General features: G+C 61.3%; 218 protein-coding genes, 3 tRNA genes and 3 pseudogenes (1 of these 224 only partly in view). 80 read left to right on the top strand and 144 right to left on the bottom strand.

Going from position 1 to position 227,757, the window contains the following annotated elements; all coding sequences use genetic code 11:
• On the bottom strand, positions 1 to 744 hold the 5' portion of the coding sequence (locus tag BN32_RS05605) for a bifunctional 2-C-methyl-D-erythritol 4-phosphate cytidylyltransferase/2-C-methyl-D-erythritol 2,4-cyclodiphosphate synthase (protein WP_082773422.1). The gene continues 453 nt to the left of window position 1, outside the view; 744 of the gene's 1,197 nt are visible here — the first part of the coding sequence; the start codon lies at positions 742 to 744; the stop codon falls past the left edge of the window.
• A gap of 248 nt (positions 745 to 992) precedes the next feature.
• Between BN32_RS05605 and dusB the strand changes: the two genes are divergently transcribed.
• The 8 genes from dusB to hflX all read left to right on the top strand — a co-directional run bounded on the left by dusB (position 993) and on the right by hflX (position 11,373).
• Positions 993 to 2,027 (top strand): tRNA dihydrouridine synthase DusB, encoded by a 1,035-nt coding sequence (gene dusB, locus BN32_RS05600; RefSeq protein ID WP_019197144.1) that lies wholly within the window; start codon positions 993 to 995, stop codon positions 2,025 to 2,027.
• The gene (locus tag BN32_RS05595) at positions 2,024 to 3,205 is read left to right on the top strand and encodes a two-component system sensor histidine kinase NtrB (RefSeq protein ID WP_019197143.1); all 1,182 of its coding nucleotides are present in this window, start codon (positions 2,024 to 2,026) and stop codon (positions 3,203 to 3,205) included. Before dusB ends, BN32_RS05595 begins: the two co-directional genes overlap by 4 nt.
• Before the next feature lie 2 nt (positions 3,206 to 3,207).
• The gene (ntrC, locus tag BN32_RS05590) at positions 3,208 to 4,650 is read left to right on the top strand and encodes a nitrogen regulation protein NR(I) (protein ID WP_019197142.1); all 1,443 of its coding nucleotides are present in this window, start codon (positions 3,208 to 3,210) and stop codon (positions 4,648 to 4,650) included.
• 238 nt (positions 4,651 to 4,888) lie between these two features.
• Positions 4,889 to 7,153 (top strand): sensor histidine kinase NtrY-like, encoded by a 2,265-nt coding sequence (locus BN32_RS05585; protein ID WP_019197141.1) that lies wholly within the window; start codon positions 4,889 to 4,891, stop codon positions 7,151 to 7,153.
• Between the two features lie 17 nt (positions 7,154 to 7,170).
• A complete protein-coding gene (ntrX, locus tag BN32_RS05580; RefSeq protein WP_019197140.1) occupies positions 7,171 to 8,541 on the top strand; it encodes a nitrogen assimilation response regulator NtrX in 1,371 nt (456 codons plus the stop codon).
• Between the two features lie 166 nt (positions 8,542 to 8,707).
• On the top strand, positions 8,708 to 9,565 hold the full coding sequence (locus BN32_RS05575) for a D-amino-acid transaminase (RefSeq protein WP_019197139.1): 858 nt from the start codon (positions 8,708 to 8,710) through the stop codon (positions 9,563 to 9,565).
• Between the two features lie 170 nt (positions 9,566 to 9,735).
• Positions 9,736 to 9,984, top strand: coding sequence for an RNA chaperone Hfq (gene hfq / locus BN32_RS05570; RefSeq protein WP_006020546.1), 249 nt, complete (start codon positions 9,736 to 9,738; stop codon positions 9,982 to 9,984).
• 12 nt (positions 9,985 to 9,996) lie between these two features.
• The gene (gene hflX, locus BN32_RS05565; protein ID WP_019197138.1) at positions 9,997 to 11,373 is read left to right on the top strand and encodes a GTPase HflX; all 1,377 of its coding nucleotides are present in this window, start codon (positions 9,997 to 9,999) and stop codon (positions 11,371 to 11,373) included.
• Between the two features lie 18 nt (positions 11,374 to 11,391).
• On the opposite strand, the gene mazG is transcribed toward hflX, so the two are convergent.
• Entirely contained in the window at positions 11,392 to 12,207 is an 816-nt protein-coding gene (gene mazG / locus BN32_RS05560) for a nucleoside triphosphate pyrophosphohydrolase (protein WP_040425477.1), read from the bottom strand.
• 94 nt (positions 12,208 to 12,301) lie between these two features.
• On the opposite strand from mazG, the gene queC reads away from it, so the two are divergent.
• Both queC and BN32_RS05550 read left to right on the top strand, forming a co-directional pair.
• Complete coding sequence (queC, locus tag BN32_RS05555; protein WP_019197136.1) at positions 12,302 to 13,030, top strand: 7-cyano-7-deazaguanine synthase QueC; 729 nt, start codon at positions 12,302 to 12,304, stop codon at positions 13,028 to 13,030.
• Entirely contained in the window at positions 13,027 to 13,584 is a 558-nt protein-coding gene (locus BN32_RS05550; protein WP_019197135.1) for a VUT family protein, read from the top strand. Before queC ends, BN32_RS05550 begins: the two co-directional genes overlap by 4 nt.
• On the opposite strand, the gene BN32_RS05545 is transcribed toward BN32_RS05550, so the two are convergent.
• Positions 13,571 to 14,311, bottom strand: coding sequence for an enoyl-CoA hydratase/isomerase family protein (locus tag BN32_RS05545; RefSeq protein WP_244438093.1), 741 nt, complete (start codon positions 14,309 to 14,311; stop codon positions 13,571 to 13,573). The genes BN32_RS05550 and BN32_RS05545 overlap by 14 nt on opposite strands.
• On the opposite strand from BN32_RS05545, the gene BN32_RS27575 reads away from it, so the two are divergent.
• Positions 14,223 to 14,474: a DUF1272 domain-containing protein gene (locus BN32_RS27575; protein WP_082773424.1), complete on the top strand. Its 252-nt coding sequence runs from the start codon at positions 14,223 to 14,225 to the stop codon at positions 14,472 to 14,474. The two genes, BN32_RS05545 and BN32_RS27575, sit on opposite strands and share 89 nt — an antisense overlap.
• A 9-nt stretch (positions 14,475 to 14,483) precedes the next feature.
• Here BN32_RS27575 and BN32_RS05540 read toward each other — a convergent pair whose 3' ends face one another.
• On the bottom strand, positions 14,484 to 15,062 hold the full coding sequence (locus BN32_RS05540) for a thermonuclease family protein (RefSeq protein ID WP_019197132.1): 579 nt from the start codon (positions 15,060 to 15,062) through the stop codon (positions 14,484 to 14,486).
• Between the two features lie 182 nt (positions 15,063 to 15,244).
• Here BN32_RS05540 and BN32_RS05535 point away from each other — a divergent pair.
• Positions 15,245 to 16,382, top strand: a pseudogene (locus BN32_RS05535) (alpha-amylase family glycosyl hydrolase).
• 908 nt (positions 16,383 to 17,290) lie between these two features.
• Positions 17,291 to 18,937: an acyl-CoA synthetase gene (locus BN32_RS05530; protein WP_019197129.1), complete on the top strand. Its 1,647-nt coding sequence runs from the start codon at positions 17,291 to 17,293 to the stop codon at positions 18,935 to 18,937.
• 3 nt (positions 18,938 to 18,940) lie between these two features.
• Here BN32_RS05530 and BN32_RS05525 read toward each other — a convergent pair whose 3' ends face one another.
• Genes BN32_RS05525 through metG form a run of 3 tightly spaced genes read right to left on the bottom strand, consistent with a single transcriptional unit; the run spans position 18,941 to position 22,160 of the window.
• Positions 18,941 to 19,741: an MBL fold metallo-hydrolase gene (locus BN32_RS05525; RefSeq protein ID WP_019197128.1), complete on the bottom strand. Its 801-nt coding sequence runs from the start codon at positions 19,739 to 19,741 to the stop codon at positions 18,941 to 18,943.
• Positions 19,738 to 20,532, bottom strand: coding sequence for a TatD family hydrolase (locus tag BN32_RS05520; protein WP_019197127.1), 795 nt, complete (start codon positions 20,530 to 20,532; stop codon positions 19,738 to 19,740). The genes BN32_RS05525 and BN32_RS05520 overlap by 4 nt, the downstream gene beginning before the upstream one ends.
• A 5-nt stretch (positions 20,533 to 20,537) precedes the next feature.
• Entirely contained in the window at positions 20,538 to 22,160 is a 1,623-nt protein-coding gene (metG, locus tag BN32_RS05515; protein WP_244438092.1) for a methionine--tRNA ligase, read from the bottom strand.
• Positions 22,161 to 22,164: 4 nt separating this feature from the next.
• Here metG and BN32_RS27570 point away from each other — a divergent pair, with 4 nt between their 5' ends.
• Positions 22,165 to 22,500 carry a hypothetical protein gene (locus BN32_RS27570; RefSeq protein WP_244438091.1) on the top strand — a complete coding sequence of 112 codons (336 nt, stop codon included), beginning with the start codon at positions 22,165 to 22,167 and terminating at the stop codon, positions 22,498 to 22,500.
• Between the two features lie 70 nt (positions 22,501 to 22,570).
• Here BN32_RS27570 and BN32_RS05510 read toward each other — a convergent pair whose 3' ends face one another.
• Genes BN32_RS05510 through BN32_RS05500 form a run of 3 tightly spaced genes read right to left on the bottom strand, consistent with a single transcriptional unit; the run spans position 22,571 to position 25,573 of the window.
• The gene (locus BN32_RS05510) at positions 22,571 to 23,632 is read right to left on the bottom strand and encodes a DNA polymerase III subunit delta' (protein WP_019197125.1); all 1,062 of its coding nucleotides are present in this window, start codon (positions 23,630 to 23,632) and stop codon (positions 22,571 to 22,573) included.
• Positions 23,629 to 24,321, bottom strand: coding sequence for a dTMP kinase (gene tmk / locus BN32_RS05505; protein WP_019197124.1), 693 nt, complete (start codon positions 24,319 to 24,321; stop codon positions 23,629 to 23,631). Before tmk ends, BN32_RS05510 begins: the two co-directional genes overlap by 4 nt.
• Position 24,322: 1 nt before the next feature.
• Positions 24,323 to 25,573, bottom strand: a complete 1,251-nt coding sequence (locus BN32_RS05500) for a D-alanyl-D-alanine carboxypeptidase family protein (RefSeq protein WP_019197123.1) — start codon at positions 25,571 to 25,573, stop codon at positions 24,323 to 24,325.
• Between the two features lie 113 nt (positions 25,574 to 25,686).
• On the opposite strand from BN32_RS05500, the gene BN32_RS05495 reads away from it, so the two are divergent.
• Positions 25,687 to 26,625, top strand: a complete 939-nt coding sequence (locus tag BN32_RS05495) for an alpha/beta fold hydrolase (RefSeq protein ID WP_019197122.1) — start codon at positions 25,687 to 25,689, stop codon at positions 26,623 to 26,625.
• Positions 26,626 to 26,646: 21 nt separating this feature from the next.
• Here the strand turns inward: BN32_RS05495 and BN32_RS05490 are convergent, their stop codons facing one another.
• The 5 genes from BN32_RS05490 to BN32_RS05470 form a co-directional block, all read right to left on the bottom strand.
• On the bottom strand, positions 26,647 to 27,579 hold the full coding sequence (locus BN32_RS05490; RefSeq protein ID WP_019197121.1) for a septal ring lytic transglycosylase RlpA family protein: 933 nt from the start codon (positions 27,577 to 27,579) through the stop codon (positions 26,647 to 26,649).
• Between the two features lie 683 nt (positions 27,580 to 28,262).
• Positions 28,263 to 28,352, bottom strand: a tRNA-Ser gene (locus BN32_RS05485).
• A gap of 113 nt (positions 28,353 to 28,465) precedes the next feature.
• Positions 28,466 to 28,705, bottom strand: a complete 240-nt coding sequence (locus BN32_RS05480) for a hypothetical protein (protein WP_019197120.1) — start codon at positions 28,703 to 28,705, stop codon at positions 28,466 to 28,468.
• A gap of 57 nt (positions 28,706 to 28,762) precedes the next feature.
• Entirely contained in the window at positions 28,763 to 28,987 is a 225-nt protein-coding gene (locus BN32_RS05475; protein ID WP_019197119.1) for a hypothetical protein, read from the bottom strand.
• A 497-nt stretch (positions 28,988 to 29,484) separates the two neighbouring features.
• The gene (locus BN32_RS05470) at positions 29,485 to 29,907 is read right to left on the bottom strand and encodes a DUF5413 family protein (RefSeq protein WP_019197118.1); all 423 of its coding nucleotides are present in this window, start codon (positions 29,905 to 29,907) and stop codon (positions 29,485 to 29,487) included.
• A gap of 249 nt (positions 29,908 to 30,156) precedes the next feature.
• Between BN32_RS05470 and BN32_RS05465 the strand changes: the two genes are divergently transcribed.
• A complete protein-coding gene (locus BN32_RS05465; RefSeq protein WP_040426022.1) occupies positions 30,157 to 30,393 on the top strand; it encodes a hypothetical protein in 237 nt (78 codons plus the stop codon).
• A gap of 15 nt (positions 30,394 to 30,408) precedes the next feature.
• Here the strand turns inward: BN32_RS05465 and BN32_RS05460 are convergent, their stop codons facing one another.
• Entirely contained in the window at positions 30,409 to 30,708 is a 300-nt protein-coding gene (locus BN32_RS05460; protein ID WP_040426021.1) for a hypothetical protein, read from the bottom strand.
• 213 nt (positions 30,709 to 30,921) lie between these two features.
• Here BN32_RS05460 and BN32_RS05455 point away from each other — a divergent pair, with 213 nt between their 5' ends.
• Positions 30,922 to 31,188 carry a PilZ domain-containing protein gene (locus BN32_RS05455; RefSeq protein ID WP_019197115.1) on the top strand — a complete coding sequence of 89 codons (267 nt, stop codon included), beginning with the start codon at positions 30,922 to 30,924 and terminating at the stop codon, positions 31,186 to 31,188.
• 31 nt (positions 31,189 to 31,219) lie between these two features.
• Positions 31,220 to 31,303: transfer RNA gene (locus BN32_RS05450), tRNA-OTHER, on the top strand.
• 40 nt (positions 31,304 to 31,343) lie between these two features.
• On the opposite strand, the gene BN32_RS05445 is transcribed toward BN32_RS05450, so the two are convergent.
• Entirely contained in the window at positions 31,344 to 31,613 is a 270-nt protein-coding gene (locus BN32_RS05445) for a DUF3551 domain-containing protein (RefSeq protein WP_019197114.1), read from the bottom strand.
• Between the two features lie 343 nt (positions 31,614 to 31,956).
• Here BN32_RS05445 and BN32_RS27225 point away from each other — a divergent pair, with 343 nt between their 5' ends.
• Positions 31,957 to 32,115, top strand: coding sequence for a hypothetical protein (locus tag BN32_RS27225; protein ID WP_019197113.1), 159 nt, complete (start codon positions 31,957 to 31,959; stop codon positions 32,113 to 32,115).
• A gap of 81 nt (positions 32,116 to 32,196) precedes the next feature.
• Here BN32_RS27225 and BN32_RS05440 read toward each other — a convergent pair whose 3' ends face one another.
• From BN32_RS05440 to BN32_RS25545, 8 genes are all read right to left on the bottom strand, one after another.
• Positions 32,197 to 32,694 carry a hypothetical protein gene (locus tag BN32_RS05440; protein ID WP_040425476.1) on the bottom strand — a complete coding sequence of 166 codons (498 nt, stop codon included), beginning with the start codon at positions 32,692 to 32,694 and terminating at the stop codon, positions 32,197 to 32,199.
• A gap of 104 nt (positions 32,695 to 32,798) precedes the next feature.
• Positions 32,799 to 33,701, bottom strand: a complete 903-nt coding sequence (locus BN32_RS05435) for a DUF6537 domain-containing protein (RefSeq protein ID WP_019197111.1) — start codon at positions 33,699 to 33,701, stop codon at positions 32,799 to 32,801.
• The gene (locus tag BN32_RS05430; RefSeq protein ID WP_019197110.1) at positions 33,698 to 34,342 is read right to left on the bottom strand and encodes a Crp/Fnr family transcriptional regulator; all 645 of its coding nucleotides are present in this window, start codon (positions 34,340 to 34,342) and stop codon (positions 33,698 to 33,700) included. Before BN32_RS05430 ends, BN32_RS05435 begins: the two co-directional genes overlap by 4 nt.
• A 205-nt stretch (positions 34,343 to 34,547) precedes the next feature.
• A complete protein-coding gene (locus BN32_RS05425) occupies positions 34,548 to 35,378 on the bottom strand; it encodes an MBL fold metallo-hydrolase (RefSeq protein WP_040425475.1) in 831 nt (276 codons plus the stop codon).
• 135 nt (positions 35,379 to 35,513) lie between these two features.
• Positions 35,514 to 37,766, bottom strand: a complete 2,253-nt coding sequence (locus BN32_RS05420; protein ID WP_019197108.1) for a CHASE2 domain-containing protein — start codon at positions 37,764 to 37,766, stop codon at positions 35,514 to 35,516.
• A gap of 18 nt (positions 37,767 to 37,784) precedes the next feature.
• Positions 37,785 to 39,179 (bottom strand): HlyD family type I secretion periplasmic adaptor subunit, encoded by a 1,395-nt coding sequence (locus BN32_RS05415; protein WP_019197107.1) that lies wholly within the window; start codon positions 39,177 to 39,179, stop codon positions 37,785 to 37,787.
• Positions 39,176 to 40,939 (bottom strand): type I secretion system permease/ATPase, encoded by a 1,764-nt coding sequence (locus tag BN32_RS05410; protein ID WP_019197106.1) that lies wholly within the window; start codon positions 40,937 to 40,939, stop codon positions 39,176 to 39,178. Before BN32_RS05410 ends, BN32_RS05415 begins: the two co-directional genes overlap by 4 nt.
• A 145-nt stretch (positions 40,940 to 41,084) precedes the next feature.
• Complete coding sequence (locus BN32_RS25545) at positions 41,085 to 45,296, bottom strand: VCBS domain-containing protein (RefSeq protein WP_156946949.1); 4,212 nt, start codon at positions 45,294 to 45,296, stop codon at positions 41,085 to 41,087.
• 643 nt (positions 45,297 to 45,939) lie between these two features.
• Here BN32_RS25545 and BN32_RS05400 point away from each other — a divergent pair.
• Positions 45,940 to 46,788: a transglutaminase-like cysteine peptidase gene (locus BN32_RS05400; RefSeq protein WP_019197104.1), complete on the top strand. Its 849-nt coding sequence runs from the start codon at positions 45,940 to 45,942 to the stop codon at positions 46,786 to 46,788.
• A gap of 63 nt (positions 46,789 to 46,851) precedes the next feature.
• Here the strand turns inward: BN32_RS05400 and BN32_RS05395 are convergent, their stop codons facing one another.
• Positions 46,852 to 47,049 carry a hypothetical protein gene (locus BN32_RS05395; RefSeq protein ID WP_019197103.1) on the bottom strand — a complete coding sequence of 66 codons (198 nt, stop codon included), beginning with the start codon at positions 47,047 to 47,049 and terminating at the stop codon, positions 46,852 to 46,854.
• A gap of 91 nt (positions 47,050 to 47,140) precedes the next feature.
• Positions 47,141 to 47,986 carry an SDR family NAD(P)-dependent oxidoreductase gene (locus BN32_RS05390; protein ID WP_019197102.1) on the bottom strand — a complete coding sequence of 282 codons (846 nt, stop codon included), beginning with the start codon at positions 47,984 to 47,986 and terminating at the stop codon, positions 47,141 to 47,143.
• Between the two features lie 212 nt (positions 47,987 to 48,198).
• Between BN32_RS05390 and BN32_RS27565 the strand changes: the two genes are divergently transcribed.
• On the top strand, positions 48,199 to 48,408 hold the full coding sequence (locus BN32_RS27565; RefSeq protein WP_019197101.1) for a hypothetical protein: 210 nt from the start codon (positions 48,199 to 48,201) through the stop codon (positions 48,406 to 48,408).
• A gap of 32 nt (positions 48,409 to 48,440) precedes the next feature.
• Here the strand turns inward: BN32_RS27565 and BN32_RS05380 are convergent, their stop codons facing one another.
• The gene (locus BN32_RS05380) at positions 48,441 to 49,145 is read right to left on the bottom strand and encodes a ribonuclease activity regulator RraA (RefSeq protein WP_019197100.1); all 705 of its coding nucleotides are present in this window, start codon (positions 49,143 to 49,145) and stop codon (positions 48,441 to 48,443) included.
• Between the two features lie 173 nt (positions 49,146 to 49,318).
• Between BN32_RS05380 and pxpB the strand changes: the two genes are divergently transcribed.
• Genes pxpB through BN32_RS05365 form a run of 3 tightly spaced genes read left to right on the top strand, consistent with a single transcriptional unit; the run spans position 49,319 to position 51,839 of the window.
• A complete protein-coding gene (pxpB, locus tag BN32_RS05375) occupies positions 49,319 to 50,041 on the top strand; it encodes a 5-oxoprolinase subunit PxpB (RefSeq protein ID WP_019197099.1) in 723 nt (240 codons plus the stop codon).
• On the top strand, positions 50,038 to 51,057 hold the full coding sequence (locus tag BN32_RS05370) for a 5-oxoprolinase subunit C family protein (RefSeq protein ID WP_019197098.1): 1,020 nt from the start codon (positions 50,038 to 50,040) through the stop codon (positions 51,055 to 51,057). The genes pxpB and BN32_RS05370 overlap by 4 nt, the downstream gene beginning before the upstream one ends.
• A 17-nt stretch (positions 51,058 to 51,074) precedes the next feature.
• A complete protein-coding gene (locus BN32_RS05365) occupies positions 51,075 to 51,839 on the top strand; it encodes a LamB/YcsF family protein (RefSeq protein ID WP_019197097.1) in 765 nt (254 codons plus the stop codon).
• Between the two features lie 96 nt (positions 51,840 to 51,935).
• Here the strand turns inward: BN32_RS05365 and BN32_RS05360 are convergent, their stop codons facing one another.
• The 10 genes from BN32_RS05360 to BN32_RS05320 form a co-directional block, all read right to left on the bottom strand.
• Positions 51,936 to 54,641 (bottom strand): nitrate reductase, encoded by a 2,706-nt coding sequence (locus BN32_RS05360; RefSeq protein WP_019197096.1) that lies wholly within the window; start codon positions 54,639 to 54,641, stop codon positions 51,936 to 51,938.
• 142 nt (positions 54,642 to 54,783) lie between these two features.
• Positions 54,784 to 54,942: a hypothetical protein gene (locus BN32_RS27220; protein ID WP_019197095.1), complete on the bottom strand. Its 159-nt coding sequence runs from the start codon at positions 54,940 to 54,942 to the stop codon at positions 54,784 to 54,786.
• Positions 54,943 to 55,125: 183 nt separating this feature from the next.
• Complete coding sequence (locus BN32_RS05355; protein ID WP_019197094.1) at positions 55,126 to 56,739, bottom strand: sulfite reductase subunit alpha; 1,614 nt, start codon at positions 56,737 to 56,739, stop codon at positions 55,126 to 55,128.
• Entirely contained in the window at positions 56,736 to 58,493 is a 1,758-nt protein-coding gene (locus BN32_RS05350) for a NirA family protein (RefSeq protein ID WP_019197093.1), read from the bottom strand. The genes BN32_RS05355 and BN32_RS05350 overlap by 4 nt, the downstream gene beginning before the upstream one ends.
• Before the next feature lie 3 nt (positions 58,494 to 58,496).
• Positions 58,497 to 59,711: an NAD(P)/FAD-dependent oxidoreductase gene (locus BN32_RS05345; RefSeq protein WP_082773419.1), complete on the bottom strand. Its 1,215-nt coding sequence runs from the start codon at positions 59,709 to 59,711 to the stop codon at positions 58,497 to 58,499.
• Positions 59,712 to 59,733: 22 nt separating this feature from the next.
• On the bottom strand, positions 59,734 to 60,525 hold the full coding sequence (locus BN32_RS05340; RefSeq protein ID WP_019197091.1) for an ABC transporter ATP-binding protein: 792 nt from the start codon (positions 60,523 to 60,525) through the stop codon (positions 59,734 to 59,736).
• A 12-nt stretch (positions 60,526 to 60,537) separates the two neighbouring features.
• Positions 60,538 to 61,440 (bottom strand): nitrate ABC transporter permease, encoded by a 903-nt coding sequence (ntrB, locus tag BN32_RS05335; protein ID WP_019197090.1) that lies wholly within the window; start codon positions 61,438 to 61,440, stop codon positions 60,538 to 60,540.
• A gap of 60 nt (positions 61,441 to 61,500) precedes the next feature.
• The gene (locus BN32_RS05330) at positions 61,501 to 62,820 is read right to left on the bottom strand and encodes a CmpA/NrtA family ABC transporter substrate-binding protein (protein WP_019197089.1); all 1,320 of its coding nucleotides are present in this window, start codon (positions 62,818 to 62,820) and stop codon (positions 61,501 to 61,503) included.
• 358 nt (positions 62,821 to 63,178) lie between these two features.
• Positions 63,179 to 64,351 (bottom strand): CmpA/NrtA family ABC transporter substrate-binding protein, encoded by a 1,173-nt coding sequence (locus BN32_RS05325; RefSeq protein ID WP_019197088.1) that lies wholly within the window; start codon positions 64,349 to 64,351, stop codon positions 63,179 to 63,181.
• Entirely contained in the window at positions 64,348 to 64,938 is a 591-nt protein-coding gene (locus BN32_RS05320) for an ANTAR domain-containing response regulator (RefSeq protein WP_019197087.1), read from the bottom strand. The genes BN32_RS05325 and BN32_RS05320 overlap by 4 nt, the downstream gene beginning before the upstream one ends.
• A gap of 114 nt (positions 64,939 to 65,052) precedes the next feature.
• On the opposite strand from BN32_RS05320, the gene rimO reads away from it, so the two are divergent.
• Positions 65,053 to 66,378, top strand: a complete 1,326-nt coding sequence (gene rimO / locus BN32_RS05315) for a 30S ribosomal protein S12 methylthiotransferase RimO (RefSeq protein ID WP_040426018.1) — start codon at positions 65,053 to 65,055, stop codon at positions 66,376 to 66,378.
• 146 nt (positions 66,379 to 66,524) lie between these two features.
• Here rimO and BN32_RS05310 read toward each other — a convergent pair whose 3' ends face one another.
• From BN32_RS05310 to pcsA, 3 genes are all read right to left on the bottom strand, one after another.
• A complete protein-coding gene (locus BN32_RS05310) occupies positions 66,525 to 67,499 on the bottom strand; it encodes a quinone oxidoreductase family protein (RefSeq protein ID WP_019197085.1) in 975 nt (324 codons plus the stop codon).
• A 235-nt stretch (positions 67,500 to 67,734) separates the two neighbouring features.
• Positions 67,735 to 68,472 carry a TerC family protein gene (locus tag BN32_RS05305; RefSeq protein ID WP_019197084.1) on the bottom strand — a complete coding sequence of 246 codons (738 nt, stop codon included), beginning with the start codon at positions 68,470 to 68,472 and terminating at the stop codon, positions 67,735 to 67,737.
• Positions 68,469 to 69,203 (bottom strand): phosphatidylcholine synthase, encoded by a 735-nt coding sequence (gene pcsA / locus BN32_RS05300; protein WP_019197083.1) that lies wholly within the window; start codon positions 69,201 to 69,203, stop codon positions 68,469 to 68,471. The genes BN32_RS05305 and pcsA overlap by 4 nt, the downstream gene beginning before the upstream one ends.
• Positions 69,204 to 69,359: 156 nt before the next feature.
• Between pcsA and BN32_RS05295 the strand changes: the two genes are divergently transcribed.
• Entirely contained in the window at positions 69,360 to 70,550 is a 1,191-nt protein-coding gene (locus BN32_RS05295) for a UbiH/UbiF family hydroxylase (RefSeq protein WP_019197082.1), read from the top strand.
• A gap of 26 nt (positions 70,551 to 70,576) precedes the next feature.
• Here the strand turns inward: BN32_RS05295 and BN32_RS05290 are convergent, their stop codons facing one another.
• Positions 70,577 to 70,798: a hypothetical protein gene (locus BN32_RS05290; protein ID WP_019197081.1), complete on the bottom strand. Its 222-nt coding sequence runs from the start codon at positions 70,796 to 70,798 to the stop codon at positions 70,577 to 70,579.
• A gap of 284 nt (positions 70,799 to 71,082) precedes the next feature.
• Positions 71,083 to 72,036 (bottom strand): AEC family transporter, encoded by a 954-nt coding sequence (locus tag BN32_RS05285; RefSeq protein ID WP_019197080.1) that lies wholly within the window; start codon positions 72,034 to 72,036, stop codon positions 71,083 to 71,085.
• A gap of 126 nt (positions 72,037 to 72,162) precedes the next feature.
• On the opposite strand from BN32_RS05285, the gene hspQ reads away from it, so the two are divergent.
• Positions 72,163 to 72,495, top strand: a complete 333-nt coding sequence (hspQ, locus tag BN32_RS05280; RefSeq protein WP_019197079.1) for a heat shock protein HspQ — start codon at positions 72,163 to 72,165, stop codon at positions 72,493 to 72,495.
• A 159-nt stretch (positions 72,496 to 72,654) separates the two neighbouring features.
• Here the strand turns inward: hspQ and BN32_RS05275 are convergent, their stop codons facing one another.
• Positions 72,655 to 72,855: a hypothetical protein gene (locus BN32_RS05275; protein ID WP_040426017.1), complete on the bottom strand. Its 201-nt coding sequence runs from the start codon at positions 72,853 to 72,855 to the stop codon at positions 72,655 to 72,657.
• A 149-nt stretch (positions 72,856 to 73,004) separates the two neighbouring features.
• Positions 73,005 to 73,802: an invasion associated locus B family protein gene (locus tag BN32_RS05270; RefSeq protein ID WP_019197077.1), complete on the bottom strand. Its 798-nt coding sequence runs from the start codon at positions 73,800 to 73,802 to the stop codon at positions 73,005 to 73,007.
• Positions 73,803 to 74,211: 409 nt separating this feature from the next.
• Here BN32_RS05270 and BN32_RS05265 point away from each other — a divergent pair, with 409 nt between their 5' ends.
• The 4 genes from BN32_RS05265 to BN32_RS05250 all read left to right on the top strand — a co-directional run bounded on the left by BN32_RS05265 (position 74,212) and on the right by BN32_RS05250 (position 79,306).
• On the top strand, positions 74,212 to 75,939 hold the full coding sequence (locus tag BN32_RS05265) for an extracellular solute-binding protein (protein ID WP_019197076.1): 1,728 nt from the start codon (positions 74,212 to 74,214) through the stop codon (positions 75,937 to 75,939).
• Between the two features lie 15 nt (positions 75,940 to 75,954).
• Positions 75,955 to 77,478 carry an AMP-binding protein gene (locus BN32_RS05260; protein WP_019197075.1) on the top strand — a complete coding sequence of 508 codons (1,524 nt, stop codon included), beginning with the start codon at positions 75,955 to 75,957 and terminating at the stop codon, positions 77,476 to 77,478.
• Between the two features lie 109 nt (positions 77,479 to 77,587).
• Positions 77,588 to 78,832, top strand: a complete 1,245-nt coding sequence (locus tag BN32_RS05255) for a hypothetical protein (protein ID WP_019197074.1) — start codon at positions 77,588 to 77,590, stop codon at positions 78,830 to 78,832.
• Positions 78,833 to 78,916: 84 nt separating this feature from the next.
• Positions 78,917 to 79,306 carry a PRC-barrel domain-containing protein gene (locus BN32_RS05250; RefSeq protein ID WP_019197073.1) on the top strand — a complete coding sequence of 130 codons (390 nt, stop codon included), beginning with the start codon at positions 78,917 to 78,919 and terminating at the stop codon, positions 79,304 to 79,306.
• A gap of 219 nt (positions 79,307 to 79,525) precedes the next feature.
• Here BN32_RS05250 and mfd read toward each other — a convergent pair whose 3' ends face one another.
• A complete protein-coding gene (gene mfd, locus BN32_RS05245; protein WP_019197072.1) occupies positions 79,526 to 83,041 on the bottom strand; it encodes a transcription-repair coupling factor in 3,516 nt (1,171 codons plus the stop codon).
• Entirely contained in the window at positions 83,038 to 83,328 is a 291-nt protein-coding gene (locus BN32_RS05240) for an FAD assembly factor SdhE (RefSeq protein WP_040426016.1), read from the bottom strand. The genes mfd and BN32_RS05240 overlap by 4 nt, the downstream gene beginning before the upstream one ends.
• Before the next feature lie 305 nt (positions 83,329 to 83,633).
• Here BN32_RS05240 and recG point away from each other — a divergent pair, with 305 nt between their 5' ends.
• Complete coding sequence (gene recG / locus BN32_RS05230) at positions 83,634 to 85,742, top strand: ATP-dependent DNA helicase RecG (protein WP_019197069.1); 2,109 nt, start codon at positions 83,634 to 83,636, stop codon at positions 85,740 to 85,742.
• On the opposite strand, the gene BN32_RS05225 is transcribed toward recG, so the two are convergent.
• From BN32_RS05225 to glmU, 3 genes are all read right to left on the bottom strand, one after another.
• Positions 85,739 to 86,515 carry a DUF502 domain-containing protein gene (locus BN32_RS05225; RefSeq protein ID WP_019197068.1) on the bottom strand — a complete coding sequence of 259 codons (777 nt, stop codon included), beginning with the start codon at positions 86,513 to 86,515 and terminating at the stop codon, positions 85,739 to 85,741. The two genes, recG and BN32_RS05225, sit on opposite strands and share 4 nt — an antisense overlap.
• A gap of 121 nt (positions 86,516 to 86,636) precedes the next feature.
• Positions 86,637 to 88,463 (bottom strand): glutamine--fructose-6-phosphate transaminase (isomerizing), encoded by a 1,827-nt coding sequence (gene glmS / locus BN32_RS05220; RefSeq protein WP_019197067.1) that lies wholly within the window; start codon positions 88,461 to 88,463, stop codon positions 86,637 to 86,639.
• A gap of 132 nt (positions 88,464 to 88,595) precedes the next feature.
• Positions 88,596 to 89,957, bottom strand: coding sequence for a bifunctional UDP-N-acetylglucosamine diphosphorylase/glucosamine-1-phosphate N-acetyltransferase GlmU (glmU, locus tag BN32_RS05215; protein WP_019197066.1), 1,362 nt, complete (start codon positions 89,955 to 89,957; stop codon positions 88,596 to 88,598).
• Between the two features lie 162 nt (positions 89,958 to 90,119).
• Here glmU and BN32_RS05210 point away from each other — a divergent pair, with 162 nt between their 5' ends.
• Entirely contained in the window at positions 90,120 to 91,220 is a 1,101-nt protein-coding gene (locus tag BN32_RS05210; protein WP_019197065.1) for a hypothetical protein, read from the top strand.
• 59 nt (positions 91,221 to 91,279) lie between these two features.
• The gene (locus BN32_RS05205) at positions 91,280 to 91,660 is read left to right on the top strand and encodes a hypothetical protein (RefSeq protein ID WP_019197064.1); all 381 of its coding nucleotides are present in this window, start codon (positions 91,280 to 91,282) and stop codon (positions 91,658 to 91,660) included.
• Here the strand turns inward: BN32_RS05205 and BN32_RS05200 are convergent.
• Positions 91,620 to 93,110: a glycoside hydrolase family 17 protein gene (locus tag BN32_RS05200; RefSeq protein WP_040426015.1), complete on the bottom strand. Its 1,491-nt coding sequence runs from the start codon at positions 93,108 to 93,110 to the stop codon at positions 91,620 to 91,622. The two genes, BN32_RS05205 and BN32_RS05200, sit on opposite strands and share 41 nt — an antisense overlap.
• Positions 93,111 to 93,494: 384 nt before the next feature.
• Here BN32_RS05200 and BN32_RS05195 point away from each other — a divergent pair, with 384 nt between their 5' ends.
• Complete coding sequence (locus BN32_RS05195; RefSeq protein WP_040426014.1) at positions 93,495 to 94,043, top strand: hypothetical protein; 549 nt, start codon at positions 93,495 to 93,497, stop codon at positions 94,041 to 94,043.
• Between the two features lie 63 nt (positions 94,044 to 94,106).
• On the opposite strand, the gene BN32_RS28040 is transcribed toward BN32_RS05195, so the two are convergent.
• On the bottom strand, positions 94,107 to 94,241 hold the full coding sequence (locus BN32_RS28040) for a hypothetical protein (RefSeq protein WP_283805240.1): 135 nt from the start codon (positions 94,239 to 94,241) through the stop codon (positions 94,107 to 94,109).
• On the opposite strand from BN32_RS28040, the gene BN32_RS05190 reads away from it, so the two are divergent.
• Positions 94,231 to 96,891: a glycosyltransferase gene (locus tag BN32_RS05190; RefSeq protein ID WP_019197061.1), complete on the top strand. Its 2,661-nt coding sequence runs from the start codon at positions 94,231 to 94,233 to the stop codon at positions 96,889 to 96,891. The two genes, BN32_RS28040 and BN32_RS05190, sit on opposite strands and share 11 nt — an antisense overlap.
• On the top strand, positions 96,891 to 97,205 hold the full coding sequence (locus tag BN32_RS28195) for a hypothetical protein (protein WP_173405765.1): 315 nt from the start codon (positions 96,891 to 96,893) through the stop codon (positions 97,203 to 97,205). The genes BN32_RS05190 and BN32_RS28195 overlap by 1 nt, the downstream gene beginning before the upstream one ends.
• Positions 97,206 to 97,215: 10 nt before the next feature.
• On the opposite strand, the gene BN32_RS05180 is transcribed toward BN32_RS28195, so the two are convergent.
• A tRNA-Lys gene (locus tag BN32_RS05180) sits at positions 97,216 to 97,291 on the bottom strand.
• 170 nt (positions 97,292 to 97,461) lie between these two features.
• On the opposite strand from BN32_RS05180, the gene BN32_RS05175 reads away from it, so the two are divergent.
• Positions 97,462 to 97,713 (top strand): hypothetical protein, encoded by a 252-nt coding sequence (locus BN32_RS05175; protein ID WP_019197059.1) that lies wholly within the window; start codon positions 97,462 to 97,464, stop codon positions 97,711 to 97,713.
• A 25-nt stretch (positions 97,714 to 97,738) separates the two neighbouring features.
• Here the strand turns inward: BN32_RS05175 and BN32_RS27210 are convergent, their stop codons facing one another.
• Positions 97,739 to 97,909: a hypothetical protein gene (locus BN32_RS27210; protein ID WP_019197058.1), complete on the bottom strand. Its 171-nt coding sequence runs from the start codon at positions 97,907 to 97,909 to the stop codon at positions 97,739 to 97,741.
• A 112-nt stretch (positions 97,910 to 98,021) separates the two neighbouring features.
• Here BN32_RS27210 and BN32_RS05170 point away from each other — a divergent pair, with 112 nt between their 5' ends.
• The gene (locus tag BN32_RS05170; protein ID WP_019197057.1) at positions 98,022 to 98,951 is read left to right on the top strand and encodes a glycine/sarcosine/betaine reductase selenoprotein B family protein; all 930 of its coding nucleotides are present in this window, start codon (positions 98,022 to 98,024) and stop codon (positions 98,949 to 98,951) included.
• Position 98,952: 1 nt separating this feature from the next.
• Here the strand turns inward: BN32_RS05170 and BN32_RS05165 are convergent, their stop codons facing one another.
• Positions 98,953 to 99,198, bottom strand: a complete 246-nt coding sequence (locus BN32_RS05165; protein ID WP_019197056.1) for a BrnA antitoxin family protein — start codon at positions 99,196 to 99,198, stop codon at positions 98,953 to 98,955.
• Positions 99,199 to 99,200: 2 nt separating this feature from the next.
• Positions 99,201 to 100,184 carry a cysteine synthase A gene (cysK, locus tag BN32_RS05160; protein WP_040426011.1) on the bottom strand — a complete coding sequence of 328 codons (984 nt, stop codon included), beginning with the start codon at positions 100,182 to 100,184 and terminating at the stop codon, positions 99,201 to 99,203.
• A 230-nt stretch (positions 100,185 to 100,414) separates the two neighbouring features.
• Between cysK and BN32_RS05155 the strand changes: the two genes are divergently transcribed.
• Entirely contained in the window at positions 100,415 to 100,627 is a 213-nt protein-coding gene (locus BN32_RS05155; RefSeq protein ID WP_019197054.1) for a hypothetical protein, read from the top strand.
• Positions 100,628 to 100,652: 25 nt separating this feature from the next.
• On the opposite strand, the gene tgt is transcribed toward BN32_RS05155, so the two are convergent.
• The 5 genes from tgt to coaD all read right to left on the bottom strand — a co-directional run bounded on the left by tgt (position 100,653) and on the right by coaD (position 104,703).
• On the bottom strand, positions 100,653 to 101,786 hold the full coding sequence (gene tgt, locus BN32_RS05150) for a tRNA guanosine(34) transglycosylase Tgt (protein ID WP_040426009.1): 1,134 nt from the start codon (positions 101,784 to 101,786) through the stop codon (positions 100,653 to 100,655).
• A 176-nt stretch (positions 101,787 to 101,962) separates the two neighbouring features.
• Positions 101,963 to 103,039 (bottom strand): tRNA preQ1(34) S-adenosylmethionine ribosyltransferase-isomerase QueA, encoded by a 1,077-nt coding sequence (gene queA, locus BN32_RS05145; protein ID WP_019197052.1) that lies wholly within the window; start codon positions 103,037 to 103,039, stop codon positions 101,963 to 101,965.
• 66 nt (positions 103,040 to 103,105) lie between these two features.
• Positions 103,106 to 103,570 (bottom strand): peptidylprolyl isomerase, encoded by a 465-nt coding sequence (locus tag BN32_RS05140; protein WP_019197051.1) that lies wholly within the window; start codon positions 103,568 to 103,570, stop codon positions 103,106 to 103,108.
• Positions 103,571 to 103,635: 65 nt separating this feature from the next.
• The gene (locus BN32_RS05135; protein ID WP_019197050.1) at positions 103,636 to 104,178 is read right to left on the bottom strand and encodes a peptidylprolyl isomerase; all 543 of its coding nucleotides are present in this window, start codon (positions 104,176 to 104,178) and stop codon (positions 103,636 to 103,638) included.
• A gap of 27 nt (positions 104,179 to 104,205) precedes the next feature.
• Entirely contained in the window at positions 104,206 to 104,703 is a 498-nt protein-coding gene (gene coaD, locus BN32_RS05130) for a pantetheine-phosphate adenylyltransferase (RefSeq protein WP_040425470.1), read from the bottom strand.
• A 257-nt stretch (positions 104,704 to 104,960) separates the two neighbouring features.
• Here coaD and BN32_RS28190 point away from each other — a divergent pair, with 257 nt between their 5' ends.
• Both BN32_RS28190 and BN32_RS05120 read left to right on the top strand, forming a co-directional pair.
• Positions 104,961 to 105,122, top strand: a complete 162-nt coding sequence (locus tag BN32_RS28190) for a hypothetical protein (RefSeq protein WP_019197047.1) — start codon at positions 104,961 to 104,963, stop codon at positions 105,120 to 105,122.
• 162 nt (positions 105,123 to 105,284) lie between these two features.
• A complete protein-coding gene (locus tag BN32_RS05120; RefSeq protein WP_019197046.1) occupies positions 105,285 to 107,192 on the top strand; it encodes a potassium transporter Kup in 1,908 nt (635 codons plus the stop codon).
• Between the two features lie 37 nt (positions 107,193 to 107,229).
• Here BN32_RS05120 and gyrA read toward each other — a convergent pair whose 3' ends face one another.
• The 3 genes from gyrA to BN32_RS05105 all read right to left on the bottom strand — a co-directional run bounded on the left by gyrA (position 107,230) and on the right by BN32_RS05105 (position 111,144).
• Positions 107,230 to 109,947, bottom strand: a complete 2,718-nt coding sequence (gyrA, locus tag BN32_RS05115; RefSeq protein WP_019197045.1) for a DNA gyrase subunit A — start codon at positions 109,945 to 109,947, stop codon at positions 107,230 to 107,232.
• Between the two features lie 167 nt (positions 109,948 to 110,114).
• Positions 110,115 to 110,519, bottom strand: coding sequence for a DUF2306 domain-containing protein (locus tag BN32_RS05110; protein ID WP_019197044.1), 405 nt, complete (start codon positions 110,517 to 110,519; stop codon positions 110,115 to 110,117).
• 136 nt (positions 110,520 to 110,655) lie between these two features.
• Complete coding sequence (locus BN32_RS05105) at positions 110,656 to 111,144, bottom strand: single-stranded DNA-binding protein (protein WP_019197043.1); 489 nt, start codon at positions 111,142 to 111,144, stop codon at positions 110,656 to 110,658.
• Positions 111,145 to 111,635: 491 nt separating this feature from the next.
• Between BN32_RS05105 and BN32_RS05100 the strand changes: the two genes are divergently transcribed.
• Together BN32_RS05100 and uvrA are read left to right on the top strand one after the other, a co-directional pair.
• On the top strand, positions 111,636 to 112,358 hold the full coding sequence (locus BN32_RS05100) for an outer membrane protein (RefSeq protein WP_019197042.1): 723 nt from the start codon (positions 111,636 to 111,638) through the stop codon (positions 112,356 to 112,358).
• Positions 112,359 to 112,624: 266 nt separating this feature from the next.
• Positions 112,625 to 115,606, top strand: coding sequence for an excinuclease ABC subunit UvrA (uvrA, locus tag BN32_RS05095; RefSeq protein WP_019197041.1), 2,982 nt, complete (start codon positions 112,625 to 112,627; stop codon positions 115,604 to 115,606).
• 391 nt (positions 115,607 to 115,997) lie between these two features.
• Here the strand turns inward: uvrA and BN32_RS05090 are convergent, their stop codons facing one another.
• On the bottom strand, positions 115,998 to 116,405 hold the full coding sequence (locus BN32_RS05090) for an SPW repeat protein (protein WP_040425465.1): 408 nt from the start codon (positions 116,403 to 116,405) through the stop codon (positions 115,998 to 116,000).
• Between the two features lie 249 nt (positions 116,406 to 116,654).
• Here BN32_RS05090 and BN32_RS05085 point away from each other — a divergent pair, with 249 nt between their 5' ends.
• Together BN32_RS05085 and BN32_RS05080 are read left to right on the top strand one after the other, a co-directional pair.
• The gene (locus BN32_RS05085; protein WP_019197038.1) at positions 116,655 to 116,930 is read left to right on the top strand and encodes a GNAT family N-acetyltransferase; all 276 of its coding nucleotides are present in this window, start codon (positions 116,655 to 116,657) and stop codon (positions 116,928 to 116,930) included.
• 45 nt (positions 116,931 to 116,975) lie between these two features.
• Complete coding sequence (locus BN32_RS05080) at positions 116,976 to 117,242, top strand: GNAT family N-acetyltransferase (RefSeq protein ID WP_019197037.1); 267 nt, start codon at positions 116,976 to 116,978, stop codon at positions 117,240 to 117,242.
• Between the two features lie 66 nt (positions 117,243 to 117,308).
• Here BN32_RS05080 and BN32_RS05075 read toward each other — a convergent pair whose 3' ends face one another.
• Both BN32_RS05075 and BN32_RS05070 read right to left on the bottom strand, forming a co-directional pair.
• Complete coding sequence (locus tag BN32_RS05075; RefSeq protein ID WP_019197036.1) at positions 117,309 to 118,100, bottom strand: fumarylacetoacetate hydrolase family protein; 792 nt, start codon at positions 118,098 to 118,100, stop codon at positions 117,309 to 117,311.
• A gap of 211 nt (positions 118,101 to 118,311) precedes the next feature.
• Complete coding sequence (locus BN32_RS05070; RefSeq protein WP_019197035.1) at positions 118,312 to 118,677, bottom strand: DUF3597 domain-containing protein; 366 nt, start codon at positions 118,675 to 118,677, stop codon at positions 118,312 to 118,314.
• A gap of 493 nt (positions 118,678 to 119,170) precedes the next feature.
• Between BN32_RS05070 and BN32_RS27555 the strand changes: the two are divergent.
• From BN32_RS27555 to BN32_RS05055, 4 genes and pseudogenes are all read left to right on the top strand, one after another.
• A pseudogene (locus BN32_RS27555) lies at positions 119,171 to 119,326 on the top strand (patatin-like phospholipase family protein); the annotation flags it as partial.
• Positions 119,327 to 119,358: 32 nt separating this feature from the next.
• Positions 119,359 to 119,529 carry a hypothetical protein gene (locus BN32_RS27550; RefSeq protein WP_019197032.1) on the top strand — a complete coding sequence of 57 codons (171 nt, stop codon included), beginning with the start codon at positions 119,359 to 119,361 and terminating at the stop codon, positions 119,527 to 119,529.
• A gap of 33 nt (positions 119,530 to 119,562) precedes the next feature.
• Positions 119,563 to 119,685 (top strand): hypothetical protein, encoded by a 123-nt coding sequence (locus tag BN32_RS28035; protein WP_019197031.1) that lies wholly within the window; start codon positions 119,563 to 119,565, stop codon positions 119,683 to 119,685.
• 85 nt (positions 119,686 to 119,770) lie between these two features.
• Positions 119,771 to 120,577, top strand: coding sequence for a lytic murein transglycosylase (locus BN32_RS05055; protein WP_019197030.1), 807 nt, complete (start codon positions 119,771 to 119,773; stop codon positions 120,575 to 120,577).
• Positions 120,578 to 120,626: 49 nt separating this feature from the next.
• On the opposite strand, the gene BN32_RS05050 is transcribed toward BN32_RS05055, so the two are convergent.
• Positions 120,627 to 121,670, bottom strand: a complete 1,044-nt coding sequence (locus BN32_RS05050) for a DUF1775 domain-containing protein (protein WP_019197029.1) — start codon at positions 121,668 to 121,670, stop codon at positions 120,627 to 120,629.
• A gap of 55 nt (positions 121,671 to 121,725) precedes the next feature.
• A complete protein-coding gene (locus BN32_RS05045; RefSeq protein ID WP_019197028.1) occupies positions 121,726 to 122,106 on the bottom strand; it encodes a hypothetical protein in 381 nt (126 codons plus the stop codon).
• 485 nt (positions 122,107 to 122,591) lie between these two features.
• Between BN32_RS05045 and BN32_RS25970 the strand changes: the two genes are divergently transcribed.
• On the top strand, positions 122,592 to 122,744 hold the full coding sequence (locus BN32_RS25970) for a DUF1127 domain-containing protein (protein ID WP_002711692.1): 153 nt from the start codon (positions 122,592 to 122,594) through the stop codon (positions 122,742 to 122,744).
• A 111-nt stretch (positions 122,745 to 122,855) separates the two neighbouring features.
• Positions 122,856 to 123,131, top strand: a complete 276-nt coding sequence (locus BN32_RS05040) for a hypothetical protein (RefSeq protein ID WP_019197027.1) — start codon at positions 122,856 to 122,858, stop codon at positions 123,129 to 123,131.
• Between the two features lie 59 nt (positions 123,132 to 123,190).
• Here the strand turns inward: BN32_RS05040 and BN32_RS26705 are convergent, their stop codons facing one another.
• The 5 genes from BN32_RS26705 to BN32_RS05020 form a co-directional block, all read right to left on the bottom strand.
• Complete coding sequence (locus BN32_RS26705; RefSeq protein ID WP_156946948.1) at positions 123,191 to 123,370, bottom strand: hypothetical protein; 180 nt, start codon at positions 123,368 to 123,370, stop codon at positions 123,191 to 123,193.
• Between the two features lie 153 nt (positions 123,371 to 123,523).
• Positions 123,524 to 124,876: a site-specific integrase gene (locus BN32_RS05035; RefSeq protein ID WP_019197025.1), complete on the bottom strand. Its 1,353-nt coding sequence runs from the start codon at positions 124,874 to 124,876 to the stop codon at positions 123,524 to 123,526.
• 20 nt (positions 124,877 to 124,896) lie between these two features.
• Positions 124,897 to 125,235 (bottom strand): hypothetical protein, encoded by a 339-nt coding sequence (locus BN32_RS05030; protein ID WP_019197024.1) that lies wholly within the window; start codon positions 125,233 to 125,235, stop codon positions 124,897 to 124,899.
• On the bottom strand, positions 125,235 to 125,510 hold the full coding sequence (locus BN32_RS05025) for a hypothetical protein (protein ID WP_152343815.1): 276 nt from the start codon (positions 125,508 to 125,510) through the stop codon (positions 125,235 to 125,237). The genes BN32_RS05030 and BN32_RS05025 overlap by 1 nt, the downstream gene beginning before the upstream one ends.
• 22 nt (positions 125,511 to 125,532) lie before the next feature.
• Complete coding sequence (locus BN32_RS05020; RefSeq protein ID WP_084494553.1) at positions 125,533 to 126,744, bottom strand: class I SAM-dependent methyltransferase; 1,212 nt, start codon at positions 126,742 to 126,744, stop codon at positions 125,533 to 125,535.
• Here BN32_RS05020 and BN32_RS05015 point away from each other — a divergent pair.
• From BN32_RS05015 to trmFO, 5 genes are all read left to right on the top strand, one after another.
• Positions 126,725 to 127,384: a hypothetical protein gene (locus BN32_RS05015; protein WP_019197021.1), complete on the top strand. Its 660-nt coding sequence runs from the start codon at positions 126,725 to 126,727 to the stop codon at positions 127,382 to 127,384. The genes BN32_RS05020 and BN32_RS05015 overlap by 20 nt on opposite strands.
• Positions 127,381 to 127,758: a hypothetical protein gene (locus BN32_RS05010; RefSeq protein ID WP_019197020.1), complete on the top strand. Its 378-nt coding sequence runs from the start codon at positions 127,381 to 127,383 to the stop codon at positions 127,756 to 127,758. Before BN32_RS05015 ends, BN32_RS05010 begins: the two co-directional genes overlap by 4 nt.
• Complete coding sequence (locus BN32_RS05005; RefSeq protein WP_019197019.1) at positions 127,758 to 128,189, top strand: hypothetical protein; 432 nt, start codon at positions 127,758 to 127,760, stop codon at positions 128,187 to 128,189. The genes BN32_RS05010 and BN32_RS05005 overlap by 1 nt, the downstream gene beginning before the upstream one ends.
• A 56-nt stretch (positions 128,190 to 128,245) precedes the next feature.
• Positions 128,246 to 128,542 (top strand): hypothetical protein, encoded by a 297-nt coding sequence (locus BN32_RS05000; protein ID WP_152343814.1) that lies wholly within the window; start codon positions 128,246 to 128,248, stop codon positions 128,540 to 128,542.
• A 224-nt stretch (positions 128,543 to 128,766) separates the two neighbouring features.
• Positions 128,767 to 130,203 carry a methylenetetrahydrofolate--tRNA-(uracil(54)-C(5))-methyltransferase (FADH(2)-oxidizing) TrmFO gene (gene trmFO / locus BN32_RS04995; protein ID WP_019197017.1) on the top strand — a complete coding sequence of 479 codons (1,437 nt, stop codon included), beginning with the start codon at positions 128,767 to 128,769 and terminating at the stop codon, positions 130,201 to 130,203.
• Between the two features lie 957 nt (positions 130,204 to 131,160).
• Here the strand turns inward: trmFO and map are convergent.
• Positions 131,161 to 131,931 (bottom strand): type I methionyl aminopeptidase, encoded by a 771-nt coding sequence (gene map / locus BN32_RS04985; protein WP_019197015.1) that lies wholly within the window; start codon positions 131,929 to 131,931, stop codon positions 131,161 to 131,163.
• Positions 131,928 to 132,140, bottom strand: a complete 213-nt coding sequence (locus BN32_RS04980) for a ParD-like family protein (protein WP_019197014.1) — start codon at positions 132,138 to 132,140, stop codon at positions 131,928 to 131,930. Before BN32_RS04980 ends, map begins: the two co-directional genes overlap by 4 nt.
• A gap of 396 nt (positions 132,141 to 132,536) precedes the next feature.
• On the opposite strand from BN32_RS04980, the gene BN32_RS04975 reads away from it, so the two are divergent.
• Positions 132,537 to 132,854 (top strand): hypothetical protein, encoded by a 318-nt coding sequence (locus tag BN32_RS04975; protein ID WP_019197013.1) that lies wholly within the window; start codon positions 132,537 to 132,539, stop codon positions 132,852 to 132,854.
• Positions 132,855 to 132,877: 23 nt separating this feature from the next.
• Here the strand turns inward: BN32_RS04975 and BN32_RS04970 are convergent, their stop codons facing one another.
• The 5 genes from BN32_RS04970 to yajC all read right to left on the bottom strand — a co-directional run bounded on the left by BN32_RS04970 (position 132,878) and on the right by yajC (position 137,301).
• Positions 132,878 to 133,744 carry a phytoene/squalene synthase family protein gene (locus BN32_RS04970; protein ID WP_019197012.1) on the bottom strand — a complete coding sequence of 289 codons (867 nt, stop codon included), beginning with the start codon at positions 133,742 to 133,744 and terminating at the stop codon, positions 132,878 to 132,880.
• The gene (locus tag BN32_RS04965; RefSeq protein WP_019197011.1) at positions 133,741 to 134,148 is read right to left on the bottom strand and encodes an Mth938-like domain-containing protein; all 408 of its coding nucleotides are present in this window, start codon (positions 134,146 to 134,148) and stop codon (positions 133,741 to 133,743) included. The genes BN32_RS04970 and BN32_RS04965 overlap by 4 nt, the downstream gene beginning before the upstream one ends.
• 140 nt (positions 134,149 to 134,288) lie before the next feature.
• Positions 134,289 to 135,293, bottom strand: a complete 1,005-nt coding sequence (secF, locus tag BN32_RS04960; protein WP_019197010.1) for a protein translocase subunit SecF — start codon at positions 135,291 to 135,293, stop codon at positions 134,289 to 134,291.
• A gap of 13 nt (positions 135,294 to 135,306) precedes the next feature.
• Positions 135,307 to 136,905, bottom strand: a complete 1,599-nt coding sequence (gene secD / locus BN32_RS04955) for a protein translocase subunit SecD (protein WP_019197009.1) — start codon at positions 136,903 to 136,905, stop codon at positions 135,307 to 135,309.
• A gap of 42 nt (positions 136,906 to 136,947) precedes the next feature.
• Positions 136,948 to 137,301 (bottom strand): preprotein translocase subunit YajC, encoded by a 354-nt coding sequence (gene yajC / locus BN32_RS04950; RefSeq protein ID WP_019197008.1) that lies wholly within the window; start codon positions 137,299 to 137,301, stop codon positions 136,948 to 136,950.
• 196 nt (positions 137,302 to 137,497) lie between these two features.
• Here yajC and BN32_RS04945 point away from each other — a divergent pair, with 196 nt between their 5' ends.
• Positions 137,498 to 138,472: an ATP-binding protein gene (locus tag BN32_RS04945; protein ID WP_019197007.1), complete on the top strand. Its 975-nt coding sequence runs from the start codon at positions 137,498 to 137,500 to the stop codon at positions 138,470 to 138,472.
• Positions 138,473 to 138,488: 16 nt separating this feature from the next.
• Here the strand turns inward: BN32_RS04945 and BN32_RS04940 are convergent, their stop codons facing one another.
• Positions 138,489 to 139,385 carry a LysR family transcriptional regulator gene (locus BN32_RS04940; protein ID WP_019197006.1) on the bottom strand — a complete coding sequence of 299 codons (897 nt, stop codon included), beginning with the start codon at positions 139,383 to 139,385 and terminating at the stop codon, positions 138,489 to 138,491.
• 125 nt (positions 139,386 to 139,510) lie between these two features.
• Here BN32_RS04940 and BN32_RS04935 point away from each other — a divergent pair, with 125 nt between their 5' ends.
• Complete coding sequence (locus tag BN32_RS04935; RefSeq protein ID WP_019197005.1) at positions 139,511 to 141,067, top strand: MFS transporter; 1,557 nt, start codon at positions 139,511 to 139,513, stop codon at positions 141,065 to 141,067.
• A gap of 84 nt (positions 141,068 to 141,151) precedes the next feature.
• Here BN32_RS04935 and BN32_RS04930 read toward each other — a convergent pair whose 3' ends face one another.
• Both BN32_RS04930 and BN32_RS04925 read right to left on the bottom strand, forming a co-directional pair.
• Positions 141,152 to 142,522: a peptidoglycan DD-metalloendopeptidase family protein gene (locus tag BN32_RS04930; protein ID WP_019197004.1), complete on the bottom strand. Its 1,371-nt coding sequence runs from the start codon at positions 142,520 to 142,522 to the stop codon at positions 141,152 to 141,154.
• A gap of 147 nt (positions 142,523 to 142,669) precedes the next feature.
• The gene (locus BN32_RS04925; RefSeq protein WP_019197003.1) at positions 142,670 to 143,323 is read right to left on the bottom strand and encodes a protein-L-isoaspartate(D-aspartate) O-methyltransferase; all 654 of its coding nucleotides are present in this window, start codon (positions 143,321 to 143,323) and stop codon (positions 142,670 to 142,672) included.
• A gap of 143 nt (positions 143,324 to 143,466) precedes the next feature.
• Between BN32_RS04925 and BN32_RS04920 the strand changes: the two genes are divergently transcribed.
• Positions 143,467 to 143,937 (top strand): PaaI family thioesterase, encoded by a 471-nt coding sequence (locus BN32_RS04920; RefSeq protein ID WP_040426004.1) that lies wholly within the window; start codon positions 143,467 to 143,469, stop codon positions 143,935 to 143,937.
• Between the two features lie 111 nt (positions 143,938 to 144,048).
• Positions 144,049 to 144,432, top strand: coding sequence for a response regulator (locus tag BN32_RS04915; protein WP_019197001.1), 384 nt, complete (start codon positions 144,049 to 144,051; stop codon positions 144,430 to 144,432).
• A gap of 95 nt (positions 144,433 to 144,527) precedes the next feature.
• On the opposite strand, the gene surE is transcribed toward BN32_RS04915, so the two are convergent.
• The 8 genes from surE to nagZ form a co-directional block, all read right to left on the bottom strand.
• Entirely contained in the window at positions 144,528 to 145,295 is a 768-nt protein-coding gene (gene surE, locus BN32_RS04910; RefSeq protein ID WP_019197000.1) for a 5'/3'-nucleotidase SurE, read from the bottom strand.
• 171 nt (positions 145,296 to 145,466) lie between these two features.
• Complete coding sequence (gene serS, locus BN32_RS04905) at positions 145,467 to 146,969, bottom strand: serine--tRNA ligase (RefSeq protein WP_019196999.1); 1,503 nt, start codon at positions 146,967 to 146,969, stop codon at positions 145,467 to 145,469.
• Between the two features lie 229 nt (positions 146,970 to 147,198).
• Positions 147,199 to 148,026: a twin-arginine translocase subunit TatC gene (tatC, locus tag BN32_RS04900; RefSeq protein WP_019196998.1), complete on the bottom strand. Its 828-nt coding sequence runs from the start codon at positions 148,024 to 148,026 to the stop codon at positions 147,199 to 147,201.
• Positions 148,023 to 148,433 (bottom strand): Sec-independent protein translocase protein TatB, encoded by a 411-nt coding sequence (gene tatB, locus BN32_RS04895; RefSeq protein ID WP_019196997.1) that lies wholly within the window; start codon positions 148,431 to 148,433, stop codon positions 148,023 to 148,025. Before tatB ends, tatC begins: the two co-directional genes overlap by 4 nt.
• Positions 148,434 to 148,494: 61 nt before the next feature.
• The gene (locus BN32_RS04890; RefSeq protein ID WP_019196996.1) at positions 148,495 to 148,731 is read right to left on the bottom strand and encodes a twin-arginine translocase TatA/TatE family subunit; all 237 of its coding nucleotides are present in this window, start codon (positions 148,729 to 148,731) and stop codon (positions 148,495 to 148,497) included.
• 179 nt (positions 148,732 to 148,910) lie between these two features.
• A complete protein-coding gene (scpB, locus tag BN32_RS04885; protein WP_051488437.1) occupies positions 148,911 to 149,582 on the bottom strand; it encodes an SMC-Scp complex subunit ScpB in 672 nt (223 codons plus the stop codon).
• Between the two features lie 224 nt (positions 149,583 to 149,806).
• The gene (locus tag BN32_RS04880) at positions 149,807 to 150,643 is read right to left on the bottom strand and encodes a segregation and condensation protein A (RefSeq protein ID WP_019196994.1); all 837 of its coding nucleotides are present in this window, start codon (positions 150,641 to 150,643) and stop codon (positions 149,807 to 149,809) included.
• Positions 150,640 to 151,668: a beta-N-acetylhexosaminidase gene (nagZ, locus tag BN32_RS04875; RefSeq protein WP_019196993.1), complete on the bottom strand. Its 1,029-nt coding sequence runs from the start codon at positions 151,666 to 151,668 to the stop codon at positions 150,640 to 150,642. The genes BN32_RS04880 and nagZ overlap by 4 nt, the downstream gene beginning before the upstream one ends.
• Positions 151,669 to 151,914: 246 nt before the next feature.
• Here nagZ and BN32_RS04870 point away from each other — a divergent pair, with 246 nt between their 5' ends.
• Together BN32_RS04870 and BN32_RS04865 are read left to right on the top strand one after the other, a co-directional pair.
• On the top strand, positions 151,915 to 152,205 hold the full coding sequence (locus tag BN32_RS04870; RefSeq protein WP_019196992.1) for an ArsR/SmtB family transcription factor: 291 nt from the start codon (positions 151,915 to 151,917) through the stop codon (positions 152,203 to 152,205).
• Positions 152,184 to 152,606, top strand: coding sequence for a VOC family protein (locus BN32_RS04865; RefSeq protein ID WP_244438090.1), 423 nt, complete (start codon positions 152,184 to 152,186; stop codon positions 152,604 to 152,606). The genes BN32_RS04870 and BN32_RS04865 overlap by 22 nt, the downstream gene beginning before the upstream one ends.
• Positions 152,607 to 152,749: 143 nt before the next feature.
• On the opposite strand, the gene BN32_RS04860 is transcribed toward BN32_RS04865, so the two are convergent.
• From BN32_RS04860 to BN32_RS04850, 3 genes are all read right to left on the bottom strand, one after another.
• On the bottom strand, positions 152,750 to 154,258 hold the full coding sequence (locus tag BN32_RS04860; protein WP_019196990.1) for an SPOR domain-containing protein: 1,509 nt from the start codon (positions 154,256 to 154,258) through the stop codon (positions 152,750 to 152,752).
• 104 nt (positions 154,259 to 154,362) lie between these two features.
• Positions 154,363 to 156,156 (bottom strand): arginine--tRNA ligase, encoded by a 1,794-nt coding sequence (gene argS / locus BN32_RS04855; RefSeq protein ID WP_019196989.1) that lies wholly within the window; start codon positions 156,154 to 156,156, stop codon positions 154,363 to 154,365.
• 49 nt (positions 156,157 to 156,205) lie between these two features.
• Positions 156,206 to 157,414 (bottom strand): deoxyguanosinetriphosphate triphosphohydrolase, encoded by a 1,209-nt coding sequence (locus BN32_RS04850; protein WP_019196988.1) that lies wholly within the window; start codon positions 157,412 to 157,414, stop codon positions 156,206 to 156,208.
• Between the two features lie 259 nt (positions 157,415 to 157,673).
• Between BN32_RS04850 and erpA the strand changes: the two genes are divergently transcribed.
• Positions 157,674 to 158,024: an iron-sulfur cluster insertion protein ErpA gene (erpA, locus tag BN32_RS04845; RefSeq protein WP_019196987.1), complete on the top strand. Its 351-nt coding sequence runs from the start codon at positions 157,674 to 157,676 to the stop codon at positions 158,022 to 158,024.
• Between the two features lie 3 nt (positions 158,025 to 158,027).
• On the opposite strand, the gene BN32_RS04840 is transcribed toward erpA, so the two are convergent.
• From BN32_RS04840 to BN32_RS04830, 3 genes are all read right to left on the bottom strand, one after another.
• The gene (locus BN32_RS04840) at positions 158,028 to 158,891 is read right to left on the bottom strand and encodes an amidohydrolase family protein (RefSeq protein WP_019196986.1); all 864 of its coding nucleotides are present in this window, start codon (positions 158,889 to 158,891) and stop codon (positions 158,028 to 158,030) included.
• A gap of 7 nt (positions 158,892 to 158,898) precedes the next feature.
• Positions 158,899 to 162,027 carry an efflux RND transporter permease subunit gene (locus BN32_RS04835; RefSeq protein WP_019196985.1) on the bottom strand — a complete coding sequence of 1,043 codons (3,129 nt, stop codon included), beginning with the start codon at positions 162,025 to 162,027 and terminating at the stop codon, positions 158,899 to 158,901.
• Positions 162,028 to 162,195: 168 nt separating this feature from the next.
• Positions 162,196 to 163,335, bottom strand: a complete 1,140-nt coding sequence (locus BN32_RS04830) for an efflux RND transporter periplasmic adaptor subunit (protein WP_019196984.1) — start codon at positions 163,333 to 163,335, stop codon at positions 162,196 to 162,198.
• A 162-nt stretch (positions 163,336 to 163,497) separates the two neighbouring features.
• Between BN32_RS04830 and xth the strand changes: the two genes are divergently transcribed.
• On the top strand, positions 163,498 to 164,283 hold the full coding sequence (gene xth, locus BN32_RS04825) for an exodeoxyribonuclease III (protein WP_019196983.1): 786 nt from the start codon (positions 163,498 to 163,500) through the stop codon (positions 164,281 to 164,283).
• A 114-nt stretch (positions 164,284 to 164,397) separates the two neighbouring features.
• On the opposite strand, the gene BN32_RS04820 is transcribed toward xth, so the two are convergent.
• The 11 genes and pseudogenes from BN32_RS04820 to BN32_RS26700 all read right to left on the bottom strand — a co-directional run.
• Complete coding sequence (locus tag BN32_RS04820) at positions 164,398 to 165,225, bottom strand: tetratricopeptide repeat protein (protein ID WP_019196982.1); 828 nt, start codon at positions 165,223 to 165,225, stop codon at positions 164,398 to 164,400.
• Positions 165,212 to 166,936, bottom strand: a complete 1,725-nt coding sequence (ilvD, locus tag BN32_RS04815; RefSeq protein WP_019196981.1) for a dihydroxy-acid dehydratase — start codon at positions 166,934 to 166,936, stop codon at positions 165,212 to 165,214. The genes BN32_RS04820 and ilvD overlap by 14 nt, the downstream gene beginning before the upstream one ends.
• 264 nt (positions 166,937 to 167,200) lie before the next feature.
• Positions 167,201 to 169,492: an acetamidase/formamidase family protein gene (locus BN32_RS04810; RefSeq protein WP_019196980.1), complete on the bottom strand. Its 2,292-nt coding sequence runs from the start codon at positions 169,490 to 169,492 to the stop codon at positions 167,201 to 167,203.
• Between the two features lie 205 nt (positions 169,493 to 169,697).
• On the bottom strand, positions 169,698 to 170,753 hold the full coding sequence (locus tag BN32_RS04805; protein WP_019196979.1) for an acetamidase/formamidase family protein: 1,056 nt from the start codon (positions 170,751 to 170,753) through the stop codon (positions 169,698 to 169,700).
• Positions 170,754 to 170,773: 20 nt separating this feature from the next.
• Positions 170,774 to 170,968 carry a XapX domain-containing protein gene (locus BN32_RS04800; protein ID WP_019196978.1) on the bottom strand — a complete coding sequence of 65 codons (195 nt, stop codon included), beginning with the start codon at positions 170,966 to 170,968 and terminating at the stop codon, positions 170,774 to 170,776.
• 28 nt (positions 170,969 to 170,996) lie between these two features.
• The gene (locus BN32_RS04795) at positions 170,997 to 171,230 is read right to left on the bottom strand and encodes a DUF1427 family protein (RefSeq protein ID WP_040425998.1); all 234 of its coding nucleotides are present in this window, start codon (positions 171,228 to 171,230) and stop codon (positions 170,997 to 170,999) included.
• A gap of 401 nt (positions 171,231 to 171,631) precedes the next feature.
• Complete coding sequence (locus BN32_RS04790) at positions 171,632 to 171,922, bottom strand: hypothetical protein (RefSeq protein ID WP_040425461.1); 291 nt, start codon at positions 171,920 to 171,922, stop codon at positions 171,632 to 171,634.
• A 67-nt stretch (positions 171,923 to 171,989) separates the two neighbouring features.
• The gene (locus BN32_RS04785) at positions 171,990 to 172,265 is read right to left on the bottom strand and encodes a GlsB/YeaQ/YmgE family stress response membrane protein (protein WP_019196976.1); all 276 of its coding nucleotides are present in this window, start codon (positions 172,263 to 172,265) and stop codon (positions 171,990 to 171,992) included.
• A gap of 157 nt (positions 172,266 to 172,422) precedes the next feature.
• On the bottom strand, positions 172,423 to 174,402 hold the full coding sequence (locus tag BN32_RS04780) for a hybrid sensor histidine kinase/response regulator (RefSeq protein WP_019196975.1): 1,980 nt from the start codon (positions 174,400 to 174,402) through the stop codon (positions 172,423 to 172,425).
• Positions 174,403 to 174,540: 138 nt separating this feature from the next.
• A protein-coding gene (locus BN32_RS04775) for an IS3 family transposase (protein WP_156946936.1) occupies positions 174,541 to 175,673 on the bottom strand; the annotation gives its coding sequence in 2 pieces (ribosomal slippage) (positions 174,541 to 175,418 and positions 175,418 to 175,673; 1,134 coding nt in all).
• 193 nt (positions 175,674 to 175,866) lie between these two features.
• Positions 175,867 to 176,004 (bottom strand): annotated as a pseudogene (locus tag BN32_RS26700) (hypothetical protein); the annotation flags it as partial.
• 121 nt (positions 176,005 to 176,125) lie between these two features.
• On the opposite strand from BN32_RS26700, the gene BN32_RS04760 reads away from it, so the two are divergent.
• On the top strand, positions 176,126 to 176,962 hold the full coding sequence (locus tag BN32_RS04760; RefSeq protein WP_019196973.1) for an outer membrane protein: 837 nt from the start codon (positions 176,126 to 176,128) through the stop codon (positions 176,960 to 176,962).
• Between the two features lie 26 nt (positions 176,963 to 176,988).
• On the opposite strand, the gene lpdA is transcribed toward BN32_RS04760, so the two are convergent.
• The 10 genes from lpdA to eno form a co-directional block, all read right to left on the bottom strand.
• A complete protein-coding gene (lpdA, locus tag BN32_RS04755; protein WP_019196972.1) occupies positions 176,989 to 178,407 on the bottom strand; it encodes a dihydrolipoyl dehydrogenase in 1,419 nt (472 codons plus the stop codon).
• Positions 178,400 to 178,663, bottom strand: a complete 264-nt coding sequence (locus BN32_RS04750) for a hypothetical protein (RefSeq protein WP_040425460.1) — start codon at positions 178,661 to 178,663, stop codon at positions 178,400 to 178,402. Before BN32_RS04750 ends, lpdA begins: the two co-directional genes overlap by 8 nt.
• Positions 178,664 to 178,665: 2 nt before the next feature.
• A complete protein-coding gene (locus BN32_RS25540; RefSeq protein WP_019196970.1) occupies positions 178,666 to 179,097 on the bottom strand; it encodes a hypothetical protein in 432 nt (143 codons plus the stop codon).
• A 22-nt stretch (positions 179,098 to 179,119) separates the two neighbouring features.
• On the bottom strand, positions 179,120 to 180,490 hold the full coding sequence (locus BN32_RS04740) for a pyruvate dehydrogenase complex dihydrolipoamide acetyltransferase (protein ID WP_019196969.1): 1,371 nt from the start codon (positions 180,488 to 180,490) through the stop codon (positions 179,120 to 179,122).
• 18 nt (positions 180,491 to 180,508) lie between these two features.
• Entirely contained in the window at positions 180,509 to 181,927 is a 1,419-nt protein-coding gene (locus tag BN32_RS04735) for a pyruvate dehydrogenase complex E1 component subunit beta (RefSeq protein WP_040425458.1), read from the bottom strand.
• Positions 181,928 to 181,969: 42 nt separating this feature from the next.
• Positions 181,970 to 182,992, bottom strand: coding sequence for a pyruvate dehydrogenase (acetyl-transferring) E1 component subunit alpha (gene pdhA / locus BN32_RS04730; protein ID WP_019196967.1), 1,023 nt, complete (start codon positions 182,990 to 182,992; stop codon positions 181,970 to 181,972).
• 154 nt (positions 182,993 to 183,146) lie between these two features.
• A complete protein-coding gene (locus BN32_RS04725; RefSeq protein WP_019196966.1) occupies positions 183,147 to 183,464 on the bottom strand; it encodes a septum formation initiator family protein in 318 nt (105 codons plus the stop codon).
• Positions 183,465 to 183,529: 65 nt separating this feature from the next.
• Positions 183,530 to 184,081 carry an NADPH-dependent FMN reductase gene (locus BN32_RS04720; RefSeq protein ID WP_019196965.1) on the bottom strand — a complete coding sequence of 184 codons (552 nt, stop codon included), beginning with the start codon at positions 184,079 to 184,081 and terminating at the stop codon, positions 183,530 to 183,532.
• 110 nt (positions 184,082 to 184,191) lie between these two features.
• Positions 184,192 to 185,316 carry a CaiB/BaiF CoA transferase family protein gene (locus tag BN32_RS04715; RefSeq protein WP_040425987.1) on the bottom strand — a complete coding sequence of 375 codons (1,125 nt, stop codon included), beginning with the start codon at positions 185,314 to 185,316 and terminating at the stop codon, positions 184,192 to 184,194.
• A 131-nt stretch (positions 185,317 to 185,447) separates the two neighbouring features.
• Positions 185,448 to 186,731 (bottom strand): phosphopyruvate hydratase, encoded by a 1,284-nt coding sequence (gene eno / locus BN32_RS04710; RefSeq protein ID WP_019196963.1) that lies wholly within the window; start codon positions 186,729 to 186,731, stop codon positions 185,448 to 185,450.
• A gap of 139 nt (positions 186,732 to 186,870) precedes the next feature.
• Between eno and queF the strand changes: the two genes are divergently transcribed.
• Positions 186,871 to 187,350 carry a preQ(1) synthase gene (queF, locus tag BN32_RS04705; RefSeq protein ID WP_019196962.1) on the top strand — a complete coding sequence of 160 codons (480 nt, stop codon included), beginning with the start codon at positions 186,871 to 186,873 and terminating at the stop codon, positions 187,348 to 187,350.
• Here queF and BN32_RS04700 read toward each other — a convergent pair.
• From BN32_RS04700 to BN32_RS04685, 4 genes are all read right to left on the bottom strand, one after another.
• Entirely contained in the window at positions 187,347 to 188,522 is a 1,176-nt protein-coding gene (locus BN32_RS04700; RefSeq protein ID WP_019196961.1) for an MFS transporter, read from the bottom strand. The two genes, queF and BN32_RS04700, sit on opposite strands and share 4 nt — an antisense overlap.
• 66 nt (positions 188,523 to 188,588) lie before the next feature.
• Positions 188,589 to 189,437, bottom strand: a complete 849-nt coding sequence (kdsA, locus tag BN32_RS04695; RefSeq protein ID WP_019196960.1) for a 3-deoxy-8-phosphooctulonate synthase — start codon at positions 189,435 to 189,437, stop codon at positions 188,589 to 188,591.
• Positions 189,438 to 189,503: 66 nt separating this feature from the next.
• Entirely contained in the window at positions 189,504 to 190,376 is an 873-nt protein-coding gene (locus BN32_RS04690; protein ID WP_019196959.1) for a VOC family protein, read from the bottom strand.
• 22 nt (positions 190,377 to 190,398) lie between these two features.
• Positions 190,399 to 190,725, bottom strand: a complete 327-nt coding sequence (locus BN32_RS04685) for an NIPSNAP family protein (RefSeq protein ID WP_040425985.1) — start codon at positions 190,723 to 190,725, stop codon at positions 190,399 to 190,401.
• Positions 190,726 to 190,865: 140 nt separating this feature from the next.
• On the opposite strand from BN32_RS04685, the gene BN32_RS04680 reads away from it, so the two are divergent.
• Positions 190,866 to 191,189, top strand: coding sequence for a PAAR domain-containing protein (locus BN32_RS04680; RefSeq protein ID WP_019196957.1), 324 nt, complete (start codon positions 190,866 to 190,868; stop codon positions 191,187 to 191,189).
• 12 nt (positions 191,190 to 191,201) lie between these two features.
• On the opposite strand, the gene BN32_RS04675 is transcribed toward BN32_RS04680, so the two are convergent.
• Positions 191,202 to 191,993 carry a COG3904 family protein gene (locus BN32_RS04675; RefSeq protein ID WP_019196956.1) on the bottom strand — a complete coding sequence of 264 codons (792 nt, stop codon included), beginning with the start codon at positions 191,991 to 191,993 and terminating at the stop codon, positions 191,202 to 191,204.
• Between the two features lie 25 nt (positions 191,994 to 192,018).
• Positions 192,019 to 192,420 carry a ClpX C4-type zinc finger protein gene (locus tag BN32_RS28030; protein ID WP_082773461.1) on the bottom strand — a complete coding sequence of 134 codons (402 nt, stop codon included), beginning with the start codon at positions 192,418 to 192,420 and terminating at the stop codon, positions 192,019 to 192,021.
• A 151-nt stretch (positions 192,421 to 192,571) separates the two neighbouring features.
• On the opposite strand from BN32_RS28030, the gene BN32_RS04665 reads away from it, so the two are divergent.
• The 3 genes from BN32_RS04665 to BN32_RS04655 all read left to right on the top strand — a co-directional run bounded on the left by BN32_RS04665 (position 192,572) and on the right by BN32_RS04655 (position 195,426).
• Positions 192,572 to 193,246, top strand: a complete 675-nt coding sequence (locus BN32_RS04665) for a response regulator transcription factor (RefSeq protein ID WP_019196954.1) — start codon at positions 192,572 to 192,574, stop codon at positions 193,244 to 193,246.
• Positions 193,243 to 194,613 (top strand): sensor histidine kinase, encoded by a 1,371-nt coding sequence (locus BN32_RS04660; RefSeq protein WP_019196953.1) that lies wholly within the window; start codon positions 193,243 to 193,245, stop codon positions 194,611 to 194,613. The genes BN32_RS04665 and BN32_RS04660 overlap by 4 nt, the downstream gene beginning before the upstream one ends.
• Positions 194,614 to 194,784: 171 nt before the next feature.
• Positions 194,785 to 195,426 carry a class I SAM-dependent methyltransferase gene (locus BN32_RS04655; RefSeq protein ID WP_019196951.1) on the top strand — a complete coding sequence of 214 codons (642 nt, stop codon included), beginning with the start codon at positions 194,785 to 194,787 and terminating at the stop codon, positions 195,424 to 195,426.
• Here BN32_RS04655 and pyrG read toward each other — a convergent pair.
• The 3 genes from pyrG to tpiA form a co-directional block, all read right to left on the bottom strand.
• A complete protein-coding gene (pyrG, locus tag BN32_RS04650; protein ID WP_040425454.1) occupies positions 195,423 to 197,054 on the bottom strand; it encodes a CTP synthase in 1,632 nt (543 codons plus the stop codon). The genes BN32_RS04655 and pyrG overlap by 4 nt on opposite strands.
• A gap of 180 nt (positions 197,055 to 197,234) precedes the next feature.
• Entirely contained in the window at positions 197,235 to 197,606 is a 372-nt protein-coding gene (secG, locus tag BN32_RS04645; protein ID WP_019196949.1) for a preprotein translocase subunit SecG, read from the bottom strand.
• A 135-nt stretch (positions 197,607 to 197,741) separates the two neighbouring features.
• Complete coding sequence (gene tpiA / locus BN32_RS04640) at positions 197,742 to 198,497, bottom strand: triose-phosphate isomerase (RefSeq protein ID WP_019196948.1); 756 nt, start codon at positions 198,495 to 198,497, stop codon at positions 197,742 to 197,744.
• Between the two features lie 253 nt (positions 198,498 to 198,750).
• Between tpiA and BN32_RS04635 the strand changes: the two genes are divergently transcribed.
• The 6 genes from BN32_RS04635 to lexA all read left to right on the top strand — a co-directional run bounded on the left by BN32_RS04635 (position 198,751) and on the right by lexA (position 205,184).
• Positions 198,751 to 200,646 carry a peptidylprolyl isomerase gene (locus tag BN32_RS04635; RefSeq protein ID WP_019196947.1) on the top strand — a complete coding sequence of 632 codons (1,896 nt, stop codon included), beginning with the start codon at positions 198,751 to 198,753 and terminating at the stop codon, positions 200,644 to 200,646.
• A 54-nt stretch (positions 200,647 to 200,700) separates the two neighbouring features.
• Positions 200,701 to 201,714 (top strand): anthranilate phosphoribosyltransferase, encoded by a 1,014-nt coding sequence (gene trpD / locus BN32_RS04630; protein WP_019196946.1) that lies wholly within the window; start codon positions 200,701 to 200,703, stop codon positions 201,712 to 201,714.
• A 13-nt stretch (positions 201,715 to 201,727) separates the two neighbouring features.
• Positions 201,728 to 202,546, top strand: a complete 819-nt coding sequence (gene trpC, locus BN32_RS04625; RefSeq protein WP_019196945.1) for an indole-3-glycerol phosphate synthase TrpC — start codon at positions 201,728 to 201,730, stop codon at positions 202,544 to 202,546.
• Positions 202,547 to 202,549: 3 nt separating this feature from the next.
• Positions 202,550 to 203,065, top strand: coding sequence for a cyclic pyranopterin monophosphate synthase MoaC (moaC, locus tag BN32_RS04620; RefSeq protein WP_019196944.1), 516 nt, complete (start codon positions 202,550 to 202,552; stop codon positions 203,063 to 203,065).
• Between the two features lie 10 nt (positions 203,066 to 203,075).
• Entirely contained in the window at positions 203,076 to 204,284 is a 1,209-nt protein-coding gene (locus BN32_RS04615) for a molybdopterin molybdotransferase MoeA (RefSeq protein ID WP_019196943.1), read from the top strand.
• Positions 204,285 to 204,476: 192 nt separating this feature from the next.
• Positions 204,477 to 205,184, top strand: a complete 708-nt coding sequence (gene lexA, locus BN32_RS04610) for a transcriptional repressor LexA (protein ID WP_019196942.1) — start codon at positions 204,477 to 204,479, stop codon at positions 205,182 to 205,184.
• A gap of 13 nt (positions 205,185 to 205,197) precedes the next feature.
• On the opposite strand, the gene BN32_RS04605 is transcribed toward lexA, so the two are convergent.
• The gene (locus BN32_RS04605; protein WP_019196941.1) at positions 205,198 to 207,483 is read right to left on the bottom strand and encodes a ComEC/Rec2 family competence protein; all 2,286 of its coding nucleotides are present in this window, start codon (positions 207,481 to 207,483) and stop codon (positions 205,198 to 205,200) included.
• A gap of 130 nt (positions 207,484 to 207,613) precedes the next feature.
• The gene (locus BN32_RS04600; RefSeq protein WP_019196940.1) at positions 207,614 to 209,284 is read right to left on the bottom strand and encodes a glutamine--tRNA ligase/YqeY domain fusion protein; all 1,671 of its coding nucleotides are present in this window, start codon (positions 209,282 to 209,284) and stop codon (positions 207,614 to 207,616) included.
• A 213-nt stretch (positions 209,285 to 209,497) separates the two neighbouring features.
• On the opposite strand from BN32_RS04600, the gene gltX reads away from it, so the two are divergent.
• Together gltX and gltA are read left to right on the top strand one after the other, a co-directional pair.
• The gene (gene gltX / locus BN32_RS04595; RefSeq protein ID WP_019196939.1) at positions 209,498 to 210,922 is read left to right on the top strand and encodes a glutamate--tRNA ligase; all 1,425 of its coding nucleotides are present in this window, start codon (positions 209,498 to 209,500) and stop codon (positions 210,920 to 210,922) included.
• A 175-nt stretch (positions 210,923 to 211,097) separates the two neighbouring features.
• Positions 211,098 to 212,402, top strand: a complete 1,305-nt coding sequence (gltA, locus tag BN32_RS04590; protein WP_019196938.1) for a citrate synthase — start codon at positions 211,098 to 211,100, stop codon at positions 212,400 to 212,402.
• A 109-nt stretch (positions 212,403 to 212,511) separates the two neighbouring features.
• On the opposite strand, the gene lpxB is transcribed toward gltA, so the two are convergent.
• The 14 genes from lpxB to BN32_RS04520 form a co-directional block, all read right to left on the bottom strand.
• Complete coding sequence (gene lpxB, locus BN32_RS04585) at positions 212,512 to 213,675, bottom strand: lipid-A-disaccharide synthase (protein ID WP_040425452.1); 1,164 nt, start codon at positions 213,673 to 213,675, stop codon at positions 212,512 to 212,514.
• Between the two features lie 2 nt (positions 213,676 to 213,677).
• Complete coding sequence (locus BN32_RS04580; RefSeq protein WP_019196936.1) at positions 213,678 to 214,532, bottom strand: LpxI family protein; 855 nt, start codon at positions 214,530 to 214,532, stop codon at positions 213,678 to 213,680.
• Positions 214,529 to 215,359, bottom strand: a complete 831-nt coding sequence (gene lpxA, locus BN32_RS04575) for an acyl-ACP--UDP-N-acetylglucosamine O-acyltransferase (RefSeq protein WP_019196935.1) — start codon at positions 215,357 to 215,359, stop codon at positions 214,529 to 214,531. The genes BN32_RS04580 and lpxA overlap by 4 nt, the downstream gene beginning before the upstream one ends.
• A 149-nt stretch (positions 215,360 to 215,508) precedes the next feature.
• A complete protein-coding gene (gene fabZ, locus BN32_RS04570) occupies positions 215,509 to 215,967 on the bottom strand; it encodes a 3-hydroxyacyl-ACP dehydratase FabZ (protein ID WP_019196934.1) in 459 nt (152 codons plus the stop codon).
• Positions 215,967 to 217,052 (bottom strand): UDP-3-O-(3-hydroxymyristoyl)glucosamine N-acyltransferase, encoded by a 1,086-nt coding sequence (gene lpxD / locus BN32_RS04565; RefSeq protein ID WP_040425450.1) that lies wholly within the window; start codon positions 217,050 to 217,052, stop codon positions 215,967 to 215,969. Before lpxD ends, fabZ begins: the two co-directional genes overlap by 1 nt.
• Before the next feature lie 143 nt (positions 217,053 to 217,195).
• A complete protein-coding gene (gene bamA / locus BN32_RS04560) occupies positions 217,196 to 219,691 on the bottom strand; it encodes an outer membrane protein assembly factor BamA (protein ID WP_040425448.1) in 2,496 nt (831 codons plus the stop codon).
• Positions 219,692 to 219,861: 170 nt separating this feature from the next.
• Positions 219,862 to 221,010, bottom strand: a complete 1,149-nt coding sequence (gene rseP, locus BN32_RS04555) for an RIP metalloprotease RseP (protein WP_040425979.1) — start codon at positions 221,008 to 221,010, stop codon at positions 219,862 to 219,864.
• A gap of 46 nt (positions 221,011 to 221,056) precedes the next feature.
• Positions 221,057 to 222,280 (bottom strand): 1-deoxy-D-xylulose-5-phosphate reductoisomerase, encoded by a 1,224-nt coding sequence (gene dxr / locus BN32_RS04550; RefSeq protein WP_040425977.1) that lies wholly within the window; start codon positions 222,278 to 222,280, stop codon positions 221,057 to 221,059.
• 4 nt (positions 222,281 to 222,284) lie between these two features.
• The gene (locus BN32_RS04545) at positions 222,285 to 223,139 is read right to left on the bottom strand and encodes a phosphatidate cytidylyltransferase (protein WP_019196929.1); all 855 of its coding nucleotides are present in this window, start codon (positions 223,137 to 223,139) and stop codon (positions 222,285 to 222,287) included.
• Positions 223,136 to 223,906, bottom strand: a complete 771-nt coding sequence (locus BN32_RS04540; protein ID WP_019196928.1) for an isoprenyl transferase — start codon at positions 223,904 to 223,906, stop codon at positions 223,136 to 223,138. The genes BN32_RS04545 and BN32_RS04540 overlap by 4 nt, the downstream gene beginning before the upstream one ends.
• Positions 223,907 to 223,917: 11 nt before the next feature.
• Positions 223,918 to 224,481: a ribosome recycling factor gene (gene frr / locus BN32_RS04535; protein ID WP_019196927.1), complete on the bottom strand. Its 564-nt coding sequence runs from the start codon at positions 224,479 to 224,481 to the stop codon at positions 223,918 to 223,920.
• A 109-nt stretch (positions 224,482 to 224,590) separates the two neighbouring features.
• Entirely contained in the window at positions 224,591 to 225,307 is a 717-nt protein-coding gene (gene pyrH / locus BN32_RS04530) for a UMP kinase (protein WP_019196926.1), read from the bottom strand.
• Between the two features lie 95 nt (positions 225,308 to 225,402).
• Entirely contained in the window at positions 225,403 to 226,326 is a 924-nt protein-coding gene (gene tsf / locus BN32_RS04525; RefSeq protein ID WP_019196925.1) for a translation elongation factor Ts, read from the bottom strand.
• 171 nt (positions 226,327 to 226,497) lie between these two features.
• Positions 226,498 to 227,493, bottom strand: a complete 996-nt coding sequence (locus BN32_RS04520) for a 30S ribosomal protein S2 (protein ID WP_040425443.1) — start codon at positions 227,491 to 227,493, stop codon at positions 226,498 to 226,500.
• Between the last annotated feature and the right edge of the window lie 264 nt (positions 227,494 to 227,757).

The following is a 227,757-nucleotide window of genomic DNA, read 5'->3' as shown; positions in this document are numbered from 1 at the left end:
GCCGTCGGTCAGCGCATGCACGTCATAGCCGGTGCCGGTGCGGATATCGCCCAGCATGGCGCCGAGACGCGCTTCCTCGCGTGCAAAGTCTTCCGGTGTGGTCAGTTTCATGTTCGCAGCATCGCCTTCAAAGGTCGCGACGGTCAATCCTGCCCATTCGGCAATTGCGGCGTCGTCGGTGAAATCATCGCGGCCTTCGCGCGCTGCGCGGCGATGAGCTTCGAGAATAGCGTCGAACCGAAACGCCTGCGGCGTCTGCGCGATTCGCAGATTTCCACGCTCCGGGGTCGCCTGGATGGCGCCGGTCGCATCGACCACCTTGATGGTGTCGGTCACCGGCACGACGGGAATCGCGGCACCCGTGATCAACGCGGCGTCAATGGCGCGAGAAATCACCTTGTCCGTGACGAACGCGCGCGCTGCGTCGTGAATGAGAACGATGTCCGGCGCCTCGCTCGCAAGCGCTTCGAGACCGGCGCGGACCGACGCCTGCCGCGTCGCGCCGCCATTCACCGGCGACTGATATTTGAGGTGACAGACCGCCTGGTCGAAGATGTCGGCATCGTCCGGATTACGCACCGGCTGGACGGCGAAGACATCCGGATGGGTGCAAAACGGCTCCATCGCCCTCGAAAGGACGGTTTTACCGCCGATGGACCGATATTGCTTGGGGCCTCCGGTCCCGGCGCGAAGTCCGCGGCCGGCGGCAACGATAATAGCGGCAGTCCGTTTTAGTGTTGGCATGGGTAGGTAACGACCGTCCGGGCAGGGTGGATGAGCCGAATACTGGCGGGTTTCGGTGCAGCCCTTAGCATATTCGGGCAGGGAGCAGCACGATTCCGCAACCCTGTGAAGAATTTGGAAGAATTGTTGCGGCGCACTTGCATGTCGTCCGTAATTGGCTAAAGTGTAGGCATGATTTTTCGATGCTTAGAAATTGAGCTGCGCGCGCTCCGCAATGAAGCGGGATTCGTCAAAAAACGGGATACGCGGTGATCGGCACAGCACCGACACGTCAGGCAGCGCTGACCATTGGCGACATCGAGGTCGCCAATCGCGTTCTCCTCGCCCCGATGTCAGGGGTGACCGATGCTCCGTTCCGGCGCATTGCTGCAGAGCTGGGGGCAGGCCTCGTCGTCTCCGAGATGACGGCCAGCGACGATCTCGCGCGCGGCCGCCCGATGTCCGTCCTGCGCTGTGAGGCCGCCGGTATTGGCCCGCATGTGGTTCAACTTGCCGGATGCGAAACGCACTGGATGGCCGAAGGCGCCCGGATCGCGGAGGCCGCCGGCGCCGACATCATCGACATCAACATGGGTTGCCCGGCACGCCACGTGACCGGCGGCCAGTCTGGCTCAGCACTCATGCGCGATCTCGATCATGCGCTGCGGCTTGTCGAGGCCACGGTGTCTGCGGTCAGCGTCCCGGTAACGCTCAAGATGCGGCTTGGCTGGGACGACACCTCGCTCAACGCTCCGGAGCTTGCGCGCCGCGCGGAAGCCGCAGGCGTGAAAATGATTACAGTTCACGGGCGCACACGCTGCCAGTTCTACAAGGGAAGCGCCGACTGGGCTGCAGTACGGCCCGTAAAAGACGCCGTCACGGTGCCTGTGGTGGTCAACGGCGACATCACCTCGTTCGAACAAGCCGCTATCGCGCTCGAAGCGTCCGGCGCGGACGCAGTCATGATCGGACGCGGTGCGCAGGGGCAACCGTGGCTACCGGGACAGATCGCTCGTCGCCTCGACGGTGGCAAGCCCGAGCAGGCCCCGCAACTCAGTACGCAACTGGACCATCTCTGCAATCTCTACGATCAGGTGGTGGAACACTACGGACCTCACGTCGGCACGCGCCACGCGCGCAAGCATCTCGGCTGGGCGCTCGATGTGGCAGCAAAGGGCAGTGCAGCGTCCGCGGACGTCCTCAAGCGATGGCGGCAAATCATTCTGACCGCAACCGAGCCGGCCCACGTCCGCCGCTCGCTTCAGGATGCCTTTGGCGAATTTTCCTGGAGCGCTGCTGCATGAGCAACGTCGCCGAACAACGCATTCCGCTACTCGCAAACAGCGATGCGATCCTGAATGCGCTGCCCAATCCGGTGATGCTGATCGCTCCGGACGGCAAGATTCTCGACGCGAATATCGCGGCGGAATTCTTCTTTGAAACATCGATCCCGCATCTGCAGCGGCAGATGCTGCGTGAACTCGTCCCGTTCGGCAGCCCGCTGCTGGCGCTGATCGATCAGGTGCGTCGCACCGGCTCGGCCGTAAACGAATACAAAGTTGACCTCGGTACGCCGCGCATCGGGGGTGATCGTCAGGTCGATCTCCATGTCGCGCCACTGGGCGAGCATCCGGGGCACATCGTTGTGATGCTTCAGGAACGCACCATCGCCGACAAGATGGACCGTCAGTTGACCCATCGCAGCGCCGCACGTTCGGTGATCGCGCTGGCCGCGATGCTGGCGCACGAGATCAAAAATCCGCTGTCGGGGATACGAGGAGCGGCGCAACTGCTCGAGCAGGCGGCATCTCCGGAAGACCGAACGCTGACGCGGCTGATCTGCGATGAAGCGGACCGGATCGTGACCCTCGTCGATCGCATGGAAGTATTCGGCGACGAGCGTCCCGTGGCGCGCGGCCCCGTCAACATCCATTCCGTGTTCGATCACGTTAAACGGCTCGCGCAGTCGGGCTTTGCGCGTAACGTGAAGTTCGTCGAGGAGTACGATCCCTCGCTGCCGCCGGTGCTGGCCAATCAGGATCAGCTGATTCAGGTGTTCTTGAATCTCGTGAAGAATGCTGCCGAAGCCGTTGCCGATCTTGGCACCGACGGCGAGATCCAGCTCACCACAGCGTTTCGGCCGGGAGTGCGTCTTTCCGTTCCGGGCAAAAAGTCGCGAGTTTCGCTGCCGCTCGAGTTTTGTGTGAAGGACAACGGTCCAGGCGTTCCCGAAGATTTGCTGCCCAATCTGTTCGATCCGTTCGTCACGACGAAGCCGACGGGAAGCGGGCTCGGTCTCGCGCTTGTCGCGAAGATCGTCGGAGATCACGGCGGAATCATCGAGTGTGAATCTCTGCCACGCAAAACGGTGTTTCGCGTGCTGCTGCCAATGTTCAACCCAGCAAAGAACCAGAACCATAGCAATGGCGACGCGCGCCCGGGAACGCCGTCGCATGCCTCACAGACTGCAGATGAGGAATAAAAATGCCCGCAGGTAGCATACTTGTCGCTGACGACGACACAGCCATCCGAACCGTTCTCAACCAGGCGTTGTCACGCGCCGGATACGAGGTGCGGCTGACCGGAAATGCCGCCACGTTGTGGCGCTGGGTCAGCCAGGGTGAGGGGGACCTCGTCATCACCGACGTCGTGATGCCGGATGAGAACGCTTTCGATCTGCTGCCGCGGATCAAGAAGATGCGTCCGAATCTGCCGGTCATCGTCATGAGCGCGCAGAACACGTTCATGACGGCGATCAGGGCATCCGAGCGCGGCGCTTACGAGTATTTACCGAAGCCGTTCGACCTCAAGGAATTGATCGCGATTGTCGGCCGCGCGCTGTCGGAGCCGAAAGAACGCCCGACCACGGTCAAGGACGAGGGTGAGTTCGATTCCATTCCGCTGGTCGGCCGCTCGCCGGCGATGCAGGAAATCTACCGCGTCTTGGCGCGCCTGATGCAGACCGATCTGACGGTCATGATCTCCGGCGAGTCTGGTACCGGCAAGGAGTTGGTCGCGCGCGCGCTGCATGACTACGGCAAGCGCCGCAACGGTCCGTTCGTCGCCGTCAACATGGCTGCGATTCCGCGCGACCTCATCGAGTCCGAACTGTTCGGACACGAACGCGGAGCGTTCACCGGCGCGAATGCCCGCGCGACCGGCCGCTTCGAACAGGCCGAGGGCGGTACCTTGTTCCTCGACGAAATCGGCGACATGCCGATGGAGGCACAGACCCGCTTGCTCCGTGTGTTGCAGCAGGGCGAATACACCACAGTCGGCGGCCGCACTCCGATCAAGACGGACGTCCGAATCGTCGCGGCCAGCAACAAGGACCTGCGCATTCTGATTCAGCAGGGGCTGTTCCGCGAGGATCTGTTCTTCCGCCTCAACGTTGTGCCGCTGCGGCTGCCGCCGCTTCGCGAGCGCATCGAGGATTTGCCGGACCTGATCCGGCACTTCTTCGCGCTGGCCGAGAAGGACGGACTGCCCCCAAAGAAACTCGACGCGCAGGCGTTGGAGCGGCTCAAGCAGCATCGCTGGCCTGGCAACGTCCGCGAGCTTGAAAACCTTGCGCGCCGTCTTGCCGCGCTCTATCCGCAGGATGTCATTACCGGCTCGGTTATTGAGGGCGAGCTTGCGCCGCCTGCCGTGGTTTCGGGTGGCAGCATGCCGCAAAGCGTCGACAATCTCGGTGGCGCGGTCGAGATGTATCTGGCATCGCATTTCGCGGGCTTCCCGAACGGACTGCCGCCGCCGGGGCTCTACCATCGCATCCTCAAGGAGATCGAAATCCCGCTACTGACGGCGGCGCTGGCGGCCAATCGCGGCAACCAGATCAGGGCCGCGGACCTCTTGGGATTGAACCGGAACACCCTTCGCAAGAAGATCCGGGACCTCGACATTCAGGTCTATCGTAGCGGCAGCTAAGGCGCGCCTTGGCTCATTGCGGGCGCCTTGCGGTTGACCCCGCCGGGCGAAGACGCGTGGTATTCCAGTGACTCCGCTGGATTTGACAGGCCCTTAGAGCGGTTAAAACCCGTTGAAAGGGCGGGCATTGAAATTCCGCGCCTAGGAAATGTCGCAATTCAGCAACATTGTGATATGAATGCATCACTGGACACGGCAGCCGCCGTGTTCCGGCAATTTGGCCTGACACGATCCCCGCATGAGCGCAGCAGAAGCGTCGGCCCAGTCCCTTGATCCGTCGGCTGCCGAGCCGTCAGGCCGGCCGTGGCATCGGCTGTTGGCCCCGTTCGCGGTCGGCTTGGCACTCCTATCGGCATTCCTGACGTTCGTGGTGCTGACCGGACTGACCCCGATCGCACCGACCCACGAAATCGTCGTCACGTTCCTCCTGATCAATGGCGCAACTATCCTGTTGCTGCTCGGGATCATCGCGCGCGAGGTGTGGCAGGTCGTTCAGGCCCGGCGTCGCGGCCGTGCGGCAGCGCGCCTCCATGTTCAGATCGTCAGCCTGTTCTCGGTGATCGCGGTGTTGCCGGCCGTGCTGGTATCGATCGTCGCCAACGTCACCATCGATCGCGGTCTCGACCGTTTGTTTTCGGTTCGCACCCGTGCGGTGATCGAGAACTCACTGATCGTCGCTAACGCCTACGTCTACGAGCACGCGCAGCTTATTCGCGGCGATATCCTCGGCATGTCGAACGACATTGCGCGTGCGCGGCCACTGTACGATCAGGATCGGCAGACCTTCCGCACCGTGCTGACGTCGAGCGCGAGGTCGCGCAATCTGCCCGGTGCCATGATTATCGACAAGGACCGTAATATCCTTGAGACAGCAGCTACCGGAATCCGGCAGGATTTCCAGACACCGGCTGCGGACTTCCTCAAGAACGTCACCGAGGACGAACCCCAGATCGCGGTGTTCATTGAACAGAATTACGTTGCTGCGGTCATCCGCCTGCGCGCGTTCCAGGACACGTTCCTTTATGTGGCGCGGCTGCTTGACCCGCGTGTCGTTGCGCAGTTGCAGCAGACACAGGCGAGTGTGAAGGAATACGCTGAGCTCGAGTCACGACGTCTCGGAATTCAGGTCGCCTTCGCGTTGATGTTCACCGTGATCGCGCTGACCGTGCTGATGTCGTCAGTGCTGATCGGTCTGAATTTCGCTAACTGGCTGGTTGCTCCGATTCGCCGGCTGATGGGCGCAGCCAAACTCGTCTCCACCGGTGACCTCCATGTCCAGGTCCCCGTCATCAAATCCGAAGGCGATCTCGCTAGCCTGGGCGAAACCTTCAACAAGATGACGCAGGAATTGCGCACCCAGCGCGACGACCTTGTCAATGCGAGCGGGCTCATCGACAGCCGGCGCAGGTTCATTGAAGCCGTTCTCTCATCTGCAAGCGCCGGCATCATTGGTGTGGACGGCAGCGGAAAGATCGCTGTTCTCAACCGCTCTGCGGAGAAGCTGATCGGACATTCGGAATCGGAAGTCATGGGCAAGCCGCTGTCCGAGATCGTTCCGGAACTCGACGAACTAATGGCGACAGCGCGGAGCAGCGCGCAACGGCTGTTGCAGGGGCAAATCGAGATCAACCGCGACAGCGTCGAACGCAATCTGTCGGTACGCGTCAGCTCCGAGCAGACCGGACAATCCAACGAGAGCTACATCATCACGCTCGACGACATTACCGAACTTGTCACCGCACAGCGCACGTCGGCATGGGCGGACGTCGCGCGCCGCATCGCGCACGAGATCAAGAACCCGCTGACGCCAATCCAGTTGTCCGCCGAGCGCATTCGCCGCAAGTTCGGCAAGGTGATCACGGAAGATCGGCCCATTTTCGATCAATGCACGGATACGATTATCCGCCAGGTCGACGACATTCGCAGGATGGTCGATGAGTTCTCGAAGTTTGCAAGGATGCCGAAGCCCGTCATTGAGGGCGAGGATGTCGCGGACACGGTTCGTCAGACGGTGTTTCTGATGCGGGTCGGGTATCCCGACGTCGATATCGAAGTCGATATCAAGCAGGAGCCGATGCATGCGAAGTTCGACCGTCGCCTGATTTCGCAGGGACTGACGAACATTATCAAGAACGCGACCGAAGCCATCGCCGCGGTTCCGGCCGGCGAAATTCAGCGCGGACATATTGAGGTCATCGCCACGCGCGAGAACGACGATATCGTGATCGACATTGTGGACAACGGGATCGGGCTGCCCAAAGAAAGCCGCGCGCGCCTGCTTGAGCCGTATGTCACCACCCGCGAGAAAGGCACAGGCCTTGGTCTCGCGATTGTCGGCCGTGTTCTGGAAGATCACGGCGGACGCATCGAACTAAATGACGCATCCGCCCTTCGACCCGGAGCACGGGGCGCCTGGGTGCGGATGAGGTTCTCCGTCTTCGGCCAGGTGAAGGACACCGCGGCCGAGGAAGCCAAAGAAGCAGAAGCCGTAACTGGCAATTGACAGAGCGGGCGTGATTTATGGCCAATGACATTTTGATCGTCGACGATGAAGCGGATATTCGAGACCTCGTTGCGGGCATTCTCGATGACGAAGGTTTCAAGACGCGCACTGCGCGCGACAGCGATAGCGCGCTGGCGGAAATTTCGGGCCGCCGGCCGAACCTGATATTTCTCGATATCTGGCTGCAGGGCAGCCGTCTCGACGGCTTGCAGCTGCTTGAGCAGATCAAGCTTGAACACCCCGAAGTTCCCGTGGTGATGATTTCCGGACACGGCAATATCGAAACGGCTGTCGCGGCGATCAAGCGCGGCGCTTATGACTTCATCGAGAAACCCTTCAAGGCCGACCGGCTGATTCTTGTTGCAAACCGGGCACTGGAAACATCGCGGCTCAAGCGTGAGGTTCGCGAACTCAAGCAGCATGCTCCGTCGTCGGGAACGCTGGTTGGCCGCTCACCGTGCATGAATCAGCTACGTCAGACCATCGATCGCGCGGCCAAGGCCAATAGCCGCATCATGATCGTCGGCCCGTCAGGCGGCGGTAAGGAACTAGCGGCGCGCACGTTGCACGCGACGTCCAGCCGCGCCGACGGTCCGTTCGTCGTCATTAACGCCGCCGCCATCACGCCGGAGCGAATGGAAGTTGAACTGTTCGGCATCGAATTGTCCGACGGAGAAACCGGCCGCAAGCCGGGCGCGCTTGAAGAAGCGCATGGCGGCACTTTGTTTATCGACGAGATCGCCGACATGCCGCGCGAAACCCAGAACCGGATCCTGCGCGTGCTGGTCGATCAGACGTTCCAGCGGGCAGGCGGCACTACCAAGGTCAGCGTCGACGTTCGTATCGTCTCCTCGACAGCGCGCAATCTTGAAGCCGAAATCGCCGAAGGAAAATTCCGCGAGGATCTTTACCACCGGCTTTCCGTCGTTCCGATCCGCGTGCCGCCGCTCTCGGAGCGCCGCGAGGACATTCCTGACCTCGTCGAATATTTTATGGACCAGATCTCGTCCGCGACTGGGCTCCCGAAACGGCGGATCGGTGAGGACGCCATGGCGGTGCTCCAATCGCACGTCTGGCCGGGCAACGTCCGGCAACTGCGCAACAATGTTGAACGCGTGATGATCCTGGCCGGTGGCGATGCCGACGCGGCCATCACGGCGGACATGCTGCCGCAGGATGTCGGTTCGATGATCCCGGCCATGCCGACCGGCAACAACGGCGAGCACATTATGGGCCTGCCGCTGCGCGAGGCCCGCGAAGTGTTCGAACGCGATTATCTGATCGCGCAGATCAGCCGCTTCTCAGGCAACATCTCGCGGACGGCAGAATTCGTGGGCATGGAGCGCTCGGCGCTGCATCGCAAGCTCAAGGCGCTGGGTGTAGGCTAGTGTGGCTGTTCACAAGTTCGCAATGAGATTGCAGCAAACTCTATTTGCGAACTTGTGAACCAAAGCCACACTAGAAATATTAAGTTGCTCGTGTCTCTTTGATTCCGAAGTTCGTATCGGGGAGCGCTGCAAGGTTTTACGAACTTCGGAATCGAGACACGAGTCCATGTCCCGCATTGCCTATGTCAACGGCCAGTACCGCGACATGCGGGACGCCAGCGTGAATATCGAAGACCGCGGCTATCAGTTTTCAGATGGCGTCTATGAGGTTTGCGAGATCAGGAGCGGCAAGGTCGTCGATATGCCGCGCCACCTCGCGCGGCTACAGCGCTCGTTGCGTGAATTGCGGATCGACATGCCGATGCCTCTCGCTGCATTGGAAATCGTCATCCACGAGACCGTGCGGCGAAATCGCGTCACTTACGGCATCGTCTACCTGCAGGTGACGCGCGGCGTCTCTCGCCGGGATCATGCTTTCCCGGCCAATCCGGTGAAGCCCGCCTTGGTGGTGACCGCGCGCGGCCTCAATTTTCAGAAGAACCAGGACACCGCTGCCCAGGGCATCGGTGTCATCACCACTCCCGAGAATCGCTGGCCCCGTGTCGACATCAAGTCGGTGTCGTTGTTGCCCAACGTGCTCGCAAAACAGCAGGCGCGCGAGAACAACGCCTATGAGGCATGGTTCGTCGATGGCGATGGCCATGTTACGGAGGGATCATCAAGCAACGCCTGGATCATTACGAAGGATGGCAAGGTCGTCACCCGATCAGCTGACAGCGGCATCCTTGCCGGTATCACCCGCGCCGTGCTGACCGAAGTGCTCGCGGCGCTCCAGATCAAGCTTGAGGAGCGTCCGTTTACCCCTGCCGAGGCCTATGAAGCAGCCGAGGCGTTCGTGACTGCCTCCAGCCAAATCGTCATGCCGGTAGTCCGGATCGACGGCCGCAGCATCGGAAACGGCAAGCCGGGCACCATTTCAATGCGGTTGCGGGAAGAATTCCACCGATTTTCAGCATTTTCGTAAGTTTTCCGCCCCTTTGGCCGCTTAGCCGGGTACCACGGCCTTGCCTAATAACCGGGCGTGTCCTTTAATCGCGCTGCAGCACCCGGAGGGGGATCTCAGGGACGCCGGCAGCCAGACCACGCCCCGAAGAGGGCAGGCTGGCCCAAATAACAAGAATGCGGGATAAGAAAATGGCGGCAGACCGCGCACAAAACCTACAAGACACGTTTCTCAATCACGTTCGCAAAACAAAGACGCCACTGACGATCTTTCTGGTCAATGGAGTGAAGTTGCAGGGCATTGTCACATGGTTTGACAATTTCTGCCTGCTGCTTCGGCGCGATGGTCATTCGCAGCTTGTCTATAAGCATGCGATCTCGACGATCATGCCTGGCGCTCCAATCCAGTTGTTCGAAGGCGGCGAGGACGCGCCAGCTTGAGATTGAACTGATTTGGAACCCCGGAACTTCGACGGGGCCGCCGACCGTCCGCGGTCGGCGAGGGGTGATACAGGACGGGTGCTGGTCATCGGTCCTTACAAGCGCGCGCGCCGGGGCGATCCTGACGCGCCAATGATGTCTCATGGCACACGCAATCCGGACGCACGGCTTGAAGAGGCCGTCGGTCTGGCGCGCGCCATCGATCTGACCGTGGCGGAAGCGGTCGTTGCACCGCTAAGCGAGATCCGTCCTGCGACCTATCTCGGTAAGGGCAAGGTCGAGGAGATGATCGGCCTCATCAAGGCCAACGATGTCGATCTGGTGGTGATGGACTGCGCGCTGTCGCCGGTTCAGCAGCGCAACCTCGAAAAAGAATGGAATGCGAAGGTGCTCGACCGCACCGGGCTTATTCTGGAAATCTTCGGCCGCCGCGCGAAGACCCGCGAAGGGACGTTGCAGGTTGAACTCGCGCACCTGAACTACCAGCGCAGCCGTCTCGTGCGATCCTGGACCCATCTCGAACGCCAGCGCGGCGGCTTCGGCTTCATGGGGGGGCCTGGCGAAACCCAGATCGAAGCCGACCGCCGCATGATCGGCGAGCGTATCACGCGCATTGAAAACGAGATCAAGAAGGTCCAAGCGACGCGCCGGTTGCATCGGGCAGGGCGCCAACGCGTGCCTTACCGTGTCGTGGCGCTGGTTGGTTACACGAATGCCGGCAAGTCGACACTGTTCAACCGGCTGACCCGCGCCGATGTCCAGGCTGCCGACATGTTGTTTGCAACGCTGGACCCGACGTTGCGCGCCCTGACATTGCCGCACGGCGGCAAGGCGATGCTGTCGGATACGGTCGGCTTCATCTCCGACCTGCCGACCATGCTGGTGGCCGCGTTTCGCGCCACGCTGGAAGAAGTCATCGAGGCCGACGTTATCCTGCACGTGCGCGATATCTCGCACGAAGATGCTGAGGCCCAACAACACGACGTTGAAGGCGTGTTGCGTCAGCTCGGTATCGACCCGGATAGCGGTCAGCGCATCCTGGAAGTCTGGAATAAGATCGATCGCTTCGACGAAGAAGAACGCGCCAATCTGTCGAATATCGCCGCTCGCAGGCCGGCGGAGCGGCCTTGCTTTCCGGTCTCAGCCGAGACAGGCGAGGGCGTGGAAGCCCTGATCGAGGCCATCGAGCGGCGTCTCGCGGTTACGCGCGTGACCCTTGAACTCTCCATCGACGCATCTGATGGCGCAGGCATCAGCTGGCTGCACCGGAACGCCGAAGTCCTCGACAAGCAGATGCAGGACGGCCGGTTTGCCATGACTGTGCGCGTCGATGAAACCAAGCGCGACATCACAATTGCCAAGTTCGGCGCGGTGCCCAGCACGCACTGAATACGCGTGCGTCGAAAATTATGTCGCTGTTTTCGCCTCGTTCCACAGCGCATCCATTTCGGCCAGCGTCGCCGCTTCCAGCGATGAACCGCGCGCGGCGAGGGTGCGCTCGATATAGGCGAAGCGCCGCTCGAACTTCGCATTGGTGGCGCGCAGGGCCATCTCGGGATCGGCCTTGGCGTGACGCGCGAGATTGACGACCGCAAACAGAAGGTCGCCGGTCTCCTCGGCAATGTGGGAATCATTGCCACTGTCCAGCGCGGCTTCGATTTCGTCAGCTTCCTCGCGGATCTTCGCAAGCACAGCGCGCGGGTCGTTCCAGTCGAAGCCGACAGTGGAGGCGGTGCGTTGCAAGTCCATCGCCCGCGCCAATGCGGGCTGGCTCTTTTTCACGTTGTCCAGCAGGCCGGGCTTGGCGTCGAGAACTTCACCGCGCAGCGCCGCTCGCTCGGCCCTTTCTTCGGCCTTGATGCTGTGCCACAGGCCCTTCACCTCGTCGGGCGTCATGTGTCCGGCTTTCTCGCCGAACACATGGGGATGACGCCGGGTCATTTTCGTCGTGATCGCATTCACAACGTCGCCGAACGCAAATGCGCCTTTCTCCTCTGCCATCCGCGCATGAAACACCACTTGCAGCAGCAGGTCGCCGAGTTCCTCCTTGAGGTCATCGAGATCGTTCCGTGCGATTGCCTCTGCAACCTCATAAGCTTCTTCGATGGTGTAGGGCGCGATGGTCGAGAAGGTCTGCTCCAGATCCCACGGGCAACCGGTTTTGGGCGTGCGCAGCGCCGCCATGATGTCGAGGAGTTTGGATATGTCATGGGAAGGAGGCATGGCGCACCGGGGCATGAAAAGGGCCTGCCCTCTATGCCGCAATGACGGTCTGGAGACAATTGGCGGCCGGGTGTCCGGATGCTAAGTGCAACCTATGACAGAGTTAGGCCAAAACAACGCAGCCTTGGTGCTTTTCTCCGGGGGGCAGGATTCCGCGACGTGCCTGGCATGGGCTCTCGCGCGCTTTACGCGCGTGGAAACAATCGGATTTTCCTACGGCCAGCGCCATGCGGTTGAACTCGATAGCCGGGCGAAACTGATCGACGGTATGATGGCGCTGCGGCCCGAGTGGGCTTCAAAGCTGGGCGAAAACCATACGCTGGATATTCCGACGCTCGGCGACATCTCCGAGACCGCACTAACACGCGATACGGCGATTGAAATGGGCGAGGGGGGCCTGCCCAATACCTTCGTGCCGGGCCGCAATCTGGTGTTCCTGACCTTCGCAGCCGCGCTGGCTTACCGGCGGGGCATCACCCACATTGTCGGCGGGATGTGCGAGACGGATTTCTCCGGCTATCCCGACTGCCGCGACGACACCATCAAGGCGCTGAATGTCGCGCTCAACCTCGGCATGGCGCGTCCGTTCGAACTGCATACGCCGCTGATGTGGCGCGACAAGGCCAACACATGGGCGCTGGCGGAGGAACTCGGCGGCAAGGGGCTGGTCGAACTGATCGTTGAACACTCCCACACCTGCTATCTCGGCGAGCGCGGGGCGCGTCATGACTGGGGCTACGGCTGCGGCGAATGTCCAGCCTGCAGCCTGCGCGCCAAGGGCTGGGCGACTTACGCCGCGCACGCAGTCTCCGAAGTGCGATGACCCAAGCACGGCACCTTCGCGCGGAAGGTTTTGTCTTCCTTGCCGCCTATATCGCTTGCATCCCGGTTGCGAACTGGCTGATCCAGCATGTCGGCACGGTCTGTCCACCGGACGGGCCATGTCTTATCCCGGTGGCGCCGGGTCTGATGGCTCCGAGCGGCGTGCTGATGGCCGGCCTCGCACTGGTACTGCGCGATCTGGTGCAGCGGCGGCTTGGCGTAACATACGGTTTGGCGGCGATCGGAGCGGGGACCGTGCTCTCGGCAGCGCTGGCCCCGGCGCCGCTGGTGATCGCGTCGGCGGTTGCGTTCCTGTTGTCGGAACTCGCCGACTTCGCCGTCTATACGCCACTGCAAAAACGCGGGCTTGTGCTCGCGGTCGCGGCGAGCAGCCTTGTGGGACTGGTGGCGGACTCGCTGCTCTTTCTGTGGCTCGCCTTCGGCAGCCTCGATTTTCTGTCAGGTCAGATCGTCGGTAAAGCCGTGATGGTGCTGCTGACGCTGCCGGCAATCCGCTGGCTGCGCAACAGGGACGAACGCCTCAGCGCCCCTTGAAATCGGCAGGCCGCTTTTCGAGAAATGAGGCAAGGCCTTCACGAAAATCCTGCGTGCGCATCAACGGCAGCAGTTGCAGGAAGACATGGTGGACATGATCGTTGAAGTTCTCCGAGAGTCCGACGCGCATCGTACGCTTGGCCGACTGGACCGCCAGCGGTGCATTTGCGGCGATCTCAGCCGCAAGCGCGCGGGCCCGTGGCATCAGCTCGGAGTCGGGGACGATGTGATTGGTCAAGCCCATCTCAAGGCTTTCCTTTGCCGACAGCGTGCGCCCTGTGAAGATGATTTCGGCGGCTATCGCCCAACCGAGCATGCGCGGCAGAAACCATGTCCCGCCTAACTCAGGCACGATACCGCGCTTGACGAAGGCAGCCGCGAACTTCGCGCTTTCGGCCATGATGCGAATATCGCAGCCCAGCGCCGTATCCATGCCGTAACCGGCCGCGACGCCATTGAGCGCGCAGATCGTCGGCTTCTCCATGTTGAATAAAATCGTCGGAGGCGCTGTTTTGAGGTCGAGGGTCGTTCGCGCGCCATCGGCATCGTTCTGCGAGCCAATTCCGGTGCCGCTCAGCTGCCTTGCGCGCTGTCTCGCGGCCGCATAGGCTCGACCAACGCGCACGGGGAAAAGCGAGATGATGAAGCTCAAGCCGAACTGCGAATGTTGCGATAAGGATTTGCCGCCGGAGAGCACCGAGGCAGTAATCTGCACATTTGAGTGCACGTTCTGCGTAACCTGCGCCGACACAGTATTTGGTAGTGTATGCCCGAACTGCGGTGGAAATTTCGTGCCACGCCCGATCAGGCCTGCAGCGATGTTGCGGAAATATCCGGCTTCGACCGAGCGGCATTTGCGCGCACAACCGTGTATCGCGAAAGCGAGCTGATATCTTCCATCAGTCCTTGCGATTGTCCGAGCGCGGATGCTGCTGCCGCCACTCGCGCGGCGGCGTGAACGATCCTGCCCACAGTCCACGCTTCGCGGATTTCGCCTCGTCCTGCTGCGCGCCGTAGACATTCTCGAAACCTGATGTCACGGCCCAACCTTGCTGAACCATCCACCCGTTGATATCGGTGCCGTCGGGAAGCGTACAGGTGGCTAGTGACCGCCCGTATTTGTCGATCGACTTTGGTTGACACGTCAGGTCGCGGCCGCGAACGCGGTTTCGCAACTGCGCCGAGGCTTGCCGTCCGCAGGGCCAGTCGCGGCCTTGCGCGTCCAGACACATCTGATCGAGTTCAGGTGCATCGATGTCGACGAGGCGAATTCGTGTTCCAGAAATTGTCAGCGTATCACCGTCGGCAACAAACGCATTGCCGGAAACCGGCGCGTCCGGCGTCCGCATCCAGCGCTCGACCGCATAGACGCCAAGCGAGCCTATCAGGACGATCACCATCACGGTCCAGCGCTTGGTATCAGAGCTGAGTTGTGCCGGTCCGTGTTGCTGCCGCCGCTGTGGCTTTTGAGGAATCATGCGCGAATGCCAACCTGGGTTTGTGTGAAGTTTTTGTGTCGCGCAGTCACGCAATTGCGATTCATCACCTGAATTATCAACCTGCGCGCTCAGGGTTCAAGCCAATCTTGCCAATGGCTGCACACTGCGTGCTAACTGCCGATCACTGTTGATTTTAAACATCAGATCGTCCGGCGCAGCGCATGCAAAAGAGTCCTTCATGGTGGATGTCCGGCATCCTGTACCAGATATATCCGCGTTCGTTTCAGGATTCGGACGGCGATGGCGTAGGCGATCTTCGCGGCGTCATTCAGCGGTTGCCCTATCTGGTTGAGCTTGGTGCGGATGCGCTGTGGCTATCACCTATCTTTCCATCGCCTATGGAAGATTTCGGCTACGACATCTCGGACTATACCGGGATCGATCCACTGTTCGGCACGCTTGATGATTTCGACGCGCTCGTTGTGGCCACGCACGAGCACGGGTTACGTCGTTGCCGAACTTCGGGAGGTGATCGAGAAATTCGACGATCGCGTCCTGATCGGCGAGATCTATCTGCCGCTGGAGAAGCTCGCCGCTTATTATGGCCGCGACCTTGCCGGCGCGCACTTACCATTTAACTTTGCGCTGATCTCGACGCCGTGGAGCGCGCGTGCCGTCGCCAAGCTGATCGATAACTATGAAGCTGCGCTGCCGCCCGGAGCATGGCCCAACTGGGTGCTTGGCAATCACGACCGCCAGCGCATCGCCAGCCGCGTCGGCATCGATCAGGCCCGCGTCGCGGCGATGCTACTGTTGACGCTCCGAGGAACGCCCACGCTGTATTACGGCGACGAGATCGGCATGTCGCAGACCGACATTCGGCCGGATCAGGTGAGGGACCCGTGGGAGAAAAATCTGCCCGGACTTGGTCTCGGCCGTGACGGCTGCCGGACGCCGATGCAATGGGATTCGACGCAGCAGGCCGGTTTCAGTGCCGCCGAACCTTGGCTGCCGCTGAGTCGGAATTTTGCCTCGGAGAATGTCGCCACAGAGTATCTGGATCCGACATCAATGCTCAGCCTGTACCGGGCGCTGATCGCGTTACGCCGCGCGCGGCCCGAGCTTGCGCTCGGCGCGTACAAGCCTGTGCGTGCCGATGTTGATATCCTGATGTTTGAGCGCAAGCATCAAGGCCAGCGGGTGCTCGTGGCTCTGAACTTTGGACGAGAACCAGTATCGTTCGAAACAAACAGCTTGCGCGGCCAGATCCTGCTGTCGACCTTCATGGACCGCCAGGGCGATGACATGGACGGCAGGCTCGCTCTACGGGGCTCTGAAGGGCTCGTTATGACCCTTTGAGTTTAGGCCGCAACGGCCGCAATGATCAGATTCGCATAAGGTATATTATGGAATATTTTATATCAAAGCGATTTCAGATGGATACGCCCAATAGCCAATAAAATGATCAATATTTTCGAGGCTTGTCCGTTGGATCGGCTGCTCCGCTCCGGTCCCCGGTGCTGCTTATACTTTCCCTATGAGATCGGCCCTTCGTTGCGCTCGAATTCATACGCTCCTCGATCAGATATTAGCGGCGTGATTGCGCAAGGCCGACCGATTCCGATCACGGATGGCCTTGCACAATCCGTAACAGCAACGTCATTCGAGGCATCCTTCCATGGCTATTGGCGCTGCTGCGGTACGCGATCACGCTGGACAATGAGGACCGGCTTGTAGCGCTGGCTGCGGCCTCCGAGATCGACAAATCAGGTCCACGGCGGCCCCGGTGACTTCCGGTTCTTTCATCGTACCAGCGCCGAGTTTTGCGAAGCGGTGGCGAACCCCGGTCGCGGCACGACGGACGTCTTGCGCTGTCATCTGCACCGGATAAGCGACGAGCGCATGAAACGAGCCTTCGCCGCGGCTCTGGATCTTCAAACCATCGCCGATCCTGCACCGGGAGCGCTGCGGAGACTGGAACGTTACGATTTGTGGAGAGGGTTGAAGCCCAGTCGCGCAGCAAAGAATTTGCTAAAATAACATATAATTCAAATACTTATCGATTTTTATCGATATCAAACATTAGATGGCTAAAGTGATCTCTAAGAAACTCGCAGCCTCATCAGCGTAGACTCCGATCCGTGCGCCGCCCTCCGCAAGCGGACGCGGCGCGATCATTGACCGGAAATGTCGCCGCTGTAGAACCTGATGCAAATGCCCGCCAGCCTTGCGAGTTTGAGAACGGCAGTAACCGGGAGGTCCGAACCATGAGCAGCCAAGGTCAATACAGCATCGGTCTGGACAAGAACGCAGCCAACTACGTCCCGCTGTCGCCACTCAGCTTCCTGGTCCGCAGCGCCAGCGTGTATCCCGACCACACCAGCGCGGTCTATGAAGGCCGCAGCTTCACCTGGGCGCAGACCTATGAGCGCTGCAAGCGCTTCGCGTCGTTCCTCGCCAGGCGCGGCATTCAGCGCGGCGACACCGTCGCAGCGATGTTGCCGAACATTCCGGCCATGAACGAGGTCCATTTCGCAGTGCCTATGGCTGGCGGCGTGCTCAATGCGCTCAACATCCGGCTGGATGCAGCCTCGATCGCGTTCCAGCTAGACCACGGCGGCGCCAGGATCATTCTGGTCGATCCTGAATTCACCGGTGTGATCTCGGATGCGCTGGGCCTGATGAAAGGCCCAAAGCCGTTGGTGATTGATGTGGAAGATGCAGCCTTCGTCGGCGGCAAGCGCATTGGCGAACTCGAGTACGAGGCGGCCGTCGCGTCCGGCGATCCTGAGTTTGCGTGGCTGCAGCCGCAGGACGAATGGGACGCGATTGCGCTGGGCTACACTTCCGGCACCACAGGCAATCCCAAGGGCGTCGTGACGCATTATCGCGGCGCGTATCTGAACGCGGTCAGCAACATCCTCGCGGGCGGTCTCGGCGCCCATCCGATCTATCTCTGGACGCTGCCGATGTTCCATTGCAACGGCTGGTGCTTCCCATGGACCATCGCTGCGTCGGCCGGGATCAATGTCTGCCTGCGCAAGGTCGATCCTGCCAAGATCTTCGAGCTGATCAAGGCCCACGGCGTGACTCACATGTGCGGCGCGCCGATTGTGTTCAATACGCTGATTAACGCGCCCGGCGCCCCCAAGGGCAAGTCCACAAAGCCGGTCGTTGGATTGATCGCAGGCGCCGCACCGCCCGTGGCCGTGCTCGAGGGCGCGGAAAACATCGGGATCAAACTGACCCATGTCTACGGCCTGACCGAGGTCTATGGCCCCGCTTCAGTGTGCGCCGAACAACCCGGCTGGGATGACCTGCCGGCGGACCAGCGCGCGCAGCTCAAGCGCCGTCAGGGCGTGCCCTATCCGCTCCAGGAAGCCGTCACCGTGCTCGATCCCGACACCATGCATCCGGTGCCGCGCGACGGCGAAACCATCGGCGAAGTCATGTTCCGCGGTAACATCGTCATGAAGGGTTACCTGAAGAACGAAAAGGCGACCAAGGAAGCGTTCGAAGGCGGCTGGTTTCACACCGGCGATCTCGGTGTGCTCGATGAGTTCGGTTACGTCATCATCAAGGACCGGTCCAAGGACATCATCATTTCAGGCGGCGAGAACATTTCCTCGGTCGAGGTCGAAGACGTTTTGTACAAGCACCCGGCAATTCTCTTTGCCGCCGTGGTTGCCAAGCCAGATCCCAAATGGGGCGAGGTGCCCTGCGCCTTCGTCGAACTGAAGGAAGGCGCGACCGCGACTGAGGCTGAAATCCTGGCTTATTGCAAAAGCGTATTGCCGGGATTCAAGTCGCCGAAGTCCGTGGTGTTCGGCGCGATTCCGAAAACATCGACCGGCAAGATCCAGAAGTTCATGCTGCGCGATCAGGCGAATTCCGCAAAAGCGATCTCCGCCTGACGTTCACGCGTCTATCGTCAGCCGCATCCCGTCGTAACCAACCTCGATACCGGGGGGCAATTTCGCCTGCAGCACGTCGTAGTCGAGGTCGGAATGCAGATTCGTCAGGACCGCGCGGCGCGGCTTGAACTTCGATATCCATGACAGCGCATCGTCGAGGCTGAAATGGCTCGGATGCGGCGCATAGCGCAGCGCGTCGATGATCCAGAGATCGAGATCTTCCAGCGCGTGAAAGCTTTCGGAAGGAATGTCGTGAAGGTCCGGCGTATAAGCAGCGTCGCCGATGCGGTAGCCGAGCGCCGGAATACTGCCATGCTGAACCAGAAACGCGGTCAGGGCGAGGGAACCGCCCTTCCCCTTGATGCTCTCGGTTTCACCTGCCTCGATCGATCGCTTTTCGAGAATCGCCGGATAGTCGCTGCCTGGCGCTTGCTCGAAGCAGTATGAGAAGCGCAGCAGGATGTCCTTGCCGGTCGATTTGTTAAGATAAACCGGAATCCGCTTGCGCTGATGCAGCACCACGGAGCGAAGATCGTCGATGCCGTGGGTCTGGTCGGCGTGCTCGTGGGTCAGGAACGTCGCTTCAAGATGATCCACGTTTGCATCGATCAATTGCTCGCGCAGGTCCGGCGACGTGTCGATCAGCACACGCGTGATGCCATTCGCACCCGCCCTCTCCACCAGCAGTGAACAGCGGCGGCGGCGGTTCTTCGGATTGTTGGGATCGCAGGCGCCCCACCCCAGCGCCGGACGCGGCACACCGGCGGACGATCCGGAACCGAGAATGGTCAAGGTCACCGTCATGCAGCTTTTGCGTCCGGGCGCGGCACCTTGTCGAACAGCCGGAAGAAGTTTTCCGTGGTCTGCTGCGCGATCTCGTCGAGCGAAACGCCGCGCGTCTCCGCGAGCACCCTCGCGGTCTCGACCACGAAGGACGGTTCGTTGCGCTTGCCGCGGAATTTCCCCGGTGCGAGATACGGCGCGTCGGTCTCGACCATGATGCGGTCCGCAGGCAGCTCGGCTGCGATATCACGGATTGCCTGCGAATTCTTGAATGTCAGGATGCCGGTGAAGGAGACCGACAATCCCAGCGCGACAGCTTTCATCGCAAGATCTCGACCGCCGGTATAGCAATGCAGCACAGCCTTGAACGGCCCCTTTGCGATCTCGTCCTCGAGAATACGGCCACAGGCCTCATCAGCTTCACGCGTATGAATCACCAATGGCAGACCGGTTGCCCTTGCCGCCGCGATGTGTGCCCGAAAGCCCCGCTCCTGCGCCTCCGGCGATCCGTCCTTATAGAAATTATCAAGCCCCGCCTCGCCCAGCGCCACGACTTTCGGATGCTTCGTCAACGCAATTAGTTCATCCGAGGTGATACCGTCCTCCTCATCGGCATTGTGAGGGTGGGTACCAACCGAGCAATAGACGTTCGGAAACCGCGCGGTGATCGCCAGCAGCGATTCAATCCGGCGCACGCGTGTCGAGATCGTGACAATGCGCCCGACTCCGGCTGCCTCGGCGCGCGCGACAATGGCGTCGAGATCGTTGGCGAAGTCAGGGAAATCGAGATGACAGTGACTATCGACAAGCATCAGGCTTAACTCGGCGAATCTTCTTTAGGTTCGACGTAACGCGGAAAAATCGGTGCGGGCGGCGGCAATTGCGCGCCACCCTTGATCCGCGTGCCGAGTGCCGCGAAGTCCCGCGCGTCCGGCGCAATCCCGAGAATATCGAGCAGCTTGGCGCATGCATCCGGCATCGCGGGCTGAGCGAGGATTGCAATCTGCCGCACAACCTCAGCGGTAACATACAGCACGGTCTGCTGGCGCGCAGGATCGGTCTTGGCGAGTGCCCATGGCGCCTCACCCGCGAAATAGCGATTGGCCTCGGCCACCACGGCCCAGATCGCATTGAGCGCGTGATGAATCTGCTGCGTGCTCATGGCGGTGCGCGCCTGTTCGAGCATGCCGTCTGCCATGGCGAGAATGGCCTTGTCGTTGTCACTGAACGCGCCGGGCTCCGGCAGTACACCTTGGTACTGCTTACCGATCATCGACAGCGAGCGCTGCGCCAGATTGCCAAGGTCGTTGGCGAGATCCGCGTTGGTGCGCGCAACGATGGCTTCGTGGTTGTAGTTGCCGTCCTGACCGAACGGCACCTCGCGCAGGAAGAAGTAGCGGAGCTGATCGACGCCGTACGCATCCGCAAGACTGAACGGGTCGACCACGTTACCGACCGACTTCGACATTTTCTCGCCGCGATTGAACAGGAAGCCGTGCGCAAAGACGCGTTTCTGCACGGGAATGCCCGCCGACATCAGAAATGCCGGCCAGTACACCGCATGAAAGCGAATGATGTCCTTGCCGATGATGTGGACATCGGCCGGCCAATAATGCCAGTTCGCGTCGCCCTCGTCCGGAAAACCGACGCCGGTGATGTAGTTGGTCAGGGCATCGACCCAGACATACATCACGTGTCCTTCGTCGTCCGGCACCTTCACGCCCCAATCGAACGTGGTGCGCGAGATCGAGAGATCCTTAAGCCCGCTTTTGACGAAGCTGATGACTTCGTTCTTGCGGGAGTCCGGACCGATGAAGTCCGGCTGATTCTCATACAGCGCGAGCAACTTATCCTCATAGGCGGAGAGCCTGAAGAAATAGCTCTTCTCCTCGACCCACTCGACCGGCGTGCCTTGCGGGCCGCGGCGCACCTGGTCTTCGCCGACAACGGTTTCGTCTTCGGCGTAATAGGCTTCGTCACGCACGGAGTACCAGCCAGCGTAGCTGTCGAGATATATGTCGTCGTTCACCAGCATCCGTTTCCAGATTTCCTGTGACGACTTGTGATGCACGGACTCCGAGGTGCGAATGAACCGGTCGTAGGAAATGTTCAGGCGCTGATCCATCTCCTTGAATCGCTCGGCGTTGCGCGTCGCCAGATCCATCGGCGTCATGTTTTCCTTCTGCGCCGTCTGGATCATCTTCTGGCCGTGCTCGTCGGTGCCGGTCAGGAAAAACACGTCCTTGCCGTCGAGACGCTGAAAGCGTGCGAGCGCATCGGTTGCAATCGCTTCATAGGCGTGGCCGATGTGTGGCGCACCGTTCGGGTAAGCGATCGCGGTCGTGATGTAGAATGAATTCTTGGAGCGCGCGCTTGCGACACTCTGCGGAACCGCCGTTGCTTTCGGCTTCGCAGGTTTTGCCGGTGCCTTCGTTGTCACGGGCTTGGCAGGTTTCGCCGCCTTTACGGCGACTTTCGCGGAACGCTTCTTCGTAGTTGACGTTTGGGCGGGTTTCTTGGCGCCGGCCTTTTTGACTGCGACCTTCTTGCCGGAGCGTTTTGCTGCTGCTTTCTTCGCAACTTTCTTGGCCGTTTTTTTGACGGCTTTCTTTGCAGTTTTCTTGACAGCTTTTTTTGCTGTCTTTTTGGCAGCTGCCTTGCGTCCCTTCTTTTTCGGGGAAACCGTCGCGCGCCGGGGCGCTGCCTTGCGAGCCGCTTTGCTTGCTTTCCTTTTCTTCTTCGCGGCGGTTTTCTTGGCTTTGGCCATAACGCTTCCTTAGAATTTCAAACGGCGCCGACGTGCGCGCGATCACTCAAACGGGGTGCTGCTAAACCGCTGCGATTGTCCAGCTAGCGAGCCTGCGGGCGGGCCGCTGTGGCTTCGGCGAGCATTCCAAATACTGAGAAAACCAACGGTTTTCGCTCCAGATTGAAGCTTTCCGTGTCGCGCGCGGCACTGTTGATCTTTTCCCATACCTCGGCAAGCCGTGCAAGGCGCGGCAGGTTTGCGCCGGCATCAGGCGCGTGCAGATGCCCGGTCAGCCAGCGGTCGACGGTGTCGATAAAGGCCTTCAACCCGACTCGGTCGTTCAGCGGAAGCGCATCGCCGAGGGCATGAAGCGCACGTTGATCGAGTTGCGGCAGGCGGTTGAGGAGTTCAAGCGTACGCTGATGAAGCCCGAGCGATTGCCCGCCAAGCAGCGTCAGCGCCCGCGCCACGCTTCCCTCCGCCGCTTCAGCTGCCTCAGCCAGCGCCGGATCGCGGCGAGTCAACCCGCCTGCCTCAGCCGCGGCCTGAATGACCTCATCCGTCTCTAGCGGCCGCAATGGCAGCTTCCGGCACCGCGACTGAATGGTGGCGAGTACGCGCGCCGGTGCGTGACTGATCAGCAGGAACAGCGAGCGTGCTGGCGGCTCTTCGAGGATCTTGAGTAGCGCGTTGGAGGCGTTGGCGTTGAGTTCATCCACGGTATCGACCACGCACACGCGCCAGCCGCCGACGGATGCGGCGGTCGAACCGAAAAATCCGATGGTCTCTCGCGACTCGTCCACTGTGATGACGGTCCGCATCGTGCCCTTCTCGTTGGCTGTGCGCTCCAGCGTCAGCAAACCGCCGTGGCTTCCGTTGGCGACCTGTCGCGCCACTGGATGATCCTGATCGACATAAAGGCTGTCGGCATTTTGTACGGCTTGCGCAGCAGGGTCGGAATGGGCGAGCACAAACCGCGCCATGCGATAGGCCAGAGTTGCCTTGCCGACACCCTGCGCGCCGCCGATCAGCCACGCATGCGGAATGCGTCCGCTGCGATAGGCCGCCAGCAACGTCTGCTCGGCGTCGCGATGCCCGAACAGCCCGGTTGTTTCACGCGGCGCGGGGATCGCAGTCTCTGGTTCGGATGACCGCGCGCTCATGCCTTGGTGGTCTCGCGAGCGATAGCCACGGTGAACAGATGATCGCGCAAGGCCTTCCACACCCGCTCCGCGACAGTCTTGGCATCGGCATCGGCATCCACCAATGCGCAGCGCTGGGGATCGCCTTCGGCTATCTTGCGATAGGCGTTGCGCAGTTTCTCGTGAAAGCTGACGCCCTCGCCTTCGAAGCGATCGGGCACCGCCGATCCGCGCCGCTTGAGCGCACGCTCCATGCCAATCGTGACCGGCACGTCCAGAATGATCGTGAGGTCGGGTTTGAGATTGCCGATGGTGACGCGCTCCATTGCTCGGATCAGTTTCGGATCGACCTTCCCAAGTTCGCCCTGATAGACCCGCGTCGAATCCGTGAAGCGGTCACACAGCACCCATGTTCCCTGCGCCAGCGCCGGCTCAATCACCTGACTGACGTGGTCGTCGCGCGCAGCGGCGAACAGCAGGGACTCCGTCTCAGGACCGAACGCTTTTGCCATGCCCGAGAGCAACAGATGCCGGATGATTTCCGCTCCCGCCGATCCGCCGGGCTCGCGCGTCGTAATCGTCCGCAGCTTGGCGGCGTTGAGCCGGTCCGCCAGCAACTGGATCTGAGTTGATTTGCCGGAGCCTTCGCCGCCTTCAAAGGTAATGAAGCGCCCGCGCGGCGGCTGTTTCGGTTTGACGGCGTCAGCCATGTTACAGTTTCTCCGCGCCGGCGCGGAACAGGCCGATGACCAACTCGCTGGCGCCGTCGATCGCGCGGCGGGTCGTTGAACCTGTCGCGACCGGCTCTGCGGCAACCAGAGGAGCCTCCATCGCGATGTTGCTGCCGCGCCAGACCTTCAAGACGCCAATCCGCTGGCCGGGCTGGACCGGCGCACGCACCGGCCCCGTATAAACGATACGCGCAACCAGCTTGTCGGTGCCGTTTCGCTGCACCATGACCTTGATCGGTTCGGGGCTCGCGAGTTTGACGGAGCGGCTATCGCCGCCGAAAACCTTGGCGTAACCGACGGCCTGATCCGCGGCGAACAGCGTTCGCGCCTCGAAGTTGCGGAACCCCCATTCGAGCAGTTTCTTCGCTTCTGCCGCGCGGTCGTCGGAATCCTCAAGACCGTTGACGACCACGATCAGCCGCAGACCGTTTTGCACGGCAGAGCCGACCATGCCGTAGCCGCCTTCCTTGGTGTAGCCGGTCTTCATGCCGTCGGCGCCTTCAAGCATCGTCAGCAGCGGGTTGCGGTTCTGCTGGCGGATCTTGTTCCAGGTGAATTCACGCTCGCCGAACAGTTTGTAATTGTCCGGATACGTCAGGACGATGTGGCGCGCGAGCATTGCCAGTTCGCGCACGGTCATCTTGTTGCCGGGGTCCGGCAGGCCGGTGGAATTCGCAAAGGTCGATTTCGTCAGCCCGAGTTCACGCGCGCGTTTGGTCATCCGCTCAGCGAAGGCGGCCTCAGTGTTCGACAGACCCTCGGCCAGCGCCATGCAGGAATCGTTGCCGCTCTGGATCACCGCGCCGCGAAGCAGATCGTCGACGCTGACACGGCTGTTGATTGCCGCGAACATGGTCGAGCCACCGGACGGCGCACCGCCCTTGCGCCAGGTGTTCTCGCTGATCCTGAATTCATCGGTGGGCTTGATCTCGCCCTTCTTGAGCGCATTGAAAACCACCTCGGCGGTCATCAGCTTCATCATGCTGGACGGCGCGCGCAAGTCGTCGGCATTCTTCTCGAACAGGATGCTGCCGGATTTCGCTTCGATCAGGATCGCGGTCGGCGCATCAACCTCGTATCCATCCTCCTTCTTGGCACCCTGCACGCTATTGTTGGCGGCATAGGCCATGCCGCCCAGCGCAACACCGGCCGTCAGGACGACAGCCACCAGCGGCCAGAACCGCCCAGTCCGGCGTCCGCGAATCCGGGATGTTGTGAGAATGGCTGCCATGTCGAGATTCCTGAGGATCGCCTTGTAACAGTTGGGCTGGTACCAAACAACGTGCGGCTGGCCGTCGCGGCTATGCCTGCGGCCCTCAAATCCTGAAAAGAGGCAGAAAGTCGATGTCGTCATCGCGGATGATCTCAGCCAACGGGATTGAGATTTTTGTCACTGAACAGGGCTCCGGGCCGCTGGTGCTGCTCTGCCATGGCTGGCCCGAACTGTCGCATTCGTGGCGGCACCAGCTGCCGGCCATCGCCGCAGCAGGTTTCCATGTCGTCGCGCCAGACATGCGCGGCTTCGGTCGGACCTCGGCACCAAAGAACATCGAGGCCTACTCAATCTTCGATCTGGTCGGCGACATGGTCGCGCTGGTCGCGGCGCTGGGCGAAACCAGGGCGATCATCATCGGCCATGATTGGGGCGCGCCGGTCGCCTGGCATGCCGCCCTGTTCAGACCTGATATCTTCACCGCCGTCGGCGGCCTGAGCGTTCCGCCACCCTGGCGGGGACGTGAGCGGCCGCTCGATACGCTGGCGAAGAGCGGCGTCAACAACTTCTACTGGCAGTACTTCCAGAAGCCGGGTGTGGCGGAAGCCGAGTTCGAGCGCGATGTCGGCTTCACGATGCGCGCTGTCACCTTCGGCGTCGACTCGTCCCTGTTCCTGAAAGACGGACAAGGTTTTCTGGGCGATCCGGCGAAGGTGCGCTCCCGCCCAGCCTGGGTCAGCGAGCAGGACCTGGCGCATGTGGTTGAGACCTACACGCGCACCGGCTTTCGCGGTGGCCTGAACTGGTATCGCAACATCGACCGGAACTGGGAGCTGACCGCTCCGTGGCACGGCGCGAAAATCCATCAGCCCTCGATCTTCATCGCGGGGGCAAATGACTCTGTCGTCACCGGCATTATCGGTGGAAAGCGTGTCACTGAAATGGACCGCGTGCTGCCCAACCTCCGGCGCAAGCTATTGATCGAAGGCGCGGGTCACTGGATCCAGCAGGAGCGCCCCGACGAGGTCAACGCGGCGCTGGTGGAATTCCTGAACAGTGTGCGGGATTGATCGGCGACGCGGCGACGAAACTCAGTAGAGGCCGCGGCCTGACATCAGGTTGACGTTGCTGTTGCGCGGAGCCGACGCAAAGGAAGCGACGGGCTTTTGCGCAGCGGATGTATCCTCCGCCACCTCATCAATCTCCGTCTGGATGGTCCGCTCGATGCGCCGTCCTCGCTGCGCTCGGGACGCCGAGACTTCGGAAGCGCCAGCGGCCGCAACGTCTTCCCTGGTATGACCGAGGCTATACGGACGCCCTGCCGGCATCGGAACGTCTCCACGAACCACGCCCCGTGTTGGCGGGATTTCCGGGATAAAGGCGTTCGCGGAGGCCACCCTCACGCTGGAAGGCGCCGGGGCCGGTTGCCCGGTCCGCAGCGTCGCTATCAGCTGCCGGTCGTCCGATCCCTCAAGCGGCGCGCGCCCGACATACTCGACGCGAACACGTCCAATGCCATTTTCACGGAATTCCAAGAGCTTGGCCGCGGTATTTGAGACGTCGATCAAACGATTGCCGTGATACGGGCCACGATCGTTCACGCGCACGATCACCGATTTCCCGTTGGCGACATTGGTCACGCGCGCGTAACTCGGCAGCGGCAATGTCGGATGGGCTGCGGTGAGCGACGTCATGTCGAACACTTCGCCGTTGGCCGTCAGGCGGCCATGGAAGGCATCGCCATACCAGGAGGCCATCCCTTCGGCACGATAGTTGGGATCCTCTTCCGGCACGTAGGTCTTACCGGCAACGACATAGGGTTTGCCGACGCGATAGGTGCCACCGCCCTTGGGAACGGCTTCGCCGAAATCGACCACCCGAGGGCTGCTCGACACGCCGTATTTCGGATCGACGCGGCTGGAGAGCTTGTTCGACGCGCCGCAATTGGCGAGCAGCAGGCACGCCGCTCCTGCAGCTGCGACTCGCAGGGCCGCCTTGCCCGTTTCCCTGACGCAAATCCCCATAGAACCCCAATAGCACTTTTCGCGCCGTCTTGCCTACCGGGCATCGCCAGGCCGGACGCTCGCACTTCATACGGTGATTACCTTAACCCATTGCTTCCGTGCCCGAAACGGCCCGATGCGCGAGGTGGTAAACCAGAGATTGATTTTCCGGAGATTGCCGCCTCCCCTTGTACCGGCAATCCTTGTGGGCAGCCGGTGGTTTCCAGCGTCGGAATATGCCGAAGCATCAATCAACGGCTCCGGTCTCCTGATGGTCACGACAGTTGCACTGATCCGTCGGGCCGCGGGGCGATAGTGGGAATATCTGCTGATCCAAGCTGGGGCCGCACTGCCCTGATCGCCGCAGACAGGCGCACCCCTGCAAAGCTTCCTATGTGAGATAGTTCACAGACACGCTTTCCTGACCGGTGCTTAAGTCCGGGAATGGAAAAATGGGTCAACAGTCGTTGTCCCCACTGCGGGACTAAGATGGCAATCGCTCTCAGGAGCGGGACAACACGGTTGCTTTGCCCGAATTGCGATGCGGATCATCCGTTCAAGTCACCCAAAATCTACACGCTCATCAAAGCGGTGCAGTCGCTAAAGGACAGCGGCAGCAGATCCTGACTGTAGCCGGAAACTGGCGGGAGCAAAGCCAGGCGCTGTAGAATTCATAGAAAATACAAAGCCTTATGGGATTCAAATGGCGGAAGGGGTGGGATTCGAACCCACGGTGCCCTTGCAGGCACGCCGGTTTTCAAGACCGGTGCCTTAAACCACTCGGCCACCCTTCCTGCACTTGGAAACCAAGCACTTAGCAAAGCGGACTGGGCAGCGAAAGAGCCGATTGGAGTTTGTTCGCGAACTCACAAGGAGGTTCGCGATTGAGCGGTCGCAAGTATGTGGTTTAGTGACGGCGGCCGATCGCAACGCCAAGAACGAAGGCGACCAGCAGCGATCCAAGCGGCGCTTCGCGCGCAATGTTGCTAAGGACGCTCAGGGGCATGCCCGGCTTCTTGGCTCCCTCGAGAATATCGCTCAGTGACTTTACTGCGGCAGACAGTTTCTTGATGCCGAAAGTATCATCGTTCTCGACCGGATCGAGACCTTCATAGATGAAAGGTGGCTGCGGGATTTTTTCCGCCATTGAGATGTCCCTCACACGCGTGACAAATGCCAAGCGCGACTGTGCCTGGTACGCGTCTTAGGCAACAAGTTGACCTCGCGCATACACCCGCTCGAATTTCGCAATCGCTCTGTTTGCGAGAACAATTTTGTTAGTTGTCCCCTCGCTCATCATCTGGATGATGGCGTTGCTGACGAATTTGATCTCTGTATCGCGACCTGACGTTTGGCCGGTGCGGTCGAGATAGTCCCAGGCAATTTGGAAGGACTGTTCAAGCAAGATAGATGGTGTGACAGCGTGCATGACGGGCTCCTCTGAAAGGAAAACTCAGAGACAACCCGTTGGTTCCGGAACGCCTTCATCACCCCGTTTGGGCAGCAACTGGCATCGCTGACCGACTCTATGGTCAAATGCGCCGGGGTGTTTTCGGGCGTTGGAAACCGCGCACTCGTTCTTCTGCAATGTCGTCCGCTAACTTTCGACGATATCACTGAACCGACTGACGGTGCTTCGTTTGCACGCGGGCAGGAACGTGTGAATCAGGAATTAAAAAGGACGCGCCAAGCATTGCTCGACGCGTCCCTCCTATTCTCGCTGAACCAGGCGGAAAGACCGCCCTGTCCGAAGCTCTTGCGAGCTTAGCGGGCGGCCTCAGCGAGGTGACAGCGCATGGAATGAGACACTGGACCACCTCCTTTCATTGTTGACGGAGCAAGAAATATAGGACCCCGAGAGCGAAAGTGAAGGTGCATTATGCAATGCCCCCAACATCCTTGGTTCCCGGCTCGATCCCGCGCGTATCAAGCGCTCAACGCATTCGGGCGCGCTCCGCCCACTTTGTCGAATTTGTGCGCCAGCCAGGAGGAAAATGTTGCCGGAATGAAGCCGGCAAGTCCGTAGAGGAAGTAATGCTTCAGGCCTGTTTCAGTGCCCAATGTTCCGTAGAGAACGGCTGTGGCCGCAAACGCCACCAGGCCGGTCAACACCATTCTGACCGCCGGACTAATCTTGCGGACGTGCAGGAAAATATCATCGACCGCGCCGATCATCAGAGCCGGAATGATCCCAAATAGATAATTATAGGGGAGCGTCACGAGCAGCACCTTCAGCAGTTTTTTGATGACATGCGCGCCGTCCCAGTATCCGTCCGGTGTTCCCAGCACGAGGAGAAAAAAACCGGCCACCAGCGGGCCTATGGCTGCGAAGATGATGTACCGTTTCATTTGCTCCCTGCCCTGATCCTCTATGCGGCGAACCGCGCCCCAGCTTCGCCATAAGAAAACGAGAAACGCCCGCGCGCAAGCCGCTAGCGCTCGCTCCGATCATCGCCAGCACAATAATTAAATCCCGGCGGGAACGAACCAGGAAGCTGACGCGTTATCAAAGCAAGAGCAATCAGCCCGCAAGGGTTGAAAGCTTGAAGAGCCCCGTCCGGTGCTTCGGCACAGGGCGGGGCTTTTTCGGAGATGACCATGCCCTATGCTCTGTTCAGCCAGGACGCCAAGATCAGCAAGGCCTACCCGACAGAGGCCGAGGTCTGGAAACATGCAGCCAGGAACGGCCTTGTAGTCGATGTCTCGTCAGACCAGGATGAGCCCACGCCGAAACGGGTCCTGGACAACGACTACACTATCCGTCCATGCGAACCCGATCCGAAGGAGAGACATGATCCCGGCGCGACGGATGTCGAACTGACCGTTGGTTCTTGATTCCTCCGCAGAGTCCTACCGCGCGCCCTTGAGTGTACACGACGTCGAGCACGTCGTTTTGACGCCCGCGTTACAGGACATGCAGACAGCCATGCACTGCTCAAGATTCTTCGGATCATAGGTGCTGTACAGCTTTGCTGCGCAGGCCAGCGAAGCATGAGAAGGCTGCTCGGTATTACCAAGTGATCGCACGGCGACGAAAGCGATGACCACCAGGCAGGCGACAGCAAACACAAACAAGGCCACGCCGCGAACCGTTCGTGACCGCCCGCGCTTTTCCGCCCTCGCCGTACTGCCAATATCGCTGCCAGTCACCGGAGGCTCCTCCGGAAAAGCAACGCGTCGGACCTCTTGGTGGTTCCCGGCGAAAACCTCGCCCTTCGGGCTCAAATTGGCTTTCCCGGCCGGTTGAGGATTTTTGTCGGGGTTAACAAAGCATGAATCATCGATCCCGGTATTGGAGCTTTGATTCAAATTTTCCGAAACTTTCGCGGGTTATGAATTCGCTTCAATTATGGAGCGCACGTGATGGCCGTTTTCAAAAGAGAATCCCGCAAGCCCCGCCATACGACGCGCCACGACGCGTGGATGCTGCTCGACGGAGGATTTGCAAAACGCAACTGCACCATCCTTGACATCTCGGCGGGCGGAGCGCGGGTCAAGCTGGCAGACAGCGAGTTGCCTGGAAGCAGGCTCAGTCTGGCGCTGACGGGAGACGTGCGAAAAGTGACCCATTGCCGCGTGATCTGGCGGAAGGACACCGTTATCGGCGTCGAGTTTATCGGACGTACCTGACGCACAAGTCGCGCCCGCACTTGGCAATCACGGAGAGGTGGCTGAGCGGCTTAAGGCACCGCATGCGGTACACGGGCAACCGTGTCGGAGGTTCGAATCCTTCCCCTCTCCGCCATCTCACTTCCCACAGGCTGCGAGCATTTCAGCAGATAGCGTCAGCGCTGATTGCGTTTGCTTCTCGGAGCGCCCGCGTCAGGATAAACGCTGCGGTTCTGTGTCAGTCTCCAGTTGGGTGCACACGACCCGTTCAGGCCGCCGGCGCTGGCCTGACACTGCGCCATTGAGGTGTAGTCGCATTGCTCAATCGAGCCGCTCCACCCCTGAACGTAAGTCATGCAATAGGGATAGTCGATCGCCTGCGCCGGAGCCTGACCGAAAAGCAGCAGCCCGGCCAGCGCGAGCATTGTGCGGTGCGGATAAATCATCGGACCCTCGATTCTGTCTGGGCGGCATGAGACACCAACGCATTCTCTCGCTCAAGATGATAGCTAGCCGCCTCGATCACACTTCAGCGAACGGAAACCGATTTGCACGTGGCGTCCGAACCGTCCCGCCCGAGCGGTATTGAGGGGCTGCGGTCCACGCGAAAGCGCGCCATTCCGCGTGAACCCAGTCCTTTCAGCAACCGAAGGGAAAGCGATCGGGTGCCGCGCCCGGTTTTGTTCTTTGCGAATTGGTCGCCGTGCCGGGTACACTGCCCGCGTTGCGCCTCCGGGCTTCAACCCTGAGGTCCATGGTGCTGCCCCCCCGTCAAGGTCAGGAGAAACCGTGAGTGATCCGGAGCACGACAATCGGAAGCGTAATCTGAAAATCGCCGAAAACGAAGCAACGCGCGAACTCAAAAGCGACGTCCGCCTGACATCCTGGGCGATCGCCGTCACGGTCGTCGTCGCGTTGATCGTTCTTGCGATCTTCCTGAAGAGATAAAAGTCTGGTCCGCCTCTGCCTCATGCCGCTGCAGTTGGCGGCAATGCGTGCGGTGGCCTGAACGGTTGCCGATATGAGAGCCTACTTGTCGAAGGTCATGTCCACGCACTTCAGGACATCGGGACCGACGCCGACGCTAAGAATGATGCATCCCTTCGCACTCAGCTTGGTGTTGTCGCTGACCCAGATCGCGGTCCCGCCGGAGCCGAAGAATGAATTCGTGTTCGGCGGCTCTGTTTCGGTAGCGTCGAATGCGTAATTCGAATCGCCCGGGAATATGCGGGCCTTCAGCTTGCAGGAACCGTCGGTATCGACCTTGAGCACTTCCTTGTTGTCACGGGTCACCCCGACGCTCACCTGGCAACGATAAAACTCGGATGTCCGCGTGTTGAAAACATACGCATAGGACTTGCAGGTGATGTTCTGAAGCTTGCCGGCGTTGAGGCCGCGACCGCAGGCGATGCGCTGATTGCTGCTCAGCTTGATCTCGTCCGCTGCGCTCGCATCCGTAACACTGGCAAACGCAACGATCGTGAGAACCGGCAAAAATCCTAAAAGGTGTCCGCAAAATTTCTTCATCGAGTGTCCCCTGTTGCGCATGCCGTAAAACCATGCCGGGCACGGCGCGTTCGGCCCGACACTAATGCAGTTTTGGGTGATAGGCTATCGGCCAGCAAACCTCTTCAGTGAGCCAGCGCCTGCGCTCGCAGTTGCTCCACGGCATCCAGCAGGCGGTTCTGGCCCTGCTCACCGATGGCCGCTTCGCGTGCTTCCTGGATCGCGTCCCCAAGCTTCGGAAGCGGGAGATCTCCATCGCATGTTGGCTTCACCAGCCGGTCGATAATCACATTCCATTCCGCAAGTCCGTTCTGGTAGACGTCACCGTGCCCCTTGATCAGGTTGGCGGTTCTCACAACCGCGACAGTTGCGCCCGGCTGTTTCACCAGGCTGCGGTCGACCATGTGAAGCCACCGCTCGACCCAGATGCGCTCCTTCTTGAACCGCTCGGAAAATGGCCGCGTAATCCGCAAGGCGGCAAGCCACTTCAGCTTGCGAAGCGAAAACCGGCCTCTGGAGCTGAAGCGCAGTGTGACGGATCTGCGCGAAAGCCGCGCCAGATGCAATCGTTTGAAGATATCCAGTGCGGGGGCAGCGACTTTGGGCGGAAGCATCGGGATGACCTCGTCCCAGCGAAACCGCTCCACCCTGTCGACGGACGACGCATTGGGTTCCGCATTCGCGCCGCCGGCGTCCGACAACTTGAGCTGCGCGATGCGGATCGGGTCCTCAAAATGCATCCGGTCCGACAGAAGCTGTGCCAGTTCCCCAAGATTTGGCAGGGTAATCCCGACCGGACCAACATAGCGGCCAATCCGGTCGAGATAAGCCAGCGCGTAGTCAGGGTCCTGATAGTCAATCAGCGAATGAACGGCCTCACTGACGACGGGAACGACATCCGGAGGCAGCCGCGCCGACAGCCGCGCAAGCGCCGCACGCGCCACGCGCGGATTGCGCGTTTCCTCACCGAAGTAGCGCTCCTTGAGCAGCCGGAATGGCGATGGAGGGACTTTGACCCGTATTTTCATGACGAGGCCTGAGCACTGCTTTGGGCGATCTGGGCTTCGAGTTTTCCGACATTCTGGAACAGGCGCGCGCTCACCAGGCGCAGAAAGTAGAATCCGAACTCCGGATTCTGGACGTAAAGCTCCTGCACTTTTGCATAGGTCACGCTGAGCACCAGCCCGCCCTCAAGGCATTCGAGCGTCTGGGTCCGCTTGTTCGATGGCGACAGCATTCCAAGTTCGCCGACAATGGCGCCGACCGGAATCTCGATGCCGGATTCGACCAATCGGTAACGGCCGCTGACGATGTAGTACATCTCCTCGGCTTGCTCGTATTTGTAAAACAGCACCTCACCTGTCGCGCACTTTCGCTCCGTCATGAACGGCTTCAGCCATGCCATCGATAGATCGCTGTTGACCGACTTCTTCACCTCACGGACCAGCAGCAGCATTTCGCGCAGCCGGTAAACGTTCAGCGGCAGCAGGATCATGTGAAGCACCATCACCGGATAGTGGTGATGAACCACCGAAAACCCGATCAGCAAGACGTTGGTGATGATGCCGAAAATGCGGAGCGGGATCATCGTTCGCATCGTGTAGCCCGCCACCACGAACGCGGACGCGATAAAACCGCCGGCTCCGGAAACGAGACCTGACATATCCATCGGAATCAACCTGATGCTAAAGGAAATCTGGTATGTATTATGCCGCTCCGCGCTCCGCGGAACAACGGTTCTAGTGTGGAGGTTCGCAAGTCCGAACGTCGGTTTCGGGACGCTGTCCGCCGATGCGTTATTCAGACGTCAAATCTGCATGGAATAATTCACAAAAATGGCGAGCGCTCAGCCAGAAGCATGCGCACTCACCCGATCAAATTTCGATCGACAGTCCTTCCTTAGCTACCACGGTTCCGGAGCGCGCTTTGGCCGCCGCCGCCGCGATGCGGTCCATTTCGTCGTCGTCGTGTTCGGGGTCATGGTGAAACAGATAAAGCTTCCCCACGCCCGCCTCATTGGCCAGCCGGACAGCCTGCTGCCAGCTTGAATGACCCCAGCCGACATGCTCGGGCAGTTCTTCGTCGGTGTATGTCGTATCGATGATAACAATCGAAGCATCACGGGCGAGTTCAAGCAGCGCTGGATCGATAGCGTCGGCACCGAGCTCGGTATCTGTGATATAAGCCATGGCGCGGCCGCCAAACTCGACACGGTATCCCGTCGCGCCGCCGGGATGATTCAGCGCCGTCGTCATAACGTTGATGTTGGGCCGGGGCGTCAGAACGTCGCCGGGTGTGAAATCGTTGAATTCGATCTTGCCTTGCGCAGCTTCGATTTCGATCGGAAACAGCGGATAGCTCACCAGCTTTCGAACGGTTTCCTGTACGCCGCCAGCGGCCTTCAGATTGCCGGCCCACAGGCGAAGCCGGTTTCCCGTCACAAATGCCGGCACGAAGAACGGCAGGCCAATCAAATGATCGATGTGGCAGTGACTCAAAAACAAATCGATGTCGACCGGACCAGGTTCATCCGCCAGCGCAAGACCCAGCATGCGCAACCCGGATCCCGCGTCGAAAACCAGACGATGATCGCCGCACTTCACCTCGACGCATGACGTATTACCGCCGTAGCGCACGGTGTTGGGGCCTGGACAAGGAATGCTCCCACGAACACCCCAGAACCGCACGGACATTGTCGTCGACATGAAAAAACTCAATGAATCTCTCGCAAGGATTGCATGCGGCGGCCATCCCCACCAACATGATACCTCGCGGCGGCTATCAAAAAAATGGCTTGCCAGACGGACATGTGGACGATAGCGGCGGCCTTTCGCCTCACCTTACTTGGTTGTCAGGGCAATGACGCCATTCCAGTCCTCCGGCGGCGGAGTTTTGCGGAACGCGTCTATCCGCTCGGAATAGAGATCATAGAATGCACTAAAGCTCTTCGCTTCGTCGGCAATGCGGCCCTTCGCGATTGCAGCAAGAGCGCCATCCCAGTCGCGGCTGCGGTAGCACGCCAGCATTTCGATGCTGAGGTTGCGCAGGCGCTGGAATGGACCTGATTTGGCGACATCTTCCCGCCCGACGATGGCATAGATCACTTCGGGCTCTTTCTTGCCCTTCACGGTGATAAAGTCGATTTCGATGATTGCGAACTTGTCCTTTGCCGCCAGCGCCGTCGCTGATCCGGCGATGATCGGCACGCCGTAGGACTTCGACTGCCCCTCGAGCCGCGAGGCCAGGTTCACGCTATCGCCCAGCACGGAGTAGTCGAACCGCAGGTTGGACCCCATGTTTCCGACCACGCAGGTCCCCGTATTCAGGCCGATACCGACTTTCATCGGGATGAACGGCTTGCCCGCCTCATTTGCTTCGCGCTCGCGTTCAACATTCAACGCCTCGATGCGATCGATCATGTCGAGCGCTGCATTGCACGCGTTGACCTGATGCTCCTGATCGCTCAGCGGCGCGTTCCAGAACGCCATGATGGCGTCGCCCATATACTTGTCGATGGTGCCCTTGCGATCGAGGATCGCATTGGTCAGCGGCGTCAGGAAACGGTTCATCAGTGATGTCAGGCCCTGCGGATCGCTCTTGAAGGATTCCGAGATCGTGGTGAAACCGCGCACGTCGCTGAACATGATGGTCATGTCCCGCTCCTCACCGCCGAGCACGAGTTTCTCCGGCGACTGCGCAAGCTGTTCGACAAGTGCGGGCGACAGGTACTGGCCGAAGGCCGAGCGAATGCGGCGGCGCTGCGCCTGTTCTCGGAAGTAGCTGCTGAATACCAGCACCAGATAGATAGCGGTACTCGCGATCAGCGGGAACGTAAAATCGAGCAGCAGCCGGTGCTCCGCGAAGAAGTACCAGGATGTTGCCACCATGATGCTGACGATGACGGCGCCGAACAGCAGAAGCATGATGGCGCTAAGGATCGGTGCAAGCCAGATAATGGCGATGCCGAACAGGATCGCGGCCAGTAGTTCGGCTCCAACGGCATAATTTGGTTGAGACAGCACCGAACGGGTCAGCGCGCTCTCCAGCACCTGCGCATGGACCTCGACGCCCGGCATCACCGGATCAAGCGGAGTGGTCTTGACGTCCAGCAATCCCACTGCCGAGGTGCCGATCAGGATCAGCTTGCGCGAAATCCGATCGGGGCCGACCTTGCCATCCAGCACATCGGCTGCCGACACATAACGCGCCGCATCGTGTTTCGCAAAATGCACCCAAAGCTGGCCGTTGCGGTCGGTGGGGACTTCAAATCCGGGCACTGCCACGCTCTTCACGCCCGCCTCGTCTGACTTGACCAGAATGGTGTCGGATTTGGTGACGATGCGCAGCATCTCGAACGTTAGCGAAGGCATCAATTCGCCCTGCGCCAGCATGATCATCGGGACGCGGCGGACGATGCCGTCGCGTTCGGTGCGGATCGTGAACAGGCCCCGTCCGGGAGCAGCCTCCTCCAGCACCGGAACATTCCGGAGCAAACCCGGGAATTGCAGCAGGAACGGCCGCGGATCGCCGCCCAGAGTCGCAAGGCCCGTGAGGGGCAGTTTCAATTCGGGTTGCGGCACGAATTTCGGCAGGCCGGATTCGCCAAGAATGGACGGCGATTTGCGCAGCACGTCGGCAAGCACCTGATCGTTGCTGGGCAGCGCCCGCAACTTCGCCTTGCTTTCCTCATCCAGATCGCGAAACGCATCGGCAGCAATGGCGGGCGAAAGCCGATCCTGCTCCGCGAAAACGATATCGAAGGCGATGGCGGCGGCGCCGAGATCGGTCAGCCGCTGAACAAGATCGGCGACCCGCGTGCGCGGCCACGGCCATTGCCCGAACTTGGCGAGACTCTTCTCATCGATGTCGATGATGACGACAGGACGCTGGGTCGTCTCGCGCGGCTTGAGAATTTGATATCCATCGAAGGTGCGGACGCGCAACTCTTCGAGCGGGATCGGATCGGCGACGCGAACGCCGAGCATGGCGATCAAAAGCAAAAGGCACAACAGCCGCGCGTAGCCGAAAAGCCGCGCGTAACGCCTGATACGCGCGAAAAAACGCACTACCGATTTCAATACCGCCCGCACCATGCCGCTAGCCGATACCCGTCACTTTTCCCGGAACGCACGCATGAGCTGGTCGCTGAACGGCTTCGCGAGATAGGATATCATGGTGCGCTCGCCTGTCTGTACAAAAGCCTCGACCGGCATGCCAGGCATCAACCTGACATCCCCGAGCCGCGCCACCTCTTCCGGCGGCAGCGAGACGCGTACGGTGTAATAGCTTTGGCCGGTGCGCTGGTCGATCGTGGTGTCCGGCGAAATCCGGCTGATGGTCCCGTTCAATTCCGGCGTGGTGCGCTGATTGAAGGCGGACAGCCGCAGCAAGGTCTTCTGGCCGATCCGCAACTGGTCGATATCTTGCGGATTGACCTTGGCTTCAACGGACAGGTTGTCGGAGTCCGGCACGATCAGCATGACCGCGTCACCGGCCGTGATCACACCCCCGACGGTGTGGACCGTCGACTGAAGCACCATACCATCCTGCGGCGCGCGGATATCGATGCGGCGCAGTTGATCTTCTGCGGTCACCTTGCGTTCGACGAACTCACCGATCTTGTCGTTGATCTCGCGCATCTCCTTGGAGACTTCGCTGGAGAGATCCTTGTCGATCTGGATGATCTGCAGCTCGATTTCCGTGATCTTGCCTTTGGCCTGCGCCTTCTGGGCGACGAACTGCGCTCGGTCGCCGTCGAGCCGCGCGGCGTCCCGCTCGAGAACGGTCAGCCGTGAAATCTGCACAAGGTTCTTGGCATAGAGATCGCGGACACCAACGAGCTCCTTCTGGATCAATTCAATCTCGCGCGACTTGGCGTTCTCCTGTGCCTCAAGACCGCCGATCTCCTCCTTGAGCTGGGCGATGCGCTCCTTGAGCTGGGCCTTCTGGTTGACCCTGCCGGATGAGCGAACCTGAAACAGCTTGATCTCATTTCCGATCAGCGACTGAACTTCCGGATCGGCAAACGAAATCATCAGTTCCGGCGGGAACGTGATGCGTTCTGCTCCCTCCTGTTCGGCGAGGAGCCGCGCCCGGCGCGCCAGAAGCCCGTTGAGCCCCTTGGTAACGATAGCAAGGCTTGCCTTGGTCACAGTGTCGTCGAGACGCACCACGACGTCACCGGCCTTGACGCGGTCGCCGTCACGCGCCCTCACCTCGCCGACGACGCCGCCGGTCGGGTGCTGCACTTTCTTGACGTTGGAATCGACCACGATCGAACCGGGCGCGATCAGCGCGCCCGATATCTGCGCGGTCGAGGCCCAGCCGCCGATCCCGCACGTCAGCAGCGTGACGACGAAAAGCCCCACGATCAAATGAAAGCGGATCGACCGGCGCGATCCCGGCTGATCGAGACTCTTGAAGATCGAGAGGCGCTCCAGCGGTGAAAACAAGGTGTTGAAGAAGCGGCGAATGATGCCTTCAGTTCCGGCGAGAGTAGGCTTCATGGTTGCGCTCCTCCCTTGTCGGACACGATCTTGATGGCGGGCGGGACAGCGACCGGGCGTTGCAGGACCTGACCAAGGACAGCCTCCTTTGGTCCGAACGCCTGAATCCGTCCTTCCTTCATGACCAGAACGAGATCGACGCTCTCGATGCCGATCGGGCGATGGGCAACTACGACAACCACGCCGCCCCGCGCGCGGACTCCGAGGATGGCCTTGTTCAGCGCCGCATCACCCTCGCTGTCGAGATTGGAATTCGGCTCATCCAGCACCACCAGGAATGGATTGCCATAGAGCGCCCGCGCCAGCGCGATGCGCTGGGCCTGTCCGGCCGACAGCACGCTGCCATGATCACCGATTTGCGTGTCGTAGCCGTCCTTCATCCCGATAATCAGATCATGGACGTGCGCTTCCCTTGCCGCGGCGATGATGTGATCCGGCGATGCCTTGTCCTCAAACCGCGAAATGTTCTGGGCGATCGTGCCTGCGAACAGTTCCACGTCCTGCGGCAGGTAGCCGATGTGGCGGCCGAGGATTTCAGGCGACCATTGATCGAGCGCCGCTCCGTCCAGCCGTACCTTGCCGCGGGGCGGCTGCCAGACGCCGACCAGTGCCCGCACCAATGAGGATTTCCCCGATCCGCTCGGACCGATGATGCCGACGCCCTGTCCCGCCTCGAGCGCGAACGTGATGTCCTGCGCCACCACCTTCTGTTCGCCGGGCGGGCTGACGGTTAGTGTCTCCACGGAGAGGCGGCTGACCGGCGGTTCCAGCAGCGTCGGAGTGCCCTGCTCCGGCAACATGCCGAGCAAATGGTTCAGACGGCGCCAGCTTTGCCGGGCGGCCACAAAACCCTTCCAGTGTGCAATCGCGAGATCGACCGGAGCCAGCGCCCGGGCGCTGAGGATTGATCCGGCGATGATGATGCCAGCGGTCGCCTGCTGGTTGATGACCAGATACGCGCCGACGCCGAGCACGGCGGATTGCAGCATCATCCGCATCACTTTGGCGATGGCGCCAAGACCGCCGGCGACATCGCTCGCCCGCTGGTTGCTCGCAAGGTAGTCGCGGTTGGAGTCTTCCCATTGCCTGCCGACACGGCCCGCCATGCCCATGGCGGACAACACCTCGGCATTGCGGCGGCTGGCCAGTGCGAGGTCCTGCCGGCGCATCGCCAGACCCGTGGAGCGCTTCATCGGCTCATGGGTCAGGTATTCGGTCAGGATGGTCAGCGCGATCAGGAGAACAGCGCCGACCAGCGCGGTCAGACCGATCAGTGGATGGAAGGCAAAACAGATCGCGAGATAGAGCGGCAGCCACGGCAGGTCGAACAGCGCCCCCGGCCCCATGCCGGACAGGAATGACCGGACGTTGTCGAGATCACGCAGCGGCTGCAGACCCTCGCTGCGGTTACCCACGATAAGCGGCATCCGGACGACGATGTCGTAGACGCGGCGGCTGAGCATTTCATCGAGCGTCGAACCGATTCGGATCAGAATGCGACCGCGGATCAGATCGAGGATGCCCTGAACCACGTAGAGGCCGCCCGCCAGCACGATCAGGCCCACAAGCGTCGGAATGCTACGGCTCGGCAGCACCCGGTCATAGATCTCCAGCATGAAGAAGGAGCCGGTCAGATAGAGGATGTTGATGACAAAGCTCATCACGCCGACGCCGATAAACGCGCTGCGGCAGGCGCGAAGCGCCACGCCCAGCTCGGAACGGGGCGAATGGGCCTGACTTGATGTCTTCGCGGACTGCATCGATACCTGGCTTGCCGGCTGCTGTCAGAACGCCAATCTGCGGTTCATGAATCGTACGCGGCGAATGGTCCATCATGCCATGACACGGGCGGTCATTGCAGCCGGAAACATGATCGAAGTTAATGTTTCCGCCCCCTCCGACGCATCAGGCGAGGAAGAAATCACTCGCATGCAGCGCGGTGGTAACACCCTTCAGGAGCACGGTGTCCGTGGTGCCGTTCAGAGACAGCAGCGTATCGCTGCCGATGGTTTCTGTGGCGGTTGTCAGCCACGCCGCGATTGTTCCCGTTGTCGGGCCACCCGTCAGCAGATGGAGGTCGATCTTGTCGGTCCCCTGCGTGAAGTTCAAGACGGTGTCCTGACCGGAATCCGCCGCGAACACAAACTGATCCACCCCGGTGCCCCCGATCAAGACATCTTTCTGGTTGGTGTTTTCAGCCAGGAGCAATGGGTCCGACCCGGATTGCCGGAAAACAAAGTTGACGACATCAAACGCACGCTGATTGTCCATCACAGTCAGCGTGCCATGGCCGATCGGCGAGTTATCCGTGGGCGTATAGACCAAGTTGTTTTGAAGCGCAGCGTTGATCGCGGAAATACTACCCGTTGAGATATGCGGCGCGATCGACCCGTGATCGGCGGTCGTTGTAAGCGTGAACTGGCCGCTTCCACCATCGTCTACATCCGACACCGAAATTCCTGAAACCTTCGTCGCGCCAAATCCGTCCGGCGTCAGAGTGATGTTGGCCGTTGATATGACCGGCGCATCGTTGGTGCCGGTGATAGTCACGGTCACCGTCTGAGGCACAGATGTGTTGGTCCCGGTGCCGCTGTCGTCCTTGACAGTGATGGAATAGGTCGCGGTCACGGTCTCGCCTTCGGTGAGGTACTGGACCAGGCTGTTGTCGAGATTGAAGTTCCAGTTCACCGTTCCGGCGTTGGCGAACGCCGATGTCTGCAGGGTCAGCGCGCTCAGCAGCGCAGTATGCAGAGCACCGGAAATCATCACGCCGGCGCTGGCCGCATCGCTCACGAACACAACATTCGCTGTCGCGTTATCGGTAGCATCAGCATCGGCAAACGTCACCGCGCCGGTATCGTACAACGTGTCCATCGGCACGACGCCAGTGTCTTCCTTCACAGCACCGACCACATCGACCGCCGTAATCACCGGACGATCGTTGGTGCCAGTGATAGTGACTGTCACCGTCTGCGGCGTGGCGGTATCTGTTCCTGTGCCACTGTCATCCTGCACCGTGATGGTGTAGGTCGCCGTAATCGTCTCGCCCTCTGCGAGATACTGCACAAGACTGTTGTCAAGATTGAAATCCCAGTTCACCGTTCCGGCGTTGGCGGCAAATGCCGACGTCTGCAAGGTCAGGGCGTTTTGCAATGCTGTATGCAACGCACCGGAGATCGTCACGCCGGCGCTGGCCGCATCGCTCACGAATATAATATTCGCTGTCGCGTTATCGGTAGCATCAGCATCGGCAAACGTCACCGCGCCGGTATCGTACAGCGTGTCCATCGGCACGACGCCAGTGTCTTCCTTCACAGCACCGACCACATCGACCGCCGTGATCACCGGACGATCATTGGTGCCAGTGATAGTTATGGTTATCGTCTGTCCAACCGACGTATCGTTCGAGTCGCCGCTGCTGTCCTTGACGGTGATGGTGTAGGTAGCGGTCACCGTCTCGCCCTCGGCGAGATACTGGACGAAACTATTGTCCAGCGCAAAATCCCAATTGAAAGAGTTGCCGGCCGCAAGCGTGGCGTTCGGAACACTCAGCGCCGTTCCAATCGCTGCAAGCAGCCCGGCGTTGACGGTCCCGCCGTTGCCGCCCACGGCGCCGTTATAGGTCACATGCGCCGTGTGTGTATCATTCAAGTCGGTATCGGTGAAAGTTACCGTCCCGGAGTCCGTCAAAAAGTCACCGACGAGACCAATATCTTCCTGAACGCCGACGCTGGCATCGATGACCGAAATAACAGGTCTGTCGTTCGCGGCGCCAACCTGAACGGTAACCTGTTTCGTTGACGAAACGCCGTTGTTGTCGGTGACGGTGACGTCATAGATCAGCGTCAGGGTCTCGTTGTCGGCGAGAAAATCGAACAGATGATCCGGCAGCTTGAATTCCCAGGAGACCGAGCCTTGATTGTTGGTATCGGTATTGATCTCCGACACCAGCGCAGTCATCGCACTGTTAAGCGCGTCGCGGGTTGCCTGCGGGATATCGTTGTAATCGCCGCCCGACCACACCACGGATGTCGCGCCCGGATGAAGCGCAGCGCTGGCCTGATGGGTGTCCGACAGATCCAGGTCGGTAAATGTCAGCGTCCCGGTGGCAACGTCGACCACGGAATTCGGAGCGCCCGTGGTGTCTGTAACTTCGACAGCCTGATGAATCGCCGTGTCAGCCGTGATCACCGGTGCGTCATTGGTGCCGGTGATGGTGATGGTCACCGTTTGGGTAACGAAGGCGCCGCGTTCGTCGGTGATCGTGATGGTGTAGACCTGAGTAATGGTCTGACCTTCAGCCAGCGACTGCAAGGTGGGGTCATTGTCGTCCAGGGTGAAGTACCAGTCGACAGTTCCGGTATTGATGGTGTCTGTCTTATCCTCCACCACCGGGCCGATGGTGAAAGTGCCGATGTGCGCTCCCGACCCAAAGCCCGGCAGGCTTGGGTTGGAAGCCGGGTGCGCCGTCGAGCCTGAAGTCGACGATGTAAACGCGACCGCGGCGTGGTGGCCGTCCGACAGGTCAACGTCCCGGAACGTGATCGTGCCGTTACTCACGATCTCATGCGCGGGAGTAGCATGGGTGTCTTCTTTGACGCTGCCGGTGACATCGGTCACCGGCCCGACAACGATGGTCGGAGCGCCATTCGGCACGTCGTTGTCGCCGGTGATCGTAATCGGAATGACGACCTGCGCAACATCAGGACCGGATCGCGCAGTGACTTCGAGCATGAAGGTCACGCTCTCGCCCTGGCCAAGGAAGTTGAAACCCAGCCGGTCGAACGAAACCACGCCGGTGGTCTGGTCGATGTGCAGGAACTGCGTGAGAAAATTCGCGTTCAGATGTGGGTTGGTGCTGACGGCGCTCTTGATGACCGCGCTGCCGGCGACGAACGGTACCGCAATATCGTAAAATGGTCCGTTATTGATGTCAGGATCATCGATACGAACGACGTCCGCGATCTTGAAAGATTCGACGGTCGAGGTGAAGGCCTGCTCGGACAGCACCGGCGTTGCAGAAAACACCGCCTTGGTGTTGTAGAAAATCCTGTTCTGATAGGTCGTGATCCCGGTATTGGGATCAGTCACCGCAAATCGCAACTCGATCTGCGTCAGGAACGTCTGCTTGTTGTTGGAGTTGGTCGTGAAGACAATCTCGGCGAGATTGTTGCCACTGGTGTTCGATCCAAACTTCGGCAGCTTCGGGTTGGAATTGTCCGGGTTGTAGTTCGGAAAGTAGAGCTGGAAGACCTGCTGGATAATGGCCTTTTCTGCCTGCTGGTCCTGAAGCGTCTTGAGCTGCTCGATCGCGGACGGAGGCTGACCGAGGCCGAGGCTTGACACGAAGGTCACCTGCCCGGCCTGCGACACGGTCCCGATCAACTGGCCCGTGACCTTGTCATAGAGATTGAAGGACCCGGTGTGTCCGTCCGGCTCGACAAGGACCGAGAATTTTGTCGGCCCGTCATTTGCGCCAATCTCGACGAGCACCGCCGTGCCGCGAATGCCCATCGTGGCGACCGGCGTCTCGACGCGCATGTTGCCGTTCTTGGCGGTCTGCCCCGCGACGAAGGTAACGGTGCCTTGCACGAGGCTCATCAACGATGAGTTGGACGATCCGTTCGGATCGAAAATCATCTCGTTGAGCACCATGCGCGCGTTCGAGGTCATGCCGAACGCGCTGCCGTCAATGAAGGTCATACCGATCGAGGAATCCGATCCGGTCTGAATCACATCGCCCTTTTGAACGGCGTCGCCGATATGCAGTTCGATGGATACGCCATTCCTGATGACGGAGGCGCTGCCGGACATCTTCAGAACGTTACCGATCACCTGGCCCGCAACAGGCGCAGCCGTTGCCTGGGCGTAGTGAACATGTCCGGTCAATGCATCGACGATATGACTCGCGAGTGTCGCGCCGTCTTTCGTCGTCAGGGCGGGTCGCGTTTCGCCCTTGAAGTAATTGCCGACGACGAACTTCTGGCCATCCCCTGAAATGATCAGGTCGCTCCCGATCCGCGTGTAGTCGCCAGAGAACAGAAGATGCGCATCAGGAATGACAATATGGCTGTCGGATGCGTGGTGCTGGACGAAGCCCGGTTTTGAATCGAACACAAACCGCTCACCGCCCAGTGAAACTGGGACGTCGTGCGACAGCTCGGAATCAAATGGTCCGGCGAAATTCAAATGCCTGCCCCGCCCGTATCAAAAAATTTATTCTTAACAATTTGAGAATTCGCAATTCATAGCATCAAAGGCTGCAACTCCATAGAGGGTTGAAACAACCGGCATGGTTTTACATGCCCCGTTAAGTAAAATGACAGCGCAAAGACTTGGCCGTTCAGGCGTTGCTTTCTAAATTCATGAAATAAATCTTATATTTCATTCTGTCTCGTACCATCGATGATCAATTAACACGGGACTTCCAAGCCTACAGATCGCTCCGTCAGCCGAATTTTCATTCGACAAACCGCAATCTATACTTAAAGTCTGACGCTATAAACTCAACAGAACAGTTCTCCAGACATCGATTACTTTGGATAATTGGGTTTTTGTATCCTCGCGCCCGTCCGTTAGCCTTGTCTCTACAATTTTAGGCAACGTCGTCAGCATTAGTTCCGCATATTTGAATCCAAATGGCCGATTTGTCCCGTGTTTAAGCCGTCGAAAAGGGGACCCCGCCTACTCCTTGTGACGAAATGATCCGGTCACGAGCACGCATACCTTTGCGAGCCGATGTCCGGACAAGGGGCGTCACATGTCGGCTTTCACTGCAGCGCGCGCAGGCGCGATCGCAATCATCTGTATTTTCAACGTGTTGGGCGCCGAGGCGTATGCGGCAGCATATGCGTTGCGCGAGAACCCGACCGGTGCAGCGGAGACGCCGGCACCCGCTCCCGAGCCGTTTGGCCTTTCAACTTCGGCCCTGACCGACGGTCCCCTGCGCGCCAAATGGCTGGCGGTGGAGCGCGCCATTGCGGCCGAGGCAGATGTTATCGCCGGCTGCGCCAGCGATCCCGGCCACTGCACCTCCCAGCCCGCGCTTCGATTCCGCGACATCGTCACCGTTGCCGCAGCCCGCGAGGGTCTTGCCCGCCTGGGTGAGATCAACCGCGCGATCAATCTCGCCATTCGCCCGGTCAGTGACCAGGCGCAGTATGGTGTCGAGGACCACTGGTCCTCACCGTTGGCCACGCTGGCGGCCGGAGCCGGTGACTGCGAGGACTACGCAATCGCAAAGCTGGTCGCGCTGCGCGCTGCCGGCGTCGCGGCGGAGGATCTTCGCCTCGTTATCATTCGCGAGAACGCGACGGGCGATGACCATGCCGTGGTCGCGGCGCGGTCCGGCGGTCATTGGCGCATGCTGGACAACCGCACATTTCTGATGATCGAGGACAACGGGTTTGGCAAGTATCGGCCGCTGTTCGCAATCGATGCGGAAGGCGCAAAACGCTTTGAACAGCCGATGATTGCGATCGCTGCGAGGCAACCCCGCCCCGCCGCGATCGAGACGCACGATGCCGTCGCCAATGCTGGCGCAACGGCAGTCGGATCGAACACAGCGACTGTTGCGTTCGACGAGTTCTTTATGACGCTGGCGCTGTAAGGCAACGCACAAGGTTCGGCCGGATTGACTCGCGGTCCGATAACTCCACCTGACTTCCATCGCTCAGGTTTTGGCGATGGACTGGATGGTCGCAACGAACAGCAGGGCCGCGACGATGGCGAGCACCCATCCAGGGTTGTCGCACAGGACCGCTCCTTGAACACATACCTGGTCGGCTAATGGCCAGCCACGGTTCCGTGTTGCACCTGCGAGCAGGAAAATACCGCCCGCGCCGGAAATTGCGAGAATGAGCTGACGCATGGATACACTCCTTTCCGCCTCCCATGTTCGGCGCGAAGGAGTGAATCAATGCTTGTCCCGATCGATGAAAGACCGGTTCCCGTGCACAAAATCAGCCGGGCCGCCGAGCCGCCGTCTTGTCGAAAGCTGCCGCGATCGCCGTAAACCGGTTCTCGACCTCGGCACGCATGTCAGCATGCGTGAAGACATAAAGCTCGTTGGCGCGGATCGCAGCGAGCACACGCGCCGCGACCTCCGACGGCTCGAGTCCCGACTGGATAAGTTCGGCAATCTGGGCAACCAGCGCGGCGGTCGGGCTTGCGGAATCGATCGTTTGCGTCGGGCCGTATTGTTCCGGCCGATTGCGTCCGCTGTCGCCGATACGGGTACGGACAAATCCTGGACACAGCACGCTGACACCGATCCCGAATGGCGCCAGTTGCGGTGCAAGCCCTTCCGACATGCCGACCACGGCGAACTTGCTCGCGGTGTAAGGACTGAATCCCAGCCCGCTCTGCATCCCGGCCATCGATGCGGTGTTGACGATGTGGCCGCCTTCGCCATGCGCGCGGATGTGCGGAAGAAATGCCCGGATGCCGTGAACAACACCCATCAGATTGACGTCGAGCACCCATCGCCAACTGTCGAGCGCGATGTCCTTGATGCCGCCACCTGCAGCGACGCCTGCATTGTTGCAAACGATGTGGACGTTTCCGAACGCGTCGAATGATGCCTTGGCGGCGCGTTCGACACTGGCCGGATCGGTTACGTCGCAGTCGATGCCGCGAACATCCGGACCGACGTTGTGCAGGCTCGTGACAGCGGCGGCCAATGCCTCGGTCTCGATATCAGCGAGCATGACTTTCACGCCCGCTTCCGCAAAGGCGCGCCCAAGCGCAAGGCCGATACCACTGGCTCCGCCTGTTACAAATGCCGTCTTGCCGGCAAGCTCCCGCATGTTCCACCCGCGCCCCGTTCAATGCAACCGAGACCATCATGTCACGATCGGGTGAGCGGAAACCAGCGTGATCGCCGCTCCAGTTCACAGTGGTCGCACATGTTCGGGCGGCGTCTTAAAATGGACACGCGCACGCGGCTTAATTTGTTTTTACGCCTTCGCGCCGGTGGAACTTCGGAGCAAGCCGGTGCAATTGTCGAAGGGATTTGCCGATGGCGACACGGATACAACGACTCGCGGAGTTTGACGGCAATGGTGAACCGTCGCCCGATGAGGCGGTTCAGGTTCTTTGTGAAGACAAGAGCGGAACCTATCAGCTGCCATTCGCATGCCGCCGTATCAACGGCGAATGGCGCAACAGCGAATCCGGAAGTCTGGTTGAAGCAATGGTCGTTGGGTGGAGGCGGCCCAGAGGAGCATGATCCGGAACATCATGCTCCCTGATCGCTGACGATTACTTTTTCGTCTTTGATACTGCGTACCGCGCCTTGGTCTCGGCATTCATCGGATAGAGGCCCGGCAGCGCTGCACCGTTGTTGACCTCGTTGACGATCCAGCCCTCCATCGCCTCCTGCTCCGGTCCTTCGGTCAGGATCAGTTCAAGGAAGGCCTGCGGGATCAGCACTGCGCCGTCCTGATCGGCGACAATGACATCATCGGGGAAAACCGCGACGCCGCCGCATCCAATCGGCTCGCCCCAGTTGACGAACGTCAGCCCGGCAACGGACGGAGGTGCAGCCGCGCCATCGCACCACACCGGCAGCCCCGTGCCCAGCACACCCTCGAGATCACGCACCACGCCATCCGTCACCAGCGCAGTGACGCCGCGCTTGGCCATGCGCGCGCAAAGAATATCGCCAAAAATTCCCGCATCGGTAATGCCCATGGCATCGACCACGGCGATGCAGCCAGCAGGCATGGCCTCAATGGCGGTACGGGTCGAAATCGGCTTCGACCATGATTCCGGCGTGGCGAGATCTTCACGTGCCGGGACAAACCGGAGGGTGAATGCCGGACCGACCAGACGCTCCTGCCCCGGACGCAGCGGACGCGACCCGCGCAGCCAGACATTGCGAAGGCCCTTCTTGAGAAGGATGGTCGTGATGGTGGCGGTCGTGATCTTCTTGAGCGTTGCGACGGCTTCGGGCGAGAGCGACATGGGGACTCCGAATGTGGTGCCACGCCTTTTTGCGAAAACAGGGCATGGCGTCAAGGCGACAATCGCCTGAGCGGTAATGCGCGCTTATACGCTGCGATAACACCAACTTATTTGCCATTTGGACGAGAGTGTCGGACAAATGGCGATCAATCCTTCAGATTTCCGGCCCGTCGATGACCGCCACGCCCCGCATCCTCCCGTCCGGAGATACTGCCCTGACGGTCGAGTTCGGGCGTAGCATCGCCCCCGCAATCAACCGGCAGGTTCTCGCGCTTGACCGCAGCGTTGCGAGCGAGGCTGTCACCGGCGTCCTGGAAACGGTTCCGACCTACCGCTCCCTGCTGGTTCATTATGATCCGCTGCTGGTGGGTTACGCTGCATTGTCGGAAAAACTGCTTGCTCTGGCGCAACGGCCTGTACCTCCCGAAACCGGCGTCCGGCGCTGGCGTGTGCCCGTGGTCTATGGCGGCGACTACGGCATCGACCTCGACGATGTCGCGCGCGCGCACAACATCTCCACATCCGACGTGATCGCGAAACACACCGGCAGCGAATATCGCGTGGCGATGATCGGTTTCACGCCCGGTTTCGCCTACCTCAGCGGCCTCGATCCCGCCATAGCGACGCCGCGCCGCGAAAGTCCGAGGACGCAGACGCCGCCCGGCACCATTTCGATCGGTGGAGCGCAGGCCTGCGTGCAATGCCTTGCCGCGCCGAGCGGCTGGCATTTGCTGGGACGCACGCCGGTCCGCACCTTCCATCCGCATCGCGATCCGGTATTCCTGATGGAGCCCGGCGATGCGGTAACTTTCCATGGCATCGCAGCCAACGAATTTGCTGCACTTGATCGCGCCGCCGAACGCGGCGAGACTGTCGCCGAGTTGATCGTGTCATGAGCAAGCTCGTCGTCGTCACAACAGGACCTGCGACGTCGGTTCAGGACGCCGGGCGCTTCGGCGCGCAACGCTACGGCCTCACCACCAGCGGCGCGATGGACCGCCTGTCATTGGCGATGGCAAATTACCTAGCGGGGAATACGCCATTCGCCGCGGCCATCGAGATCGGACCGTTTGGCGCATCGTTCACCGCGCGCAACGGCGCGGTCCGCGTGGCCCTGTCAGGCGCCGCGCGCGTTGCCGACATCGCAGGATCGCCACTGCTGTTGAATGAAACCGCACTGATCGCGGAAGGCGAAACGCTCAAGCTCGGCGCCGCGCGCAATGGAATGTTCAGCTATCTCGCCATCGAGGGTGGCATCGCGGGCGAGCCGGTGTTCGGTAGCCTCTCGGTCAACGCGCGTGCCGATCTCGGCAGTCCTTTCCCGCGGCCGTTGCAGGACGGCGATGTACTGGACGTCGGGACCGCGCAAGTCGCTCCCCACGAGCGCGCGCTGGACACGTTCGATACGCCGCAGACGCCGATCCGCGTCGTCATGGGGCCGCAGGACGATGAGTTCGGCGCGGCGTGCGATGTGTTTCTCAACAGCGAATGGCACATCTCCGCCACCAGCGACCGCATGGGCTATCGGCTTGAAGGTCCCAAGGTCGCACATTCCGGCGGGCACAACATTGTTTCCGACGGCGCGGTTCACGGTAGCATCCAGGTGCCGGGCAACGGCCAGCCCATCGTGCTGATGGCGGATCACGGCACGACCGGCGGCTATCCCAAGATCGCAACCGTGATCAGCGCCGACCTCGGTCGCTTTGCGCAGATGCAGTCCGGCGCAACCATTCGCTTCAAGGCGATCAGCGTCGAGGACGCGCAGACCGAGGCGCGCAATCTCGCCGAGTTCATGCGCGCGCTGCCCGGCCGCATTCACGCCGCTGGCGGATCGAGCCTCAATCTCGTCGAACTGCAGAAAGCCAATGTCGCAGGCGTTGCAGTAAATGCTATCGACACCGGCGAACTCTAATTTCCACGAGGCGTATCATGACCATCGATCTCAACAGCGATCTCGGCGAAGGGTTCGGCGCATGGGAGATGGGCAATGACGACGCGATGCTGGGCCTCGCCAGCAGCGTCAACGTCGCCTGCGGCTTTCACGCGGGCGACTCCGACATCATGCTGAAGACCGCGAAGCTCGCGAAGGAACGCGGCGTCAGCATCGGCGCGCATCCCGGTTACCGCGACCTGCACGGGTTCGGACGGCGGCCGGTCCCGGGACTGAAATCGTCCGAGATCGAAACCATGGTCGCCTACCAGATCGGCGCGCTGCAGGCGGTCGCCGCGCTGGCCGGTTACAAGGTGACCCACGTCAAGGCGCATGGTGCGCTCTCGAATGTCGGATGCGTCGACGACATGACGGCGCGCGCCATCGCCGCCGCGATCAAGGCTGTCGATCCGAACCTGTATTTCGTCGTGCTGCCCAACACCGCACTTGTTCGCGCCGGCGAAGCAGCCGGGCTAAAACTGATCTATGAGGTATTCGCCGACCGCGCCTATGAGGACGATGCGCAACTGATGGCGCGGAGCAAGCCCGGATCAGTGCTTCATGATGCCGATCAGATCGCGCAGCGCGTGGTGCGTATGGTGCAGGACAACGCCATCACCGCCGTATCGGGCAAAGCCATTCCCGTGAAGATTGACACTGTCTGCATCCATGGCGACACGCCGGGCGCAGTGGACATCGCCCGCAGGGTGCGCTCGGAGCTGGAACGCAACGGCATCACGATCGCGCCGTTCAGCAAGCGGTAGATCTCCACCCGTCATTGCGAGCGAAGCGAAGCAATCCAGCGCCGCAAGAAAGAACTGGATTGCTTCGTCGCAAGTGCTCCTCGCAATGACGGATTATCAGCTCGCGGCGCTAGCTTCCATCGGCTGCTGTACGTCGGTTTGCGCGATCAGCCGCTTCAATTCCGGAATGCACGAGCCGCAATTGGTGCCCGCCCTGAGCTTCGTGCCGATCTCGGCGGCGGTGCGTAAGCCTTCCGCGATCGCGCCGCAAATCGCATTACGTCCGATGCCAAAACAGGCACACACCACGGGACCATCGCTCGCGACGCCATCCGTGGATTTGCCCGACAACAGCAGGCGACGTTGCTCGTCACTTATCACCTCCGCTGCGAACGTCGCCTTGACCGCATCCCAGTTGGGTGCGGCCTCCGCCGGACCAATGAACAAGCAGGCTTCAAGCTTGTCGCCGTCGAACTGAGCCGCACGGTAGACGCCGTGGGCGGTGTCTTCATATTCGGCGACGTGGCCCGCTTCCCCTTGCCGCGAAAGATACGTCTTCCATGATGCCGCATCGCGATTGCTGGCAAGCAGATAGCCATATCCGCCGGTGACGGCGACGCGCGACCACCACACGCTTTTGGGAAATGCCATCGGTTTGCGCGACAGCACGAAACCACGCTGAGCGAACGTCACCGCCTGGATGGCGACAGGCGTCGCCTTGTTCTCCGGCTGGCCCGAGAACGGATCGGTGAACGGCGCGACCAGTGCCCCTACCCGCCCCGACGCAGAATTCTCCTCGCTCCAGTGGATCGGCGCGAACAGCATGCCGCGCTGCTGTCGCTCGCTGACGACAACTTTCAGAATGCACTGGCCGAGATCGGTCGCGAGCCGCGCGAACCCGCCATTCACGATATCGGCCTGCGCCGCATCGACCGGATGAATCTCGACATAAGGCTCAGGCAGATGCTGACCGAGACGCGGGCTCAGGCCCGTACGCGTCATCGTGTGCCACTGGTCGCGGATACGCCCGGTGTTCAGGCGCAACGGCCGCGCTTCCGAGGTCGCACCACGCAACAACGGCACGTCCGGCGCGATGAAGTGTCCTCTGCGGTCGGACGTATAATATTTGCCTTCGGAGAAAAATCGCGGCTGCGATTCAGCCGAACCGTCGGGCATTGGCCACATGACCGGCGGCATCGCATCGAAGTCGTCATCGTCAATTGATGCGAGCGCCCCGATATCGAAGTCGCGACTCCCGCTGTTCTCGAATGCGGACAGCGCAGCGTGTTCGCGGAAAATGTCCGTGGCGGAATTGTAGGCGAATGCCGATCCATAACCGAGACGCTTCGCCACCTCGCTGATGATCCACCAGTCCGGCTTCGCTTGCCCTGGCGGCGGCAGGAATGCGCGCTGGCGTGAAATCCGCCGCTCGGAGTTCGTCACGGTGCCGGACTTTTCGCCCCATGCATGCGCGGGCAGCAGCACGTGTGCGCCGGAATTGATGCTGTCGTTGGACTGCACGTTCTCCGAGATCACCAGCAAATCGAGCTTGCGCATCGCCGCACGAACAGCGTCCGCGTTCGGCAGCGATACGGCGGGATTGGTGCCCATCACCCACAGCGCCTTGATTTCCCCACGCCCGATCGCCTGGAACATCTGAACAGCCTTGAGGCCCTCATGAGTGGCGATGTGCGGCGCTTTCCAGAACCGGCGCACGCGGTCGATATCGGGCGGCGTGAAACCCATATGCGCCGCGAGCTGGTTGGAGAGGCCGCCGACCTCACGTCCGCCCATGGCGTTCGGCTGGCCTGTCAATGAGAACGGCGAAGCGCCCGGCTTTCCGATGCGGCCGGTGGCGAGATGGCAGTTGATGATCGCGTTGACCTTGTCGGTGCCCTGCGCCGACTGATTGACGCCCTGTGAGTACAGCGTCACCACGCGCGGCGTTTTCGCGAACATCTGGAAGAACGTCGCGACGTCGGTTTCGGAGAGATGTGTCGCCAGAGCGGTCGCGGTCACGCTGCCTGCGATGCTGCGCGCCTTTGCCAATCCCTCCTCAAAGCCCGACGTGTACTCATCGATGTACGCGTGATCGAGCGCACCGTTGTCCGCCAAATACATCAGCAGTCCGCTGAACAGCGCCGTGTCCGTACCGGGCCTGAGTCCGAGAAACAGATCGGCGTCGCCGGAGGTCTCGGTCTGGCGCGGATCGATCACAACAATGCGTGCACCGCGCTTCTGCTTGTTGGCGATCATCCGCTGGAACAGGATCGGATGACACCAGGCTGCGTTCGACCCGACCAGCACCAGCAAGTCAGCCTGGTCGAGATCCTCGTAACAGCCCGGCACCGTGTCGGAGCCGAACGCGCGGCGATGGCCTGCGACCGAGGACGACATGCAGAGCCGCGAGTTGGTATCGACATTCGCCGTGCCGATGAATCCCTTCATCAGCTTGTTGGCGACGTAATAGTCCTCTGTCAGCAACTGGCCCGACAGATAGAAGCCGACCGAACCCGGCCCGTGCTTGGCGATGATGTGCTGAAGCCGGTTGGCGACGTGATCGAGCGCGTCGGACCAGTCCACCTGCTCGAACTTGCCGTTCGAGCAGCGGATCATCGGATCGAGTAATCGCTCGCCCAGGCCCAGCGTTTCACCGAGCGCCGAACCCTTGGAGCATAGCCTGCCGAAATTCGCCGGATGCTCCGGGTCGCCGGCAATCGTTGCGCCGCCCTTGCTGTCAGGCGTGGCGATCACGCCACAGCCGACGCCGCAATAGGGACACGTGGTTTTTGTGGGAGCGAGTGACGGATCGAGGGTTGTCATGCGGTAGCCCGCACGACACGTTGCAATTTGTCATTGCGAGGAGCGCAGCGACGAAGCAATCCAGCTCTTCTTTGCCGCTCTGGATTGCTTCGCCTCGCTCGCAATGACGTGAGGAAACAATCCGACGCTAATTCAACCTTCCTTAGAACGGATGATACGACAGCGTGCCAAACACGATGGCTGCGATCAGCGCAAACGCGCCGTAGACGGCGAGCGTGTGCATGCGATCTTCCGCCTGAGCGGAGGTCGCCCGGATGTCCGTCCTGATTTGGGCTTCGATCCCTGACACAATATCGCGCATCGCCGATCTCCAATCGATCACGTGAGGCGATAATGAATTGCTTTGTCAGTGAGTTACAAGGCGACCCGGAAAAAGACGATAAAGTTGCCCCCACCTGTGCCGGGAGAGAGAAAATTGCTCCCGCTGCAGCCTGCGGAGAACGAACTATCTCCGGCAAAACCGGCGATTTGCACGCGCCCGCCATCAATAGACGTCCTGCTGATAGCGGCCCTTTTTCTTCAGGTCCGCCACAAACGCGATCGCTTCGTCGGTGGAGCGCGCGCCGAACTGGGCCGTGATGTCGACCAGCGCGCGCTCGACGTCCTTCGCCATCCGCTTGGCGTCGCCACAGACATAGACATGCGCGCCATCCGCCAGCCAGTTCCACAGTTCGCGACCGACCTCGCGCATGCGATCCTGCACGTAGAACTTCTCTGCGCCGTCACGCGACCACGCCAGCGACAGCCGCGTCAGCAGACCGGACGCCTTCATCGCGTTCAGCTCATCGGAATAGAAGAAATCGTATTCGCTGCGCTGGTGGCCGAAGAACAGCCAGTTGCGGCCTGGAGCGTTGGTGGCCTGGCGGTCGTGCAGGAACGCGCGGAACGGCGCGATGCCAGTACCCGGGCCGATCATGATGACCGGCGTGTTCGGGTCCTGCGGCAGGCCGAACCCATGAGCCTTCTGCACATAGACGCCAAGCTGTTCGCCGGGATTGATCCGTTCCGCGAGGAACGTCGATGCAAGGCCGAGCCGCTTGCGCTTGCCGATCACGTAACACACCGCATCGACGGTGAGTGAAAGCCTGCCCGGAGTCGCATTGTTCGACGACGAGATCGAGTACAGGCGCGGCTGCAACGGCTCGAGCGCCTCAACAAACGCTTCCGGATGCGGTCGCACGCCCGCGAATTTCTGCAAGGCCGCCAGCACGTCAAGGTTGGCGGCGTCGCCATCCGGATCGTCACCGGACGCAAGCGCCCGCGCCTTCTCGCGCTGCGCACCGCCGGTCACGAACGAGATCAGTTCGAACAGCATATCCGGTGCAGGAGACAGCGAGACGTCGTTGAGCAGCACCTCGCGCAGCGTCTTTCCGTTGACTTCGGTTGTGTGCGACGCGCCGAGCATGGCGATGATCTGGTCGACAAGTCCAAGTTCATTGGCCGCGAACACGCCGAAGGAATCGCCGACGACATAATCGAGCCCCGCCTGCGCGAGATCGAACTCGATATGCCAGGTCTCCTTCTCCGAGCCGGGCTTGTTGATCTGACGGCGCGACAGGAACGAAGCCTTCACCGGATTGTCGCGCGAACGGCCCGGCTCCGCTGCCGGAACTGCGGCAACGGGCGTTACGGCAGGTGCCGCTGCAGGCAACGATACCGCAGGCGCCTTCTCAAGATCCTCATAAAGGGACTTGAGCATCCGCGCGGTTTCCTTGCCGCCGGGAACGCAGAGATTGAGCCGTGCTTCCGCCTTGCTGGCGATCACCTCCGAATAATCGTGGCAGTTATACCCGCACTGGCCGCAGTCCTGCTGCGCCATCGCCGCCATCATCTTGCGGCGAATCGGGCGGCCCTCCGCAAGCTTCATCCGTTCCGCGATCGGCATGGTCTGGTCGTGCCAGGGCGCTTCGCCATCATCGCCGTCGCCAACAGCGCCCTTCATGACCGCAGCGCCCTGCTCCGCCGACAGCGGCGTCACGGCACTGTCGAGCGACACGAGACCGGCAAAGAAGCCGTTCAGCCACGAGCGCTGCTCCTGTGAAAACGGCGCTGTTTCGGGGATGATTTCAAAATTCGGTGTTGGAGAAAGCTGGTTCATCTCACCAACTCCATTTCAGTCATACGCTTAAGGTCTTCAATCTCGGTTCGTTTGGCGAAGGCGATGAACGTCTCATCCTCTGATGTGCGATGATTGACATAGGCTTTCAGCACACGCTCGACGGTGCGCGGCGCGTCCTCGGCCTTCACATTCTGGAACAGTTCGCGGCCCATCGTCGCGTCGGTGCCGAACCCGCCGCCGACCAGCAGATGATAGCCATCGACGGTGTCGCCATCATCGTTGACCGGAATGCGCGCGCCGATCAGGCCGATGTCGCCGATATAGTGCTGCGCACAGGAATGATGGCAGCCGGTCAGATGAATGTTGACCGGCGTTTCAAGCGGCACGCGCTCGTCGCACCATGCGGCAATCTCGTCGGCGTTCTCCTTGGTGTGAGCAGCGGCGAAACGGCAACCGGTCTTGCCTGTGCAGGCAATCAGGCCAGCACGAAGGGCCGACGTGGTGATTGACAGGCCCAATGCCTCAATAGCGGCGGCGACGGTCGCGACGTTCGCATCGGCCACACCGGAGATCAGCAGGTTCTGCCAGACCGTAAGGCGGATGTCGCCATCGCCGAAATCGGCCGCGAGCTTTGCGAGCCCGCGGATCTGCTCGGGCGACAAGCGTCCAAGTTTCAGCGCAACGCCGATCCAGTTCAGGCCGGCCTGCTTCTGCGGATGGACGCCGATATGCGCGAAACGGTCATAGGCCGGACGTGGTGCAATGGCTTCAGCGGGAACACGCGCCAGCTTGCGGCCCAGCTTCTCCTCCACAGCCGTGAGGAACTTGCCGAAGCCCCACGAGTCGAGCACGTACTTCAGCCGCGCCTTGTTGCGATTGGTCCGGTCGCCGTTCTCGATGAAGACGCGCACGATCCTGTCGGCGACCTCGGTCGCCTCCTGCGGCTTCAGAATAACGCCGGTGTCCCGGGCAAAATCCTTGTGGCCGGTGATGCCGCCCAGCGCCAGCCGGAAGTAGATCCCCGGCTCAACCCCAAAGCCATCAAGCACCTCGACTGCCTGAAAGGCGATGTCGTTGGTCTCTTCCAGAGTTGCGATGCGCCCGGCTCCATCGAACGCGACGTTGAATTTGCGCGGCAGGCCGTAGAGCGAGCGGTCGTTGAGAATGTGGAAATGCCATTCGCGGGCGTAGCGCCGCGTATCGAGAATTTCCTGCGGATCGATGCCTGCGGTTGAGGTGCCAGTGACGTTGCGGATGTTGTCGGCGCCCGAGCCGCGCGAACACAGGCCGAGATCCTGCAATCCCTCGATGATGTTGATCGCGTTCTTCGGTTCGATCTCGCGAAGCTGGAGATTGGCGCGTGTGGTCACATGCGCATAGGGCCCGCCGAAATTCTCCGCGAGGTCTGCAACGCCTGCGAACTGCCAGTGCTTCAGGATGCCGTTCGGAATCCGCAAGCGGCACATGTAGGACGCCTGCCTCGGCGCGACATAGAAAATGCCGTAATAGCGCCAGCGGAAATTATCCTGTGGCTTCGGCGCTTCGTTGTTCTCCGCTTGCCTGACCAGCCGCGAATAGGCGTCGAACGGATGCTCGTCGCGCTTGATCTTCTCCTGATCGTTGAGCTTGCCGCCCGCCGCAACGGTACGGTCCTGCGCCTTGAGGTGAATGGCGTCAGGTCCGACCGGCTCTGACTTCGCCGGAACATTGGTTCGGGCGACGCGCGAGGCAGAGAGTCCCGACACGAATCCTTCGAGATATCGCTTCTGGTCCGGAGAAAAATCGCTGGACATGTCTCATGCGGCCTTCGGTTGTGCGAGCGCGCGGCCGAACATCATGTCGCCGCGGATCGCTTCGATGGACGCCGTTGTCCTGATCAGTTCGAGGTACCAGAGCGCATCCTGCGTATCGCCGACCAGGACCGCTCCCGTGAGGCGGCCGTCGGCCACCACCAGCTTCTTGTAAGTGCCACGCCGTTCGTCATTGAACACAAGCGTATCGGCGCCGGACTCGCCGAGAAAATCGCCGGCCGAAAACACGCTGACGCCGGAGACCTTCAAGTTTGTGGAAACGACGCTGCCGTCGTATTGCGCGGAGCGCCCCGCAAGGTGATCCGCCAGCACCCGCGCCTGTTCGTAGGCTGGCTCCACGAGCCCGTAGCAAGTGCCGCGATGCTCGGCGCATTCACCGAGCGCAAACACATCGGCATAGCCCGTGCGCAACTGATCGTCGACGACGATGCCGCGATTGACCGGCACGCCCGCATCCTTTGCCAGAGCGACATTCGGACGAATGCCTGCGGCGAAGACCACGGCGTCAGCGGCGATGATGCGGCCATCGGACAGCTCAACGCCCTGTGTCGTGTCCTCGCCAAAAATCCGTTTGGTGTTCGCGCCAAGCAGAACCTCGATGCCCTTTGCTTCCACCAGCCGCTTCAGCAACGCCGCGGCCGGCGCATCAAGCTGCCGCTCCATCAGGCGATCCATCAGATGCAGCAGCGTCACCTTCGAGCCGGCCTTGGCAAGACCATAAGCCGCTTCAAGACCGAGCAATCCGCCGCCGACCACCACGACTCGCGCCTTCTCGCGCGCCAGTTTCAGCAGCATGTCAACGTCGCGGCTGTCACGGAACGTGTGAACGCCCGGCAGGTCCGCGCCGGGTACATTCAACCGGATGGCTGATGAACCGGTGGCAATGACGACTTTCGAGAACGGGACGGCTCCGCCGTTCGCGAGATGGATTTTGCGGTCGCTCAGATCGATGGAATTCGCGGCGCAGCCGTAGGTTAGGGTCACGCCCCGGTCGCGCCACCACGCGGACGGTTTCAGTTCGATTTCTTCCGATGTCGCTTCGCCCGCCAGTACTGACGACAACAGCACCCGGTTGTAGGCGAGCCTCGGCTCGTCGCCGATGACGGCGATGGCGTAACGGCCGAGCGCGCGCTTCGCCATTTCGTCGACGAAGCGCGCGGCGGCCATTCCGTTTCCGATAATGACAAGAGGTTCGCTCACGTCACGTCCTCCGATGCCCCGATTAAGCCGCCTCGACGAAACGATGACGTTCATAGAGGAACTCGAGCACACGCTGCCGGCACTTGAGGTAGATCGGGTTGGACACCAGATCGAGCCGCTTGCGCGGATTCGGAAGCGGCACCTCGAGAACCTCTCCGATCCGCGCACTCGGTCCGTTGGTCATCATCACGATGCGGTTGGACAGCAGCACGGCCTCATCGACGTCGTGCGTGATCATCATCACCGTGTTGTTGAGCTTCTGGTGCAGCGCCATTACCGAGTCCTGGAGATGGGCGCGGGTCAGTGCGTCGAGCGCGCCGAACGGCTCATCGAGCAGCAGCACCTTCGGCTCCATCGCCAGCGCGCGGGCGATGCCGACGCGCTGCTTCATGCCGCCGGAGATTTCGGAGGGGCGCTTGTCCTTGGCATGGGTCATCTGCACGAGGTTGAGGTTGTGCAGCACCCATTCGTCGCGCTCGGCCCGGCTCTTGGTCTTGCCGAACACCTTGTCGACGCCGAGACGGACGTTGTCGTAAACCGTCAGCCACGGCAGCAGGCTGTGGTTCTGAAACACCACGGCGCGATCCGGTCCGGGTGAATTTACCTCGCGGCCCTCGAGCAGAACGCCGCCCTGGGTCGCATTGGTCAGCCCGGCGACGATGTTGAGCAAGGTGGACTTGCCGCAGCCGGAGTGGCCGATGATCGAGACGTAATCGCCCTTCTCCACGGTCAGGTTGATGTCCTTGAGGACCTCGCTCTGGGTCGAGCCGCGGGTGAAGACCTTATCGACGTGGTCGATCTTGAGATAAGCCATTGTCATTCTCCCTCAGCTTGCCTGTACGCCGCGCGTTGCGATATTCGCAACGAAGGCGACGATGCGATCGAGAACAAATCCGACGGTGCCGATGTAGGCGAGCGCCACGAAGATGTCGGACAGCCGCGATGAATTCCACGCGTCCCAGATGAAGAATCCGATGCCGACACCGCCGGTGAGCATTTCGGCGGCGACGATGGCGAGCCACGACAGGCCGATGCCGATGCGCAGGCCAGTGAAGATGTAGGGCGCGGCCGACGGGATCATGATCTTCCAGAAGAACTCGAGTTGGTTCAGCCGGACAACGGCGGCGACGTTGCGGTAGTCCTGCGGAATGTTGCGGATACCCACGGCAGTGTTGATGATGATCGGCCAGATCGAGGTGATGAAGATCACGAAGATCGCCGATGGGTTGCTGTCGCGGAACGCAGCCAGCGAAATCGGCAGCCACGCCAGCGGCGGCACGGTCCGCATCACCTGAAAGATCGGATCGAGACCGCGCATCGCCCAGATCGACTGGCCGATGATCGCGCCAACGATGACGCCGACGACGCTTGCAAGACCGAAGCCGACGGCGACACGCTGCAGGGAGGTCAGCACGCGCCATCCGAGTCCGATGTCCTGCGGGCCAGCCACGAAAAACGGATCGACGATCAGATCCTTGGCGTCAGCCCAGATGCGGGATGGCGACGGCAGTGTCGCGCCCGGCTTCATGCAGAGAATCTGCCAGATGCCAAAGATCAGCACGAGCATGATGAACGGTGGAATCACGCGGGCCGCAAGCGCGCGCAAGTTCGGAAGCAGCCTGTCTGTCAGGAAACTGCGGGATGATTTCGGCAGCGAGACGACCGCGGCGCTCGAAGCCGGCGACGGCGCCGGGAGAGTGCTGGTCGTTTTGGCGAGCGGCATGTTCATGAGATTGCCTCGGTTGTGTTAGGTGCGAGGCCGCCCCTGCGTGGGGCGGCCCGCAGGTGCTCAGGCCTCGATACGCTTGATCGACAAACTCTTGAGGTACGCCGACGGATTTTCGGGATCGAAGACCTTGCCGTCGAAGAAGGTTTCCTTGCCGCGCGATGTGCTGGACGGAATGTCGGCTGCGGCAACGCCGAGCGCCTTCGCCGCCGACCGCCAGATGTCCTCGCGGTTGACCTTGTCGACCAGCGCCTTGACGTCCGTCGTCGGCTCGAACTTGCCCCAGCGGATGTCTTCGGTGACGAACCAGGCGTCATGACTCTTGAACGGGTAGGACGCGTGGTCCTGCCAGAACTTCATGAACTGCCTGGTGCCCTTCTCGACGCGGCCATTGCCGTAGTTGATGTCGCCGTTGGCGCGGCCGATGATGTCGGCGACCGGCACGTTGAACCACTGCCGCTTTCCAACGATCTCGGACATCTCTGCGCGGTTCGCGGGCTTGTCGCACCACTGCTGCGCTTCCATCACAGCCATCAGGATGGCCTGCGTCGCCTTTGGATACTTGTCAGCGAACTCGGCGCGGATGCCGAGCGCCTTTTCCGGATGTTTCGACCAGACTTCGCCGGTCGAACATGCCGTAAAACCGATGCCCTGATTGACGAGCTGTTCGTTCCACGGCTCACCGACGCAGAACGCGTCCATGTTGCCGACCTTCATGTTCGCCACCATCTGCGGCGGCGGAACGACAATGGTCGAGACGTCCTTGTCGGGATCGATGCCGCCGGCGGCGAGCCAGTAGCGGATCCACAAGTCATGAGTGCCGCCGGGGAAGGTCATCGCGACCTTCACTTCCTTGCCCTCGGCCTTCTTCTTGGCGAAGGCCTCCTTCAGCGCCGACGAGTCCGCAGTGACTTTCAGATCCTTGTAGTCGTTGGAAACCGAAATGGCCTGCGCATCGAGATTGAGCCGCGCCAGAATGTACATCGGCGTCGGTACGTTGTTCTGCGTCACCTTGCCGGCCGAAATCAGATACGGCATCGGCGTCAGGATATGCGCGCCATCGATGCCGTTCTTCTCGCCGCCGAGCACGAGGTTGTCGCGCGTGGCGCCCCACGACGCCTGCTTGTTGACTTCGACGTCCGGCACACCGTGCTTCGCAAACAATCCCTTCTCTTTCGCGATGACGAGCGCAGAGGCGTCCATCAGCGCGATGTAACCGAAGATCGCCTTGGTCACTTCCGGTCCGGCGGCCTGCGCGAACGCACCGCCGGGGAAGTTCAATCGTGCCGCGGCCAGCAGCGCCGCCGTTCCCGCACCAGCCTTGAGCAGAGCGCGGCGGCTCATCTTGCGGTCCGTCAGTCCCTGTTTGGTGGTCTTGGTCATCGTGTCTGGTGTCCTTTCGGTGCCGTTGTCCCGTTGCCGTTCTCAGTCGCCTTGCGCTCAATCCCCGTCGTCCAAACAAAACGCCGCCCCCGAGGTGAGCGCGGATGCGTGCTCCTCGAGACAGCGGCGGTGCTGCTTGGGTCATCGATGGACCCGCCAGGCCTTCGTCGCGGCCTGCAACTAACTATTCAAGGATCGTGCCAGCCGCGTGCGACGCAGCAAACCCATATTTTCCAGCGGTTTACGGGGATGCCTTCATATCAAGCAGGCCGCCTGAGCGGCCTCTCCAAATGGCAAATGCCCAGTTATTGCGCGGCGCACAACAAATAGGCAATAACCATCGAGTGACGAATGGCGGTCAGGAAAGGCGGTGCTTGATGGCGACCGAGCCGAGATGCGCGGCAATGTCATTGGGGTCAAACGGAGCGCCATCGAACGCTCCGACACCGTCCTTCATATCCTGCAATGGCGATGCGGGCGCTCCAAGCGCCGCGTCATAGAGATCAGGCCGAAACACCTGCTTGGCCCGCTCCAGCGCTTCCGGCGAGTAAGCCGCCTGCCCCCAGCGGACCATCTGCGCGTAGAGCCATGCCGCCTGCACGGGATCGGGCCGGGCCGCCCCTTCGCGTCCGACCAGCAGGTAGCGCTCGCTTTGTCGCATCGTACCGTCCGGGGAAATTTTCAGGCGGCCGTCGAGCGTGCGCCGGATCACCTCCGGGTCGACATCGATCCGGCCGGGCATGGCAAGGATGCCAGCCACCTCGGCCCGGTTGTGCGGGTTCTCGATGAAGGCAGCAGCCTTCCCGTGCGCACGTGTGAGCGTGGCAAGAACGTCCGGATTCTCCAGCGCCCACGGCTCACGAACCGCCAGCACCTTTTCCGCCGCTCGTTCCAGAATGTCCGACACGAAATGCAGGATATGCCCGACGCCCAGATCCACCGCGACCGAGTTCCACGGCGCGCCGACGCAGAAGGCATCGACATGGCCGCTGGCGAGGCTGTCCACCATGTAGGGCGGCGGCAACACCACCAGCCGCACGTCCTCATCGGGATCGACGCCGCCGGCGGCCATCCAGAACCGGAGCTGATAGTTGTGGGTTGAGAACGGGAACGTCATGCCGAAGGTGAGCGGTTCGCCGCCGGCTTTCCGGCGCGCGGCCACCACCCGCGCCAGCGCCTTTGCCGTCACCATCGGATCGGCCGGATCGCCATCCGCCTCGCCCATGATGGCCGCATACAGCGCGGGCGACACCGTGATGGCGTTGCCGTTCAGACCGAGATTAAAGGGCGCAACGATGGGTACCTTGACCTGCGACAGGCCGAGCGTCGATGCGATGGCGACAGGCGCCAGCAGATGGGCTGCATCGAACACGCCGATATTGAGCTTGTCGCGGACGTTCGACCACGACACCTCGCGCACCAATGTCACGTTGAGGCCTTCGGCAGCCGTGAAGCCCTTGTCGACGGCGACGATCAGCGCGGCGGCATCGACCAGCGGGATGAACCCGATCGTGAGCGGTGTACTTGTCATTTCAACAACTCCGCCGCGGTCACGATGGATTGGGCGATTTCGCCGATCTTCTTTTTCTCGCGCATCGCAGTCGAGCGGATCAGCACGTAGGCCTCTTCTTCCGTCAGCCCCTTCGCCTTCATCAGCAGCCCCTTGGCGCGATCGAGAATCTTGCGATCCTCGAGCGCCGATTTGGTGCGATCCAGCTCGTTCTGCAGTTTGGCAAAAGCGTTGAAGCGCGAAATGCAGAGATCGAGGATCGGCTTGATCCGCTCCTTTTTCAGGCCGTCGACGATATAGGCCGAGACACCTGCCTCGACCGACTGCTGGATCGATGCGGCGTCGCTCTGGTCCACGAACATCGCGATCGGCCGCCGCACGGCGCGGCTGACCTGGAACATCTGTTCCAGGATGTCGCGGCTCGGGTTTTCGAGGTCGATCAGGATGACGTCGGGATCAAGCGCATAGATTCGCGCCAGAAGATTGTGCATCTCTGGAATGTGCTCGACGCTGGTAAAGCCCGCGTCCCGCAACCCTTCCTTCAGGATTGCCGCGCGGATCGGGCTTTCGTCGACAATGACGATCTTAAACGACGAATCCGCAGCCATTCACACCCACATTCCGGCAAATCAACCCTAGCACGCGCCAACAACTGGCTTAAAGCCTTGTATTTATGGGTAATCAGGGATAGCTCCTGCGAACTCCCCAACAGGTTGAAGACGATGGAACAGGGCGTCGCCCCAAAAGTCAGTTTTGTGTCGCTAGGATGCCCCAAGGCGTTGGTTGATTCCGAGCGGATCATCACGCGGCTGCGCGCCGAGGGCTACGAGCTGGCGCGCAAGCATGACGGCGCGGATCTGGTGATCGTCAACACCTGCGGGTTCCTCGACAGCGCCAAACAGGAGTCCCTCGGCGCCATCGGCGAAGCCATGGCCGAGAACGGCAAGGTCATTGTCACCGGCTGCATGGGCGCGGAACCCGAGCAGATCGAGAAGGCCTATCCCAATGTGCTCTCGATCACCGGACCACAGCAATATGAGAGCGTGCTCGATGCCGTGCATCGCGCGCTGCCGCCGCTGCACAATCCGCATCTCGATCTGGTGCCGCCGCAAGGCATCAAGCTGACGCCGCGCCACTACGCCTACCTGAAAATTTCCGAAGGCTGCAACAACCGCTGCACCTTCTGCATCATCCCGAAACTGCGCGGCGATCTCGTCTCGCGTCCGGCCAAGGACGTGCTGCTCGAAGCAGAGAAGCTCGTCGCGGCCGGCGTCAAGGAATTGCTGGTGGTGTCGCAGGACACCTCCGCTTATGGCGTCGACATCAAGTACGCGACCAGCCCGTGGAAGGACCGCGAGGTCCGCGCGAAATTCTTCGATCTGTCACGCGAACTCGGCGAACTCGGCGCATGGGTGCGGCTGCAATACGTTTACCCCTACCCGCATGTCGATGAAGTCATCAGCCTGATGACCGAGGGCAAGGTGCTGCCTTATCTCGACATCCCGTTCCAGCATGCATCGCCTGACGTACTGAAGCAGATGCGCCGACCGGCGTCGCAGGACAAGACCCTCGCCCGCATCAAGAAGTGGCGCGAGGAATGTCCGGACCTCACGCTGCGCTCGACTTTCATCGTCGGCTTCCCCGGTGAGACCGATTCCGATTTCCAGTATCTGCTCGACTGGCTCGACGAAGCGCAGATCGATCGTGTCGGCTGCTTCAAGTATGAGCCGGTCGCGGGTGCGACCTCGAACACCATCGAGAACCCTGTGCCGGAAGAGATCAAGACCGCGCGCTGGAACGCATTGATGGCGCGGCAGCAGAAGATTTCCGCGCAGCGGCTGAAGCGCAAAGTCGGCACGCGCCAGCAGGTCATCATCGATGAAGTCGGCCCGACGGTCTCGAAGGGCCGTTCAAAGGCCGACGCGCCGCAGATCGACGGTAATGTCTATGTCTCAAGCCGGCGTCCGTTGAAGGTGGGCGACATCGTCACCGCCAAGATCGACCGCGCCGATCAGTACGACCTGCACGGCACCGTGGCGGGGTTTTAATTTCTATCTGGTTGTCCCGGCCTTCGCCGGGACAACATTGAATCTGTTGCATGCTTCCGTCATTACGAGCGAAGCGAAGCAATCCAGAGTAACACATCGAAAAGCTGGATTGCCTCGTCGCTATGCTCCTCGCAATGACGGTGAATTCACGGCTTCAGAATTCCTGATCCTGTCGTTGCGCGGCTTTCGAGATCGCGATGCGCCTTCTGCGCATCCTTCAGCGCATAGGCATGGTTGATCGGCACATGCAGCGTGCCGCTGATGACGGCGGCGAACAGCGTGTCCGCCCCTTCCATCAGTTCCTTGCGCGTCCCGACATAGTCGTTGAGCTTCGGCCGCGTCGCAAACAGCGAGCCGTGGTTGTTCAGCTCCGCGATCGAGAACGGCGGCACCGGCCCCGACGCATTGCCGAACGACACGAACAGTCCGCGCGGCCTGAGCGACTTCAGCGATCCCGCGAACGTGTCCTTGCCGACGCCGTCATAGACCACATCGCACAGCTCTCCGCGGCTGATCTGCTTGACGCGTTCGGCGAAATCTTCCTGCTTGTAGAGAATGACGTGGTCGCAGCCGTTGGACAGCGCCAGCTTCGCCTTCTCCTCTGTGCCGACGGTACCGATGACGTTGGCACCGAGCGCCTTGGCCCACTGGCACGCCAGCAAACCGATGCCGCCGGCTGCGGCATGGATCAGCACACGGTGGCCGGGCTCGACCTTGAAGGTCTTGTGCAGCAGATACCACACCGTCAGCCCCTTGAGCATCAGCACAGCGGCCTGCTCGTGGGAGATGTGGTCGGGCAGCTTCACCAGCTTGTCGGCGGGAATATTGCGCTCGGTCGCGTAGCCGCCGAGATTGAAATAGTAAGCCACCCGGTCGCCGGGATGGAAATTGGTCACGCCGGAGCCGACGGAAACCACCTCACCTGACGCTTCGTTGCCGACGATGAACGGCAGGCTCGGCGCCTTGTACAGACCGGTGCGATAGTAGGTATCGATGAAGTTCAATCCGATGGCGTGCTGACGGATGCGCACCTCGCCGGCGCCGGGCGCGGGCACGTCGACATCCTCATAAATCATCACTTCCGGACCGCCCACCTGATGGACGCGCACAGCCTTGGTCATGGTTTCTCCGAGCCTTTTTCTTAAGCGACCTGAGCCGGGAGCGAAGTCCATCGGCGGCGAATTGTCAACGCGGACCAAAGCCGCGCCGCGCTATTCACGCGTCATTCCGGGGCGCGAGCGCGTGCGAGCGAACCCGGAATCTCGAAGTTGTTTCCGATGGACTCTTCGGATTCCGGATCAGTCCGCTGCGCGGCCTGTCCGGAATGACGTGTCGAGGAGCAAGACCCGCGCCTCGCTAAGCCTCTGCACTCTTCGTCCGCTTCTTGCGATTGCGCTTGGCGAGAATGTTGAAAAACTCCACCGACGCCGAGAAGCAGATTGCGACATAGATGAAGGCGCGCGGAATGTGGAAGTGGAATCCATCCGCGACCAGCGCCACGCCGATCAGCACCAGGAACGCCAGCGCCAGCATCTTGGTGGTGGGATGCTCGGCGACGAACGCTGCGACCGGCCCTGACGACAGGTACATCACGCCGACGGCGATAACGACCGCGGCGATCATGATTTCGATCTCCTGCACCATGCCGATGGCGGTGATGATGGAGTCGATCGAGAATACGAGATCGATCACGATGATCTGCATGATCACCCAGAAGAACGCACTCGGAGTCGCCCTGGCCTGTTCGTCGTGGTCCCGCGCCTCGACCTCGGCGTGAATTTCGTGAGTGGCCTTGGCGATCAGGAACAAACCGCCGACGATGAGGATGATGTCGCGCCATGACAGCGCGAACTTGGCGATGGTGATGACCGGCTGGGTCAGGCCGATCAGCCAGACCAGGATGCTCAACAGCGCAATCCGGAACACCAGCGCCAGTGCGAGGCCGATCTTGCGCGCCTTCTCGGCCTGCGCGGGCGGAATGCGCGACACGATCACCGACAGGAAGATCACGTTGTCGATGCCTAGCACGATTTCGAGCGCCGTCAAGGTCAGCAGCGCGGCCCAGGCTTCCGGACTTGTCAGTAGTTCCATCATGGGCGTTTCCCGCTTATCAACCGGATCAGGACATCACTCAGAAGAATATACCCGCCGATCGCGCAGAGTCCGGCAGAGACCCATACCGGCACCTGAAAATTGGCGCCGACCGCGATCATCGCCAGGATCGCCCAGACCACCATCAGCGCGATATTCATCATCCGGAACCGTGTGGTGCGCAGCGGATGCATCACGTTGAACGGCACGAAGGTGAGCGCGACGAGAACGGCGAGCACGATACTGCCGACCGCCGCCGGAGGCTTCAGCAGGAACAGGTAGAACGCCGCTGCATTCCACAGCGCCGGAAAACCGCGAAAATGATTGTCGTCGGTCTTCATCCGCCGGTCGGAAAAATACAGCGCGCCGGAAATGACAATCGCGCCGCCGAGCAGCGGCGCGGCCATCGGAATCAGCAGGCCGCTGGCGGTTATCGCATAGGCCGGTACGAACACATAGGTGAGGAAATCGACCACGAGATCGAGCGTGTCGCCGGACCAGTTCGGCAGCACATCGCCGACCTTGAGCCGCCGCGCCAGCGGCCCGTCGAGGGCGTCGATCAGGAGCGCCAGTCCGAGCCAGCCGAACATCGCGGCCCAGTGCTCCCTGACCGCTTCCAGCATGGCGATCAGCGCGATCGCGCCGCCCAGCGCCGTGAAGATATGGACGCCAAAGGCGCGGAGGCGCGTTCTGGCGGGAAACTGGGGCTGGTCCTGCGGGCCGGGCTCACTCATATGCACCCGTCACTAACAGGATTCCCTTCGTTTTGCATATCCGGCTTTGCTGCTGTCCGTTGTGACGAAGTGCCACCAGATTTGCCTCAAATGCCGGTCAGGATGACAACCGGAAATCCATTGTGACACCGGAAAATTCCGATCATAGATACCCGCATGACTGACTCCGCTTCGTCCCTCCATCAGGCCGCCGTCGTGGGCGGCGGGCCCGCCGGGCTCGCCACGGCCATCGCGCTGGCACAGGCCGGCATCGGCACCGCCCTGATCGCCCGCCGCGCGCCCTACGCCGACAACCGGACCACGGCTCTGCTTGGCGGATCGGTGGACTTTCTGCACTCGCTCGATGTCTGGCCGCGGTGCAGCGCCGACGCGGCCGCGCTGCGCACGATGCGGCTGGTGGATGACACCCGCCGCCTGATCCGCTCGCCTGAGGTCAAGTTCTCGTCCGACGAGATCGGCATGGAGGCGTTCGGCTACAACATCGAGAACCGCCTCCTGATGGTCGCGATGGAAGCGCGCGCCGCCGAATTGCAAAACCTCGTGCGCATCGATGATGAAGCGGAGTCGATCGTCACCAGCGAGTCGTCGGTCGCGATCACCACGAAGCAAGGCCAGTCGCTCTCAGCCGCCATCGTCGCCGGCGCGGATGGACGGCATTCCCTGTGCCGGGAAGCCGCGGGTATCGGCGTGAAGCGCCGAGACCTCGGCCAATCGGCATTGACGTTGAACGTGACGCACACCCGCCCGCATGGAAACTGCTCGACCGAATTTCACACAGAGTCCGGTCCCTGCGTGTTCGTGCCCCTGCCCGGCGAGCGTTCGAGCATCGTCTGGGTGTTGAAACCGGACGAAGCCGCGCGGTTGAAGAACCTCAACGACGAGGCGCTCGCCCTCGCCGCCGAGCAGCAATCGCATTCGATCCTCGGCAAGCTGACCATTGCGCCCGGCCGTCACGTGTTTCCGCTGGCGATAGAAAATCCCGACCATCTGGCGGCCAAACGCATCGCGCTGGTCGGTGAAGCCGCGCATGTGCTCCCGCCAATCGGTGCGCAGGGGCTGAACATGGGCCTGCGCGATGCCGCCGATCTCGCGGAAACCGTGCGCGGCGCGTTGTCGACGGGCGCCGATCCCGGCGACGACGCCGTGCTGCAGCGCTATGCGCGCATGCGCCGTGCTGATGTGTTCAGCCGCACTTTCGCGGTGGACATGGCGAACCGCACACTGCTCAGCGATTTCCTGCCCGCGCAGTCGCTCCGGGCTGCGGGAATGCACTTGCTGGACCGGGTTGGGCCGATCCGCCGCCTTGCGATGCGCGAAGGCTTATCGCCGTCGTGGCGCGGGCGATAGCACGTCTCGATGCGTGAGGTATCGGCTCACCGAACCGGAACCAGATGAACGCGATCAATCGTCCCGCCGCTGGCGGCAAAGCTCTTGGTTGCCGCGTCAATCAAGGCATCGACCTTGGCGACATCGAAAGCAGGATCGGCAGCATTCAGTTCAAGGTCGGTCTCGACAACCAGCACCGTTTCCACGCCGTCCCTGTCGATTTCAATCGTCGTCCAGATATTCTTTGCATTGGGATGATTAACCGTCATCGGAAATACTCCCTGCTGTTTGCCAAACATATCACAGCTTGCAGCAGGAGTACGGGAGCCGGTTAGCCCGGCAATCGTGGCAGTCGATGCGCAAACGCTGCCGCTCTCAACATCCCTTGCAGATGCTTTTTACCTTCTTGTCGACGTCGCGATCCTGTTTGTCGACCTGAGGGGTCGCCGGTCCCTGTCGCAGCCGCCCCGTCGTGCCCGATCCTGACGGCGCTGCCGTGCGTGCTGTTTTACATCTTCGGCGTGATGGGCTTCACAATCTTTCGAGCGTGACCTCACGGAAACACGATCACACCCGTCTTGATCATCCACATCACGCTGGTCAGCGTCACCACCGACACGAACGTGCCGACCAGCACCAGCGTCGATGCGGGTTCGATCCAGGTGTCGTACTGACGCGCGATCACGAACACGTTGAGCGCAGGCGGCAGTGACGCCAGCAGCAGCGCGGTCGCAGCCCATACCGGCGGAAACGGTCCGAGCAGCAACAGCAGACCGACCACGATCAGCGGGTGCAGGATCAGCTTGACCATGATGACGCCCGGCACTTCCCACGGCACCCGCTCGAACGGACGCAGCGCCACGGTGACGCCGAGCGCGAACAGCGCGACCGGCGCCGCCGCGCTTTGCAGAAACTGGAACATGTTGTCCAGCGCAACCGGCACCGGCACATGGAAGGCTGCGACCATCACGCCGAAATAGGACGCGACGATCAGCGGGTGCAGCAGGATCTGTTTCGCGACCAGCAGGATCGTCGGCAGCAGCGGACGGCGCTCGCCATCGGTCAGCACCATGAGCAGCGGCGCGATCGTGAACAGGAAGATGGTATCGAAGCAGAAGATCAGCGCGACCGGCGCGGTTGCCTTCGCGCCCAGCGTCGCCAGCGCGAGCCCCGGCCCCATGTAGCCGATGTTGCCGTAGCCGCCGCCGAGGCCTGCCATCGCGGACTCGCGGGTCGACAGCTTCGCGATGAACTTCACGCCGAACATCGACAGGAAGAACGCACTCGCGGTCGCGAGCGTCGTGGCGATCACAAATGGCGGATTGTTCAGTTCCTCAAGTGGCGTCTTTGCAAGCGTTCTAAAGAACAGAGCCGGCAGCGAGACGTAGAGCAGGAAGAAATTCATCCATTCCAGCCCGGCTTCAGGCAGCCTTTTATACTTTCCGCAAGCATAGCCGATGAAGATCAGCCCGAAATACGGGAGGGCGAGATTCAAAATATCGATCATCGGGATATGTACTCGAAATTTCCTTGCGGATTGCCGGATTGACCCTGCCGCAGGGGAGCCCCCCACCCGGCCAATTCAGGGTTTAGCCCCTAGCATCGGCCACAATCATGGTCTATTCGACGGAGGATGATAAAAGCGCGCACCGCCAAGTTTCAGATCGGCCAGATCGTCCGCCACCGGATTTTCTCTTTCCGCGGGGTGATCTACGATATCGATCCGGAATTCAACAACACCGAGGAATGGTGGTTGTCGATTCCCGAGGAAATGCGGCCCCACAAAGACCAGCCGTTCTATCACCTGCTGGCCGAGAATTCCGAGTCTGAATACGTCGCGTACGTTTCGGAACAGAACCTGCTGCCCGATGACTCCGGCGAACCGATCCGCCACTCGCAGGTCGCCGAGATTTTCGTCAAGGACAAGTCCGGCAGCTATCGCCCGCGCAATCCGTCGCTGAACTGATCCCGCTTCCGATCATCCCATCCTGAACTATCCACCGTCATTCCGGGCGCGAGCGTTTGCGAGCGAACCCGGAATCTCGCAGTTGCTTCCGATGAACTCTTCGGGGATTCCGGATCAGTCCGCTGCGCGGAGCCTGTCCGGAATGACGCCGTGTTTGCCCTATCCCCGCTTGCGGCCGTCCCGCTCCTGGACCAGCGCCTCAAGCTCCTCGGTCTGCTGCGCGATGCGATCCGCGTTGCGCTCCTCGTTCTGGCCGCCGGACACCGCCGCCGCCTGCTCGATCAGTTGCCGGATGTTGTCCCGCACGATGGCGATGCGGTTTTCGAGTTCGGGCAGCGAGAGTGCACTGTAATCGGCCATGACGAGATGTCTCCTTGCGGCAGGCTTGGGACGTCGCGGCGTATCGGGCCGCCTGTCGATCATAGCATAGAGCCGATTTTGCTTCGCTTGATGCAAAACAAAAAAGGCGCGCATTGCTGCGCGCCCTTTTGTTTGCCGGCGGGGATGCGTTACTTCGCGGCCGGATTGGCCGGCGGAGCCGCGTTTTCCAGCTTCTGGCGGGCTTCCGCCGCGCGCTTCTGAAGCTCTTCCTGCAGTTTCTTCTGCGACTCTTCGAAAACCTTCGGGTCGGTCGGCGGGCCGTCATAGGCCTTGGCAAATTCGGCGAGCGGAAGCGCCAACGTCAACGGCGCGCCGTTGGCGTTGATCGCCTGCACGACGAGGTTCTGGCCCTTCTTCATCTGGCCGAGCATGTCGGGGGTCACTTCGTAGTCGGACATACAGCCGTTGGCGAAGCAGATCACGTACGGGCTCTGCAGCGGCGCGTTGGCGTCGACGATGATGCGGGTGCCATGAACGAGCTGCATGCCGAGCGGCAGGGTGACGCGAAGAAGCTTCTTCGGCTCGCCTTCCGGCTCGATGATGACGGCGGCGACGACGGGCTGGCCGGATTCAATGCGGCCGTCCTTGCCGGTGAAGCACACCTGCTTGGCGTTGGCGTCCTGGCCCTTCATGCAGAACTTGGTCCAGGGCTGATAGATCAGCTGGACCTGCTGGTCGGCCGGAGGCTGCTGCGCAGCGCCCGCGGCAGGAGCCTGCTGGGCAGCAGGAGCCGGCGCCTTCGGCGCGGCCTTCGGAGCGGCGGGAGCCTTTGGCGCAGCCTTCGGAGCCGGAGCGCCAGGTGCTGGCGCGGGGGTCTGCGCATGTGCGCCGGAAACGGCCGCTGCAGCCAAAAAAGCGCCAGCGGTCAAAGCGGCGAACACCCGGCCGCGCGGCGAGGCCTGCGCGGCCAAGATACGGAAATTCATTGTGGAAAACCCTTTCTGAACCTTAACGCCCGCTCCCGCTCGGGGCCCGGATGCCTGTTTGTTCGGCGGCTGTCTCGGAGCCAATTGAGGCGGATACGTGACAGTCCGCGCAGCCTTCCTCGAATAGCCCGCCTTCAATACAACGGCGGACGAAAAGATCAATGCCAGCAGTGATATTTGCGGGTCGCAACCCGCAATATCGGGTCTCATCGTGGTAAATTTTGGCGTGAAGTCCACCGAATCAAACGCCGTGCCACGCCCGTTGCGCCGCAGCGACCGGGCGGCTGCGTGGAAACATTGCTGCGTGGCCCTCGCATGGTCCAGTTTGGTCTGGTCTGGCCTGGCGGCATCGCAAGTCGCGGCTCAACCGGCCGCTTCTCCATCCCCCGTCCAATCTCACGGCATCGCCATGCATGGCGCGCCGGCCCTGCCCGCCAGTTTCGCCCATATGCCTTACGTCAATCCGGACGCGCCGAAAGGCGGCCGGATCATCTTCGGGCTGCTGGGCACCTTCGACAGCCTGAATCCGTTCATCGTCAAGGGCATCGCGGTCCAGCAGATCCGCGGCTACGTGGTCGAAAGCCTGTTGGCGCGCGGCAACGACGAGCCTTTCACGCTCTACGGCCTGCTGGCGCAAACCATCGAAACCGACAGCGCCCGGACCTTCGTGACGTTCCGGCTCAACCCGCTGGCAAAATTTTCCGACGGTAAGCGGGTGCTGGCGGATGACGTGCTGTTTTCGTGGCAGCTGATGCGCGATAAGGGCCGTCCCAATCACCGGTTGTACTACGCCAAGGTCGAAAAAGCCGAGGCGCTGGACGAACGCACGGTGCGGTTCGATTTCGGCGGGGCCAACGACCGCGAGCTGCCGCTGATCCTCGGCCTGATGCCGATCTTTCCCAAACACGCCGTCGATGTGGCGACGTTCGAAGACACCTCCCTGACCGGCCCGATCGGCTCCGGCCCCTACCGGGTCAATGGCGTCCGCGCGGGCGCCAGTGTGACGCTGACGCGCAACCCCGATTACTGGGGCCGCGACCTGCCGGTGAACCGGGGCCAATGGAACTTCGATGAGGTGCGGCTGGATTACTACCGTGAGGCCAACGGCGCGTTCGAGGCGTTCAAGCGCGGCCTCTACGATTTCCGCATCGAGAACGAACCGCTGCGCTGGCATGAGGGTTACGACTTCGCGGCTGTTCGCAGCGGCGAGGTGATCCGCGACGAGATCAAGCCCGGCACGCCGCAGCCGTCGGAGTATCTGGTGTTCAACACGCGCCGTCCTGTGTTCGCGGACATCCGCGTGCGGCAGGCGCTGACGCTGCTGTTCGACTTCGAATGGATCAACCGCAACTACTTCTTCGGTCTGTATGGACGGTCGGCGGGGTACTTCGCGGGCTCGGACCTGTCCGCCTACACGCGCCCGGCGGACGCGCGCGAAAAAACGCTGCTCGCGCCCTTTGCTGCAAGTATCCGTCCCGACATCATGGACGGCAGCTATCGCCTGCCGGTCACCGACGCCTCGGGCCGCGACCGCGCCTCGCTGCGCGACGCGCTCGCGCTGCTGGCACAGGCTGGTTACCAGCTCGACGGCACGGTGCTGCGGCAGAAAGCCAGCCGGACGCCGCTCACCTTTGAAATTCTGGTCACCACCCGCGATCAGGAACGCATCGCGCTGGCTTATCAGCGTGATCTCAAGCGCGCCGGAATCACGGCATCGGTGCGCGCGGTCGATGGCGTCCAGTTCGACCAGCGCAGGCTCTCCTTCGAATTCGACATGATCCAGAATCGCTGGGATCAGTCGCTATCGCCGGGCAATGAACAGGCCTTCTACTGGGGCAGCGCCGCGGCCGACAATCAAGGCACCCGCAATTACATGGGCGCGAAGTCCCCCGCCATCGATGCAATGATCGCGGCTCTTCTCGAGGCGCACGAACGAACCGACTTTGTTCCCGCGGTGCGTGCGCTGGACCGGGCGCTGATCGCCGGCTTCTACGCAATTCCGATTTATAACGTCCGGCAGCAATGGATCGCACGGTGGAATCGGATAGAACGGCCTAAGGCCACTGCGCTCACCGGCTACCTGCCGGAAACGTGGTGGTACAAGCCGGGTATCAAGCCGGCATCAGTGAAGCCGTGACATGTGAGCGACACTTTGCAGACCGCGCCATCCTCAGCAGCGACATCATCCGGTACAGCGCTGACGCTCGACGATCTGTTTCGCCGCACGGTGTTGCGCCAGCCGGATGCAATCGCGCTGATCGATCCGCCGAACAAGCAGCGCGTCACCGGCGATATGCCCCAACAGCTGACTTTCGCGCAGGCCGATCAGGCCATCTCAGGCATCGCCGCGCGCTTCGTCGAGGCGGGATTGCCGCCGGGCTCGATCATCGCCGTGCAGATGCCGAACACCATCGAGTTCGTGGTGACGGTGATGGCTGCGCTCCGCGCCGGGCTGGTGGTGGCGCTGCTGCCGCAACTCTGGCGGCAGTCGGAATTGACGATCGCGCTCAACCGCGTCGGCGCACGGGCAATTGCCGGCATGAGCCGCATCGAGGTTGTCGATCACGGCGAACTTACGCTCCATGCAGCGGCGGAAGCGTTTTCCATCCGGCAGGTTTTCGGGTTCGGCAAGGATCTGCCCGAAGGCATGACGCCGCTGGAAATTGCAACCAGCGGCATGAACGGCTGGCTATCCCCCGCGCTGCCGGATGCGCGCAGACCGGCAATCATTTCGTTCGACGTGACGCCGGATGGTTTTCGCGCGATCCCGCGCAACCACCTTCAGCTCATTTCCGGCGGCATCTCGATCTTTCTTGAAGCCGGACTGCCGCAGGGTGCACGGCTGCTGTCGTCAATCGCACCGGCCTCGTTCGCGGGTTTCACGTCGTCCGTGGTGACCTGGCTGCTGAGCGGCGGATCGCTGGCGCTGCATCATCCGGCCGATCTGCAGGTTCTTGAACAGCAGATCATCGACGATCATCACGACACGCTGATCGTGCCCGGTCCGCTGGCGCTCCGGCTGGCCGAGAGCGGGACGCTGGCGCGGCCGCAAGTCGCGATCAGGCACGTTATCGGTCTGTGGCGCACGCCGGATCGCGTGACCGCGAGCAACGACTGGCAGGACACCGGCACGACGCTCACCGACATCTATCTGTTCGGCGAGATCGGGCTGTTCGGCGCACGCAGGTCGCCGGACGGCTCGACCGCACCGATTACGCCGGGCCCGTTCGCCGCACCGCGCGGAGCAGCAAGTTCGAAGACCATCGGTGAGATCATCGTGACGCCGAAAGCCACGCTCGCGCTGCGCGGCGCGATGGTGCCTGTTGCAGCCTATCGCGCCTCATCCGAGGGTTCTCTCGCGGAAACGCCCGTCGTCGATTACGTCGACACCGGTTACGCCGCGCACGTCGATCGCGCCACAGGCGCCATCGGCATTACCGCTCCGCCTGTCGGGATCGTCGGTGTCGGCGGCTACCGTTTCCTGTCGCAGGATCTTGATGCATGGGCAAAGCGGTTGACAGCCGGCGCCATGCTGACCGCGTTGCCAGATCAGCTCAACGGCTTCCGCCTCGCCGGACGCGCCGGTGACAACAGCCGCGCCCGCGAGGCGCTGGGCGAATTGGGACTCAATCCGCTGATGGTGGACGCATTTCGCGACCGTTCCAGCGGAACCTGACCCCGTCATTTCATCGATTGCATTGACCTGCCATTAAGAGCCGCGGCGTAAGGTTTCGCGCAACGCCGACACGTTCGGCAAACCGCGTTTCTCAAGAGTTTGCAGCACCATGTCGCAGCAAGGCCCGATCGTCATTGTCTCAAATCGGGAAGGCCACGCGCTTTCGGGCGCGATCACGCAGGTCAAGGCGTTTCCACTGGTGGATGTCGGCTGGTCGGACGCCATGGATGCCGTTGCGCGGCTGCGGCCCGCAGCAGTGATCGCAGCCGATCTCGACGGTCACGAGGACATGCTGGCGGATCTCGCGGAACGCACCGCCCGCATCGAACCCTACCTGCCGCTGATCGCCCTCGACCCCGGCACAGTTTTGCCGCGAAATGTTCTTCCTTTCACCCAGGCAGGCCGAAGCCCCGAACGCCTTGTCAGCCGGCTCAACGCCGCGCTGCGCGTTCGCGCGCTGCACGCCACCCTGCTCCGCCGCCTGTCCAACGATCGCCGCACGTCCACGCGCATGCCGACGAGCGATCCGATCGACGACGCAACGGTCTTGTTGCTGGGACGCGGCGGCGCGTATCCGGCCCTGTCGGTTGCACTTGGCGAACAAATGGGCGTGGTCGGCGCACTCAGCATCGAAGCCGCCGCCAAGCACCTCAATGCGCGCGAACTCGACGGCATTATCGTCGGAGACGGTTTCACGCCGCGCGTGCTGGACGCCTTTCTGACCGTCCTCTCGGAGGATTCCCGGTTCCGCAATCTTCCCGTCGTGGTGCGAAGCCTGTCCGGGCTGGTGGCCGACTACGATCTGCCGAACCTCGAAGTCGCCGATACCGATCCGCCAATGCTTGCGGCTCATGCCGTTCCGCTGATCAGGCAGCAGGCGTTCGAGTCCCGCATCGGCCGCGCCCTGAAGTCGATCGATGTGGGCGGACTGCTCGATCCGCGAACCGGGCTGCTGAACGAAGACGCCTTCAGCCGCGACTTCGAAACCGCCGTGACGGAAACCCAGACCCGTGGCGCGGGATTGTCCGTCGCCCGTATCACCTTCGCCCAAGGTTCGATCTCCGAGCGGATGCGCCTCGACGCTGCGCGCATTCTCAGCCGCCTGATGCGGCGGATGGATTTCGCGACGCTCGATGAATACGGCGCGATCGTTATCGTGTTCGCCGAGGCCGACCTGCGCAACGCGCACGCCATCGCGCGGCGGCTCACCAGCGTGCTGAGACACACGATGTACAGCACCAAGGGCGACCAGCGGCTCGATCCGCAGGTCACGGTCGCGACGCTGAAGCCGGGAGATACAGCATCTGCGATTCTCCGGCGGCTTCACTCCGAAGGACATCGGGTGGCGTCGTAAGCCACGCTTACACTTGCAATATTGCCCGGAACAATCGCTCCAGCTTCGCATTGGTGAGCCTCTTGTCGAATTTGGAGGATTACCATGAAGAAGTTTGCACTCATCGCCGCGTCGCTGGCTGTGCTCGCCAGTCCCGCTCTCGCCCAGACCAGCGGAACCGCTCCCGCTGAAGCCAAGTTCTCGACCGTCGCGAAGGACGAGATGTTCAGCTCCAAGCTCAAGGGCCTGAACGTCTACAATCAGAAGGATGAAAAGGTCGGCGAAATCACCGATCTCGCCATCGGCAAGGGCGAACAGATCCAGGCCATGATCCTGTCGGTCGGCGGATTCCTCGGCATGGGCGAACACTATGTCGCCGTGTCTCCGTCGTCCGTTCGGGTCAGCTACAACAAGGACAAGGACACCTGGTCCGCGAAAATGAACACGACCAAGGAGGCGCTGAAGGCCGCGCCTGAGTTCAAGTATCCGAAGTAACGGTTCTACCCAAAATCGCTCTTCGTCATTGCGAGGAGCGTAAGCGACGAAGCAATCCAGCCTTGGTCGTGGAAGCTCTGGATTGCTTCGCTTCGCTCGCAATGACGGCTTCCATAAACCCGCTCGTCCCCGCGCAAGCGGGGACCCGGGGCCGGCTTTCCGAATACGATGACTGGATTCCCGCTTGCGCGGGAATGAGCGGGCGGAGCCAATGCGACTTCACGCCGCCTTCTTGCCCTCTGCCAGATTGGCAAGATCGCGCAGGATCGTGGTCGTGCCTTCGACGCGCTCCTCGGGCGTGCTCCATTCCTGGAAGAACACCACCTTCATATCGGGACGCACCTTCGCGGCCTGCCCGTGCTGACGGATGAAGTAAACCAGCTTCTCCGGCTGCGCGAACGAGTTGTCGCGGAACGTAATGACCGCGCCCTTCGGCCCGGCATCGACCTTCTCGATGTTGGCGCGGCGGCAATACGACTTGATCGCCGCGATCTGGAACAGGTAACGCACCTCGTCCGGCAACGGTCCGAAGCGGTCGCGCAACTCCGCGCCGAAGTTCTCAATCTCGTCGCCGGTGTCGAGATCTGCAAGGCGGCGATAGAGCGACAGCCGGATCGAGAGATCCTGCACGTAGTCTTCCGGAATGAGGACCGGCATGCCAAGGGTGATCTGCGGCGACCAGCGGTCTGCGACCGGCTCGGAGATGCCGGCTTTGAGCGACAGGATCGCCTCCTCCAGCATCGATTGATACAGCTCGAATCCGACTTCCTTGATATGGCCCGATTGTTCCTCGCCGAGCAGATTGCCCGCGCCGCGAATGTCGAGATCGTGCGATGCCAGCTGGAAGCCCGCGCCGAGGTTTTCCAGCGACTGCAGCACTTTCAGGCGGCGCTCGGCCTGCGCGGTGATCTTGTGCGTGGACGGCAGCGTGAACAGCGCATAGGCGCGCAGCTTCGAGCGGCCGACACGGCCACGCAACTGATAGAGCTGCGCGAGACCGAACATGTCGGCGCGATGCACGATCAGCGTGTTCGCCGACGGAATGTCGAGACCGGATTCCACAATCGTGGTCGAGAGCAGCACATCGTACTTGCCGTCGTAGAACGCCGACATGATGTCCTCGATCACCGTCGGCGGCATCTGGCCGTGCGCGACCGCGACTTTCATCTCGGGCACGTGCTTGTCGAGAAAATCCTTGGCCTCGGCGAGGTACTCGATACGCGGACACACATAGAACGCCTGACCGCCACGGTACCGCTCGCGCAGCAGCGCTTCGCGGATCATCAGCGCATCATGCGGCGCGATGAAGGTGCGCACCGCGAGGCGATCGACCGGCGGCGACGCGATGATCGACAGTTCGCGCACCCCCGTCAGCGCCAGTTGCAGCGTGCGCGGGATCGGCGTCGCCGACAGCGTCAGCACATGAACCTCGGCGCGCAACTGCTTCAGCCGCTCCTTGTGGGAGACGCCGAAGTGCTGCTCCTCGTCCACAATCAGGAGGCCAAGGTCCTTGAACTTGATGCTCTTGCCCAGCAGCGCGTGGGTGCCGACGATAATGTCGATCTTGCCGTCGCCGAGGTCCTTCTTGACCTGCGTCATCTGCTTCGGCGCGACCAGGCGCGAGGCCTGCGCCACGTTCACGGGGAAACCCTTGAAGCGTTCGGTAAAGGTCTTGGTGTGCTGCCGCGCCAGCAGCGTGGTCGGCACCACGACAGCGACCTGCTTGCCGTCCAGCGCCACGGCAAACGCCGCGCGCAACGCGACTTCCGTCTTGCCGAAGCCGACGTCACCGCAGACCAGCCGGTCCATCGGACGCCCGGCGTCGAGGTCATGCAGCGCCGAATTGATCGCGCCGAGTTGGTCTTCAGTTTCCTCGTAAGGAAAGCGCGCGCAGAATTCGTCGTAGGTGCCCTGATGCACCGGAAACTTCGGCGCGACATGGACATGCCGCTCCGCGGCGATCTTGATCAGGTCGCCCGCGATCTCGCGAATGCGGTTCTTGAGCTTGGCCTTGCGCGCCTGCCAACCGCCGCCGCCCAGGCGATCCAGTTCAACATTGGTCTGGTCGGAGCCGTAGCGCGACAGCAGTTCGATGTTTTCGACCGGCAGAAACAGCTTGGTGTCATTGGCGTAATGCAGTTCAAGGCAGTCGTGCGGCGCGCCGCCGACCTGCAAGGTCTGCAAGCCCACGAACCGCCCGATTCCGTGCTCGACATGCACCACCAGATCGCCGGTGGCGAGACTGGTGACTTCCGAGATGAAGTTCTCGAGCTTGCGGGTCGCCTTGCGCGGACGCACCAGACGGTCGCCGAGAATGTCCTGCTCGGTGATCAGCGCGATGGTCTCGGTCTCAAAGCCGGATTCAAGGCCGACCACGGCCAGCATGGTCTCGTTGCGCGGCGTCGCCTGCACCGCGCGCCAGGAATTGACGCTGGTGGTGTTGAGCAGCTTGTGGTCCTTGAGCATGCTCGCCATGCGGTCGCGCGAACCCTCGGACCACAGCGCGACGACGACTTTCTTGCGCGCGGCCTGCAGGCCGTTGATATGCGCCACCACGCCTTCGAACACGTTGACGTTGGTGTCTCCGCGCTCAGGCGCGAAGTCGCGCCCCTGCCGCGCATCGATGTCAACGACGCCCTCGCCCTCAGGCAGGGCAAACGGTGTCAGCCGCGCCAGCGAACTGTCGGAAAGCAGCGAGGCCCATTCGGTGTCGGTGAGATACAGCCGGTCCGGCGGCAGCGGCTTGTAGATCGCGCCGCCGCCCGGCGTGTCCATCACCTCGCGCCGCGCCTCATAGTAATCGTTGATCTGGGTGAAGCGTTCGCGCGCGGCATCCTCGGCCAGCGGCTCCATCACGATGGGCGCAGCGCCGAGATAGTCGAACAGCGTGTCCATCCGCTCCTGAAACAGCGGCAGCCAGTGCTCCATGCCGGGATGGCGGCGGCCTTCGCTGACCGCCTCATACAGCATATCGTCGCGGTCCGGAGCGCCGAACGTCGCGACATAGCCCATGCGGAAGCGTTTGATGGTCTCCGTCACCAGCTGGAATTCCGACACCGGTACGAGATCGAGCCCGCGCATGTCGTGCAGCGTGCGCTGCGATTCCGCATCGAACGTACGGATCGATTCCAGTGTGTCGCCGAAGAAATCGAATCTGACCGGCTGATCGAGCCCGGCCGGATACAGATCGAGGATGCCGCCGCGCACCGCGTATTCGCCCGGCTCGCGCACGGTCGAGGTGCGGTTGTAGCCGTTGTGCTCAAGCCACGCCGCGATGTTGTCCATCGCCACGCGATGTCCGGGCGCAACCGACAGCGCCTGCGCCGCCACCACGTCACGCGCGGGCACGCGCTGAACGATGGCATTGACCGTGGTCAGCACGATCAACGGCTTCTCGCTGCCCTGAAGGCGCGACAGTTTCGCCAGCGTGGTCAGGCGCTGCGCCAGGATACCGCCATGGGGCGACACGCGGTCATAGGGCTGACAGTCCCACGCCGGGAACTGCATCACCGGCAAATCCGGCGCGAAGAATTCCAGTGCACGCGCCAGCTGCGCCATGCGCGGTCCGTCGCGGCAAACCACGGCGAGGCTGATGGCGGGTGGGTTCGGCTTGGCCGCGACCGCGCGCGCCATGTCCGATACGACAAGCGCCTCCGCGCCCTCGGCGACGTTGGACAGCGTCAGCACGTGGCCGGGGCGAAGCAGTTGGGCTGGAGATCGAACAGGCGACTTCATGAACGGTGGCTCGCATCCAGAAAATGCTTGATGCGGATAAAAATACCATCCTGGTAGGGAGACACGAGCGGCTGGGCGCCGCTGAACGCCGCGTAAAGGTCAGGGTCCGGCAATTCCATCAGGCTTTCGAGATCGGCCATCTCGGCGTCGGACAGCGCTGCGATATTCGCATCGGCAAAGCCCCCGAGGATCAGGTCCATTTCGCGTGTCCCGCGATGCCAGCAGCGGAACAGCAGGCGCTTGCGTCTGTCGTCGAGGCCATCGCTCGATCGTGTCGTTCCCGTCATGTCCGTCACTTTCTCCAACGCAAAAAGCCCGGACCAGTGGCCCGATTCCAAGATTCGCATCCCGTTTCAGCCGGCATGTTTGCGAATGTTGGAATCAACGGGCCACTGGCAAATATAGTGTTGAAATGGATTTGAACTGGACATTCGCGTTACATATCCGCGGCCGTAAGATCGCGAATGTCCAGTTCAATCCATTCGCCGGGAGGGCTGATATAGCCATCATGACTGCCGATGTCAGCATTTCTCTGTCCTTGCATTCGGGATATGCAAAAGCAGCAGCAAGTTTCCACCTTGAGTCGATCTGAATGCGCCCTTCCCTGCTCAATCCGCTGTTCGCGCCCGTCACGAGCCTGTCCGGCGTCGGGCCGAAGCAGGACAAGCTGTTTCGCTATCTGCTTGACCGCAGCGAGACGCCGCGTCTGGTCGATTTGCTGCTGCATCTGCCGACGAATGTGATCGACCGCCGCACGCGGCCGACGATCGCCGAAGCCGTTCCCGGAACCGTGGTGACGCTGGAGGTGACCATCGACCGTCACCGGCCGGCGCCTCCGGGCCGCTCGCGTGCGCCTCACCTCGTCTACGCCAGCGACGAAACCGGCGACGTAGTCCTCACCTATTTTCGCGCCAAACCGGAGTACATCGAGAAGCTGCTGCCGAAGGGCGAGAAGCGTTTTGTCTCGGGCACCGCGCAGATGTTCGACGGCACCTTGCAGATCGTGCATCCCGACCGCGTGGTCGACGAGGAAGGTCTCGCCAAGTTGCCGCAGATCGACACGGTCTATCCGCTGACCGAAGGCCTCGCCATCGGTTCGATCCGCCGCGCCATGGCGCAGGCGCTGCAAAAGCTCCCGGCCTTGCCCGAATGGATCAGCCCTGAAGTCCTGCGGCGCTGTTCGTTCCCGCCCATCGCCGAAGCATTGCACCGGGTCCACGAACCAGTCGAACTCACCGACATCCTGCCGCAAAATCCGTTCTGGTCACGGCTGGCATTCGACGAACTGTTGGCCGGCCAACTGGCGTTGGCGCTGGTGCGCGCGCAACTGCGCCGTCCCGCCGGTGTGCGCAATGCGGGCGACGGACATCTGCGCCACAAGATCATCGACGCACTGCCCTACGCGCTGACTGCATCGCAGCAGGACGCGGCAAAGGCCATCGCCAGCGATCTCAATCAACCGGTCCGCATGTTACGCCTGCTGCAAGGCGACGTCGGATCGGGCAAGACCGTCGTGGCGCTGCTGGCGGCAGCCGCTGTCGCGGAGACCGGCAAGCAGGCGGCACTGATGGCGCCGACGGAAATCCTCGCGCGTCAGCACATCAAGACCATCACGCCGCTGGCGGAGCGTTCCGGAATGCGCGTCGCCATTCTCACCGGCCGCGAGAAAGGCAAGGAGCGCCGCGACATCATCACGCGCCTCGCGGACGGCGAGATCGATCTTCTGGTCGGCACCCATGCGCTGATCCAGGACGATGTGATCTTCAAGGCGCTGGCGCTCGCCGTCGTGGACGAACAACACCGCTTCGGCGTGCGTGAGCGTCTCGCGCTGACCGAGAAAGGCGACGCCGTCGATGTGCTGGTGCTGAGCGCCACACCGATCCCGCGCACGCTGGTGCTCACGTACTTCGGCGACATGGATATTTCGGAGTTGCGTGAAAAGCCCGCGGGCCGCCAGCCGATCGACACCCGCGCGGTCGCCGACAGCCGCACCGGAGAGATCATCGACGCGGTCGGCCGCGCCATCGAGAGCGGCAAGCTGGTCTACTGGATTTGCCCGCTGGTGGAGGAATCCGAAGCCGAGGGTATCGAACACCTGACCAACGCGACAAAACGTTTCGAGATTTTTCAGAAACGTTTCGGCGACCGCGTCGGCCTTGTTCACGGCCAGATGAAGGGCCCCGAAAAGGATCGCGTCATGGCGCAGTTCGCCGCCGGCGAGATTCAGGTGCTGGTGGCGACAACGGTGGTCGAGGTCGGTGTCGATGTCCCCGCTGCTTCCATCATGGTGATCGAGAACGCCGAGCGCTTCGGCCTCGCCCAGTTGCATCAGTTGCGCGGGCGCATCGGCCGGGGTTCTGAGGCCTCGACATGCCTCCTGCTCTATCACGAGCCCCTGACCGAAATGTCCGCCGCGCGGCTGAAGGTGATCCGCGAAACCACCGACGGCTTTCGCATCGCCGAGGAGGATTTACGTTTGCGCGGCGAAGGCGAAGTGCTCGGCACCCGCCAGAGCGGCCTGCCCGGCTATCGCATCGCGCGGCCCGAGGTCCACGCCCAGCTCATCGCGCAGGCCCGCGACGAAGCGGTGCGGATCATGCAGGACAATCCGAAGCTCAACGGCGAACGTGGCGAAGCGCTGCGTTGCCTGCTCTATCTGTATGAGCGGGACGAGGCGTTGCCGCTGATTGGTGCGGGTTAGTCCACCTTCGCCGGGTCCGGCGTCTGCGACGCGGTCGCGACGCGTGCGGCATTGGCCATCTCGGCCAGCGCGTTGACTTTCTTCTGCGCGTCGCCGCCGGGCTGCACAACACCTGCCGACATGATCAGCGTCGCCGCAGCGTCCGTGCTCATATCGACCTCGATGATTTTGCTCTTGGGCACGTAGAAGAAGAATCCCGTGGTCGGGTTAGGTGCACACGGCAGGAAGACCGAAATGAATTCTTCCTTGCCCGGGAGACCTGACGCGATCTCGACGCTCGGCGGCTGAGAGATCAGAACGATCGACCACATGCCCGGCGACGGAAATTCCACGAGCCCCACCTTGCGGAAGCTCGATCCGTTGCCGGAGAACAGCGTCTCGAACACCTGCTTGAGGCCGCGATAGATCGCGCGCACCACCGGCATACGGCCAAGCAGGTTTTCGCCGAAATCAACCAGCGTTCGGCCAATAAGGTTTGCCGCCAGAAATCCCAGCATCGTCAGCGCAAAGAAGGCGACGATCAGGCCATAGCCTGGAAGCCCGAACGGCAGGTAGGTTTCGGGACGATAGGCGATCGGCACGAACGGACGCACGATGCCGTCCACCCAGGTCACGAACCACCAGATCAGGTAGATCGTAATCGCGATGGGACCGGCAATAATCAGACCGGTCAGAAAATAGCGGCGCAGCCGCGCCATCGCGCCGCGCGGGGCGTCCGGCGACGGAACAGGCGGCAAACCGCCGGGGATCATGTTGGGCGTGGTCTCATTCATCGTAGAACCGAACCATCCTCACGCGAAATGTTAGAACAGCATCGCAAATTATTGCGACACCACTGTATCAGACTTTTCGGGGCGCGGACCGTCCGCACTGCGACCGTTTGTCTGCCTGCGGCTACTCAACAGTCACAGATTTGGCGAGGTTCCGCGGCTGGTCGACGTCGGTGCCCATTACGACCGCCGTATGATAGGCCAGCAGTTGCACCGGGATTGCATAGACCAGCGGGGTCACCGTAGCCGGCATGTCCGGCAGGATAATGGTCACCAGTGACTCGACGGTGGCTTCCTTGGCCCCCTGCGCGTCGGTCATCAGAATGATACGCCCGCCACGCGCGGCGACTTCCTGCATGTTCGACACCGTCTTCTCGAACACGCGATCATGGGGCGCGATCACGACGACCGGCATCGTCTCATCGATCAGCGCGATCGGTCCATGCTTGAGTTCGCCGGCCGCGTAGCCTTCGGCGTGGATGTAGGAGATTTCCTTCAGCTTCAGCGCGCCTTCCAGCGCCAGCGGATAATTGGTGCCACGGCCGAGATAGAGGACGTCCTTGCTCTTTGCGATGTCGCGGGCGAGCTTCTCGATCTGGGGTTCGAGTGCGAGCGCCTGCGTCATCAGGCGTGGCACCTCGATAAGACCATGCACGAGTTTCGTCTCGTCGGTCTCTGAGAGTTCGCCGCGCGCCCTGCCCGCCGCGATGGCGATAGCCGCCAGCGCCGCAAGCTGGCATGTGAATGCCTTGGTCGAAGCGACGCCGATTTCAGGTCCGGCCAGCGTCGGCAGCGCGGTCTCGCTTTCGCGCGCGATGGTCGACGTCGGGACGTTGACGACGGAGATGGTGTGCAGGCCCTGCGACTTGGCGTAGCGCAGCGCCGCCAGCGTATCGGCGGTTTCGCCGGATTGCGAAATGAAGATCGCGAGGTCACCCTTGCGCAGCGGCGCTTCGCGATAACGAAACTCCGACGCGACATCGAGTTCGACCGGCAGACGCGCCAATCGCTCGAACCAGTATTTTGCGACGAAGCCCGCATAGCTCGCGGTGCCGCAGGCCGTGATCGACACGCGCTGAATGTCTTTGAAGTCGAACGGCAGCTTGACCGGCATCGCCACCTTCTCGGTGGCCATGTCCACGTAGTGCGCCAGTGTATGACCGACAACTTCAGGCTGCTCGTGGATTTCCTTCGCCATGAAGTGGCGGTAGTTCGCCTTGTCCACCAGCGACGTCGCGGTGTTGTGCTTGATAATCTCGCGTTCGACGACGGCGTTCTTGTCGTCGTACACAGTGGCTTCGTTCCGAGACAGCACAACCCAGTCGCCGTCATCGAGATAGCTGATGGTGTCGGTGAACGGCCCGAGCGCGATGGCGTCGGAGCCGAGATACATTTCGCCGTCGCCATAACCGACCGCCAGCGGCGCCCCCTTGCGGGCGCCGATCATCAAGTTCTCTTCGCCCCTGAAAATGAAGGCCAGTGCGAACGCGCCGTGCAGCTGCGGCAGTGTTGCCTTCACCGCCTCGGCGGGAGACAGGCCCTTGGCAAGATACGAATTCACGAGATGCGCGACAACCTCGGTGTCGGTCTCGCTGGAGAACGTCACGCCCTGTGTTTCGAGCTGCGTGCGCAGGTCGCGGAAATTTTCGATAATGCCGTTATGGACGACAGCGACGTTGTCGGTCGCATGAGGATGCGCGTTGTTTTCCGTCGGCTTGCCGTGGGTGGCCCAGCGCGTGTGGCCGATACCAATATGCCCGCCGAGCGGCGAGGACTTCAGTACGGCTTCCAGGTTTTTCAGCTTGCCCTTAGCGCGGCGGCGATCGAGCAGCACGCCTTCGAGCGTCGCGACGCCAGCCGAGTCATAACCGCGATACTCAAGACGCTTGAGCGAGTCGACCAGTTGCTCGGCGACCGGTCCCCGTCCGAGAATTCCTACAATTCCGCACATGCGGTTCGATGTCTCCAGCCCGCCCCAATGCGGCCTTATGTACCGAGGAATAACACGGTTCTGCCTCAACAATTGTTGCGGATTGAGACAGGGTAAACCGTTAACGAAATCAGCGCGGTAAGTGCTGGTGCCTTACTTTTGACTTTTCGGCTTCCGATTGAGCAATTTCATCTCGCGGAAGCGTTTTGCCCAGCCCTCGCGAACGGTCTGCTGGCTGCGTTCGACCGCCAGCGAGTCGTCCGGCACTTCCCGGGTGATAACGGAGCCCGATCCGATAAAGGCGCCTGCACCGATCTTGACCGGCGCCACCAGCGACGAGTTGGAGCCCACAAAAGCCCCGGCGCCGATCTCGGAGCGGTGCTTGTCGAAACCATCGTAGTTGCACACGATCGTGCCCGCACCGATGTTGGCTTTCTCGCCGATGTGCGTATCGCCGATGTAGGTCAGGTGATTGACCTTGGTTCCGGCGTCGATCTCGGAGGCCTTGGTCTCGACGAAGTTGCCGATGCGAACGCCCTCTCCCAGCACCGTGCCGGGCCGCAGACGCGCAAAAGGACCGACCAATGCATTCTTGCCGATGCGCGAATCGATAAGGCTTGAGAACGAGTGAATCACCGCACCATCCTCGATGGTGACACCTGGACCGATCACGACGAACGGCTCGATCGTGACATCCTTGCCGAACGTGGTGTCCGCAGCGAGGAAAACCGTTTCCGGAGCAATCAGCGTCACGCCTGCATCCAGCGCGGCCTGCCGCAGCTTGCGTTGCATCACCTGTTCAGCTTCGGCGAGTTGGCCCTTGGTGTTGATTCCGCGCACTTCGTCCTCGCTGGTTTCGATTACGACAGCCCGCAAGCCAAGCTCACGCATGATCGCCACCGCATCAGTTAAATAGTATTCGCCCTTGCTGTTGCCATTGCCGATACGATCAAGAATTGTCAGCGCGGTGTGGCCCGCGAACGCCATGACGCCCGCATTGCAAAGTGTGACGGTTCGCTCGGCTTCGCTGGCGTCGGCGTGCTCGCGGATAGCGGCAAGCTGTCCGCCCTCTTCCAGCAGCCGCCCGTAACCCGTTGGATCGGCGGCGCGGAATCCGAGCACCGCCAGCGCCGCGCCGTCCTTCAGCGCAACCCGCATCCGCTCGAATGTCGTGGCGTCGATCAACGGCGTATCACCGAACGCGATGAGAATATCATCCGCGCCATCAGCAATGGCCTCGCGCGCCGCCAGCACCGCATGGGCCGTTCCGAGCCGTTCGCGCTGAACGAAGGTTTTGGCGTCGGGCCGCGCGCGCCTGATTTCGTCGATCACCGCCTGATGATCGGGCCCGACCACCACGGCAACCGCATCGCCTTTGTCACTGGGCGCTGCCGCAAGTACATGGGCTACCAAGGGCCTGCCAGCAACAAGATGCAGCACCTTGGGCAGGCTTGAGCGCATGCGGGTGCCCTCGCCGGCGGCAAGCACGATCGTGAGGGTTGTTCTGCCCGACATGCGTTTTTCCTGTACCGCACGCAGAAGCGCGCCGGCGCCGTCTTACCCGAGAGCGTCGAGGGACAAAAGCGTTTTGGACGCTCTCCTCCGCGCGCAGACCCCGGCTTCCTGTTAATCTTTACACAATGATTCGCCGGGGCACGGGAGGGCCACACCTGCGCTATGACCAAGGACAGCCACCAATTCCGCGATGATCTGACGGACGACGATGGCGCCGGCTGGATCAATCGCTTTCTTGCGGAAGAGGACGAGTTCGACGGGCGGTCAATGTGGCGGCTCGCGTCATGGGGCGTTGGCTCGGTCGGAGCGCTGATCATCGCGATTCTCGCGACTCGATCGCCGGCGGCGATCAACCGCGATCAGCTGGCCTCCGCCGAAATCGCGCGGCAGACCCAACAGGTCCAGTGGATCGCCAAGGAAAGCCAGAACAAGGCGCGGGAACTTACCGCAGCACTCGAAACGCTCAATGGCGACCGCGACCGGTTGTACGCACGCGTGACCGTGCTGGAACAGGGCCTGGATTCGGTGACCGGCGCGCTGGCGCGCCCAGCAGTGGCGACACTGCCGGCGATTCAACAAACTGCACCCGCACAGGCCGCACCCGCGCCGTCAGCGGAAGCCGCCCCGATTGGACCAGTCAAACCCGCCGAGGCGAAAGCCGAGCCGGCAGCACCGCCGCCCAAGATCGCGCCGGTCGCAACCGCGGCTCCGGCGGCATCTCCTGCTCCTGCCAAACCAGCCGAGCAAAAGGCCGACGCTCCACCCGCCGATCCCGCGCCAACGGTTACGGCCGCTGTAGCGCCATCCGAACCGGCGGCGAGCGAAGCGCCATCGGCGAGTATCGTTCGCAAGACCGAGTTCGGCGTGGATCTCGGCGGCGCCAAGTCGATCGAGGGCCTCCGCGCCGTCTGGCGCGGCGCGCTCAAAATCTATTCGCAACAGCTTGCATCATTACAGCCCGTTATTGTGGTGAAGGAACGTCACGACGGATTGGGAATGCAGTTGCGGCTGGTTGCCGGACCGCTGTCAGACGCCGCAGAAGCCGCGAAGCTGTGTGCGGGATTCCTGACGGAGAGCAATCGCCCTTGCGAAACGTCCGTGTATGAGGGCCAGCGCCTCAGCATGATCAGCGAAAAACAGCCGGAGGCAAAGAAGCCGGAAGCTCCCGCTCACCGCGCGAAGCGGCGGAGCAGACAGCGCAGCGAACCGGTCGAAGAACGGCCCAGAACATCGTCATTCAGCTCGTTTTTCGGCAACAGATAACGCCCAAACCTTTTGCTGCCCGGGTTGTATCGCAATTCGATCCGAACCATATTCGACGCATGAAAAAAGAGCCGTTCAGACTGACCCCCTATCAGGTGCAATGGATTCTGATCGTGGGATTTCTCACCATCGGATACGCCATTTACCTGCGTTACATGGCCATCGAGTTTGCGCAGGTCCGCCTTGAGTGCGATGCCGGCTTGCAAACCATGCTCTGCAAGACGCGGCAGACAATGACCTACCTTTTCAAGCACTACGTGTTTGGGATTGCAGCGCTGGTCGTCGCGCTCCTGCACTTGATCCGCCCGTCGATCGTCACCCTCACCGTCGGGCTGATCGCGGCGTGCTTCGGAATCGTGCTCTACAACATCGGCCTGTCGGGCGTGGCGATCGGGCTGCTTATTCTGGGGTTTGCGCGACCCGCGCCCGAGACAGCGTAAGCGCCAGCAACAGATACAATCCACACGTCCAGAGCGACTGCCAGTTGGCCGGTCCCTCATTGAAGCCGACATAGACTGCGGAGAGCGCGAGCGCGCCAGCAAAGATCGACTCCGCGATCGGGCGCTTGCCCGACGCCGGTCTGTTCGTCGCCGTTAAGAGCAGGAACGGCACGACGGCCATCGTTAGAGCCGCAAACTGGAAGTCGCGGTAGCGCGGATCGAACACGAAGCCGAGCGCCGTCTGGGTGGCGATCACCGTCGTGACGAGCAGCACGAGTCCGAGAATGGTCTGCATGCGCGACGTGGTGCGATAGTCGCCTGGTCCGAGAAGCTCCAGAAACGTCGGAAGGCTGCGTCCGTACATCACAGTGTTAGCCACGACCAACGGCGAGAGCACGGCAGCACCGAACAGCAAGATGCCAACGGTCCAGCCGCCGACGCCGAGGCTTTCGACAATCAGCTTGTCGAACGCCACGCCGAGAAGCGCGCCGCCAGCGGTCGCGCAAACTCCAACGGTGACCCACGAACTCAGATGCGGGGACCACGGCCTGCGGCGCAGCGTCAACAGCGCTACACCAAAGACGAGCGCCGAGAAGATCATGCCGGCTGCAGCATAGACCTTCGCACGGGGGAAATTGGTAATCGGCTGACCAGCCGGATATTTCAGGTCGCGAGTCCCGTCGGCATCGAACAGACCCCAATGGCCGCCGACTGTGCCCTCCCACATGCGCTTCCAGGGCTGGTCATAGGCTTCGATCAGATTGACCCGGAACTTCTCCTGACGGGCCAGTTGAAGAATCTCGGAAACCACCCGTGCCTGATTGGCCCGTGACGGCAACGCACCTTCGCGCATGCGGCCTGCGCTCGGCCAGCCGGTTTCGCCAATCAGGATTTCCTTGTTCGGGAATGCGACGGCCATCCGTTTGCGAATCGAATCGACGTGGCTTGCAGCATGCCGCGCGCGGATTGGGTGATCCTCCCAGTACGGCAGGATGTGAATCGTGACGAAGTCGACGGCGTCATAGACGTCGCGGTTCTTCAGCCAGAATTCCCAGACGTCGGCATACGTGACCGGGACACCGGCCTTCGATTTCACGTAGCGGATGTTTGCCACCAGGTCGGCCGCAGTCATCTCGCCCCGCAGCAGCACCTCGTTACCGACGATCACGGCGCTAACCACGCCCGGATACCTCTTGGCGAGCGCAATACCGGTTTCCATCTGCGTGCGGTTGTCGACGCGGTTGGTGCCGATCCAGACACCGAGCATCACCTTGAGGCCGGCTTTCTCGGCGAGTTCAGGAATGCGCTCGAGGCCGTTGCCGACCGAATAGGTACGGATGCAGCCGGTGACCTTGGCGAGTTGTGCGAGGTCTTCCGCCATCTGCTCCGGCCCGATGACCAGTCCGGGCTCGAGCGGGTTTTGTCCTCCCCGGAACGGCGCGTAGGACACGCATTCCAGCTTCGCTGCAGGGTCTATTGGCGCGCGCGCCAAGGTGATCGGCGTGGCTAACCACCACCAAACTGCGGCAATAGCGCTTAGGGATATGACGAGAAGGGCCAGTGGCGTACGAAGCGAAATGGTTCCGTCCTCCGGGGAGGCACGTCGATACCCGGTCGCCGCTGGTCTGCCAAGACCCCAACCAGCACCTACCCCCGGTCTTCTCGCCGCACGCCCTTACCAAAATCGCATCAAACTTCCACCTTGCTGGACAAAAACATAAATGTCCTTCATGGGAATCAGGCAGTTGCGGTAAAGGCAATCTTCCGCCGCAATAGCGGGGCATCTGTTTGGCGCCGAGCGTTGCCGATTGGCACGCCATTCATCGGGGATTTCATGGGTCTGGTTCGTACCGGGTTTCGAGTTACCGTTTTTCAGCGAGTCGCCGTTCCGGCCCTTGCTCTGTTTGTCGGGATCGGGGCCGCTATCGCACAAAGCGGCGATCTCCGTGCTCAGGACACAGCCCCCAAACAGGCCGCTCCAGCCGATGCGGCCAAGGATAGCCAGCGCAAGGCCGACGAGTTCGTTGAGGCCGCGCAGGCGATCAATGGCCCCGCAGGAAACCCGGAATGCGTCTGGCTCGGACGACGTGTGGTCGGCCTGATGTGGCGCGACGACCTCGACACGGCGTTCCGCCATCTCGATCTCTACGAGCGGTTCGGTTGCCCCGGCGGCCACATCCAGGCCTCGTTCCGCTGCGTGGTACGATTTGGCGCAACGATCGACCCCAAGGTGGCAGAAACCCTCAACGGGCGCGTCCACGCCTGCTGGATCAATCCGGCGGCGCAGCCACAGGCTGCAGCCGCTCCGGCCAGCCCAGCGCCGGCTCCTGCAGCGCCGCCAGCTTCGGCAGCAGCGCCTACACCGGCCGCACCAGGCAAATAGCCGCCTGCAAAACTGCCGATGGGGAACCAAGCGGCCGCGTCTCAATTGGACTCGGCTGCGCCCTCAAAACGCCATGTCGCCATATGAGTTGTTAAGCTGCGCAGCATAGATAAGCTGCTGTTGACGCTGCCGAACCGAGGGGACAGGTTCGCGATCTGCCACGTTTGGCCCCGTATGGTTTTCCTTGATGCGTGCCATCGTTGCTGTCCTGCTCTGCGTTACCGCCATTCACGCCGCCCTCTGGGGCCTGTTGCGTGACGAGCAGAAAGCCCCCGACTTCAACGGAATGCTGCCCAGCCTGTCCTACGCGCCGTTTGAAGGCACGGGACACCCGGACGTCGACAACATTCCGAACAAGGAGAAAATCCGCGCGGACCTGAAGAAGCTCGCGACCATGACCAAGGCCATCCGCCTGTATTCGTCGACGGGCGGCGTTGAACTGGTTCCCGCGATCGCCAACGAGTTTGGCCTCAAGGTCACAGTCGGCGCATGGATCGACAAGAACGCCGACCGTAACGAGCGCGAGATCGCGGCCGCTCTTGAACTTGCGAAGCGCAACAGCAACGTCATCGGCATCGTCGTCGGCAACGAAACCATCTACCGCGGGGAACAGAAGGTCGAAGATCTCATCGAGATTATCCAGCGCGTCAAGAAACAGACCAATGTTCCTGTAACAACTGGCGAAATCTGGAACATCTGGCGCGATAATCCGCAGCTCGCCTCTGCCGTCGATTTCATTGCCGCTCATATCCTGCCGTATTGGGAAAACTTTACCGCCCAGCAAGCAGTCGATCAGGCCATGTATATCTACGGACTGCTAAGGGACACCTTCCCCGGCAAGCGGATCGTGATCGCCGAATTCGGATGGCCGAGCGCGGGATACAACCTCAAGAATGCTTTCCCCGGTCCGTTCGAGCAGGCCTGGGTGCTCCGTAATTTCGTGACCCGCGCCGAAGCCATCGGCATGGACTACAACATCGTCGAAGCCATTGACCAGCCGTGGAAGTTTTTTGAAGGCGGCGTTGGACCTTACTGGGGCATTCTTGATGCTTCACGTGAGCCCAAGTTCTCTTGGACAGGGCCTGTTGTGGACCACGACTACTGGAAGGTTGCGGGCATAGCCCTGCTGGTTGGGGTTCTGCTGTCCTTCCCGATTTTCCGCCTGGCGCGTCCTACAGTCATGCAATCGGTTGTGCTCGCGGCCGCAGCCAGCGGAGTCGGCGCTTGGGTCGCGACCGTCTTTGCTTATTGGAACACGCACTATTTCGTCTTCGGGTCCGCGTTCGCGCTGACGCTCGGTCTCATCCTGCTGGTGCCGCTTGTCCTGATTGCCATGGCGCGGATCGAGGAAATCGCGACCATTGCCTTCGGGCACAAGCCGGCCCGCCTGATCTCGGCGGCGGTGCCCTCTCCGGCCGAAGGATATGCGCCGAAGGTCTCGATCCATGTGCCGGCCTATTTCGAGCCGCCCGAGATGCTGAAACAGACGCTCGATGCGGTATCGCGGCTCGATTATCCGAATTTCGAATGCGTGGTGATCATCAACAACACGCCCGACCCTGCGTTCTGGCAGCCGATTCAGGATCACTGCCGCACGCTGGGCGAGAGGTTCATTTTCATCAACGCCGAGAAAGTCCAGGGCTTCAAGGCCGGCGCGCTGCGGATCGCGATGGAGCGCACGGCTCCGGATGCGGAAATTATCGGCATCATCGACGCCGACTATGTGGTCACACCGGACTGGCTCAAGGATCTGGTGCCGGCCTTCGTCGATCCGCGCGTGGGTTTGGTGCAGGCCCCGCAGGAACATCGCGACGGCGACCGCTCGCTGATGCACTACGCCATGAACGGCGAATATGCCGGTTTCTTCGACATCGGCATGGTGCAGCGGAACGAAGCCAACGCCATTATCGTCCATGGCACCATGTGCCTGATCCGCCGCGCGGCGATGGACATGGCGGGCGGCTGGGCCGGCGACACGATCTGCGAGGATACCGACCTCGGTCTCGCGATTATCGAGCACGGCTGGCTGACGCACTACACCAACAAGCGCTACGGCTATGGCCTGCTGCCGGACACCTACGAGGCCTTCAAGAAGCAGCGCCACCGCTGGGCTTATGGCGGGTTCCAGATCGTGAAAAAGCACTGGCGCCGGTTCTTGCCCAATGCAAGCCGGCTCTCACCGGATCAGAAGCGCGAATTCGCGCTCGGCTGGCTGAACTGGCTCGGCGCGGAAAGCCTCGGCGTGGTCGTCGCAATCCTGAACCTGATCTGGGTGCCGATCGTCTCGTTCGCCGACATTGCCATTCCGGATAAAATTCTCACGCTACCGATCATAGCGGCCTTTGTGGTGTCGCTCTCCCACTTCCTCATCCTTTACAGGCTTCGCGTGCCGGTGAAGGTCGGCCAGATGCTGGGGGCCATGGTAGCGGCGATGTCGGTGCAATGGACGGTTTCTCGGGCTGTGGCGAACGGCCTGATCACCGACCACCTTCCATTCGCCCGAACGTCCAAGGGCGGCCTCTCGATGATGTCCGTGGAATTCCAGGCGTTCTGGGAAGCCGTCATCGGCATTTTGCTGATCATCGGCGCAATCGTGCTGGTGGCGTTCAATGTGAAGGAAGTCCGGGAGATCAATATCTTCGCGGGCGTGCTCGTGCTTCAGAGCCTGCCTTTCCTGTCGGCTGTTGCCATTGCAATCCTCGAGAATTCGCGGATCAATGCGTTCAGCTTCTGGAAGACTTCCACGGTTCGCGCTGCAGAACTCATCGGACTGCGCCGCGAGGCAACGCCGGCAGGTGTCACCGCACAGCAGCCGGTCCCGTCGGACGTCCGTCCCGACATCAATTGATGTTTTCAGCGATTGAGTTCGTCAGCTTACTTCATGCTGACAAATGTGCCCCACACAGCGGCCAGTCCGGCGCCTATCAAAACGTAAACCGGGTGCCGGCAGAACGCGTCGCCGTAGGCGCACATCTGAGAGCCAAACTTGCCGAGTTGGCCTTGATCGGCGGCATAGAAGAGCCCGGACAACACGACCAGGAGACCGGCGACAAAGTACATTTTCGTTGCCCTCTTTCGCTGCAAGAACCGCATCTGGATGCGGCGTTATTCTTGCTGCGATTCTCCCTCGCGCGTCGAGAGACGACCGCCACACTTGGTTGACAGGGTGCCATGGTGAGCGCGGTGGGACTCGAACCCACGACCCCATGATTAAAAGTCACGTGCTCTACCGCCTGAGCTACGCGCTCACGTGTGGCGGTGTGTAGGTGGCGGGTGGATGTGGGTCAAGTGCAGCCCGGCATCCTTGTTCAGGCTGTGGAATTCCTGCCGATCCCGAGACGTTCCGCCGACGGAGGCGACAATTGACAAAAGAACAAAAAGAGAACACAATGCCAATATCACTGCCTGGGAAACACAGATGGCCGATATCTCCTACTATGTGGCGCTTCCGTTCAGCGAGGATGACGAAGGATCCGTCGTAACGGGAACAGCGGAAGAGTTTCAAAGCGCATCTACAGCGATTCGGCGCGCGGAAACGTTGTCGCGGACGTCCGGCGTCGTTGGCGCTGTTGCCTTCACGCGCTCCGGCGATCCGATGACGGGCGATTTCAAGGATGCAATGATCCTGAAGGCATTCGGGAACGTTCCAACGGATCTCAGCGCCCTGTAGACGATTCGTAACTGCGCAGCGGCCGTCAGGATCTGCGGTCCTCCTGCTCCTTCAGTTCGTCTTCGCTCAAATCATTCCGGGGAGCAGCGAAGTCATCACTGCTGGGATCAACCTTGAATGGTGCACCCTTGGTCGGATCCGACGGCCGCTTCTTCGGCTTCGAGCCGGCAGCGTCGCCTTTCTTCTTTCCAATCATCGGCTGATTTCCTTGCCTGCGCTGCCGGTATTCCCGGCATCATTCCCTTGAATATGGCTGAGACGGAGCGCATCTGCTACGCCTACCTCGCCAGGTTTCAAGGACTTTGATCATGACGGATTCGCCTGCTGCCTCCGAGAATACCGTGTGCGATTTCGACTTGCCCGTCCCTTACATGCAGCGGACGCGGGATTATTATCTCGCTATCGGTTATGATACCCCCTACCGCTGGGCGCACAATGTTGCAGCGCCCTTCCAGCCGCTGACCAAGCCTCTGGCGAAGTCGCGCGTGGCCATCGTGACCACGGCCGCCCGGTTCGATCCTGCGAAGGGCGATCAGGGACCGGGGGCAGCCTACAACGGCAGTGCGAAATTCTATCAGGTCTACAGCGGCGACACGGCACAACAGCACGATCTGCGAATCTCGCACATCGCCTACGACCGCGCGCACACGTCCGCGACCGACATGAACACCTGGTTCCCGCTGGCGCAATTGCATCGCCTCGCTGGCGAAGGCCGGATCGGAACGGTTGCGCCGCGCTTCTTCGGTGCGCCGACCAATCGCAGCCATCGCGTCACCATCGATACCGACGCGCCGGACATTCTTTCACGCTGCAAGGCGGATGACATCGACGCCGTCGTTCTGGTGTCAAATTGTCCAGTGTGCCATCAGACCACCGCGCTGGTCGCGCGCCATCTGGAGGCCAACGGGATTTCAACTGTGTTGATGGGCTGTGCGAAGGACATTGTCGAACACGCCGCCGTGCCGCGATTTTTGTTTAGCGATTTCCCGTTAGGCAACTCCGCGGGCAAACCCCATGACGTGGCGTCTCAGGCCTTCACGCTGGAATTGGCTTTGAAGGTGCTGGAAAGCGCGCCGGGTCCGCAAACGACCGTTCAATCCCCGCTGCGCTGGAGCGAGGATGCCTCGTGGAAACGCGACTACAACAACGTGGAGCGCATGGCGCCCGAGGAACTCGCGCGGCGACGCCGCGATTTCGACGCCCAAAAGGAAGCCGCGCGCGCCAATCGCGTGGCGTGATTCAGTCGGATTTTCCTGCGGCTTTGCGCAGCGCCGCATTGATGCGGTCCTGCCAGCCGGGACCACCCTCCTGAAAGTGCTCAAGGACATCCTGATCAATCCGGATTGAGACAAGCTCCTTCACACCCGGGATTGCGACCGTCTTGGGAAGTGCCTCCGGCTCTTTCTTGGTGACAGATTTGAACGCCGCCTCGGCTTCCGTCTTGGCGTCGCTGAGCGTGCGCGGCCGTCTTGGAGGTGACGCCATACTCAAATTCCTTCGAACAGCGCCGTGGACAGGTAGCGCTCGGAGAACGACGGGATGACGGCCAGGATGGTCTTGCCCGCATTCTCGGACCGCTTGCCGAGCTCCAGCGCCGCAGCAATGGCCGCGCCCGATGAAATACCGCCGGGGATGCCTTCGATACGCGCCAGAGCCCGGGATGTGGCAATCGCCGTTGCGCTATCGACCTTGACGATCTCATCGATCACAGACCGGTCGAGAACGTCCGGCACAAAGCCTGCGCCGATACCCTGAATTTTATGCGGCGAATGCTGACCGCCGGATAGAACGGGACTTTCCACCGGCTCGACAGCGACCACACGCAAGGATGGTTTGCGAGGCTTCAGAACCTGCCCCACCCCGGTGATCGTACCGCCGGTCCCGACACCGGCGACGAATATGTCGATATTGCCACTGGTATCGTTCCAGATCTCCTCCGCAGTCGTGCGGCGATGCACCTCGGGATTGGCCAGGTTTTTGAATTGCTGCGGCATCACCGAGTTGGGCGTGTTGCGGATCAACTCCTCTGCGGTTGCAATCGCGCCTTTCATACCCTGGGCTGCGGGCGTCAAAACAATCTCCGCGCCGAGAAATGCCAGCATCTTGCGGCGCTCGATCGACATTGACTCCGGCATCACGAGCTTCAGGCGATAGCCGCGCGACGCGGCGACGTAGGCCAACGCAATACCTGTATTACCGGATGTCGGCTCGATCAGAACGGTGTCTGGATCGATCACACCGGCTTTCTCCATCGCGATGATCATGGCCGCGCCAATGCGATCCTTCACACTCGCAGCCGGATTGAAATACTCGAGTTTGGCGAGAATTGTTGCCTTCACGCTGTTCTGTTCCGGCAACCGATGCAGCCGGACAATCGGCGTGTCGCCAAATGCATCAACGATGCTGTCGTAGATTCGCCCGCGCCCCGGCCCATGTGCCTGCGAAACATTTGGGTGTGTCTTGGTGTCCATGCCGAGGTCCTCCACATCAATCAAATGCGAGCCATCAGAGAAAGCTACGCAAAACGAACAGCTTCGCCATTAAGGGCGGCAGCGCTCATGTGCGCAAGGGGTAATCACGGCGCGGCGGCGAGCGTTGCATCGCAAAATGCATTTCGCAAAAGGAACGCATTTGTGTTGCGACATCTTCAAACTCCTATGTGTATATTGGGCATAAGCTCAAATCCGGTAGGGAGGTCACGATGCCAGCGCTTGCTGAAATTCTGTCGACCAAGCCATCACGCTTACCGCCGCGCACGTCCGACCGTCCGGTGTGCACGATTTGCGCGGACTCAATGGTCGCAGCCGAGGCATCTGCATTTCTTTCTGATGACGTGATCAGCTATCTGTGGACCTGCGACAATTGCGGCTATGGCTTCGTCACGAAGCATTCCACCAAGATCGTCTGCAACTGACGGCACAACCTGTCCGCATAATTTGTCAGCGCGGCGCGATATCGCCCCGCGCCCATTCAGCGCGAACGGATGCACGGTAATCGCCGTATGTCCCGGCGGCGATAGCTTCGCGGGCACCGCTCATCAGGCTTTGATAGTACGCGACGTTGATCTCCGACAGCAGCATCGCGCCCAGCGCCTCCTCTGATTTCACGAGGTGGTGCAGGTATGCTCGCGAATAGCCGTTCGCCGAACGCCAGGCGCTTTCCTCGTCCAGTGGACGCGGATCATCGGCATGGCGGGCATTGCGCAAATTGATGACGCCATGCCGCGTGAAAACGTGGCCATGGCGGCCATTGCGCGTCGGCATCACGCAGTCGAACATGTCGATCCCCCGCGCGACTGCCTCCAGCATGTCGTCCGGTGTCCCGACGCCCATCAAGTACCGCGGACGTTCCTGCGGCAGGATAGGAGCAACCTCTTCGATCATCGCCAGCATGACGGCCTGCGGCTCGCCAACCGCCAGTCCACCGACCGCATAGCCATGAAACCCTACGTCAATCAGCGCGCGGGTGCTCTCGCGGCGCAATTCGGGAATATCGCCGCCCTGTACGATCCCGAACAGCATGTATCCCGGAGGTGCAGTCTCGAAGGCCCGTTTGCTGCGCTCCGCCCAGCGGATCGACAACTGCATGGCGCGTTCGATATCGGTCCGCTCGGCCGGCAGCCGCACGCACTCATCGAGTTGCATGGCGATATCGGACCCGAGCAAACGCTGCACCTTGATGGCGCGCTCGGGCGACAATTCGACTTTGGTGCCGTCGATATGCGAGCTGAACGTCACTGCATGTTCCGTGACCTTGCGCAGCTTTGCCAGCGACATGACCTGAAAGCCACCGGAGTCGGTCAGCATCGGGCCGTTCCATGTGGTGAACTTCTGCAGTCCACCCAACACTGCGATGCGCTCAGCGCCAGGACGCAGCATCAGGTGATAGGTGTTGCCGAGCACGATATCCGCACCCGTTTCACGGATGTCGCGCCAATGAATGCTCTTCATGGCGCCCGCCGTACCGACGGGCATGAACGCGGGCGTCCGCACAACGCCATGCGGCGTCGTAAGTTCGCCGGTCCGCGCTTCGCCATCGCGGCCGAGAAGCTGGAAATGGTTGGGAACACTCATCTCGTGATCCGGTTCTGACATTCGTATTCCATCTCAGCAGACACCATTTACGAATGTCAGAACCAAAGGATCACGAGAACAATAAATAGCTAGTGTCCTTTCGTATCCGACGTTCGTACGGAAGGTGTTGCCGAGTGAAACGAACGTCGGATACGGGACACTGCCGACGTTATGGGTCAGGTCGGCTGACGAAACAACAGGCATGCGTCGCCATAGGAGTAAAAGCGATAGCCGTTCGAGATGGCGTGGGCATAGGCCTGCTGCATGGTCTCCAACCCGCTAAAGGCTGAAACCAGCATGAACAGGGTCGAACGCGGCAGATGGAAGTTCGTCATCAGAACATCCACTGCCTTGAAGCAATAGCCCGGCGTGATGAAAATTGCTGTCTCGCCGGTAAACGGCTGGATCGTGCCGTCATCCGCCGCAGCGCTTTCGAGAAGCCGCAACGACGTCGTCCCGACAGCCACGACCCGACCACCCTTGGCCCGGGCATCGTTGAGCGCAGAAGCGGTCTCCCCGGACACCGTGCCCCATTCAGCGTGCATTTTATGACCGGCGGTGTCATCCGCTTTCACAGGGAGAAATGTCCCTGCCCCGACATGCAGCGTCACGCGGTGCAGACCGATGCCACGGTTGCGCAATGCAGCCTCAAGCGCCGGCGTAAAATGCAGCCCCGCCGTGGGCGCAGCGACCGCGCCTTCGCTGACCGCAAACATGGTCTGATAGTCTGCCGTGTCGCGTTCGTCCGGCGTCCGCCGTGATGCGATATAGGGCGGCAACGGCGGCGCGCCCACATCGGCAATGGCTTGATCGAGCACCGGCCCGTGAAACGAGAACGACAGCGTCACCTCGCCGTTCTCGCCCTTGTGCTCAACCTGCGCGTCAAGGTTTCCCAGCAGACAGACGCGGCCTTCGTTGCCGAAGCGGATCGCGTCACCCTGGATGAGCTTCTTCGCCGGCTTCACCAATGCCTGCCAGCGCGATCCGTCGATGCGCTTGATAAGGGTGGCTTCGATCTTCGGTTCAGTCTCCCGGCCGATGCGGCGACCGATCAATTGCGCCGGAATGACCTTGGTGTCGTTGACCACCAGTTGATCGCCTGGCTGAAGGAACCCCGGCAGGTCAGATACGACCGCATCCGTCAACGGCTTGCCGGGTGTGACTGCCAGCATGCGGGCCGTGTCGCGCGGGCTGACAGGCCGCAACGCGATGTTGGCTTCCGGAAGTTCGAAGTCGAATAAGTCAGTACGCATGATGCTCAAATGTCGATGGCCGGGCATGCCCGGCCATCCGTTCGCAAGACCAGACTACAGCGACTATCAGGCGGCGTCAGCCGCCATATGCGCCTTGATGATCTTGTCGGGATTCTGCACGGGTTCGCCGCGCTTGATCTTGTCGACGTTCTCCATGCCGGACGTCACCTTGCCCCATACGGTGTACTGGCCGTTGAGGAAAGCGGCATCGTCGAAACAGATGAAGAACTGGCTGTCACCTGAATCCGGGTTCGCCGCACGCGCCATCGACGCGGTGCCGCGCACATGCGGTTCCTTGTTGAATTCGGCCTTCAGCTTCTTGCCGGAGCCGCCGGTGCCGGTGCCCTGCGGGCAGCCGGTCTGCGCCATGAATCCTTCGATAACGCGATGGAAAACGATGCCATCGTAAAATCCTTCGCGTACCAGTTCCTTGATGCGCGCGACGTGCCCCGGCGCCAGATCGGGACGCATCTCGATCGTCACCGGGCCCTGCGTGGTTTCCAGGATCAATGTGTTTTCGTTGTCTGCCATGATGTTTCCTTTGCAGGTTGGGAAACCCGCGATGGCCGGTATGGCCGCGGATCGCCTGAGATGGGTTACTTGATGTCGGAAGCGACCTGCACCCTCACCATCTTGTCCGGATCCTGAACCGGCTCGCCGCGCTTGATCTTGTCCACGACGTTCATGCCCGAGACCACTTCACCGACGACGGTGTACTTGTTGTTCAGGAAGCTGCCGTCCGCGAACATGATGAAAAACTGCGAATTAGCCGAATTCGGTTCGCCCGAACGCGCCATTCCGACAATGCCGCGCTTGAACGGCACGCTGGAGAATTCCGCCGGAAGGTTCGGATACTTCGATCCGCCCGTCCCGTTGAAGCGCTGGCCGTCGCCGGTCTGCGCCATGAAGCCTTCGATCACGCGATGAAACGGCACGTTGTTGTAATAGCCGTCGCGCGCGAGTTGCTTGATCCGCTCGGCATGCTTGGGCGCCAGATCGGTGCGGAGCTTGAAAATGACCCGGCCCTGGGTGGTGTCGATAACGATGGCGTTGTCCTTGTCGAGACCGGCGGGAAGCGCCTGAGACAAAGCGGGTGTTGCGAAAGCGAAAGCCGCGAGAACGGCGAGTATGCGGATCATGACAACTCCGGGGTGATAGAAAGCTAGTTAGCCAGCAAGTCTCTTCGTCAGGCGCGCGGCGACGGCTTTCGGCACGAAGTGCGAAACGTCACCACCCATCCCCGCGATCTGACGCACCAGTGTGGCGGTGATCGGGCGAACAGTGGCCGAAGCGGGAATGAAAACGGTGTGAACCTCGGGCACCAGCGTCTGGTTCATACCGGCGATCTGCATTTCATAATCGAGATCAGTGCCATCACGCAGGCCACGGATCAGGATCGTCGCCCCTGCGCGCTGCGCCGCGGTAACGGTCAGATCATTGAATGTGACACAGTCGATTTCGCAACCGGCGTTGGCGGCGATGGGCGCAAACACCTCGCGAACCATTTCCAGCCGCTCTTCCGCGGAAAACAGAGGGGCCTTGCCGGGATGGATGCCGATCGCAACGATCAACCGGTCGACCAGGCTGCAAGCCTGCCGAACCACATCCAAATGGCCATTGGTAACAGGGTCGAACGACCCGGGGTAAAGCGCTATGCGGGACATATCCCCTCCTACCCCGGCCCGGCGACCGCCGCAAGCAGGGCGGGTTCCGTAGCTGACGGCTGTTTTTCGGGGCAAAAATTTTAAGATCTCGTGAACCTTTACCGGCCGCCGCGCGTCATCCCTGCAAGCAGACCATAAGGCTGGAAATCAGCAGAGGACGGACCATGATCAAGGCACTCTCAGTAGTGACGATTGCGGCTTTCGTTGCAGCAGCCATGACAATCTTACCAAGTTTTGCGCCTCGCGTGGAGGCGAGCATGCCGCAAGCACTTGCAAAGGCTGACCGGCTGCCGATCCGGACGGCCAGCGTATCCTGTGCGGCCCAGCATTGGCCGACCATGGACGCGTCATGTCTGCGGCGCAGCAACTGGAAAGCCGGCGTCCAGCCGGTCCGGGTCGTGACGACGGACCGCAACTAACCCACCCCGCCAGACTTAGACCCATTTGCGTCGTCTGGATTGGCGAGTGGGCGTTGCGGGACCAATAAAATCCGCTCAGCGGCCATGGCAATTTTCCGCTCCCGGTAGCAGACTACAGCATGCATCCGTTTTCGGATGCTTGTGAAGCGACGGGGGTAGCAAGTGACTGCCGTGCATGGCGCAGCTTCAGTCCGCAGCCCCGGACTTCCGATCACTGCAACAATCGGAGCCCTCGGCGTCGTCTATGGCGATATCGGGACGAGCCCGCTCTATGCCTTGAAGGAGGCCGCCAAGGCGGCAAGCCACGGTGGCGTCCTCACCAACGAAGCCATTCTTGGCGTGGTCTCACTGATCCTCTGGGCGCTGATCCTCATCATTTCGTTCAAATACGCCATGCTGATCATGCGGGCAGACAACCGCGGCGAAGGCGGAATCGTCGCGCTTCTGGCTCTTCTCCATGCCCGCAATGCGCAACCGGGAACGTGGCGCGCGAAACTGCTTATCGTTGGACTGATCGGCGCCGCGCTGTTGTATGGCGATGGAGCCATCACACCCGCGATCTCGGTCCTCAGCGCCGTAGAAGGATTAAAGGTCGACGCACCTTCACTGGCCCCCGCCGTCGTGCCTATCACTGTCGTCATCCTGATCGGGCTTTTCCTGATGCAACGCAAAGGCACCGGGTTCATAGGGGGGATATTCGGACCGTTCATGCTGGTCTGGTTCGTGGTTCTTGCACTGTTGGGAATACACGGCATCGCGAAGAATCCTGACGTCCTTGCGGCCCTGAGTCCGACATACGCAGTGACGTTTCTCATCAGCCAGAATTTCCATGTCTCGTTTGCGATCCTGGGCGCGGCATTTCTGGCCGTGACTGGTGGCGAAGCTATGTATGCGGATATGGGGCATTTCGGCCGTACACCGATCCAGCTCGCGTGGTTTACGATTGCGCTGCCAGCGCTTGTCCTGAACTATTTCGGCCAGGCTGGATTGCTCCTGACCGATCCCGGAGCCCTTGAAAACCCGTTCTACCAGCTCGCCCCTGATTGGGTGCACTATCCACTCGTTGCCTTCGCGACGCTCGCGGCGGTGATTGCATCTCAGGCGATCATCACAGGTGTCTTCTCCCTCACGCAGCAGGCCATTCAGCTGGGATTCCTGCCCCGCATGCATATCCAGCACACAGCGAGTGACGAGAAAGGCCAGATCTATGTCCCGCTGATCAACTGGCTGCTGGCCGCAGGAACTCTTGGAGCCGTCATCGGTTTTGGCACATCTGATGCGCTCGCCGGGGCCTACGGTGTTGCGGTATCGCTGCTGATGGCGATTACGACGCTGCTGGCAGCGCTGGTCGCTATCCAGTGGGGCTATCCACCGATCGTTGTCATCGCGGTCAACGGGTTCTTTTTCGTAATCGATTGTATTTTCTTCGCGGCAAACTCGGCCAAGTTGTTCGAGGGTGGCTGGTTTCCGCTGGTGATCGCAGCCGTCATCGCGTTCCTGATGCTGACATGGCGCGGCGGCGTGAAACTCGTCGAGGCGGCGCGAGGTGCTCTACGCCAGCCGGAAGAAGACCTGATCGAAACTGCGATAAGCAAATGCCATACGCGGCTTCCGGGAACCGCAGTGTTTCTCGCCTCGGCGCCGAACGGTGTGCCTCTCGCGTTGACGCAGTTCGTCAAACACAATCACGTCCTGCATCAACGCGTCGTTCTCGTGACCGTCCTGATTGCGGAAGCGCCGCGCATCCCTGACGAAGACAGGGCCGAGGTCATCGAGGTCATCGAAGGAATAACGCGCGTAATCCTGCACTTCGGTTTCATGCAGTACCCGGTTATTCTGGAAGGACTGCAACTTGCTTGCGAACAGGGCAAGCTTCCAGGCATCGATCTCAGCGACATCACCTACTACATCGGCCGCGAGACGATCATTCCCAGCGAGAAAATCGCTGGCATGTGGGTGTGGCGAGAGACCGTGTTCGCATTCCTCCAACGGAATGCGGAACGCACAGCCGCGTTCTTCGGCGTACCGACCAAGCAGGTCGTCGAGTTCGGAACTGAAATCGAGATCTAGGTCACGGTCCCGGCCCGACGGGCCGGGAGATCAGATTCTAACCACCGTTGCCGTTTTCCGCTTCATCGTCGGTAATGTGCTCAACGGAGACGACATGCTCGTCTTCAGCCGTGTCGAACACGATCACGCCTTGAGTCGAACGCCCTGCGACACGGATGTCCTCGACCGGGCAGCGGATCAACTGGCCGTTGTCAGTCACCAGCATGATCTGGTCGCTGTCCTCAACCGGGAACGATGCCACCAGCTTGCCGTTGCGGTTGTTGACGGACATCGCAACGATGCCCTTTCCGCCGCGGCCTGTGGTGCGATACTCGAACGATGAACTGCGCTTGCCGTAGCCATTCTCGCTGATGGTCAGCACGAATTGTTCGGCGGCCGACATTTCCACATAGCGCTGCTCACCAAGCTCGATCGCGCCCGTGGCCTCTTCCTGATCAGAACCGACCTCTTCCTCGACCCCACCGCGACGCACCGCGTTGGCGCGGCGCAAATAAGCGGCGCGCTCATCGGCGTTGACATCCATATGGCGCAGGATCGTGAGAGAGATCAGCTTGTCGCCTTCACCCAACGCGATACCACGCACACCCATCGAGGTACGACCCTGGAACACGCGTACGTCGGTTACCGGGAAGCGGATGCACTGTCCGCCCGCGGCGGTCAGCAACACATCGTCATTCTCGGTCGCGATCTGCACGTCGACGATGGCCTCGCCCTCATCGAGCTTCATAGCGATGATGCCGGATCGGCGAACATCGACGAAATCGGACAGCTTGTTGCGCCTGACATTGCCACCTGTCGTGGCGAACATCACATCGAGATTACCCCAAGATGATTCATCCTCGGGCAACGGCATGATGGTGGTGATGCGCTCGCCCTGCTCCAGCGGCAGGATGTTGATCAGCGCCTTGCCGCGCGAGTTCGGAGCCGCCATCGGCAGACGCCAGACCTTCTCCTTGTAAACCTGACCGCGGGACGAGAAGAACAGTACCGGCGTATGCGTGGAAGCGATGAACAGCCGGCTGACGAAATCCTCGTCGCGCGTCTGCATTCCCGAGCGGCCTTTGCCGCCACGCTTCTGCGCGCGATAGGTCGACAACGGCACGCGCTTGACGTAGCCCGCATGCGAAACGGTAACGACCATATCCTCGCGCTGGATCAAGTCTTCGTCTTCAACCTCGCCTTCCTGATCGATGATCATGGTGCGGCGTGGTGTTGCGAACTCGTCCTTCACGGCCGTGAGTTCGTCCTTGATGATGGACTGAATCCGGGCGCGCGAACGCAGGATATCGAGATAGTCGGCAATCTCCTTCGCAAGCTTGTTCAGCTCTTCGGAGATTTCCTCGCGGCCGAGCGCAGTCAGACGCTGCAGACGCAGGTCGAGGATTGCCTTGGCCTGCTCGAGCGACAGACGCGCAGTACCATCTTCAGCGACGCGATGACGCGGATCGTCAATCAGCGTGATCATCGTCGCCATGTCTTTTGCGGGCCAGTCTCGCGACATCAAGGTTTCGCGCGCGGTGTTCGGGTCCGGCGAGGTGCGGATCACGCGAATGACCTCGTCGATATTGGCCACGGCGATGGCGAGCCCCACCAGGATATGGGCGCGGTCTCGCGCCTTTCCGAGCAGGAACTTGGTGCGACGTGAGACAACACTCTCGCGGAACGCGACAAAAACAGTCAGCAAATCCTTCAGGTTCATCACCCGCGGACGGCCGCCATCGAGAGCCACTATGTTAGCGCCGAAATTGGTCTGCAATGGCGTAAACTTATAGAGCTGATTCAGCACCACCTCCGGCACCACATCGCGCTTCAGTTCAACAACCACGCGGTAACCGTCGCGGTCGGACTCGTCGCGCAGATCCGAAATACCTTCGATCTTCTTTTCGCGCACCAGCTCGGCGATGCGCTCGACCATGCTCGCCTTGTTCACCTGATACGGGATTTCCGAGACAATGATCGCTTCGCGATCCTTGCGGATGGTCTCGATGTTGACCTTGCCGCGCATCACAATGGAGCCGCGGCCCAGATGGTAGGCCGCACGGATACCCTGGCGGCCAAGGATAATGCCGCCGGTCGGGAAATCCGGTCCGGGAACGATATTGATAAGGTCGTCGATGCCAAGCGCGGGGTCGTTGATCAGCGCAATACACGCGTCGATCACTTCGCCGAGATTGTGCGGCGGGATATTCGTCGCCATACCGACCGCGATACCGCCGGCGCCATTGACCAGCAGGTTCGGAAATTTTGCAGGCAGAACTTTCGGCTCACGCTCGGAACTATCGTAGTTCGGCTGGTAGTCAACGGTGTCCTTGTCGATATCGTCGAGCAGCGAGTGAGCGACCTTCTCAAGGCGCGACTCGGTGTAACGCATCGCAGCGGCCATATCGCCATCGACCGAGCCGAAGTTGCCCTGCCCGTCGATCAGTGGCACGCGCATGGAGAAGTCCTGCGCCATGCGCACCATCGCGTCGTAGACCGACTGGTCGCCGTGTGGATGGTATTTACCAATCACGTCACCGACGGTGCGCGCCGATTTGCGATACGGCTTGTTCCACTCGAAACCATTTTCGTACATCGCATAGAGGATACGGCGGTGAACGGGCTTGAGACCGTCGCGCGCGTCCGGCAACGCACGCGCCACGATCACGCTCATCGCGTAATCGAGGTACGAGCGCTTCATCTCATCCGTGATCGAAACGGGACGGATATCGGCCGTCTCGGACGGGCCGGACGGCGGATCTTCTTGGTCAGCCAACGTGCGAATCCTGGGTGCGAAATACTCCTGTTATATAGGCGAATTCGCGGGCCAACGCCAACCGCATTCACGCCTAAAAACAGCACGAAAATGCCAACAGTTACAAAAGCTTATAAGTGACAAAAAATCGGCTCGGCTTGGCGGTAAACCGCTCTTTGGAACGGGAGCTACTGCCCAAACGCGATCGCATGCACGATGCGGCCAGGCACGAATGTGAACAGTCCCGCAATCACCAGCCCGCCCGTAAAAAGCGAGATCATTGTAATCCGGTGGCCATTCACCCGATGTCTGTGAGCAAACCAGATGCCCAGCGGAAGCATGATCAAGCTGAAGATCGACAGCAAATGGATCGGACTCCACGGCCCGCCCAGCCTGATCTGATTCTGATGAATCCAGAACGAACTTACCGCGACGGTCATCATCAGTACAACCCAGGTCCAGCCGAGGGCGCGATGAGGCAACGTACCCTTCGTAGAAGCGAACTGGACGATACCCAGCACCAGCGCGCTCATGGCGGCAAAGGCGTGCAGCTGAATGACCAAAGGCGCATTGAACAGTGGCGCTAGGCTCATCGGTCGCTTCCGGCAATGAAGCTGGCTTGAAAATCAGACCTCAACGGGATGCGTCAGGCGACGTTGAAGCTGCGACACACAGAGCCAGCGAAATTTTACTGGCTCTGCGCTCGCACACCATCGTCAATAAAATAGATTAGAATGGAATATCGTCATTCATGTCGTCGTTGCGACCGCCGCCAGCAGCAACACGGCGCGGAGGTGCCGAGCGCGACGGACCTGACGATCCGAAGTCACCACCACTCTCATCAGCGCCAAACGAACCGCCACTGCTCTTGCCGTCGAGCATTGTCAAAGTCGAATTGAAGTTCTGAAGAACGACTTCGGTCGAATAGCGGTCCTTGCCATCCTTGTCCTGCCATTTGCGGGTTTGCAACTGGCCCTCCAGGTAGACCTTGGATCCCTTCTTTAGATACTGCTCGGCGATCTTGCAGAGACCTTCGCTGAAGATCACGACGCGATGCCACTCCGTCTTTTCTTTCCGCTCGCCGGAATTCTTGTCGCGCCAGGTCTCCGACGTTGCGACGCTTAGGTTCGCGATCGGGCGACCATCCTGCGTCCGCTTGATTTCAGGGTCGGCGCCGAGATTTCCAACCAGAATGACTTTATTGACGCTTCCCGCCATTGCCGCTCTCCACTTTCGCGCACGCATACGGTGCGCCCGAATCTGTCAGGATTTATGTTCGCGGGATTGCCATCCCAACTTGGGAAACGCCCGCTCCGAAAATGACCCTATACGCTCCGGCCCGCCCGATGAGCCCGCCTCATCGGTTATCCACACGCAAGCCGCCCGTTAGTTACAGACATAATATGTACTCTTTTTGTTCTAGCGCAAGGAAAGTGCGAACGGGAACCCTTTGATAAACAGATGATTGTTCCGACGGCTTCTGGAAATGTGACGAAAACGTGATCAAATCATGGAGACTAGGGAACCAAATATCCCAAACAATTCCTTGTCTTAGGAAGTCTCACTTCCCTTCTGACTGTTGCATTTCGGAGACGGCTTTTTCGGAGGAAGCCGGTATATTCCGACTCACGAAATCGAAACCCCATTGCGTTCGCGCCTTGGAAAACTGCTTCGAAAAATCGAAGCGGACTTAAAACTGGAGAACTAAGATGAAGAAGTTTTTGCTCGGCACTGTGGCACTGGTTGCCCTCGGTACTGCTTCGGCAGTTGCCGCTGATCTGCCGGCCCGTACCTACACCAAGGCACCGGTTTACGCCGCGCCGATCTACAACTGGACCGGCATCTACGTCGGTGCGCACATCGGCGCCGCTTTCGGTGGTGATAACGGCTTCACCACCACCGACCCGACCCTCGTCGGCACCAACCGTGACGCAGCGTTCCTCGGCGGTGGCCAGATCGGCGCTGACTACCAGTTCGCTCCGAACTGGCTGGTTGGTATCGAAGGCCAGATTTCCGGCCTGTCGAACAGCGACCGCACCTTCACCAGCGGCGTGAACTCGCTCCGTGATCGTTCCGACTGGCTCGCTTCGGTCACCGGTCGCCTCGGTTACACCTGGGGTCCGGGCCTGATCTACGCCAAGGGCGGTGTCGCGTTCCGTGACGACAACGGTCTTGCTGCAACCGCTGGCTTCCTGCCGGCCGTCGCCAGCCGCGAATCGACTGGCTACACCGTCGGTGGCGGTCTGGAGTACATGTTCGCTCCCGCATGGTCGGCGAAGGTTGAGTACCAGTACTACAACTTCGACACCACCAACGTCGCCTACAACAACGTTGGCGCTCGGGCGCTGTCCTTCAAGGACGACCTCCACACTGTGAAGGTTGGCGTCAACTATCGCTTCAACTGGGGTGGCCCGGTCGTCGCGAAGTACTAAGCTTCGCTTGACCTGAGCTTCTCAGGAACACGGAAAGGCCGGCTCTTCAGCCGGCCTTTTTGTTTGCCCATGGCGTCCCTATATCCTCAACATCCCGCTCAGACAGCAAACAGTTGATGGAGTGCGAACAGCACTGGAAATCCGGCTGCGTTCTCACTATGTTCTGCAAACAAGAATCTGATCGAGAATGAGAAACCGGCGAACGGTCATCGCGTTTTCCGGGGACAGCGCTCTTGCTGCGCGCAACGTGCCACCGGAAATCCCTCATGGACGAAGTCATCAAGGCAAGCCGCAAAACAACCGCTGGATCGAGTATGCGGGCCATCACGATTCGCGGCGCGCGCGAACATAATCTCAAGAACATCGACCTCGAGATTCCGCGCGACAAGCTGGTCGTTTTCACTGGTCTGTCAGGCTCGGGCAAGTCATCCCTCGCCTTCGACACCATTTATGCCGAAGGCCAGCGGCGCTACGTCGAATCGCTGTCGGCTTATGCCCGCCAGTTTCTGGAAATGATGCAGAAGCCCGATGTCGATCAGATTGACGGGCTGTCGCCGGCCATTTCCATCGAGCAAAAGACCACATCGAAGAATCCGCGATCGACGGTCGGAACCGTTACCGAGATTTATGACTACATGCGCCTGTTGTGGGCGCGCGTCGGCATTCCCTATTCGCCAGCAACAGGACTTCCTATCGAAAGCCAGATCGTCTCGCAGATGGTCGATCGGGTTCTGACGCTTCCCGAAGGCACTCGCCTCTACCTGCTCGCGCCCGTCGTGCGGGGCCGCAAGGGCGAATACAAAAAGGAACTCGCGGAATACCTCAAGAAGGGCTTCCAGCGCGTCAAGATCGACGGGAAGTTCTATGAGCTGGCCGATGCGCCGACTCTCGACAAGAAATTCCCCCACGATATCGACGTCGTGGTGGATCGAATCGTCGTGCGCGCAGACATCGCGCAGCGCCTCGCCGAATCGTTCGAGACCGCGTTGAAACTCGCAGAGGGACTGGCTGTCGTCGAATTCGCCGACGCCCCCGCAAACGAACCAACTTCGGAAAAGAAGGCAGAAAAAAAGACCGCCAGAATTCACGACAAAAGCGGACCTGAGCGGATTCTGTTCTCGGAGAAATTCGCCTGCCCGGTGTCCGGCTTCACGATCCCGGAAGTCGAACCGCGTCTGTTCTCGTTCAATAACCCGTACGGCGCCTGCCCGAAATGCGGCGGCCTCGGCGTCGAGCAGCATATCGACGCGGAACTCGTGATTCCTGACAAGGAAGCAACGCTGCGCAAGGGCGCGATTGCGCCGTGGGCGAAATCCTCGTCACCTTATTATGTGCAGACGCTGCAGGCCCTGGGAAAGTTCTACAAGTTCACGCTGGACACCAAGTGGAAGGACCTGTCCAAAAAGACCAAGGACGTGATCTTGTTCGGCTCCGGCGACGACGAGATCAAGTTCTCCTACGAGGACGGCGTGCGGTCTTACGATACCAAGAAGCCTTTCGAGGGCGTGGTCACCAATATCGAACGCCGCTTTCGCGAGACTGAGAGCGAGTGGGCGCGCGAGGAGCTCGGAAAGTATTTCAGCGACGTTCCCTGCGAATCCTGCCACGGTCATCGCCTGAAGCCGGAAGCCCTGTGCGTCAAGATCGGCGGCAAGCATATCGGCGAGATTTCCGAACTGTCGGTGATGCGCGCCGGTGAATGGTTCGAGACCGTTCCGAAGCAACTGAACAAGCAGCAAAACGAAATCGCAGCGCGAATCCTGAAAGAAATTCGCGAGCGGCTGTCGTTCCTGCTCGACGTCGGCTTGAACTACCTGACCCTGGCGCGCGCATCCGGCACTCTGTCCGGCGGTGAAAGCCAGCGTATCCGTCTCGCATCGCAGATCGGTTCTGGCCTGACCGGCGTACTGTACGTGCTGGACGAGCCGTCGATCGGGCTGCATCAGCGCGATAATGCCCGGCTGCTCGAAACGCTGCGGCGGCTGCGCGATCTCGGCAATACCGTCATCGTCGTCGAACATGACGAAGACGCCATCGAAACGGCCGACTACGTCGTGGACGTCGGACCAGGCGCGGGCGTGCATGGCGGAAACATCGTCGCCCAGGGCACGCCGCAGCAGGTGATGAGCAATCCGAACTCGATGACGGGAAAGTATCTCACCGGCGAAATGTATGTGCCGATTCCAGAGCGGCGGCCGCCCAATCATCGCCGCACCATCAAGGTCATCAACGCACGCGGCAACAATCTCAAGAATGTATCCGCTGAAGTTCCGCTCGGGCTGTTCACCTGCGTTACCGGCGTTTCGGGTGGCGGCAAATCCACGCTGCTGATCGATACGCTGTACAAGGCTATCGCGCGCAAGCTCAACAACGCATCCGAGGGCCCTGCCCTTCATGACCGCATCGAAGGTCTGGAGCATATCGACAAGATCATCGATATCGACCAGTCACCGATCGGCCGCACGCCACGATCAAACCCTGCGACTTACACCGGCGCGTTCACTCCGATCCGCGAATGGTTCGCTGGATTGCCGGAATCCAAGGCGCGCGGCTACGAGCCCGGGCGCTTCTCGTTCAACGTAAAGGGCGGACGCTGCGAGGCCTGTCAGGGCGATGGCCTGATCAAGATCGAGATGCACTTTCTGCCGGACGTCTACGTCACCTGCGACACCTGTAAGGGCAAGCGCTACAATCGCGAGACGCTGGACGTCCTGTTCAAAGGTAAGTCCATCGCCGACGTGCTCGACATGACGGTCGATGAAGCCGCTGACTTCTTCAAGGCGGTACCACGCGTCCGCGAAACCTTCAGGACTCTTCAGCGCGTCGGCCTCGGCTATATCCATGTCGGGCAGCAGGCGACAACGCTGTCTGGCGGCGAAGCTCAGCGCGTCAAGCTGGCTAAGGAACTGAGCAAGCGCGCGACCGGCCGCACGCTTTATATCCTTGATGAGCCGACCACGGGATTGCACTTCCACGACGTCGCCAAGCTGCTCGAGGTGCTTCACGAACTGGTAGCCCAGGGCAACAGCGTTGTGGTCATCGAGCACAATCTCGAGGTCATCAAGACTGCGGACTGGGTGATTGATCTCGGCCCTGAAGGTGGTGATGGCGGCGGCGAAATCGTCGCCTGGGGACCGCCGGAAGACATCGTCAAGGCACCGCGGAGTTACACCGGTAAATTCCTAGCACCGGTCCTGAAGAAAGGCCGCGCCGGGAAAATTCGCGATGCCGAAGAGGCGGCAGAGTAAGAAGACATCGGCATGCAAAGGGATATCGTTTGAGCGAGGTGACTAGCGCACCCCGGTCCCTTTGCACCGCTGGCAGGTGAGAACCTTGTCCCCCTTCTTTACCAACCCCTTGCCCTCACAGTTCTTGCACTTCTGCTTTTTCTTGATGTTGGGGCCTTTTTCGTTCGCCATTCTATTTTCCTGACATCATCGCAGGACGCAAACTGCGCCGTGCTCTCAAATAGCCCGCAATCCTGTTATCGCGCGACTTAAGTTATACAACATTCAAACTTAAATAGTGGACGGCCATGGCCGGAATAAATCGAGCCTGACCGTCGGCTCCTACAAGCCGGCAGCCAGACTCGATCTCATCGCCGGACTTGATGAAGCGGATGTCGCTTCAGCAAGGAGCTTATTGCCCATGCCGGGCAAGCTCGTCGTCACTCAGATCCCAGTCCTGCCAAAGCTTGAGGATACCCAGCAGGATCACAACGCCGCCGAGGGCCGTGTGCCACAGCCTGAGCGTTCCGGCCCCAGAGTAGCCGAAGATGTGGGGTGAAGCGATCAGCCAGAAGCCAAGCGCCATCTCGCACGCTTCCTCCCAGCGCCGAAGCGCGATGTACTCCAGCTGGGCAAGGCCAAACACAAGGATACCGACGCAAACCGCATTCAGGATCGCCATTCCCTGATCAACGTGGGTACCGAGGCCGTTGTTTGCCTGCCCAGTAAGCCACGGCGACAGGGTAATCAGCAAGCCAAGCAGCATGCCGGACCAATCTTCCCAGGACCGATGTTCCTTCAAGAACCGTTCGACTGACATTGAATACCTCCATCAAACGAAGGCATACGACGGCGGCCTGACAGATGTGACATTCCGACTGCCAAACGACCACTTTGGCCGCCTCACGGTATGTCTCAAAAAAACGTATGAATCCCCGCAACCTTTACAAGGCCTTCGGAACGGGTTTTTGTCGGGTTCGGAAAGTCCCGCAACGCCGGGGCAACAACCGTCGATCGACAAACTTCGGCCAAACCAGCAACAAACGCCCTACATCTGGAAATCTCCGCAATGACCGAATCCGTTCAAAACAATCCGGCCCGGAAACGCTACGAACTGGAGGCCGAGGGCCATCTGGCTGCGACCTATTACGAGCTTTCTGACGGCATCATCACCTTTGTGCACACCGAGGTCCCGAAAGAACTCGCAGGGAAGGGTATCGGATCGAAGCTCGTCAAGGGCGCCCTCGATCAGGTTCGTGCCGCCGGGCTCAAGGTTATCCCTCAGTGCCCTTTCGTAAAAGCCTACATTGAAAAACACGCCGAGTACGCCGACCTGTTGAAATAGATCCGCCCCGATCGAGGCCATAAACACAGGCACACGATTCAAGTCATGGTTCGCAACAACACTGCACTCAGCCGCTACGAACTCGACGTCGATGGCACAGTCGCTTTCGCCGATTATCGGCTTTCACCGGGCAAAGTGACCATCACACACACCGAAACGCCGCGTGCCTTGCGCGGCCGCGGCATTGCCTCGAAACTGGTGCAAGGGGCTCTGGAACAGATCCGCGCCGATGGACTAAAAGTCGTCGCTGGCTGCGGGTTCGTTGTCGACTATCTGGAGAAGCATCCGGAATTTGCAGACGTGGCTGCCTGAGCGCGCCTTTTTCCCGTTATGAAAAGCCCGCCATCGGCGGGCTTTCCTATCGAACATCGAAAAGAATCAAACGATCTTGATCGACATATCCGGCAAGCCGTCGAGCTTGCAAAGAATAACATCGCCCTTCACAACCGGTCCAACATTCTCTGGCGTACCGGAATAGATAATATCGCCAGCCTTCAGTTCGCAGGCTTCGGATAGCTTGGCGATCTGCTCGGCCACGCTCCATATCATGTTGCTCAGATCGGAGTTTTGCTTCACCGCTCCATTGACCGCGAGGGAAATCCCTCCCTTGGTGAAATGTCCGGTCTTGGTGACAGGATGTATGGGCCCAATTACCGCGGAATTATCGAAACTCTTGCCGATCTCCCACGGCTTTTTCTGGTCTCCCATGGCACGCTGCAGATCGCGGCGAGTCATGTCGAGACCAAGCGCATAGCCGTAGACGCAATCCAGTGCTTTTTCAGGCGAGATGTTGGAGCCGCCCGATTTCAACGCAGCCACGAGTTCGACTTCGTAATGATAATTCTTGGTTAGCGATGGATATGGATGATCCGCAACCGAACCTATCGCGACGTTCTGAATCGCATCCGTCGGCTTCTGAAAGAAAAACGGCGGCTCGCGCGTCGGATCCGATCCCATCTCGCGCGCATGCGCCGCGTAGTTTCGGCCGATGCAATAGATGCGGCGAACAGGAAACACCTCGTTGAGGCCGACAATGGGGATCGTGGCCTGTCCAACCGGAAAAACTGCCTTCACTCCGACCTGGGCTTCGGCGATCTCAGCGAAGGCTGCGGTGCCGGCCAAGGCCGCTGCGCCGCCGGCCAGAATGTTTCTGCGATTGAGTTCGGTCATGGTCGTTTCCCGCCTTGCATTGTTTCTCTTTCGGTCACATCCCCTTCCGCGTGCTCAATCGCAGCGGACGGATGATTGTACCGGTGGCATTTTGTATTCCGGAGTCGGCGGTTTGAACAGGACGTCGATACCAGTGTGCACTGCAATGAAAAAAGGCCCGCCTGAGAGGCGGGCCTTTCGGAAAGCCAGCCTCGGCGGCCGGCTCTTGGAATCAATTCTTCAGGTCATCCGGAAGCTTGCCGCCATTGGCCGCAAGCTTGGTCATCACCTGCTTGTGCAGCCAAATGTTCATCTTGGCCGAGTCACTGGTGTCGCCATCGTACTTCAATTCTTTCGCCAGTTCCTTGCGGGCCGAAAGACTGGAGTCGATGTCGAGAGCCTTCATCAAGTCCACGATTGACGTACGCCACTCAAGCTTCTCGCCCTTGGCCGCGACGGCTTTGTCGAGAATTGGCGCAACATCAACCATCGGCACGCTGGCAGCGCCACCCGCAGCCGATCCAGCACCGCTAGCAGGCTCAGCAGCTTCGGCTTTCGTGCCGAAAATCGCGCCCATGATCTTTCCAAAAATGCTCATCTCTAAAACTCCCGATAACCTGTCGATTGACAGGTGGATCTGACTGGTGCTTCTCCTGCTCTTCCGGCAGCACCTCACCGGTGGTCACAAGTCAGTGTAGACGCCTCATTACAGCTTGCCAATGCAAGTCATCGACATTGCGCTGCGGCGATTTGAGTCCAAAGCGCCAAAAAGACGCCACAATGACTGGAGCGATGCCGACTTCAATTTGTCACACACAGAGTCACACCGCCCTTCTTTGACAGAACCTGCTGCGTCTGCTCGGCCTTAAGCGATCCTGATGTCTTTCGCAGAATGCCCTTCGGACGAGCGCTCGGATTTAGGATCTCAGTGGGCGACGCGAACAGGTGAAACGCCGACGACCCCGCATGCGCAGCGTGCTGGTTCACCATGATCTCGCCATCGCTCCGTCATCAAGGATGTCGGGCCTGTTGCCCGAGACGCCGAGGTTTGGCATGGATGCGTTCTTCAAGGCGCGCATCCTAAGACTCCCATGTTCGACGCAGTGGTTTTCGCAGGCGGGGGTAACCGCTGTTACTGGCAAGGCGGCTTCTACGAGGCAGCTGTAGCGCGTCTGGGTTTGGTGCCGCGCCTCGTCGTCGGCGCTAGCGCAGGCGCATTTGCTGCGGTCTATTCATTGCTCGAAACCGGACCTGCGACACGCGCCCGCGTGATTGGCGCATGCTATCCGAAATTGCAAAATTTCGACTTTTGCCGCATGGCATGCCGGTCACGAACGTTGCCGGTCAGTCGGTGTTCGATGGCGGCCTTGTTGATAACGTTCCCATCGAGCCGATTGAGCCCGTGGAATCCGCAGGCGGACGCACGTTGGTGCTGCTGACGCGAGTCTAAAAATCAATTCCGGCCGTCAAAGGACGCACATACGTGCAACCGTCACGGAAGGTCAATGTGGAGCAATTCGACATCAGGAATCCCGACGGCATCCGCCGCGCCTACGAACTCGGCTTGAAGGATGGCGACGCGTTCACCGCCTCGTTCAATCGATGACCAATCACGATTGGCGGCACGACACGTTTTAGCCTTTGTTGAAGGCGAGATTCGCGTTGATACTCGCAGGCGTGACAGGCTCCAGATGATTGTTCTCTCGCGCGTGACCCTTGCCGTCTTGTTTACCGTAGCCACCTCACCCGCGCACGCCGCAGCATGCGGCACGGGCAGCTTCGAAAGCTGGCTCGATAACTTCAAGACCGAAGCGGCGGCAGAGGGTATCTCTCAGAAAGCGATCGCGTTGGGCCTGAGCGGCGTCACGCTCGACGAAAGCGTTCTTTCACGCGACAGATCGCAGCACGTTTTCCGTCAGAGCTTCGAGGAATTTTCTGGCCGGATGGTACCGCCTCGGCTGGCTGCTGGCGCCAACAAAATGAAACAGTTCGGCTCGGTGCTATCCCGCATCGAGCAGCGCTACGGAGTGCCGGGATCTGTTCTCGTCGCGATCTGGGGACTTGAAACCGACTACGGCGTCAATATCGGAAAATTTCCAACCATTCGCTCGGTCGCGACGCTGGCTTACGATTGCCGCCGTTCCGAAATGTTTCGGGCCGAACTGAAGGACGCGCTGCGGATCGTCGATCAAGGCGACCTCTCGCCTGCCGAAATGCGTGGAGCATGGGCCGGTGAAATCGGACAAACCCAGTTTATGCCGTCGTCATACATCAAGTTTGCAGTCGACTTCGACAGCAATGGGCGGCGGGATCTGCTGCGCAGCCCACCCGATGTGCTCGCCTCAACCGCAAATTTCCTCGCGGGACACGGCTGGAAGCGCGGACAGCCATGGGCTCCAGGCACCGACAATTTCGCTGTCATCCAGCAGTGGAATAAGAGCGAGGTCTACTCCAAAACGATCGCTTATTTTGCGAACCAGCTCGACCGCGCGCCTTGAACCGAATGATGGCGCAGCAACAGCGTTGCCGCGTCATCACGCCAGTCGATTAGTGGTGCTTGTGTGCTGGTGCTCCCGCTCCACTCGCGCCTATGGCATTGACATTGAAGCTGACATCGAGCTTGCCAGCCTTTTCAAACGTCAATGTCGCTTTCAGCGTGTCACCCTGCTTCAACTGCTGCTTGATATCCATGAACATCATATGAAAGCCGCCGGGCTTGAGCTCGACCGTCTCTCCGGGCTTGATAATCAATCCATCTGTCAGTTGCCGCATCTTCATCACGCCGTCGGTCATCGACATTTCGTGAATTTCCACACAATCCGCGCTGGCTGTGGCCGCACCGGCCAGGCGATCGGGTGACTTGCCGTTGTTGGTGATCTTGAGATAGCCGCCAGCGATCTTGGCGCCGCCCGGCGTGGCACGCGTCCACGGCGATGCTACAACCAGATCGCCGGTCCTGAAGATGTCAGTACCGGTCTGGGCGGCCCCACCCATCTGGGCGTGATCCATCTTGCTGTGGTCCATCTGCGCCTGCGCTACCATCGTCGTATCGGCAACGATCCGCAGCGTTGGGGCCGGCGATTTTAGACTGTGTGGATCTTGTCCGTCCGACGCAATCTGTTCCCAACGAACCTCACCCTTGGCGCATTGCTGCACCGTTGGAAACGAAATCGTCTGCCCCGGACGGAAATCTCCGGCAAGGAAGCTCGTGAACATGAACTCGTCATAGTTATCGTCCGACAACGAGCCGCCCGACCACACGATCTCCTTCGGCCCTTCGGTCACGGCCTTACCGTGGCTCTGATAGGACTTGGTGTAGGCGCCCCGCGTGATGCTGAGCGTCCACCCCGCCTTGGGCATCGGCTTCACGCCAATGACACCCTCCGGGATTTGAATCCGGATGGTTTGGGTGGCTGTTCCGTCGCAGCCATGCGGAACCTGAAATACTGCCTTGTAGTAGGAGCCGGTGCGCGCCTCGCCTGTCGCAAGCGTAACGTGGGCGAACGCGGCTGACTGCGAGATGATGAACGCCGATGCGGCCAAGCCAGCGCCGGGCAGCAACCGCTTGGGACTGCGGAAGTTGATGGACATGTTTTTCCTCGACTGATGCTGAAGGATAATTCCGAAACGAACGTCTCAGGCTGTCTCAGCTCAGCATCGGAGGAGCCCGGGCCAAAAAGGCTGGTTCCCGTAAAACAACCGTCAGGGTTGTTTCGCGTGCAACAACGGAGCGCGCGTAGATCGTGGCGAGTGCCAGAGGAATCCCCTGATCCGACAACATCCCCGTCGTGTGACCCGTCAGGCACGCACTAAGGCAATCGTGATCCGCTATTGGGGCAAGCGGCCTGCTCCCGTCATCATTCAGGCTTGCTGGTGCTCCTCCGCCGGAACAGATAGTGCCGAGGCTTCCAGCACCACCCGCGAACGCCAGCGTGCCACTCCAGGCCAGCAGCAGCCCCTGGATCGCAAGGATCTGCGACAGCACGATGGTCAAAAGCAGCCGGCGAAATGGGTAGCGATCACGCATCTCGCGGCTATGCCACGCTCAGGACGGAACGTCCACGATTCGGAGACGGTTTCTGTAACACGCTGTGTCGGTAGAGCTCTCGGACGCCATATAAAATGAACTATTGTTCGCTGTTAGACTGATCGTCTGGCATTATATCGATAACGGAAGTGCCCAGTTTTACCATGTCGATATAGCATAGCTTAGCGAGAACCCTATTAAATTACCGACGCGCGGGATCCTGTCGAAATCTATGTCTCCTTTGCGTCAAACCGATGAAATAACGATCTAAATTTTGATCTAGCAAGCTTGAATGGGGCGGAGATGAGAGATCAGATCGGTAAAACTCTTGGTGAAATACTAATCACTTCTTACCCTTGATATGCGTATGACGCTTAGCTGCATCGCAACATTTGCGGTGTTGCAGCGCAGAATCGTCCCCTATATTCAGTCTCAACGATGACGCTACTCCAAGAGCTGAATCGAGATTACGAAGGAGACTAACCATGCTGCTCTCATTTATCCGTGCTATCCAGGCGTTCCGTGACTATCAGCGCAATGTCGCTGAGCTGTCCCAGTTGAGCGATCGGGAACTGGCCGATATCGGGCTTGACCGCTCCGACATCCAGCGGGTCGCAGCCGGTGCTTACAACGGCTAAGCATCTGCTCATACTGCGAGATATCAAAAGCCCCTGCAGCACAGGGGCTTTTTGATTTTCTGGCGGAACATCGCGGCAACGTGAGACTGATATTTTTGTCTCACGTGAGACATGGCGCGGTTCCGTGTTGCGCGCGTTCTCAATCTGTTCTTTCGTCTTGGCATGGGATTTTTGCACCGGCCGCCGATCGCTGAGATCGATGTGATGGAATGGTACGTCGAAGAGCAGGACGCCGCCGATCGGCGCGTCCGGTTCGTCGCGATCGTCTGCAACCCGATCATCGCGCTTGCGACATTCGATGCCGCTGCCGAGCATTGGCCCGACAAGCGGTTTGTCTGCCGGCATGGCGCGCGGATCCTGAAGCAGTATCCGCCTCGCGCGTGCTAGCGTGCGCCGGCATCACGTCACGTCCCCAATCGATTAAAGCGTCCGGACGATCGACGCGGTTAGTTGACCATCTCGTCGCGCGGCTCCGGCGCCGTTGTCAGCATCGCCCACAAGAACGGCGCATTGCGCCGTAGTGTTTCCTTCTCCACTCGGATCGCGATCACGACGTGCTTTTTGTCTTCCGCGATTATCCTGAACTCTGTCCCTAGCAGTGCAGTCGGATCCGATGCATCCATCATTTTCCCCGCATGGTTTTTGTTCGGTTATTGCCCAACGGAAAAAATGTTCGCACGGCGCGCGTGAGCGTTTCAAAATGAAAACTGAAAACTGAGGCGCGCGGTTAATGCGGTGTTGCCGCGCGCGATGAAGGATGCGCCACAAAAGAATGGCGATTACACCGCCAGCCCTTCGCGCTCCATCTTCTCGATCAGCTTGCGGATCGCGTTGTCCGCCAAGTGCGTGTCGATCTGCAGATAGTGCTTCAAGATGGAATAGATCGTCCCCATCGAATGCCCGGTGATCGAACCGATTTCCGGCACGGTACATTCTGCGCGGGCGAGCCACGTAACGCCGCTGTCGCGCAGATCCGGGAAGATGAAGCCGTATCGATCAGGTTGCGCCAGAGTGGGACACGGCGGCAGGATCCAGATAGCCGGTTCTGGCGTGTTGCGCTGTTCGGCCGCGTGCAGCTCGCGAGCGATCGCCGTTGCCTCCACATCCAATACGCCGGCGATTGCAGTGTCGCGTACCAGTGCGAAGTCGTCTCGTAGTTGCCGGCTGCTGTAAGCGCCGCCGGTGCGCTCGTTAATGATGAGGTTCATCGCCTCGACCTTCAAGCCGAGCGTTTTGCGCCTCTCCTTGCCGCGCGCGAGGCGATCAACGAGGATCGGTGCGCGTGGTATCGATACGACGGCGTCGGTCTTGCTCTGCTTGAGCGCCAATCGCTGGCCGACTTCGACCGCATCGATAAACTCGATGATGTCTTTCTTGCGCTGCCCGGAATAGAAGCCGGTCGCGATCGCGTCGCCCACGGACGACAGGGCGACCCCGTCCACAAAGGTGTAATCGGCAGCGGTAATCAGTGCCGTCAACTCGGCGACGGTTGCCACGCGGATCCTGACTTCAGGCTTTGGCAGTTTGAGATTGCGATATGGGCTCTCCATGATCTGCCCGTTGATCTTGGGCAGCCACCCGTTGAGCCGCCCCCACGCGAAGGCGGAGCCGATCGCGGCGAGCGCCTGGCTCGCCATGCCCAGGCCGCGCTCCTGCATGATTTTCTTGTGCAGCGCCTTCATCACGATCGCATCAATCGCGCCCGGCGGGGATTGCCAGATCGGCTCCGACTTCAACGGCTTCACGGCGCGCTTGTAACCGCCCTGCGTTGTCTCCGAGAGACCCTTGACCAGAACATTGCCGTCAGCATCGACCGATCCGCGGTACTCGTCCGATTTGGTGAAGGCGTCAAACATCGCCTCGACGGTGCGGCCGCGCGGCACAGGTGGCGATTTTAGTTTCTTTCCGGTCTTGCGTTGCTCGGCAATCTCGGCCTGCTTTGCCAGCGCCCATCCGCTGGCTTCATCCAGGGTATACCAGCGGCCGTTCTCGTGTTTGAGGTCCTGCCCCCTGTAGCCCATCGCGCGCTCACGGCTTCCCGGCACGAAGCGCGGCTTGAACGTGCCGTCCTTCTGCGGCCGCTTCGCGACGTAGGGAAACAGGTTGATCTTGTTTCGCGCGCGCTTAGCCATCGGCCCCTCGATGGTTGGAGTTAGGCATCGCCTTCGACGCACGCCGCAACAGCGCGGCGATATGCGCCGCTCACGTTGTCCATTTTGCGCCAAGCTCGGCCGTCAGCCAGTTCGTCAGCGAGCCAGGCGAAGTCTGTTGCGAACAGGACCGCGTGCAGCAACGTGCGCTCGCCTGAACTGGCCACGCCGTCACATTTCCGCGCTCGATCGACAAAACCGCCGGACGATTTGTCATTGAAGTCGACGATCAGGTGCCGCAGAGCATACCAACTGCCAGCAGCATCGAGATAGCTGCCGAGACCCATAGCGCGAAAGATCGCCTTTGCCGGTTCGCCGTTCTTGAAATCGCGAAACGACATCACGCACCTACTTTCGCGTAGTGCCGGTGCAGGTAGTCGGTCCATTGCTCGACGGTGCCGGGCATGATCGGCGGCGTGGCGTCGTTGGCCGCGATCGGAGGCCGGGCCGGATGGTTGCGCGTGCGCCATGCGTCGACGCTGGCGCGATCCCAGCAGCCGACCTTGTACGGCTTCGGCAGGCCGTCGATTTTCTCGTATCGCCCTCGCCGCTTGTAGAAATGGTTCGCAAAGACCGGGATGTTTGCGACCGCAAACACAAGCGCGGGCACGAACATTGCGAGCATCGTCCCCAACTAACTAATCAACGGCAGTTCTCTGAAACACCATCACTTGCGGGCGAGTGAACATTTTGTAACCCGGCGCTCGGCGGCGAGCGTCGACTTCCGCCCAGAACAGTTCAACCGTCCCATTCGGCCCCGTCAAGTTCTCGTCGACCAGGCGGTTGAGAGCATCCTGATCGACGGTGTCGGGAAGCGGAGCCTTCGCTCCCACAGTCATGTAAGCGTTGTTGCGATAGTACATCGGAACAACCGCGTTCAGCGTAAATCCGACGGACTGGATGAGATCGACATAGGCCGATGCTGGATAGGCCCATTCGTACATTTTATATCGCTCGCGCGTCGGATGGCCGTTCATCGCTTCAACGAATTCAGCCGGTGTGTCCGCAAACCACTCCATCACCGCGAACCAATAGGCGCCCGGCTTCATCGTGCGGCGAGCCTCAATGGCTATCCACGGGATGTGCTCCCAATGATGAACCGTTGCCATGGAAACAAGGGCGTCGAAGCGGTTGCGAACGCCGCGCCAGATATCGAGGTCGTTGATGATTTCGATGCGATCGCCCGCCAAACGCTTTAACAGCATCGTCGCTCCGGCGTTGGGTTCCATGGCGACGAGATCTTTGTAGCCGATGCAATTGAGTGAATAGGCAAGCCAGCCAGAACCACATCCGACATCTGCGATCGAATGCTCCGGCTTAACACCGAAGCGCCCGATAAATTCGGCGAGAGCCTTACCGACGCCGAGTTCGACAAATGCATTCATGCGGTCGGTCTCGGATCCCCACAGATGGAACGTGTCGAATAAGTCGGCGATTACAGGATCTGTCCTGGCGTCGATCTGCATGCGCTCCCAAATGTCCACGACATCTCCGCCGTCCTCGTCCTTAATCAGCGGGAGGCGATCAATTCGATCGGCGGTTTCCCCCGGTCGTGTCTCGATGAGAACCGGATCTGGTCGGTTGAGGGCTGCCGTCAGGACCGATGCATCCAAAGACGGAGGTGGCGTCAACAGAGGTGGTGCAGGGATCGGCGGTGCAGGGATCGATCGTTTCAGGAAGTTTTTTAGGGTCACGACATCCTCATAAACTCGCCGGGGCACACTCGTACCACGAGGCTGAACCCACCAGCAAGGATCGCCAGCTACCTGCGCACCGCATTTAACACCGCCTTCCCGCCCCGATGATGCCTCCACATTCCAGGAGGCATACATGACCGAGCCAGCGTCCATTCGCTACAAAAACCCCGGCGCGATGTGGGGCAACGCCCTCGCCATCAAATGGGGCGCGCAAAAGAAAGCGGTTGTCCTTAACGACGGCAAAGGCCAGGGCAACAACATCGCCGTGTTTCCCACCTTTGTGCAGGGCATCTGCGCGCAGCTCGATCTCTGGCGCACCTCCAAATTTTGCAAGAACAAGAAGTTTTCGGAGGCGATCGCCAAGTGGGCGGGCGGCAACAACGTGCCGAGCTATATCCGGTTTGTGCTTGAGCGCGTGCCGGGCATGACCCGCGACACCATTCTGAACGATGACTTCTGGCGCAGCTCGTCGGGCATCGCCTTCCTCAAGGCACAGGCCTGGCATGAAGCCGGAAAGCCATATCCGGCGCCCGATGCCGAATTTGTTGAGGCGCGCCGGCGCGTGTTCTCCGGCATCCCGACCGCTAACACCGTCAAGAAGGCAACGACATCGGTCTCGGCCGGCACTGTAGTTGCTACCACCACGGGCGTGCAAAGCGGTCTTAGCCTGCCGGTCGCATTCGCGATCGGCTTGGCCATTTCCGTGGCCGTGTTCCTGGTCTGGAAGTTCAAGCCGCGCAAGACCGATCAGGACACGCCGCACCCCGCTGTCGTCGCGGCGGCGGTCGCATGAGCTGGCTTGCCTTCCTCGCGCTCACCCTGCCCGGCCTGATCGTCGCTTATGCGCTGTTCCTGCGGCCGGTGTTGCGCGCCCGGCGCGCGTTCAAGGTGTTCTATGCCGAGGCGGATGGCTTCTGGCAGAAGGTGTGGGCGCTGTGCGGTAAGTCGGTGACACTGGCCTTTGCCTACCTCATCCAGGCGCTGAGCTGGGGGCTGCAATGGATCGACCCGATCGCTGCGTTCTTCGGTGACCCGGATCTGCGGCAGCAGATTGCGGATGCTCTGCAGGCCAACCCTGTGATGCTCGGGCGGTTGATGATGGCCATTTCAGCAATCACGATCGCGGCGCGCGTGCGCTCGATCGTACTTCCGCAGGGTGATGATTGATGACCGCGATCATCGCTTTCATCCAGGCGATCCCTGCGATCTTCGGCGGCATCAATAATTTCGTCAGCAAGTATTACGATGCAAAGGTGCAGATCACCACGGCGCGGATCGGCGGCGACAAAGAGGTCGCCAAGGCGCTGGTCTCTGGCGTCGTCGCCGAAGGTCAAACCCGTTTTGAGTTTCTGCGCGTCGTCTCGCAGAGCAAATTCCTGATGGCCCTGGTCGGCAGCTTCGCGCTTCCATGGATCGCCTACGAGTGGAAGGTAGTCCTCTGGGACAACATGCTGTGCTTCTGGATCTATGGCGTGTACGGCTTCACGCCGCCGATCAAGGGCAATGTGGGTGAATGGGCCGGTGTCATCATCGGCGGGATCTTCGGCACCGGGTCCGTGATGGCTGCCGCTAACGCATACTTCAATCGCCGCCCGTGAAACCTTAAGCGGCCGCGCCGCGTTACCGGAGCATGATCCAGATGCCGAAAATGGAAATGGAGTGGAAGCTGACGCCGCAGTTCTTCGTGAGCGCGGCAAACTTTTGCGCGATCATCTTCGCGGCGGTCGGAGCCTATATCACCTTGAGCAACGACGTGAAGGCCGACAAGCTGACGATCCAGTCCCTGCAGGCCCAGATCGTCAAGCTGGAAGCCAAGGACGACAGCACCGTAGGTTTGATCCAGCAGATCCAGATCGGCTTCGGCACGCGCCTGGTCAAGCTGGAAAGCGATACCTCCTACATCAAAGAAGGCGTCGCCCGGATCGAGCAGCTCCAGCGCCAGACCCGGTAAACAGCGTGAGACAAATGCCACAAAATGGCTGAAAAAGGCCCCCATGAGACACGTAAGTAATTGATTTTACTTATGTTAATACTTACAACGGCTAACCGTTGCGATAACTGACTGACGAACGATTGCGCCCGCCCTGTGCGGGCGTTGTCATATCTGGCGTCCGGTTTAATCGCATTGCGCACCGAAACATTGCATCGGCGCGTGAGCGGCTCTAGTGGTGTGCCATGACAGTCCAGAAAGAATCCAAAGCGGCAGCGATCCACGTCATTGGCGGTGGACTGGCCGGTTCCGAAGCCGCGTGGCAGATCGCGAACGCCGGTGTCAGCGTTGTGCTGCACGAGATGCGTCCGGTCCGCACGACCGATGCACATCGCACTGACAGCCTCGCTGAGCTCGTTTGCTCCAATTCCTTCCGCTCCGACGACGCGGCCAATAATGCTGTCGGCCTGCTGCATGCGGAACTTCGCAAACTGAACTCCCTGATCATGCGCTGCGCCGACGCCAATCAGGTGCCTGCCGGCGGCGCGCTCGCGGTGGATCGCGACGGCTTCTCCGGAGCGGTCAGCACAGCGCTCGCCGCACATCCGCGGATCGACATCCGGCGCGAAGAAATCGCCGGACTGCCGCCGGCTGACTGGCAAAACGTCGTCGTTGCCACCGGTCCGCTGACGTCACCGGCGCTGGCCGACGCGATCCGTGGGCTGTCGGGCGAGGACGCCCTCGCCTTCTTCGATGCCATCGCGCCGATCGTGCACCGCGATTCGATCAACATGGAGATCGCGTGGTTTCAATCACGCTACGACAAGGTCGGCCCGGGCGGCACCGGCGCCGATTATCTCAATTGTCCGATGACCCGCGAGCAGTACGACGCCTTCGTCGATGCGCTGATCGCGGGCGAGAAGACCGATTTCAAGGAATGGGAAACCAACACGCCCTACTTCGACGGCTGCCTGCCGATCGAAGTGATGGCCGCGCGCGGCCGCGAGACGCTGCGTCATGGACCGATGAAGCCGGTCGGACTGACCAACCCGCGCGACCCGACGGTCAAGCCATACGCGATCGTGCAACTGCGGCAGGACAACAAACTCGGCACGCTCTACAACATTGTCGGTTTCCAGACCAAGCTGAAGCACGGCGCGCAGACGCACGTGCTCCGCGCCATTCCGGGTCTCGAGAATGCGGAGTTCGCGCGTCTTGGCGGCCTGCATCGCAACACCTTCCTGAACTCGCCGAAGCTGCTCGATCCTCAGTTGCGCCTGAAAGCGCAGCCGCGCCTTCGTTTCGCCGGGCAGATGACGGGATGCGAAGGTTATGTCGAATCCGCCGGCATCGGCCTGCTTGCCGGCCTGTTCGCTGCCGCCGATGCGCGGCAGGATGCGATTGCGCCGCCCCCGCCGACGACGGCGCTTGGCGCGCTGCTCGGTCACATCACCGGCGGCCATATCGAGACCATCGATGCCGGTCCGCGCTCGTTCCAGCCGATGAATATCAACTTCGGATTGTTTCCGCCGCTCGCCTCGGCGCCGACGAAGAAGCCGGACGGCACGCGGCTGCGCGGCAATGAGAAGACAGTCGCGAAGAAACAGGCGATCAGCGCACGGGCATTGTCAGACATGGATCGCTGGATTGCAGAGACGTTGCGGGTGTCCGACGCGGCGTAATATTCGCAGCGAAACATCGCGCCGCAATCAAAGGGCAAACTGGTGACGAACTTCGCTGCAAAAGGCGAAGTGGCGGCAGGATTGCAGCGCGCAAGCGGATCGGGATTTAGCATCCACTGCCGATCAAAATGACTTGATGCAGATGATCTGAACATGAATTCAGACTGCGAGTGACGCCGCCGCCGCAGGCCGCCATCGAGCCAAGTGACCGGGCCTTGCCGTTGGCCCAGTTAACGGGGCAACGCCTGCGGGAAGTGTCTTGGAGCAGCCGTCCTGTTGTCGGCAAGTCCAAAAACACGAGACTGCCCTTCTAACCAAACGCCATGCACGGAGGCTGTCGCTCTCTATCTTGCGAACTCTTTCAGAGGGGCACACTGACTGTAATCTTTGTTGCGCAAGTTCGATTCTTTTGAATAGCTTGAGCGAACGTTCGACGAAGATTTCTCAAAGAAAGCTAGTGGATTGAATCGGACGCTTGGTACCCGCCCGAGAGCGGCCTCGCAGCTAGGGGAAGAGCGGCTGGGGCCCTACCCGTTTGCAGACGTCCGGAAGGTTGCGGGAGGGTGGTTTGCGGACATCGGAGGGTCTACGCGCCTACGGCGCGCATCGCGGAGCGACGGCGAAGCCGCCCTTGACCCTCAGCATCCCGCCCAGCAGAGGCTCGACAAGCGCTTCTGGGCGAACACCGACCTCTCCGCTCGCCGAGCCTGATCAGATCGGCGAGAAGCTCCTGGGCCGCCTGAAGCTTCGCGTGGTGCATCGCGATCTGCAGACCCGCAGCAAGTTCGAGGGCTTTCAGGACCGGATGGAGGTTCTGAAAATCCTCCGTTCGCCCTACACCGGACGGGCAGCCATGTCGAGGCGATGCGCAATGCGCAGGCGGTAATTGACGCCAAACGCCGACGCCTGAGATGGTACAAAACCTCGGTATTCGTCAGCACATACCAAGGTTTTGTATCATGCGGCGGACCGTGCTTCGTCCGGACGCAACGTCAACACGTGGACGCCGTCATGAGTGACCGCAACCGTGTGCTCGAACTGTGCGGAGAGCTTCCTGTCCATTGTGACAACGGTCCATCCGTCCTCCTCAGTTCGAACCGTCCTGCGCCCTTGGTTCAGCATGGGCTCAATCGTGAAAACCATGCCCTCTCGCAGCGTAAGGCCGGTCCCCGGCTTTCCGAAATGCAGCACTTGCGGTGCTTCGTGCATCTCGCGCCCGATGCCATGACCGCAGTATTCTCGCACGACCGAATAGCCGTTCCGCTTTGCGTGCCGCTCAATGGCGTAGCCGATGTCGCCAAGCTTTGCGCCCGGGCGCACGGCGCGGATGCCCTTCCACATGGCCTCATAGGTGGTGCGAACGAGCCGCCTTGCCGTGGGCGCCACATTCCCGATCAGGAATGTCTTGCTGGAATCCGCGATGTAGCCCTGCTTCTCGAGCGTGATGTCAAAATTCACGATATCGCCGTCCTGCAAGACCTCGTCCCTCGACGGCACGCCGTGGCAGACGACCTCGTTCCTCGAACTGTTCAGCACGAAGCCGTAGCCATATTGACCCTTGCTGGCGGGCCGCGCGCCGAGTTGATCGACGATGAACGCCTCGACGAGGTCATTGACCTGCAGGGTGCTCAATCCAGAGAGAGGTTGCCCATCCAGGTGCGCGAACACCGACGCGAGCAGACGCCCCGACTCCGCCAGCAGCTCAACCTCGGCCGGCGTCTTCGTCATGTGGCCGCAGCCGCGAGATCAAGGGCGTCGACGCCCGCCTCCTTCAGCTCACGCGCCACAAGCTCTTGGAAGGTGAGGCCTGGGTTCAGCTCACAGAGCATACCGATCTTGATCCAGAACGCCGCCTGGGCGTTGATCGATCGATAGGACGCCTTGCTCGCCCGGCGCAGCTGCTCGTGCAGCTCATCCTCGATATTGACGATACCCACTGAGCGCTCCTGAATATACGATTCGTATATGTTTTATATACGCGGGCTTAGGGCGCGGCAAGTGGTTCGCAGGCGGCCGAGTTGTGCGCAGATTCGGTAGGCGAAGAAAGCTACGCCTACGCCGCAGCCCTCTAGGCTACGATTTCGGTTAGCGGCCGGTCAGCGGCCTCCGCGAATGACTGCAAAGGGTCGAACTTCCCCGTTGGCCGCTTTCCGGAGAGTGGACATTCGGCGCGGATCGCCGCACTACCATGGCCAAAGGTTAGCGGATGGACTCCAGCACCGGGTGCCCGCGTGCGGCGGCGGCGATGATTTTGTCGGGCTCGGCTGTCCAGACGAAGGGCTGGGAGACGTCCAGACCCAAGCAAAGCCGCCAGGGCAGATGGGAAGTTCTATGTGTTCGAGGAGCCGCTGACGGCTGGGCCAGTCTACATGGCTCGTGGAGACTTTCTGGCCTTTGGTGCGCCCGTCACTGCGTGGCGAATCGAGTTTCCGCTTATCAATCAACTTCATCCGGGAGTTGAGGAAGGGTTCCTTTTCAGCGTCGCGCTCTCGAACAACACCCGACTGTCGTTTGAAACGAGCGGGTTCCGGATTCCGCGCGAGACCCTGCCAGCTTTTCTTGCATCTGTCGAAAAGCAAGTTCGTTCCTGGGTCGTATTTCCAGATCCTGCAAGTTTCCGCTGGTTTCATGAGCGGGACAATCCCTGCTGAGACCATCGTTCTGATAACGGGCCTTACGTCTTGAACGGCTTTGCGCCCGCAGCACGCCAGGTCGTCCAGAGCATGCCGAGCCGGGAAGGTGACGGCGGCGCGAACGGCTCCGACGAATCCAGCCGCGCCAGAGTCTTTCCAATCACCACGAGCGGAAGGAAGGCCGCACGCGCGGCGGACGGCGCATCTTCAAGCATCAGCAGCGCCTGCTTCATCTGCGTGTTCGCTTCGCGGCGCAGATGCGCCAGCGCGTCCTTGAGCGGCGAACTGCTCTGCTGGAGAAAGACCTCCTCCGAGATGACACCATGGACGGACATGAGATCGCCCGGCAAATAGAGCTGCCGCCGCGCGGCATGGCGCGGCAGCGCCAGCATCACGTCAACAAGCCCCTCCGCAATGCCTGCATGTTCGGCGAGACGCTCAATCTCCGGCGAATTCACGCCCATCACCTTCGCACGCAGGTCATACATCGCCGCAGCCGTATCGCGGCAATGCGCTTCAAGCGCCGCCATGTCCGGCATCGGATCATCGTAGACATCGAACACATGCGCGTCGATCAGACGAACGAATGCTTCAACGGGAAGATCGTGCTGCGCCATTGTCCGCAACAATTCCGCCGCAACCGGATTTCCCTCAACCGCGCCGTGGTCCCTGCCCTGGCCGCCACCGGTCAATGCATCCCGCCACCACTGCAGGCGGATCTCGCCCGGCAGCGGCTGGCTGACGTGATCGCGAACATGCGCGACCTCGGCGTTGAACGCCGCCAGCGCAATCCAAGCACGCCGCGCTTGCGGCGGCACGAACAGGCTCGCGGCATAGGTTCTGAAATCCTGTGCGCGCACCAGTTCCGTGCAAAACGCTTCAGCCGCTCGATCTGTCGCGCTGCTCATGGAACGGCAATGAGTGCCGCTGCCACGCGCCGGCGTTCACCCATCATGACATTGTAGGTGCGGATCGCCGGCCCCGTCTGCATGGTGTCGAGCATCACATGAACCTGCCGCAGCGCATTGCGCAGCGGCGCTGGCGCGATCCATACTTCGCTTCCCGTGCCGATCAGCAATGTATCGATGTCGTTGGCGTGCTCGAAAACGCGAGCCAGCGAATACCGGTCAATGTCCTTGGGATCGTTGACCGGCCATGCCCAGATCGAGTCCGGCAGGCACAGCAGCGAGCCGCGATGCGACATCTCCGCGAACCGGAAGCCGCCGTTGCCGTAGGCTTCGATCGGCGCCGACCGCGGAAGATGCAACGCATCCGGCGCACCAGTACCCATTTTCCGAAGTTCGTGATCCATCTCAGCACCACCTTTCACGAACTTCGGAAAGTCGTGGGTACTAGCAACCTATAATTCTAGTACCGCTATCTATTGGAAGTTCCTGGATGGGACTCGCAGCTTGCGCTGCAGGAACTTCCAATAGGCGGTACTAGCGGCCATCAGGGCTTCGACGGCTTGTCGTCCTCGCCGCCCCGGTTTTCGCCCACGCCGAGATAAATCAGGATCGGCGCCGCGATGAAGATCGACGTGTAGGTGCCGACCAGCACCACGCCGAAGGTCATTGTCGCCGCGAAGCTGTGGATCGCCTTGCCGCCGAACAGCAGCAGCGCGAGCAACGCCAGCGTCACCGTGACATGGGTGATGATCGAGCGCGACAGCGTCGAGTTGATCGAATGGTTCAGGAGATCAGTCATCGGCATTTTCTTGTAACGCCGCAGCATTTCGCGAATACGGTCGTAAATGACGACGGTGTCGTTGAGCGAATAGCCGAGAATGGTGAGCAGCGCCGCGATACTGGTCAGATCGAATTCAATCTGGGTGATCGACATGAATCCGAGCGTCAGCACGATATCGTGGACGTTGGCGATCATCGCGCCAAGCGCGAACTGCCATTCGAACCGGAACCAGAGATACATCAGAATGCCGACGATCGCGAGCATCAGGCCCACGGTGCCATAGGCAAGAAGCTCGCTTGACACGCGCGGGCCGACCACTTCGACGCGGCGATATTCGACGCTGTCCCCGAACAACTGACGGACCTTCTGAACCGCTGCCTGCTGCGCTTGATCGCCACCCGGCTGCTCCGCGACACGGATCAGCACATCGGACGGACCGCCGAACTGCTGGAGCTGAACGTCGCCGAGATTGAGCGTTGTAAGCTGCGCGCGCAAAGCCGCGATGTCAGCCGGACCCGATTTGGTCTGGATTTCCAGCAGCGTGCCGCCCTTGAAGTCGATGCCGAAATTCAGCCCGTGCGCGAAATAGAGGCCGATTGCGATCAACGACAGCAGCGCCGAGATCGGAAAACTGATGCGGCGGAAGCGCATGAAGTCGAACTTCGTATCGTCGGGAACGATACGGAGCGCGGGGATCACGCCATAAATGCTGAGCACCGTCAGGACGACGATGAAGATGGCCAGAGCAATGATAATAGTTTGAGTCACTGTGTAGCTATCCTCAAATCGGCACGGTCTTTGGCCGCTTCCAGCTCACCCACGTCGCTACGATCAGCCGCGTAACGGTGAACGCCGTGAAAACCGTGGTGATGATGCCGATGCCGAGCGTCACGGCGAAGCCGCGCACCGGCCCGGTGCCGATGTAGAACAGCACCGCCGCCGCGATGAATGTGGTGATGTTGGAGTCCAGAATGGTCGCTAGCGCCCGCGTGAAGCCGGCGTCGATGGCCGAGATCGCGGTTCGTCCGGCGCGCAGTTCCTCGCGGATACGCTCATAGATCAGCACGTTGGAGTCGACCGCGATGCCGACCGTCAGAACGATGCCGGCGATGCCGGGCAGCGTCAGCGTCGCATTGAGCAGCGACAGGATGCCGAAGATCATCGCGACGTTGATGGCGACCGCGACGTTGGCGAAGAAGCCGAACAGCCGGTAGGTCAGCAGCATAAACACGATGACCAGCACCGAACCGACGTAGGACGCCAGTTCACCCGCTGCGATCGAGTCCTGACCAAGGCCCGGACCAACCGTGCGCTCTTCGATGATGGTCAGCGGCGCAGGCAGCGCGCCCGCGCGCAGCAGGATCGCGAGATCGTTCGCGCCCTGCACGGTGAAGCTGCCGGAAATCTGCCCCGAGCCGCCGGTGATCGGTTCACGGATCACAGGCGCGGAAATCACTTCGTTGTCGAGGACGATGGCGAAAGGCTGACCGACGTTCTCAAGCGTCGCGGTTGCGAACTTGCGCGCGCCGGACGTATTGAAGCGGAAGCTGACGATCGGTTCGCCGCTGCGCTGATCGAAGCCCGGCTGCGCATCGGTCAGGTCACCACCCGACACCAGCACCTGCTTCTTGATAACGTAAGGCACCTTCGGAGACGAGGCGCTCATCAGGAGTTCGGAATCCGGCGGCAACCGTCCCTGCTGCGCCTGATCGGGCGAGATGGTGGGGTCCACCATGCGGAAGTCGAGCTTGGCCGTCTTGCCGAGCAGCTCCTTAAGGCGGGTCGGGTCCTGAAGGCCCGGCACCTGCACCAGAATACGATCGATGCCCTGGCGCTGGATCAGCGGTTCGACGGTGCCGAGTTCGTTGATGCGGCGCTCGACGATCTGGATCGATTGTTCAACCGACTGGCGGACACGTTCCGTGATGGCAGCCGGAGGCACGGTCAGGCGGATCAGCCCGCCGCCGGCGTCGCTGACTTCAACGCTGCGCTGGCCGCTCGATCCGAGCAGACCGCCGAGCGGCTGCGACAGTTCACGCAGCTTGGCGAGCGCAGCGGTCAGATCGGTATCCTTGACGCGGACTTCAACGCTCTCGCCGCGAACCGCAAGGCCGGTGTAGCCGACCTTGGCGTCGCGCAGCGTACGCCGCACGTCGTCGCGAACCTGATCGAGCTTGTCCTTCTTCACCGAGTTCGAATCGACTTCGAGCAGGATGTGCGAGCCACCCTGCAAGTCGAGGCCGAGCACGACATGACGCTGGGCCCACTTCGGCCAGGTCTTGACGGTTGATTCAGGGAAGAAGTTCGGAACCGCGAAAAGGCAAACGATCGTGGCGGTCAGAATGACCGCCAACGCCTTCCACCGCGTGAAATAAAGCATCGAGATGACCCGTCAGATTAATGAAGCTGCAGCGCGGGAATGTCAGCTCGCGGCTGTCTCTTCCTTTGAATCCTTCGCCGGCTCACCCTTGGTCCGCACGCCCGAGATCATCTGGCGCATCTGACGAATACGGACACCGTCGGAGATTTCCACCTCGATCTGGTCGTCATCGACAACCTTGGTCACCTTGCCGACAAGGCCGCCGTTGGTCACGACGGTGTCGCCGCGGCGGATGTTCTTCACCAGTTCCTGATGATCCTTCAGCTTCTTTTGCTGCGGCTTCAGAATCAGGAAGTACATGATGACGAAAATCAGCGCGAACGGCAGCAACGACATCAGCATGCTGTTGGTATCACCGGCGCCGGCGGCTTGAGCAAAGGCAGGAGTAATGAACATACGAAAAGTCCTCGGGAAGGCGCCCGCCATGGGGCGAAACGCGTAGGCGCAAGGCCGTTTTGGCCGAATTTGCGCGGACTATAGCGGCAGGCCGCTCAATTGCAACGGGACCGGACATGTCGATTTGGCCATGCATTTGTGGCGCTTGCGGGCGTCCGCCGGCCTCGCTATGGGTGCCTCCAAGGGGTGCTGATTCATGTCCAAAAAAGCCAGTAAAAAGGCCTCCGGGGCCACCACGAAGGCGCGTCCCGGCAAGGCCGTCAAAGCCGCGACAAAACGCCCTGCGGCAGCGGCCGACAGCGAGACCCGGGCCCGGATCGCACTCGCGCTCGAGAGTATCGCCGCAAACCTGAACGCATCAGCGGCGAAACCGTCGACCCCTGATTCCCTCAAAAATGCCGATGCCTTTGTCTGGCACCCCAGCGGCCATCTGGTGCCGGTTCCAAAGGTCAGCCGCGTTGACCTCGGACTGCTCAAGGGCATCGACCGGATGCGCGACATCCTGATCGAGAACACCGAGCGTTTCGCCACAGGCCTGCCCGCGAACAACGCCCTCCTCTGGGGCGCGCGCGGCATGGGCAAGTCGTCGCTGGTGAAAGCGGCGCATGCCAGCGTCAACGCCATGCCCAAGGTGCGCGGGCGGTTGAAGCTGATCGAAATTCATCGCGAGGACATCGAAAGCCTGCCGCTTCTGATGTCGCTGCTGCGCGACTCCGACTTCCATTTCATCGTGTTCTGCGACGACCTGTCGTTCGACGGCAACGACGCGTCGTACAAGTCGCTGAAGGCAGTCCTCGAAGGCGGCATCGAAGGCCGGCCGGACAACGTGATCCTGTACGCGACATCGAACCGCCGCCATCTGCTGGCGCGCGACATGATCGAAAACGAACGCTCGACATCCATTAATCCCGGCGAAGCCGTCGAGGAAAAGGTCTCGCTGTCGGACCGCTTCGGCCTGTGGCTCGGCTTCCACAAGTGCAGCCAGGACGAATACCTTGAGATGGTGCGCGGCTATTGCAAGCACTTCGGCGTCAAGATGCCCGACGATCAGTTAGAGCGCGAAGCGCTCGAATGGTCGACTACGCGCGGATCACGCTCGGGCCGTGTGGCCTGGCAGTTCACGCAGGAAATCGCGGGACGGATAGGCGTGCGGCTGAACGCGAAGGCGTAGCCGCTGCACAAGTCCGCTAGACCGATGCCAGGCGCGCCCGCTCTGGCCCTCCTGATGAGCTGGGCCAAGAGCCCGCCTCATCAACGATCAACCGGCCCAATTCAGCCGCGCATGGCATCTGGCCGCCCTGCTTCCGGATCAAGACGTAATTCGCTTTCGGCAAAGGCGGCAAACCGTCGTCACCGTCCAGGACCCTCATCCAGGGTTCGATCTCTTCCTGGGCGAAGATCGACACCGCCAGCCCCGCTTTCACTGCCGCCTTCAGACCATGCTGGTTCGCCGACGTGAAGCCGACGTGCCAATCGAGGCTAGAAGCCGTAAGTGCCTCGACAGCCATCGCACGAAGCGCGCACGGCGGCGGCGAGAGCGCGAATGGCAGCGATGAATCCTGCGGCCGTCTGAACGTGTCGGCTGCCGCCCAGACGAATTGGGTCTGACGAAGAACGGTTCCGCCCTTTGCGTCCGATCGGGTAATCGCCACCGCAAGATCGAGTTCGCCGGCATCGACCTTGGCCCGCAGGTCAAGGCAGACACTGACCGAAACCTCGAGCCTAACCGCAGGGTAGCTGCGAGCGAACCGGCCAAGCAGTTGCGGCAGCCTGTCACCGATAAAGTTCTCCGGAACGCCCAGACGGATGGCCCCCGACGCCGTGGAGGACTGAAAGCGGCGCGTCAGCGCATCCTGACCCTGCAAGATCTGCTCGGCGTGACGCAGAAAATCCTCGCCATCTTCGGTCAGGGTCAGCTTGCGCGTGGTTCGATACAGGAGCGGCCGCCCCACCTGCTCCTCCAGCCGCCGGATCTGATGGCTGACGGCGGACTGGGTCAGATGAAGCCGCTCGGCAGCGCGCGTGAACCCGCCGGTTTCGCAGACGGCAACAAAGGCGCGAAGCAATGTGGGCTCAAAGTCCATGCCCCACACATATGACCAATGAAACTGAAATCAACAAAATAAATTCATTTCCGTCATGAAATCATATCGCTCATATCCGTCACCCCGTAGCAGCGACGTCCGACTCGGGTTGAAAAGGAATTTGCATGAGCGTCTCGCCCTCGGCCAGAAATACTGCCGCACTGATCGGCGTCTGTCTGGCGTCACTGATGTTCGGCCTCGAAATATCGAGCGTCCCCGTCATCCTGCCGACCCTGGAAACGGCGCTGCCCGCAGACTTCAAAGACCTGCAGTGGATCATGAACGCCTACACGATCGCCTGCACCACCGTGCTGATGGCGACCGGCACCTTCGCTGACCGGTATGGCCGGAAGCGCGTTTTCACCACGGCCACGATCGCCTTTGGCGTCACGTCGCTGATGTGCGGGCTGGCGCAGAGCGCATCGGTGCTCATCGTCGCGCGGTTTCTGCAAGGTCTTGCCGGCGGCGCCATGTTCACCTGCTGCGTCGCGATCATCTCGCACCAGTACCAGGATGAGCGCGAGCGAGGGAGGGCCTTTACCACCTGGGCCATTATCAGTGGCATCGGCCTGGGATTCGGTCCGATCATCGGCAGCACAATCGCCGCTGTATCGAGCTGGCATTGGGTGTTCTTGATCCACGTCCCGCTGACGATACTGACCCTCATTCCGGCCTGCATCGGTATCGTGGAATCGCGAGATCCGCACGCCAGGAGACTCGATGGCTGGGGTATCGTGACGTTGACAATCGCCGTCTTCGGTCTGACCTACGTCATCACGCAAGGAGCAGACCTTGGCAGAACCAGTGCGATCGGGCTCGCTGCAATATCCCTCGCCAGCTTCGTGGCGTTCGTACTCGTCGAGCGCAACACGGCGCAACCGATGTTCGACTTCTCGGTGTTCCGGATCAGGAAATTCAGCGGCGCCATCATCGGCTGCATCGGCATGAACTTCTGCTATTGGCCGTTCATGATCTACCTGCCGATTTACTTCGAGGGTGGCCTTGGCCTCGACAGCAAGGCTGTCGGGTTCCTGCTCCTGGCCTATACAATTCCGTTTCTGATCCTGCCTCCTTTTTCAGACTATTTGCTCCGGCGTCACGGCGCTCGCATCGTGATCCCCTTGGGCATGGCCGTCATGGGTGCCGGCTTTATCGCCATGCGTCTCGGCAGCGGCATCGAACAGGCGAACTGGCTCACCGTGCTTCCCGGCGCGCTGCTGGCCGGGATCGGACTTGGCCTGACCAACACGTCAGTGACCAACACCACAACCGGTGCAGTCCCGAGCAACCGTGCGGGCATGGCGTCCGGGATCGACATCAGCGCACGATTGATCTCGCTCGCCATCAACATCGCGGTGATGGGGCTGATCCTGTTGGAGGCCATTCAGTGGTCCCTTCCAGACACGCTCTCCGCCGCGCTCGATGGCCAGCAGTTGCGGGCGCTGGCCTCGGCTATCGCCACTGGAAATCTCGGTTCGCTGCCGCAGACGTATCCGGCGCTATCCGTTCAGGATCCGTCCGGTGCCGCGGTTCACGCGGCGCTGGTCAAGGGCTTCGGCTGGGTGATGCTGTATGGCGGCATCGGCGCGTGGATTCTGGCCGCGATCAGCTTCCTGATCTTCGGTTTCGAGAAAGCCACGGCGAAATCGAACCTGGCCTGCGTCGCCGACGCAGCCGAATAGCCCGCTGAATAAAGATGAGAACGGTCTCCAAACAAAAATCCCCCGGCTTGCGCGCGGGGGATTTTCTAATATCGGCGTAAAATCTCAGGCGCCGTTCAGGAATTGAAGCGGGTCGACGGCTGAAGATCCCTTGCGAATCTCGAAGTGAAGCTGCGGCGACCCCACCTCCCCCGTCTGACCCGATTTGGCAATGATCTGGCCGCGCTTGATCGTATCCCCGCGCTTCACCATCAGTTCACTCGCGTGGGCATACGCGGTGACATAACCGTTGGAGTGCCGCACCAGGATCAGATTGCCATAACCTTTGAGTTCGCTGCCTGAATAGGCAACCACGCCGTCTTCTGCGGCTTTCACCGGCGTGCCTTCAGGAACGGCGACGTTGATGCCGTCGTTCTGCTTGCCGTTGGCCTTTGCACCGTACGCGGTGATAACGCGTCCACGCACCGGCCAGCGGAATGTCGGCAGGGCGTTGGTCGCATCAGCCGCCTTTACGGGTGACGCTTCAGGCAATTCGGCCGCAGGAGCTTCAGCGGCGACGCGTGCCTTCTGCTGAGGCTCCGCAGACGCAACCGTGACCGGCTTGACTGCTGGCGCAGGCGCTGCAGCCGCAGGCTTCGGCGCTTCAGCAACAACCTGCGGAGCAGGAGCCGCTGCAACCGCCTTGCCGCCCGGAATATTGATCTTGGTGCCGATCTTGAGCTGCGTCGTGACCGGAATGTTGTTCGCCGCAGCCAGCTGAGCAGGCGCGATGTTGTGACGGCGCGACAGGTTCATCAGCGTATCGCCGGACTTGACGACATGAACGCTGGCCGGAAGCCCTGCTGCGACCTTTGTGCCCGGTGCAGTCGACAGCGTGGGCGGATTGGCTTGCGCCACACGGCGCGGAATGACGAGTTGCTGGCCCGGCTGAAGGACACGAGGCCCGCCATAGCCGTTCGCTTTCAGGATTTCAGACGAAGGAACATTGTAGCGCTTCGAAATGACGTCGAGCGTATCCGCCGTGCCGACGATGATGGTCGTGCCGCCTTCGCGGCTGTATCCCGAATTCGCAGCAACCGAGCGCGGAGCAACGGAAGCGGTCGTCTCGATCGGCGAAGAAGACGGAGGCGCATAGGACGCCATGCCCTTGCCGCCGCCTGAGGTGGCAACGGGCGCGGACAGCGGCGCGGAGATCACGGGAGCGGACTGCGGCCGGGCGTACTGGGGAAGCTCGCGCGGCTGCTGATAAGATTGCTGCTGATAGGCGGGCTGCTGCTGAGGCGCGCCGCGATAATTGCTGGGGACGGACCCGGTCGACTCCGGCGCTGAGCGCGAAGCGAAGGGGTTCGAAAAGGTCGTTTCCGAGAACCGCGTCTGAGTGTCGGCGCTACAACCGCCAAATCCGACCGAGACGAGCGTCAGGACCACGAAATGCGGCGCGTGACGCGAGCTTATCAACTCGACAAAGCGGGACATGGTTACTCACTCGTACGCAACTAACACAAATTTGAGTAAACACAGTCCGAGTAAATAACTCTTTAAGGCTCCAAATCTGCCTGCCGCCACAAGGGTTCGCAACGCGTCAGCGCGTGATCCCGAGAACGGGAAGCCGATACTGCAAACTCAGAGTTCGCGGGCGATCCCCTGCAGCGCCGGGACGAAGCGCACTGCAACAAGTTCCTGCCGGTTGAAGCCGTCGGCCGTTCTGACGACGCGGACCAGAACCTGCCGGTCGTTCATTGGTCCAACCGGCGCGATCAGCACGCCGTTCGGCTCCAGCCGTCCGAGCAACGCCTCGGGGATTTCCTCCATCGCCGCGGTGACCATGATCCGGTCGAACGTGCCCAGCGTTTCGGGCACGTCGAACCCGTCACCAAGGATGACGTCCACATTGTCGCAGCCGAGTTCTTTCAGAACCAGCCTGGCGCGATCGGCCAGCGTACGAAACCGTTCCAGCGTCACGACTTCCCGGCATAGCTTCGACAGGATCGCGGCCTGGTACCCCGAGCCCGTCCCGATCTCCAGCACGCGATGCCCCGGCTCAAGATCGAGTTGCTCGGTCATGTAGGCCACGACGAACGGCTGGCTGATGGTCTGGCCGCAGGCGATGCCCAGCGGGGTATCGCGGTAGGCATAGCCCCGGTCCAGCGAGGTCACGAACAGTTCGCGGGGGATGTCCCCCATCGCCTTCAGCACGGCCTGATCGCTGATCCCGCGCTGCCGCAAGGTCAACTGAAACATCATCTTGTCGTGTGGCGTGGGCTGGGATGACTGCATACGTGATCAACGTTGAAAGCGGAAAAGAGTTAAATCCGATGCATGCTTTGACAAGTGTGGCGGCATGCGCCACCTTTTCGTGTTAGCAATCCGGATATGTTCTGCGCAATGACCGCTTGCAGTTCAAGCGTGCCGAGACTCTCATGACATTACCCCTTCCCGTACCATTTCGCTCCACCTTTGACGGATTGGAGGAGCAGCGCCTTTCAGGCGAGCCGGACAACCGCTTTCATCAATGTTTCGGCTGCGGTCCATCGCATCCCACGGGCCTGCACGTACGTACCTTCAAGACAGACGAAGGCGTCGCCTCGCCGATCGTCGTTTCGCAACAGTACGAAGGGCCTCCGGGCGCCGCACACGGGGGCATCGTTGCCGCCTATCTCGACGAGGTGCTGGCGGCCACAGTGCTCCGGGTAACAGGGCGGCTGGGGGTAACCGGCGAACTGACCATCCGCTACATGAAACCGGTGCCGACCGAGACGCCGATCGTCGGGCGCGGTTCGCTGGTTGCCGACTATGGTCGCTATGTGGATGTCGAAGGCCGGTTGGAGAACCTGAGCACCGGCGTCGTGCTGGCGACCGGGCGGGGTCGGTTCTTTCCAGTGCAGTCCTGACAAGGATCGGCGCCAAGAAGTTCCTGCTAATGGAACCTTTCAATCAGGTGTGAGTTTTTGCGCTGAATAATTGTGTTATTCCAGTGGTCCAGATTTGTCGTTGGGGGACGAATGCCGGGCAATTTTAAAGCAGCATCGCGGACATCGATTCTGCTGGTCGAAGACGAAGTCATGATCCGCATGATGGTTGCCGACATGCTGGAGGAGCTTGGCTATACGATTGCCGGCGAAGCAGGCGATATCGACGAAGGCATCAGGCTGGTCCAGGCCGTCGACTTCGACATCGCCATCCTGGACGTGAACGTCAACGGCAAGGTGATCACACCGGTCGCCGAAGCCGTTCAGATGCGCGGCCTCCCCCTTGTGTTCGCCACCGGCTACGGCGCGCAGGGTCTTCCGGAAAAATTCCGTGACCGCCCGACCCTGCAAAAGCCTTTCCAGATCGAAACGCTGGCGCGCACGATCGAGGCGGTGCTGAAAGGTATCGCGGCGTAAACGTTCGTCATTGCGAGGAGCACTTGCGACGAAGCAATCCAGTTCTTGCTCGTCGCTCTGGATTGCTTCGCTGCGCTCGCAATGACAGGAGCGCCCTATTTCAAAACGCCCCTGAGCTTCTCCGAAAACGCGACGTCGGTCCGGTCGAGCCGCAGCGGCGTGACCGACACGAAGTTTGCGCCAAGCGCCGCGAGGTCGGTGCCTTCCGCCGGAACGTCGACCACTGCCAGTCGTTCGAAACCGATCCAGTAATACGGATTGCCGCGTCCGTCATGGCGGCCGTCCACGCGCAGGAAGCCCTGATTGCGCTTGCCTTGCTTCGTGACGGCAATGCCCCTCACCTCGTCCGGCAAACACGCCGGAAAATTGACGTTGATCACGGTGTCGCGTGGCACCCCTAACTTCATCACGTTGCGGATCACGTCGGGCCCGAATTTCAGCGCGGTATCCCACAGCGGCTTGTTGCGCGTCTCCATCGAGAATTCCTGCGACAGCGCAAACGACGGCAGACCGAGAATGGTGCCTTCCAGCGCGCCGGCGATGGTGCCCGAATAGACAACGTCTTCGGCGACGTTGCGGCCCTTGTTGACGCCCGACAGCACGAGGTCCGGGCCCCTGTCGCCGAGGATGTGACGCGATCCCATGATCACGCAATCGGTCGGCGTGCCACGCACCGCGAAGTGACGCGGGCCGACTTCGCGCAACCGCAGCGGATCGTTCAGCGACAGCGAGTGCGACACGCCGGATTGATCGAGTTCGGGCGCAACGACCCAGACGTCGTCCGACAACTGTTGCGCGATTTCCTCGATGACCTTGAGGCCCGGCGCGTGAATGCCGTCGTCGTTCGTGCAGAGAATTCGCATTTTACCAGTACCCACTTTCCGAAGTTCGTGTCCCATTTCAGCACCGCCTTTCACGAACTTCGGAAAGTTATGGGTACTGGCATTATTTATAATTCTGGTACCGCTTTCTATGGGAAGTTCCTAACCGGACCCGCTGCTGGCGCTGTAGGAACTTCCAATAGGCGGTACCAGTTATTCCTTCGCGATCACTTTGAGGCCGCCCATATACGGCTGCAACACATCCGGCACGGCAATCGAGCCGTCGTCCTGCTGATAGGTTTCCATCACGGCGATCAGTGCGCGGCCAACCGCCGTGCCCGAGCCGTTCAGCGTATGCACGAAGCGCGGCTTGCCGTCCGGCCCGCGCGAGCGCGCATCCATGCGCCGCGCCTGAAAGTCGCCGCACACCGAGCACGAGGAAATTTCGCGGTACATGCCGCCCTCACCCTGGCTCGATATTTGTCCCGGCATCCAGACTTCGATGTCGTAAGTCTTTTGTGACGCAAAGCCCATGTCGCCGGTGCACAGCGTCATGACGCGGTAATGCAGGTCGAGCTTTTTCAGAACTTCTTCGGCGCAGGACAGCATGCGCTCGTGTTCGTTCTTCGATTCTTCGGGAGTCGTGATCGAGACCAGTTCGACCTTGGTGAACTGATGCTGACGGATCATGCCGCGCGTGTCGCGTCCCGCAGCACCCGCCTCCGCGCGGAAACACGGCGTCAGCGCGGTCAGTCGCATCGGCAGTTCTTTTTCGTCGAGAATGGATTCGCGAACGAGATTGGTCAGTGGCACTTCGGCGGTTGGAACAAGGCCCAAGCGGTCAGGATATTTTAGATGTGCAATTGCTTGCTGACATTCTGCGATTTCCAAAACCAAAAGGGAAATCTCAAAATCCAAATCGCTGCCATCAGGTTTGTGAAACTCTATATCTATCCCAAATTTTTCCAATTTGCTCTGTGCGATAACAATGCGCTTCACATACGACATCATCTCTTTGGATCGGCTTCTATGAAGATCTGCTGAGAGCCTTACCCAAAACTGATCGTCCTCAAACTTCGGCAACTGTGCGGTGCCAAACATCGCATCGTCGCGCACCAAGAGCGGCGGATTGACTTCAGTGTAGCCGTGCTCGTTGGTGTGCAGATCGAGCATGAACTGCCCGATCGCGCGCTCGAGGCGCGCGAGGCCTTTCTTCAGAACGACAAAACGCGCGCCGGACATTTTCGCCGCCGCCTCGAAGTCCATGAACTTCAGCGCTTCGCCGAGTTCCACATGCTCCTTCGGCTTGAACGCGTAATTGCGCTTCGCGCCATAGTGATGATGCTCGACATTGCCGTGCTCGTCGGCGCCGTCTGGCACTTCATCGAGCGGCAGGTTTGGAATCTGCGCGAGTTCTTTCTTCAACTCTTCTTCGACCTGCTTCACCGTCGCCTCAAGCTCGGGAAGTCTGGTCTTGAGTTCGCCGACCTCGGCCATCAGCGCGTCGGCGCGCGCATTGTCCTTGTTCTTCTTGGCGTCGCCGATTTCCTTGGAAGCCGCATTGCGCCGCGCCAGTGTCTGCTCCGACGCCAGAATGGCCGCGCGGCGCTTCTCGTCGAGCGCGACCAACATCTTCGACAACGGCTCCAGCCCGCGCCGTTTCAGCGCTGCGTCAAAAGCGTCCGGGTTGTCGCGAATCCATCGAATATCGTGCATGGGAGCTCATTTTTATGCGGGCAATCTGCACGTATGCAGAGAATAAACGGCGGGCATCCAGTACCGCGAATAACCGCAATTTGGAATATCAAACTCGGCCGTCATCCTGAGGTGCGAGCCGCTTGGCGAGCCTCGAAGGATGGCGAATCGGATGCAAGGCCGTCGCCCTTCGAGTCCTCCGCTGCGCTCCGGCGCCTCAGGGTGACGGCTGGGGTCGGAGGCAGTGAGACTACTCCGCAGGCGTCGTCGCCGGAGGGGTTGGAGGCGCATCTGCGGGCGGCGTCGTGCCGGCAGCCTGTTTGGCCGCTTTTTTCTCAACGACACCGACCGCGATGATCGAGCCCTCGTAGAGCACCAACAGCGGGATCGCGAGCGACATCTGGCTGATGACGTCCGGCGGGGTCAGCACGGCAGCGATCACGAACGCGATCACGATGAAATAGCGCCGCTTCTCGCGCAGTTGCTTCGAGGTCAGGATTCCGATCCGCCCGAGCAGCGTCAGGATCACCGGCAACTGGAACGCGATTCCGAACGCGAAGATCAGCGACATCATCAGCGAGAGATACTCGCCGACTTTAGGCAGCAGCGCGATCTGCGCGGTCTCCGAGCCGCCAACCTGCTGCATGCCTAGCGAGAAGCGGATCAGCATCGGCAACACGAGGAAATAAACCAGCAGCGAACCGAGCGCGAAGAAGATCGGCGTCGCGATCAGGTACGGCAGGAACGCGCCGCGCTCGTGCTTGTAGAGCCCCGGCGCGACGAACATGTAGATCTGCGCGGCGATCACCGGAAACGAGATGAATCCCGCGCCGAACATCGCAAGCTTCAACTGCGTCAGGAAATATTCCAGCAGCGCGGTGTAGATGAACTTGGAGTTCTCAGGTCCCGCGACCCAGACGAACGGCCAGACCAGCACGTTGTAGATCTGCTTGGCGAAGAAGAAGCAGAAGATGAAAGCCACCGCGAACGCCAGCAGCGCCTTGATCAGCCGCGAGCGCAGCTCGATCAGGTGATCCATCAATGGCGCCTTGGTGGCTTCGATGTCTTCTGCGCTCATGACGCTTTGGCGTCCGGTACGGCAGGCTTCGGGGGCTCAATGGCCGGCGCGTGCGCCTCAGCCTCGGCGAACGTCGCCGCTGTCGGCGGCTCCGGCGTGGTCGGCGTCATCACCGGCTGGTCGATTTTCATGGCGTCCTCGACGTCCTTGTTGAGGGACGTCAGCAGATTGGTCGGCGACAGATCCTTCGCGGCGGCGGACGCATCATCGAAGGTCTTCTTGATGTCGGCCATTTCGGCTTCGCGCATCGCCTCGTTGAACTGGCCCTGGAATTCGGAGGCCATGCGGCGGGCCTTGCCCATCCACTGCCCGACCGTGCGCAGCACACCGGGCAGTTCTTTCGGGCCAATGGCGATCAGCGCAACGACGCCGATAACGACCAGTTCACTCCACCCGATGTCGAACATGGAAGATTCCGCTCACGGGGTTTGACCCCCGCACCTCAGTCAGAAATAGCGCAGTCTGAAATCAGACCACCTTGCTGCCGACGTCGCTGCGCGACGACGTTGCCGAAGGCGAGCTATCGATGGTCTTGACCGGCTCGGGCTTCTCGGCGGGTTTCACCTCGTCGTCGGCCATGCCCTTCTTGAAGGCCTTGATGCCCTGCGCGACGTCACCCATCAGGTCCGAAATCTTGCCGCGGCCGAACAACAGCAGGACGACGCCGATCACGACGATCCAGTGCCAGATACTAAACGAACCCATACTGCCATCCTCCAAGCACGCGACCGGGTTTTCCCAGCCAAATCTGACCAGAAACTAGGCCCCGGAGGTGTCAAAAACAAGGATTAACCCCGCGTCACGACTGCGCAAACCGGCGCATTGACACGAGAGTTAATGTTCGCTCCCCGACAAGCGCGATCGTCCGCGCCACACTCGGAAACTCAGCTTTCTTCGCTTTTTTCCGGCTCCACGGCGGGCGCCAGGGCCAATTCGAGATCGCCCGGCTCAAGCGGCTCTTCGTCCTCGCGCAGCGCCGGATCGTCGGATGGCGATGGAACAGCGAAACCGCCCGGCAGCCGCGTATCCAGCAGGCCCGCGCCCTTCAGCTCGTCGAGGCCGGGCAGATCGCCCAGCGCTTCGAGGCTGAACTGCGACAGGAAGGCTTCCGTGGTGCCGAAGGTCAGCGGCCGGCCCGGCGTCTTGCGACGTCCACGCGGACGGATCCAGCCGGTTTCCAGCAGCACGTCCAGCGTACCCTTCGACGTGACCACGCCGCGGATTTCCTCGATCTCGGCGCGGGTCACCGGCTGGTGATAGGCAATGATCGCCAGCATCTCGATCGCCGCGCGCGACAGGCGGCGCGTCTCGATGCTTTCGCGGGTCATCAGCCACGCCAGATCGCCAGCGGTGCGGAAGGTCCATTTGCTCGCGACGCGGACCAGATTGACGCCGCGCATCGCGTAGTCAGCCTGCAGCTGCGCCAGCGCAGCTTTCACATCCACGCCTTCGGGCATGCGCTTGGCGAGCGATGGCTCATCGAGCGGTTCGGTCGAAGCGAACAGCAGGGCTTCGAGCAAGCGCAATTCCTCGGGGCGCGCGACGGGGTTACGCACGGACTCGCCATCATCGGCCGTCGTTGACGTCCCCCCGCAACGGCGCTCTCCTGCACAGGCGCGGCCTGTGGTTTAGCCGAGCCAACGGTCTCATCGGCAGACGCAACCTGCTCCTCGATCGAAGTGGCCTGTTGTTCCTCCGCGAGAGACTCCTCAACAGGAACCTCTTCAACCGGAGCGATATACTTCGCTGCCATCGGCATCGCCTGTTCTCCTTCTTCCACTTACTCGACAGGCACTTCCGGCGCGGCTTGAGCGTCGGGAGGCAAATGCTCTACGTGCTTACGAAAATACAAAGGCGCGAACGCTTCCTTCTGGTGCAGATCCAGCGTGCCTTCGCGCACGAGTTCGAGTGCCGCGGCGAAACTCGACGCGAACACCGTCGCCTTCTGCGTGGGATCGACCACGTAGCGCATCAGGTAATCGTCGAGGCTCGCCCAATCCTCGGATTCGGCCGAACCCACCAGCCGCTCCAACGACGCGCGCGCCTCGGACAGCGACCATACGGTCCGCTTGGTCAGATGCACGGTCGCCAGCACACGCTGCTGGCGCTGCGTGGCGTAGGCGGTCAGAAGATCGTACAGCGTCGCGGTCCAGCGGGCATGCTTGACCTGCGCAATCTGTTCCGGCTGACCACGCGGGAAAATATCGCGCCGCAGTTGCGGCCGCGTCATCAGGCGGTTCGAGGCCTCGCGGATCTGCTCGAGCCTGCGCAGCCTGTTGGCCAGCGCGGTCGCGAGATCCTCCGCGCTCGGCCCTTCGGCCTCAGGCGGTTCAGGCAGCAGCAGGCGCGACTTGAGATACGCCAGCCACGCCGCCATCACGAGATAGTCGGCAGCCAGCTCCAGCCGCAGCTTGCGCGCAGCTTCGATGAAAACGAGATACTGATCCGCGAGCGCCAGAATGGAAATCTTGGCGAGATCGACCTTCTGCTGACGCGCAAGCGCAAGCAACAGGTCGAGCGGACCCTCATAACCTTCGACATCGACGACCAGCGCCGGTTCGTCGTCGGCGTTGTCCGTCGGCAAACCTGTTTCGAAGGAGAGAATTTCGGCGCTCATGACGTCAGGCTCCCTGCCCGATCGATCAGGCGGTCGAGTTCGGCACGCGCCGCGCCCCGGTCGAACGGCTGAGGCGCCCGGCGCGACGCGAGAGCACGATCAGCGCGAGCCAACGCTTCACCCGCGAGCATCGGCGTTTCGCCGGCGACCTGCCGCATCTCATCGAGCTTGCCGTTGCAATGCAGGACGACGTCGCAGCCCGCCGCCAGGCTGGCGCGCGTGCGCTCCGCAATCGATCCCTGCAAGGCGTTCATGGACACGTCATCACTCATTAACAAACCCCGGAATCCGATGGCCCCGCGAATCACCTGTTCAATGATTGTCGCAGATGTCGTCGCAGGTTGGGCGGGGTCGAGGGCGCTAAACACAACATGTGCCGTCATCGCCATCGGCAGATCGGCCAGCGGCGCAAAGGCCGCGAAGTCGGTTTTGGCGAGTTCCGCGACCGGGGTATCGACCGTCGGCAGCTGAAAGTGGCTGTCCGCTGTGGCCCTTCCGTGGCCGGGAATGTGCTTCAGGACCGGCAGCACACCGCCCTGCGCCAGCCCGTCGGTGACCGCGCGGGCAATCGCGGCCACTTTATCGGGGGTCGTGCCATAGGCCCGATTGCCGATCACGGAGTCCGCTCCGGGAACCGGGACATCAGCCAATGGCAGGCAGTCCACGGTGATCCCGAGATCGGCCAGATCGGCGGCAATCAGCCGGGACGACAGACGCGCGGCCTCAAGCCCGGCATCGCGGTCGATCTCGTACAGGGCACTGAACACCGCACCGGGCGGATAGGCTGGCCATTGGGGCGGCTGGAGCCGCTGGACCCGGCCACCCTCCTGATCGATCAGGACCGGGGCCTCGGGTTGGCCGACAGCAGATCTCATTTCCTCAATCAGTCGAATAACTTGATCGGGAGTGTCAATATTGCGCTTGAAAAGAATAAAGCCCCACGGCCGCTGATCGCGCAGAAATGCGCGCTCGTCGTCGGTCAAAGCGGTTCCGGAAACACCCGTGATGAATGCGCGCGCGGCCATAGGTCGGCGATTAGCCCGCGCATGGCGCCAGGGTCAAGGAAACCCGGGGGATTCGCACGTGATTGTGGGGTTTCATCCACAATCACAGCCAATCTCAATGAGATGGCGAACGCTTTCGCGTCCTCACAACTCGTGACTGCCGATGGACGCAACGAGAGATGGGCGATCCGAAGAACGGATGCGGGAGCATCACCGCCTGCCATCAAGCGCATTGACATGCAGTAATTTTACTGCATTTCTGCACGCGTGACTGACGACGAACTCGACCTGATTTTCAAGGCTCTCGGCGATCCGACCCGAAGGCGCATCCTCGATGTCCTGCGAGAGCGCCCCGAGCAATCATTGTTCGAGGTCTGTGCCTCATCCTTCGCGGCGGATGGCAAGAGCCTGTCTCGACAAACGATTTCCCAGCACCTCGACATGCTGGAAAGGGCCGGATTGATCACAACTGCATGGAAGGGGCGGACCAAAACCCATTCCCTGAATGTCACGCCAATGCGAGTGGCGACCGATCTGTGGCTCAGGAAGCACCTCTAGGAAAGGCATCCACCATGCGGATTTATGTGACCTGCGTTTCTGTCGATAACCAAGCCGAGGCCCTGACGTTCTACACCGACAAGCTCGGCTTCAAGGTGAAGCACGATATTCCCCTTGGAACTCACCGCTGGCTGACGGTTGTGTCGCAAGAAGAACCCGAGGGAACGGAATTGCTGCTCGAGCCGAGTGAGCATCCAGCCGTCAAGCCGTACAAGGACGCCCTCGTCAAAGACGGCATTCCAGCGGTGTCATTCAAGGTTCAGGATTTGAATGCGGAGTTTGCAAGACTTCGCGAGCTTGGGGTCGCGTTCACGGTGGAGCCGATGGATGCAGGAACTGTGCGAATGGCGGTTCTGGACGACACCTGCGGAAATCTCGTCCAACTGATCGAAATGAAATAGGAACGGGAAGCGTTGAAACAGAAGCTTCCGCTGGATCGGACGGGACCAGCGGTCGCAACAATTCGCGTAGGGTTGGGTAAAGTTTCCACTGGCTGGTCTCGCCAGGCGACCATCCTTAGGATCCTTCCGTCAGACTCTCAGCACTATTTCCTCTGGACCACGCACTGCCCGCCGGCCGACTTGAGGTTCACGCAGAACTGCGTGGCCTCGTCGTTGGTCCCGAACGGTCCCACCATCGCGCGATAGAACGTGCCCTTGCCCGCGATGTCGGCCTTGTGGATCGCGGCGGTTCGCGAACCGAGAATGCCTGCGTACTTGCCCTGAAGGGACTTGAAGGACGCCTTCGCGTCAGCCTCGGTCTTCTGCGAGGACACCTGCACATAGGCGCCCCCACCCGTGACGGCGGCAGGGTTGATCGCGGCGACCTTCGCCCGGGGCTCAGGAGGAGCCGCTTGCGGTGTAATCGAAACCGGAGCATTGGCTGCCGGCGCGCCTGTGGAAGCGGTGCTGGCCGGAGCCGGAGCGCGTTGCTGCGCCGGCATCTGGGCACGCGCCGCAGTCGGTGCGGCAGCCGCTGAATCCGGCTGGTCCGGGCGAATGCTCAGGGTGCGGATTTTCCGCGGTTCCTCGCCGCCGGTGAGGGTGCCGTTGCCGACGCCTGCACCCGTCGGCCGAACGCTGGTCGACGCGCTGGCGACTGACGGCGGGTTCGCATTCTGGGTGAGCGGCGGAAACACCACGCGCGGTCCGGTCCTGGCGTTGACGTCAACAGGTTGTTCTTCGCGGGACACCACGCGCTCGGCTGACTTGTCGCCGACGCGGTCGTAGATCTGTTTGCCCGAGCCATCGATCGCGCCGGGCGGGATAACCTTGTTCGGCCCGGCGTCGGCCTTGATGACCGGAGGTTCGCCGCTGCGCGGCGAGCCGACGAAGGTCCGGTAAGTGAAGGCGGCACCGGTGCCGACAACTGCAAGCAGGAGAACGACCACAACCGTCATGGTCCCGCCGCGGCGCGGCTTCGGCTCCTGTTCGAAATTTTCATCGTAGGGCGGCCGGTCATAGGCGCCGTCGCCGTAATGCTCCTCCTGAGCGCCGAACTCCTCGCGGCCGGGAGTATGATCCGGACGGCCATAAAGGACATCATCGTAACGGTCACCGCCAGCGGCCTGATGGCCGTGCGCCTGTCCCGGCAGCACCGGATCGTAGCCGGAATGATCGAACTGCGGAGCATGGTTGCCATAGGCCGGATTGCTCTGCGCGGCATACCGCGGATCGTAATGATCCTCTTGAGGAGCGTACTGATCCTCTTGGGGAGCGTAGTGATCCTCGTCCCGAAATGCGGGCTCCTGCCGATAGGCCGGCTCCTGCGGCGCATGCCGGGACGCAGCCAGATTTTGCATCCACGACGGACGGCTCGCGGGGACTTCCTCTTCGGCAGCGGGCTCGTACGCGTCGTACTGGTCGTGCTGAGCAGGCTGTTGCGGATGCTTCTGCTGACCGGGGCCGAAATTCGAAAGCGGATCGGTCTGCCCGATCAGGCGCGCCAGCTCTGCCAACGGATCGCTCTCGCCCTGCTGGGGAGCAATACGGGATTGATCCCGAGCGTAGTCGTCGTCCGCCGGAAACGGTCTGTCGCGATATTGGTTCGCCATTGCGATGTTGCATCCCCTTCGGGAAAGCGACGCCCCCGTCGTTCAAACGGAGCGGCCGCTATTCACACTGCCGCCACCCGTTCCCCGCGGCGGTCAATCCCCAGCTATCGCATCTCGTCTGGAGCATGGACGCCGAGTACGGCGAGGCCTGAAGCCAGAACCGAGACGACGCCCTGAACCAAGGCCAGCCGCGCGATTGTTATCTCTGCATCATTCTGGATAATGAAGCGTAAATAGGGCAAATCGCGACCCTTGGTCCAAAGCGCATGGAATTCGCTCGCAAGATCATACAGGTAAAACGCGATTCGGTGTGGCTCATGCGCGAGCGCCGCCGCTTCGACAATTCGCGGGTACAGTGCGATCTGCCGGATCAGGCTTAGTTCGACCGGATCGCTGAGGCGCTCGATTTTCGCATCACGCAGAAACGCAACGCGCGCAGCCGCCTCTTCCGGCAACGATGGAACCGTCTCGCGCGCGTTCTTGAAGATCGAATGCCCGCGCGCGTGCCCGTACTGCACATAGAACACCGCGTTGTCCTTCGACTGCTCGATCACCTTGGCGAGATCGAAGTCGAGCACCGCATCGTTCTTGCGGAACAGCATCATGAAACGCACAGCGTCTGAACCGACCTCGTCCACGACCTCGCGCAGCGTGACGAAATCGCCGGAACGCTTCGACATCTTCACCGGCTCGCCGTTGCGCAGCAGCTTCACGAGCTGAACGATCTTCACGTCGAGCGCAGCCTTGCCTCCGGTCACGGCCTTGATGGCCGCCTGCACGCGCTTGATGTAGCCGCCGTGATCCGCGCCCCATACGTCGACCATGTTGAGGAAGCCGCGATCAACCTTGGTCTTGTGATAGGCGATGTCGGACGCAAAGTAGGTGTACGAGCCGTCCGATTTTTTCAGCGGACGATCGACGTCATCGCCGAAGGCGGTGGCACGGAACAGCGTTTGCTCACGATCTTCGTAATCCTCGACCGGCGCTCCTTTCGGCGGCGGCAGGCGGCCTTCGTAGACATCGCCCTTGGCACGCAGTCCGGCGATGGTGGCGCCGACGCGGTCGTTGCCGTTCTCGTTGAGCGAGCGTTCAGAGAAGAAGACGTCGTGCTTGATGTTGAGCGCCGCCAGATCGCCCTTGATCATCTCCATCATCATGGCGATGGCTTTGGCGCGCACCACCGGCAACCACTCTGCCTCGGACTGCTTCAGCAGCTTGTCGCCGTGTTCTGCCGCAAGGGCCTTGCCGACCGGCACAAGGTAATCGCCGGGATAAAGTCCCTCGGGAATTTCGCCGATGGCTTCGCCGAGCGCCTCGCGATAGCGCAGGAAGGCAGAACGCGCGAGCACATCGACCTGCGCGCCGGCATCGTTGATGTAGTATTCCTTCGTGACGTCATAACCGGCAAACGAGAGCAGGCTCGCAAGCGCGTCACCAAACACCGCGCCCCGGCAATGGCCGACATGCATCGGCCCCGTTGGATTGGCCGAGACGTATTCGACATTGACCTTCTCGGCCGCGCCGATCGCGCTGCGGCCATAACCGTTGCCCTGCTCCAGCACGCTCCGCAGCGCGCCGAACCATGCGGACGTCTTCAGCGTCAGATTGATGAAGCCCGGTCCGGCGACATCGACACTTTCAACGACCGGATCGGCGCGCAGTTTGTCCGCGATCCTGTCCGCAAGTTCGCGAGGCTTCGCCTTGGCGTCCTTGGCCAGAACCATCGCCGCGTTGGTGGCCATGTCGCCGTGGGTGACGTCTCGCGGCGGTTCCACGACCACACGCGTCAGATCAATGCCCACAGGCAATACACCCTCGCCGCCGAGCGCCGCGCATACGGCATGCACGCGCGAAAGCACGTCGGCGAACAAATGCTGGGGCTGGCTGGGCGAAGTCATTGGAAAGTGTCCTGGTGGGCGCACGAAATCGGCATATTCAGGCCGCCGCCTAACGTAAATCCGGGGTCGAGTCAAAAAGCCGCTGGTGCTCGATAATGGCGTATCTGTCGGTCATTCCGGCAATGAAATCGCCGATCCGGCGGGCCCGGCCGGCCTCGTCTTCCTCGCCATGATGCGGCAGCCATTCGGCAGGAAGGTCGCCGGGTTCGGCACGATAGCGCGCGAAAAGATCGCGGACCACGGCCTCTGCGTCGCGCATGACGCTCATGACCCGCTCGTGGCGATACATCCGCGTCTTGAGAAAGCGCTTGATCGCCGCTTCCGTTTTCTCGGCTTCGGCCGAGAAGCCGACGAGCGTGGCGTTATGGTTGCGCACATCGATGACGCTCCTGGGGTGGATGGCCGTGAGCCGCTTGCGGGTTTCTGAAAACACATCTTCGATCAAGTAGGAGATCAGTTCGCGCACCAGTTCCGCGCCGCGCCGGGTCTCGTCGAGGACAGGATAGCGCGCGATGATGACGGCGTTGATGTCGGCGATCAGCGGAATCCCTCCGAGATCGTCGACCGTGAACAGCCCTGCCCGCAACCCGTCGTCGATGTCGTGGGCGTCATACGCGATGTCGTCGGCCACGGCGGCAACCTGCGCTTCCAGCGAGGCGTAGCTCCACAATTCGAGATCGTGATGGGCGACATACTCCGATATGCCGACCGGTACGCCATGCTCGCGATATCGGCCGACAGGCTCGCCGTTGCTGTCGATCAACGGTCCGTTGTGCTTGACGATGCCTTCGAGGGATTCCCACGTCAGATTGAGGCCATCGAAGTCCGGATAGCGCCGCTCCAGCAGCGTCACCACGCGCAGGCTTTGCGCATTGTGATCGAAGCCGCCATGCGCCTTCAGGCACTCGTCGAGGGCGCGCTCTCCGGCATGGCCGAACGGCGGATGGCCAAGGTCATGGGCCAGCGCCAGCGTCTCCGTGAGATCTTCGTCGAGCCCAAGTTGCCGGGCCAGCGCGCGGGCGATCTGCGCCACCTCGAGCGTATGGGTCAGACGGGTCCGGTAATGATCGCCTTCGTGGAACACGAAGACCTGGGTTTTGTGCTTCAGGCGCCGGAATGCATTGGAATGAATAACCCGGTCACAATCGCGGCGAAAAGCGCTGCGGCGCAGGCTGGGCGCTTCATTGAACCGCCTCCCGCGGCTTTGACCGGGGTCGCAGCCATAGACCACAGGAGGGGCAGCCATTCCGACCGACATACGATTTATTCTACTTTCGGTGTTTGATTCTGGCGTTCAGCGCACTTAACTATGCCCTAGTGTGGTGGTTCGCAAAGTCCGCATTATCTCACCGCACGTCCATTTGCGGACTTGCGAACCAAAACCACACTGGAATTATAATTTGCTAGTGTCCTTTGAATCCGAAGTTCGCTATGGAGCGCGCTGCAAAGTAAGGCGAACTTCGGATTCAGGACACTAGCGGGGACATTCAAACACCCCGGCCGTCCGGAGACCTGTCATGACTGCCACTGACCTCGCGCCAGCCGCCAATGTCACAATTTCGGAGCGGGCTGCGAAGCGAATCGGCGCCATCCTCAAGACGGAAGGCGAAGGTGCGATGCTGCGTATCAGCGTCGAAGGCGGCGGCTGTTCCGGCTTCCAGTACAAATTCGATGTGGAGCGCGCCAGGGCCGACGACGATCTGGTGATCGAGCGCGACAGCGCCGTGGTGCTGGTGGACCCCTCGTCCGTGCCGTTCCTGGCCGGATCGGAAGTCGACTTTGTCGATGACCTGATCGGCGCATCGTTCCGCGTGGTCAATCCAAATGCCACCGCGTCCTGCGGCTGCGGCACCAGCTTCTCGATCTGACCCTTAGCGAGGGCTGTTTTCGTTGGCGGCAAACAGCCGCTTGGCATTGCCGTGCGCGATCTGCTTGGCGACCGCCGGCGGCAGTTGCTTCAGCCAGCCGCGATACCCGGCCATGATCGCGCCGTAGCTCGCCCAGCGCTCGCTGATCCAGGTATCCGATCCAAGCAGAAAGCGATCCGGATACTTCTCGAACATCGCGCGCCATTCCGGCGTCAGTTCTCCGCCAACCCCCGTGATGCCACCGCGATAGGACAGTTCACCCCACAGTTGCGGATAGGTGGCCAGCATCGATGCGACACGGCTCGGCGCGAGACTGAATCCGGTGTGGGCCCAGATGATTTTCGCGCGCCCGTTATGGCGCATCAAAATCTCCACGGCCTCGTCGTCGGCGTGGGCATGAAGGTAGAGATCATTGGCGACCGCGAAGTCCACGGCCTTCTTGACCCACTCGGTGGCCGCGGCCTTCCCGGAGAGATGAAACTCGCCGATGCCGCGATAGTAGCCGCGCTTGAACTCGTCCTGCACCAGATCGAAGATCGTCGGATCGTTGAACCAGGTCTGGATGTCGGGACGGACGCGGTATGGACGAATGAAGGGAACAACCCATAAGCCCTCGGCCTTCGCGTCCATCAGCGCATGCGTCCCGGTGTTGGGGCGGCTGGTTGCCAGAATGCCGGTGACGCGGTGCGTCTTGAACAGCGCCAGCACCTCGTCGAGCTGGTAGTACGGGGTCGGCTCCCAGTTGTAGTGCAGATGCGCGTCGAAGATTTCGATCGGCTCTTCCGCTGCACGAACAGGCGCGGCAGCAAGCAATGCGACGGCGGCGATCGCCAGGCACCACCATGTCGTCGCAGGCCTGATGCGCATCGGGATCTTACTCTGCCGCCGCAACGCGCGGAGGCTGGACGTCCGGCGTCTCCTCCAGGGTCGGATCGAGACGACGCTTCAGGCGGCGGTCGATGCGATCGAGGTAGATGTAGATCACCGGCGTGATGAACAGCGTCAGCAACTGCGAGACCAGCAGACCGCCGACAACCGCGACACCAAGCGGCTGCCGCAGTTCGGCGCCTGCCCCCGCTCCCAGCGCGATCGGCAGCGTGCCGAAAATCGCAGCAAACGTCGTCATCATGATCGGGCGGAAACGCAGCAGCGCCGCTTCACGAATGGCGTGTTCGGCGCTGAGTCCCACGGTGCGGCGCTCGATGGCGAAGTCCACCATCATGATGGCGTTCTTCTTCACGATGCCGACCAGCATGACGATGCCGATCATGGCGATCACCGACATCTCCATCTTGAACAGCATCAGCGTCAGGATCGCGCCGATACCTGCGGACGGCAGGCCCGAGATGATCGTGATCGGATGGATGAAGCTCTCGTAGAGAATGCCGAGGATGACGAATGCGGCAAACACGGCGGCGAGAATGAGAACGCCCTGCCCGCGCAGCGAATCCTGGAACACCTGCGCCGTTCCGGAGAAACCCGTGGCGATGGTCGCCGGCAGGTTCGAATCCTGCTCGATCCTGGTGATCTGGTCGACGGCGTAGCCGAGCGACGTGCCCGGCGCGAGATTGAACGAAATCGTCACCGCCGGCTGCTGACCCTGGTGATTGATCTGCAGCGGTCCGACCGTCGGCACCATCCTGGCCACGGCATCGAGCGGAATAGTCTGGTTGTTCGTCGTCTTGACGTACAGCTTGGACAGGTCTGTCGGGTCGACGCGGAATTTCGGCTGCACTTCAAGAATGATCTGGTAGTCATTCGAAGGCATGTAGATCGTGCCAACCTGCCGAGCGCCGTAAGCATTGAAGAGCTGATTGCGTATCTGATCGGCGGTTACGCCATAGACCGCCGCCTTTTCGCGATCGATCTCGACCGTCAGCTGCGGGTTCTTGATGTAGAGGTCCGTGGTGACGTCCTGCAGACCTTGCACCTTCGCGATCTTCTCGCGCATCTCCGGCGCAAGCCGATAGAGCGAGTCCGTATCACCGCTTTGCAGCGTGTATTGATACTGGCTCTTCGACGGCCGCCCGCCGATGTTGAGGTTCTGGATGCTCTGGAAGAACGCCTGCAAGCCGGGCACCTGCAGCGCCTTCTGCCGCAGCCGCGCCATCACGACCGGCGCGGGGTCGCGCTCGTTCTTCGGCTTCAGGCCAATGAACAGACGCCCGTAGTTCGCCGTCGGATTGGGACCACCGGACCCGACCGTGCTGTTCACGAACTCCACTGCAGGATCAGCTCGCAGAATATCGGCAAGAATTTTTTGCCGCGCGCCCATCGCTTCGAACGACGTATCGGTCGCCGCTTCCGTCGTGCCGCTCAGGAAGCCGGTATCTTCCTGCGGGAAAAAACCCTTCGGCACGATCATGTACAACCAGATGGTTGCGCCAAGCGTCGCCAGCGTCACCATCAGCATGATGGACTTGTATTTAAGAACGCGGTCGAGCGTCCATTCGTAGCCGAGCAGCCACGAGTCGAACATCGTCTCGAACCAGCGCAACACGAAGTTGGGTTTGTGATGCGGATCGTGCGGCTTCAGCACCCGTGCGCACAGCATGGGCGTCAGCGTCAACGACACGAAGCCGGACACGATGATGGCGACCGAAATGGTGACCGCAAATTCGCGAAACACGCGGCCGACGATGCCGCCCATCAGCAGCACCGGGATGAACACCGCGATCAGCGAGAACGTAATCGACAGAATCGTGAAACCGATCTCGCGGGCGCCTTTCAGCGCCGCTTCGTACGGTTTCATGCCGTTCTCGATATGGCGCATGATATTTTCGAGCATGACAATGGCGTCGTCGACCACGAAGCCTACCGACAGCGTCAGCGCCAGCAGCGTCATGTTGTTGATCGAGTAATCCAGCGCATACATCACCGCGCAGGTACCGAGCAGCGAGATCGGAACCGCAAGCGCAGGAATGAATGTGGCCGAGGCCGAACGCAGGAACAGGAAGATCACGACGATCACGAGACCGACCGCGATCAGCAGGGTCTCCTCCACGTCGGCGACGGATTCGCGCACCGACACCGAGCGGTCGAGCGTGACGTCCATGGTGATCGAGGGCGGGATCTGCGCCCGCAGCGACGGCAGCTTGGCCCGCACCGCATCGACCACCGCCACGGTGTTCGCATCGGGCTGCTTCTGGATCGCCAACACGATCGAGCGCGTGCCGTTGAACCAGGTGGCGACCTTGTCGTTTTCGACGCTGTCGTAGATTCTGGCGACTTCATCGAGTTTGACGGGCGAACCGTTGCGCCACGCGACCACGACCTGACGATAATCGATCGCCTTGTTGAGCTGCCCCGACGCCTGAATGGCGATGTCCTGCTTCGGTCCGTTCAGGGTGCCGACCGGCGTCGACGAGTTGGCGCGCGACACCGCCGCGCGGATGTCTTCCAGCGATAGCCCGCGAGCCGCCGCAGCCTCGGGATCGGCCTGAACGCGAATGGCGAATTTCTGCGTGCCGTAGATCAGCACCTGCGCCACGCCCGGGATCTGCGACAGCGTCTGGCCGATGGTGATGTCGCCGTATTCGTTGACGGTCGACAGCGGCAACGTCTCCGAACTGAGCGATACGAACAGCACGGGGAAATCGGCCGGGTTCACCTTGCGGAAGCTGGGCGGAATCAGCATCTCGACCGGCAGGCGGCGCTGCGCGATCGTCAGCGCGGTCTGCACGTCGAGTGCGGCACCGTCGATGTTGCGATTGAGATCGAACTGGACGGTGATCGAAGTTGTTCCCTGCGAGGAACTGGACGACATCGACGAGATGCCGGCGACCGTGGAGAGCTGACGCTCGATCGGGCCGGCAACGGAAGCCGCCATCGTGTCGGCGCTTGCACCCGGCAAGGTGGCCGTGACCTGGATGGTCGGAAAATCAACCTTGGGAAGCGCCGAGACCGGCAGCAGCCGAAAACCGAACACGCCAAAGGCAATGATCGACGCCGTCATCAGCGTCGTCATCACCGGTCTGCGGATACAGAGTTCCGACAGATTCATGCGAGTGTCCCGAATCCGCCGTTCGCCTTATCTTGCGGTGCCTTCCGTAGCGAACGGCGGATTCGGAAGGACACTCGAAAATTATAATTGCTAGTGATCCTTTGATTCTAACATTCGCAAGACCGCCTGCTGCAAAGGGATGCGAATGATTAGAATCGGATCACCAGGTTAGGCTCCGGCCTTGCGGCTGCGCGGCGCAACGAGCGTACCATTGGACAGCAGCAATTGGCCATCAACGACAATGTCTTCTCCGCCCTGGAGACCGGTGTCGACCACAGAAAACCCCTGGAACGTGCGGCCGATCGTAACGGGCTGAATCTGTGCCTTGCCGTCCCGAACCACAAACACGAAATTCCCGGTCTGGCTGCGCTGCACCCCGACCGACGGCACAATGACTGCTTCTTCGGTGCGGACCGTGAGCCTGGTGTTGACCAGGATGCCCGGCCACAGCAGTTCGCTTTCGTTGCCCATCATGCCGCGCACCGTCACCATGCCAGTGGTCGCATCGACGGTGTTTTCCACCATCGCAATCGTGCCGGTCTCCGACTTGCCATTCCCCGGTATCGTTGCCGTGACTGAAGATTGTCCGGTTTTCATGGCGTCGCGGAGATCGCTCAGCACGCGCTGCGGAATCGCAAAGGTCACGTAGACCGGCGCCATCTGGTTGATGGTCGCAAGCGGCGACGTGTCCGCCGGACGCACGAAGTTCCCGACCTTCACCGTGGCGGCGCTGATGCGGCCGCTGATCGGCGCGGTGATCTTGGTGTAGCTCTTCTGGACCTTCAGATTGTTCAGAATAGCTTGATCAGCCTGGATGGTCGCGGTCGCGGTGTCCGCCGCGGTCTTGGCATTGTCGACATTGACCTGCGTGGTCGCGCCCTTGCCGATCAGTTCGTTGAAACGCCTGACGTCACGCTCGGCGGCCACGAGTTGCGATTGGGACCGTGCGAGGTTGCCTTCCGCCTGCGCGATCTGCGCCTCGATCTGGCGCGAATCCAGCGTGAACAGCAGATCGCCTTCCTTGACGCGGGCGCCGTCCTCGAAATGAACCCCGACGATGGTGGTCTCGACGCGGGATTTCAGCGCCACGCTTGAGATCGGCGTGACCGCGCCAATCGAATCCACATCGAGCGGCACCGGCTTCTTTTCCGCCTTTGCGACTTCAACGGAGACCGCTTGCGGACGCGGCGGTGCCTGCGCAGTGGTCGCGCTGCCGGTCCACATTGAACGGGTCGCATAGAGCGCGATGGCGGCAACGCCAATGCCGACAATCAGCAGGGCCCGTCTCTTGAAAACATCTTTGATCATATCGACTCACAGGAGCAGGCCGCCCAATCTGTAGCAGCCACCATTCCCCCCAACCCCATAGTACTGGTTTTCCAGCGTTATTTGTATTCGACTTATCACAGCCGTATGAAGCATGGTACGGCATGGGCATTAAATATCGCTCACGTGACTAACGGAACTGACATGCGGATTGCCACCTGGAACGTTAACTCTGTCCGCCAGCGGCTGGATCATCTGCTGGCATGGCTCCAGGAGCGGTCTCCGGACATTGTCTGCCTGCAGGAAATCAAGTGCGTCGATGAGGCTTTCCCGCGCGAGCCGATCGAGGCGCTTGGCTACAACGTCGTCACCCACGGCCAGAAGACATTCAACGGCGTGGCGCTGCTCTCGAAGTATCGGTTCGACGAAACCACGCCGCGTCTTGGCGGCGACCCGGACGATTTGCACGCCCGCTTCCTCGAGGGCGTGGTGTCGTATCCGAACGGCTCACTGCGGATTGCGTGCCTCTATCTGCCCAATGGAAACCCGCCCGAGACGGAAAAATATCCATATAAAATCAAATGGATGGAACGCCTTCTTGAGTACTCGAAGGAGCGCTTGAAAGGCGAACAGCCGCTGGTGCTGGCGGGCGACTTCAACGTCATTCCCGCCAACGGCGACGTTTACAATCCGGCGGCCTGGGCCAACGACGCACTGTTCCTGCCGAAGACGCGTGAGCACTACCGCGCCCTGCTCAACCTCGGTCTGACCGATGCGATCCGCGCCGTTTCCGATCAGCCCGGGCAGTACACGTTCTGGGATTATCAGGCCGGAGCCTGGCCGAAGAATAACGGCATCCGGATCGACCACCTGCTGCTGTCGCCACAGGCCAGCGACCGGCTGCGCGACGCCGGCATCGATCGTCACGTCCGGGGATGGGAAAAGGCGTCAGATCACGTTCCGGTGTGGGTTGACCTGGATCTGAATTGACGGAGACCGTTCCGGGGCGCGAGGAGCGCTGGCGAGCGAACCCGGAATCCTGTGGCTGTTTCCGATGAACTCCGGATCATCGCGCAAAGAGCGCTGTGTCCGGAATGACAAATCTCAGTCCCGGCGGCCCTGAACCCAGCGCTCCAGCATCTGCAGCGCCATCGCCCGGTCGTCCTCGGACGCCTTGGCCATTGCCGTCTTGTAGCTGTCCTTGATCCACGTCTCGTCCGGCCCGGCGCTATCCTGCGCCAGTGTCAGCCACATCAGGCCGCGGGCGGCCTGACGCTGCAGGCGGTCACCGTTGAACAGCATCAGGCCGAGCTGCGCCTGCGCCTGATGCTGGCCCTTGCGTGCCGCCAGCCCAAGCCAGCGAATGCCGTACTTGACATCGCGCGGCATGCCGACGCCGTCGAGATACATCCGCGCCAGATTGTACTGGGCTTCGGCATTGCCGAAATACGACGCGGCGTAGGAGAACATTTCCCGCGCCCGCTCCGGATCGGCCTTCACGCGCGAATTCGGAATGCCGGAGACGTAATATCGTCCCAGCGCCACAAAGGCATTGGCGACGATGGCCGCCTGCGGCGCAGACGGGCTGTCTTCCGCGTGGGCGTTCGCGATCTTGCTGAAGTAGTCATAGGCGCGCAGATCGTCCTGCGCCACGCCATCGCCCTTGGCGTACATGCGGCCGAGCCTCCACTGCGCCACCGGATGGCCACCCTCGGCGGCATATTGCAGCGCGGTCAGCGACGCCGCCGCCTGCGGGATATCCGCAGGAGGAACTGGCTTCTTCAGAACGGGGACGCCGGTGGGCGCGGCCACCATCGGCAATGCAGCCTCCTGCCCGCCCGGCGACGTGCCCTCGAAGGCAACGCCCCGACCGGCCGCAAAGAATGCGGCCGTCAGGACTGCGGCAAGGCCTATGCGTTCAGATGTCCGCATAACAAACCTTCTCAGCCGATCCACCGGGATGGGTGACGGCACCCTTGACCGCCGGACCTACCTGCTGGGCATATTTCCAGAGTACGCCGGAGCCGACCTTGGTTTCACGCGGCTTCCAGGCCTTCCTGCGCTCGGCTAGTTCGGCATCCGTCAGCTTGACGCTAAGCGTGCCGTTGACCGCGTCGAGTTCAATAATGTCGCCGTCCCGGATCAGGCCAATCGGGCCGCCGACCGCAGCCTCCGGTCCAACATGGCCGACGCAGAAGCCGCGAGTAGCTCCCGAAAAGCGTCCGTCTGTGATGAGAGCAACCTTGCCGCCCATGCCCTGGCCGGTGAGAGCGGCGGTGGTCTGAAGCATTTCGCGCATGCCGGGGCCGCCCTTGGGGCCCTCGTAGCGGATCACGAGAACTTCGCCTTCCTTGTAGGTCTTCTTGTTCACAGATTCGAACGCGTCTTCTTCGCAATCGAAGCAACGCGCGGGTCCCGTGAACTTCAGCACCGACATTCCAGCGACTTTCACGATCGCACCGTCCGGCGCGAGATTACCTTTCATGCCGACCACGCCACCAGTCACGGTGATCGGATTATCGGCAGGACGCACTACATCCTGATGAGGATTCCATTTCACGCTCTTGAGGTTTTCGGCGATTGTGCGCCCGGTGACCGTCATGCAGTCGCCGTGCAAGTAACCGTTGTCCAAGAGCGTCTTCATCAGAAGCGGTATTCCACCAGCCTCGAACATATCTTTGGCGACATAACGACCGCCCGGCTTCAAATCCGCGATATACGGTGTCTTTTTGAAGATTTCGGCAACGTCGAAAAGATCGAATTCAATTCCGCATTCGTGCGCCATGGCCGGCAGATGCAACGCAGCATTGGTCGAGCCGCCCGACGCAGCCACCACGGCGGCGGCATTTTCCAATGACTTACGGGTGACGATGTCGCGCGGACGGATGTTCAGCGCGATCAATTCCATGATCTTCTCGCCGGCCGCCATGCAAAAGGCGTCGCGGATTTCGTAGGGCGCCGGTGCGCCGGCCGAGTACGGCAGGGCAAGGCCGATGGCCTCGGACACGGTCGCCATGGTGTTGGCGGTAAACTGGGCACCGCAGGCGCCCGCCGATGGGCACGCCACCCGCTCGATTTCGTCCAGATCCTCGTCGGACATCTCGCCGACCGAATGCTTGCCGACCGCCTCGAACATGTCCTGGACGGTGACCTGCTGGCCGCGGAAGTTGCCGGGCAGGATCGACCCGCCGTAGATGAAAATCGAAGGCACGTTGAGGCGCAGCATGGCCATCATCATGCCGGGCAATGACTTGTCGCAGCCCGCGAGCCCGATCAGGGCGTCGTAGGCATGGCCGCGGACGGTCAATTCCACTGAATCCGCAATGGTTTCGCGCGACGGAAGCGACGACCGCATGCCGTCATGGCCCATGGCGATGCCGTCCGTGACGGTGATGGTGCAGAACTCGCGCGGGGTGCCGCTGGCGGCGGCAACGCCCTTTTTGGCGGCCTGCGCCTGGCGCATCAGGGAGATATTGCAGGGAGCAGCTTCATTCCAGCAGGACGCCACGCCGACGAACGGCTGGTGGATCTGCTCGGTGGTGAGGCCCATGGCGTAGAGGTAGGAGCGATGGGGCGCACGCGCCGGTCCTTCCGTCACGTGACGGCTCGGGAGTCGCGCCTTGATGTTGCTCTTCGCGTCCATCGTGAACCCTGTCCCGCGGCCACTCCGTGAGATCCAGAAAACCCCTGAAAATGGGAGGTTTTTCCAACACCTTCGCAAAGGCCGTGGCGTTTAGCCTACGAACAATGATCTCATGGAGGCGTGTGGCTAAATCGCGGCGCGCGCAAGCGCTTGCTGGGGCGACGGTTAAATGTTCACGAAGTGTTGTAGACGCGCAACATCCGTTGCGCCGCGGCAACGATGCCGCGCACGCCCGGTTGGCGATGAGAACCGAGTGGCGGCCCGCTACCCCGGCCCGAACAAGCTCTTGGGAAGGATGGCGTGCACCGCCCAGTTGCCGTCAACCACCTGCGAGACGCCGAAATCGACCGCCACCGAGATCAAGGTGATCGCCTCGTCTTCAGACAAGCCGCGGGTCACCATCAGGAAGCGCCGAACCTTCCGGAAGGCGTCCTTCATCGCAAGATCAAGCGACGACGAACGGTAAACGGCGCTCTGTGCCTTCGCACCCAATTCAGCCAGGTAATCGGGGTGGCTGAAGCCGAACAGTATCCATTCGGTCTCGGTCTCGATCAGCGGATAAGCGAGGTCGGCCAATGGACTTCCGCCAAGGCGGGCCTTCTTGTGCAGCACGATGTCGAACACGCCGGTGAGCGAACATTCGATCGCGGTGCCGTTGAGTTCGGAATCGCCCTGCGTCGCATGCGGGTCGCCAACCGAAATCAGCGCGCCCGGTACCGAAACCGGCAGAAAAACCTTCGCGCCCTTGGCCATCCGCCAGTTGTCGAGATTGCCGCCGAAGTAGGCTGGCGGCACGGAATCGATCAGCCCCGCCTCGCGCGGCGCACAGCCGATCACGCCGAAATGCGGGCGCAGCGGAATAGTGACACCATCGAGAATGCCGTGAACCTTGTCGATCGTCGCATGGTCCACCGGGATACCCGGATAGTCGATGGTCGGATGCACCCGACCGAACGGATCCGTCTGCGGCGTCCAGCGGAAACTGTAGAGCGCCTTGGCGAACGGCGGTGCGGCGTCGAGCATGCACTCGTAGATGGTTACGACCTCACGCTGCTTGGGCTCGGTCATGAGTTCCTGATAGTGCAGCCCCCACCATGCAGCGGCGTTGGAGCCAAAGCAGCGACCGGCGAAATCAGGATTTGCGCTGCGCCGGGGCAGGATGTCGCGAATGCCGATCTCGACCACATCGCCGGGCATCGCCCCCATGACCGCGATAGGCCCGGTCATGATGTGGACGCCAAACCCCTCGCCCGCTCCGCGCCCGTAGATCGAGGCATCCATCGGACCGGCGCCGCGCCGGTCCACGGCCTTGTCGTCCTTGGTCCAACGGAAAACACTTTCCGCACCGGGATCGCCGACGACCATCTTCTCAAGATCGTCTGAGGCATGCTGGGTCAACGTCTCGACTGTTACCGTATCGCCGGAGTTGACCACTGCAACCGGCGCCAGGTTTTGGCTGAAATAGCCCCAATGCACCGTCTTGGCGTTGGCCGGAATGTAGTGGGTCTGGCTGCCCGCCTCCACCGCCACCGATCCATCGGATGCAACCAGCGGCGGCGCCTCCGCCTTACTGCTTTCCGACGCGCGCGGCGGCCGGCCACGATGCAAAGCCTCCGCTGCGCTACTCTCGATCTTGCGGATGTTGAGGCGATAGTCGCGCGGCGACATCCCATACTTGTCGCGAAACACGCGGCTGAAATGCGCAGCGTCGGTAAATCCCCAACGAAAGGCGATGCTTGACACCGACGTGGCATCGTCATCAGATTTGGCAAGCTCGGCGCGGCAGCGCTCAAGACGCCGCTCGCGGATATAGCGCGTGAAATTACCGTCCGCCGACTCGAACAGTTTCTGAAGATAGCGCGGAGAGACACGCTGCGCCCGCGCGACTTCGGCAAGGCTTAGATTAGTGTCGCCCAGCCGCGTCTCGATGAACTGACAGATGCGATGAAGGATCGTCGCTTGATTTGACGAGGTCCCGCCGTCGCCCTGCCGATTGAACGTGGCAACAATCAGATCGGAGATCGCGATCTCGATCGCCGATAGCTCATCGTCATCCAGTTCCTGCAGGGAATCCGAGACTGAGCGCAAAAGCTGCGACAGCACGTGGCCTAATCCGCTATCGCCCGCGATCGGGCGCACCCTGAAGGCTTGAGGCGGCAGCATCCGCCGGCTGAACGCAACGCTCGGCAGACGCAGCCAGACCTGGCGGAACGGCCCGTCGCAAACAAGATCGAAATCCACGCCCTCGGGAAAAATGGCGAAATCTCCGACCGCCAACGCGTGGGCCTGCTGATCGTTATTGAGGAGGCCTTTGCCTTCAAGATGAAGGACGACGAGCATCGCGCCGTCGCCCTGCCCGAGCGAATGGAAACGCTGTGATCTGGCGGCGACCACCGAAAATGATCCGCCGAGCGGCGAAAGACGATGATGGGAATAAGCCCGCAGCTCATCCGGGCCGATTTCCGTAGACAGCCCGGCGCGCTCGATCGCAGCCCGCCACGCGGTTTCGCGCAGCGTGGATGGATAGTCATCGCTTGCGAAGTGCCATGACTGCACGGCGTCTCCTCCATCGCCCGAACCGACAACTATGACAACTCTGCGCCCTTTCTCAAACCAATGATTAGGCGAGGCCGATCCGCTGTGCATCATTCCGTCTGCGATATCCCGTCCTGGCAGAATGCAACGCACAAACGGATCATTCCGGAATCCAAAAAAAGGGGGAGGAAATGTATTTCCTCCCCTTTCCAGTCGCTGGGTGACTTTACGGTCGGCGCAGATCGCGGCGCACCGCCATGTGTGCGCCCTTGACGCCGTCGACCACCTGGGTGACGCGCAGATCGCCAGCAACGCTGCAGATCGAGTAGGCTTCCTCGCGCGTGATGCCCCATTTGCGCTGCAGCAGACCAATGGTCTCCAGAACGCACTCGCGGACAGCTTCGTCGAGGTCCTCGCTGAACCCGTGGCAGATCCACTCGCGCGGCGTTTCCAACACCGGGTTCTTGCCCGCGCCGCCCTTGTGCAGGATGAGCTGGATGGTGGCATTGACGTGCGCTTCGATGGCGGTGCCGTTCACTTCGCCATCACCTTCGGCAAAATGAGTATCGCCAGCCCAGAACAACGCGCCTTCACGATGCACCGGGTAGAACATGCTGGTGCCGGCGATGAACTCGCGGTTGTCGACGTTGCCGCCGTGCACACCCGGAGGCACAGTGCTGATCTTGCCCTCGGCCGCCGGACAAACACCCGCAGTGCCGAAGTGCAGGCGGAGCGGAACGACGACGTTCTCGAGTGCCGGCTTGCGCTTGGCATGATCGACAGGCGTGATCATGCCCGGATACGACTTCTCGGGCGTGTCGTATTCGTACTTGAACACAGCGCGGGCGAGCTGGGATTCAACGTCCGCCTCATAGATGATGACGTGTTCTTTCCGGCCAAATTCTTCGTGCAGAAGACCCCAGCTTGCGATGAAGTTGACACCGTACTTGAGGCGCGGCTCCATGTGCAGCACGCGACATTCCAGCGTATCGCCCGGCTCGGCGCCTTCGACATAGATCGGGCCGGTGAGGATATGGACGCCAGGCGTACGGCTCTCCGGCGGCACCGTCTCGTAAATTTCGCGGATCACATCATCCATCAGCAGATCCGGCGCATCGCCGGCATGGTGAGCAAGGCATTCGATCTTCACGATGTCGCCGGAGTTGACGTGAAGGACCGGGTCGACCGAACCGTCGAACGCGCCCCACTGAATGGTTTCGAGAGTAGCCTTCAAATCGTGAAGCTGCGGTCCGGTCGTGCCTTTGATCATGGACTTGAGCATGAGATTGAGTCTCCTTGTGTTCAAAATACGAAAGTCACTTGATGGCGAAGCGCGGCGACGGCGACATAGCCGACGAACGTACCGACGATGGCGAAAATGCCGCCCAGAACATTTGGCGCGGGGATCGGCGCATTCACTGCCGTGTAGAGAACGCCGGTGATGAGACCGACGATGGCGGCCTGTAGTTCGATGAGACCAAGACTGATCTGAACCATGTTCGTTCCTCCTGATTTTTTTGATGCTTTAGACTTCGACCCGAAGCGGTTTCGCTTCGGAGGATTCAGGCCGGCCGAACGTGATCTGCTTGCGAATGAGCTTCACGATCACGTAGCCGGCGAAGGTGAAGATGATCGCGAGAATGCCGCCGAGCACATTCGGTGCCGGGATCGGCAGGTTGAGCAGCGAGTACAGGAATCCGGTGACAAGCCCAACGACAAGGGCAACGAGCTCGTTACGGCCGACGTAGAGATATTCCATCGTTTCCTCCTTTTTGACTTGGGTTGAATGCACATCGCCATCAGCGGACAAACATCTCCTGCCGCGGGAATCTCCCTCGGTTGTGCAGTCATCAGAGATTTGAATGGTCCGGTTGCTTCGCCTGTAGTGATTCAGATTTGAATTACTACGAGTGGCGATGCGCGATCACGCTGCGTCATCAATCACGATAGTCTGGGTCACGTTTCCTCTCCGATGTTTTCTTATGCTTGAAGCTTAGCGAGCGTTTCGGCGACTGCAACGTGATGCGTCGCGAACAGCCTATGGCGCACGCCGCCTCGCTGAGCGGAAATAAACTCGCGTTTTCAATTGTCTAAAACGCGCGCACGACGACAAAATCGGAGCACGCGGGTGCATATGGTCAAGTTTTTCGGCGTGTGCGGTCAAAGGTCAGCACCGGTCAGATGGCCAACGCGCCCCCTCCGAAGGAGCGTTGCTGCCGAATGCATCAGAGTCGCACATGCTGGATGGTTGTGATAACCGCCAAAGAAGAGGCCGGCATTGCAGCCGGCCTTTCGCGTCCGCGGCGATTGAACAAACGCTAACAGGAACTCTTCGGCGCCGTCTGCGCTGGTGTTGCGCTCGCTGGCGCGGCTTTCTTGGCTTTGGATTTCTTCGCCTTCTTCTTGTGCGCCTGCGACGACGGTTAAATGTTCACGAAGTGTTGTAGGCACGCAACATCCGTTGCGCCGCGGCAACGATGCCGCGACTGCCCGCTCGATGCTGAGGACCGATGAGCGGTTAACGACCGCCGCGGATCATGCGCCAGGCAAACAGCAGGAGGACCGCGCCAATCGAGGCTGAAATCAGCGTACGCCAGAAGCCAAACACCGGCACTTGCGCGATTTCCGCGAGCTTGGCGCCCACGAACGAGCCCGCGATGCCGACCAGGATGTTGGTGAAGATGCCGTGGTTGGACTTGGTGACCCGCTCCGCGATCCAGCCGGCGATGGCGCCGATCAGGAGCATGGTGAAAAAACCAACTCCCGGCTGGCTGAAAAATGCTTGTGCGTCCATCAAATCCCCCACCCGTAGCTTCCGCCGGAATCGCCAGCGAACCTGCGGACTTTACCGCAGTTCGGCGACACTTCGAAAGCCGGATGACCTTGAACGTCTCTACATTTGCATCTTCAGCAAGCGGCCACGTTGCTGCAACGACACCCGGGCTGCGATCTCACTTGTCCTTCGCCTCGGTCCGCGGGACTTTGACAACGCGGCCAGCCTTGCGTGTACGAGCCGATAGCCGCGCAATTTCGTTGGCCAATTCCGCCTGCGTGAAAGGCTTGGCCAGTTTCGGCCTAACGTTCGCAGTACCGGGCTCGATTTCCGCGTAGCCTGTCGCGATGAGAACCGGAATGTGTGGCCAATCCCGCTCGATGGCTTTCGCGAGTTGAACTCCCGTCATCTGCGGCATGGCCTGGTCAGTGATGACCAGTTCAATGTCGGGATATCCCGCCAAAATCTTGAGTGCGCCCTTGGCGGAGCTCGCTGAATGGACGAGATGCCCAAGGTCCTCAAGCATCGCCATCGTGTTGGTCAATACCAGCGGATCGTCATCAACCGCGAGGATCGTCAGTTCGGCCGTCGCAACCCGCGAAGCAGCTTTCAGATTGGATCTTGCCTTGCCGGAGGCCGGCTCCGCGACCGGCAGCCAGAGCTCCGCGGTCGTGCCTTCACCGACCTTGCTTTTCAGGTTGAAGCGGCCGCCCGACTGTTCGGCAAGGCCATGCACCATCGACAATCCAAGTCCCGTGCCCTTCCCGACTCCTTTGGTGGTAAAGAACGGCTCCATGGCCCGGCGCAGGGTTTCCTCATCCATGCCGCTCCCGTTGTCTGTCACGGAAATGCAAACATAGTCGCCCGGGCTCAACTGATCGTCGGCGGCACCCACAGTGACTTCGCGCGTACCGATGATGATGTCGCCGCGGTCTCCGATCGCGTCTCGCGCATTCACCGACAGATTGAGAATCGCCATTTCCAATTGGTTGGCATCAGCAAGCACGGGGCGGATTTGAAGCGGAAAGCGCGTCTCGATGTTCACCGAAGGACCGAGGGACCGGCGCATCAAGTCGCTCATGCCCCGCACGAGCTCGGGTACATCGACGGCTTCCTGTTTCAGTTCCTGCCGGCGCGCAAACGCCAGCATACGCTTGGTGAGCAGCGTCCCGCGTTCGACGCCTTGAACTGCATTCGCCAGCAGTGACATCAGCCGAGGATCGTCAGGCATTCGTTTGCGCATCAACTCAAGGCTGCCCATAATCGCCATGAGCAGATTGTTGAAATCATGCGCGATGCCGCCAGTGAGCTGGCCGATGGCTTCCATCTTCTGCGATTGAAGTAAGGCTTCGCGGGTTTGTTCCAGCTTCAGCGCGATCTCGCGCCGCTCGGTGATGTCGCGGGTAATCTTCGCATAGCCGATGAGCTGACCGTCATCATCGCGGATGGCGTCGATGACGACATGCGCCCAGAAGCGCGAACCGTCCTTGCGCAGGCGCCAGCCTTCCTTCTCAAAACGCCCTTCGCGCCGCACGGTATCGAGCGCCTTTTGCGGCTCGCCTGTTTCGCGATCCTCATCCGTATAGAAACGGGAAAAATGGGTTCCGATGACTTCTTCCGGAAGATAACCCTTGATGCGCTGGGCGCCGATATTCCAGTTGCTGACGCGCCCGTCCGTATCCAGCAGATAGAGTGCGTAGTCGGTCACGCCACGGACAAGCAGCCGGAACTGTTCCTGAGTTTGGCGCAATGCCTCTTCCGACGCTTTCCGCTCGGTAAGGTCGCGCGTTATTTTAGCGTAGCCGATAAGCTCGCCATTCTGCGCGCGGATAGGATCAATAATGACGTTAGCCCAGAAGCAGCTTCCGTCTTTCCGGACGCGCCAGCCTTCCGCCTCGAACTTTCCTTCGGTGCGGGCGGTTTGCAGCGCCCTCGCAGGAAGGTCCGTGGCCTGATCTTCCGGCGTGTAAAATCTTGAAAAATGCTGCCCGATGATTTCATCCGGCAGATAGCCCTTGAATCGCTGAGCCCCCGGATTCCAGCTTGTGACAATCCCGTTCGGATCAAGCATGTATATTGCGTAGTCGGTCACCGATTCAACCAGCAGCCTGTAGCGGCCTTCATCGGTCAGTGAAGCAATTCTCTTGTCCATCGGCATTTATCGCCCTGCATCCATCAGGCGAACACAGATGATTCCTTAATTGAGAGAATCAGCCATTTCATTCGCGACGCAGGAGAGCCGGTCCCGGTTGTCTGAACAGAATCTCCGCCTCGATAAGTGGAGCGTCTGCCGGGTTTAGGCCGCCAAGCGGAATGGCGGCTGGTTGAAGTAGGCTTGATCGGGTGTGGCGTCGTCAAGGCTTTGGTGCGGTCGGCGACCATTGTAGAAGTCGAGGTATCGGCCGATCGAGTCGCGCGCCTCGCCGACGCTTTCGTAGGCCCGCAGGTACACCTCCTCGTATTTGACGCTGCGCCACAGCCGTTCGACGAAGACGTTGTCGCGCCATGCGCCCTTGCCGTCCATGCTGATGGCAATGCCGTTGCTGGCGAGCAGGCCGGTGAAGGCCGAGCCGGTGAACTGCGAGCCTTGGTCCGTGTTGAATATCTCCGGCTTGCCGTGACGAGCCAGAGCATCCTCCAGGGTCTCTACGCAGAAGGCCGCCTCCATCGTGATCGACAGCCGCCAGGACAGAACCCGGCGGGTCGCCCAGTCCAGCACGACGGCGAGATAGACGAAGCCACGCGCCATCGGGATGTAGGTGATGTCCATCGCCCAGACCTGGTTCGGCCGCGTGATCTGCATGCCGCGCAGCAGATACGGATAGATCTTGTGGCTCGGCTCGGGCTTCGTGGTGCGCGGACGGCGATAGAGCGCCTCTATCCCCATCCGCTTCATTAGCGTCTTCACATGCCGGCGGCCGATCTTGCACCCCTGCAAAGCCAGCAGGCCTCGCAACATACGCGAACCGGCGAAGGGATACTCCAGGTGCAGCCGATCGAGACGCTGCATGATCGCGAGATCGGCGTCCGGCACCGGACGCGGCAGGTAATAGACGCTGCCGCGGCTGATCCGCAGAACCTCAGCCTGCCTGGTGATCGACAGATCGTGCTCACGGTCGATCATCGCTTTGCGCTCAGCAATCCCGCCTTGGTGAGCGCTCCTTCTAAAAAATCGTTCTCCAGCGTCAGCTCCCCGATCTTGGCGTGCAGCGACTTCACGTCGATAGCAGGCGCGGCCGCCGCCATGTTCCCCGATCCGAAAACTCCGGAAGCACCGCCCTCCAACTGGGCCTTCCAGGCGGTAATCTGATTGGGGTGGACGTCAAAATGCTCGGCCAGTTGGGCTATCGTCCGGTCACCCTTGACGGCGGCAAGTGCCACCTTCGCCTTGAAGGCCGGGGTGTGGTTCCGGCGCGGTCGTCTGTTCATGGTCTCTCCTGATTCGCAGGCTCAGCGTGCCCGCTGTCAGGCAGAAATTCCACTTATCGACCTGTTCAAATTTGCGGAGCCGGCTCTCAGGTGCGGCGGCAGAAAGATACCAGAACTGCAATTCCGGGCGCACCACTTTATTGCTCCCTTTGCAAGGAACCAAACTTGCGGCCGGCGATTGGTGTGCTTGCCCTTACATATTGAGCACGCGCCCGTTGGCGTCGAGCACCGCTTCCTTCATCGTTTCCGAAATGGTCGGATGCGGGAAGATGGTGTGGAAGAGTTCTTCCGCGGTCGTCTCGAGGTTCATCGCCACGACGAAGCCCCGCACGCACGCCGCAGAACGCCACCGCCGCCAGCCCGCGTCCGCCCCGGGGTGTTGTTCCGCCGCTACAGACTCGGGTTCCCGATTCAGATAGCTTTGGCGCATTCATTCGCGGGCTATTAATTTCATGACAAAGATCGCATACGCCGCAACAGTTATCGCCCTGCTCTCAGGCTCGGCCCAAGCCGCTGACCTCTATCGCAAGGCGCCGCCGCCGGCTCCGGTTGCAAGCTGGACGGGATTTTACGCCGGCGTAAACGTCGGCGGAGGCTGGACCGATTCCGGCGTCGGCTACGGCACAAGCGACCCGCTGATACAGCCGGTGTTCGATGGAATCGTCAATCTTCCCGCGAATGGCGACCGCATCAGATCGTCGGGCGCGCTGGGTGGCGTGCAGATCGGCTACAACTACCAGTTCCAGCCGGCGTGGATTGCCGGCGTCGAGGCCGACTTCCAGTTCACCAGTGTCAACGGCTCCGGCTCAACGCCCTACTTCGGCGTTCTGGTCTCATCGGCAAGTCAGGACATCAAGTACTTCGGCACGGTTCGCGCGCGGCTTGGTTATCTGGCGACCAATAGCTTGCTGGTCTATGCCACCGGCGGCTTCGCCTATGCGCAGTTGAACAGCGACGTGGCGATGACCATCTCGCCCGCCGCCATCATGCAAATCAACGGTGTCGTGAATGGCGTGCCCGCCTCGACCAATTGCGGCGTCGGCTTCACGACGACCTGTTTCGCCGGCTCGTCAAACAGCCTGACACCGGGATGGGCGGTCGGCGGCGGACTTGAATATGCGCTGGGGCAAAACTGGTCGTTGAAGGGCGAGTATCTCTTCGCGCGTTTCGAGCAGACAGTGACCGCGGCAGCGGTGACGCCGACGGCTGGGACGCAGCCGAACACCTATACCGCGAAACTCACCACCGACCTGAACATCGCCCGGGTCGGCTTGAATTACAGGTTCTGAAGCGACAGCGGCGTTCCCAACGCCACTCACATGTTCAGCACGCGCCCATAGGCATCCAGCACCGCTTCCTTCATCGTTTCCGAGATGGTCGGATGCGGGAAGATGGTGTGGAAGAGCTCTTCCTCGGTCGTCTCGAGGTTCATCGCCACGACGAAGCCCTGGATGAGTTCAGTGACCTCGTGGCCCACCATATGCGCGCCGAGAAGCTGGCCGGTCTTCTTGTCGAAGATCACCTTCACCATGCCCTGGTCTTCGCCCTGCGCGATGGCCTTGCCGTTGCCAACGAACGGGAAGCGGCCGACCCGGACGTCCTTGCCCGCTTCCTTCGCCTTCGCCTCGGTGAGACCGACCGATGCGATCTGCGGATGGCAGTAGGTGCAGCCCGGGATCAGCAGCTTGTCCATCGGATGCGGATGCAGACCCTTGATGGCCTCGACGCAGATCACGCCTTCATGCTCGGCCTTGTGGGCCAGCATCGGAGGACCGGCGACGTCGCCGATGGCATAGATGCCGGGCACGTTGGTCTTGCCGTATCCGTCGATGACGATGCAGCCGCGATCCGTCTTCACGCCGAGCTTCTCAAGCCCGAAGCCTTCGATATTGCCGACCACACCGACCGCCGAGATCACACGGTCGACTTCCAGCGTGACGGGTTTCTTGCCGTCGTCGATGGTGGCGACGACGCTGTCGGCCTTCTTGTCGAGCTTCGTCACCTTGGTGTTGGCAAGAACCTTCATGCCCTGCTTCTCAAACTGTTTGCGCGCGACCGCGGCGATTTCCGCGTCTTCGACAGGAAGAATCTGCGGCAACACCTCGACCACCGTCACCTCCGCGCCCATGGTGCGATAGAACGACGCGAACTCGATGCCGATGGCGCCGGAGCCGACCACCAGCAGCGACTTCGGCATTTTGTCCGGGTTCATCGCCTCGAAGTAGGTCCAGACCAGTTTCTTGTCGGGTTCGAGACCCGGCAGCACACGCGGACGCGCGCCGGTGGCGACAATGATGTGCTTGGCGGTATACGCACCCTCGCCCAGCGCGCCCTTGGGCGCAGCCGCCTCGGTTTTCTTCACCGTGAACTTGCCGCTGCCGTCCAGCGTCGCCTCGCCCCAGATGATCGTGATCTTGTTCTTGTTCATCAGGTACTCGACGCCGCCGTTGAGGCGCTTCACCACGCCGCGCGAGCGCGCGATCACAGCCTTCGGATCGAACGACACATTGTCCGCCGACAGGCCGTAGTCCTTGGCATGCTTCATGTAGTGATAGATTTCCGCCGAGCGCAGCAGCGCCTTGGTCGGAATGCAGCCCCAGTTGTTGCAGATGCCGCCGAGATACGCCTTCTCGACAATGGCAGTCTTGAAGCCGAGTTGCGCTGCGCGGATCGCGGTAACGTAACCGCCGGGGCCGGAGCCGATCACAACGACGTCGAAAGATGTATCAGCCATTCTTCGCTCCACCAGCCAACCGGCTTTGTCTTGAAATCAAAAATTTCCTGATGCCGAACTCGATCAGGCCGACACCTGCCGCGATCGCAAGCACCATATAGACGAGAAATTGTCCGCGGCTACGCGCCAGTTGTTCACCCGAATGCCAAGCATAGTAGATGATGATGTCGTAGACGACCGGATGGAGCGCTGCGGCCGCGGCGAGCAGCATCGTAATCCATGGCCAGGACGTTCGGATGTTTGTGTTCACGGCCATCGTCATGCCGCCGCCTGCAATGCGGCCTCGCGCCGGCGAAGAAAATCGCGGATCACGCGCCACTGCACATAAATGACCGACAAATACGCGAGCGCGGCCAGCAATGAATCGGAGATGTCCCCCTTGCTCGTCGTGCGGCCCGACGACAAATCCGAACCGACGGCAAACAGAAATAGAAACACGGGCACCAGACACAGCGTGATCAACGTCAGCCAGAGCGGCCGCTCGCGGTTCTTGCCCGCGGCGGAAAATCCGAACGCAACCATCCCCAGCAAGGCGAAGCCCGGCACGAAGAAAAGGCGATAGGCCTCGGCCATCCCGCATCCGGCCTTGTCACTGTAGCACGGTGCGACCGCATTGATCGCGATGGTCACCCCAACGCCGACGATCAACGACAGCAGGCCCGCGAGAAGAACGACGCCGAAGAGTTTCATCGGAATCTCCCGCGCCGGTCCGTCACACCACCATCATCACCGGATTTTCGATCAGCCTCTTGAACGCGGTGATCAGCTCCGCGCCGAGCGCACCGTCGATGGCGCGGTGGTCGCAGGACAGTGTCACACTCATCATGGACGCCGCCACGATCTGGCCGTTGCGCACCACCGCCCGATCCTCACTGGTACCGACGGCAAGGATCGAGGACTGCGGCGGATTGATCACCGCGGTGAAGTCCTTGATGCCGTACATGCCGAGGTTCGACACTGACGATGTGCCGCCCTGGTATTCGTTCGGCTTGAGCTTCTTGGCTTTTGCCCGCGCGGCAAGATCCTTCATCTCGCTGGAGATTGCCGACAGCGTCTTGATCTCGGCCTGGCGAATGATCGGCGTGATCAGACCAAACGGCAGCGCCACTGCGACGCCGATGTCCGAATGCTTGTGGCGAAGCATCGCGGCCTCGGTCCACGATACGTTTGCCTCGGGAATCTTCTGCAGCGCCAGCGCCATCGCCTTGATGACGAAGTCGTTGACCGAAAGCTTGTAGAGCGGCTTGCCGTCCTTGTCCTTGCCCGCAGCGGCGTTGATCTCCTCGCGCGCCGCGTTGAGCTTGCCGAGATCGCAATCGACCGTGAGATAGAACGTCGGCATCGAATTGGTCGCAGCGGTTAGACGCTGCGCGATGGTCCGGCGCATCGAGTCGTGCGGCACGCTTTCGTAAGCGCCCTCCTCATACAGCGCGAGAATCTGCTGATCGGACATCGCCGGCGCGCCGACCGCGCCAGTGCCAGCGGCGGGAGCGCCGGCGCTGGCAGCGGGCTTGAGGCCCTGGCCCGACTTTGCCTGATCGACGTCGCGCGCCACGACGCGGCCATGCGGCCCCGAACCGGTGACGCGGGCGAGATCGATCCCCGCTTCCTTCGCAAGCCGCCGCGCCAGCGGCGACGAAAACACGCGCGTACCATTGCTGGCGGCTGGTGCGGCTTGAGGCGCAGCCGCCTGCGGAGCAGGCGCCGGGGTTTTCGGCGCAGGCGCAGCAGGTGCTGACGCCACTGCAGGCGCCGCAGCCTTCGGAGCTTCGGCTTTTGGTGCTTCGGACTTTGGAGCAGGCGCAGATGCAGCCCCTGCTCCCGCAGCCTTCACGTCTTCGCCGTCACCGGCGAGAACTGCAATGACGTTGTTGACCGGAACATCCTGCGTGCCTTCCGGCACAAGGATCTTCGCGATCGTTCCTTCGTCGACGGCTTCGACTTCCATCGTCGCCTTGTCGGTCTCGATCTCGGCGATCACATCGCCGGACTTGACCTTGTCGCCCTCCTTCTTGAGCCACTTGGAAAGGTTGCCCTTCTCCATCGTGGGAGACAGTGCAGGCATCAGAATGTTGATCGGCATGATCCTGGTCCTGCTCTCTCAGCGATAACTAACGGCTTTGGCGGCGGCGACGACTTCCGCCACCGTCGGCAGCGCAAGCTTTTCGAGGTTGGCGGCGTACGGCATCGGCACGTCCTTGCCCGAGACGCGCGCGACCGGCGCGTCGAGATAATCGAACGCGTTCTCCATGATCCGCGCGGCGATTTCCGCGCCGACACCCGACTGCTGCCAGCCCTCTTCGACCACCACAGCGCGCGACGTCTTCTTCACGGAGCTGATGATCGTTTCGGTGTCCATCGGACGCAGCGTACGCAGGTCGATGACTTCGGCCTCAATGCCTTCCTTGGCGAGTTCATCGGCGGCATTCAGCGCGTAGGTCATTCCGTTCGACCACGCGATCAGCGTCACGTCCTTGCCGGCGCGCGCGATGCGTGCCTTGCCGATCGGAACAACGTAATCGTCGAGCTTCGGCACGTCGCCAGAGTGGCCGTAGAGAATTTCGTTCTCAAGGAAGATCACCGGATTCGGATCGCGGATCGCGGCCTTGAGCAGGCCTTTCGCATCCGCCGCCGAATACGGCGAAACCACTTTCAGGCCGGGTATCTGCGAGTACCACGCCGAGTAGTCCTGGCTGTGCTGGGCGGCGACGCGCGCAGCCGCGCCGTTCGGACCACGGAACACGATGGAGCAGCCCATCTGCCCGCCGGACATGTAGAGCGTCTTCGCCGCCGAGTTGATGATCTGGTCAATCGCCTGCATCGCGAAGTTGAAGGTCATGAATTCCACGATGGGCTTGAGCCCGGCGAACGCGGCGCCGACGCCGACGCCGGCGAAACCGTGTTCGGTAATCGGCGTGTCGATCACGCGGCGCGCGCCGAATTCCTGCAACAGCCCCTGCGTGATCTTGTAAGCGCCCTGATATTCGGCAACCTCTTCGCCCATCACGAACACGTCGCCGTCGCGGCGCATTTCCTCGGCCATGGCGTCACGGAGCGCTTCGCGCACCGTCATCTTCACCATCTCGGTGCCGGGCGGCACTTCCGGATCGGGCTCCACCGGCGCGGCCGGGGCTGCGACAGCCGCCGGAGCGCTGATCTGCGGCTTGCCCTCGCCGACGGGTGCGCGAGACTCTTCAACTTCCTGCTTAACTTCAACGCTAGGTTCCGGGGCCTTGGCAGCAACGGCTGGAGCCTTGCCCAGATCGGCGGCGCTTTCGCCGTCGCTCAGAATGGTCGCGATCGGCGTGTTGACCGCAACATCGTTGGTGCCTTCGGCGACGAGGATTTTGCCGAGTGTTCCCTCATCGGTGGCCTCGACTTCCATCGTGGCTTTGTCGGTTTCAATCTCGGCGATCACGTCGCCGGACTTGATGGCTTCGCCCTCTTTTTTCAGCCATTTGGAAAGGTTGCCCTTTTCCATCGTGGGCGAAAGCGCGGGCATCAAAACTTGAATCGGCATGGTCGCTCCGGACGTAATCTCTGAATTGCGCGAACTGCGCGCCTATCGATAAATGTCGGTGTAAAGCTCGGACGCGTCAGGCTCGGAATCACGCTGCGCGAAATCCGCTGATGCGTTGACGATCTCGCGCACCTCGGCGTCGATCGCCTTCAGCTCCGCTTCGGTGACCTTCATGTCGAGCAAACGCAATCTCACCTGTTCAATCGGATCGGAATCGTGGCGCACCTTGTCCACTTCCTCACGCGTCCGGTACTTCGCAGGATCGGACATCGAGTGTCCGCGATAGCGATAGGTCTGCATTTCAAGAATGTAGGGGCCCTTGCCCGCACGGCACCACGCCACGGCCTCGTCGCCCGCAGCCTTGACAGCGCGGACGTCCATGCCGTCGACCTGCTTGCCCGGAATGTTGAACGACACGCCGCGCTTGGAGAAATCCGTCTGCGCCGACGAGCGCGTGACCGATGTGCCCATGGCGTAGCGATTGTTCTCGATGACGTAGATCACGGGAAGCTTCCACAGCTCCGCCATGTTGAAGCTCTCGTAGACCTGTCCCTGATTGGCGGCGCCATCGCCGAAATACGCGACGCTGACATGATCGTTTTCACGATAACGATTGGCGAAGGCGAGACCGGTGCCAAGCGAGACCTGCGCGCCGACGATGCCATGTCCGCCGTAGAAGGCCTTCTCCTTGCTGAACATGTGCATGGAGCCGCCCTTGCCTTTGGAATATCCGCTCCTGCGGCCGGTCAGTTCGGCCATCACACCGTTGGCTTCCATGCCGCATGCAAGCATGTGACCGTGATCGCGGTAACCGGTGATGACCTGATCGCCGGGCTTGAGCGCCAACTGCATCCCGACAACGATGGCCTCTTGTCCGATGTAGAGATGGCAAAAGCCGCCGATTGCACCCATTCCGTAGAGTTGACCGGCCTTCTCTTCAAAACGGCGGATCAGCATCATTTCGCGGAACGCGTGAAGCTCCTGTTCCTTGGTGAACTTCAGATTCGTCGGGTGACGGGAGCCGTTGCCGGCATCCTGTGTCGCCGTTTTCTTCGCTGTTGCCATTGCTTGTCCGGATAAGAGAGCGGGTACTCGACTTCTGTACCCCAACTCGTATCGCAATGAAAAGGATAGCGTGCACAAACGCATCGCGCATCTATGACGCAATGCAGCGACAGCAATTTTAAAATCGAAAGAGCGAGATTTTTGAAATTTGAAACTAGTTCTGACCGATCATCCGGACGAGATCGCGCGGATGCACGTAGTCGAGCTGGTAGCGCGCGCGTTCGTCGAGCATGTCGGGATCGACTCGGTCCGAACGAAGCAGCGAGACGCGCTGTTCTGCCGCAACACGCTCGGCCTTGAGCCGGGCCAGTTCGGTGGTCAGCAACACGATCTCTTGATCAAGTTCCTGCCGCGCGTTCAGGCCGTACTTGCCGGTGTAGGCATTGACCCCAAAATAGGCAATCAGCGCCGCCGCGATCGCGTACAGCGCAAGGCCGGTCATGATTGCTTTGAGTCGCGTGCGTGAAACCATACCCGCACGATGCGACAGCCCGGTTAACCCATTGCTAACAGCCGGACTGCCTCATCGCCGCGCAATTATTTCTTGAGCCTATCGACCCATGCCGCGAAGGCATCGATATAGGTCTTCAGAACCTTCTCAAGGGCTTCCTTGACCAGGTTGCCCTTGTCGTCGAATGCGTCCCCCACGCCGTTCAGATAGATTTCGGGCTGCTGGAGGATCGGGCCGCTGTAACCGGGCAGGATCTGCTTGAGGTTCATCGCGGCGCAGACGCCGCCAAGTGGCCCGGGCGAACTGCCGACAATGCCGATAGGTTTGCCGAGGAACGAACTCTTGCCGGACGGACGCGAACCGACGTCGATGGCGTTTTTCAGCACACCCGGGATGGAGCGGTTGTACTCCGGTGTCACAAAGAGAACCGCATCGGATTTCTGGATCTTCTCGCGAAACGCGACCCAGTCCGCTGGCGGTGTCGCCTCCAGATCCTGATTGAAGAACGACAGACCATGAAGCGTCACAATCTCAAGTTTGAGAGATGGTGCCGCGATCTTGGTGAAGGCGTTGGCGATCTTGAGCGAAAACGACTCCTTGCGGAGACTGCCGACGATAACGGCAACGGTATGGGCCATCAGAACATCCTTTCAGCAACGGCAACAGAACACCGGGCAGCCCGGCTTAGCCTTGGGGGAAAAAGGATGCAAGTGCATTAACTTCGGATCGCAGGAACAGGTCCTGCGGGTTAACCCAGCAACTCGTCGTTGTGCTGTCCCAACCGGGGCGCACCGGAATGCGGATGCGGGCGTTCGCCGTCGAACGATATCGGCAGACCGACCACCGGCAGATCGCTGCCGGGCAATGTGCGCATCAAATCCGACGCCTTGAACTGTTCGGTCTGTGACAACTCCGCGATGGTGTTGACCGGACTGCACGGGACTCCCACCGCCTCGAAAGCCGCTAGCCACTCGGCCCGCTTTTTGGTCAGCAGAACCGGCTTCAGCAATCCGAGCAGCGTGTCCCGGTTAACAAACCGGTCGCGGCCGCGTGCGAACCGCGGATCGGTGCACCATTCCGGAAATCCGAGCACCGTGGCGAGCTTGTGAAACAGCCGGTCATAACCGGCGGCGATGACCAGCGGATGATCGGCCGTCTCGAATGCCTGATACGGCACGATGGTCGGCGTCGCAGCTCCGGTGCGCGGCGAAAGCTCCTGCGTCACGTGATAGGTCGCGAGCGATGAATCCACCCAGGACGCCGCGCTGTCGAGCAGCGAGGTATCGATCACGCAGCCCTTCCCCGAGACGTGACGCTGCTGCAACGCGCCGAGCGCGCCGATCACGCACCACTGCGCGGTGGCCTTGTCGTTGATCGCGGGCGCGCAGAATGTCGGCGGATCGTCCGGGCGGCCGGTCTGCATCATCACGCCGCCATAGGCCTGAAGCAGCGGATCGAATCCCGGCGCCTTCGACAACGGCCCCTTCGGCCCGAACGCCCAGATCGAGCAGTAGATCAATCGCGGATTGATCGCACACATCTGCTTGGGACCGATGCCGAGATCGTTGACCACACCCGAGCGGAGGTTCTGGATCAGGATGTCGGCGTCACGCACGAGCGTCTTGAGCTTCTCGATATCGGCTGCGTTCTTCATGTCGAGCGTCACCGATCGCTTGTTGCGATTGGTGACATGAAACATGATCGATGCGTCTTCGATAAACGGAGGCCCCCAACTGCGCGCGTCATCGCCGCCGTCAGGCTTCTCGATCTTGATAACGTCCGCGCCCATGTCAGCGAGGATCGCGCCGGCGAGCGGCCCCGCAAGCGCTTGCCCGATCTCGATGACCTTGATACCGGCGAGTGGACCGTTCATGGCGTCGTTCTCCCGCAGCTTGATTTTCGCGGACGCCACTCAAGCGAGTGCGGCCCGCCAAGGCAAGCCGCAAGCGCGATGTCAAAACGAAACCCTGCGATGCGTCGCCGTGTCTTCCGGCGCAGCCCGCCTTACGCCAGCGCCTTGAGCGCCGACCTGCCCGCGTAGACCGCCTGATTGCCGAGTTCCTGCTCGATGCGCAGCAACTGGTTGTACTTCGCGGTCCGATCCGCACGCGCCAGCGATCCCGTCTTGATCTGCCCGCAGTTGGTAGCCACTGCGAGATCGGCGATGGTCGAATCCTCGGTTTCACCCGAGCGATGCGACATCACGGCGGTGTAGGCCGCCTTGTGCGCCATTTCGACGGCGGCAAGCGTCTCGGTAAGCGAGCCGATCTGGTTGACCTTCACCAGAATGGAATTGCCGAGCCCCTTCTTGATGCCGTCCGCAAGGCGCGTGACGTTGGTCACGAACAGGTCGTCGCCGACGAGCTGGCACTTGCCGCCAATCAGGTCGGTCAGTTCCTTCCAGCCATCCATGTCGTCTTCCGCCATGCCGTCTTCGATCGAGACGATCGGATAGCGTGAAACCAGATCTGCAAGGTACTTCGCCTGCTCCGAGCGCGAACGGGTTTTCTTTTCGCCTTCATAGACGTACGAGCCATTCTTGAAGAATTCGGTCGAAGCACAATCCAGCGCCAGCATGACGTCGCCGCCGGCCTTGTATCCGGCCTTGCCGATCGCGCTCATGACGAAATCCAGCGCCGCGTCCGCCGACGGCAGATTCGGGGCGAAGCCGCCCTCGTCACCAACGTTGGTGTTGTGACCGGCCTTCTTCAATTCAGATTTCAGCGTGTGGAAAATCTCGGCCCCGCAGCGCAGCCCTTCCGAGAAGCTCTTCGCGCCGACCGGCATCACCATGATTTCCTGGAAATCGATCGGATTGTCCGCGTGCACGCCGCCATTGACGATGTTCATCATCGGCACCGGGAGGGTGCGCGCCGAGGTACCGCCGACGTAACGATAGAGCGGCATGCCGAGCGATTCCGCCGCGGCCTTCGCGACAGCGAGCGACACGCCGAGAATGGCGTTGGCGCCGAGGCGGCTCTTGTTCGGCGTGCCATCCAGATCGATCATGGTCTGGTCGATCTGGACCTGCTGCTCGGCTTCCATGCCGCCGATCGCGTCGAAAATCTCGCCGTTAACCGCTTCGACGGCTTTCTGTACGCCCTTGCCGAGATAGCGGCCCTTGTCGCCATCGCGCAGTTCGACGGCCTCATGCGCCCCCGTGGAAGCGCCCGACGGAACGGCGGCGCGGCCCAGCGACCCGTCTTCCAGCACCACATCGACCTCGACGGTCGGATTGCCGCGGCTGTCCAGAATTTCGCGGCCGATGATGTCGACGATTGCGGTCATGTGCGCCCTTTCAGGAGTCGGTTCGGGGATTTGGGGCAGCTTCTACAGGAACGCGCCGCGCCGGAAAAGGCCATCTGAAGTCTTTAGTCCCGTGACGTTTTGGCCAGGAATATGTATCAGAGGGCAAACGGAGACACAGATGTCCAGAAAACCCCGCGTCCCCAAAGCCGCCGCGCAGCCGTTGCAGCTCGGCCAGCAGGTCGAAACGCCCACCTCGCCTGATACGGCAAAACTCGACCGGGTGCCGAATCCGCACTCCGACACGAACTACGTTGCGCGTTTCACAATGCCGGAATTCACCTCGATCTGCCCGGTCACAGGCCAGCCGGATTTCGCAATTCTCGTCATCGACTACGTGCCGGACAAATGGCTCGTCGAATCGAAGACCCTCAAACTCTATCTCAACAGCTTCCGCAACGTCGGTTCGTTTCACGAAGACTGCACAGTGTCCATCGGCAAGCGGCTGACGAAACTGCTGGCACCGCGCTGGTTGCGGATCGGCGGCTACTTCTATCCGCGCGGCGGCATGCCGATCGACGTGTTCTGGCAGACCGGCAAATTGCCGAAGGATGTGTGGGTGCCCGATCAGGGCGTCGCCCCGTATCGGGGAAGAGGTTAGATATCCACCATCTCCGCCGGCTTCTGATGCAGCAGACGAGCGGCGACGATTCCCAGCACGAGAATGGCGGTCGCGCTCAGGATCAGCGTCGGCATTTTGCCGAAATGAGACAATCCGAAACCGTACACGATCGGTCCTGCTGCCTGCCCCATGAAAAAGCAGAAGGCATGGAGCGACAGCGCCGAGGCGCGCGCTTCAGGCGCGAGATCGCTCGAGAACACCTGCAATGAGCCGTGCAGCGAATAGAAGCCCCAGCCCATGACGAGGAAGGAGATCGCCTGAATCTCCCAGCGCGGTCCGAGCGCGATAACGATAAATTGCAGCGCCATGACCACGGCGCCGCCGACCATCAGGCCCCTGACGCCAAATCGCGGCAGCATGCGCGACACGCTCAGGGTGTAAAACAAACCGCCGACTGCGAACGCTGCGATGACCACGCCAGGAATCGATGCACGGGTTTCGCCCAGCTCAAACAGAAATGCGGCGACGAACGGAAACAACCCAAGAACGCAAAGTCCCTCGATAAACACCGCCGTGAAACACACGCGCGCATTCGGGTTGGCGAGGATCGTCCGGTAACCGTCCCTGAGTGCTCCAAAACTGACGCTCTGCTTGGGACTGGATACCCCGCCTTTTCGAAAACCGATCCAAACGGCTACCGACGCGACGATCACCAGCAGGCCGAGGATGACAAGCACGCCGCGCCATCCGAAAAAATCGCCGATCACGCCGGCTGCGGATGAGCCGAGCAGATTGCCGGTCATCGCGCCCGCGAGAATGCGGCTCAACGCGACCTGCCGCTGCGCGGTCGGAACGAGGTCGCTGGTCAGGCTCATCGCGATCGGAAACGTGCCGCCTGCCGCGATGCCGCAGAGAATGCGCGACAGGAACAGCATTTCAAACGATGTCGCCATCGCACCGATGATGTTGGCTGCGCCGAGCATCGCGAGGCAACCGATCATCAGCCGCGCCTTGCCGAACATGTCCGCAGCCGCGCCCAGGATAGGCTGCACCAGCGCAAATGTCAGGGCGACAGCCGCCGACAGACTTGCCGCCGTGGCGACAGTGACGCCGAGATCGCTGGACACCAGCGGCAGCACCGGCTCCATCGCACGCGAGGACAGGGCTGCCGCGAAGGTTGTCGCGGCGATCACATTGAGGATTGGCAGCATCTGGTCCGGCGGATGCCGCGTTACGCTCGCGGCCCTTTTTATGTTTTGATTGCTATGATCTGGCCATCACGATTTTGATTTTGCGAGCGCGTCGAAGGCCATCAAATTCTTCATGAGGGCCTCGAAGTCCTTGAGCGGCACCATGTTCGGACCATCCGATGGCGCGTTGTCCGGATCGGGATGCGTTTCGATGAAAACACCGGCCACGCCGACCGCGACTGCGGCGCGCGCCAGCACCGGTACGAACTCCCGCTCGCCGCCGGACGACGTGCCCTTACCGCCCGGCTGCTGCACCGAATGGGTCGCATCGAAGATCACCGGCGCGCCGGTGGAACGCGCCAGAATTGGCAGCGCCCGCATGTCGGACACCAGCGTGTTGTAGCCAAACGATGCGCCGCGTTCGGTCACCATGACGTTCGGATTGCCACCGCCCGTCACCTTGCCGACCACGTTGGCCATATCCCAGGGCGCTAGGAATTGGCCTTTCTTGACGTTGACAACCTTCCCTGTCGCGGCAGCCGCCAGCAGCAGGTCAGTCTGCCGGCATAGGAACGCGGGGATCTGCAACACGTCGACGGCTTCCGCGACGCGGGCGCACTGCTCGATCTCGTGCACATCCGTCAGCACCGGCAGCCCGAGCGTCGAGCGGATCTCCGCGAAGATCGGCAGCGCTTTGTCGAGGCCCATGCCCCGCGCGCCGGACGCGCTGGTGCGGTTGGCCTTGTCGAACGAGGTCTTGTAGACGAGCCCGATCTTGAGGCGTGCGGCGATCTCCTTCAGCGCGGAGGCGACTTCCAGTCCATGCGCGCGGCTTTCGAGCTGGCATGGCCCGGCGATCACAGCCAGCGGCAGCGCGTTGCCAAACTTGACGTTGCCTGCGGAAACCACCGGTGCCGCGGAAATCTTGGCGTTCAAGGCATATCCTTTTCAGAAGTTGAATTGACCATGCCGACCTGGCGGCTGCGTATCAAGTCTGGCCCGCTAAATCCTGGCCGGTCTCTCGAATATCAGGGTTGCGCCAAAGGCGGCCTCCGGCAGCACCACGAGCCGTCCGGTCTGCCGGTGCGACGCCACCCCGCCGCTTTTGAGGACACGCTCGGTGGCATCAATGTCCGGCGCCGCAAGGCGCAGCCCCTTCAGCGAGGCGCCCTCGCCGTCCAGCCTGGGCGCGGTTCCAAACTGATCGCGAAACGACACGGCTTCCATGATCTCGACATCGCCGCGCTGCGTCGGCGCGGTGATACCGATCGAACTGGCATGCAGCTCGCGCACACCGGTAAACGCGTTGAGGAAGATATGATGATCTGCCGGATTGTCTGCGACCAACACCGCACCGAGAACGCCGCTCGCGCCGTTGGCGTGCTGCTGATAGTCCGGCTTCCAGAACGCCGCGGGGTTATGCTGCTGACAGGTTGCGAAGCCTGTATGCGGCGACATCGCATCGCGTGCAAAGGCCAGCGAGAAGCCCACCGTGGTAGTGGTGCCGTCGGGCAAAACAGCCTGGCGCGAAAACGGCAGCGCGCGTGAGGCGCCGATCCCCGATGTCTTGAAGTCCGCGACATCGGCCTCGATGTCCGTGCTCTCAAGGATCAACATCGAGAATCCGTCGCCGCGCACAATCGCATCGCGATTGGCGATGCCGAAGATCTGCGGCAATCCCTCGCCGACCAGCTTTTCGGGTTCGCCGACCGTCAGGATTTCGATGAAGAAATTGGGAAACTGCACCACATGATTGTGCGTTCCCCACGGATGCTTGTTGCGCGCGCCGACCTTGAATCCGGCGCGGCGATAGAAGTCCGCCGCGGCATCGAGATCGCGGACGGCATGGACAATATGATCGAGACCGCGGGGCATGACCGATACGCGAAACGCGCCCTCACTTCACCAAGGAGAATGCTGTCGGCGTCAGAAGCTGGCTGACGATATTCTCGACGATCTGACCATCCTTTTCGCTTTCCTCGCGCACCGACAGCCAGGCGGGATCGTTCATGAACGCGGTCCACTTCTGCTCGCGTTCAGCCAGCGACTCCCATGCGAGGAAATAGGTCAGTTCCTGATTGGACTGGCCGATCACCGTGGTAAAAAAGCCGGCCTGACGGATGCCATGCTTCTCCCAGATCTTCAGCGTGTGGTTCTCGAAGCGCTTCAGCAAATTGGGAAGCCGCCCCGGAACACAGCGATACACGCGCATTTCTTGGATCATGGTCATGGCCCCCTTGTTGATTGAACCGGCGCACGGACGGCGCCGACTGATGTTATGCAGGCTCTCCAGATCCGGCATATAGTCGCCTGCCCGGCTGGTTATCAAGCGCTTCCCGGTCTCGCGCCCATAAGAGGTTTGTCATGCGGACCATGCTGCTTTGCCCGATCCTTGTCGCTGCGGTTCTTTCGGGCTCGGCACATGCGCAAACACCCGGCGTGGTCACGGGCGGCGCGGCGGGCGTCACCTTCAACGCCAAGCCCGCTGCACGTCAGGGCGATACGACCAGCGACGGCAGCGTGATCGTCGAGGGATCTCCGAACGTCTTCATCAACGGCAAGCCGGCCGCCATATCGAGCGGCAAGACCGGATGCGGCGGCGTTGTCGTTGGCGGCGCAGGCGGCATTTATATCAATGGCAAGCCTGCCGCCCGCACCGGCGACCAGACATCGAGATGTCCGAAGTAGGCTTTCGCGCGATCAGGCTCCCGCGTAGCGAGCCGTGACCAGGTTCAGCTCAAACGCCTCTTTCTCCGTGAGCCAGCGAATGTCCTTGCTCGCCGTCATCGCCTGCATGATCGAGGGCGAAACGCCCATCCGCGTCATGTAATCGAGGATGATGCCGGTGGTTTGCTGGGTCCGCGCCACCAGGTCGCTTGCGGACTCTTCGCCTTTCGCAGAAGTGCTGCTGAACTGGTGAACGCCAAGCATGGAGCGCGGCATCGCTTCACGGACCTTGCCGCCCGCAAAAACGAATACGCATGCGCTGGCACAGCGCGACGGTTGCAAACGGCCGGCGGAATCCGCTCTCCCCACCACGGTCGTCAGTCCGCGCGACCGGACCACCGCGCCCATGATCAAACCCTGATCGAGCGAGCCGCCCGGCGACGACAGCAAGACCACATCTCCGCTGGTCAGCTTGGCTGCATCGAGCTGTTCGCGAAACCAGCTTGCGGAGGCAGGTCCGATCCGTCCTTCGAGTGCGAGCGCCTTGCGGCCGTCCGTCATGCTGATGGCCGACGCCGTCATGCTGGGAGAGCCGAAGAAGTCTTTCCAGTACGACCATATGCCCGGCGACGACAAATCCCGATACGCGCTAACGCCATAGGTGGCGATCAACAGCACAACGAAGAGAGCGGACCACAACGATCGCCGGCGGCGCGGGCCGGGCTGATGCTCCTGCGGCGGCGGCTGTTGACCGGCCGATGGCTCGCCCCACGGTCGCAGAGGAACGTCCGATAGGCCAGGTTGGGATTTCTCGTCGGGATTCATGGTCAGTCCGATTTGCAGTCGTCGTCTAGGAGAAGCGCTCCCACGCTGCCTGACGCGAAACGCCGAGAGCCTTGCCGATCAGCTCCCACGTTACCTCCCGCTTGCGCAGCGTCGCAACGTGCGACGCCAGGTGATTGCTGGCAGCATCTGCGATGGCTGATGTGCGCGGAAGCTGACTGAGCAGGAACTCGTCGGAACACCGGTCCCAGTCCGTCGGCTCGGGCGAAGCTTCGCCGCTGATAAACTTGGTGCAGACCGCAACACATTCATTGCAAATGAAAACAGTCGGACCGGCGATCAGCGTTTTGACCGCGTCCTTCGACTTGCCGCAGAAGGAACAGAACAGAATGTCCACAGTCTCGTTCGAGGCAGCGGACTTCGCCGTCTCAGCGGTTTTCGATGTCCTGGCCTTCGATTTCAGAGCCATGGCGAACATTCCGTCAAGGTTGTCTTGACGATACGTCTGCCTCCGCAAAACTGTCAAGGATGACTTGACGGGACCGCGACTACGCCCCGGCACATTCGTAATGCAGCCGCAATCCACATGCTGTACGTCCCACCTTCAGCGAGAGTGTGGAATGCGGATCCTGCTGGTAGAAGACGAAGTTGCAATGGCCGCTGCCTTGTCTGCCGCGTTGAAGCGCTACGACATGGTGGTGGACCATGCGCCGACCGTTGCCGAAGCCGAGGAGGCTATTTCGGCAGACGTTCATGATGCCGTGATCCTCGATCGCCGGCTTCCTGACGGCGACGGCCTTACACTGATCCCCAAAATCAGGTCGCGGGCCGGCGGAATACCAATCATTGTCCTGACCGCCCGCAGCGACCTTGCAGACAGGGTCGCCGGTCTCGACAGCGGCGCGGACGACTACCTGCCAAAGCCATTTGCCGTCGAGGAGTTGCTGGCCCGGCTGCGCGCCGTTCTGCGCAGACCCACCGGCCTTCAGTCTCATCAGGTGCGCGCCGGCCGCCTCATCTTCGATTTCAGCCATCGCGAGGCAAGCATCGAAGGGCGTTCGCTGGAATTGCCGCGCCGCGAGCTACTTGTGCTCGAGGCTCTGCTGCGGCGCATGGGCCGCACAGTGCTGCGGTCCTCGCTAGAGAATGCGGTCTATAATTTCGACGACGAAATACAATCGAATGCGCTGGACACACATGTGTCGCGGCTCCGCCGCAAGCTTGCCGGCGCCGATGCAGGCGTTGAAATTCATGGCATCCGTGGCGTCGGCTATCTGCTGAAGCAACAGTCATGATGCGGCAATCCGCAACACCGTCGCTCAGATCGCGGCTCGTCTGGCGGCTGGTGCCGCTGCAGGCGGCTTTGCTGACGTTCCTGGTTCTGCTGGTGGTTGGCACCTTGTGGGGAACGGGTCTTCTTCTCGACACCCGCGACGAGGAGCATGTCATCGACGTCCTGCAAAAGGCCGTCGAACGTGACGCAGAGGGCAAGCTCGATCTCGTGTCGACACCTGCACTCAAGGCCTTGCGATCCAGTGTCCCGGACCTCTGGTTCATCATCAGGGACAAGCAGGGACAATCCCTGTCGGAAGGGTCGGTACCGGTCGAATTCGCCCGGATAGGCAACGCACTCGACCACATCAGCCAGGCGCGGCTTGGCTGGCAACTTCTCGATGACGATCCGCGCAAGCCCGCCGCCCGCCTCAAGCGCGTCGATACCGCCGCAGGTAACGTGCAAATCCTGACGGCGACACAGGGGAGCATGTCCGCAGGCAAGGCAGCCCTGGTGACATCCTTCGTCTTTCTGGGCTTCGCTCTTCCGAGCCTGCTGCTCATGACGCTAGCGACAGTAATCACAACACCGGTCGTGGTCCGCCGCGCCCTGACCGGTCTGGATGCCGCGGCCGATCAGGCCCGCCGGATCGACATAGAAAGACGCGGCGCGCGGCTGCCCGTGGAGCATGTGCCTGCCGAAATCGTGCCGCTGGTCAACGCGGTCAACGACGCGCTGGCACGGCTCGACGAAGGCTACGCGCGGCACAAACGCTTTGCCGCCGATGCGGCGCATGAACTTCGCACGCCGATTGCCATTCTGAGCACGCGACTCGAATCGTTGCCACAGGGACCCGACAAAGTTCGCCTGACCGAGGATGCAGCCCGTCTCGCAACACTGGCCGAGCAATTGCTCGACATTCAGCGCCTTGACCAAAATCGGGCGCCCTTTGCCCGGGTGGATCTCGTCGCGATCGGCCAACGCGTTGTCGCCGATCTCGCGCCGCTCGCAATCAGAGCAGGATACGACATATCGTTTGAGTCCGCGGCAAGCCGCATCGAGACGATGGGTGACCAAACGGCGCTCGAGCGCGCGCTCACCAATCTGATCCAGAACGCGATCGAACATGGAGGCCGACGGGGCACGATCGGCGTTCGCGTCACCCTGCCCGCCACCATCGATGTCATGGATCAGGGAGCAGGCATTCCGGAGGAGCAACGTGCGCGCATCTTCGAGCCCTTCTACCGGGTGCAGCCGCTCAATCGCGGCGCCGGGCTGGGCCTCAATCTCGTGCGCGAGATCGTTCATCTGCATGAGGGCCGCGTGGCAGTGCTCGACAATCAGCATGGCGGCGCCTGCTTCAGGATAACACTGCCGCCGATGTTCTGAGCGTGCCAACCGCGACCAGACGGCAGCGGAAATCAATCTTCACTTACATCGTTGGGCTGCGCGCAATGCTCGCGCAATCCGCCGCCGCGATATTCCGCACGCCTCGTCATCAGTTGCGATTCGAGGCTGTCACGAGCGGCGCCCGCCGCACAGATCGCCACCGGAGCACCAATGCCACAAGATTTTCTGTCGTTTTTCCTTGCCTGGATGTCAGCCCCGGGACGCGTCGGCGCGATCGCGCCGTCCGGCGAAGCATTGGCGAACCTGATCACCAGCGAGATCACGGCATCGACCGGCCCTGTCATCGAGTTGGGACCGGGCACCGGCGCATTCACCTACAAGCTGTTGCAGCGTGGCGTACGTCAGGAGAATCTCACCCTGATCGAATACGGCTCGGATTTCATGAGGCTGCTGCAGGTGCGCTTCCCCGGCGCGCGCGTACTCTGGATGGACGCGGGACGGTTGGCCGGAAGTTCATTGTTCGAAGGGGCCCCCGTCGGCGCGGTCGTGAGCGGCCTTCCACTTCTAAACATGTCGACCCGCAAAATCGTGTCGATCGTCGGCGGCGCATTCAGCTACATTCGGCCCGGCGGAGCATTCTATCAATTCACTTACGGGATGACCTGCCCGGTGCCGCGGCCAATTCTCGATCGGCTCGGTCTCAAAGCGAAGTTGCTGGACCGTGCCGTGCTGAACGTGCCCCCGGCCGCCGTCTATCGCCTGACAAGACGCTCGCAATGCCGGCTCGCAGCCGGCAACCCCCGCGCAGTCAGCAAGGACGACGCTTCCATGTGCGGAGAGCAGGAAGCCTAGAACAGCCGGCTCTGGACCATCGCGGCCTGAACGAACGACGCAAACAACGGATGCGGCTCGAACGGGCGCGATTTCAGTTCGGGATGATACTGCACGCCGATGAACCACGGATGGTCCTCGTATTCGACGATTTCCGGCAACACGCCGTCCGGCGACATGCCCGAGAAGCGAAGGCCGTGCTGTTCGAGGCGATCCTTGTAAGCGGTGTTGACCTCATAGCGATGACGATGCCGCTCTGAAATCTCCAGCGCGCCGCCGTACACTTCCGAAACACGACTGCCCTTCTTCAGGGCCGCCTGATACGCGCCGAGCCGCATGGTGCCACCGAGGTCGCCCGCCTTGGTCCGTTTCTCGAGTTCGTTGCCGCGCAGCCACTCGGTCATCAGGCCGACCAGCGGCTCCTTTGTCGGGCCGAATTCCGTCGAGTTGGCGTCTTCGATGCCGACCAGATTGCGCGCGGCCTCGATCACCGCCATCTGCATGCCGAAGCAGATTCCGAAGTACGGTACGTCGCGCTCGCGCGCGAACTGCGCTGCCTTGATCTTGCCTTCGGCGCCACGCTGGCCGAATCCGCCCGGCACCAGAATGCCGTTGACGTGTTCGAGGAACGGCGCGGGATCTTCGTTTTCGAAGACTTCGGATTCGATCCAGTCGAGATTTACCTTCACCTTGTTGGCAATGCCGCCATGGGAGAGCGCTTCGATCAGCGATTTGTAGGCGTCCTTCATGCCGGTGTATTTGCCGACGATGGCAATGGTCACCTGACCTTCAGGATTACGGATGCGCTCGTTGATGACGTGCCAGCTTTGCAGCGAAGGCGGCTTGATGTCGACGATGCCGAACGCGGCCAGCACTTCGTCGTCGAGCCCTGCAGCGTGATAGGCCTCGGGCACCGCGTAGATATTGTCGACGTCGCGCGCTTCGATCACGGCCGATTCGCGCACATTGCAGAACAGCGCCAGCTTGCGGCGCTCTTCCTTCGGAATTTCGCGGTCGGTCCGGCACAGCAGGATATCGGGCTGGATGCCGATGGAGCGCAGTTCCTTGACCGAGTGCTGGGTCGGCTTTGTCTTGAGTTCTCCGGCACTTGGAATGTAGGGCAACAGTGTCAGGTGAATGTAGATCACCTCCCCGCGCGGCAGATCGTTCTTGACCTGGCGGATCGCCTCGAAGAACGGCAGGCCTTCGATGTCACCGACGGTGCCGCCAACCTCGCACAGCACGAAGTCGTAGCCCTCGTTGCCGCCGAGGATGAATTCCTTGATCGCGTTCGTGACGTGCGGAATCACCTGCACGGTCGCGCCGAGATAATCGCCGCGGCGTTCCTTGTTCAGGATGTCCTGATAGATGCGGCCGGTGGTGATGTTGTCCTGCTTGGTCGCGGGACGCCCGGTGAAGCGTTCGTAGTGACCGAGATCGAGATCGGTCTCCGCGCCGTCATCGGTCACGAAGACTTCGCCGTGCTGATACGGCGACATCGTTCCGGGATCGAGATTGAGATAGGGATCGAGCTTGCGAAGGCGGACCTTGTAGCCTCGTGACTGCAGAACAGCGCCGAGCGCTGCTGAAGCCAGACCCTTGCCGAGCGAGGAGACCACGCCGCCGGTGATGAAAATATACCGCGTCATGGGATTCTACCTTTATCTCCGCCGGTGTGATTCGCAAAACTAAACCCACGCGCACGCCGATAAATCGCGACGCTGTGGGTGACTTCGATATGTGAGTTCAGCCAGATACTTGGAAGGCAACTCTAAGACTTGCAGGCAAGCAGCTTGCGCATGGCTGCAAGTCTTATCGCGACAACAGCACTACTTCGACTGCGGGGCCTGCGGAGCGGATGGCGCCGCCGGGGCCTTCGGAAGCGAATCCAGCAGACCGCCTGCAGGAGCCGCCGGAGCACCAGGCTGCGAGATCGGCGCTGGGCTGGTGCTGTTGATAATCGATGATGGCTTGCGCTCGTAGTTCGCAAGCCACGACAGGAACAGGCTGGTCACGAAGAAACCTGCCGCCAGAATTGCGGTGGTGCGGGTGAGCAGATTGGTCGTGCCGCGGCTGGACATGAATCCGCCGCCTCCACCGCCGCCGATACCGAGGCCGCCGCCTTCCGAGCGCTGCAACAGCACGACGCCGATCAGGCCAAGGACAAGCATGAGATGGATGACGATAATGACAGTCTGCATCGTTACCTTCCGTCACAAGGATCGAACGCCGGCAGCCAGTCGCGTCGATGCTTGCGGGGGTTGAAGTTGCGCGGTCTGTACACGATTGCAGGGGTGATTGTCACCCCCGATGGACCGCTCGGACCTGAAGGCCATTTAGGGGCACGCAGCAGCAATCGCAAGGAAATCAACCGCTTTGAGGCTCGCGCCACCCACCAGAGCACCATCCACGTTGGCAACGGCCATCAGTTCGGCAGCGTTGGAGGGCTTTACGGAGCCTCCGTAGAGAATACGGACCAGATCGCCCTCGCCGCTGAACCGATCCTTCAACCGATCGCGGATAAGCTTATGGACTTCCTCGACATCTTTTGTTGTCGGTGTCCGGCCGGTTCCGATCGCCCAGACCGGCTCATAGGCGACGACCAGATTGGCGGCAGTCGCTCCGTCCGGGACAGACCCGGCGACCTGGCGTCCAACGACCTCAAGCGTTTGTCCGGCGGCGCGCTCGGCTTGCGTCTCACCCACGCAGACGATTGCGACAAGCCCTGTACGCCACGCCGCCTCGGCCTTGGCGCGGACCAGCGCATCCGTCTCATCGTGGTCCGTGCGGCGCTCGGAATGGCCGACGATAATGGCCGTTGCCCCGGCATCAGCCAGCATTTCCGCCGAGATGTCGCCGGTATGGGCACCAGAGGCTGCCGGGTGGCAGTCCTGCGCGCCGATGGCCACTTTCGATCCGATCACAGCGGCCGCGGAGGTAAACAGCAGCGTCGCGGGCGGACAAATCAGGAGATCAGCCTTGCGCGACACGGCTTCAGCGCCCTGCCCGATGGCGGCAAGTTCATTCACCGCGGCCTTGAGGCCGTTCATCTTCCAGTTCCCGGCGATCAGGGGGCGGCGCTTGTCGGTCATCGTTGATCTCGCATGACAATATTGGTCGATCTGCGCTAGCAGAGGCCTCCCGCAGAAGCCAGTTCCGAGGCCGGCTTTCCACACTGCGGTTCCCGTTTTTCAGGCTCATGCCGTTAACCGCGCTGATGCGCCGCCGACAGCATGGTTGCTAGGGAACCGGCACCTCTTTATATGTTGGCGAAACAACGCGGTAACGCCTCTGTGGCGAGCCGCCCCACCCCCTGAACATCAAGTTGGACCCATGCTCCGAGGAATGCGCAAAGCCTCATCGAATTGGCTCGGCAAGACGGTCATGTCCGTCCTGTTCGGCGTGCTGATCATCAGTTTCGGTGTCTGGGGTATCGCCGACATCTTCAAGGGATTCGGACAGTCGTCTCTCGCCAAGGTCGGCAACACCGAGATCACCACCGAGCAATTCCGAAACCTGTTTACTGACAGGGTGCAGCAGATCGGCCGCCGCTTCGGCCGGCCGCTGACCATGGAGCAGGCACGCCAGTTCGGTCTCGATCGCCAGGTCCTTCAGGACGTCATCGCCGACGCCGCGCTGGATGAGACCGCACGCCGCATGGGCCTCGGACAGTCCGACGCGGATATCGTGCGCGCGATTCAAAACGATCCGACCTTCAGGGGTCTCGACGGCAAGTTCGAACATGAGCGGTTCGTGCAGACGATCCGCCAGGCCGGCTACACCGAACAGCGATACATCGCCGAGCAGCGCAAAGCAGCGACGCGCCGCCAGCTCACCGGTACGATCGTTGCCGGTCTCGAGCCGCCGAAAACCCAGATCGAAGCTCTGGTCCGTTTCCAGAACGAGCAGCGCTCGGCTGACTTCGTCAGGCTGACTGCCGCCCAGGCCGGCACCATCGCCCAGCCCTCGCCCGAAACGCTCGCCACCTATTTCGAGGACCGCAAGCAACTGTTCCGCGCGCCAGAATATCGCAAGATCGCCGTGCTGACGCTGACGCCGGACGATCTCGCCAAATGGATCAACGTGTCCGACGACGACGCGAAGAAAATCTTCGAACAGCGTCGCGAACGATATGCGACGCCAGAGCGCCGTCAGGTACTCCAGATTCCATTCCAGAACGCGGACGAGGCCAAGGCGGCGCGCGATCGCATCGCTGCCGGAACGTCGTTCGAGGATATCGCCAAGGAGCGCAAGCTTACGACGGCCGATATCGATCTCGGCATTGTAGCGAAATCGTCGATCGGCGACTCCGCGATCGCCGACGCCGCGTTTGCGCTCGCGCCGGACACCGTCAGCGAGCCGGTTAAAGCTGCGCTGATCACGGCCCTGCTGAAGGTCACCAAGGTCGAACCCGGGACCAATCCGACCTTTGAAAGCATCGCCCCCGCCATCAAGCGCGAGATCGCGCTGGAGCGCGCGCGGGCGCAGCTCCAGGACCTGCACAACAAGATCGAGGACGAGCGCGGCGGCGGCGCGAATATCGCCGAAGCTGCCCAGAAGCTCGGGCTCAAAGCCACCACAATCGAAGCCGTCGATCGCTCCGGCCGCGGACCGGACGGCAAGCCGGTGACCGGTCTGCCGCAGGGCGTCGACATTATCGCCCCCGCGTTCGCCAGCAATATCGGCGTCGAGAACGAACAGGTGCAGTACAACGGCGGCGAACTGTGGTTCGATGTCCTTGGCGTGACGCCGTCGCGCGACCGCTCGCTCGACGAAGTGAAGGATCAGGTCGAGGCCCGCTGGCGCGACGAACAGATCTCGACCCGCCTGCGCGCCAAGGCCGCCGAGATGGTCGGAAAGCTTGAAAAGGGCGCGGTATTCAACGCCGAAGCCGCGGCTGCGGGCGTCAAGGTCGAAACGGCGAAGCTGTTCAAGCGCGATGCCGAAGCCAAGGACGTGCCCGAGCGGCTGGTCGCGGCTGCGTTCCGGACCCCGAAGGACGGCATTGGCCAAACCGAAGGCAGCGGCGCAAGCGAGTGGATCGTGTTCAAGGTGACCGACGTTGTCGTGCCGCCGGTCGATCTCGCATCCGAGGACGTGAAGAAGCTGAAGGAAAATCTTCAACGCGCCGAGATGGAGGAGCAGCTCTCCGCCTATATCGCGAAGATCGAGAGCGAGATCGGCGTCACCATCAACCAGAATGCGTTCGCCGTGGCGACCGGCGCGGCCTCGGCTCAATGATGAGCCACCCCATCTAGGCTCATTCGAGCGGAAGTCACGTCAAGCGGAAGCCCTATGGACGACCTGAAAGCCATTATCGGAAAAGTCGCCACTGGCGCTGCCCTGTCACGCGACGAAGCCGCGTCGGCCTTCGACCGCATGATGTCCGGCGAAGCGACGCCCTCGCAGATGGGTGCCCTGCTGATGGGGCTGCGCGTGCGCGGCGAGACGGTCGACGAAATCACCGGCGCTGTCTCGGCCATGCGCGCCAAGATGCTGACGGTGAAGGCCCCCGCCGACGCCGTTGATATCGTCGGCACCGGCGGCGACGGCTCGGGCTCCGTCAACGTCTCCACCTGCGCATCGTTCATTCTCGCGGGCGCAGGTGTCCCGGTCGCCAAGCACGGCAACCGCGCGCTGTCGTCCAAATCGGGCGCTGCCGACGCGCTGGCGGCGCTCGGCGTCAACATCAACATCACACCGGATGCTGTGGGCCGCTGCATCGCGGAAGCCGGCATCGGCTTCATGTTCGCGCCGACGCATCATCCGGCAATGAAGAATGTCGGACCCACCCGCGTCGAACTCGCCACCCGGACGATCTTCAATCTGCTCGGACCGCTGTCCAATCCCGCCGGCGTTAGACGGCAGATGGTCGGCGTATTCTCGAAGCACTGGGTGCAGCCGCTGGCGCAGGTGCTGAAGAACCTTGGCGCGGAATCGGCATGGGTCGTGCACGGCTCCGACGGCCTCGACGAGATCACCCTCACCGGCCCAACCTTCGTCGCGGCGCTGGAGGACGGCAACATTCGCACGTTCGAGGTCACGCCAGAGGACGCCGGACTGCCGCGCGCCACAAGCACCGAACTCAAGGGCGGTGATGCCGACGCCAATGCGAAGGCGCTCCGCGATGTGCTGGAGGGCAAACAGAACGCCTACCGTAATGTCGCGCTTCTGAATGCCGCCGCGGCCCTCGTGGTCGCCGGCAAGGCCAAGGATCTGAAGGAAGGCGTTGCGCTCGGCACCAGAGCGCTGGACACTGGCGCGGCGGCGGACAGGCTCAAGCGCCTCGTCGCTGTCTCCAATGCTTGAGGAGCGATTACCTTTGTCGGACATCCTCGAAAAGATCGAAACCTACAAGCGCGAGGAAATCGCCGCCGCCAAGCGCGCGCTTCCGCTCGCCGAGGTCGAGGCGCGCGCCAGCGCCGCTCCCGCGCCGCGCGGTTTCGTCAAGGCCATTCGCGCGAAACATGACAATGGCGACTACGCGTTGATCGCGGAGATCAAGAAGGCGTCGCCATCGAAGGGATTGATCCGCGCCGACTTCGATCCGCCCGCGCTGGCGAAGGCTTACGAGGCCGGTGGCGCTGCGTGTCTCTCGGTGCTGACAGATACGCCGTCGTTTCAGGGCTCGCTCGCATTCATGGTCGCTGCGCGCGCCGCCGTCTCGCTGCCGGTGCTGCGCAAGGATTTCATGTACGACACCTACCAGGTGGCGGAGGCCCGCGCCCACGGCGCGGACTGCATCCTGATCATCATGGCCGCGCTCGATGACGCGGCAGCCAGGGACATTGAGGACGCGGCCTTCGCGCACGGCATGGACGTGCTGCTGGAAGTTCATAACCGCGAGGAACTCGACCGCGCGCTGAAGCTGCGCTCACCGCTGCTCGGTGTGAACAACCGCAACCTGCGCACTTTTGCGACCACGCTCGCCACCAGCGAAGAACTCGCGCCGCTGATCCCGAAGGATCGCATTAGCGTCGGTGAAAGCGGCATCTTCGCGCCGCAAGATCTCGCGCGTCTCGATAAGGTCGGCATGTCGACCTTCCTCGTCGGCGAAAGCCTGATGCGCCAGGCCGACGTGACGGCGGCAACCCGCAACCTGCTTGCACGCGATCCGCAACGCGCCACCGGGACGCGCTGAACCGTGGCCCGCAAAAGCGCAGGCAAGGTCGCGAAACAGGGCTCCGCCCTCACTCACATCGATGCCAAGGGCGAAGCCCGCATGGTCGACGTCTCGGCCAAGCCGGACACCGAGCGCGTGGCGGTGGCCGAAGGCCGCGTCGTCATGACCCGCAAGACGCTCGATCTCATCGTCAAGGGCAACGCCGCGAAGGGCGATGTGCTGGGCGCCGCGCGCGTCGCCGGGATCATGGCGGCGAAACGCACGTCCGACCTCATTCCGCTCTGTCATCCGCTGGCGCTGTCAAAGGTCACGCTCGACATCACGCCCGACACCAAGCTGCCGGGCTGCCGCGTACGCGCCACGGCGAAGGTGAAAGGCCCCACCGGTGTCGAGATGGAAGCACTGACCGCGGTGTCGGTGGCCTGCCTCACGATCTACGACATGGTGAAGGCCGTGGAGCGCGGTATCCAGATCGAGGCCATCCGTTTGGTCGAGAAAAAGGGCGGAAAGTCCGGTCACTATCTGGCCGACTACTGAGGATTACACCATGGCGCTGATGCCGGTCGCCGAGGCCTATGCCGCCGTTCTCAAGGACGCCGCTGCGTTGCCCGAAGAGACGGTTGCGCTCCACGATGCGTTTCATCGCATCCTATCCCGCGACATCTCGGCGCTTCGCACCCAGCCTCCCGTCGCCCTGTCGGCAATGGATGGCTACGCGGTGCGTGCGGCCGATTCCGTGCCGGGCGCGCGGTTGAAAGTGATCGGCGAAGTCGCTGCAGGACGGCCGTTCGATCAAAGCATCGGCGCGGGACAGGCCGCGCGCATCTTCACCGGCGGCGTCATTCCCGGCGGCGCGGACGCCGTGGTCATTCAGGAAGACACCACGCGCGACGGCGAGCTCGTGATCGTCAACGAAGCCATCACCGCGGGAAAGAACATCCGACCGGCTGGCATCGACTTCCGCGAGGGCGACATGCTGTTGCCGCGCGGCTCGCTGCTCAATGACCGCGCCCTTGCGCTGGCCGCAGGCATGAACCATCCGCAATTGCCGGTTCACCGCCGCCCGAAGGTGGCGATCCTCGCCACCGGCGACGAACTGGTCGCGCCGGGCACGATCCCCGGCCCCGGCCAGATCGTCTACAGCAACGTCTTCGCGCTGGCGGCATTGGCGCGCAGCGAAGGCGCCGACGTGATCGAACTCGGCATCGCGCGCGACACGCTCGACGACACTTCGAGCGGCATCCGGCGCGCACGCGATCTCGGCGCGGATGTTCTGCTGACCACCGGCGGCGCGTCAGTTGGCGATCACGATCTGGTTCAGGCCGCGCTGAGGGCCGAAGGCTTCGACATGGCCTTCTGGAAGATCGCGCTGCGGCCAGGCAAGCCGATGATGAACGGGCGGCTCGGATCGATGCGGGTCCTCGGCCTGCCCGGAAATCCGGTGTCGTCCTACGTCTGTGCCTTCCTGTTCCTGGTGCCGCTGATCCGCGCTCTGTCCGGACGAACGAGCATCGACCACCCCCTTGAGCACGCCCTGCTTGGACGCGAACTACCCGCCAACGACAAGCGGCAGGACTATCTGCGGGCGCGGCTCGCACCGGGCAGCAACGGCGTGCCTGTCGCAACCTCGGTGGGCGCGCAAGACAGTTCGCTGGTGGCCAATCTGGCCGCGTCCGATGCGCTGATCGTCCGCCCGCCCTTTGCCCCGGCCGCCCCCGCCGGCTCGCCCTGCACGATCCTGCGGCTCCCCGGTTGATCTCGCACTCGCGCGTGTTCACGTGAAATTAAGGGGTTGCGGAACACATATGGAACAGATAGTGTTCGTTCATGATTTGTTTCGAGTGACTCGCAACTCCTGAGTGTCCCATTCCATTCTTTCTCAGTGGGATCCAGAGAGGCGCGGCTTCGGATCAAAACGCGGGATTCTAGGGATCGGGGACCAATTCAGATGCTGACACGCAAACAGTATGAACTTCTGCGCTTTATCAACGAGCGGCTCAAGGAAGCTGGTGTGCCGCCCTCCTTCGACGAAATGAAGGACGCGCTGGACCTGCGCTCCAAGTCCGGCATCCACCGGCTGATTACCGCCCTTGAAGAGCGCGGCTTCATCCGCAGGCTGGCCAACCGGGCCCGCGCCATCGAGGTCATCAAGCTTCCGGAACTGGGCGCTAGCCCGGGCGGCGCCCGCCGCGGCTTCACCCCCAGCGTGATCGAGGGCAATCTCGGCAAGGTGCGCACGAACACCTCCGCTGGTCCCGATGAAGATGCGAGCTTTCCCGTTTCCGTGCCGGTTATGGGCCGGATCGCGGCCGGTACGCCGATCGAGGCGCTGCAAACCCGCAGCCACACCATCAGCGTGCCGCCCGACATGCTCGGGTCCGGCGAACATTACGCCCTCGAAGTGCGCGGCGATTCCATGATGGAAGCCGGCATTCTCGACGGCGACACCGTGCTGATCCAGCGCAACGAGACCGCCGACACCGGCGACATTGTCGTGGCGCTGATCGACGAGGAAGAAGCCACGCTGAAACGCTTCCGGCGGCGCGGCGCGTCCATCGCGCTGGAGCCTGCCAATGCGGCCTACGAGGTTCGTATCCTGCCGCCCAACCGCGTGCGCATTCAGGGCAAGCTGATCGGGCTTGTCCGCAAGTACTGAGATCGCCACGGGCTCAATCGTCCGGCTGGAGATCGCTCTCCGCAGGCGTCGTATCGACGGGCTGTGCCGGACGATTTGACCGGACGGCGGGCGCGTCAGGCTCATCATCAACATTTGCCGGTGACCATGGACGGTCCACACCGGGCGGACGGTTTGCCGTGATCGTGTAGCCGTCCGCGGTTTTGCGCAGGGCAAGCGTCCCGCGCCTGCGCAGCGTTTCCTGATCCAGCACCATGGCCGCGCAATCGGACGGCGGCTGCCGCAGCGTCACGATCACCGCGGCCCGAGCGCAATCGTCCGCGAACGCCTCGGGTCTCAGCGTCAGCGCAATAATCGAACCATCCGCAGCCTGCACCACGCATCCGGAGGTGTCGCACGAGACGCCGTCGGCCAGCGACGCGTCGGTTGCCGTGCGCATGTCGGCATCGGCCGCGAGCCATTCGCGCGACAGGAAGGCATCCTTTCCGGTACGCATCAGGCGCAATTTGCCGTCCTTGCGTCGTACTGCGACCGAGTGACCGTCCCCCGCAATTAGGATGTCAGGCTGCGGCGCGGTTAACGCCCAAACGGTCGCCAGTGCAATCAGCCCCGCTCCTGTCCATCGCAAGGGTGTTCTAAGCAAACCCAGCGCGATGATGCCCGCGCTCATCGCCGCCAGCGGCCCGGTGCCGAAGGACGCGATCTGTCCGACGGCGCCGGGAAGTGCTGCGACCCATTGCGACACCGCCACCATCCAGCCGATGCCGACATCCATCAGCCGCCAGAACACGCCGTCAAAGCCGAACGGCATCGCCAGCAGCCCGAGCAGTCCCGCCGGCATCACCAGTATCGAGACCACCGGCATCGCGGCGAGATTGGCGAGCACGCCGTAAGGCGTCACGCGATGAAAATGAAATGCGGCGTACGGCATGGTTGCGAACCCGGCCACCAGCGACGCCAGCGCCAGCATCGTGATTTCACGCCCGCCCCAGAGCGCCGCGCGCGCCACCTGCGAGTTATCGGGCGAGGCGAACAGGTTCGGCATGCCGATCTGGATCAGCGCCACCAGCCCGAGCGTCGCCGCGAACGACATCTGGAAACTCGGGTGGACCAGCGCTTCCGGCGCGATCAGCAACACGATCATCGCCGCCACTGCGAGCGTGCGGAACGTGATCGCGCGGCGGTCAACCATGACCGCGATCAGCACCACCGCCGTCATGAAGAACGAGCGCTGCGTGGCGACCTCCGCGCCCGACAGCAGAAGGTAGAACGCCGCGGCGGCGAGCGCCGCAACAGCCGACCACTTCTTGATCGGGAATGTCACGGTCAGCGCGGGAAACAGCGCCAGCAGCGCTCGCACCGCAAAGAACACCACGCCCGCCACCACCGCCATGTGATAGCCGGAGATCGACAGCACATGGCCGAGCCCGGAAATGAACATCGCGTCGTTGACCGGCGCGGAAATCGCGTCGCGCCGTCCGGTGAGCAGCGCCGTCGCAATGGCGCGGTTGTCGCCGCTGAGCACGCTGCGGATGCGCGCGTCGATGGCATCGCGCATGCCCTGCATCGCGGCTGCATAGCGCAGATACGTGCCGCCGCTGCGCGGGGCTTCGACGGTCTTGATCGCGCCCATGGCGAAACCCGACGCGCCTATCCCAGCGAAGTACAGGTCACGTCCGAAATCGTAGCTCCCCGGACGCAATGGCGAAAGCGGCGGCAGCAACCTCGCCTTCAGTTCGACAAAGCTGCCGACCGCAGGCGCGGTCCCCTTTTTGACCGACAGCCGCACGCGTTCAAGTTTGATTCCGCCGCGCGGCGATTCCATTTCTTCAACGCGCAGGACGAAGCGATCGGTGCGTTCGCGCTCGTCACGGGTCTCGACAAAACCCTTCATCGTCACCGAAAACATCGGGCGCGCGAGCACATCATGGGCGACGCGTGCAGTTTTCAGCGCGGCCGTGGCGAACCCCGCAGACGACGCAGCCAGCATCACGACGAAGGGAAAGATACGGCTTCGCCGCGCGACGAAGGCCGCGACACAAAGTGCGAAGGCGGTCGCAACGGCAACCGAAGCCACGGGCTCGCGGTCTGCCGCGAAATAGATTGCAATCCCGGTGCCGAACGCGACCGGCACCCACGGCAACAACCGGCCCGGTCCGGCTTCAGCCGCGACCCAGCTCCGGATCTTTTCAACCAGAAATGCCGATCCGCTCTCGCCGACATCGTCGGCATCTGCGCGCACGGCACCACGCGGCGGCCATGTAATGGCCCGGCCCGCCCGGCCTTGGGATCGCGTCTGATCCTCGCCCCCGCCCGCCATCGCTTCGCTCCGGCATCGCTCCCGCAATGCTAGCGGAAGCGATCAGGCTGAACAGCGGAACGGATGCAGAATGCGCAAGACAATTGCGCCGCGAGCACCGCCGGTGCTCGCGCTTCCAGCGATGAAAAACCTAGCCCGTGGTCGAGACTTTGGCCCAGGTGTCGCGCAGGCCGACGGTGCGGTTGAAGACCGGCTTGCCCGGCGCGGAGTCCTTGTCGCGACAGAAGTATCCCTGCCGCTCGAACTGAATCGCGCCTTCGAAATTGTCGCTGGCCAGCGCAGGCTCCAGCATCCCGGTGACGGTCTCGAGCGATCCCGGATTGATCTGCGCGGCGAAGTTCGCGGCGTCGGGCTGTGGTGTCGTGAACAGCAGATTGTAAAGGCGCACCTCGGCCGGCACAGCCTCGGCGGCACTGACCCAGTGAATCGTCGCCTTGACCTTGCGCCCGTCGGGTGCATTGCCGCCCTTGGTTGCGGGATCGTAAGTACAACGCAACTCAACCACCTCGCCTGCGGCGTTCTTGATCACCTCGCGGCAAGTGATGAAATAACCGTAGCGCAGCCGCACTTCCCTGCCCGGCGCCATGCGGAAGAACTTCTTCGGCGGGTCTTCCATGAAGTCATCGCGCTCGATGTAAAGCTCGCGGCCGAACGGAATCCGCCGCGAGCCCTGTAACGGATCGTCGGGATGGTTGACGGCCTCGAGCGTCTCACTCTGCCCTTCAGGATAGTTCTCGATCACGACCTTGAGCGGATTCAGCACGGCCATGCGGCGCGGCGCGGTCTTGTTCAGCACTTCGCGCACCACGAAATCGAACATGCCGATGTCCACGGTGCTGTTGGCCTTGGCCACGCCGATGCGCTTGACGAACTCGCGCAATGCCTCAGCCGGAATGCCGCGCCGCTGCAGGCCTGCAAGTGTAGGCATGCGCGGGTCGTCCCAGCCGGACACATGGCCGCCGTGCACCAGTCCGTTGAGCACTCGCTTGGACAGCAGCGTGTAGGTCACGTTGAGACGCGCGAACTCATATTGATGCGGCCGCGACGGCACCGGAAGATTTTCGAGGCACCAGTCGTAGAGCGGCCGATGATCCTCGAATTCCAGCGTGCAGATCGAATGCGTGATGTGCTCGATCGCGTCGGACTGGCCGTGCGCGAAGTCGTAGCTCGGGTAGATATGCCACGTATTTCCGGTGCGCGGGTGATGCGCATTCAGGATGCGGTAGAGCACAGGGTCGCGCAGATTGATGTTGCCCGACGTCATGTCGATCTTGGCGCGCAGCACGCGCGCGCCGTTTGGAAATTCGCCCGCCCGCATGCGGGTGAACAGGTCCAGGTTTTCCTCGACCGAGCGGTCACGAAACGGGCTGTTCTGTCCCGGCTCGGTCAGGGTTCCGCGGGTCAGCCGGATCTCTTCCTGTGTCTGATCGTCGACATAGGCCTTGCCGGTGCGGATCAGATGCTGCGCCCAGGCATAAAGCTGCTCGAAATAATCCGACGCGAAATGAAGATGCTCGCCCCAGTCGAAGCCAAGCCAGCGCACATCGCGCTCGATCGCATCGATGTATTCCTGTTCTTCCTTGGTCGGATTGGTGTCGTCGAAACGCAGGTGACAGCGGCCGCCGAACTCCTCGGCGATCCCGAAGTTCAGACAGATCGATTTGGCATGGCCAAGATGCAGGTATCCGTTGGGCTCCGGTGGAAAGCGCGTCACCACGCCCTTTTCACGCCCCGAGGCCAGATCCGCAGCGACAATATCGCGGATGAAATCGCGGCCCGCGTTCGACGATTCGTCAGTCATTTTTACCCTTTCAAGCTTGGCCCTATGTGCCAAATCCGGGCGGCCACGCCAAGTGCCGCCCGGTGGTGACCTGACCGGACGTTTTGCTGGCCGCGCCCCGGATCGGGTGACCCGAGCGTGTCAAATCCTCTGTAATTCCTGCTGAGACAGTGTGCCGTTGTTGTGATAAACGCCCGCCGATAACCGTCACAGAGATCGATCGAACCGCCCGAAATGACCGAAACCGTTGTTACCCGCTTTGCGCCGTCCCCGACCGGCTTCCTCCACATCGGCGGCGCGCGCACCGCGCTGTTCAACTGGCTTTACGCACGCAAACGCGGCGGCAAGATGCTGCTGCGGATCGAGGATACCGACCGCGAGCGCTCGACCGATGCCGCCATCACAGCGATCCTCGATGGCCTGCAGTGGCTCGGAATCGAATGGGACGACCAGACGATCTATCAGTTTTCCCGCGCTACGCGGCATCGTGAAGTCGCCGAGCAACTGCTCGCGGACGGCAAGGCCTATCGGTGCTACGCGACCGCGGAGGAACTGACGAAGATGCGGGAGGCCGCCAAGGCCGAAGGCCGCGCGATCCGTTACGATGGCCGCTGGCGGGACCGCGATCCATCCGAGGCGCCGGCCGACGCCAAGCCCGTCATCCGGCTCCGCGCGCCCCAGTCCGGCGAGACCGTGATCGAGGATCAGGTCCAGGGCCGCGTGGTCTGGCAGAACGAAAATCTCGACGACCTTGTGCTGCTGCGTTCCGACGGCAACCCCACCTACATGCTCGCGGTGGTCGTGGACGATCACGACATGGGCGTCACCCATGTCATTCGCGGCGACGACCACCTGATCAACGCCGCACGCCAGAAGCACATCTATGACGCACTCGGCTGGACCGTGCCTGTTATGGCTCACATTCCATTGATCCACGGTCCGGACGGCTCAAAACTGTCGAAGCGACATGGCGCACTTGGCGTCGATGCGTATCGCGCCCTCGGATACCTGCCGGAGGCATTACGGAACTACCTCGTGCGCCTCGGCTGGAGCCACGGCGATCAGGAAATCTTCTCGACCGAAGAGATGATCAAGGAATTTGACCTGCCGGCCATTGGTCGCTCCGCTGCGCGGTTCGATTTCGCCAAGCTCGAAAATCTCAACGGCCATTACATCCGCAACACCGACGACAAGGCGCTGGTCGCCGCCTTCGAGGACGTACTCCAGTTCGTCCCCAATGGCCCGGCTATCCGCGCCAAGCTGAACCACACGACCCGGGCTCAACTGCTTGCCGCCATGCCGGGCCTGAAGGAGCGCGCAAAAACCATCGTCGAGCTGATCGACAGCGCAAACTTCATCTTTGCCGACCGGCCGCTGGAGCTTGAGCCAAAGGCCGCGGCGGTGCTTACACCTGACACGCGGAAGCTGATCGGGGAGCTGCGTTCGGCACTCGAAACGGTCAGTCCGTGGGCAGCAGACACCGCGGAGGCTGCCATGCGCACCTTTGCCGAGACGAAGAACCTCAAACTCGGGGCGATTGCACAACCGCTACGCGTGGCCCTGACCGGACGGACCACCTCACCCGGAATTTTCGACGTTTTGGCCGTGCTGGGCAAGCAAACCTGCCTGGATCGCCTGAAGGATCAGTCTTTGGGATAATACACGCCAGTCACACTGGCGCAGACCTGCCTAACTTTAGGTCGAGCCCATCTATCTTGCAGCGCACACAGCAATAAGCTACCCATTCGGGCCACACTTCTGGAATAAAGCGCTTAGGCCCCCATATGGCCGTAAGCGTCACTCGCCCTGAGCAACACTTACCGGGGACTTCACGATGGATGCAAAGACCAACACCAAAAAAGCAACGCTGACGGTTGAAGGGAAAACCGTCGATTTCCCGGTTTTGACCGGCACGGTCGGCCCTGACGTTATCGACATCAGCAAGCTTTACGCCCAGACCGGGATGTTCACCTACGACCCCGGCTTTACCTCGACCGGTAGTTGCGAATCCAAGATTACCTACATCGACGGCGATGCCGGCATCCTGCTGTATCGCGGTTACCCAATCGAACAGCTCGCCGAGAAAGGTGACTTCCTCGAGACCTGTTACCTGCTGCTGTACGGCGAACTGCCGAACAAGGCGCAGAAGGAAGATTTCGATCAGCGCGTCACGAACCATACGATGGTTCATGAGCAGGTCGCTCGCTTCTTCCAGGGCTTCCGCCGCGACGCTCACCCGATGGCCGTGATGGTGGCCTCGGTTGGCGCACTGGCCGCGTTCTATCACGACTCGACCGACATCAACGATCCGCATCAGCGGATGGTCGCCTCGATACGGATGATCGCGAAGATCCCGACGCTGGCTGCGATGGCCTTCAAGTACAACATCGGCCAGCCCTTCGTGTATCCGAAGAATTCGCTCGATTTCGCGTCGAACTTCCTGCGCATGTGCTTCGCGGTGCCGTGCGAGGATTACAAGGTCAATCCAGTGATGGCGGAAGCCCTGGACAAGATCTTCATCCTTCACGCCGACCACGAGCAGAACGCGTCGACATCGACCGTCCGCATCGCGGGCTCGTCAGGCGCCAATCCGTTCGCCTGTATCGCCGCCGGCATCGCCTGTCTGTGGGGACCGGCCCACGGCGGCGCGAACGAAGCCGCGCTGCAGATGCTGGCCGAGATCGGCACTGTCGACAAGATTCCGGAATTCATCGCCAAGGTGAAGGACAAGAACAGCACCGTCCGCCTGATGGGATTCGGCCACCGCGTCTACAAGAACTACGATCCGCGCGCGAAGATCATGCAGCAGATGTGTCACAAGGTGCTGGCGGAAACCGGCCACCAGAATGACCCGCTGCTTCATGTCGCCATGGAACTTGAGAAGATCGCGCTGAGCGACGAATACTTCATCCAGCGCAAGCTCTATCCGAACGTCGATTTTTATTCGGGCATCACGCTGAAGGCGATGGGCTTCCCGACCTCGATGTTCACCGTGCTGTTCGCGGTCGCACGCACCGTCGGCTGGATCAGCCAGTGGAGCGAAATGATCCAGGACCCGCAGCAGAAGATCGGCCGTCCGCGCCAGCTCTACACCGGCGCCACGACCCGCGACTATGTCGGGATCGACAAGCGCAAATAAATGCGCCGCCATTGAGTGGCGCAGCAAAAAGGCCGGTGCTCTGCACCGGCCTTTTTAGTTAGGCATGATCCTTTTCCGAAAACCGGTTGCCATTGTTCGGGACCGTGCCCTAGCGAAGCTTCGCGATCACGCCGTCCGCGGCCAGTTCGCTCGGCCGCTTTCCGCCGGTGGACATGATCTCTTCCAGACGCGCGAATGCATCCACCTGCCGCTGCCGTGCCGGTGTATCGCCCAGAATGTCCCGCAATGCCGGTGCGAGCTTTTCCGTCGTGAAATCCTGTTGCAGGAATTCCGGGATCACGTTTTCGCCAAGGATGAGATTGGCCAGAATGATCGAGGAAGTCTGGATCACGCGGCGCGCAACGAACGCTTCGATCTCCGTGACACGATAGGCCGTCACCATCGGCACGCCTGCGAGCGCCAACTCAAGTGTCACTGTGCCGGACTTCGCGAGCGCGGCGCGCGCCGTCCGGAACGCAGCCCTCTTGTCGCTGTCGCTGACGACGATCTTCGGCTGCACAGGCCAGCTTTCGGCAGCTGCGCGGACACTGTCCAGCAATTCAGGCGTGGTCGGCAGCACAGGCTCGAATGCCACGCCCTGCGCGCGCAACAGCCGCAGCGTCTCGCCGAAGATCGCCATGTTACGCTTGATCTCACTGCGGCGGCTTCCCGGTAGCACAACAATCAACGGCGGCGCCGCGGTCCGGCGCGCAAGTTCCTCAGCGTTCGGCCGCAGCGTATCGAGTTCGTCCAGCAAGGGATGACCGACATAGCTGCACGGCGGACCGCTTAGCTTGCGGTGAACGTCGGGCTCGAACGGCAGCACGGCGAGAAGCTGATCGACATACGCCCGCATCTTCCGGGCGCGGCCGGGACGCCAGACCCAAACCGTCGGCGATACGTAATCGACAATAGGAATCGAAGGATCGCGCGCGCGGACGCGTCGGGCCACACGATGAGTGAAATCCGGACTGTCGATGATCACCAGGACGTCGGGCTGCTCCTTCAGGACCGCATCGGTCGCCTCGCGGATTCTCCGCAGGATCATCGGCAATCGCTTCGGGATCGCGGCAAGACCGATGATCGACAGTCCGTCGATCGAAACGAGCGACGCGAGCCCTTGCTCCGCCATGTGGCGGCCGCCTATTCCGGTAAAGGTCGCCGCCGGTCCGAGCCGTTCGCGCAACGCCTTGATGAGACCCGCCCCAAGCCGGTCGCCGGATTCTTCTGCAGCGATCAGGAATATCTTCGGGCCTGCGTGAGGCTCGGGCATGTTCACAACGGCAATCCGGTGACAAACACGCCGGCCTGATCGGCCTTGGCGGTCATCACATCCGCTTCGGCGACCAGCGTACGTCCGGCGACAATGCCGATGCCTGCGAGTCCGGCTGCTACGATGCCATCGATCGTCTTTGGACCAAGCGTCGGAAGGTCAAACCGCAGGTCCTGCTGCACCTTCGGCATCTTCACCAGAACGCCACGGCCGGGTTTCGCGCGAATTCGCTTGTCTGCGCGCAACCGGGCTACCCGCGCCAGAAGCCCGTCGGTACCTTCGATGTCTTCGACGCAGACGACGTGACCGTCGATGACCACGACGCCCTGACCGACATCGAACGGACTGATCGCATGCATCAGTTCACGTCCCTTCGCGATATCCGCGATCGCCTCGGCATCTGGCGTGCGGCGCGTGATACTGCCTTCCGGCATCAGAAGTTCGGGAGCGACATCCTGGATGCCGACGACGCGAAAGCCATGGCGCTCGAAAATCCGGCTGATGCCCGTCAGCAGATGATCGTCACCGCCGCGCAGCGCTGCCGCAATAGAGGGGATGGCACGCACTGTCCCCCAGTCGAGACGAATGTCCGACAGTGCCGGCCTCACCATCCCGCCCAGAAACACGATGTCGCGACATCCCTCGGACCGTATCAGCCGGGTCAACCGGCCGACCTGGCCGAGCGCAACCCAATGATGCGGAAACTGCGTCACGCGAACCGGATCGCAAAAGCCCCTGACGGCGAATATGAACGGTGCGATCCCTCGCGCGCGCAGCGCCTCCGCCACTGAGAACGGCAGCACACCGCCTCCTGCAATGATGCCGACTGTTGCGGATATTTCGGGACCAGCTGTCATCGGGGTTCGAGGCGCGCGCGCTCAGTCGATTTGTTGGGGTTGTTGTGCGCCATGCAGAGCGGGCGCTTGTCGCTCTCATCGATGAATTTCAGGATTTCCGCAATGGCAGGATCGCTATGGGCCATGGAGCGCACAGCCGCAAGCCGGTCGGAGAAGACTCCGCCGCCGTGAAACAGCTGCTGATAAAAATCACGCACTAGCTGAAGACGCTTGTGCGTGAACTTTCGCCGCCGCATGCCGACGACATTCAACCCTTCGAGATGCGCGAATTGGCCGCTGACAAGGCCAAATGGAATGACATCACCGCGTAAACCGGAAACGCCGCCAACCATGGCCTGTGTTCCCACCCTGACAAACTGATGCGCCGCCGATAAGCCGCCAAAAAAAACGTAATCGCCGACTTCGCAGTGGCCGCCTAGCTGCACGCCATTGGCAAGAATGACATCATTGCCGATCTGGCAATCATGCGCGACGTGACTGTAGGCCATGAAAAATCCGCGCGACCCGACACGGGTCACACCGCCTCCGGCGGCCGTACCTGCGTTCATTGTGACCGACTCGCGGATGGTGCAATTGTCGCCGATCTCCAGCCTTGTCGGCTCTCCGCGGTGGCCGGAGGACTGCGGCGGCGTGCCGAGCGATGCAAACGGAAACACCGTACAGCCGTCGCCAAGGGTCGTGTGGCCACTCACGTTGACATGAGCGTGCAGTGTGCAGTTCGCACCGATCGTCACGTTCGGCCCGACGATGCAATAAGGCCCGATCGAGGCGTCCTCGCCGATGATGGCTCCATCCTCAATTCGCGCCGTTGGATCGATCTTGCTCATCAGCCCCTCATGCCTGCATGCCTTTCGCTCAGCTGAAAACTAGCCGTGCAGACGATATGACTTCGTTATAGTGCAAGCCCGCCCGCCATCAGGAATGAAAGACGACACAAGCATGGTCATCAATTGTTACGCATGATGACAAAAACAGGTCAGTCGGCAAGCATCGCGCCAACATCGGCTTCCGCGACCACTTCGCCGTTAACCTTGGCGTCGCCGTGAAACCACCACATGTCCCGCCGCCGCGTAACCAGCCGCATGTGATAGTGAATAATGTCGCCCGGCCCCGTCGGCTTGCGAAACTTGCATTTGTCGATGGTCAGAAAATACACCGCAGTCGGGCGATCAGTCTCGGTCGACAGCATGCCGATGACGCCGGCAGTCTGCGCCATGCCTTCGATCATCAGGACACCGGGATAGATCGGACGGTTAGGGAAATGCCCCAGGAATTGCGGTTCGTTGGCCGATACATTCTTGATACCGATCCCGCTGAAGTCCTTGCGGATGTCGATCACCCTGTCGATCAGCAGCATGGGATAGCGATGGGGCAGTGTTTTCAAGATCTGCCCGATATCCACGGCCTCGATGGTGATAGGCGCCTTCTCGTCCATTATGTCTGTTCCTCGTCGCCCGAACCGGACGGCTTCGATTTCGATTTCGCACTGCCTTCGCGGCCGAGGCGCTCCACCTCAAACAGCTCGCGAAAGAACTGCTTGATCGGCTTCGCCGGCGAGCCGCCCCAGCGCGCGCCGGGCGGCACTTCGCCGACGACGCTGCTTCGTGCCGCGATCTGCGCCCCGTCGCCGATGGTGGCATGATCGCTCACGCCGATCCGCGCTCCGAGGATAACCCCGTCACCGAGCGTCGAACTGCCTGCGATCCCGCTCTGGCTGACGACGATACAGTTCCGCCCGATGGTCACGTTGTGGCCGATCTGGACGAGGTTGTCGATCTTGCTGCCCTCGCCGATCACGGTGTCGTTCAGGGCACCCCGGTCCACCGTCGTGCCGGCGCCGATCTCTACCCCGTTCTGAATGATGACCCGCCCCACCTGTGGCACCTTCTGATGCCCCCGGGCGCCCATCAGGTATCCAAACCCGTCCTGGCCAATCCGGCAGCCCGGATGGATGATAACGTCGTTGCCGATGAACGCGCACAGGATCGACGCATTCGCGCCGATGTTGCAGTCCCGCCCGATCCGGACGCCCGCGCCGATCACCGCTCCCGAGCCGATCACTGTTCCGGAACCTATTTCGACGTCCGGCCCGATCACCGCGAGCGGATCGACCACAACGTCGTCCTCGAGATACGCGGACGAATGCACCACCGCACCGGCCGCGACGCCGCTGTTGTCGAACCACGAGGCAGGACGCAGGGTATCGGGGTAGAATGATCGCATCGCCGCGACAAAGGCGCGGTACGGCTCCGCCACGCGCAGCACGGCAACGTGTGAAGGAACGCTGCCCTCCATGCGCTCGTTCACCAGACACGCGCCTGCATGCGTCTGTTCGAGCTGAGCAGCGTATTTCTTGCTCTCGCAGAATGTCAGCTGAGAGGGGCCTGCACGGTCCAGCGATGCCGCTCCCGCGATGGCCTTGCCGGCGCACGACGGGTCGGCAAGCTGAGCGCCGGTCAACGCAGCAAGATCCGCCAGCGTCACCGGTGAAGGACTTTTAAAGAACGTCCTCTGCGTCATTCCACCCGCCGCGGTCAGGAAAATGCACTTTCCCGCGACGCGAACTCGAACCGCAGAAGGAAAATGCCTGCAACAAAATACTTGAGCGGGCTCCAGCCGGACGGCTGGAACCCGCTATGTCGAAGTGCGAGCCCGATGTGAGCTCAGAATGACGTACCGCCGCCGAACCGGAATTCCTGCGTCCGGTCGTACTTACCCTTGGTCAGCGGGACCGCATAGTCGAACCGCAGCGGTCCGAACGGCGACTGCCAGATCAAACCGACACCGACTGACGACCGGATCAAACCGTCATCACCGCCGACCGTCAGGCACTCCAAAGTCGCTGCCCGACAAGTTGCCCCCTGGTAATCGAACAGCGATCCTGCATCAGCGTAGACCGCGCCCTTCAGGCCGATTTCCTTCGGCAGGAACCAGAACGGCATCTGCAGTTCAGCCGAGGCACCCCAATACTTGGTGCCACCCAACGCGTCTTTGTAGGTGCCCTCGGTGATATCGCGCGGACCGATGCCGACCGGCGCGAAACCGCGTACGAGGTTTGGACCCATCTGGAAATGATCCAGCATGCGGATGCCCTTGCCGGTATCCGTAAGCACACCGCCCTGAATGCGCAGCACGCCGACGATATCTGACACGATCGGCGTATACAGTTTCACGTCGCCGACTGTCTTCAGGTAGCTGACGTCGCCGCCAACACCAGCATAATCCTGGTTCAGGGTTGCCAGGATACCGGTGGTTGGATCCTTGTTGTTGTCGAGCGTGTTGTAGGCCAGCGTGTAACCCACGGCCGAGGTAATGACACGCCCGTTGGCAAGTCCTTCCTTCACAGCGACAGAAGCTTCGCCATCTTGGAAACAATTCTTGCCCCCGATTAGCGGGCTAAACCCGCCAGCAATTACATTTGGATCGGCTAAGTTGGCTCCGACATAGGCTGGCGTTGGATTGAACGCCAAGTTCGGATTGTTGATGTTATTGTTACAGTTCGTCAGATTCAACGGCAGCGTGATTTCTTGCTGCGAGATCGAATAGCGCAGCTGCAGGTTCAAATCTTCACGCAGCTGGAAACCGAGGCGCGGGCTGAAGCCCATCGACTTCGAGTCGTAGGACACGTAGGTCGAGGCGAGCTGCTTGCGCTGATAGAAGTCGAGACCCAGGGCCACGCGATAGCCGAGCAGATAAGGTTCAACGAACGAGAGCTGGTAGCCCTGCGTGCGCTGTCCGTATTGCACGGACGCCTTCGCATACAGGCCACGACCAAGCAGGTTGCGTTCCGAGACGCTGACTTCGCCGAGGAATCCGTCCGCGGTCGAATAACCACCGGAGACCGAGAAGTCGCCGGTCGACTTCTCTTCGAGATCGACGTTCAGAACGACGCGATCCGTCGACGAGCCGGGCTCGGGCACGATCTTGACGCTCTTGAAGTAGTCGAGGTTCTTGAGGCGGCGCTCGGCGCGATCGACCAGCGCACGGTTGTAGGCATCGCCTTCCGAAATATCGAACTCGCGGCGAATGACATAGTCGCGGGTTCGCGTATTCCCGCGAACGTTGATTCGCTCGATATAGGTGCGCGGACCTTCTTCGATCGCGAACACGATCGACACGGTGTGCGCCTCAAAATTGCGGTCGCCACGCGGCTTCACGGTTGCGAACGCATAACCGCGACGGGACGCCTCGATCGACATTTCCTCGACCGATTTTTCAACGGCTTCGGCGTTGTAGATCGAACCGACGCTGACGCGCGACAGGCTGCGGAGAGAGCTGCCATCGAACGACGCAATGCTGGACTGGAAATCGACAGAACCGACACGGTACTGCTGGCCTTCCTCGATCTTGAAGGTCACAAGGAATCCCTTGCGCTGAGGATCATACTCGGTCAGCGCCGCGACGATCTGAATGTCGGCATATCCGTTCTTGAGGTAGAACCTGCGCAGGATATCGCGGTCGGCCTCGATGCGGTCCGGATCATAAACGTCGTTGGAACCGAGGAAGCTGAGGAAGTTGCTTTCGCGGGTCTTGATCACGTCCTTCAGACGATAGGACGAGTATGCCTTGTTGCCGATAAACTCGATCGACTTCACGCCGGTCTTCGCGCCTTCGGTAACCTCGAAGACGAGGTCGACGCGGTTGTTCGGCTGCTCGATGATCTTGGGTTCGACCTTGACGTCAAAACGGCCGTTGCGGCGATAGATTTCAGTGATGCGCGCGGTGTCGGACTGGACCATGGCTCGCGACAGCGTTCCGCGCGCCTTGGACTGGACTTCGGCGTTAAGCTGCTCGTCCTTGACCTTCTTGTTGCCTTCGAAAACGACGCGGCCAATGACCGGGTTCTCGACGACCACCACGACCAGCCGGCCGCCCGCCTGGTTGATCTTCACATCCTGGAACAGCCCGGTTTCGATCAGGGCCTTCAGGCCGTCATCGATACGGGCGCTGTCGAGGCGACCGCCGGGGCCCGGCTTGAAATAGGAACGGATGGTATCAGCCTCGATACGGCGGTTGCCTTCCACGCCAATGGAGGCCGCAGTCTGGGCAATGGCCTGTGACGATACGAGCGAAGCCGTCGCCACTGCGGCAACCGGCAAAGCAATCATGATAAGGGCGGCGGCCAGACCACCCCTTAGCACTCGCAATCCAACCATCATGCGCTAGGCGCCCTTGTCATTCCAAAGCCGGCCAAACCGGGCCGGGAGATTCCCCAATTATTGCACTGCTTGTAGCCAATTTTGCCTCATGGGCAAACGACCTTTCACAGGGCAATTCCAATTTCCCTACAAGACGTTGCTGATCGGCCACGCCTGCAAAAAAGCCGCAATCAGGACGCGGCCAAATGCAGGATGTCGTTGTAAGTCGCGAACAGCATCAGCATCAGCACAAGCGCCAGTCCGACACGGAAACCAAGCTCCTGCGAACGCTCCGACAGAGGCTTTCCGCGAATCGCCTCCACCGCATAGAACAAAAGGTGTCCGCCATCCAGAAGCGGCACCGGAAACAGGTTCAGCAGGCCGATGGAAACCGAGAGGACGGCCGCAAGGTGAATCAGGGCCGAAAGGCCGATGGTGGCCACTTGGCCGGAGATCTGGGCGATCCGGATCGGGCCGCCGACCTGATCGGCATTCTCCCGGCCGGTGAAAATTCCGCCGATATAGGCAACAGTCCGGTCAACGACGAACCATGTCTCCTTGACGCCCAGCCAAACAGCGGTCGCTGGGTTCACTGGTTTGGTGACGGTATCACCCGGTCCGGTGGCACGGGTGATACCGAGAATGCCGACCCGGTGGACGTTCCCGAACGAATCCTTGATCTCGCGAAGCTGAGGCGTGCCGTTGAGTTTCACGACCTCATCGCCGCGCTTGATGGTGAACACCAGCGGCGTACCCGCCTTGGTGCTCACGATGCGCTGCATGTCGGTGAAGCTTTCGATCGGGTCGCCGTTGATCGCCGTCACGACATCGCCAGGCTTGAACCCGGCGGCCGAAGCAGCGCTGTTTTCCTGGATGGAATCGACGCGCGCGGTCTGGCTCGGCTTGCCGAAGAAGGTGAAGAGAGCAGCGAAGATCACGATCGCGAGCAGAAAGTTCGCAATCGGACCCGCCGCGACGATCGCCGCGCGAGCGCCAACGCCCTTGTGATGGAAGCTGACCTTGCGCTCTTCGGCCGTCATGGTCTGGAGCGTATCGGCTGACGGCGTGCTGGCCTCCGACTCGTCGCCGAAAAACTTGACGTAGCCGCCGAGCGGGATCGCCGACACCTTCCAGCGCGTGCCGTGACGGTCGTTAAAACCGAACAGTTCCGGGCCGAAGCCGAGCGAGAACGTTAAAACCTTCACCCCGGCCCAGCGGGCGACGAGGAAATGGCCAAGCTCATGGAAGAAGACAACGATGGTCAGGACAAACAGGAAGGGGATGATGTAGCCGATCAATCCATGACTCAACGCATTGAAACTATTCAGGAAAAAATCCACAACCCAATCCCTCACCAGCAGGCCGGCCGGCCCGATCCCCAACGATCTAGGATGCCTTTAAGGCAATTTGAGGCAAGAGGGTGACCGCCCTATTTCGCGCATCATGGTCAACGGAAATCGCGTCATCAGCCGACGTCAGCGGCGCGAGATTCCCTGCCCGTACCCAGTGGTTCAAGGTGGCTTCGACGAGCTGCGCGATGCCGCCAAACCGGATTCTCTGTGCGACGAACGCCGCCACCGCGACCTCGTTCGCCGCGTTGTAGACGGTCGTCGCGCCGTTGCCCGTGCGCAGTGCGTCATAGGCGAGTTTCAATCCCGGGAACCGGTCGTAATCAGGTGCCTCGAACGTCAGCGAGCCGATTTTTGCGAGATCCAGCGTCGCTGCGCGCCCCACAATGCGATCGGGCCAGCCGAGGCAATGCGCAATCGGCGTGCGCATGTCGGGAGTCCCGAGCTGCGCCATGACGGAACGGTCAGAAAACTCCACCATGCCGTGAACGATGGATTGCGGATGCACCAACACATCGATCTCGTCGGGCGACAGGGCGAACAGATAGGAGGCTTCGATCACCTCGAGCCCCTTGTTCATCATCGACGCGGAATCGATGGTAATCTTCTGGCCCATGCTCCAGTTCGGATGCTTTAAGGCCTGCGCCAGTGTCGCTTGTGCGATGTCGGCCGCCTTCCAGGTCCGGAACGGGCCACCCGATGCCGTGATGATGACGCGTACCAGTTCCTCGCGGTTGCCGGAGGCCAGCGCCTGAAACAGCGCGTTGTGTTCGGAATCCGCCGGCAGGATGCAGGCACCCGCTTTCGCGGCGCGATCCATGAAGAAGTCGCCGGCGCAAACGAGACATTCCTTGTTGGCGAGCGCGATCGTCGCGCCGCGATCCGCCGCCGCGAGCGCAGGCTTCAGGCCAGCCGCGCCGCTAACCGCGGCCATCACCCAATCGGCCGACCGCTGGGCTGCTTCGACGATGGCACTGTCGCCCGCCCCGCTGGCAATGCTCGTTCCGGCCAGCGCGTCACGCAGTTCGCCGAGTTTCGACGCATCCGCGACCGCAACAAAGCGCGCACCAAACTCCTTTGCGAGCCTGGCGAGCCCTTCGACGTTGCTGTTCGCCGTCAACGCCTCGACCTGATAGCGTTCCGGCGACGCGCGCAGCAGATCCATCGTGCTGTCGCCGATCGATCCCGTGGCGCCGAGCACCGTAACGGTCCGCACCGTGGTGGCCGCAGCCTTGTTGTTACGCAACGGAACAGCGTTCATCATATCACCAAACCATGAAACCACGGCCGACGCCATCGAGGCCGCCGCGCATAAAACCAATAAGAGCGGCAAAAACGATCGCCGCAACGAAACCGTCGAGCCGATCCAGCAATCCGCCATGACCGGGAATGATGTGGCTCGAATCCTTGACGTCGAAACGGCGCTTGATCGCAGATTCGAACAGGTCGCCGAGTTGGGAAACAATCGACAGCACAGCGCCAAGCAGAAGGAGCGGAAGCATCGCGCCGAACCCGAGCCACGCGAATACCGCCGCGATCGCAAGGCCAAGCACCAATCCGCCAATCGCGCCCGCCCATGTCTTCTTGGGACTGACGCGCGGCCAGAGCTTCGGTCCGCCGATGCCTCGCCCGGCAAAGTAACCGCCAATATCGGTCACCCAGACGACCAGAAGTACGAACATCAGCGCGACAAAACCGAGGTCAGCGTCACGCCGGACCACAATCGAGGCGATCAGGGCTGCCGCCGCATAAACCAGTCCGCTGGCAACCCATCCGCGCTGGCCGCGTGCGGCAACAGCAGCGAGCGCAATGCCCACAGCCACGATCCCGAGCGCAAGGTCCGTCCGCCGCATCATCAGACAAATGCCCGCAATCGCCAGTGCGGCTATTCCGGCGACGACGGCAAATCGGTTGCCGGAGGCGCCAACGATCATCAACCATTCGAAATACAGCAACGCAGCGGCGGCGATCACGATGCAGGCCCATGGCCAGCCGCCGATCCAGACAATCGCAATCGTCAGCGGAGCCATGATCAGCGCCGCAACGACACGCATGAAGAGATTGCTCGAACCTTTCGCAGCCTCGGGTGTCGCTGGCGTATCGGGGCCCACGCCGCTCACGATCCCGTCTTTGCGACGTTTTTAGCGACCAGGCCGCCGAAGCGTCGCTCGCGGGTCGCGTATTCGGCAATCGCGCCTTCAAGCGCGGCCTTGTCGAAATCCGGCCAGTGAACCGGAACGAACACCAGTTCGCTGTAGGCAGCCTGCCACATCAGGAAATTCGACAGCCGCTGCTCACCGCTGGTGCGGATGATCAGGTCGGGATCTGGAATGTCCGAGGTGTCGAGATAACTGCCGAGCGCGTCGGTCGTGATCGTTGCCGGATCGCGCTTGCCCTCAGCGACTTCGCGCGCAAGGCGCTGCGCCGCATTGGCGATCTCCTGCCGTGATCCATAATTGAACGCAACGACGAGCGTCAGCCGTGTGTTGTTTCGCGTCAGTTCTTCAGCTTCGCTGAGAAGCGAGCAGATGTCGGATTCGAGTCCCTCACGCTCGCCGATCACGCGAACCCGCACGCCGTCGGCATGCAATGTCGCAAGATCGTTGCGGATGAAACGGCGAAGCAGTCCGAACAGATCGCCGATCTCGCTTGCAGGACGTGACCAGTTTTCCGAGCTGAAGGAGAAGATCGTGAGATAGGAAATCCCGAGTTCGTACGTCGCGCGCACCACCTTGCGGAGCGCATCGACGCCGCGGCGATGGCCTTCCGCGCGGGGCAGTCCCCTCGCCGCCGCCCAGCGCCCGTTGCCATCCATGATGATCGCGACATGCCGCGGCGCATCGGCACGACCCGAGTCCTCTGGCTTTGGCATGGCGCCGTTCGACATCGCGCGATCTCTTAAACCGTGAGAATTTCTTTTTCCTTGGTCGCAAGCGCCTTGTCGACGTCAGCGATGGCCGCATCGGTGGCCTTCTGAACTTCGTTCGAAAGGCGTTTCTCGTCGTCCTCGGAGATCTGGTGATCCTTCTCGAGTTTCTTGAGCACGTCGAGACCGTCGCGGCGCACGTGGCGTACCGCAACGCGCGCAGCCTCGGTGTACTTGTGCGCGACCTTCACGAGTTCCTTGCGGCGCTCTTCATTGAGTTCGGGAATGCGCAAACGAATGACCTGACCTTCGGTGGCCGGATTCAGACCGAGGTTCGAATTAACGATCGCTGTTTCGACAGCTTTCACCATCGACTTGTCCCACACCTGAACCGAGAGCAGACGCGGCTCTGGGACACTGACCGTCGCAACCTGATTGAGCGGCATGTGGCTGCCGTAAGCTTCGACCTGCACGGGCTCGACCATCGAGGCCGAAGCGCGGCCGGTGCGCAACCCGCCCAGTTCGTGCTTGAGCGCATTGATCGCGCCTTCCATCCGGCGCTTCAGATCGTTGATGTCGAAATTCCCGGCGACCATGCGATGGTACTCCCTTCAAGTCCGATGCGGATCAACGTCTGGGCCGCATCTCGTATCTTATTGTTCAGGCTCAATTTTTCGGCTTAAGCGTCAGCAGAAGCGTAGCGCGTCAACCGGAGACGATGGTGCTCTTGCCCTTGCCGCTCAGCACGGCACCGATCGACTCCGGCTCCGCGATCGAGAACACAATGATAGGCAACGACGTCTCGCGGGCAAGCGCGAAGGCCGTCGCATCCATCACCTTATAGCCACCTTCAACCGCCTGCGAATGGCTCAGCCGTTCAAATCGCTTGGCGGATTTGTCCTTCTTCGGATCGGCGCTGTAAACCCCGTCCACGTTGGTGGCCTTGAGAACCGCCTGCGCGCCGATCTCGGCCGCGCGCAAAACCGCAGTGGTGTCGGTGGTGAAGTACGGATTGCCGGTGCCGCCGGCGAGCACCACGATGCGGCCCTCGGCGAGATACCGGTGAGCCGCGCTGCGCGTGAACAGTTCGCAGACCTGCGGCATGACGAAAGCCGACAGCACGCGCGCCGACTGACCCTTGCGCTCAAGCGCCGATTCCAGCGCGAGACAGTTCATGATGGTGGCAAGCATGCCCATCGTGTCGCCGGTGGTGCGGGACACACCGCGGGACGAGACCTCGACGCCGCGGAAGATGTTACCGCCGCCGACGACGACAGCGATCTCAACGCCAAGTTCACGGGCCTTGATGAGGTCGCCGGCGATCCGGTCGATGGTGGGCTGGTGAATACCGAAGGACTGGTCCCCGGCGAGATACTCGCCGGACACCTTGATCACGACACGTCGATAAGCCGGTTCACCCATGCGATCGCTCACTCTTTCGAATTGAGCGCATTCCGGAGCAAACAATCGGCGTTGCTCAATGCGCTCGGAGTCCGACCGGCTCGCGCGAAGTCTCGTTACCCCTGACCTGCAGCGGCGGCGACTTCAGCGGCGAAATCGGATTCCTGCTTCTCGATTCCCTCGCCCAGAGCATAGCGCACAAAGCCGGTCACCTTGATAGGTGCGCCGACTTTGCCCTCAGCATCCTTCACAGCCTGCGCCACGGACTTGGCGTTGTCGTGAATGAACGCCTGCTCCAGCAAGGTCACTTCCTTGTAGTAGGTCTTCAGACCCGATTCGACGATCTTGGCGATCATCGCGTCCGGCTTGCCCTGCTGACGGTACTTGTCAGCCATGACGTCCTTCTCGCGGCGCACAACCTCGGGATCGAGGCTTGCGGCATCGAGCGCCTGCGGATTGGCGGCGGCGACATGCATCGCGATCTGACGGCCGAGAGTCGCCAGTTCATCTTTCGCGCCGGTCGATTCGAGCGCAACGAGCACGCCCATCTTGCCGAGGCCGTCGAACACGGCATTGTGGATGTAGCTCGCGATGACGCCATCGCTGACCGAAAGCTCGGCCGCGCGGCGCAGCGTCATATTCTCACCAATGGTGGCGATTGCATCGGCGATCGCACGCTCGACGGTGATGTCGCCAACCTTGGCGGCCTTGATCTTCTCGACATCGGTGCCGGCCTTGAGCGCGACCTGACCGACCATCTTCACGAGGCCCTGGAACTGTTCGTTGCGCGCGACGAAGTCGGTCTCGGAGTTGACCTCGACGACGACGCCCTTAGTGCCGGCGGTGATGGCAGCGATCAGACCTTCCGCCGCGACGCGGCCGGCCTTCTTGGCGGCCTTCGAAAGGCCCTTCTTGCGCAGCCAGTCGATGGCGGCTTCCATGTCGCCGCTGGTCTCATTGAGCGCCTGCTTGCAGTCCATCATGCCTACGCCGGTCTTCTCGCGCAGATCCTTGACCATCGCTGCAGTGATCGTTGCCATCGTGGGATGTCCTTTGCCTGTGCGGGCCGCGCGGCGCAGCGTGAGCTGGCAAGCCGGATTCGACGCGCAGGATTTACATACAAGTTTGCGCGTATTCTGGTCGCTGAACCAATACGCGCCGTCGGGGGAAGTCGCGGCCGGATGAACCGGCCGCGCGATACCTTGTGAGGCTTATTCCGCTTCCGCGGTCAGCGCCTTGGACTGGGCGACCCAGCCGTCAGCACGCGCCGGAAGACCGACTTCTTCGCCGATCTTGTGGGCGGTGTCGTGATCGAGTTCAGCAAGCTGCCAGTAGTGGAAGATGCCGAGGTCGTTGAACTTCTTCTCGATCGCGCCGGACACGCCGGTGAGCTTCTTGAGGTCGTCGGCAACGCCGCGCGGACCGGCAAGACCCTGGAAGCCTTCCGACTTCGCAGGAGCGACAGCTTCCGGCGTCGGATTGGCCATTGCGCCGATATCGATGCCTGCGCCGCCCTGTGCACGCGAAATGCCGTCGATCACCGCTCGCGCGATGAGATCGCAGTACAGCGAAATCGCACGGCCGGCGTCGTCGTTGCCGGGAACGACATACGAGATGCCCTTCGGATCGCAGTTGGTATCGACGATCGCCGCCACCGGAATGTTCAGGCGGTTGGCTTCCGCAATCGCGATGTCTTCCTTGTTGGTGTCGATCACGAAGATCAGGTCGGGCAAGCCGCCCATGTCCTTGATGCCGCCGAGCGAGCGGTCGAGCTTGTCGCGCTCGCGCGTCAGCGTCAGACGCTCTTTCTTGGTGTACTGATGGCCTTCGCCCGAACCCAGCATCTCGTCGAGCTGACGCAGACGCTTGATCGAACCGGACACGGTCTTCCAGTTGGTCAGCGTGCCGCCGAGCCAGCGCGAATTGACGAAGTACTGCGCGGAGCGCTTCGCGGCTTCCGCCACGCCGTCCTGTGCCTGACGCTTGGTGCCGACGAACAGCACGCGGCCGCCCTTGGCGACGGTGTCGCTGACAGCCTGCAGCGCGCGATGAAGCAGCGGCACGGTCTGCGCGAGATCGATGATGTGAATGTTGTTGCGGGCACCGAAGATGTAATCCGCCATTTTCGGATTCCATCGGTGAGACTGGTGACCAAAGTGCACGCCAGCTTCCAATAGCTGACGCATAGAGAATTCAGGTAACGCCATAGTTGTGTTCTCCGGTTGGTTCCTCCGGAAGCGTGTGAGCAAGACAAGCCAACGACAAAAGTCACGAATGACAAAAGTACTTGGCCCGGTTGCCACCGGACGGCTGTTTAGAGCCATGCTTCCGTGTGAGATGCGCGGCTTATACCCACGCCACCCTAGTTAAGCAAGCAAATCCGGCCGATTTTACGGTCCCCGCCGCGCCAATCCGGCGCGGGCCGGTCGCCGTTTGGACGTCAGCCCGGCGGCTGCGGTGCTGGTCTCGCC

The organism is Afipia birgiae 34632 (assembly GCF_000308295.2).
Taxonomy (GTDB): domain Bacteria; phylum Pseudomonadota; class Alphaproteobacteria; order Rhizobiales; family Xanthobacteraceae; genus Afipia; species Afipia birgiae.
This window is presented reverse-complemented; position numbering and strand designations above follow the sequence as displayed.

Coding starts and splice junctions, on each gene's coding strand:
- BN32_RS05430 (WP_019197110.1), bottom strand. CDS start 34,342: ATGGATATGTCAGGTCTCGTTTCCGGAGCCGGCGGTTTTATCGCGTCC.
- tgt (WP_040426009.1), bottom strand. CDS start 101,786: ATGAGTGTTCCCAACCATTTCCAGCTTCTCGGCCGCGATGGCGAAGCG.
- BN32_RS04760 (WP_019196973.1), top strand. CDS start 176,126: ATGACAAAGATCGCATACGCCGCAACAGTTATCGCCCTGCTCTCAGGC.
- BN32_RS05175 (WP_019197059.1), top strand. CDS start 97,462: ATGGCCGATATCTCCTACTATGTGGCGCTTCCGTTCAGCGAGGATGAC.
- BN32_RS05075 (WP_019197036.1), bottom strand. CDS start 118,100: ATGACCGAACTCAATCGCAGAAACATTCTGGCCGGCGGCGCAGCGGCC.
- BN32_RS05380 (WP_019197100.1), bottom strand. CDS start 49,145: ATGTCGCTCTCGCCCGAAGCCGTCGCAACGCTCAAGAAGATCACGACC.
- BN32_RS05440 (WP_040425476.1), bottom strand. CDS start 32,694: ATGAAGAAATTTTGCGGACACCTTTTAGGATTTTTGCCGGTTCTCACG.
- ntrX (WP_019197140.1), top strand. CDS start 7,171: ATGGCCAATGACATTTTGATCGTCGACGATGAAGCGGATATTCGAGAC.
- BN32_RS04675 (WP_019196956.1), bottom strand. CDS start 191,993: ATGAATCCCGACGAGAAATCCCAACCTGGCCTATCGGACGTTCCTCTG.
- BN32_RS05090 (WP_040425465.1), bottom strand. CDS start 116,405: ATGTCAGTCGAACGGTTCTTGAAGGAACATCGGTCCTGGGAAGATTGG.
- BN32_RS04715 (WP_040425987.1), bottom strand. CDS start 185,316: ATGAACGGTCCACTCGCCGGTATCAAGGTCATCGAGATCGGGCAAGCG.
- BN32_RS05285 (WP_019197080.1), bottom strand. CDS start 72,036: ATGATCGATATTTTGAATCTCGCCCTCCCGTATTTCGGGCTGATCTTC.
- BN32_RS05370 (WP_019197098.1), top strand. CDS start 50,038: ATGAGCAAGCTCGTCGTCGTCACAACAGGACCTGCGACGTCGGTTCAG.
- erpA (WP_019196987.1), top strand. CDS start 157,674: ATGACTGCCACTGACCTCGCGCCAGCCGCCAATGTCACAATTTCGGAG.
- BN32_RS05500 (WP_019197123.1), bottom strand. CDS start 25,573: ATGGCAGCCATTCTCACAACATCCCGGATTCGCGGACGCCGGACTGGG.
- BN32_RS05255 (WP_019197074.1), top strand. CDS start 77,588: ATGTCGCAGCAAGGCCCGATCGTCATTGTCTCAAATCGGGAAGGCCAC.
- BN32_RS05135 (WP_019197050.1), bottom strand. CDS start 104,178: ATGATCCGCATACTCGCCGTTCTCGCGGCTTTCGCTTTCGCAACACCC.
- frr (WP_019196927.1), bottom strand. CDS start 224,481: ATGGTCGCCGGGAATTTCGACATCAACGATCTGAAGCGCCGGATGGAA.
- BN32_RS04600 (WP_019196940.1), bottom strand. CDS start 209,284: ATGACTGACGAATCGTCGAACGCGGGCCGCGATTTCATCCGCGATATT.
- nagZ (WP_019196993.1), bottom strand. CDS start 151,668: ATGGCCGCGCGCGCATTCATCACGGGTGTTTCCGGAACCGCTTTGACC.
- cysK (WP_040426011.1), bottom strand. CDS start 100,184: ATGGACACCAAGACACACCCAAATGTTTCGCAGGCACATGGGCCGGGG.
- BN32_RS05445 (WP_019197114.1), bottom strand. CDS start 31,613: ATGATTTATCCGCACCGCACAATGCTCGCGCTGGCCGGGCTGCTGCTT.
- BN32_RS05025 (WP_152343815.1), bottom strand. CDS start 125,510: ATGTTCGTGCCCGCGCTTGTGTTTGCGGTCGCAAACATCCCGGTCTTT.
- BN32_RS05360 (WP_019197096.1), bottom strand. CDS start 54,641: ATGACAACCCTCGATCCGTCACTCGCTCCCACAAAAACCACGTGTCCC.
- gltA (WP_019196938.1), top strand. CDS start 211,098: ATGGATGCAAAGACCAACACCAAAAAAGCAACGCTGACGGTTGAAGGG.
- surE (WP_019197000.1), bottom strand. CDS start 145,295: ATGCGAATTCTCTGCACGAACGACGACGGCATTCACGCGCCGGGCCTC.
- BN32_RS04785 (WP_019196976.1), bottom strand. CDS start 172,265: ATGGACGCACAAGCATTTTTCAGCCAGCCGGGAGTTGGTTTTTTCACC.
- lpxD (WP_040425450.1), bottom strand. CDS start 217,052: ATGACGCAGAGGACGTTCTTTAAAAGTCCTTCACCGGTGACGCTGGCG.
- BN32_RS05050 (WP_019197029.1), bottom strand. CDS start 121,670: ATGTCCATCAACTTCCGCAGTCCCAAGCGGTTGCTGCCCGGCGCTGGC.
- pyrH (WP_019196926.1), bottom strand. CDS start 225,307: ATGGGTGAACCGGCTTATCGACGTGTCGTGATCAAGGTGTCCGGCGAG.
- gltX (WP_019196939.1), top strand. CDS start 209,498: ATGACCGAAACCGTTGTTACCCGCTTTGCGCCGTCCCCGACCGGCTTC.
- bamA (WP_040425448.1), bottom strand. CDS start 219,691: ATGATGGTTGGATTGCGAGTGCTAAGGGGTGGTCTGGCCGCCGCCCTT.
- BN32_RS05470 (WP_019197118.1), bottom strand. CDS start 29,907: ATGAAACGGTACATCATCTTCGCAGCCATAGGCCCGCTGGTGGCCGGT.
- BN32_RS04925 (WP_019197003.1), bottom strand. CDS start 143,323: ATGCAGTCATCCCAGCCCACGCCACACGACAAGATGATGTTTCAGTTG.
- BN32_RS05070 (WP_019197035.1), bottom strand. CDS start 118,677: ATGAGCATTTTTGGAAAGATCATGGGCGCGATTTTCGGCACGAAAGCC.
- hspQ (WP_019197079.1), top strand. CDS start 72,163: ATGATAAAAGCGCGCACCGCCAAGTTTCAGATCGGCCAGATCGTCCGC.
- BN32_RS04725 (WP_019196966.1), bottom strand. CDS start 183,464: ATGGTTTCACGCACGCGACTCAAAGCAATCATGACCGGCCTTGCGCTG.
- tmk (WP_019197124.1), bottom strand. CDS start 24,321: ATGGCTGACGCCGTCAAACCGAAACAGCCGCCGCGCGGGCGCTTCATT.
- BN32_RS27210 (WP_019197058.1), bottom strand. CDS start 97,909: ATGATTGGAAAGAAGAAAGGCGACGCTGCCGGCTCGAAGCCGAAGAAG.
- BN32_RS04915 (WP_019197001.1), top strand. CDS start 144,049: ATGCCGGGCAATTTTAAAGCAGCATCGCGGACATCGATTCTGCTGGTC.
- BN32_RS05415 (WP_019197107.1), bottom strand. CDS start 39,179: ATGAAGCCTACTCTCGCCGGAACTGAAGGCATCATTCGCCGCTTCTTC.
- BN32_RS04690 (WP_019196959.1), bottom strand. CDS start 190,376: ATGCCCCGCGGTCTCGATCATATTGTCCATGCCGTCCGCGATCTCGAT.
- BN32_RS05295 (WP_019197082.1), top strand. CDS start 69,360: ATGACTGACTCCGCTTCGTCCCTCCATCAGGCCGCCGTCGTGGGCGGC.
- mfd (WP_019197072.1), bottom strand. CDS start 83,041: ATGAAGTCGCCTGTTCGATCTCCAGCCCAACTGCTTCGCCCCGGCCAC.
- BN32_RS04660 (WP_019196953.1), top strand. CDS start 193,243: ATGATGCGGCAATCCGCAACACCGTCGCTCAGATCGCGGCTCGTCTGG.
- mazG (WP_040425477.1), bottom strand. CDS start 12,207: ATGCCTCCTTCCCATGACATATCCAAACTCCTCGACATCATGGCGGCG.
- lpxB (WP_040425452.1), bottom strand. CDS start 213,675: ATGCCCGAGCCTCACGCAGGCCCGAAGATATTCCTGATCGCTGCAGAA.
- BN32_RS28190 (WP_019197047.1), top strand. CDS start 104,961: ATGCCGCAAGCACTTGCAAAGGCTGACCGGCTGCCGATCCGGACGGCC.
- BN32_RS05000 (WP_152343814.1), top strand. CDS start 128,246: ATGGAGTGGAAGCTGACGCCGCAGTTCTTCGTGAGCGCGGCAAACTTT.
- BN32_RS05190 (WP_019197061.1), top strand. CDS start 94,231: ATGCGTGCCATCGTTGCTGTCCTGCTCTGCGTTACCGCCATTCACGCC.
- BN32_RS04615 (WP_019196943.1), top strand. CDS start 203,076: ATGGCGCTGATGCCGGTCGCCGAGGCCTATGCCGCCGTTCTCAAGGAC.
- lpdA (WP_019196972.1), bottom strand. CDS start 178,407: ATGGCTGATACATCTTTCGACGTCGTTGTGATCGGCTCCGGCCCCGGC.
- ilvD (WP_019196981.1), bottom strand. CDS start 166,936: ATGGACGCGAAGAGCAACATCAAGGCGCGACTCCCGAGCCGTCACGTG.
- BN32_RS05350 (WP_019197093.1), bottom strand. CDS start 58,493: ATGTCCAGCGATTTTTCTCCGGACCAGAAGCGATATCTCGAAGGATTC.
- BN32_RS05325 (WP_019197088.1), bottom strand. CDS start 64,351: ATGACAAGTACACCGCTCACGATCGGGTTCATCCCGCTGGTCGATGCC.
- BN32_RS05530 (WP_019197129.1), top strand. CDS start 17,291: ATGAGCAGCCAAGGTCAATACAGCATCGGTCTGGACAAGAACGCAGCC.
- BN32_RS05400 (WP_019197104.1), top strand. CDS start 45,940: ATGTCGGCTTTCACTGCAGCGCGCGCAGGCGCGATCGCAATCATCTGT.
- dxr (WP_040425977.1), bottom strand. CDS start 222,280: ATGAACGCTGTTCCGTTGCGTAACAACAAGGCTGCGGCCACCACGGTG.
- hfq (WP_006020546.1), top strand. CDS start 9,736: ATGGCGGCAGACCGCGCACAAAACCTACAAGACACGTTTCTCAATCAC.
- BN32_RS05595 (WP_019197143.1), top strand. CDS start 2,024: ATGAGCAACGTCGCCGAACAACGCATTCCGCTACTCGCAAACAGCGAT.
- BN32_RS26705 (WP_156946948.1), bottom strand. CDS start 123,370: ATGATGGATGCATCGGATCCGACTGCACTGCTAGGGACAGAGTTCAGG.
- BN32_RS05550 (WP_019197135.1), top strand. CDS start 13,027: ATGACCCAAGCACGGCACCTTCGCGCGGAAGGTTTTGTCTTCCTTGCC.
- BN32_RS05490 (WP_019197121.1), bottom strand. CDS start 27,579: ATGGGGATTTGCGTCAGGGAAACGGGCAAGGCGGCCCTGCGAGTCGCA.
- BN32_RS05340 (WP_019197091.1), bottom strand. CDS start 60,525: ATGGCTTATCTCAAGATCGACCACGTCGATAAGGTCTTCACCCGCGGC.
- BN32_RS04685 (WP_040425985.1), bottom strand. CDS start 190,725: ATGATCCAAGAAATGCGCGTGTATCGCTGTGTTCCGGGGCGGCTTCCC.
- pxpB (WP_019197099.1), top strand. CDS start 49,319: ATGACCGCCACGCCCCGCATCCTCCCGTCCGGAGATACTGCCCTGACG.
- BN32_RS04840 (WP_019196986.1), bottom strand. CDS start 158,891: ATGCGCATCAGGCCTGCGACGACATGGTGGTGCCTGGCGATCGCCGCC.
- BN32_RS05585 (WP_019197141.1), top strand. CDS start 4,889: ATGAGCGCAGCAGAAGCGTCGGCCCAGTCCCTTGATCCGTCGGCTGCC.
- BN32_RS04890 (WP_019196996.1), bottom strand. CDS start 148,731: ATGGGTTCGTTTAGTATCTGGCACTGGATCGTCGTGATCGGCGTCGTC.
- argS (WP_019196989.1), bottom strand. CDS start 156,156: ATGACTTCGCCCAGCCAGCCCCAGCATTTGTTCGCCGACGTGCTTTCG.
- BN32_RS05105 (WP_019197043.1), bottom strand. CDS start 111,144: ATGGCGGGAAGCGTCAATAAAGTCATTCTGGTTGGAAATCTCGGCGCC.
- BN32_RS25540 (WP_019196970.1), bottom strand. CDS start 179,097: ATGAAACTCTTCGGCGTCGTTCTTCTCGCGGGCCTGCTGTCGTTGATC.
- BN32_RS05045 (WP_019197028.1), bottom strand. CDS start 122,106: ATGCGTGATCGCTACCCATTTCGCCGGCTGCTTTTGACCATCGTGCTG.
- BN32_RS04805 (WP_019196979.1), bottom strand. CDS start 170,753: ATGCTCAAGTCCATGATCAAAGGCACGACCGGACCGCAGCTTCACGAT.
- BN32_RS04635 (WP_019196947.1), top strand. CDS start 198,751: ATGCGCAAAGCCTCATCGAATTGGCTCGGCAAGACGGTCATGTCCGTC.
- BN32_RS04540 (WP_019196928.1), bottom strand. CDS start 223,906: ATGTCGAACGGCGCCATGCCAAAGCCAGAGGACTCGGGTCGTGCCGAT.
- recG (WP_019197069.1), top strand. CDS start 83,634: ATGCGCCCTTCCCTGCTCAATCCGCTGTTCGCGCCCGTCACGAGCCTG.
- BN32_RS27565 (WP_019197101.1), top strand. CDS start 48,199: ATGGCGACACGGATACAACGACTCGCGGAGTTTGACGGCAATGGTGAA.
- BN32_RS04750 (WP_040425460.1), bottom strand. CDS start 178,663: ATGGCCGTGAACACAAACATCCGAACGTCCTGGCCATGGATTACGATG.
- secD (WP_019197009.1), bottom strand. CDS start 136,905: ATGCTTTATTTCACGCGGTGGAAGGCGTTGGCGGTCATTCTGACCGCC.
- xth (WP_019196983.1), top strand. CDS start 163,498: ATGCGGATTGCCACCTGGAACGTTAACTCTGTCCGCCAGCGGCTGGAT.
- BN32_RS04795 (WP_040425998.1), bottom strand. CDS start 171,230: ATGGAATATCTCTACGTCGGCCGTAACGAGCTCGTTGCCCTTGTCGTT.
- BN32_RS28040 (WP_283805240.1), bottom strand. CDS start 94,241: ATGGCACGCATCAAGGAAAACCATACGGGGCCAAACGTGGCAGATCGC.
- yajC (WP_019197008.1), bottom strand. CDS start 137,301: ATGTTCATTACTCCTGCCTTTGCTCAAGCCGCCGGCGCCGGTGATACC.
- BN32_RS05310 (WP_019197085.1), bottom strand. CDS start 67,499: ATGACCAAGGCTGTGCGCGTCCATCAGGTGGGCGGTCCGGAAGTGATG.
- BN32_RS05015 (WP_019197021.1), top strand. CDS start 126,725: ATGACCGAGCCAGCGTCCATTCGCTACAAAAACCCCGGCGCGATGTGG.
- BN32_RS05540 (WP_019197132.1), bottom strand. CDS start 15,062: ATGATTCCTCAAAAGCCACAGCGGCGGCAGCAACACGGACCGGCACAA.
- BN32_RS05510 (WP_019197125.1), bottom strand. CDS start 23,632: ATGAGCGCGCGGTCATCCGAACCAGAGACTGCGATCCCCGCGCCGCGT.
- BN32_RS05080 (WP_019197037.1), top strand. CDS start 116,976: ATGGTTCGCAACAACACTGCACTCAGCCGCTACGAACTCGACGTCGAT.
- tatB (WP_019196997.1), bottom strand. CDS start 148,433: ATGTTCGACATCGGGTGGAGTGAACTGGTCGTTATCGGCGTCGTTGCG.
- BN32_RS04940 (WP_019197006.1), bottom strand. CDS start 139,385: ATGGACTTTGAGCCCACATTGCTTCGCGCCTTTGTTGCCGTCTGCGAA.
- BN32_RS05395 (WP_019197103.1), bottom strand. CDS start 47,049: ATGCGTCAGCTCATTCTCGCAATTTCCGGCGCGGGCGGTATTTTCCTG.
- BN32_RS04860 (WP_019196990.1), bottom strand. CDS start 154,258: ATGGCGAACCAATATCGCGACAGACCGTTTCCGGCGGACGACGACTAC.
- BN32_RS05425 (WP_040425475.1), bottom strand. CDS start 35,378: ATGTCGACGACAATGTCCGTGCGGTTCTGGGGTGTTCGTGGGAGCATT.
- BN32_RS05290 (WP_019197081.1), bottom strand. CDS start 70,798: ATGACGGTTAATCATCCCAATGCAAAGAATATCTGGACGACGATTGAA.
- BN32_RS04935 (WP_019197005.1), top strand. CDS start 139,511: ATGAGCGTCTCGCCCTCGGCCAGAAATACTGCCGCACTGATCGGCGTC.
- lexA (WP_019196942.1), top strand. CDS start 204,477: ATGCTGACACGCAAACAGTATGAACTTCTGCGCTTTATCAACGAGCGG.
- BN32_RS04945 (WP_019197007.1), top strand. CDS start 137,498: ATGTCCAAAAAAGCCAGTAAAAAGGCCTCCGGGGCCACCACGAAGGCG.
- BN32_RS05140 (WP_019197051.1), bottom strand. CDS start 103,570: ATGGCAGACAACGAAAACACATTGATCCTGGAAACCACGCAGGGCCCG.
- BN32_RS04970 (WP_019197012.1), bottom strand. CDS start 133,744: ATGAGCAGCGCGACAGATCGAGCGGCTGAAGCGTTTTGCACGGAACTG.
- BN32_RS05420 (WP_019197108.1), bottom strand. CDS start 37,766: ATGGTGCGGGCGGTATTGAAATCGGTAGTGCGTTTTTTCGCGCGTATC.
- BN32_RS27220 (WP_019197095.1), bottom strand. CDS start 54,942: ATGCGCGATATTGTGTCAGGGATCGAAGCCCAAATCAGGACGGACATC.
- BN32_RS05240 (WP_040426016.1), bottom strand. CDS start 83,328: ATGACGGGAACGACACGATCGAGCGATGGCCTCGACGACAGACGCAAG.
- BN32_RS05010 (WP_019197020.1), top strand. CDS start 127,381: ATGAGCTGGCTTGCCTTCCTCGCGCTCACCCTGCCCGGCCTGATCGTC.
- ntrB (WP_019197090.1), bottom strand. CDS start 61,440: ATGAACATGCCGCTCGCCAAAACGACCAGCACTCTCCCGGCGCCGTCG.
- BN32_RS05020 (WP_084494553.1), bottom strand. CDS start 126,744: ATGGACGCTGGCTCGGTCATGTATGCCTCCTGGAATGTGGAGGCATCA.
- BN32_RS05100 (WP_019197042.1), top strand. CDS start 111,636: ATGAAGAAGTTTTTGCTCGGCACTGTGGCACTGGTTGCCCTCGGTACT.
- coaD (WP_040425470.1), bottom strand. CDS start 104,703: ATGTCCCGCATAGCGCTTTACCCCGGGTCGTTCGACCCTGTTACCAAT.
- BN32_RS05475 (WP_019197119.1), bottom strand. CDS start 28,987: ATGCACGCTGTCACACCATCTATCTTGCTTGAACAGTCCTTCCAAATT.
- ntrC (WP_019197142.1), top strand. CDS start 3,208: ATGCCCGCAGGTAGCATACTTGTCGCTGACGACGACACAGCCATCCGA.
- BN32_RS05270 (WP_019197077.1), bottom strand. CDS start 73,802: ATGAATTTCCGTATCTTGGCCGCGCAGGCCTCGCCGCGCGGCCGGGTG.
- BN32_RS04700 (WP_019196961.1), bottom strand. CDS start 188,522: ATGCTGCCAATCCTCAATGTGATCGCCGCGACAACCTTCGCGGCAGCC.
- pcsA (WP_019197083.1), bottom strand. CDS start 69,203: ATGAGTGAGCCCGGCCCGCAGGACCAGCCCCAGTTTCCCGCCAGAACG.
- BN32_RS05155 (WP_019197054.1), top strand. CDS start 100,415: ATGCCAGCGCTTGCTGAAATTCTGTCGACCAAGCCATCACGCTTACCG.
- BN32_RS05055 (WP_019197030.1), top strand. CDS start 119,771: ATGATTGTTCTCTCGCGCGTGACCCTTGCCGTCTTGTTTACCGTAGCC.
- BN32_RS05390 (WP_019197102.1), bottom strand. CDS start 47,986: ATGCGGGAGCTTGCCGGCAAGACGGCATTTGTAACAGGCGGAGCCAGT.
- tpiA (WP_019196948.1), bottom strand. CDS start 198,497: ATGACCGACAAGCGCCGCCCCCTGATCGCCGGGAACTGGAAGATGAAC.
- serS (WP_019196999.1), bottom strand. CDS start 146,969: ATGCACGATATTCGATGGATTCGCGACAACCCGGACGCTTTTGACGCA.
- pyrG (WP_040425454.1), bottom strand. CDS start 197,054: ATGACGCGGTATATTTTCATCACCGGCGGCGTGGTCTCCTCGCTCGGC.
- queA (WP_019197052.1), bottom strand. CDS start 103,039: ATGCGTACTGACTTATTCGACTTCGAACTTCCGGAAGCCAACATCGCG.
- BN32_RS05275 (WP_040426017.1), bottom strand. CDS start 72,855: ATGGCCGATTACAGTGCACTCTCGCTGCCCGAACTCGAAAACCGCATC.
- BN32_RS04520 (WP_040425443.1), bottom strand. CDS start 227,493: ATGGCGTTACCTGAATTCTCTATGCGTCAGCTATTGGAAGCTGGCGTG.
- BN32_RS04720 (WP_019196965.1), bottom strand. CDS start 184,081: ATGGCCCATACCGTTGCCGTTATCGTCGGCAGTCTCCGCAAGGAGTCG.
- uvrA (WP_019197041.1), top strand. CDS start 112,625: ATGGACGAAGTCATCAAGGCAAGCCGCAAAACAACCGCTGGATCGAGT.
- BN32_RS04780 (WP_019196975.1), bottom strand. CDS start 174,402: ATGCCGATGGACAAGAGAATTGCTTCACTGACCGATGAAGGCCGCTAC.
- BN32_RS05030 (WP_019197024.1), bottom strand. CDS start 125,235: ATGTCGTTTCGCGATTTCAAGAACGGCGAACCGGCAAAGGCGATCTTT.
- tatC (WP_019196998.1), bottom strand. CDS start 148,026: ATGAGCGCAGAAGACATCGAAGCCACCAAGGCGCCATTGATGGATCAC.
- BN32_RS05250 (WP_019197073.1), top strand. CDS start 78,917: ATGAAGAAGTTTGCACTCATCGCCGCGTCGCTGGCTGTGCTCGCCAGT.
- BN32_RS04835 (WP_019196985.1), bottom strand. CDS start 162,027: ATGAATCTGTCGGAACTCTGTATCCGCAGACCGGTGATGACGACGCTG.
- BN32_RS05480 (WP_019197120.1), bottom strand. CDS start 28,705: ATGGCGGAAAAAATCCCGCAGCCACCTTTCATCTATGAAGGTCTCGAT.
- BN32_RS05330 (WP_019197089.1), bottom strand. CDS start 62,820: ATGACCAAGACCACCAAACAGGGACTGACGGACCGCAAGATGAGCCGC.
- BN32_RS28030 (WP_082773461.1), bottom strand. CDS start 192,420: ATGGCTCTGAAATCGAAGGCCAGGACATCGAAAACCGCTGAGACGGCG.
- BN32_RS05035 (WP_019197025.1), bottom strand. CDS start 124,876: ATGGCTAAGCGCGCGCGAAACAAGATCAACCTGTTTCCCTACGTCGCG.
- BN32_RS05225 (WP_019197068.1), bottom strand. CDS start 86,515: ATGAATGAGACCACGCCCAACATGATCCCCGGCGGTTTGCCGCCTGTT.
- eno (WP_019196963.1), bottom strand. CDS start 186,731: ATGACCGCAATCGTCGACATCATCGGCCGCGAAATTCTGGACAGCCGC.
- BN32_RS05210 (WP_019197065.1), top strand. CDS start 90,120: ATGACCAAGGACAGCCACCAATTCCGCGATGATCTGACGGACGACGAT.
- BN32_RS05495 (WP_019197122.1), top strand. CDS start 25,687: ATGTCGTCATCGCGGATGATCTCAGCCAACGGGATTGAGATTTTTGTC.
- trmFO (WP_019197017.1), top strand. CDS start 128,767: ATGACAGTCCAGAAAGAATCCAAAGCGGCAGCGATCCACGTCATTGGC.
- BN32_RS04605 (WP_019196941.1), bottom strand. CDS start 207,483: ATGGCGGGCGGGGGCGAGGATCAGACGCGATCCCAAGGCCGGGCGGGC.
- BN32_RS05465 (WP_040426022.1), top strand. CDS start 30,157: ATGCCCTATGCTCTGTTCAGCCAGGACGCCAAGATCAGCAAGGCCTAC.
- BN32_RS05455 (WP_019197115.1), top strand. CDS start 30,922: ATGGCCGTTTTCAAAAGAGAATCCCGCAAGCCCCGCCATACGACGCGC.
- BN32_RS04800 (WP_019196978.1), bottom strand. CDS start 170,968: ATGGTTCAGATCAGTCTTGGTCTCATCGAACTACAGGCCGCCATCGTC.
- BN32_RS25970 (WP_002711692.1), top strand. CDS start 122,592: ATGCTGCTCTCATTTATCCGTGCTATCCAGGCGTTCCGTGACTATCAG.
- BN32_RS05195 (WP_040426014.1), top strand. CDS start 93,495: ATGGGTCTGGTTCGTACCGGGTTTCGAGTTACCGTTTTTCAGCGAGTC.
- trpD (WP_019196946.1), top strand. CDS start 200,701: ATGGACGACCTGAAAGCCATTATCGGAAAAGTCGCCACTGGCGCTGCC.
- BN32_RS05005 (WP_019197019.1), top strand. CDS start 127,758: ATGACCGCGATCATCGCTTTCATCCAGGCGATCCCTGCGATCTTCGGC.
- BN32_RS04965 (WP_019197011.1), bottom strand. CDS start 134,148: ATGGATCACGAACTTCGGAAAATGGGTACTGGTGCGCCGGATGCGTTG.
- BN32_RS05435 (WP_019197111.1), bottom strand. CDS start 33,701: ATGAAAATACGGGTCAAAGTCCCTCCATCGCCATTCCGGCTGCTCAAG.
- BN32_RS05320 (WP_019197087.1), bottom strand. CDS start 64,938: ATGGCTGCGGATTCGTCGTTTAAGATCGTCATTGTCGACGAAAGCCCG.
- BN32_RS04930 (WP_019197004.1), bottom strand. CDS start 142,522: ATGTCCCGCTTTGTCGAGTTGATAAGCTCGCGTCACGCGCCGCATTTC.
- BN32_RS05165 (WP_019197056.1), bottom strand. CDS start 99,198: ATGGCGTCACCTCCAAGACGGCCGCGCACGCTCAGCGACGCCAAGACG.
- BN32_RS04740 (WP_019196969.1), bottom strand. CDS start 180,490: ATGCCGATCAACATTCTGATGCCTGCACTGTCTCCCACGATGGAGAAG.
- queC (WP_019197136.1), top strand. CDS start 12,302: ATGACAGAGTTAGGCCAAAACAACGCAGCCTTGGTGCTTTTCTCCGGG.
- BN32_RS04920 (WP_040426004.1), top strand. CDS start 143,467: ATGACATTACCCCTTCCCGTACCATTTCGCTCCACCTTTGACGGATTG.
- BN32_RS04830 (WP_019196984.1), bottom strand. CDS start 163,335: ATGATCAAAGATGTTTTCAAGAGACGGGCCCTGCTGATTGTCGGCATT.
- BN32_RS05525 (WP_019197128.1), bottom strand. CDS start 19,741: ATGACGGTGACCTTGACCATTCTCGGTTCCGGATCGTCCGCCGGTGTG.
- glmS (WP_019197067.1), bottom strand. CDS start 88,463: ATGTGCGGAATTGTAGGAATTCTCGGACGGGGACCGGTCGCCGAGCAA.
- BN32_RS04820 (WP_019196982.1), bottom strand. CDS start 165,225: ATGCGGACATCTGAACGCATAGGCCTTGCCGCAGTCCTGACGGCCGCA.
- fabZ (WP_019196934.1), bottom strand. CDS start 215,967: ATGGACGAGAAGGCGCCTATCACCATCGAGGCCGTGGATATCGGGCAG.
- BN32_RS04880 (WP_019196994.1), bottom strand. CDS start 150,643: ATGAGCGCCGAAATTCTCTCCTTCGAAACAGGTTTGCCGACGGACAAC.
- BN32_RS05520 (WP_019197127.1), bottom strand. CDS start 20,532: ATGCTTGTCGATAGTCACTGTCATCTCGATTTCCCTGACTTCGCCAAC.
- BN32_RS04580 (WP_019196936.1), bottom strand. CDS start 214,532: ATGACAGCTGGTCCCGAAATATCCGCAACAGTCGGCATCATTGCAGGA.
- BN32_RS05365 (WP_019197097.1), top strand. CDS start 51,075: ATGACCATCGATCTCAACAGCGATCTCGGCGAAGGGTTCGGCGCATGG.
- tsf (WP_019196925.1), bottom strand. CDS start 226,326: ATGGCAACGATCACTGCAGCGATGGTCAAGGATCTGCGCGAGAAGACC.
- BN32_RS05170 (WP_019197057.1), top strand. CDS start 98,022: ATGACGGATTCGCCTGCTGCCTCCGAGAATACCGTGTGCGATTTCGAC.
- secG (WP_019196949.1), bottom strand. CDS start 197,606: ATGCAGACTGTCATTATCGTCATCCATCTCATGCTTGTCCTTGGCCTG.
- BN32_RS05265 (WP_019197076.1), top strand. CDS start 74,212: ATGCATGGCGCGCCGGCCCTGCCCGCCAGTTTCGCCCATATGCCTTAC.
- BN32_RS27575 (WP_082773424.1), top strand. CDS start 14,223: ATGATGAAGCTCAAGCCGAACTGCGAATGTTGCGATAAGGATTTGCCG.
- BN32_RS04665 (WP_019196954.1), top strand. CDS start 192,572: ATGCGGATCCTGCTGGTAGAAGACGAAGTTGCAATGGCCGCTGCCTTG.
- BN32_RS04850 (WP_019196988.1), bottom strand. CDS start 157,414: ATGTCGGTCGGAATGGCTGCCCCTCCTGTGGTCTATGGCTGCGACCCC.
- glmU (WP_019197066.1), bottom strand. CDS start 89,957: ATGTCGGGCAGAACAACCCTCACGATCGTGCTTGCCGCCGGCGAGGGC.
- BN32_RS05205 (WP_019197064.1), top strand. CDS start 91,280: ATGAAAAAAGAGCCGTTCAGACTGACCCCCTATCAGGTGCAATGGATT.
- BN32_RS05110 (WP_019197044.1), bottom strand. CDS start 110,519: ATGAGCCTAGCGCCACTGTTCAATGCGCCTTTGGTCATTCAGCTGCAC.
- BN32_RS04680 (WP_019196957.1), top strand. CDS start 190,866: ATGCGGACCATGCTGCTTTGCCCGATCCTTGTCGCTGCGGTTCTTTCG.
- BN32_RS05305 (WP_019197084.1), bottom strand. CDS start 68,472: ATGATGGAACTACTGACAAGTCCGGAAGCCTGGGCCGCGCTGCTGACC.
- BN32_RS05085 (WP_019197038.1), top strand. CDS start 116,655: ATGACCGAATCCGTTCAAAACAATCCGGCCCGGAAACGCTACGAACTG.
- BN32_RS05410 (WP_019197106.1), bottom strand. CDS start 40,939: ATGCAGTCCGCGAAGACATCAAGTCAGGCCCATTCGCCCCGTTCCGAG.
- BN32_RS27550 (WP_019197032.1), top strand. CDS start 119,359: ATGCTATCCGAAATTGCAAAATTTCGACTTTTGCCGCATGGCATGCCG.
- map (WP_019197015.1), bottom strand. CDS start 131,931: ATGACGAAGACGCCGGCCGAGGTTGAGCTGCTGGCGGAGTCGGGGCGT.
- queF (WP_019196962.1), top strand. CDS start 186,871: ATGTCCAGAAAACCCCGCGTCCCCAAAGCCGCCGCGCAGCCGTTGCAG.
- BN32_RS04655 (WP_019196951.1), top strand. CDS start 194,785: ATGCCACAAGATTTTCTGTCGTTTTTCCTTGCCTGGATGTCAGCCCCG.
- BN32_RS05355 (WP_019197094.1), bottom strand. CDS start 56,739: ATGAACCAGCTTTCTCCAACACCGAATTTTGAAATCATCCCCGAAACA.
- BN32_RS04735 (WP_040425458.1), bottom strand. CDS start 181,927: ATGCCGATTCAAGTTTTGATGCCCGCGCTTTCGCCCACGATGGAAAAG.
- rimO (WP_040426018.1), top strand. CDS start 65,053: ATGGAACAGGGCGTCGCCCCAAAAGTCAGTTTTGTGTCGCTAGGATGC.
- pdhA (WP_019196967.1), bottom strand. CDS start 182,992: ATGGCAACAGCGAAGAAAACGGCGACACAGGATGCCGGCAACGGCTCC.
- lpxA (WP_019196935.1), bottom strand. CDS start 215,359: ATGAGCAAGATCGATCCAACGGCGCGAATTGAGGATGGAGCCATCATC.
- BN32_RS05575 (WP_019197139.1), top strand. CDS start 8,708: ATGTCCCGCATTGCCTATGTCAACGGCCAGTACCGCGACATGCGGGAC.
- BN32_RS28195 (WP_173405765.1), top strand. CDS start 96,891: ATGTTTTCAGCGATTGAGTTCGTCAGCTTACTTCATGCTGACAAATGT.
- BN32_RS05040 (WP_019197027.1), top strand. CDS start 122,856: ATGGCGCGGTTCCGTGTTGCGCGCGTTCTCAATCTGTTCTTTCGTCTT.